Origin of the sequence: Mesorhizobium sp. M1D.F.Ca.ET.043.01.1.1 (genome assembly GCF_003952385.1) — a bacterium.
Lineage (GTDB): Bacteria > Pseudomonadota > Alphaproteobacteria > Rhizobiales > Rhizobiaceae > Mesorhizobium.
Map to the genome: position 1 here is coordinate 1,002,360 of NZ_CP034444.1, position 223,086 is coordinate 1,225,445.

Here is a 223,086-nt window from a genome sequence, read left to right on the forward strand (position 1 = left end):
ATAAGCCGGGCCACCTCACGGAAGCTTTCACATGACCCTCGACCTCTCCGGCCGCGTCGCGGTCGTCACCGGCGCCTCGCGCGGCATTGGCTATTTCATCGCTAGGGAACTGGCGGCGGCCGGCGCGCATGTGGTTGCGGTCGCCCGCACCGTGGGCGGGCTGGAGGAACTCGACGACCAGATCAAGACCGACGGCCGCGGACAGGCCACGCTGGTGCCGCTCGACCTTACCGACATGGCCGGCATCGACCGGCTGGGCGGCGCGATCCATGAGCGCTGGGGCAAGCTCGACATATTGGTGGCGAACGCCGCCATTCTCGGCGTTGTCTCGCCGATCGGCCATGTCGAGGCGAAGACTTTCGAGAAGGTGATGACCCTCAACGTCACCGCGACCTGGCGGCTGATCCGCTCGGTCGATCCGCTGCTCCGGCTCTCCGATGCCGGTCGCGCCATCATCATGTCCTCCAACGCGGCGCATTCGGCGCGTGCCTTCTGGGCGCCTTACGCGGCCTCGAAAGCCGCGGTCGAGACGATGATGCGGTCCTGGGCGCATGAGACCGAGAGCCTGCCGCTGCGCGTCAACGCCGCCGATCCGGGCGCCACCCGCACGGCGATGCGCGCGCAGGCCATGCCCGGCGAGGATCCCGAAACGCTGCCGCATCCTTCAGAGATCGCCAAACGCATCGTGCCGCTGGCAAGCCCGCGGCTCAAGGAGACCGGGCTGATCTTCCAGGCCAAGCACAACCGCTTCGTTGCCTACCGCCAGCCGGAATAGACCGCACCTTGGTCCAACACATGTCATTTTCCCAAAACCGCTGGGCACTTTTGGGCGACATGCGTTGGGGATGAAAAAGGCCTCCGGCTACGTTTCTTCGAATGTAGACATTCGAAAACCGGAGGACCGACATGCGCAGACTTCTTCTCGTTGCCGCCACCGCGGTGGCCGCCGCTCTTGCCGCAACAGCAGGCGCGGCGCTGTCGCAAGACGCCAAGATGAGTTTCTTCGTCACCAGTGTCGGCTCCGGCAAGGGCGCCGATCTCGGCGGCCTGAAGGGTGCTGACGCGCATTGCGCCTCGCTGGCGGAGGCGGCCGGCGTCACCGGCAAGACCTGGCACGCCTATCTTTCCACCAGCGCCGAGGATGCGCGCGACCGCATCGGCAAGGGTCCCTGGTTCAACGCCAAAGGCGAGAAGATCGCCGACGATGTCGCCGCGCTGCACGGCGACGCCAACGGCATCACCAAGCAGACGGCGCTCAACGAGAAAGGCGAAGTGGTCAACGGCCGCGGCGACAAGCCCAACCGGCATGACGTGCTGACCGGCTCGAAGCCCGACGGCACGAAGATCGCCGACCAGACCTGCGGCGACTGGACGATGAGCGGCGCGGAGGGCGCCGCCATGATGGGCCATCACGACCGCACCGGGTTGGACGATTCGGCGGCGGCGAAATCATGGAACTCCTCGCATCCCTCGCGCGGCGGCTGCAGCCAGGAGGCGCTGAAAGGCACCGGCGGCGACGGCCTGTTCTACTGCTTCGCAGTCGAATGAGCACTCCGGATCGGTTCGTCGTCTCGCGGAACGAAGAACCGATCCATCGTTCTTGGTTTTGCTCGCAATTCCTGACCGGAAAACCGCTTCACACTTTCCCGGAATTGCTTTGTTTGACGCAATTCCTGACGGAAAACCGCTTCACACTTTTCCTGGAATTGCGTTGTTTGACGCAATTCCTGACGGAAAACCGCTTCACACTTTTCCTGGAATTGCTTTGGGCGAAAGCCCTCTTCACGGGTCTGTGAACGGGTTGGCGGAAGCGTGTTCCGCCGCCCTGCTTTCGCCATTTGCGGGGAGTTGCTAGGATCGGTCCGACTCCCACATCGAGCAAAGAGGAATTCCCATGGCTGCCACTCCCAGCGTCGCGTTGGTCTGGTATCTGGTGATCGCCGGCCCGCAAGGCGGCATGGTGGTGCTGCCCAGCACCTTCGACACCCGCGAACAGTGCACCAATGCGATTGCCGAATATCAGAAGCAGCCGACACCGCAGGGCTGGGCCGTGCAATGCGTGCCGAGCGCCTCGCCGTTTGCCGACGAAGGCGACGCGGAGGAGCCGTCGGCGCAGTAGCGCGAGCCAGTCCCTCCTCGAAGGGGAGATCAGCGCCCCGCGCTCACCGTCAACGCCGGCTTGCTGTTGATCGTCTGGAACACCACGCAGTAGCGCTCGGTGAGCTTCAGCAGCGAATCGATGCGCTCCTGCGGCTCGTCGCTGTCGAGGCCGAATTTCAGCCGGATCTCGCGAAACCCGACCGGCGCGTCACGGGCGACGCCGGGCGTGCCGCAAAAATCGACGTCGCCCTCGGCCTCGACGGTGGCGTTGCGGCGCTTGAACTCCAGCGCCGTCGCGACCGCCTTCAGCGTCACGCCGGCGCAGGCGACCAGATCGTGCGAAACTCGAACGTCCTTCGGCCGTTGTCCAACAGAAAGGAGACCCAGCATGGCCAAGGTGACCTCGCATCTGTGGTTCGAAAAGGAGGCGCGGCAGGCGGTGGAGTTCTATGTCGCCACCATTCCCAATTCGGCGATCGGCCGCACCACGGACGTGGCGGCGGACAATCCGAGCGGTCCCGCCGGCAGCGTCAAGATCATCGAATTCGTGCTCGACGACCAGAATTTCATCGCGCTCGAAGCCGGTCCGCTCGACCCGTTCAACCATTCCTTCTCGATCCTGGTCGAACTCGAGAGCCAGGCCGAGATCGATCGCATCTGGAACGCCTTTCTCGACAAGGGCGGCAAGCCCGAGCAATGCGGCTGGCTGAAGGACCGCTGGGGCCTGTCGTGGCAGATCGTGCCGAAAATCCTCGGCGACATGGCCGCCCATCCCGACCGCGAGCGCGCCAGACGAGCCACGGAGGCGATGCTTGGCATGGTGAAGATCGATGTCGCGGCGCTGGAAAGGGCGTTTGGGGGATGAGTGTCGTACGCGGTTTCAACGCATCATCGAAGGCGGCCGGCATATTCCAGCCTGGGTTCCTCGCCCCCACGACAGTGGGGCAGAGGCGGCTCGGCGTAGCCGAGAAGGGGGAGCGCCCTACGAAGGTCCCTCTCCGTCCGCTTCGCGGACACCTCTCCCCCGCTTTGCGGGGGCGAGGAACCCAAGGCTTGAGACGCTTTCTGTTCCATCCCCTTTGACTTCGCCCCTTCCGGCCATACCTTTGCGGAGGTCGTTCGCGCGGAGGTCTCATGCGGTCCAAGTTGAAGCTCGTCCCCCTCGTCCTCCTGGCGCTCACAGCCTTCGCGCAGCCAGCCCCGGCCGAAACACCGGAACGGCCGGCGCCAGCCGGCGGCGTCTTGTCGCTCCTGCCGCCGCCGCAGGTGACCGAGCATTCGATCACGCTTGGCGAGCGCAAGCTCGACTACCAGGCCAAGGCCGGCACACTGTCGCTTCTGTCCGGCAAGGGCGAGGTCACGGCGGAAATCTTCTACGTCGCCTACACGCAGCAATCGCCCGCCCCGGCGAAGGAGCGTCCGATCACCTTCGTCTTCAACGGCGGGCCGGGCGCGGCGTCGGCCTATCTGCATCTTGGCGCGCTCGGCCCGCGCATCGTCGCCACCGCGGCCGACGGCGAATTCCTGCCATCGCCGCAGAAGCTTATCGACAATCCGGACAGTTGGCTCGACATGACCGACCTCGTCTTCGTCGATCCGGTCGGAACCGGCTACAGCCGCGAGGCGCCGGACCAGGACACGAAGGCGTTCTGGGGCGTCGACCAGGACGCCAGTTCGGTCGGCGCCTTCATCCGCCTCTATCTGGCACAGAACGGCCGCACAGCTTCGCCGCTCTTCCTCGCCGGCGAAAGCTATGGCGGCTTCCGTGCCGCGCTGCTCGCCAGGACGCTGCAGGACGACGTGGGCCTCAGCCCCAGCGGCATCGTCCTGATCTCGCCGGCGCTGGAGTTCATGCTGGTGCGGCCGGACCAGTTCGACCAATTGCATTGGGCGCTAGAACTGCCCTCGCTGGCGGCAGTGCGACTTCGCGCCGACGGCGTCAGCGGCGAAGCGTTGCGCGACAGGCTGGCCGAGGTCGAGCACTATGCGCTTGGCGACTATCTGACGGCGTTGGCGAGCGGGCTGGAGCAAGGCGGAAAGCTGGCCAGCGGGCGGGTGGCGGAAATCACCGGCCTGCCGCTCGATCTCGTCGAGCGCAATTTCGCCCGCGTCCGGACCGGCCTGTTCGCGCGCGAATTCCAGCGCGCCAAGGGCAAGGTGCTCAGCCCTTACGACGCCATGGTCGCGACCAGCGACATCGCGCCGGAAAGCGCCCAAATCGCCGGCCCCGATCCGGTGCTCGACCGCAGCGTGCCGGTGCTGACCTCGGCCTTCGTCGCCTATGCGCGCGATGAACTGAACTACCGCACCGATGTCAGCTACCGTTTGCTCAACGGCGAGGTCAGCCACAATTGGGACTACGGCACCTCTGGCCAGGGTTATGCCGGGGTGATGAACGATCTGCAGCGGGCGCGCTCGCTCAATCCGTCGCTCGGCGTCGTCATCGTCAACGGCTACACCGATCTCGTCACGCCCTATCTCGCCTCGCGCTATCTGGTGAACCAGCTTCCCACGCTCGCCGACGCCAAGCCGATCCGTCTCGATGTCGTCGAGGGTGGCCACATGATGTATCTCAGGCCGGACGGCAGGCGCGCACTGAAGGAAGCGGCGTCCGAACTCTACCAGGCGACGCAGTAAGGTGGTGGCACGCGCTCGAGGTCACGAACCGGTTCCACCGCCGGCCGTTGGCGGACGCCGCCCGGAGAGGGCTTCAACCGCGTCTTCGATGCCGACAACCTGCCGCTCGACGTCCTCCAGATACAGCCGCCCGGCCACAATCTGATCGTCGATGATTTCGAACAGCGTGACACCGCGCACCTCGAAGGGTTGCCCGTCGGAGCGAGTACCCGACCAATGCCATTCGACCCAGGTCGTGTCACCGTCCCGGACCGAGCGCGTGACCGCCGCGTGGAAATCAGGAATTCCCGCGAACATGGCCTGCCAGTTGGCGCGCATCTGGTCGCGCCCGACGAAGGCTCTGCCCGGGTGCGCCGGCTGGACGCTGCGATAGTTCTCGTGGATGAGAGCGGTGAAAGCGTCGAGATGATGCGCGTTCATCGCGCTCACCAGTCGATCGATCACGTCAGTCATCGAAGCTCCCGGACTTATGCAACGCACGCACTGGCGCACGCCCTGATATGAGCCACGCCGATGAATCCGCGAGCCTCAAAATTACTGGATTGGGCTTTGGCCGTCCAGCATTGCAGGCCCGAACACGCTCGCCTGCTCCTGCCCCAACGCAAGGGTGGAGCTGGTGCAGAGGCGCGCCGGCTGCGCCATGGGATGGTAGCTGCTGCTGACAGCAGGGTGTCAGGGCGGCAAGCGTAGTCTGGTAACATGACGGATTCTCTCGACAGGCCCGACACGCTCAGGCACGCCGCGGCCAGCATCGCGGCCGAACGCACGCTCGGCATCGCGCTGGTCTCTGCGTCGGCGGTCGCCTTCGCGCTCACGGGCGTGCTGACCAAGTCGATCCATGCCGATCCGCTGACCATCACCTGCTGGCGCGGCTTCTTCGGCTCGATCCTGATCACCTTTTATGTGCTTTGGCGCAGGCGGCGTTCGGGCGGGCGCGAGAGTCTCACGCTGGGCTGGCGCGGCTGGCTGCTGGCCGTCGAAGGTGCGGCCGCCAGCATTGCCTTCATCTCGGCCTTCAAATTCACCTATGTCGCCAATGTCGCGGTGATCTACGCGACCTCGCCCTTCATCGCGGCGCTGCTCGCCTTGCTGCTGGTGCGGGAGAAATTCCGGCTGCAGACGATGCTGGCGGCGGCCATATCGCTTTTGGGCGTCGCCATCATGGTGGGCGGCGGCCTCGGCAGCGGCCACCTGTTCGGCGACGGGCTGGCGCTTTTGATGACGGCCGGCAGCGCGCTCTACATGATCATGGTGCGCGCCTTCCGCGATTCGCCCGTCGTCTGGGCCGGCGCAGTGTCGGCCTTCCTGCTCTTCGTGCTCGGCTGGTTCGTCACCGACCCGCTGGCCGTCTCTGCCCGCGACGTGGTGCTGCTTGCCAGCTTCGGCTGCTCCTTCGCGCTGGCCTCGATCCTGTGGACAGAGGGCTCGCGGCTGATCCCTGCCGCCGAATCCGGCCTGCTGGGCTCGGCCGAGGTGCCGTTCGCCATCCTGTTTGCCTTGCTGTTCCTCGGCGAAATCCCGCCCATCGCCAGCATCGTCGGCGGCGCCATCGTGCTTGGCGCGGTGTTCGCGCATGCCGGGCGCGACTGGATGAAGGCGAAATCGGCGCGTTCGTAAATTATTTTCGCGGTCACGGAACCATCATCCGACTCATGCATTGTTAGGTCGACGGGTCACCCCCAAGTCCCCCCAAACCCCTCGACCCGTCCGACTAGAAGCCGACCCGCAAAAAGGTCGGCTTTTTCTTTTCTTCAGGACGCAAGGCCGCTGCCGAGAAGCTCGGCCAGATCCCGCACCGGCCGGCCTGCCTCGCGGCTGAGCCGGATAGCAAAATCGGCGAGCGGCAAGGGTGGGAGGTCGAGGTCGGGAGACGCCTCCAGAATACCGGAATGCGCGAAGCGCCACGTGCGCGGCGTCAGCGCGATGCCGGCATTGACCGCCGCGCGCAGGCCGGCAAGGCTGGCACTGCCGGCGGCGATGCGATAGTGGCGGCCGGCGGCGTCGAGCGCATCGAGCGCAGCCTCCCTGAAGCCGCAATAGGGGTCGAGCAGCGCCAGCGGCACCGCTTCCTGCCGCGTCGCCAGCCCTTTTTCCGAGGAGAGCCACAGCATTGGCTCGCTGATCAGCGCGACTTCATCGGGTGATGGCGCGTGGCGCATGGTGATCGCAAGGTCGATCTGGCCTGCCTGCAGCGCCGATCCGAGCTCCAGCGAGCGGCCGACGCGCAGCTCGATCCTGACGCGCGGATGGCTGGCGGCGAAGGCCCTGAGCAGCTCCGGCAGGCCATGATCGGCAAAGTCCTGCGTGGTGCCGATGGCGATGCGACCGCCGGCCCGCGCGCCTTTCAGCGCCAGCCAGGCTTCGGTGTGGACGGCAAGGATGCGCCTGGCATGGCCGACAAGGTCCTCGCCGGCCGGCGTCAGGCCGCGCCCCCTGCCCTGGGGGCTGAGCAACGGCTCGCCGACGATCTCCTCCAGCCGCTGCATCTGCGCGGTGATCGCCGATGGCGATCGACCGACAGCGGAAGCCGCCTTGGCGAGCGAGCCGCCCTCGACAAAGGCAAGGAAGGTCTTGAGCAGATCGGGATCGAGTGTTTCCATAGTTCGACAATATCGAAGCGTTTATCAAAAACAATTCGATTTTTTTGATTCAATGATGATGACATGATCCTTCCATCGACGGCGCGACGCCGCCGAACCCGAAGGAGAAAAAAATGCCGATCATCAATATCAGCGTCACCGGCAAGCCGGATGCAAAGCTTTCCGCCGCAATCGCGAAAGACGTGACCGAGATCACGGCCACGCATTTGCGCAAGGACCCCACCATCACCGCGGTCGCGGTCAGCTATATCGACCCGCAGCACTGGTTCGCCGGCGGCAAGTCGCTCGCCGAGCATGGGGCGAGCACCTTCTGGCTCGATATCAAGGTGGTGGACGGCACCAACACCAAGCTCGAGCTCGAAGCCTATCTCAAGGCGATCTTCGACGCCTTCGGCCGCCTGCTCGACGGCGTGCACGAGGAAAGCTATGCGCTGGTGCATGAGGTGCCGGCGGCGGCCTACGGCTTTGGCGGCAAGTCGCAGGAATTCCGGTTCATCAGCGGGCGGTTGAAGGCGGCCTAGCCCCGGCGCCCACTTCTCCCGCAAGGGGGAAGGAGAGCGCATTGACCTTCCCTCCACTTCCGCTACCCTCTGCCACCGAAGCGGCCGCCAAGAGCCGCGCCCTGGAGGACGTTGGGAGAGCGGCATGATCCTGACATTGGCGCTGCTTGCCGGTGTTGCCTTTGCCTGGCTGCTGATCGGCGTGATCGAGAGGTTCAGGCTCGACCTGCGCTTCACCCAGGCGCTGCTCTACGTGCCGTTCAAGCTCGCCTACCGCATCGCCGACAACCGCATCCGCATTGCCCGCAATGCGCAGACGCCGGTCATCTATGTCGTCTCGCACCAGTCGCGCATCGAGCCGGCGCTGATGCTGTCGCTGTTGCCCGACGACACGCTGCACATCCTGGACGAGGCCTCGGCGCGCTCGCCATGGCTGGAACCGTGGCGCGAGCTTGCCCGCACCATCGCCTTCAACGCCGAGCATGTCTTCGTCAGCCGCCGGCTGGTGCGCGTGCTGAAGGGCAAGGGCCGGCTTGCCGTCTATCTGCCCGACACGGTCGAGCCTGACGTCAAGTCGTTCCGGCTGTTCCGCGCCATCACCCGCATCGCCATGCAGGCCGACGCCCGAATCGTGCCGATCTTCGTCGCCGGTTCACGCGACCTGCCGGTGTCGCTGACGCCGGCCGACAAGGCGCCGCGCCACTGGTTCCCGCGGCTGTCGCTCAGCGTGCTGGAGCCGATGACCGTCGCCGAACTGGTGGCGCGCAACCCCGACATGGCTTCGAACACCAACGCGCTGTTCGACCGTTTCGCCGAAGCGCGGCTTTACGGCAGCAATCTCGACCGTGGCCTGTTCCTGGCCATGCGCGATGCGGCGGATCGCGTCGGTGCCTCGCATCCGATCATCGAAGACGTCATTTCGGGCGCGCTCAGCTACCGCAAGATGTTCATCGGCGCGCGCGTGCTCGGCCGCCGCTTCGAGGCGGCGACCGCGCCCGGCGAAGCGGTCGGCCTGCTGTTGCCCAACGCCAATGGCGTGGTGCTGTCATTCGTCGGTCTGATCTCGGCGGCCCGCGTCGCGGCGATGATCAACTACACCGCCGGACCGGCGAGCGTGACAGCGGCGATCCGCACCGCCGTCATCCGCACCGTGGTCTCATCGCGCGCTTTCATCGAGAAGGCGGGCATCGACGATATTGTCGCCGCCGTCGAAGCGGGCGGGGCGAAGATGCTCTGGCTCGAGGATGTGAGGGAGAGCGTGACGGTGCTCGACAAGGTCGCCGCGGCGCTTTTCTGGCGCTTCCCTCTGCAGCGGCAGCAGGCGTCGAAACCGGCGGTGATCCTGTTCACCTCGGGCTCGGAAGGCACGCCCAAGGCAGTGGTGCTGTCGCACCGCAACCTTCTTGCCAACGCCATGCAGGCCGAGGCGCGCATCACCGTCTCGCCATCCGACATCCTGCTCAACGTGCTGCCGGTGTTCCATTCCTTCGGGCTGACCGGCGGCACCATCCTGCCGCTGGTGACCGGGGTGAAATTGTTCCTCTACCCTTCGCCGCTGCACTACAAGATCATTCCGGAGATCGCACGCAAGGTGAAGCCGACGGTGATGTTCGGCACCGACACTTTCCTTGCCAATTATGCCCGCACCGCCAAGGACGGCGACTTCTCGAGCCTGCGCTTCGTAGTGGCCGGCGCCGAGGCCGTGAAGCCGGAGACCAGGCGCGTCTACCGCGACCGTTTCGAGGCGTCGATCATCGAAGGCTTTGGGCTGACTGAGGCGGCGCCGGTGGTGGCGGTGAACACCGCGATCCACAACCGCGACGGCACGGTCGGCCGGCTGCTGCCGGCGATCCGCATGAAGCTCGAGCCGGTCGAGGGCATCAGCGACGCCGGCCGGCTGTGGCTCGACGGGCCGAACATGATGATGGGCTACATGACCGCCGACCGGCCGGGCGAATTGCAGCCGCTCGAAGGCTGGCACGATACCGGCGACATCGTGTCGGTCGACCGCGACGGCTTCATCACCATCCGAGGTCGCGCAAAACGCTTCGCCAAGATCGCCGGCGAGATGGTGTCGCTGGGCGCGGTCGAGATGCTGGTGCAGTCGCTGTGGCCGGAAGAACGCCACGCGGCGGTGGCGGTGCCCGACAAAAGGCGCGGCGAGCGCATCGTGCTGGTCACCACGGCCGACGACGCCAATCCGGAAGAGCTGCGCCAGTTCGGCAAGAAGGCAGGCGCGGCGGAGCTGATGGTGCCGAACGACATCGTCAAGGTGGAAGAAATCCCTGTGCTGGGCTCCGGCAAGACCGACTATGTCTCGGCCCGCAAGCTCGCGATCGACCGGCTGGGGCTGAGTGCCGCGGCGTAGCGCCTACCCGATATCCGAAGGCGGCACCTTCTCGCCTTCGCGCATGGCCCGCTTCGAATAGGCGCGCACCGAGAACGGCAGGAACAGCAGGTAGCCGGCGACCGACGCGGTCAGCGTGTACCAGGGATAGGCCATCAACAGCAGGATATAGAGCACGACGCCCAAGATGACCGGCAGCACCCTGTCGCCCGGCACCTTGACGCTCTTGCCCGAATAGACCGGCAGCCGGCTGACCAGAAGGAAGGCGACCAGCACGGTGAAGCCGGTGGCGATGAAGGCCGCAGGCCGGCTGGGCTCCAGCCCGAGCCGCAGGAAATAGAGATAGCAGGGCAGCATCACCAGCACCGCGCCGGCCGGCGCAGGCACGCCGACGAAATATTCTGTCTGCCAGGCCGGCTGGTCGGTGTCGTCGGCCAGCACGTTGAAGCGGGCCAGCCGCATGCCGCATGCGATGGTGAAGAGGAGCGCGGCGATCCAGCCCGGCGAGCCGGCGCGGTCGAGCAGGAAGGCGTAGAGCACCAGCGCCGGCGCGACGCCGAAATTGACGATGTCGGCCAGCGAATCCATCTGCGCGCCGAATTTCGAGGTCGCCTTCAGCATGCGCGCCAGGCGGCCGTCTATGCCGTCGAGGAAGGCAGCGAGCAGCACCATGACGACGGCCGGCTCGAAACGGTCCTCGAAGGCGAAGCGGATGCCCGACAGGCCCGCACAGATGGCAAGCACGGTAACCAGGTTGGGCAGCACCATGCGCATCGGGATCTCGCGGATGCGCGGGCCGCCGCTGGCGTGAGCCTCGAATTTCTTGAAGGGCGCGCCCACGTCTCAGGAAATCCTGACCAGCGGGGCGACGGCCACGCCGCCGAACTCCGCTAGCACCGTCTCGCCGCCCACGGCCGTCTGGCCGACGGCAACGCGCGGCACGGCGCTCGCGGGCAGGAAGACGTCGACGCGCGAGCCGAAGCGGATCAGCCCAAAACGCTCGCCGATTCCGATCGAGCCGCCCTGCTCGGCCCAGCAGACGATGCGGCGGGCGACCAGCCCGGCGATCTGCACCGCGGCGATCGTGCCGTTGGGGCTGTCGATGACCAGGCCGTTGCGCTCGTTCTCGGAGCTTGCCTTGTCGAGCTCGGCATTTAGGAATTTGCCGGGACGATGCTCGATGCGCGTGATCCTGCCGCGCACCGGCGCGCGGTTGATGTGGCAGGAAAAGACATTCATGAACACCGAGATGCGGGTCATCTCGGTGGAACCCAGGCCAAGCTCGCCGGGCGGCACGGCAGGCCCGACCGCCGAGATCACGCCGTCGGCCGGACTCACCACCAGCCGGTCGTCGACCGGCGTGACGCGCTCGGGATCGCGGTAGAAGTAGATGCACCAGGCGGTGAGGATCAGCCCGATCCAGAACAGGACGGAGGAGAAATAGCCGAGGAAAAGCGTTGCCGCGCCGAAGGCGGCGATGAAGGGATAGCCCTCGCGATGGATCGGAACGAACGTATTCTTGATCGTGTCGACGAGGCTCATCGGGCTGGGGCGGTTCCTGTTTCAGGTCCGGCCTCAATAGCCGAAAGCCCCCCTCCCCGCAACGCAACAATGGCAGAGAGGCGGGCTCTGATGCAGGCGCGGCGCGCGGCAATAACTTTTGCCTCTACTGTCGGAACTCGGCCCTTTCACTCGTCCTTGGCTAGACAACACTCCAAGGAGCCGCCGATGCCATCGCCGAAATCGTCTGCAAGAAGTGCCAGGGTCATCACAGAGGGCCTCGCCTTCGGCGAGTCGCCGCGCTGGCGTGAGGGGCGACTCTGGCTCTGCAACTGGGGCACGGGCGAGATTGTCGCCGTGGACGAAGAGGGCAAGAGCGAGGTCATGCTCACCGTGCCGGCCGTCCTGCCCTATTCGATCGACTGGCTGCCCGACGGCCGGCTTCTGGTGGTCTCCGGTCGGGAGGGGCTTCTGCTCCGGCAGGAACGAGACGGAACGCTCGCCACCCATGCCGATCTGAGAGACCTGTCCAAGAACCCATGGAACGAGATCGTCGTCGACGGACGCGGCAACATCTATGTCAATGGCGGCGGACCGGCGCCGGCGCCGGGTGAGCATTTTGGGCCGGGCACCATCGTGCTGATCACGCCGAACGGCGCGGTCCGACAGGTGGCCGAGAACATTGCCTTCGCCAATGGCATGGCGGTGGCACCGGACAACCGGACGCTCATTGTCGCCGAATCCCACGCCAACCGCCTCACCGCCTTCGATATCACGACCGACGGCAGCCTTTCCAACCGCCGCGTTTGGGCGGATCTCGGCAATGATTATCCCGACGGCATATGCATCGATGCCGAGGGCTGCGTCTGGTACGCCGACGTGCCCAACCGGCACTGCGTCAGGGTGCGCGAAGGCAGTGCGAAAATCGACAAGGTCGAGGTCGATCGCGGCTGCTTTGCCTGCATGCTGGGCGGCGCCGGCGGCAGGACGCTGTTCATCGTTGCCGCCGAATGGCGCGGTTTCGAGAACATGGTGAGCGACGCCCGCACCGGTCAGGTGCTGAGCGCCGCCGTTTCCTCGCCTGGGGCGGGATGGCCGTCTTATGATTCCGGCACGCGCTGGTAGTTGGCGATGTCGGCCTTGACGCCGAGGCGGGCGATCGTCTCCTGCGGGCTGAAGGCGATGCGCTGATGCGCTGCCTTGACTATCGGCACCACCTTGTCGACGGCCGCCTGGCTTTCCCATTCGACCATGGTGACGATGTTGAATTCGCCGGGGCCGGAGAACTGCTCGAGCAGGAAATCCTGCACGAAGCCTTCCTGCCGGCGCAGCAATTCATGCGTCATGAATACCTTGGCGAGGATCTCGTCACGCGCTTCCGCTGGGACGACGAACTTGTCGACCCGGAACACGCTGCCATCGCGTTGATTCTTATTGCTCATTTCGATCCGTCTCCGTTCTTTAACGACTTGTTTCGCAGGGGCTCGGAGACGGTTTGCAAGCTCAAGATAGGTTGAGGTCAAGGAGAATTTCGCGAGACGTTGACACTGCTGATCTCCCCCACAAGGGGGGAGATTGGCGCTTCGCCGCTCCTACGAAACCTCCGACGTCCTCCGCCGCACGATCACACCAAGCTCGTCGCCTTCTCTGGCGATGCGCAGGCGTTCCTCGGCTTCGGTCGCTTCGCGCTGGCGGTCCCACATAGAGGCGTAGAGGCCGTGCTTGGCGAGCAAAGCCGCATGGGTGCCGCGCTCGGCGATCTGGCCGTCTTTCAGCACGATGATCTCGTCGGCCGAGATCACAGTCGACAGCCGGTGGGCGATGACGATGGTGGTGCGGCCCTTGCTGACGAGGTCGAGCGCCGCCTGGATTTCCTGCTCGGTCTGGGTGTCCAGCGCCGAGGTCGCTTCGTCCAGCATCAGGATCGGCGGCGCCTTGAGGATGGTGCGGGCGATCGCCACGCGCTGCTTCTCGCCGCCGGACAGCTTCAGGCCGCGCTCGCCGACCATCGAGCGATAGCCGTCGGGGAGTTTGTCGATGAACGGCCCGATCTGGGCGAGCTCGGCCGCCTTGCGCACCTCCTCCTCGCTGGCGCCGACGCGGCCGTAGCGGATGTTGTAGGCGATGGTGTCGTTGAAGAGCACAGTGTCCTGCGGCACCATGCCGAGCACGGCGCGCAGGCTCTGCTGCGTCACGTCGCGGATATCCTGGCCGTCGATCAGCACCTGGCCACGCTGGACGTCATAGAAGCGGAAGAGAAGCCTGGAGATGGTCGACTTGCCGGCGCCCGACGGGCCGACGATCGCCACCGTCTTGCCGGCCGGAACCTCGAAGGAGACGCCTTTCAGGATCTTGCGGTTCGGATCGTAGGAGAAGTGCACGTCGCGGAATTCGACCTTGCCGGCACTCACCTTCAACGGCCTGGCATCCGGCTTGTCGACGATCTCCTGCGGCACGTCGAGCAGGTCGAACATGTGCTCGATGTCGGTCAGGCCTTGCCGGATCTCACGATAGATGAAACCGATGAAGTTGAGCGGCACCGAAAGCTGCATCAGCATGGCGTTGATGAAGACGAAATCGCCGACCGACTGCGTGCCGGCCTGCACCTCGAGCGCCGACATGCACATGACGATGACGGTGCCCATCCCGAAGATGACGCCCTGGCCGAAGTTCAGCCAGCCGAGCGACGTCCAGGTTTTCGTCGCGGCGGTCTCGTAGCGCGCCATCGAGCGGTCGAAGCGCTCGGCCTCCATGCGCTCGTTGGTGAAATATTTGACCGTCTCGAAATTCAAGAGCGAGTCGATCGCCTTGGTGTTGGCGTCGGTGTCACTGTCGTTCATGTCGCGGCGGATCGAGATGCGCCAGTCGCTGGCCTTGACCGTGAACCAGACATAGATCCAGACGGTGACCGCGACGACGCCCACATATTTCCAGCCATAGGTATAGGCGAAGATGGCGGCCGTCAGCGCGAATTCGAGGATGGTCGGCGCCGTGTTCAGCATGACGAAGCGCACGATCGTCTCGATGCCCTTGGTGCCGCGCTCGATGATGCGCGACAGGCCGCCGGTGCGGCGCTCCAAATGGAAACGTAGCGACAGCTGATGCATGTGGACGAAGGTGCGGAAGGCGAGCTGGCGCACCGCATACTGACCGACGCGGGCGAACAGCGCGTCGCGCAGCTGGTTGAAGCCGAGCTGCACCAGCCTCAGCACGTTGTAGGCGATGACCAGCATCACCGGCGCCAGCATGAAGGCGGGCAGTGGCGGCGGCGTCTTCGAGCCGTGCGCCAGCGCATCGGTCGCCCATTTGAAGAAATAGGGGCCGGCGACCAGCGTGAGCTTGGCGACGACCAGCAGCAGCGTCGCCCAGGTGACGCGGGCTCTTAAGTCGGCGCGGTCGGCCGGCCACATATAAGGCCACAGGTTGCGTAGTGTGGTGAGGGTGCCGGATTCGGCGGAGACTGTCTTGTCGGCCACTATTTCTTGCCTTTTGGGTGAGAGGGTTCAGCGGCTGGCGCAGCAGGAGTTGACGAGGTCATGGAGCGAGGCGGACACGCTCGCGAGCGCCGCGTGATCGACCGCGTAGCGCGAGCGCTGGCGGTCGGCCTCGAAGCGGACCAGCCCGGCCTCGACCAGGATTTTCAGATGTTGCGAGACCGTCGACTGGGCGAGGTCGAGATGATCGACCACCTCGCGGCAGGAGCAGCAGCGGCTGGCCGAGAGACGCTTCAGGATCTCGATGCGCGCCGGATGCGAAAGTGCCGCAAACCGCGCGGCAACGGCGCGGCTGTCGGGGGCGCGGTTGTGAGATTGGGATTCGGTCATCGTTCATCGGCGATAGACGATGAACGATGAGAGGGCAAGCTAGGCGGATGGGTAGATCGTCGGAACTGGTAATCTCCCCCTTGTGGGGAGATGTCCGGCAGGACAGAGGGGCGCGAAGGAACGCGGCCTCTCCCAATCTGGCCAACATACACAGCCCACCGTTTTATGCAGACTGAGAAGCCGGCGGGACAGCGCCCCCCTCTGCCTGCCGGCATCTCCCCCACAAGGGGGAGATCAGCTAGTCGCCACCCTACTCCGCCTTTGGCGTAGTCATCTGGTCGCCCATGGCCTTCATGTCGGCCGGCTCGCCTTCCTTCGACTTGCCGGGAACCTTGAAGACCTGGCCGGGCCAGATGCGGTCGGGGTCACGGATCTGGTCCTGGTTGGCGAGATAGATGGTCGAAAAGCGCACGCCATGACCGTAGACGCGGCGCGAGATGCGCCAGAGCGTGTCATTGCGGCGGATGATGACCGAGCCGTCGGCGTGTTCGAGCTTCGGCGCGACCGTCTCCGCCACACCGGCCGACGGCGTCGCTTCCGCGACTTTGGCCGGAGCCTGGGCTGCCGGCGCCGTCGTCGTTGTCTCGGCGGGCTTGGTCTCGGTCGCCGCAGCAGTCTCGGCTGGCTTGGCCTGCCCGGCCAGGGACCCGGCACCCTGGACCTGCGTGAGCTTGGTATCAGCCGGCTTGGTCTCGCTCGGCGCGATAGCGGCGATCGACTCACCGGGCTCGCGTTCGAACGGCACGGCGGCGCGGGCGACGACCTTGACGCCGTCGTCATCCAGGCCGTCGACATGGATGGTGTGGCTGCCGACCGGGATGTCGCGCGCCGCCTCGATCAGGAAATGGCCGTCGGGCGAAGTCTTGGCCTCGCCAAGCAGGATGTCGTCGGCATAGGCGCGCACCTTGCGGCCGGGGTCCGCAGTGCCGGCGACAAAGATCTTGCTGCCGTCGATCTCGACCGCCTCGACGGCGATCTTGGGCTCGCCTGCTGCGGCGGTTGGGGTCTGTGTTGCAGGGGCGGCAGCCTGGTCGGTGGCGCCCGGAGCAGTTGCGGCCGGCGCGGCCTCGGTATTGGGGGCGGTCGTGGCAGCGGCCGGGGCCTGCGCCGCCGGGGCGGCAGCCTGGTCAGTGGCGGCCGGTGCGGCCGGCTTGGCCTCCGGCTGCGGAACGGTGAGCAGTTCGGACGGCTTGCCCGGCTCCTCGACCATCGCCAGCACCTGGCCGGTCGGACTCTGCGGCACCGAGACGACGGCCGTCTGCACCGACGCAACGGCGACGCCGCCGGCTGTCGAGCGCAGCGTGATCGTGTAGTCGCCGGGCTTCAGCGGATCGTCGAGCACGATGGCGAAGGCGCCGTCGGGGCCGGCATCGGTCGAGCCAAGCACCGTCCCGCCATTCAGGATCTCGACCTTGGCGTTGGGCGCGGCGCTGCCGGCGACGACGATCGAGCCGTCGCCTTCGACGCGCACGACATCGAAGGTCGGCAGCACCGGACCGGCGGCGGGCGCCTGAGCGGCCGGCGCCGAAACTGCCGGAGCCGTCGCATTGTTGGCCGGTGCCATTGCGTTGTTGGCGGGCGCCATCTTGTTGGCCGGCGCCATCGTGTTGGCCGGGGCTTGCGTCTGCGGCAGGCGCCCCTCGGTGGACGTGCTGTTGGATTCAGCTGGTTTCGTATCCGCCTGCGGAAGCGCCGCGACCTGTGCCGGTTTCTGGTTGTTGATATACGGGTCGAGCGCGCCCGATCCGTAGGCGACCGCCGCGACGACGGCAACACCGCCCGCCGCGAACAAGAACGCCTTTGAAGGATTGATAGCCATAATCTTTTCTGCCCCCTTAGCCACCTAACGCCGGTCTAGCGTGTTTTAACCAGTGCTACAAGAAAAAGCCCGCCCATGGGCTTGACCGCGCCAACTGGTCCCATCACCAATCATCCCATGAACACGATTCGATCCGTCTGCGTCTATTGCGGTTCGTCTCCGGGCCGCGACGACGCCTATGTCAAGGCCGGCCACCTGCTCGGCCGCTCGCTGGCCAAGTCAGGCCTGCGCCTGATCTATGGCGGCGGCACAAAGGGCATCATGGGCGCCGTCGCCGACGGAGCGATCAAGGCCGGCGGCCAGGTGACCGGCATCATCCCGCGCTTCCTGATCAACAGGGAGGCAACCCAGATCGCTCTCGACAAGCTCGACGAGCTGTTGATCACCGACAACATGCACGAGCGCAAGCACCGGATGTTCGAGAAGTCCGACGCCTTCGTGGCGCTGCCGGGCGGCATCGGCACGGTCGAGGAGATCGTCGAGATCATGACCTGGGCGCAGCTCGGCCATCACCGCAAGCCGATCGTATTCGCCAACATCAAGGGCTTCTGGGACCCGATGCTTTCGCTGATCGAGCACATGTCGGGCGAAGGCTTCATCCACACCGCACATAGGGTGAAGCCGCTGGTGGTCAACGACCCCGAGGCCATCGTCGCCGCCATCATGGTCGCCGGATCGTCTGTCGACGCGCCGACGGAGGGTATGCAGGCGGTGATCGACAAGATGTAGGGCGCGTTCAGCGGCGCTCGACGCCCTTTGCCGCCAATATGTCGTCAACGGCTGCCGACATCAGAAATTCCGATAGCTGCCTGGCAGCTTCCGAATGTTTTGAATCGGCGCCGATGCCAATGGCAAAGTCGATATAACTTTGAAGTTCTGCCGGGAACTGACCGACAAGCATGACCTCAGGAGCGGCTGCGATAATCGAAGTCACGGGAACGACCCCCAACTCTGCTTCGCCGCGGCCAACGGCAAGCGCTGTCTGCCCTCCCGATACGGCCACAAGCTTGGGCTTCACCTCATCCACTATTCTCAAGCGTTCCAGCAAACCGGAGAAGTAGCCCCCGCTGGTTCCTTCGCTGGCATAGGCGATTGAGCTGGCGCTCTTCAACGCATGTACGAATGCTTCCACGGATCCAATGTTGGGTGGTTGACTGCCTGCCTTGGCCGCCACCCCCATATCAGATCCCGAACCAGGTTCGGATTGGTGATAACAAGGTCAAAGGGTTCCCCAGCCTCAATCTGCTTCTTTACTGTCGGATTGAGTTCCCACTTTGCCGCGACCGTGAACCCTGCCGCTGCTTCGAACTGGGATACGAGAGCAAGGACGGCTGGGCGAACTGCAATAGCCCCAAACAGCCGGATATCCTGATTCATGGCCTAACCTGAAATCGGTCGAAACGACCTTCCTTACACGTATCCGAGCCTGCATTCCAAGGTGGCCCCGGCCAGCGTGTCGTCGTGCCGGCCTCCTGATCAAACCGACAGAACGTGTGAATTGCCTGGAACTAGCGCCTTCCTCAAATCCCCAACCACCGCCCTCCGATCATTGCGGCGCCACGCGAGATGGATGGCGACACTGCGCCCGAACCACGGCAGGTCGCGGAAGACGATCCCCGGCGGCGCTGCGGCGCGCAGACTGTCCTGGACCGTCGCCAGACCAAGGCCGGCGCTGACCAGGCCGAGCGAGGTCAGCGGGTCGGCTGTCTCATAGGCGATGTCGGGCACGAAGCCGGCCTCGACACAAGCCGCCAGGAACTGCGCGCGATTGGTGTCGTCGGGCTGACGCACGACAGTGATCCAGACGCGGCCGTCGAGATGATCCGGCCGGATGTCGGGGACATCAGCAAGCAGATCACCGTCGGGGATTGCCAGCACCAGCTGTTCGCGCCGCACCAGCATGCTCTCGATATCCGGATCGCCCTTCGGCGCCGGCGCATAGACGAAGCCGAGGTCGAGCGCACGCTGCCGCAGACCTTCGAACTGCGCTGCCGTGCGGCCGCTCCTGAGTTGCAGATGGAAATCCGGCCGCTCGCGGCGGAATTCCTTGAGCATGGCGGCGACCAGACCGGCGTGCACAGCGCCCTCGACATAGCCGATGGCGAGGCTGCCGGCCGCGCCGGTCGCAAGATTGCGGCCGAGCTCCTCCAGCCGCGCGGCGCTGGCGAGCAGCGCCCGGGCTTCGGCGAGGAAAGCCTTGCCCTCGGCGTTGAGATGGACGCGCTGCTTCGCCCGCTCGAACAGGACAACGCCCAGCTGCTCCTCGAGCTGCATGATCTGCCGGCTCAAGGGCGACTGGGAGATGTGCAGCTGCTCGGCGGCGCGGCCGACATTGCCGGCCTCGGCGACGGCGACGAAATATCTGATCTGGCGCAGGTCGAGCATCTTCCAAGTCCTGTCAGGTCTTAACTTTAGCCTAATCAGTCTTGGACTGTCTGACCAGCCGGCGCGATATCTCGTGACATCAACCGGCCACGAAGGAGACCGCCATGCAGTTCTTTGCCCTGCTTACCCGCAACACCCAGAAGTTCAGCGACGCCGATTTCGCGCCGCTGCTGCCCGGCGAGGCCGAGCAGCGGCGCACGCTCTATGCGCAGGGCGCCGTGCGGCAGGTCTGGAACCGCGGCGACATTCCCGGCAGCGGCGTGATGTTCGAGGCGGCCGACGAGAAGGAGGTGCGAGGCCATCTCGCCACGCTGCCGCTGGTCGAGGCCGGCATGATGGACATCGCGGCGATCGTTCCGCTCAGCCCGTATCCTGGGTTCGGTCCGAAGCGCTGAGACCGCGTGAAGATCGGTGCTGCCGCTTGGCCGGCAACACCTATGAGCGACCGAAGATGCGACGCAAAAGGCCCACCCGCGACGCGCCGACGTAGCGCTCGGGCAATGGGCGGGTGAGCAGGAACTGATCGCGCCCTTCGACGGTCTCGGTGCCGCAATAGCTGCATTGCAGCGACCTTGCCAACGGGACGATTTCTCTCAACACGGCGCTAAACCCTTCGCCATCGATCGGCACGTTCTTTGCCATCCGCAGTTCACGGGAGAACGCCTCGAAGCTGAGGAAGCGATAGCCGCGCTTTTCGAGCTCGGCGCACAGCTTTTTCAGTGCGGGCTCCGCGCCCCAGAACTCGAAGCGTGTCGGCCGGATGCGGGCATCCGGAGCGATTTCCAGGTTGAGGTCGCCGATCGCCTCGGCAGGAAGAATGAGCGGCGCAACCGCTGCAAGCGAATGCTGTTCGAGAATGAGCGGAAAGGCAAACGCCTCGGCCGCCATGCGGGCTATCTGCTCAAAGCCGGCTACGTCTTCCGTGGTGAAATAGAAATCCCGACGCCCCTCGCCATGCCGCTCCGCCAGGTAGCAGGCAGGACAGCCGGCGGTTGCCAGATCCTCGCAAAGCTTTTCGAGGAAGGCGTAATTCCGGATTGATCCCTTGGGAGACAGCAGAGCGTCGCGCGGCGTCAGTTCGTTCGCGCGCGGGGTGAGCTTCAGGAGCAGGATCGGCAGCGAAGCGGCGGCGCGCAGAAGCGCCATGTTCACGCGCGTATGAACGAACAGCTCGCCGCCATCGGGACGGTAGCGCACCAGGCCACGATGCGGTTCCGCCTCGCGGATGACCTCTTCGGTCTCCTCGTTCGAGACCTGTTCGCCGGTGACTGCGAATTGAAGCAAAGTCATCGCCCACCCCTCGCCCGCGACATTAAGCCAGGCCATCTTGCCAGTTCACGGAGCCGCCGCCCAGACCTCACGGCCAGGCGTTCTGCATCGCGTTCACCGAGAGCCAGGCAATCCAAGGCAGCGCGACTAGAAGCGCCAGCCGCAGGCCGGCCAATCGCGCCTGGTCCGCCTCCTGGCGCTGAAGCCGGCGCCAAATCTGGACGGCAGCGGCAAGAACGAGCACCGCGTAGAGCCCGCCCAGCGCCCATAGCACCGCCGTTCCGCTCACCGGCATGCCGGCCTGCTCCAGCACCTTGCCGAGCAGCAGAGCCGGCCCGGCGACGAAGAAGGCAATGGCGATCCCGAACAGGAAGCCGATCATCGCGCCCGGAAAGGAAGTCGCCGACAAAGCGACAAGCACTGCAAGCAAGATGAGCAGAGAGATGAATGCGCGCTGGCCCACGGCAACCCCCTTGCCCCAACAGACACAGCTTAAAGTAGCAGTCCGGAATTAATGGCGGGTAACGGGGCAGGTATGGAAGCCTAAGCCGAGCATCGGCTCCCGTCGCCAGTGCCCAGTGCAGCATACTCCCGACCGGGAACCAAGCCAGCACGTTAGCGTTGCCTCATATAATGAGATTGTGGAGATCGTCATGCTGCGAGGCGCACTGCTTTGGCTTATCGGGATTCCTTTGCCCATCATCCTCATTCTTTGGCTGCTGGGCTATTTACACTAGCTCTGCACTTGAATCCCAACACGTTTTAGTCTGGCTCAGTCGGCGCCATCAGATCGATGCTGCCAGACGCTTGCACTTCATCGAGCCGCGCGGCACGCTGGCGACGGCCGGTGAGCCCGCCGGCGACAATCGATGAAGGTGCAAAATTGCGTTCGACTGATTATCTCGGCCGCCTGTTCGGCCTCGAGGGCAGGCATGCCTTCATCACCGGCGCCAGCCGAGGCCTTGGTCTTGCCTTCGCGCAGGCGCTTGCCGGGGCCGGCGCGCGTGTCACGCTCGGCGGCCGCAAGGCGGACGAACTCAAAGCTGCCGGCGATCGCCTGCGCGCCGCGGGCTGCACGATTTCAGAATCGGTGATCGACGTCACCGACACGCAGTCGGTCGATACCGCAATTGCGGCGGCGGAGGCCGGCACCGGTCCGATCGACATCCTGGTCAACAATGCCGGCATTCAGCGCCGGGCACCGCTGGAGAGTTTCAGCGACGCCGACTGGGACGCGCTGATGGCGACCAACCTCGACGGCGTGTTCAAGGTGAGCCGGGCGGTGGTCAAAGGCATGATCGCGCGCCGCAAGGGCGTCATCATCAACGTCTCCTCGGTGCAGAGCGTGCTCGCCCGCCCCTCGATCGCACCCTACGCTGCAACCAAGGGAGCGATCACCATGCTGACCAAATCGATGGCCGGCGAATGGGGCCAGCACGGCGTGCGCGTCAACGCGATCGCGCCCGGCTATTTCAAGACCGAGCTCAACGCCGCGCTGGTCGCCGACGAGACATTCTCCGGCTGGCTTACCGGGCGCACGCCGATGCGGCGCTGGGGCGACGTCGAGGAACTGGCCGGCGCTGCCGTGTTCCTGGCATCCGACGCCGCGAGCTTCGTAACGGGACAGACGCTGCTGGTGGATGGCGGGATCACGAGCGTGTTGTAGCGGGGCCTCGCCCCCTCTCAGATCGGTAGGCTGGACTCGCCCACCGACAGATGCTGCTCGATCGGCGCGGCATCGGCCTTTGGGCCTTCGCACGCCCTGCCCTTCGCCATCCCTACAGCACCCTATCCACCGACAGCCTGCCGGACCCGCTGAGCGCCAGGATGAACATGCCGCCGGCAATGGCGAGATCCTTCTCGAAATGCAGGAGCTCGTTCTGGCTGGCGAAGCTTGCGTGGAAGAGGCTTGCCGTCATCAGGCAGAACAGGCCGAGCGCTACCGCGCCGAGGCGCGCCAGGACGCCGAGCGCCACGGATAAGCCGGCACCGAGCTGCAGCGCGATGGTGGCAAGGAGCAGCGGCGTGCCGACGCCGAGCGCGGCCATCGCTTTCTCAGCGCCCTCGAAATGCGTCGTGAGCTGCAGGCCTTCATGCACGAAGGTCAGCGACAGAAGCAGGCGGCCGGCAAGCAGGACGACGTCCCTGGCGTGAAGTCTTTGCGCGAGTTCGATCGGTGTCATGGTCGGCTCCGAAAAGTTATGTCGCTGACGAGGGCCATCTCATCAGGGTGGGCAACTTGCCAGCGCGCCGCAGACCTTTGCGAGCGACTGCTTCGCAAAGGCCTCTTCGCCGCCGTCTCTCCCCACTTTGGGGAGCGAGGATCAGGGCATGGCGCCTACTTCGTCACCTTGGTATCGATGGCCTGCTTGAGGTCCGAAAGTTCTTCGCAGCCCGCCGGGCAGAGCTTCTGCAGCGAGGCGAGCTGCTCGTTGGCCTTGGCCATATCGCCGGTCTCGACATAGAGCTCGCCGAGATATTCATGCGCCGCCTTGTGGTCGGGCTTAAGCTCCAGCGCCTTGGTGTAGTAGGTGAGCGAGGTCTGGTAGTCGCCGGTCTTGCGCAACGTGAAGCCGAGCAGATTGTAGACGTCGGACTGCTGGGTGTCCTGCGCGAGATCGCGCAGGTCGGCCAGCGCGCCCTTGTAGTCCTTGGCGTCGATCTTGGCTTTCACGGCCGTCAGGTCCGGCGCGTCGGCGCCTTCGATGTCGTCCACGGCATAAGCCGGCACGGCGATGGCGATCGGGGCCGCGGTCAGCACCGCAATGGCGCCGAGCACCGCGAAAAGTGCATGTTTCATTGGCGTTGTCTCTTTGTCTTCAGAACTCGATTCAGATCTGGGTTGGGGTGAAGGCGTAGGCGTTGCCGTCCTTGACGAAGCTGCCGGTGCCCGGGAACGGGAAGTGTGAGCCGCAGATGCGGACATTGTCGGCGATCACCTGGTCGACGATCTTGTGCCGCGTGGCGATCGCCATCGGCCCGTCCTGGTCGTAGGCGCCCTGCCATTCGGGATGCGGCGCGAGCAGCGCCGGCACGTACATGGTGTCGGCCGAGACGAGGAACTGCTCGGAGCCGGCATCGACATGGTAGACGGAATGGCCGGGCGTGTGGCCGGGCGCCGCCATGATGCGGATGCCGGGCACCACTTCCGTGCCGTCATCCACCAGCTTCCAGTTCTTCCACTTCGGGAAGTTTTCGGCGATGCGCTTGCCCGCCGGCTTGCGGCCTTCGGGCAGCTTGGCAAGCCGGCTGGGGTCGGTCCACCAATTGTATTCGGTGGCATTGACGATCAGCTCCGCATTCGGAAACACCGGCGCGTTGGTGCCCTTCTCCATCAGGCCCCAGACATGGTCGGGGTGGAAATGCGAGATCATGATGGCGTCGATCGCCTTGTAGTCGATGCCGGCGGCCTTCATGTTGGCCGGCAGATGCGTGGCGTTGGCCTGCCACTGGCCGACGCCGGAGCCGGCATCCATCATGATGGTGCGGCCGTTCATCTTGAGCACCACGACGGTGAGCGGGATCGGCATGAACTCGGTGGTGAGCCCCGCCTTGGCGAGTGCCGCCTTGGTGTCGTCGACGGAAACGTCCTTGATGAAGGCCGGGTCGTGGGGCTTGCGCCAAATGCCGTCATAGACGGCGGTGACCTCGAGCGAGCCCACCTTGTATTTATGGAAGCCGACCAGCGGCTCGACCGGGGTGTCGGCGTGAGCCGCGGACGCGAATTCCAGCTTGCCGGCAATGCCGAAGGCGGCGGCTGCCGCCGCGGATCCAAGCACCATGCGGCGTGTCATGTTGAACATCAGAAGTCTCCTCTAGTGGCCATGAGTGGCTGCGAGTTGCGGACGGAAGTTCATTGGCTTGCTGCCTTGGGAGGATGGCCTCGCTACACAGCAAGACCCGGAAGGCACGGGCTTTATTCCCGGACGGACGCAGAATTTTTTGAAAAGCTGAAAGAACGCAGCCTTGGCAGCAACCAAGCCGCCGTTAGGCAAGGCTTCAGTTTGCTGGCCAGAATGCGGAAAATCCGAGTGCAGATGCTGAAACTTCGGCCCGACGCGGAAGTTATAATTTAAGCACTTTCCATTAGCGTCGACCGATGGACCATTGTCCAGGAAAGGTTATCGGGTCGATTTGACCAGCAAGGGTCTCAATCTCGGCCGAGTCAGCCAGGCCGCTTTCTCTTCCGCCAACTTGCCGGCGGCGATCGCTGCCGTCGTGCTTCTGATCTGCGCCATATTCGTCGACCAGCAGAACAGGAGAGTGGCGGATCAATTGACCCGCGCGGACGTGCTGGCCAAAGTCAACGTCGTTCGCGCCAAGCTGGAAGGCAACATAAACGGCAATCTCCAGTTGGTGCAGGGCCTCGCCTCGACCATCGTAACCGAGCCTTATATGGGGCAGCAGAGATTTGCCTCGCTGGCCGCCAATCTGTTCAAGCAGAATTCGCAGTTGCACAACATTGCCGGCGCGCCCGATCTCGTCATCTCGCTGATGTACCCCATAAAAGGCAACGAGAAGGCGGTAGGGCTCGACTACCGCAAAAACGAGGCGCAACGCATGGCGGCGCTTCGCGCGCGCGACCAGCGCGCGCTGATCCTCGCCGGTCCCGTCAACCTCGCCCAGGGCGGCCGCGGCTTTATCGGCCGGATTCCGATCTTCGTGCCGACGGCGGGCGGCGGCGACCGCTTCTGGGGCATAGTCTCTGCGGTGATCGACGTCGATCGCCTTTATGCCGCGAGCGGTCTCACCGATCCCAGTCTCGACATCGACGTAGCGCTCATCGGCAAGGATGCGCTGGGTGGCGGCGGCGAACGCTTCTTCGGCGGCGAAAACATCGTCAACGCCAATCCGGTGACGGCCGAGGTGCGATTGCCGGTAGGTTCCTGGCAGATATCGGCGGTGCCCAAGGGGGGGTGGCCGACCACGCCAGAGAACGAGGCCTTCCTGCTGGCGACGATGGCGTTGGCCGGCACTCTGGTGGTGCTGCCTATCCTGGTCGCCGGCTGGCTTTTCGGCGAAAGGCAGAAGAACTACGCCGAACTCAGGCGGCTTTCGCAGCGGCTGGAGCTTGCACTCGACGCATCCGGCATCGGCGTGTGGGAGCATGACCTCTCCACCAACCAGCTGGTATGGGACGATCGCGTCAACGAGATCTACGGCAAACCGGCGGACGGCGAGACGCGCGCCTATCACGATTGGGAACGAACCATCCACCCCGACGATCTTGAACGGGCGAGACGTGATTTCGACACCGCCGCCGCGACCAAGGGCCGCTATTCCTCGCAGTACCGGCTTCTGTTGCCCGACGGCACGACCCGTCATGTGCGCGCGCGAGCAACCTTCCTGCAGGATATCGGTGGCACGCCCAAGATGGTCGGCGCCGAATGGGATGTGACCAGCGACGTGCTCCTCAACGAGAACCTGATGCGGGAACGCCAGCTGTCGGAATCGAAGAATGTCGAGCTGGAAGCGGCGAAGGCGCGCATCGAACACGTCGCGCTGCATGATTCGCTAACCGGCCTGCCCAATCGCCGCTATCTCGACGAGATGCTCGCCGAAGGCGGCACAGTCGACGGCCGGACGGCGCTTCTGCATCTCGACCTCGACCGCTTCAAGCACATCAACGACACGCTCGGCCACGCGGCGGGCGACGCCATGCTGATGCATGCCTCCAAGGTCATCAAGGCCGAAGCCGGTGCAACCGATTTCGTAGCGCGTATCGGCGGCGACGAATTCGTGGTCGTGAGCCACGGGCGTGACGACGACGAACTCGCGGCGCTTGCCGACCGTATCATCGAGGAGATGCGCCAGCCCGTCGACTACCAAGGTCACCAATGCAGGTTCGGGGTCACAATCGGCATTGCAGCCAATAGCGGCGTCGACGCGAAGCAAGTGCTCATCAACGCCGATCTTGCGCTCTACCGGGCCAAGAGCCGCGGCCGTAACCGCTACGAATTCTTCAACGAGGAGCTCCAGAGCGAGATCGTCCGGACCAAGCAGACCGCCGACGAGATACTCGGCGGGCTGGAGCGCAACGAGTTCGTCGCTTATTACCAGCCGCAGTTCGACGCCGAGACGCTGGAGATCGTCGGCGTCGAGGCGCTGTCGCGGTGGCGGCATCCGCGGCGCGGCATCCTCGCCCCCGACATCTTCCTCAATGTGGCCGAGGAACTGAACGTCGTGTCGCTGATCGACCGCACGGTCCTGGAGCAGGCGCTGGAGAATTTCGAGCGCTGGTCGACTGACGGGCTCACCATCCCGCGCGTGTCGGTCAATGTCTCCGCGAGGCGCCTGGAGGACAAGGATCTCATCAACGGCCTGCGCAAGCTCGCGATCAAGCAAGGAACCGTGTCGTTCGAGCTGGTGGAGTCCATCTTCCTCGATGAGAACGACGATCTCGTCGCCTGGAATATCGAACATATCAAGGAGCTCGGGATCGACATCGAGATCGACGATTTCGGCACGGGCTATGCGTCGGTCGTCAGCCTGCTCAAGCTGCAGCCTCGTCGCCTCAAGATCGACCGCCAGCTTGTCACGCCGATCATCGGCTCCGGGGCGCAGCGGCGGCTGGTATCCTCTATCATCGAGATCGGCAAGTCGCTCGGTATAGAGGTCGTCGCCGAAGGCGTCGAGACGATGGAACATGCGCGCATCCTGAAGGAGCTTGGCTGCGACATCCTGCAGGGATATGCCTTCGGCCGTCCGATGGACGCGAAATCCTTCAGGACCTTCGCCCAGTCCCGCAAATGGCTGGCAGCCGGGTAAGCGAAACGCCTCCACAATTGCCTTTCTGGCCGCGAAGACGCGGCGGCTGGGTCTGCGTCCGGCCGTCATCGAACTGTCACACGCGGCGAGATCGCTCATGTTAGAAACGGCGCCTGGCCGCCACCGCGACCCCTTCCGCATCAAGAGCCGGCGAAGCCGCCATGAACATCGCTGTTCCCGACGAAGGCACCGACCTGTCGCCCTATTTGCCGGACGAGCACGGCCTGTTCTTCATCTATCATTTCACCGCCGAGGGCTTGCGCACCAAGGACCCGGCCGAGGCGTGCTGGACGTGGCGCAGCTACCAGATCACGGACATGCGCGCGCGCAAGGAAATCGGCACCGAGCAGGCGCTGCCGACGCTGGTGCGCGAAGCCTTCCTGTCTCCCAGCCACGGCTGCCACATCGATTTCGAGGACGGCTTCCTCTACGGCGATCTGCCCGACCTTAGGCACGACTTCGCCGAGGCGCGCGGGCTCACCCATTTCCGCTTCGCCTTCAACGAGACGATGCTGGTCGGGGCTCGCAAGCAGCCGTTGGAGTCGGTCGACAAGATCCGCAAGCTGGTCGAGAGCGGCGCGCGCAAATTCCGCTCACCGGCCGAATTGATCGAGGCGGTGATGGGCCAGTCGCTCGACGGCATGGCCGGCGAGCTCGACAAGATGGGCGGCACGCTGGACGGCATCGAGGATCGCATCGTCTGCGACGCATGGCACAGCGAGCGGCAGGCGTTGGTCGACGCGCGCCGGCACCTGGTGATCATCCACCGCCAGATGGCGACGCTCACCAACCTCTTCCGCCATCTCGACCATTCGCATCGTGACGACCTGCCGGACCCGATCAACGACATGGCCACGCGCCTCTCGCACCGGGCGCACACGCTGCATCACGACGGCGAGCAGTTGCAGGCGCGCACTCGCCTCCTGCAGGACGAGCTGATGGCGAAGCTGACCGAACAATCGAACCAGCTGCTCTACATCCTCTCCGTGATGACGGCGGTGCTGTTGCCGATGACCATCATCTCGGGCCTGTTCGGCATGAATGTCGGCGGGTTGCCGCTGGTCGACACGCCGCTGGGTTTCTGGGTGGTGACGGCGATATCGATCGCGATCGCCGGCGTCGTCTATATGATCGTGCGGCGACTCGGGCGGGTTTAGAGCCGTCCGGAATTGCGTAAAAACAAATACTTAGAGCGTTTCACGCGCCTGCGCGCAGATCCTCGACGAGAGTGCCGGCGGCGTGGACTTCCGCCTCATGGCCGGGCTCGCGCCATGTCTCGGCGAGGCCGGCCTCGTACCATTCGCGCATGGCCGGGAGATCGAGCAGCCGCTCTGGGTAGGCAGCGGCGGCGCCCTCGAACGTCAAGCCATAGGACTGCACCCGGAAGGCCACCGGGGCAAAGAAGGCATCGACTGCGGTGAAGCGGTCGCCGGCCAGGAACGGTCCGCCGAAACGGGCGAGGCCATCATTCCAGAGGTCGCCGAGGCGGAAGAGATCGTGCTTCAGATCATCGGACATCGGGAACGGCTCGACGCGGACGCCGCAGCTCATCGGGCAGTCGTTGCGCAAGGCGATGAAACTCGAATGCATCTCGGCGGCGGCCGAACGCGCCCAGGCGCGCGCCCTGGCGTCCGCCGGCCATACGCCCTGATGACGCTCGGCCAGATACTCCGCGATGGCGAGCGAATCCCAAACCGCCCAGCCGTCGTCGATCAGGCAGGGCACGCGGCCGTTCGGCGAGAACGACCGGAAGAGGCTGAAACTCGATCCGGCCGGGAACGGCGTCAGCCGCTCCTCGAAGGGAATGTCGAGGGTGCGCATCAGCACCCACGGCCGCAGCGACCAGGACGAATAGTTCTTGTTGCCAATGTGCAGAACGTACATCAGGCACCCCTTCGCGTATAATGCGGACGGAAAACCGTCTCACCCTTCTTGCTTACCTTGTCGAGGATGCCGGCTGCCGGACCTCGCGGCCCTTGAACATCGACCAGCTGTACATGGCCAGCGCCGTCCAGATCAGCGCGAAGGCGATCGCCTGGGTGGTGCCGAACGGCTCGTCGAAGATCAGCACGGCGATCAGGAACACCATGGTCGGCGCGATATACTGCATGATGCCGATGGTGGAGAGGCGCAGCAACCTCGCGCCGAAAGCAAAGAGCAGCAGCGGCACCGCGGTGATCGGGCCGCAGCCGATCAGCAGCGCGGTGTCCGTGGCGGTGCTGGAGACGAAATGGTCCTGGCCGGTGGCGATCAGATAGGCGATGTAGCCGAGCGCCGGCACCGAGAGCAAAAGCACTTCGAGCAGAAAGCCCTGGCTCGGGCCGATCGGCAGGGTCTTGCGGAAGAAGCCGTAGGCGGCGAAGGAGAAGGCGAGCGCCAGCGACACCCAGGGCAGCTTGCCGGCCTCGACGGTGAGCACCGTCACAGCGATCGCGGCCAGCGCCACCGCGACAATCTGCAAGCGGTCGAGCCGCTCGCCGAGCAACACCGCCCCGACGACGATAACCACCAGCGGATTGATGTAGTAGCCCAGTGCCGTCTCGACGGTGCGGCCGACCGAGATCGCCCAGACATAGATGCCCCAGTTGACCGAGATCAGCACCGCCGTCAGCGCCGCCATGGCGATCGAGCGAGGCGAGCGAATCGCCACCTTGAAATCGGCGGTGCGGCCGGCCCAGACCAGCACGCAAGCTGCGATCGGCACCGACCAGACGACGCGGTTGGCGATCACCTCGGCGAGCGGCAGATGCGCCACCGCCTTCATGTAGAAGGGCAAGAGCCCCCGAAGGAAATAGGCGCCCAGCGCCAGCAGGAACCCTCGGCGGGCCCTGGCGTCTTGATCGAGATCGGCTGTTGTGGTGACCATGGCCCAACGCTATGGCCCAGCGCATCGTCCAAGACCATCACAAAATTATGATGGATCAATCGACTTTTGGTGATGGTTCAAGCGGTTGACTTCGCTCCAGTTGCCGTCGACAGCGGTGCCTGCTCATTGCTGGGCGGGTTTTTCGACAAGCTCGAAGAAGACCCTGTCGGGTGCTCCTCGTCATGCCTGAAGCCCGTCAACTCCGCCGCCAGATCGAGAGGAATGTCGAAGACATAATCGACATCACTTTCCTTGTCCTGTTTTGAAAATGCCTGCTGCCTCGAGGATTCAAAGGAGGCTGAAGATCGCCCGTGATGTGAATTTCCCTGACGTCTTTGTCGCCCCTGTGCCAAACCCTCCAGATATTCTTTCCGGAGCTCCAGAGCTCGGCGCGAGCAAACATCGTCTGTTCTTCTATATGCACGACGACCATTTCCCTGCCTTGCGAAAACGCAGACAAATAGCTGTCTGGAGGGTTGGGAAAGCTGCAGTAGCCGAGGATGATGATCGCCCAGTTCTTGTCGCTTCGATAAGCGCTTATGGGAGCATCGAAATCTTCCGACGATTCGCCGACGTCCCTGCCGAACAGGGCCGCCGCGTCCTTAATCTCGTAACCGCGAAAGCCAAACCAGCTTATCGAAAAGCCCACGCGTCTACTCCGCCGCCACCAATCCCGCCATCTCGCGGTTCTTCATCAGCTTGTAGATGATCGAATCCATCAGCGCCTGGAAAGAGGCGTCGATGATGTTTTCCGAAACGCCGACCGTCCACCAGCGGGCACCGGTGGAATCGTGCGATTCGATGAGAACGCGGGTGATGGCCTCGGTGCCGCCGTTGAGGATACGGACCTTGAAGTCGGCGAGCTCGAGATCGACGATCTCGCTCTGGTACTTGCCGAGATCCTTGCGCAGCGCGATGTCGAGCGCATTGACCGGGCCGTGACCTTCGGCCACCGACATCTTCTCCTCGCCGTCGACCATCACCTTCACGATCGCCTCGGACACCGTCTTCAGATTGCCGTTGGCATCGAAGCGGCGCTCGACCATGCAGCGGAAGGAGGTGACGTTGAAGAACTCCGGCAGGCCGTGCAGCATCTTGCGCGCCAGGAGCTCGAAAGACGCGTCGGCGCCCTCATAGGCGTAGCCTTCGGCCTCGCGTTCCTTGACCACGGCGATCAGCGCGTCGAGCCGGCGATCGTCCCTCGGCACTTCGATGCCGCGCCGCTTCAATTCGGCGAGGAAATTCGCCTTGCCGCCCTGGTCGGAGACCATGACGCGGCGGCGATTGCCGACGGCCTCCGGCGGCACATGCTCGTAGGTCGCCGGCTCCTTGGCTAAAGCCGAGGCATGGATGCCGGCCTTGGTGGCAAACGCCGAGGAGCCGACATAGGGCGCCTGGGCTTCCGGCGCGCGGTTCAAGAGTTCGTCGAAGGCGCGGGAGAGCCGCGAGATTCCGGTCAGCGCCTCGGCCGAAATGCCGGTCTCGAAGCGATCGGCGAAGGCAGGCTTCAGCGAAAGCGTAGGCACGATCGAGATCAGATTGGCGTTGCCGCAGCGCTCGCCGATGCCGTTCAGCGTGCCTTGGACCTGGCGCACGCCGGCCTCGACGGCGGCGAGTGAATTCGCCACCGCCTGGCCGGTGTCGTCATGCGCATGGATCCCGAGATGGTCGCCCGGGATGCCGCCAGCGATGACCTTCTCGACGATGGCACGCACTTCCGAAGGCTGCGTGCCGCCATTGGTGTCGCACAGCACCACCCAGCGCGCGCCAGCGTCATAGGCGGTCCTGGCGCAGGCCAGCGCATAGTCCGGATTAGCCTTGAAGCCGTCGAAGAAGTGCTCGCAGTCGACCATCGCCTCCTTGCCGGCGGCCACCGCAGTCTCGACCGAGGTCTTGATCGACTCCAGGTTCTCCTCGTTGGTACAGCCGAGCGCGACGCGCACATGATAGTCCCAGCTCTTGGCGACGAAGCAGATGGCGTCGGACTTCGACTGCACAAGGGCCGCAAGCCCCGGGTCATTGGAGGCCGAGACCCCTGCCCGCTTGGTCATGCCGAAGGCGACGAAGCTGGCCCTTGCGGTGCGCTTGTTCTGGAAGAAGGCGGTGTCGGTCGGATTGGCGCCGGGATAGCCGCCCTCGACATAGTCGACGCCGAACTCGTCGAGCAGCTTGGCGATCGCGATCTTGTCCTCGACGGAAAAGTCGATGCCCGGCGTCTGCTGACCGTCGCGAAGCGTGGTGTCGAAGAGGTAGAGGCGTTGCTTTGTCATGACAGTCGCTCGAAATGCCGCGCTCCTTCACCGTGGAGCACGAACGTGCATCACTATTTCCCCGCAAACCCATCCGTCGCGCGGATCAGCCGATCCAGGATCCTGGGCTCCGAATAGGCATGGCCGGCGCCCTCGATCAGGTGGAAATCGGCCTTCGGCCAGGCCTTGTGCAGGGCCCAGGCATAGCGTGCCGGGCACGGCATGTCGTAGCGGCCGTGGACGATGGTGCCAGGGATGTCCTTCAGCTTCCAGGCGTCGCGCAGCAGCTGACCTTCCTCCAGCCAGCCGGCATGGACGAAATAATGGTTCTCGATGCGGGCAAACGCAACCGCGTAGTCGTCCTGGCCGAAGGGCGTGCTGGTTTCAGGCTCCGGCAAGAGCGTGATCGTCTCGCCTTCCCAGAGACTCCAGGCAAGGGCGGCCTCGACTTGAGCCTTGCAGTCCGTGCCCACCAGCCGCTTGCGGTAGGCGGCCATCATGTCGCCGCGCTCGGCCTCCGGAATCGGCGCGAGAAACCGCTCCCACTTGTCGGGGAACATCTCCGAGACGCCGAACTGATAGTACCATTCCAGCTCGGCGCGAGTGAGCGTGTAGATGCCGCGCACGACGAGCTCGCTGACGCGCTCCGGATGCGTCTCGGAATAGGCAAGCGCCAGCGTCGAGCCCCACGAGCCGCCGAACACCAGCCATTTGTCGAAGCCCGCCATCTCGCGCAGCCGCTCGATGTCGGCGACCAGATGCCATGTCGTGTTGGCTTCAAGCGAAGCGTTGGGCGTGGACTTCCCGCAGCCGCGCTGGTCGAACAGGATGACGTCGTAGAGTTTCGGGTCGAACAGCCGACGGTGTTTCGGCGAGATCGTGCCGCCCGGGCCGCCATGCAGGAACACGGCGGGCTTCGCGCCCTTGGTGCCGCAGCGCTCCCAATAAACGGTATGGCCGTCGCCGACATCGAGCATGCCGGTCTCGAACGGCTCGATCTCCGGATAGAGGCTACGCAAGGAACTGGCGTGGATGGTCATAGTTTCAGGCCCTGCTGCGGCCAGTTGGCCGTCTCGTGGTCGGGATGCTGGAAGGAGATGATCTGCTCCTGCCTTCGATAGTAGTCGGGGTCGTCGTGGATCGGCGCCTCGAAGATCTTCTCCACCCAGGGCAAGCGAGCTGCGTAGTTGACCTGGATCTGTGGCGCGAGGTCCGAGCGGTCGTCGAAGGCGCCGATGGCGATCTCCAGCGCGCCCGGCTGGCGGTAGGTCAGCGGCGTGCCGCAGCGGCGGCAGAAACCGCGATCGATGTTGACCGAGGACTGGAAATAACTCGGCTCCTCATGCGTCCATTCGACGCCGTCCTTCGGCACCGTCACCAGCGCGCCGAAGAAATTGCCGAATTGCTTTTGGCACATGCGGCAGTGGCAGATGGACGGGCGGCCAAGCTTGCCCCTGATGCGGAAGCGCACGGCGCCGCACTGGCAGCCGCCTGTTCGAACCTGGTCGGTCATGGTCTTTCCTCCGGCGGCCATTGGTCGGTGTCGTGGTCGGGATGCTGGTAGGAGACGAGCTCGGCGAGATAGGGCGCGGACGAAATATCGGCCATCGTGGCCTCGGACGGCAGCTTTGGAATGCTGTCGACATAGGGCAGCTTCGCCTCGACGCCCCATTGGATCGTCGGCGCGATGCCGGTCGGATCGTCGAAGGCGGCGATCGCCAGCGCCACGCCGTCCGGCGCCTCGAAGGTCAGCGGCGTGCCGCATTCGGCGCAGAAGCCGCGCCATGCGGCGCTGGACGAGCGGAAGCGCTTCGGCTCGCCGCGCGTCCAGTCGAGCCTGGCGCCACGCACCGAAACCAGCGGCAGATAGAAATTGCCACTCGCCTTCTGGCACATGCGGCAATGGCAGACCGAGGCATCGCCGAGCGTGCCCTCGACGCGGAAGCGCACCGCTCCGCACTGGCAGCCGCCCGTATAGACCGGCCGGTTGTCGAGGCTCATGGCTCACTCCCAGTCATGGGCCGATTCATGGTCCGATTGATGGGCTCACTCCGGGTCATGGCAGACCGCCTCAACATTGTTGCCGTCGGGATCGAAGACGAAGGCGCCGTAGTAGTTGGGGTGATAGTGCGGGCGCAGGCCGGGCCGGCCATTGTCCCTGCCGCCGGCGGCAAGCGCCGCGGCATGGAAGGCGTCCACCTCGGCGCGGTTGCGCGCGGTGAAGGCGACGTGCTGGCGGTCTCTCGGCTTCTCCTTGCCGCCGGTCACCCAGAACACCGGCCGGTCGCGGCCATAACCGCCGACCTTGGCGCCGCCGGTATATTCTTCCGGCACCATGTAGAGCAGCGAGGCGCCCAGCGGCGCCATCGCCTTGTCGTAGAAGGCTTTCGATGCGTCGAAATCGGAAGCGGTGATGCCGAGATGGTCGATCATATGACGAGCTCCTTCGTTGGTGGCGCGGGCGCATCGGCCAACCCGGCCACGATGACGATGTGCTGGCAGACATTGTCGATATCGCGGATGACGTCGTCGTTCCAGAAGCGCAGGATGGTCCAGCCGCTGGCACCTAGGTAAGCGCTTCGAGCCTCGTCATGCCGTAAGTGCTCTGCGTCGGCATGCTGACTGCCATCCACCTCTACGATGATACGGTGCGCCGAGCACGCGAAGTCAACGATGTAAGGCCCTATCGGCACCTGTCGCCGAAAGCTCATGCCCATGAGCCGGTGAGCGCGCAACTCGTTCCAAAGCTTCAACTCTGCATCGGTCATCGCGCGCCGCATCGACTTGGCGTTTTTGCGCTGACGGGATGGAACGAGGTCGTGACCCATGGCTAGGCAAGCTCACGCCGGAGATTAGCGAAACCGCGAGCGAGAGCTAATCTCCCCCCTTGCGGGGGAGATGTCCGGCAGGACAGAGGGGGGTGCTGTCCCGCCAGCGTGGCAACTGGGGAGCGCTCGACTTTCAGAAGAGGTACGCTGTCACCTACGGCAAGCTGATACGATGGCGTTCCTTCACACCCCCCTCTGTCCTGCCGGACATCTCCCCCGCAAGGGGGGAGATCGGCCGTCGCCGGCGCCTCAGCCAGCCTTGCAACGATGTCCCGCACCACCCTCACCGCCTGACCTCCCACGTGGTCACGCGCTGGCCGGTGACAGGATCCTTGCCGTCCTTCAGTTGCACGCCCTGCGCCAGAAGCTCTTCGCGCACGCGGTCGGCTTCGGCCCAGTTCTTGGCTGCGATCAGCGCCAAACGCCCGGCGATCGCCTTGGCGATCGCGGCCTCGTCCACCTTGGCAGCGCCGACGTCGAAGCCGAGGAAGGCAAGCGCGGCCTTCAGCGAAGCGGCGGCAGCATTGTCACCGGCGCCGCTGAACTCGATCGCCTCGCCGGCAAGCTGCGTCAGCCGCTGGAAGGCGGCGTAAGTGGCGAGGTCGTCGGCCAGTGCTTCCACCACATCGGCCGGCAGATCCTTCGCTCCCTCCGGCGCAAGGTCCGCCGCGCGCTTCCATTTGCGCAGCGTGTTTTCCGCCTCCTCCAGCTTGCGCACGGAGAAGTCGATCGGCTCGCGGTAATGCGTCATCAGCATCGCCAGCCTCAGCACCTCGCCCGGCCAGCTGCGGCCGCCGAAGGTGTTGGTCTCCAAGAGCTCGTGGATGGAATAGAAATTGCCGAGGCTCTTCGACATCTTCTGGCCCTCGACCTGCAGGAAGCCATTGTGCATCCACACATTGGCCATGACCCTGGTGCCGTGGGCGCAGCGCGACTGCGCGATCTCGTTCTCGTGGTGCGGGAAGATCAGGTCGAGCCCGCCGCCATGGATGTCGAAGACCTCGCCGAGATAGGCGGCCGACATCGCCGAGCATTCGATGTGCCAGCCAGGCCGGCCCCTGCCCCACGGGCTCTCCCAGCCCGGTTCTTCCGGGCTCGAGAGTTTCCATAATACGAAATCGCCGGCGTTCTTCTTATGCTCGTCGACGGCGATGCGGGCGCCGGCCTGCTGCTCGTCGAGATTGCGTTTCGAGAGCTCGCCATAGTCCGGCATCGAGGCGGTGTCGAACAGTACCTCGCCGCCGGCGGCATAGGCGTGGCCGCGCTCGATCAACTGCCGGATCAGCGACAGCATGTCGGCCTTGCCGTCCGCGCGCGGCGCAACGAATTCGGTGGCGCGCGGCTCGAAAGTCGGCTCCAGGCAGCCGAGCGCAGCGACGTCCCTGTGATACTGGTCGGCGGTCTTTTCGGTGACCTTGCGGATCGCATCGTTGAGCGAGAGTTTTCCGGCTTCGATCTCCGCGCCGAAATCGCGAAGCGCCCTGGCGTTGATCTTGTCGTCGACGTCCGTGATGTTGCGCACATACGTGACGCGGCTTTCGCCGTAGAGTTGGCGCAGCAAACGGAACAGCACGTCGAAGACGATCGCCGGCCTGGCGTTGCCGATATGGGCGAAGTCATAGACGGTCGGACCACAGACATACATGCGCACATTTTGCGGATCGATCGGAACGAAACGCTCCTTCGCCCGCGTTAGCGTGTTGTAGAAGCTGAGGCCCTTCGATGCGTCAGACATGCGTGCCTTCCCGGTCGGTTACTCGCAAACCCACGTTGCGCCGAAGCGCAAAGCGGACTCCAGCCTGCTGGCCGGGGCGTTTGTCCAATCTGGGGGAAGATAAGGCGAAAACGTCCGGACCAGCGCGAGGCTAGTCAATAATGCAAATGCCACAAATGGCGAAAGACGTTTTCATGGGCGGCTTTATCGCGCCACCAGGTGTTGCCGTCAAGCCGCTCAACTCGCGAAAGATGTCGATGGATCACAGGTAAAGACGGGGCGAAACATTTTATTAAACATGTCGGCACAGTGATGAAACATTCGCCGGCTAGACCAGCCGGGTGTCACGATTTGGTCCGAATCGACCGGCAAACGCGGGACACGAAAACGTTACCAGGGAAGAGAACAATGTCACGAAGCAAGCAGGAACAGAGCCGACCGCCGCAACAGCCGCTCACCAAGCACTACCGCGCGATTGGCCCGGCGGCCATCGTCGCAGCCCTTCTGCATACCGCGAAGAAGAAGAAGCCGGCGCAGAAGATCGTTTCGCCGCGCGCCGCCTGAAACGGCACGACCGGCGCAACAGCCGGCGATAAGGGCGCCGATACGCGCCCTGGAATTGAGGCCGACGACAAGAGCGCGCCTCGCTAAAACAGGGTCATCTGGTTTTCGTCCGCGCCGGGTTTCTGGCGCCTGACCTTCTCGGGTTCTGGCCCGACGATGCCCCGCTCCTGAATCTCTGGCCCGGTGTTGGCGACCCTGTTGACAAGGTCGGAAACCGGAATGGCCTCGAAGAAATCGGGCTCTGCGGGCTTGAGGAGATCGAGCACGTCGCGCGGCTCCTGCGTGCGGCAATCCAGCCAGCGGGCGAAGTCGCGCTCCTCGATCACCACCGGCATGCGGTCGTGGACATGGGCGATGCCGGCGTCGGCGCGCGTCGTCAGGATAGCGCCGGTATCCATTTCGGAGCCGCCCGGCTCGGCGTAGGTGTCGATCAGCCCGGCGAAGGCGATTACGCCGCCGCGTTTCGGCCGGATCCAGTAGGGCTGGCCCTTGGCGCCGCCGGACTGCTGCCATTCATAGAAGCCGGAGGCCGGCACAAGAGCGCGGCGATGGCGCATGGCGGTCTTGAACGAGGCCTTTTCCAGCACGCCCTCCGAGCGGGCGTTGAAGAGCAGCGGAAATTCCCTGGTATCCTTGACCCAGGCCGGGATCAGGCCCCAGCGCACCAGCATCTCCTGACGGTCCGGCAGGTTGGAGCCCGGCGCGCGCGGCGGACCGGCAAGGATCATCAACACGGGCTGTGTGGGGGCGATGTTGTAGCGGGGCGGAAACGCCTCCAGCTCCGCCAGGCCGAGATAGGCGGCGGTCTGGACCGGTGTAGCGGTCAGGGCAAAGCGTCCGCACATGAATTCGGCTCGTCGATTTGAGTTCCCGTGAAAGTGGCGATGGAACAGCCACGCCGCAACCGCTAAAGCTGGATCCGGCCGGTCGGTCCACAACAGGCTGCAGAAACGCATGGAACCACGCAGGACAATTCCCGCCGTCTCCGTCGCGGTCGTGCGCGGCAGGTCGGTGCTGCTGGTCAAGCGGGCGCGCGCGCCCTCGCAAGGGCTCTACGCCTATCCGGGCGGCAAGGTGGAGCCGGGCGAGACGCTGGAAGAAGCGGCGGCGCGTGAGCTCGAGGAGGAAACCGGGCTCGAGGCCAAGGACTACCGCCCGCTGCGCGCCATCCATATCGACGGGAGCAGCGAGAACCACGCCGTCGACTATCTGCTGACGGTGTTCGGCGCGGCCTATGCCGGCGGCGAGCCGATGGCCAGCGACGATGCCGAGACGGCGGCCTTCTATACGCTTGCGGAAATGGCGGAGATGCCGCTGGCGGGCGATGTGCTCGAGGTGGCCGAGGAATTGCTAGGGTCTGCGCAAGACAACGGGCGGCAACTCTCATAAATCGCCTTGCAGGCGACAAAATGTTTCGTCACAAAGACTTAGCTCTCTCACGCCAAGGCCCTGATGACCCGCGCCTCGCCTCTCCTCGCCGCGTGCCTCGCCGTCAGCATGGCGGTCACGGTGTTGCCGGCGCCGGCCGCCGAGGCGCCGTTCGAGCCAGGGCTGATGCGGCTCGCCGAGGTGCTGGGCTCGCTGCATTTCCTGCGCAATCTGTGCGGCGAGAAAGGCAACCAGTGGCGGGTCGAGATGGAAAAGCTGCTCGAATCGGAAAACCCCGATCCCGACCGGCGCGCCCGCTTCATCGCCTCCTTCAACCGCGGCTACCGCTCCTTCAGCGGCACCTACACGCGGTGCACGCCCTCGGCCACCGAGGCCATTGCCCGCTACATGAAGGAAGGCGAGACGCTGTCGCGCGACATCGCTTCCCGCTATGGGAATTGACGGGCGACAACGGTCGCGACTGCCGCGTTATGCACACATTCCACAATAATCACCGCCAATGTGAGCTGGCTTATTGTGTCAGACTGCGCCTTGGTGCAATCATGGTGTTGCGCTTGTGCAACAATGTTAATGAAACGTTAGCGCACGAATGCGGAATTAACTCAAACTGAAGGTTTTGATGCCGCAAGCCCGCCTAATCGGCTAAGCTCGGCACGGATTGAGCGCAGCCTTGCTCGAAATGTAGATAGCGACCGTAAAAATGTCGTATTTACAATGGCTTATTGAAGGCTGCGGAGAACGGACAGGTCAAGCCCGATCCATCGCCGGATCGCCGCTTGAAGAAGGTGGACATCGCAATGGAACATGGTGTCAGCGACATCGACGCATTGGTCAGGGAAGAAAAGCGCCTGACCGCCGTCGAAAGCCACAGCGAAGCCTGGGCTGAAGGCTTGTCGGCCGGCATCGAGCCCGAAATCATCGCCGAAGCCGCCCTCGAGACCGCTTTCGGCGAGATGCTGCGCGCCAATGGCGAGACCTCCGCGCTGGCCCTGCTCGACCGCATGCGGGAAAAGGTACTTTCCGGCGTCTTCGAGCCGGAGCGGCTGAAGCACTAGCCCGCCCGCTTTTGTGCCTTTTGACGGCGACGCGCCATTTCTGCATCATGCCTGGGTGCCTTAACAGCTCAAAAGCGCTGTCCGGACCGAGCGAGCCCGGAAACCATGGAGAGGCAAGGGGTGAGATTTTCGTTGGTAGGCCGCCCAAGCGGGCTGATCCTCCGCATCTGGATTGCCGCTTCCTGCTGCGCCGTTCCGCTGGCGATCTGCCTCGCCAGCACGCCATCCTACGCGCTGAGCGAGATCCAGCGCGGGGACCTGCCCTCGCCGGTCACGCCGCCTGCCGGTAACGACACCGCTCCGGGAACCACCGTGCCGATGCCGGTCCCTCCCGGCACCAAACCCTCCGACACCGGCCAGCCGGCCGACGACACGGACAAGACCGAGCCCGAGGCGCCAGCCGGCAGCGGCGGCGTCACCAGCCCGCGCTCCGATCCAGATGCGCCGCCGCCACCGGTCGTCTACGACCTCGACAAGCTTCCCGAACCGGTCAAGCGCATGCACGGCCTGATTATCGAGGCCTGCAAGAGCGGCGACATCGAGAAAATTCGGCCGCTGATCGGCTCGGGCGAATCCATGACGCAGTTGTCGCTCGGCGACATCGACGGCGACCCGGTCACTTTCCTCAAGGGGCTCTCGGGCGACGGCGACGGCCAGGAGATCCTCGCCATTCTGGAAGAGGTGCTCAGCGCCGGCTATGTCCATGTCGACACCGGCACGCCGCAGGAACTCTATGTCTGGCCGTATTTCTTCGCGCTACCGCTCGACAAGCTCGACCCCAGGCAACGGGTCGAGCTGTTCAAGCTGGTCACCGCCAGCGACTATGACGACATGAAGCAGTTCGGCGCCTACATCTTCTACCGCGTCGGCATCACCCCGTCCGGCCAGTGGCTGTTCTTCGTCGCCGGGGATTGAAGGCTGTTGTTTTGGCGCAATCGCGGACGGAAAACCGCCTCACACGTTCCCTGGAATTGCTCTGGCTAGGCCGGCAGCGCCTCGGAGAACTCCACCGCCCTTCCCTGGCTGGGCGTGACGATTTCGCCCTCCCACATGACGCGCGTGCCGCGCACGATGGTGCCAACCGGCCAGCCGGTGACCGGCTTGCCGTCATAGGGCGTCCAGCCGGCCTTCGAACCCGCCTGCGCATTGGTGATGGTCTCGCGGCGCTTCATGTCCACGACGGTGAAATCGGCGTCGTAGCCGGCGGCGATGCGGCCCTTCCGCGCCATGCCGAAAATGCGCTGTGGGCCGTGGCTGGAGAGGTCGACGAAGCGCTGCAGGGTGAGCCGGCCGGCATTGACGTGATCGAGCATGATCGGCACCAGCGTCTGCACGCCGGTCATGCCTGACGGCGAGGCCGGATAGGGCTTTGCCTTCTCGGCGAGCGTGTGCGGCGCATGATCGGAGCCCAGCACGTCGACGATGCCTTGCGCGATGCCGTGCCAGACGCCGTCGCGGTGGCGCGGCGCCCGCACCGGCGGGTTCATCTGGATCAGCGTGCCGAGCCGCGCATAGTCGTCGGCCGAGAGCGTCAGATGATGCGGCGTCGCCTCGCAGGTGGCGACATCCTTGTGCTGCTCAAGGAAGAGGATTTCCTCGGCCGTCGAGATGTGCAGCACGTGGATGCGGGCGCGCGCCTGCCTTGCGATGCGCACCAGGCGCTCGGTGCAGCGCAGTGCCGCGATCTCGTCGCGCCAGACCGGATGGGACGAGGGATCGCCCTCGACGCGGAGCCCAAGCCGCTCGCGCAGGCGGAACTCGTCCTCAGAATGGAAGGCGGCGCGGCGGTGCGTGTTGCGCAGGATGGAAGCGACGCCTTCGTCATCCTCGACCAGCAGGTCGCCGGTGGACGAGCCCATGAACACTTTTATGCCGGCAGCGCCCGGCAGCCGCTCCAACTCGCCGACATCGCCGGCATTGTCGCGCGTGCCGCCGACCCAGAAGGCGAAGTCGCAATGCATGCGGTTCGTGGCGCGCCGCACCTTGTCGGCAAGGGCGGCCGCGCTGGTGGTCAGCGGATTGGTGTTGGGCATCTCGAAGACGGCGGTGACGCCGCCGAGCACGGCGGAGCGGGAGCCGGTCTCCAGATCTTCCTTGTGCTCCAGCCCCGGCTCACGGAAATGCACTTGGCTGTCGACGACGCCGGGCAGGATGTGCAGGCCCTTGCAGTCGACGGTCTCGCCGGCCGATGCCTGGCCGAGATCGCCGATTGCGGCAATGCGTCCGGCCTTCACGCCGACGTCGCGCCGGCCTTCGCCGTCATGGTTGACAACCGTGCCACCTGTCAGGATGAGATCGAAGGTGGTTGCCATGGACAGGTCCAATCTCTTGCGGGGGGAGTGTGGCCGGCTTACGTAATGACCGAACGTTTTGCAAGATCAGGCCGCTCATGCCCTTTGCCCCGCTGAAAGACCGCGCGCTCATTTCCGTGTCAGGCCCGGATGCCGAGCATTTCCTGCAAAACATCCTCACCACCGATCTCGATGCGCTCGGCCCGGGCGAGGCAAAGCCGGGCGCGCTGCTTTCGCCGCAAGGCAAGATCCTGTTCGATTTTCTGGTCTCGCGCGCCGGTGAGGACGGCTTCCGACTGGAGTGCCGGGCCGACATTGCCGACGATTTCGTACGCCGGCTGATGCTCTACCGGCTGCGGGCAAAGGCCGAGATTGCCAAGCAGGATCAGGTGCTTGTCACGATCGCATGGGGCGATGATTCAACCGCTTCACATCTTGATTCAATCGGGGCTGATTCAACATCGCTCGTCGACTCTCGTTTCCGCGACGTGGCGGTCAGACGCGTCCACGGCGGTTCGGCGGAGGGCGGCGACCTCGATGCATGGCTGGCCCTGCGCATCGCCAACGGCATTGCCGAGAGCGGCAGCGACTACGCGCTCGGCGACGCCTTCCCGCATGACGTTCTGCTCGACGAGACGGGCGGCGTCGGCTTCAAGAAGGGCTGCTATGTCGGCCAGGAAGTGGTCTCGCGCATGCAGCACCGCGGCACCGCGCGCCGCCGCGTGCTGATCGCCGCTGCCGCCGGCGCGCTGCCCGCGACCGGCACGGAGGTGACCGTCAATGGCCGGCCTGTCGGCACTCTTGGCTCGGTAAGCGGCGGACGCGGCCTCGCCATCGCCCGCATCGACCGCGTCAAGGCGGCGCTTGATGCCGGCCATGCGATCATGGCCGGAAACGTCCCGGTGACGCTCGCGATTCCCGCCTGGGCCAAGTTCTCCTTCCCGCAGGATGCCGTCAGCGCGGAGGAAGCCTGATGGCGGCCGACAGGGCCGGAGCGCCGCCGCGCGCCTGGCAACGCATGCTGTCGGGGCGCCGGCTCGACCTGCTCGACCCCTCGCCGCTCGACATCGAGATTGCCGACATCGCGCACGGGCTCGCCCGCGTCGCCCGCTGGAACGGTCAGACCAGCGGCGATCACGCCTTTTCGGTGGCGCAGCATTCGCTGCTGGTCGAGGCGCTCTATGGCGACCTGGTGCCGACCGCTTCGGCCGAGGCGCGGCTCGCCGCGCTGCTGCACGACGCGCCCGAATATGTCATCGGCGACATGATCTCGCCGTTCAAGTCGGTGATGGGCGGCTCCTACAAGGACTGCGAGCTCAGGCTGCAGCGCGCCATCCATCTGCGCTTCGCGCTGCCGGCCGAGCTCGGCGCGACCTTGCGCAAGGACATCAAGCGCGCCGACCAGATCGCCGCCTATTACGAGGCGACACTGCTCGCCGGCTTCTCGACGGCGGAGGCGACCGAATATTTCGGCCGGCCGCGCGGCTTTTCGGCCGAACGCTTCGACTTCACGCCGCGCTCGGTGACGTGGGCGCAGGCAGCGTTTCTCAAGCGTTTCGCGACGCTTGAGGCTAAACGCCAGCCTCTTCGTGCGATGAATTCCACTGCACAAAAAACGCTTACTTGATATGCGGCCGTCACCGCACCGATAGCTCGCCGGCGAGACGAGCCGCGCCTAAAATCTATCGGCCATCGAACAAATCGCAGCAGATATTCAACCATCTGGCCGCTCCGTGGATTGAGCACGAAGGCAGCGAGTTTTGGCGTAATCTGCTACTCTGATGGCGTGCTTCGTCAATGAAAAGGCGCGTGCCCGATTTTAGATTTTGGTCAAGCAGATGAGAGGCAATCATGTTTGACAGACAGAAAAAGACAGCCCTCGTGACCGGCGCATCGTCCGGTATGGGCAAGGAAATCGCAAAGCACCTGATCCAGGACGGCTTCCAAGTCTACGTGGCCGCGCGCCAGACAGACAAGATGGAAGACCTCGCGGCGCTCGGCGCGCGCCCACTGCGCATGGATATTTCCAAGAACGAAGAGATCGAGGCGGCCGTCTCCAGCATCCTCGCCGAGGTCGACGGCGTCGATGTCCTCGTCAACAATGCGGGTTTCGGGCTCTACGGGCCGGTTGAGGATATCGGCATCGACGAAGCACGTTATCAGTTCGAAGTGAACGTCTTTGGCCCAGCCCGCCTGACGCAGCTCCTGCTGCCGGCGATGCGGAGGAAGAAAGCCGGCACGATCGTCAACATCACCTCGATGGGCGGCAAGATCTACACCCTGCTCGGCGCGTGGTATCACGCGACGAAGCACGCGCTGGAAGGCTGGTCGGACAGTCTCCGGCTCGAGCTCGCGCCCTTCGGCATCAAGGTCGTGGTCGTCGAGCCGGGACTTATCGAAACCGGATTCGGCGATGTCGTCGCGGACGGGCTTTTGAAACGATCCGGTACCAGCGCCTATGCAAAGGTGGCCCAAGTGGTGGCGAAGACGACGAAAGCGAGTTACGGCCATGGACTTGGCAGCCACCCACGCGTCATCGCCGACGTGGTCTCGACGGCCGTGCGTTCGGCCAAGCCGCGGACGCGCTACGCCGCCGGCAAGTATGCGAAGATGATGATCTGCGTCAGGAAGTGGTTGGGCGATCGCATGTTCGACCGGCTTATCCTCAGCCAGATGCGGTGAACGGCGTAGGGCTCGCCGACCAAAGGAGACCGGCATGAGCGGCGTCCCAGGCGACAAATGCAAGGTGCCTCGCGCATTCTGGCGCGCCGTGGAGCGTCTTGGCCTGCCCGCGTCGGCCGTGTTGCGGCAGGCCCGGCTTCCCGCCACCCTTCATCTCAACGAGCAGGCCTTCGTCACGACCACGCAATATTTTGCGCTGTGGAGGGCTCTCGAGGAACTCTACGCGAAACCGGCCCTAGGGATCCGGCTGGTCGAGGTCGCCGACACTGCGATCCACCCGCCCTCCACGCTCGCCGCGTTCCACGCGCGAAACTATCGCGAAGGCATCGCCCGGATTGCTCGCTTTAAACGACTTTGCTCGCCCGAGCAGTTGCATGTTGCCGACGAGAACGGCGAATGCATGATAAGTTCCGAGTGGCTTTACGCCAACGAGCCGACGCCTGCAGTCGCCACCGACGTCGCCTTTGCCTTTCTCGTCGAGCTCGGCCGGCGGGGAACGGGTCAGCATCTTGTCCCCCTCCGTGTCGAGCTCACGCGTTCCCACGACAAGAGTGGCGTGCATCGGGGCTATTTCGGATGCCCGGTCCGCTACGGGGCAACGCGCGACTTGCTGGTCCTGCGTTCCGCCGATCTCGATCGTCCGTTTCCAGGCCACAATCCCGAGCTTCTCGACATCCTCACGCCCGCGCTGGCCGCCGCGCTCGGTGAGCTTAGCGCGCAAAGCTCGCTCAGTGAGCAGGTGAAGGTCGTATTGAAGCGAAGCCTGGCGAGCGGAAGGCCGGAGCTTTCCGACATCGCGCGCGAGCTTGGGATGAGCGAACGCACCCTGCAACGGCGCATCACTGAGGAAGGAACCAGCTTCCGCGAGCTTCTCATCAACGCACGACAGGAACTCGGCCGGCAGCTGCTGTTGGATCCGACGGCCGACATTGACGAGGTCGCCTGCCTGCTCGGTTATCAGGATGCAAGCTCCTTCTATCGCGCCTTTCGCGAGTGGGAGGGCACGACTCCCAATCGCTGGCGGGAACTCAATTTCGATAGCTCGAAACCGGCGGTTCCGGGCAGCTTCCTGCAATAGCCAAGGCTGGCCAGCGGCGCCACGTAGTTCCGCTCGCAATCCTGAAATGCCATTGGCGTTCTCCGCAAGTTCGTTGGCGTCCTCGGTTACTGCGACGCACCCTCCCCATGCGCCATCCAAATCCCCCTCGAATGCTCACTGGCCTTCTTTCGAGGAGAACGATGCAAGGCGATTTCTGGATGTTTCTCCGGTCCTGGGCGGCCGCGCCGCTTCGAGTGGCGGCAATCGCTCCATCCGGCAACGCGCTTGCGAAGATCATCACGCAAGACATTACGCCGGGGATAGGACAAGTGATCGAACTGGGACCGGGCACCGGCGTCTTCACAGCTAGACTGCTTGAGCGCGGCGTTCGGCCGGAAGACCTCACCTTGGTTGAATATGGCGCGAACTTCACGATGCACCTGAAATTGCGATTTCCTCGGGTGCGCGTGCTTCGAATGGACGCCGCCGAAGTTGGTGAGATCGAATTGCCGAGCGGCGCGCCGGTCGGCGCAGTCATAAGCGGCCTGCCTCTGCTAAGCATGCCCGATCAGAAGGTGATCGCGATCCTGGACGGCGCATTTGCGCACCTGAAACCGGACGGAGCATTCTATCAATTCACCTACGGCCCGCGATGCCCTGTCGCGCGATCGATCCTTGAGGGGCTGGCTCTCCAAGCAACACACATTGGTCGTACGATGCTGAACATCCCACCCGCGGCGGTCTACCGGATTTCGCGGCGACGAGCCTTCCACCAACACTGAAGACTGGTCCAGCAAGCATTCCACGACTCGGTGGTGGGTTTTCATTTTCAGGCGACTGAATGCGCCAGAAGCCAAGCGTCAGGCTGTTCTTGCTGTGAATCCCGTCAAGTAAAAGAACGCTAAATTAACCGGCAGTCGCGACAGTAACGTGTTCAGTCACGGTCAGCAGGCGCGCACATGCCCGTCGCTCATGTCAAGGCTGGTTCGGCCGCAGGCAAGCGGAAAGCAATCCGTATTGGCCCGGCCCGGCGAATAGCCGAGGAACTGCGCGCGCAGAACGAACGCTTTTCGGCCGCCGTCGAGAACATGTCGCATGGCCTGTGCATGTTCGACGCCGAAGAGCGGATGATCATCTGCAACCGCAACTATATCGACCTCTTCCGCCTCGACGCCAAGGTGATGAAGCCCGGCATCGGCTTCTTCGACATCCTGCAGCACAGTGTCGATATCGGCATCGCCTCGCAAAGTGCTGCGGAACTCTATGCCGTCCGCAAGCCCTATATCGACGGCGCGAAGCCCTCGACCTATGAGGAGACGCTGGCGGACGGGCGCATCATCGTCATCTCGCACCGGCCGCTCGCCTCCGGCGGCTGGGTGTCGATCTATGAGGACGTGACCGTGCAGCGGCGCGCCGAAGAGGATCTGAAGGAGCAGCACCGCCGCTTCGACGCCGCTTTGGCCAACATGTCGCAAGGCCTGCTGATGTATGACGCCGACGGCAAGATGATCGTGCGCAATCAGCGCTTCCTGGAGCTTTACAAAGTCGCCGCGGCGGATTTCCCGTTTGGGACGACGCACCGCGACGCGCTCGAACGATTGCTGGAGCTCGGCATCTATACCAAGCTCGACGTCGACAGCGAAGTCGGCAAGACCGAGGCCTGCCTGCAGGCGGGCAAGATGCATTCGACTTACCGCTATCTTTCCGACGGCAGGACGTTCCTCGTCGTGCGCCAGCCGATGGGCGGCGGCTGGGTGGTGACTTTCGACGACGTCACCGAGCGTCGCCGCACCGAGGAGCGCATGACGCACCTTGCGCATCACGACACGCTGACCAACCTGCCCAACCGTTCGATGTTCCGCGAACGGCTCGACCAGGCGCTGAGCGAGGCCAAGGGCGCGCCGCTGGCGATCGTCTCGCTCGACCTCGACCGCTTCAAGGCGGTCAACGACACCTTCGGACATCCGGCCGGCGATTGGCTGCTGAAATGCGTGGCCGGGCGCCTGCAGCGCTGCCTGCGCAGCGAGAAGGACGTGGTGGCGCGATTCGGCGGCGACGAATTCGCCATCATCCAGTCCAATATCAAGGGCACCGCCGATGCCGAAAAGCTTGCCAAGCGCATTATCGAGGTGATCGGCAGGCCTTATCGCGACAAGGGCCGGGAGATGCATGTCGGCGTCAGCCTCGGCATCGCGCTCTATCCCGCAGACGGGCAGGATGCCGACACGCTGCTCACCAATGCCGACATGGCGCTCTACCGGGGCAAGAGCGAAGGGCGCAACATCTATCGTTTCTTCGAGCCGGGCATGGACGCCATGGTGCGGGAGCGCCGGGCGCTCGAGGCCGATCTCGAAGCCGCGCTCCCCAGGCGCGAGTTCGAACTGGACTACCAGCCGATCCTCGACATCGCTTCGGGCGACGTCGTCGGCGCCGAAGCGCTGATGCGCTGGCGCTCGCCCTCGCGCGGGCGGGTATCGCCGGAGGATTTCATCGCGGCGGCCGAGGAAACAGGCCTGATCGTGCAACTCGGCGACTGGGCGCTGCGCAAGGCCTGCGGCGTGGCGGTGGGCTGGCCGCAGGAGATGCGCATGGCGGTCAACGTCTCGGCGGCCCAGATCAAGAGCGGCGGTTTCGCCCGCAGCGTCATCTCGGCGCTTGCCTTTTCCGGCCTGCCAGCCAGCCGGCTGGAACTCGAAATCACCGAAACGGTGATGATGGATGAGAGCGATACGGTGCTGAGGACGCTCGGCCATTTGCGCGGGCTCGGCATCCGCATCGCGCTCGACGATTTCGGCACCGGCTATTCCTCGCTCGGCTATCTGCGGCGCTTCCCGGTCGACAAGATCAAGATCGACCGCTCGTTCATCCGCGACCTCGACAGGCGCGAGACCGCGGCGATCGTGCGCACCGTGATCGGCCTTGGCGCGGAGCTCGGCATCACCGTCACCGCCGAAGGCGTCGAGACCGAGGAACAGCTCGGCATGCTGCGCAAGGCCGGCTGCGGCGAGGCGCAAGGCTATCTGATCGGCGTGCCGGCCAAGGCCTCGGAGATGACCCGGCTGCTGCGTTCGCAGGCGCAGCTGCGCCGGTCCGGCTGACGGCGGAGATTTCCGTAGCCCGTCAGCGCAGCGTCTCGATATATTTCTCGTGGAAGCTCACATAGCCGGACTCGACCACCTTGAGATGTCGCGCGATCAGCCGATGGAACGCCGGCAGTTGGTGGAATGGCACGCCGGGATAGGCGTGATGCTCGGCATGGTAAGGCATGTTCCAGGCGAGCTTGCGCACCAGCCAGTTGGTCAGCGTCGTCCTGGTGTTTTCCAGCATGTTGGCAACGAAGGGGCAGCGGCCATGTTCGGCCAGCAGGTAAAGCCTGAGGAAGGGCTGCCCGAGCAGCGCCGGCACGATCCAGACGTAGAGCAGCACGGTTGCCTTGAACCAGACGGCTAGCCCGAGGACCACGACATAGAAGGCGATCATTGCCCGCGCCTCGGCCTTGACCTTCGGCAGGCCCTTCGGCGGCACATAGCTGTCGCGGCAGCGGCCAATCGCATTGGTGTAGAGCGTCTTGAGATGCCCCCACCACACCGGCAGGCCCGAGACGTGGACAATGTACTGCCGCAAGGTCTCCGGCTTCGGGAAGGCCAATTCCGGATCGTTCTGCGGATCCTGGGTGAAGCGGTGATGGGCGAAGTGAAAATAGCGGAACCAGTCGGCGGGCAGGGCGATCGCTAGGCTGCAGAGCCGAGCGACGGCATCGTTCAGCCACTGCGTCTCGAACGCCGTCCTATGCACGGTCTCATGCAGCAGCGTGAACAGGAACACGATCAATATCCCCTGCGGCAGCATCAGGAGAGGCCAGAACGGCATCTTGGCCGCGATCAGGGTTCCGAGGACGACGATGGCGCCGAGATGGGCGGCGAACTGGATGACGCCCGGCGCATCCGACTTGCCGGTCAGGCGGCCGCGTTCCTCGTTGGTCAGCGAGGCGATGATTTCGCGGTGGTCCACGGGTTCGGCGCGGTCGATTGCGTTCATGAAGCCAACATACTTCAGCAAGAAACCTTTCGAAAAACGAGGATTTCTGTAAAATAGATAAGCTTACCTTATCTTTTGGATCGCCATGGTCGCACTTCCATCGCTCAGGGGACTTCAAGCCTTCGAGGCAGCGGCGCGCACCGGCAGCTTTGCCGCGGCGGCGGAAGAGCTGTCGGTTTCGGCGGCCGCCGTCAGCCAGCTCATCCGCACCGTCGAAGAGCAGATGGGGCGAAAACTGTTCCACCGCGTCAACCGCCGCGTCGTGCTCACCGAAGCCGGCGTCGAAATGCTGCCCAGGCTCACCATGGCCTTCCGCGAGATCGGCAGCGTCGCGCGCGATGTCGGCGGCGATGCGTTCCGGCCAAGGCTCGTCATCTCGGTGCCGCCTTCGATGGCGATGGGCTGGCTTTCGGAACGCCTCGCCGGCTTTGTCGCCGGCCACGGCGCCGCGGACATCTCGCTCAGAGGCGAGGACGACCCGGTGCCATTCGACCATGAGCTGATCGATATCCGGCTTTCCTACGGCCCGCATTATCGCGAGCACCCGACCGAAGAGATCGTCCATGACGCGGTCTATCCGATCTGCGCGCCGGGTCTGGCCGGCGCAATCCGGCCGGAAAGCCTCGCAGGCCTGCCGCTGATCCACACCGACTGGGGACCGACCGGCGCCTCCTTTCCATCCTGGCGCAACTGGTTCGAGGCGGCGGGCATCGAGCCAGGGCGCACGGCGCAGCGCGGCCTTTCCGCCAACTCGTCGCGGGCAGCACTCGACCTCGCCATATCGGGGCTCGGCGTGGCGCTGGCGCAAGGCATTTATTGTGCCCAGGCGCTGGAAGACGGCAGGCTTGTGCGGCCGATCGCCCGGGCGTTGGACCTGCGCCAGCCCTACTGCCTGACGATCCCCGAGCGCAGCGCGAGGCGCGATGTGGTGGCGGCGTTCCGCCAATGGCTGATTGCGGAATGCGTGCGCGCCGTCAGGTCTCCGGCGCTGATCGCCTAGAGCGTTTCAGCGATTCATAGAATCGCCGAACCGCTCTAAGTATTTGTTTTTGCGCAATTCCGGACGGAAAACCGTTACACACTTTTCCTGGAATTGCTCTAGCAGTCAGAGATGTCCCGCCAGCGCCGCGACCATGTCCTTGCTGGTGGCGACAGGCACGATCTCGAACTCCACCAGATCGGCCCATTCGACGACCCAGCGCTGCAGCAGCGTGACGTCATCGGCCTCCACCAGCATGAAGCAGCGGCCCATGTCCCCGGCGATCCAGCTGTGGTGCACGACGAGCTCGTCCAGCTTCAGCCGGCCCTTGTCGCGGAAGCGGCGGTAGATCTCCTTGCGATCGCAGCCGGCAAAATCCTCGATCACGAAAAACAGCATTCTTTGCCTCAGTTCGAACGACCGGGAATTGGGGAACTGGAGAACTGAAGAATTGGAGCAGTTAGGGGTGCGATCAGCCCTCACTTCATCAGTTTATCAGTTCTTCAATTGCTCAATTCCCCAGTTCCTCAATTCCGCTTGTCCGCTACTTATCCGGCCGTTCCAGGCGCTCCAGGAACCATTGCGTCAGCCGCACCCAGAGCTCGTCCTTCTCGCCGGAATCCTCCCAGCCATGGTCGAGATTGGGATTGTCGTTGACCTCGATGACGAAGACGCCGTCCTTGGTCTCCTTGAGGTCGACGCCGTAGAGCCCGTCGCCGATGCATTTTGCCGCCTTGACCGCGGTTTCCACGACATGCGGCGGCGTCTGCTTCAGCGTGAAGGTCTTTATGCCGCCCTGGTCGGGCTTGCCATTGGCCTTGTGGTTGACGATCTGCCAGTGCTTCTTGGCCATCAGGTAATGCACCGCAAACAGCGGCTGGCCGCCGAGCACGCCGACGCGCCAGTCATATTCGGTCGGGATGAACTTCTGCGCGATGAGGAGGTCGGAATCCTCCAGCCACTCGGTCGCGAGCTTGGTGAGCTCGGCCAGGTTCTCGCATTTCTTGACGCCGCGCGAGAAAGAGGAATCCGGGATCTTCAGCACCAGCGGGAAGCCCAGCGTCTGCGCCGCGACTTCGAGATCCGAGGTGCCGGCGATCATCACGGTCGGCGGCACGGGCACCTTGTTGTAGGTCATCAGCTCGTTGAGATAGACCTTGTTGGTGCAGCGGATCATCGACAGCGGGTCGTCGATCACCGGCATGCCTTCCTGCTGGGCGCGGCGCGCGAAGCGGTAGGTGTGGTTGGAGATCGACGTCGTCTCGCGGATGAACAGCGCGTCGTAGTTGGCGAGCTTGGCGAGATCCTTCCTGGTGATCGGCTCGACCTCGACGCCCATCTTTTCGGCGATCCTCGCCCAGTAGCGCAGCGAGGAAATCTCCGACGGCGGCAGTTCCTCGTGCGGATCGACCAGCGTCGCAAAGGTATAGCGCGCCGGCGTGCGGCCCTTGGTGTCGCGCCATTCGCGGTTGGTGTAGGTCTCCAGGCACTGCAGGAAGGAGGCCTCCTCCTCGTCGTTCATGCGGGCGAGCGGCAGGAAGCCGATCTTGCGAATCGAGGCCCATTCGGCGCTGTCCTTGATATGGACCTCCAGCGCCGGGGCGCGGAACCAGTCGAACAGGAGCTTGGTGAAGCGATCCCACACTTTCGACGGCCCGATGCCGAAGAAGACCGCGACCTTCGACGGGAAGGTGCCGCCGAGATCCTTGCGGCATTTGTTGAGTGCGAGCTCAAGTTCCGGCAGCGCATGCTCGTAGAGCTTGCGCTCCGAGAGATCGATCATGGTCTCGACGGTCGGGATCACCTTGTGGCCGCGCGAGCCGGCAAGCAGCGAAGCATAGTAGCCGCGGCTCTGGTAGCCGTAATTGTTCGACAGGTTGATCACTTTCGGCCGCTGGCCGCGAAACAGCGCCGGGTGCGCGAGATAGTCGCGGTTGGTGATGATCTTGTGCGGCGTCGCCACCTGGTCGAGATCGTTCTGCCTGCCTGTAAGGATGACCCAGGTCATTGTTTCAACGTTTTCCCAGAGTGATCGCGGCGCGCAAGCCGTCACGGCCGAACTGCGCCATATTCATGAAGATGCCGTAGGGCACGGGGATGTTGGCGGCGTCGAGGATGGTCTCCTGCCTTTCGTCCTCGACCCAGGGATCGTGGATGAGAATATGGTCGCCGTCGTCGCCGATGGCGAGCACCCAATGCGGCACCTTCTTGCCGAACATCAGGAAGCCGCTGATCAGCACCAGCACCAGCTTGCCCTCGCCAAGGGCCGAGCGGATGTCGTCGATGCCGAACGGACGGTAATTCACCGGGATGCCGTAAAGTTCCGCGCGGCGGCGGAAGTCGACCTGGGCGAGCTCCATCACCCGGCGCTTCTCCCCGCTGCGCACCGACTGCAGGAAGAGCGCGCCGTGGAAGGAGACGAAAATCTCGGCGGCGAGCCCGCTTTCATAGCCGGCAACCGCCAGGCCGAAAGGCTCGCAGCCGCCCGGCCCCGACATCATGAAGACGGTCGTCGCTTCGCGCCACAGGCGGATTTCCATGACCGGGTCGGGCACGAAACCGCGGTCGAAATTGGCCATCGCCATCATCAGGCAGCACGGGCCGCAGGTGAACTCGCAGGTCTGCTGGTAGAATGGCACCCGGGTGGCGGTCGGGACATCGCCGCGCAGCGTCTTTTCATAGCGCAGCGCCGTGGCGCCGTCCTCGTAATAGTCGGGCTCGCGGCCAATCTTTCGGTAGCCGGCCTGCTCATAGATCCGGATGGCGCGCTGGTTGTCCTCGCGCACTTCGAGCCTGAGCATCATGCGGTCGTGCTCATAGGCCGCCTCCTCGGCCGCGGCCAGCAGTTGCCGGCCGATGCCGAGATTGCCGAAGAAAGGACCGACGGCAATGGAATAAAGCCGGGCCACGCCGCTGCCCTTGCGAAACAGCACCACCGCGTAGCCGGCGACATGGCCGTCATTCTCGGCCACCAGCATCTCGGCGGTCTCGCGCTCGATGAACTGGCGAAAGGAACGGCGGGAAAGCCGGTCGCCCGAGAAAACGGCCTTCTCGATGGCGGCGAGGTCATCGACGTCTGACGCGCGGGCCTTGCGGATCTCGGCAGGCATGCGGGCTTTGGGAGAACCTCGGATTGGGTTTAATGAAATGGCCCCGGCAATACCAGCCGAAGAGCCGGTATTCATCAAGCGCTATCGCTCCTTGATTTGGGCTGAATTGTGACACTTTCGGCGGCGGCAAGGAAGCCCGAAGTGTTTGAACAAGATCGCTGTTTGGATGGGCTGCCGGCTGCGGAAAATGCAGCCGGTCTCAGCTCGAAATACCGGCCAGAAGCTGGCCATAGGCTCTTTTTGCGACCGCCGACAGGCGTTCGGGCGGCAGCGAGCCGACGACGGCGCAGCCATAACCCTTGTCCAGCCAATAGACCGCCTCGGGTCCGTCCGCCTCGGCAGTGTACGTGCCCTTGGTGGTCTGCGACGATTCGGCGGTGACGAAGAGCGAGATGCGCTCGCCCTTGGCGTCCTCGTAAAGCAGCATCGCCGCCTTGCCCTGGTCGCCGGCGGGCAGCAGCCGCCCGCCGACAAGCTGGAAGCCTTCCGCTGCGAGATCGGGCGCGACCAGCTTCAACCCTACACGGTTGGACAGCCAGGTCTGCAGATGGTCCTTCTCGCTTGCCGGCACCTCGACCGCATGACGCTTCTCGGCGGCGTAGATGACATGGGCGGCGATCGCCTGCTCGGCAAGCTGGTCGTCGCTCTCGTTGATTCGGCCGATGCCGTCGATGCCCGCGACATAGCCACCGAGCACGCCGACCATCAGCACGGCGGCGGCCGCGGCCGAAAGCCACCAGCGCGAACGCCAGGCGGGCGCCCTCGCCGGCGCTTCGCCCAACACCGCCTGACGGAGCCTCGCCGGCACCGGTTCGTCCATCACACCGGCCAAGGCGGCGCGGAGCGCCACGCGGTCGGCGATGTAGCGGGCGCTCTTCGCCTTCATCTCGGGATTGGCCTCGAGCCAGGCGTCATAAGCCACGCGCTCCTCGCCCGGCAGCTCGCCATCGAGGGCCATGTGGATATCGCGTTCGGAGAAATCGCGCCGGGTCATCGCTCGACAATCCTTATCGAGCGGCGGCGCGAGGAATCGTCCAGCAGGCCGCGCAGTTCCTCGCGGCCGCGCGCGATGCGCGACATCAGCGTGCCGGCCGGCACGCCGAGGATGTTGGCGGCCTCGGCGTAGGAAAAGCCTTCGATGGCGACCATGACCAGCGCCGCGCGGCGATCGGGGCTGATCGCCTGCAGCGCATCCATGATCTCGCGCGAGGCGACGGTCTCGACCTGATCGGCGGGCGCGGACTGGGCTTCGCCGGCTTCCAGAGGCAGCATCGCCGCCTCACCGCGCCGGTTCACCTTCCGCATCTGGTCGATGAACAAGTGATGCATGATCGTAAACAGCCACCTCCTGGGGCTTTCTCCAGTCTGCCAGTTGTCGAGCCGCACAAGCGCGCGCTCCAGGCAGTCCTGGACGAGATCGTCGGCGGAATCGCGGTCGCGCAGCAGCGAGCGCGCGTAGCGCCGCAAACGCGGTATCTCGCTCAGGATCGCTGCCTTCTTGTCGTCCATGACGGCTTGTTTCGAGATCGTCTTCCATCCGATTGAACGCGCCTTTCCGGCGCGGCGCAAGCAGCCAGCGCGAAGCGGCCAACCCGCTCCGGTACCCAAGCACCTTAACAACGCCGGCGGATGGCGGTTTATTCCCGGTTAGCCAGTTGTTCCTGCTGGTTTTCGACCTTCTCCCTAGCAGCCCTTGTCAGCAGCCGCTGATAGAACAGGCCGATGCCGATCAGCACGGCGCCCAGGCCGATGAACGACAGCGCGCGCAGCACGCCTTCCAGCTCCGACATGTCGAAGAGGAAGACCTTCAGCACCGCGACGGCGATCAGCACGGCCGACGCAATGCGCAGCACCTGCGACCTCAGCCAGACGCCGGCGGTGAGCAGCGCCACGCCGATGGCCAGCCAGAGCGCCGAATAGGTGTAGGTCTCAAGCTGGCCGAGCCCGCTCCACAGGCCGATGAACTCGCCCTTGAACAGGCGCCGCACCGACAGCGTCGCATAGGCGAAGGCGAGCAGCGAAGCGATAAGCGCCAGCATCGCGGCGTACCATCGCGGGCGCTTGTCGCGGACGTATAGCGCCAGCGCGCCGGCAGCGACAGCCGGCAGCAGATAGGCGATGAACAACAGGTTGAACACGGGGATGGTGCCGGTCGATTCGTCGGTCAGCAGCGGGTTCAGCACCACGAAATGCCGGATGACGATGAAGGCGACCGAAAGCACGCCGGCGGCCATCGAGCCATAGCGCAGCACCGAGCTCGGCGAGCGCATGTCGATCGCAACCAGGATCCCGCCGGCGCCGAGCGCGATCAGCGTGTAGATCGCCTGCTCGCCGAGCGTAACGGCGCCGGTGTCGATGACGCCGCCATGCATGGCGTGGCGCACCAGCATCGCAACGGCAAGCAGCGCAAACAGTGCTGACGCCGCCTCCATGGCGAGACGCGGCCTTCCATTGGTGGTGCGAGCAAGCTGCCAGGCGGCAAAGCCGAAGGCGAGCGCCGGCACGCCGTAGCCAATCAGCAGCCAGTTGAAGACCGGCGTTCTCGACAGTGTCGCCGCGCCGACGATGGTCGGGTCGAAGGCGACGCGACCGAGCACGGCAACCGCGGCACCCACCGCTATCCAGCCAAGCACCGGATAGGAGCGCCAGCGCGTCGCAAGCGCAGGCACGATGGCTGCGGCGCCAAGAAGCATGGTCGTCCAGCCGGAACCAAAGGCCATGTGCAGCATCAAAAGGCCAGCGACGCCGGCGCCGGCAAGCGCGAAGGAGACGGCGGGGCCGCCGCCGAGCGGCGGCTCTTCGCTGCGCGCGATCCACTCGCCGCCGGCGGCAAAGACCAGCCCCAGAAGCAGCCCCGGCAGCGCATAGCCGAGGTCGCGGTCGATATCGCCGAAGGTGAGCCAGAGCGCCGTGAGCACGACCAGCGGCGCAATGACGCCCCATGCCGCCCATGAGGCGGCAAGGGCGGGCGCGGCAGCCGCAAAGCGGCGCGCGGCCCAGAAGCCGGCCCCGATGAAGACAACGGCGAGCGCGATGCCGAGGCGGAAGGTCAGCGTGTCGGATGTCGCCAGCGGCTCGGCGCCCAGGCCGACATCAAGCGCGTCGGCGCCGATGGTGGCGGGCGGAATAATGCCGAGATAGATCAGCACCGTCGCCAGGCCGGCGGCGAAGACCAGCGGTAGCGCGCGCGGCCGGTAGAGCGCCACCGCCACAAGCGCCGCGAGCAGCAGCGCACCATGCAAGGCGTCGCCCGCCTTGGCAAAGACCGGATCGACCGAGAGCCCGAGCGCGGTCAGCGCAACGAAGAAACCGGGCGCGATCGAAGGCCAGTCGAAGCCAGACTCCGCCTCGTCGCGCCGACTGAGCCAGACCAAAGCAAGCACGGCGAGCGTGGCCAGGCTGACGAACACCACCGCGGCGAGGTTCATCTCCGGCGCATCGGTCATGTAGAGGATGGTCCAGATGCCGGTGCCGGCGAAGGCCGCCGCGACCAGCGCCTTCCAGTCGCGGATGCGGGCTATTGCGGCGGTGGCGGCAAGCACGATCGCCAGATAGACGAACAGCGCCCAGGGGTTGGGGGCTTGCGAGGCGACCAGCGCCGGCGTGACCATGGCGCCGACGAGGCCGATGCCGGCCAGCGCCAGGCCGTGGACCAGCGAGGCGGCGATAGCCGCGACGCCGATCGCGCCGAGCAGCGTGAAGGCCAGCGCCGGGCCGATGAAGCCATAAATGCCGTGCGCGGCATAGACGGTGCCGAACAGGATGAAGGCGCCGGCTGCCGTCAGGATCGACGGGATATAGGCGCCGGCGGCGCCCTGCACCGGCACCCTGAAGCCGGTGCGGCGGATGAACTCGGCGCCCGCGATCAGCACCAGGCCGAGGATGCCGGCCATGGCGAGGCGCACGCCGGGCCCGAAAATGCCGGCTTCGATGGTGTAGCGGATCAGGAACAGGCCGCCCAGCGCCAGCGCGATGCCGCCGACCCACACCGCCCAGCGCGTGCCGAGCGCGGTCTCGACATCGGTCTGGCGTGCCGCCGCCGCCGGCGGCGCAGCCTCGGTCGGCGCGGCAGGTTGCGCCGCTTCGGCCGGCTCTGGGGGTTCGGTGGGAGTCCCCTCGCCCGCTTCTTCCAGCGCCTCGACCTTGGAAGCGTCGGGCGTCGCGACAGCGGCTTCGGCTGGGGCAGCCTCACCAGCCATCGGCGAAACACCGTCGGCCACTGTGGCGGGCGCCCCTGCCGGCGCGCCTTCCGTGGCGGCGCCCGTCTTGGGTGCGGGCTGCGGAACACCCGAAAGCACCAGGCTGCGCAGCGCGCCGAGCTCGCGCTCGATCAGGCCGATGCGGGTTTGCTGGCGCGAAATGATGACGAATAAGGCGATGACCGCGGCAATGGCAATCAGGCTGAAAAACATGGCGGTTCCCCTCAAAACCGTGCCGGTCGTCGCCGACAAATGCGGCAATGAGACGGCTATTGAAATCAGCGCGTTGCCGGCCTGCAAGATCGAGCATGTTTCGGCGTCGATTGCCAGCAACTTGACGCTTTGTCCAAAGGCGATAGGTCTAAACGGCTGAAACTCGAGCCGGAAAATTACCTGCCGCTGGCCGCGAAATACTCATGCTATTCTCTGACGCTCGCTGAAATTGCCAAGAGGATGACCGATGCCGCAGCGAAGCGCGGGCCTGCTGATCTATAGGCGAACCGCCGGTGTGATGGAGTTCCTGCTGGTTCATCCCGGCGGCCCGTTCTGGGCAAGGAAGGATGAAGGCGCCTGGTCGATCCCCAAAGGGCTGATCGACGACAATGAGGATGAACTGGAGGCGGCCCGTCGCGAGGCCGAGGAGGAGCTCGGCGTCGCCATCGACGGCGACTTCCAGCCCGTTGGCAGCTACAAGCAGCCGGGCGGCAAGATCGTGATTGCCTGGAGCGTCGAAGCGGACATCGATGCGGATGCCGTCAGGAGCAATATGTTCACCATGGAATGGCCGCCAAGGTCCGGCGCCAAGAAGGAATTCCCCGAGGTGGACAAAGCCGGCTGGTTTTCGCTTCCCGAAGCCGGCCAAAAGATCCTGAAAGGCCAGCGTCCCATCCTCGACGATTTTCTGGAGCGGCGAAGCGCCGGATAGGGCCGTCCTACCGTCCGGCGATTGCCTTCACCGCCACCTGATGGCGGCGCAGCGCGGCCAGGAAGCCGGCGCGGGCGTCAGGCGGCTCGATGCCGCGCGGCTCATAGACATGGCGGGTGAAGAAGAAGCCGGTCAGCCGGAAGGCGTCCTCCAGCGCCGCTTGATCGGCGCGGAGCCCCGAGCCGCGCTGCAGGAAGGCAGGCAGCGCCAGCATCTTGTCGCGCCAGGGCTCGCCGGCGGCGCGCGAGACGGCGCGTCCGGATTTCGGCGAGACATAGGCGAGGTCCTGCCTCGAACCGGTCGCCGCGCATTGGCTGAGATCGAGGCCGAAGCCGAGCTCGTCGAGGATAAGCAGCTCGAAACGCGCCACCAGCTCGCCCGCGGCATCGGCGTCGTCGAGATGGGAGATCATCACGGCCAGCGCCTCGTAGAGGCCGCCATGGGCATCGCGCTCGGGCAGGAGCCGCAGATGCGCGGCCATGGTCTGCAGCCCGTAGACTGCGACGGCGCTGTCCATCAGCCGGGCGGCGTTCATCTCGATCGCCTCGGCTTGGAAGACGCCGAGATGCTCGTCGAGGCGGGCCCGCCACAGAAGGTCGACGCGGTTGCCGGGCTGCAGCACCGGCTGCTGCTTGCGCGAGCGGCCGCCGCGCACGAGACCGAGATGGCGGCCATGCGCACGCGTCATCACCTCGAGGATGGCGCTGGTTTCGCCATGCTTTCGGGTGCCGAGAATGATTCCCTCATCGCGCCATTCCATGGGCCAGAGCTTTTCACCTGTTGGGTGGCGAAATCAAGATTTCGGCACGCGGCGCGCGATATGTGCTGACAAAGGAATGCCGATGCATCACGCTCAGCGTTCGTGATCGGCGAGCACTTCGTCGATCACCCGGCGCTGTCTTCCGACCTCGGCCTGGTTGCCGTCGTGTCCGGCAACGACGATGAGCGCCTTCCACAACGTCCAGCCGCGGCCGCGCGCCCAGGTGGGTTCGTCGACGGCGATGCGGGCGCGAAACGCCTCGCGGCTTTCGCCTTCGAACAACGTCCAGGCGATCGCCAGGTCGCAGGACGGGTCGCCAACGCCGGAGGTGCCGAAATCGATGACGGCGCTCAGGCGGCCGTCTTCGACCAGCAGATTGCCTGAGGCGACGTCGCCGTGGAACCAGACGGGCGAACCATGCCAGGTGGCGGCAAGCGCCGCCTCCCAGACGATGGCAGCGGCCTGCGTGTCGATCTCGCCTTCGAGCGCGGCGATGGCCTGCCTCGCCTCGCCGTCATAGACCGTCAGCGGTCCGCCGCGATGAAAATTGTGCTGGCCCGGCGCTGGCCCGCCGATCGGATCGATTCCCTCCAGCGCGACCAGGAAATCGGCGAGTGTTGTCGCGAACGCGCTGAGATCGGCGATGCGTGCGGTCTTCGCCGTCTCGCCTTCGATCCACTGGTAGACGGACCAGTGCCACGGATAGCCCGCCGCCGGCTCGCCCATGGCGAGCGGCGCCGGAATCGGCAGCGGCAGATGCGGCGCGAGCTTCGGCAGCCAACGATGCTCCTTCTCGACCTGCAGCGAATAGGGAGCCGCACTTGGCAACCTGACCGTCATTTCGTCGCCGAGATGGAAGGTGCGGTTGTCCCAGCCGCCGAACGCGACCGGTTTCACCGGAAGATGCCGCCATTCGGGAAACTGCGCGTCGATCAGCCGGCGCACGAGATCGGTGTCGATGGCTGGTTTGGGTTCATGCATGTCGTCGTCTCAATGCTGACGAGGCATTCCTAGACGACAAGGACCAATTTGGCTTCATGCATGTCGTCATCCCAAAACCGCTTCGCACTTTTGGGCGACATCCATGTTTGTCTTAGGCATGTCGTTATCCCAAAACCGCTTCGCACTTTTGGGCGACATGCCTCAGTTGGGAAACTCCAGCCCCATCTCGCGGTAGCGTTCGGGGTCGTCGCCCCAGTTCTCGCGCACCTTCACGAACAGGAAGAGGTGCACCTTCTGCTCGAGGATCTCGGCGATCTCGGCGCGCGCCGCCTGGCCGATGGCGCGGATCGTCTCGCCCTTGTGGCCGAGCACGATCTTCTTCTGGCTGTCGCGCTCGACATAGATGACCTGCTCGATGCGCACCGAGCCGTCCTTCTTCTCTTCCCATTTCTCGGTCTCGATATGCGAGGAATAGGGAAGCTCCTGATGCAGCCTGAGATAAAGTTTTTCCCGGGTGATCTCGGCCGCGAGCTGGCGCATCGGCAGGTCGGAGATCTGGTCCTCCGGATAGTACCAGGGGCCGGAGGGAAGCGTCTCGGCGAGGTAGTCGAGCAGGTCCTTGCAGCCTGAGCCGGTCAGCGCCGAGACCATGAAGGTGCGCTTGAACGGCACGCGTTCGTTCGCTGCCGCGGCCAAGGCCAGAAGCGTCTCCGGCTTGACACGGTCGACCTTGTTGAGGACGAGCAGCATCGGCTGCTGGACGTCCTTCAGCCGGTCGAGTATGGCGTCCGCGTCGCCTCTGATGCCGCGCTCGGCGTCGATCAAAAGCACCACGACATCAGCGTCCTTGGCGCCGCCCCAGGCGGTGGTGACCATCGCCGTGTCGAGACGTCGCTTCGGCTTGAAGATGCCGGGCGTGTCGACGAAGACGATCTGCGCATTGTCGTGCGTGGCGATGCCGCGCACGATCGCGCGCGTCGTCTGCACCTTGTGGGTGACAATCGACACCTTGGCGCCGACCAGCTGGTTGACCAGTGTCGACTTGCCGGCATTGGGCGCGCCGATCAGCGCGACGAAGCCGGAGCGCGTGGCAGGCGTTTCTGAACGTTCGGTGCCGGTCATGCAGCGCTCCATACGCCTTCGCGCAACAGCAGCACCGCAGCGGCGGCCTGCTCCGCCTCGCGTTTGGAACGGCCGCTGCCGATGGCCGGCGCGAAGGAGCCGACCTTGACGCTGACGGTGAACAGCGGATCGTGGTCGGGCCCCTCGCGGCCGTCGACCCGGTAGGCCGGGACGGCGCCCGACGCCGCTTGGTGCGCCCATTCCTGCAATTCGGTCTTGGCGTCGCGGCGGGCGGCCCCTATCGCCTGCGAGCGCGGCTGCCAGTAGCGATGGATGAACGCTCGGGCAGTCTCAAGGCCACCATCCAGATAAAGCACGGCAATCAGCGATTCCAGCGCGTCGGCGCGCAGGTTGGTGCGCTTGCGGCCTTCGAGGTTGCGCACATCGGAGCCGGCGCGGACCAGTGCCGGCAGGCCGATCTCCTCGGCGATCCCGGAGAGCGCCTCGGCATTGACCAGCGCGTTGAGGCGCAGCGACAGCTCGCCCTCGGCGGCATCGGGGAACGCGGCCAGCAGCATGTCGGCCACGACAAGGGCGAGGACACGGTCGCCCAGGAATTCGAAGCGTTCGTAGTCGACGCCGGCATGGGTCGAACGCGCGCTGGCATGGGTCAGCGCGCGCTGCAAACGCTGGCGGTCGGCGAAGACGTGGCCGGTGCGCTCGACAAGCGCTTCGGCAAGGGCATCGGCGGTCAAACGCTTGGTGGCCACCATGACCTTAGTGGACGAGATGGAACAGGCGCCCGGCGCGCATCAGCGACGGCCACTTCCAGATTTCCAGGGGGCTTGCGCCATCGGCAATCGAGAAGAAGATGATATTGGCACGGCCGACAAGGTTCTCGGCCGGCACGAAACCGACGGTGAAGCGGCTGTCGGAGGAGTTGTCGCGGTTGTCGCCCATCATGAAATAGTGACCGGGCGGCACGTCGAACTCGCGCGTGTTGTCGCCGATCGAATTGGGCGTCAGGTCGAGCGTGTCATAGGTGACGCCGTTGGGCAGCGTCTCGCGATAGACATCGACGGGGCGGTCCACCTCGGTGATGTCGGGATTGTCGATCTGGCCGACCTTTTCGCGCGGCACAGCGGTGCCGTTGATGAAGAGCTGGCCGTCCTTGACCTGGATCTTGTCGCCAGGCAGGCCGACGACGCGCTTGATGTAGTCGACGGACGGATCCGGCGGGAATTTGAACACCACCACGTCACCGCGCTTGGGCTCCGAGCCCCAGATGCGGCCGGAGAAGACGTTGGGTCCGAAAGGCAGCGAGTAGCGCGAATAGCCGTAGGCCCATTTGGTGACGAACAGATAGTCGCCTTCGAGCAGCGTCGGCCGCATCGAGCCGGACGGGATAGAGAAGGGCTGGAACAGCAGCGTGCGGATGACGAGCGCGAGCAGCAGAGCCTGGATGATAACGGAGAAGGTTTCGCCAAGCCCGCCGGATTTCTTCTGCGATTTTTCAGCCACGCTCATGTCGTCCTCGATTGTGCGTTGGTTGGTATAGAGTCTCGGCGCGCGCTGGGCAACGTCATGCCGCCCGTGGTCAGATGGAATCAATGTGGCGCTTGTTCGGCGGGCACTGCCTCGATGATCACAAAGGCTTGAGCAAGCGGAAAATCGTCGGTGATGGTGAGGTGAATCAGCGCGCGTTGGCCCTTGGGCAGGATTTTTTCCAGCCTGGCGGCAGCGCCGCCGGTGAGCGCCATGGTCGGAGCGCCGCTCGGCAGATTGACCACGCCCATGTCGCGCCAGAACACGCCCTCGGCCATGCCGGTGCCCAGCGCCTTTGCGCAGGCCTCCTTGGCTGCGAAGCGCTTGGCGTAGGAAGCGGCGCGGGCCGCGCGCTTTTCGGACTTCGCCTGCTCGACCTCGGTGTAGATTCGCTGGATGAACCGCTGGCCATGCCGTTCCAGCGACTTCTCGATGCGTCTGATGTCGATCAGGTCGCTGCCGATGCCGATGATCATTCCGCGGGCACTTCCCGTCCGCCTTGTCCCGCCTTCTTGGCTTGCTCGGCCATGCGTTTCTTGCGCTGCTCACGAAACACCGTCATGCCCCATCGGGTGACGCCGTAGAACAGAAGCCCGAAGACAAGGCCGAGCGGCACGGCGCCGATGAGCATCGGCTCCAGGATGGGGTGCCACAGCTTGGCGAAGGAAAGCGTATGCATCATTTCGCCCAGATGCTCAGGCGGCCCGTGCTTGGGCAGGCGCTCATGCAGGATGAGCTTGCCGGTCTCCCAGGACGCGCCCCACAGAAGCGGGAAGGTCAGCGGATTGCCGAAGAACACCGCGCCGAGCGCCGCCGCTACCAGATTGCCGGCAATCACCCAGCAGAGCACGGCGGCGATGACGAAGTGGAAGCCAAGCGGGAAGAAAGAGGCGAAAACGCCCGCCGCGACGCCGGCCGCGACGGAATGGGGCGTCGCCTTCAGCCGCAGGATGCGCTTGGAGAAATACTGAACGGAGCGCGAAAAGGAGCGGCGCGGCCACAGGTAAGTACGCACCCGCTCCAGGAGGCCATCAGGCTCTCGGCGTCGAAAAAGCACTCTGTTTCAGTTCCTGGTCCAACACGCGCTCCCCTGCAACAGGGTCGCGCCGACATATCTTGCGCTTCGAGGGCGCAGGAAGGCAACAAAACTTTGATATAGCGACGGCCAGGCCGCGGAACAACGAACCTGGCCGCGATGGTCTGCCGCAGCCTGCCTGGTTCGCCCGTCCTGCGCCAGACAGCGAACATGGCCTCGCCGCTCGGCTCACCGTTCATCGAGGGACGCGAGTTTCCGAAGGCTGCGGCCAATTATGCTCAGGCTCACACCCAGCAGCACGACATCCTTTATCAGGAAGGAACCTAGACCGTTGAGGAAGGGAAATCCTCCCGAGCCGGTTTCCCAGATAGGCAGGATGAGCATGGTGGACGATGTCAGCGCAAAGGTGATTGAACCCAAGGCGCCTCCGACGAGGCCAGCCCAGGCGCTGCGAAGTGATGCAATCAGCAGAAGCGCGGTGCCGAGTTCGACCACACCCAGAAAGTAGGACGCTCCTGCAAAACCAAAGACGGCGTAAAGCCATGCGAGCCACGGCGTGTTCTCGATCAATGGCTTAAGCGCCTCGATTTCGATCGAGGTGAATTTCAAAATGCCAATCAACAACAGCGGGAGCACCACTCCCAAAAGGGTTACCGCGCGGCCAACAGCGGCAAGCCAGCCGGCGGCCAGATTGACGTGCGTCCCGAACGGCGTGGTCGATGTTACAGGGGTAAACATAGCAAGCATCCTTCGGTTGTATGCATGAAGCATATAATATTTCGGCCTTGATGTATATGCGCCAAGCATATATTTTTCACAAATGACTGATTCCAAGATCGAAAATGTGATTGGCGCTCTGGCGCTTGCATTCGCGGACACATTGCAGCGGGACGCTCAGGCCGAGGCGCCGGAGGCTGGTCCCGCGGCTGCGGCTGTCACCCTCATTGGCCACGTACCGGGCCTGTCGATCGAGAGGCTGCGCCGCGCCCTGAGCTTGTCGCATTCGGGTGCCGTTCGCCTCATCGATCGATTGGTCGCGGAAGGATTGGCGGCTCGGTTCGCGGCGCCCGACGACCATCGCGCCGTAGCACTGAGGCTCACGCCTTTGGGCGAGACAACCTGCAATGCCATTCTTTCCGCCCGCCAGAGCGGGCTCGCGTCAGCGCTCGCCGTTCTGGATCCGCAAGAGGTGCAGGAATTCGGCAAACTTGCCGCCAAGGTGCTGCGGGGATTGGTCGGCAGCGAGGATCAGGCATACCGTATTTGCCGGCTCTGCAACTATATCGCTTGCCTCGAATGTCCGGTGGAAGCGGAACTGTCTTTGGCGATGGCTACGCCGGATACTCGCTGACCTCGACCAGATTGTCGTCGGGATCGCGGAAATAGACCGACGTCATCCTGCCCCGCGCGCCGATGCGCTCGACCGGGCCAACTTCGACCGCGACACCGTTGGCTGCGAGGCTGGCGAGGATATCGGCAAGTGGCACCGCCGCAACCAGGCAGAAATCGCCGGAGCCCGGCGTCGGCGCCTTTGCCTTAGGCTCGAAGGTGCGGCCGACCTCGTGCAGGTTGACCTTCTGCGATCCGAACAAAAGCGCCGTCGGCCGGCTCGGTTCATCGAGCCGCCGCATGCCCAGCACGCGCTGGTAGAAGTCGCAGGTCGCTTCGACCGAGCGGACCGTCAGCACGAAATGATCGATGCCAGCGATCATCGCGATCGCCACGCGCATCGCTGGCAAAGAGACTCAAGCAGCTCGCTCAAGTGCTTGTTCTTGCGCATGGCGACTTCAGATGTTGCGGCTACCCGGCTTGACGGCTGGAATAGCGGCAAGCTCGGGCGGCAGGCGATCGGGTGGATAGGCCGGAACCTCGTATTCGGCGAGCGCGATCAGCGGCACGCCGACGTCGGTCTTGCCAGCCGAGCGATCGATGATGCAGGCGGCCGCCACCACCTCCGCGCCGAGCTCGCGCAGACAGTCGATGGTTTCGCGGATCGAGAGGCCGGTGGTGACGATGTCCTCGACGATGACGACACGCGCCCCCTTGTCGATCTCGAAGCGGCGGAGCCTGAACTCGCCGCCTTCCCGCTCGACCCAGATCGCCGGCGCGCCGAGGTGGCGCGAGGTCTCATAGGCCGGGATCAGGCCGCCGATGGCCGGGCCGACGACATAGTCGATCCTGCCCGGCACGCCTTCCCGGATCTTCTCGGCCAGCGCCTTGCACAGACGCTCGGTCTTGTCGGCATGCATGAAGACGCGCGCCTTCTGCAGGAAGATCGGACTGCGCAGACCGGACGTCAGGATGAAATGGCCTTCGAGAACCGCGCCGGCACCGCGGAATATGCCCAGCACTTCGTCGGTGTTCATTGTTCGCTCCCTGCCCTTGGCGAGTGGTGAATGGTGAGTGGTGAACGGTAGTGAGAACACCTTCTATTCACTATTCACTATTCACTATTCACTATTCACTATTCACTATTCACCCATTGACGCGCCGCGCATCGCTGACGCTCGAATTGTCCTTAAGCTGCGACAGCAGCCGGTTGAGGTGCTTCAGGTCCCAGACCTCGAGGTCGATCAGCATCTCGGTGAAATCGGGCGCGGTGCGCACCATCGACAGCGTATGGATGTTGGCGTCGTTGGACGCGACGACCTGCGCTATGTCGGCGAGCGATCCCGGCGCATTGATGGCGGTGACCGAGATGCGCGCCGGAAAGCGCTCCTTGGTGCTCTCGTCGATGTCCCAGCGCACGTCGATCCAGCGCTCGGGCTGGTCGTCGAAGGCCTGCAGCGCCGGCGACTGGATCGGATAGATGGTGATGCCGGTTCCCGGCTGGATGATGCCGACGATCCGGTCGCCGGGCACCGCCCCTTCCGGCGCGAAGCGCACCGGCAGGTCGCCGCGCACGCCACGGATCGGCACCGCGCCGTCGCGTTGCTGGTCCTTGCCCTTGCGCGCGGCGCGGCCGGGCATCTGGAAAAGCATGCCGGCGGCGTTGCGGATCTTCGACCAGCCCTCCTCGCGCTGCTTGGACGCCGCGACCGTGACCCGCTCGTCCTTGTAGTCGGGGAAGACCGCCTTCATGACGTCGGTCGATGCAAGCTCGCCGCGCCCGACGGAGGCCAGCACGTCCTCGATGTCCTTGCGCGCCAGCCGGTGCAGCACCGGCTTCAGGCTTTCCTTGGTGAAGTTCTTGCCGGCGCGCTCGAAGGCGCGTTCGAGGATGCGGGCGCCGAGCCCGGAATATTGCTTGCGGATGGCGTTCTTGGTGGCGCGGCGGATGGCGGCGCGCGCCTTGCCGGTGACGACGACCGATTCCCAGGCGGCAGGCGGCACCTGCGCCTTGGAGCGGATGATCTCGACCTCGTCGCCGTTCTTCAATTCCGTCATCAGCGGCATGATGCGGCCGTTGACCTTGGCGCCGACGCAGGTGTCGCCGACATCGGTGTGTACGGCGTACGCAAAGTCGATCGGGGTGGCGCCGCGCGGCAGCGCGATCAGCATGCCCTTGGGCGTGAAGCAGAACACCTGGTCCTGGAACAGCTCCAGCTTGGTGTTTTCCAGGAAATCCTCGGGATTGTCGCCTTCGGCCAGCTGCTCGATGGTGCGGCGCAGCCAGGCATAGGCGTTGGTCTCCTTGGAGATCGCGTGCGCGGCGCCATTCGTCTTGCCGCCGGTATCCTTGTAGATCGAGTGCGCGGCGACACCGTATTCGGCGATCTTGTTCATCTCGCGGGTGCGGATCTGCAATTCGACGCGCTGGCGCGACGGACCGACGATGGTGGTGTGGATGGAACGGTAGTCGTTCTGCTTCGGGGTCGAGATGTAGTCCTTGAAGCGGCCGGGAACCATCGACCAGGTGGTGTGGATAGCGCCGAGCGCGCGGTAGCAATCCTCGACCGTGTCGACGACGACACGGAACCCGAAGATGTCGGAGAGCTGCTCGAAGGAAAGCGCCTTGGCCTCCATCTTGCGGAACACGGACCACGGCTTCTTCTGCCGGCTTTTGACGCTGGCTTTGATCGAATGCTTTTCAAACAGGCCCGACAGCGCCTTCTCGATCTCGTCAAGCACGCCTTTGTTGCGCTCGAAGATTTCAGCCAGCCGCGCGGTGACGGCCCGATAGGCCTCCGGATTGATGTAGTGGAAGGCGATCTCTTCCAGTTCCTCGCGCATGCCCTGCATGCCCATGCGTCCGGCGAGCGGCGCATAGATGTCCATCGTCTCCTCGGCGATGCGCAGGCGCTTGGACTCGGGCATATGGTCGAGCGTGCGCATGTTGTGCAGGCGGTCGGCGAGCTTGACCAGGAGAACGCGGATATCCTCGGAGATCGCGAGCAGCAGCTTGCGCAGGTTCTCCGCCTGCTCGGCCTTCTTGGAGACGAGGTCGAGCTTCTTCAGCTTGGTCAGGCCTTCGACCAGCTTGCCCATTTCGGGGCCGAACAGTTCGTCGATCTCGGCCCGGGTCGCGGTCGTGTCCTCGATCGTGTCGTGCAAAAGGGCAACCGCGATGGTCGCCTCATCCATATGCATTTCGGTGAGGATGGCGGCGACTTCCAGCGGGTGCGAGAAATAGGGATCGCCCGAGGCGCGCTTCTGGTGGCCATGCTTCTGCATGGCGTAGACATAGGCCTTGTTGAGCAGCGCCTCGTTGACGTCAGGCTTGTAGCGCTGCACGCGCTCGACAAGCTCATACTGACGCATCATGGGCGGGATCTCGCGGTGCTGAAATGAATCATGCGCCGCAGTTGCTTGCGGCGCATGCCATAGATAGCCACGAAACTGACGATACGGAAGTGCCGGATGCTTGATCCAGACGGGTTCCGGATGCGCTTAGTAGTCGTCGCTCTTTTCCGGCGGCACCAGACCCTCGATGCCGGCGAGCAGGTCTTCCTCGCTCATACGGTCGAAGGCGATGTTCTCTTCCGCATCGTCGGTGTCGGCGGCAGCGGTGGCGGCGCCGGTCTGATCGGCGATCGCCTCGCCGTCGGCCTCCGGCTCGTCGACCTCGACATGCTTCTGCAGCGAGTGGATCAGGTCTTCCTTGAGGTCGTCGGGCGACAGCGTCTCCTCGGCGATCTCGCGCAGCGCAATGACCGGATTCTTGTCATTGTCGCGAGGAACGGTGATCTGCGCGCCCTGGCTGATCTGGCGGGCACGGTGGCCAGCGAGCAGCACGAGCTCGAAACGGTTGTCGACCTTGTCGATGCAATCTTCAACGGTTACGCGGGCCATGGACTGCCCCTTTCATGCGTGGATTTAATGGAAAACTGGCGGGCTCCATAACAAGGACGCCACCGAAACACAAGCTTTATGGCGGCAGCGACCAAAGCATAAGCCCTTGCCCGGCTCAACAACCGGACATCGCTCTGCTCCCACATAGTGCCGATCACAATTGCTTGCAATGCGCGTCCGCGCCCTTGGATATCCACAAATCTGGCGCTATCTCGGATGAGACGGCAAGAGGGACCATTTCCGAGCCTGTCCGTCACGCCCAATTTAGATGACAGAAATTTTTGAAAAGGGATATTTTTCAATGTTCGATCCTCGTGAAAAGATCGCCCTTTTCATTGACGGCGCCAATCTCTACGCCACCTCGCGGGCGCTGGGCTTCGACATCGACTACCGCAAGCTTCTGTCGAGCTTCCAGAAGCGCGGCTACCTGCTTCGGGCCTATTACTACACCGCGCTGGTCGAGGATCAGGAATATTCCTCGATCCGGCCGCTGATCGACTGGCTGGACTATAACGGCTTCAAAGTGGTGACCAAGCCCGCCAAGGAGTTCACCGATTCGACCGGCCGCCGCAAGATCAAGGGCAACATGGATATCGAGCTGACCGTCGATGCGCTGGAACTCGCCGATGTCGTCGACCATTATGTCATCTTCTCCGGCGACGGCGATTTCCGCACGCTGGTCGAGGCGCTGCAGCGGCGCGGCCGCAAGGTCTCGATCATCTCGACCATGGCTTCGCAGCCGCCGATGATCTCCGACGACCTGCGCCGCCAGGCCGACCATTTCATCGATCTGATGACACTGAAGAACGAGGTCGGTCGCGACCCATCCGAGCGGCCGGTCCGCCGGCCCGAGCCGGCCGAGGTCGACGAGGACGATTATTGAGAGCGGCAGCGTTGAGCGCCGCGCCCTCCCCCGAACCCAGCCGTGACTGTCCGCTCTGCCCGCGGCTGCACGACTTCATCGCCGGCTGGCGCGAGCGCGAGCCCGGCTGGTTCAACGCGCCGGTGCCGACCTTCCTGCCGCCGGAGGGCGAGGCTTCGGTCAAGCTTCTTATCGTCGGGCTGGCGCCTGGGCTGCGCGGCGCCAACCGCACGGGGCGTCCCTTCACCGGCGACTATGCCGGCGACCTGCTCTACGGCACGCTGATCGCGCAGGGCCTGGCGCGCGGCGAATTCAAGGCAAGGCCCGATGACGGGCTGGAACTCGTCGGCACCGCGATCACCAATGCGGTGCGCTGCGTGCCGCCGGAGAACAAGCCGGTCGGCGCCGAGATCGCCACCTGCCGCACCTTCCTCCAGCCGACGATCGCAAGGTTCGCCAATTTGCGCGCCATCCTGACGCTGGGCTCGATCGCGCATCAGTCGACGGTGCGGGCGCTGGGGGGACGTGTCGCCGCACTTCCCTTCCGCCATGGCGGGCGGCAGGAAGCCGGCGGCATCACACTGTTCTCCAGCTATCACTGCTCGCGCTACAACACCAATACCGGCGTGCTGACACAAGAGATGTTCGTCGACGTCTTCAAGGAAATCGCGGCGTTCCTGCACGGCTGACAAGACTGCCGGCGGGGTTCATACCGGCAACAGCGCGTCGGGCTTGACGTCGCCGATCGAGGCATAGGTGTGCGTTTCCTTCACGCCCGGCAGCGGCAGGATGACCCGCTTCAGAAAATCCTGATAGGCGCCCATTTCCGCAATTCGGGCCTTCACCAGATAGTCGAAGCCGCCGACGACCATGTGGCACTCCAGAACCTCGGGGGCCCTGATCACGGCCTCGGCGAAGCGGTCGAAAATATGGGGTGCCGTGTGATCGAGCCGCACCTCGATGAACACAAGGGTGCCGCGGCCGATCTTTCGCGGATCGAGCACGGCCCTGACCGCGGTGATGAAGCCTTCACGAAACAGACGCTTCACCCGCTGACTGGCGCCGGTTGGCGACAGGCCTACTCGGGCAGCGAGATCGAGAGTCGTGTGCCGCCCGTCCTCCTGCAGCAGGCGAAGCAGGCTGCGGTCGATATTGTCCAGATCGCCGTCTTCAGGATTCACGCCGGAAATGCCCTTCATCGGTGAATCTCACTCAAGTCTTGCAAAAACAGCGTATTTCATCGCGGATTTTTCGACAATAGCCTGTGCTTGACCAAGCGAGGCCGAGGCAGTTTCCACTTCATCCAGCGAGAACGACAGGCAGGTACCTAGATGGCACGGGACCGCAATACGAGGCTGGCGATCATCGCGGGCTTGGCCATGATCGGCATCTACGCCGTGCAATTTGTTGCCGCCCGCTTCAGTCTCAGGGAACATGTGACGTCAACCGATCTGGCAACCCTGCGTTTCGTCGGCGCCGGCATGGTCTTGCTGCCAATTACTTGTCGAAGCGGCGTGGCGACGATGCAAATGTTGGGTTGGAAGCGCGCCCTGGCGCTGGCGGCTTTGGCCGGACTGCCATATCCGATCATCATCAACTGGGGCCTGACCTATGCGCCGGCCGCGCATGGCGCGGCGCTCTGTCCGGCGTCGATTGTCTTCTTCTCGTACCTGCTCTCGCAAATCGCGACCACCGACCAGGCCTCACGCCAACGAACCATCGGCATCGTCGCCATCATTGCCGGCCTGATGCTCTTCATTTCGCCCGCAGATACAGGCCTCGGCATGACGGACGTATTCTTCGGCGATCTCCTGTTCATCGGATCGGGCGCGATGTTTGCCAGCTACGCCGTGCTCGTGCTGCGATGGCGCGTCGATCCGGTGACGGCGACCGCCAGCGTCGTGCTGCTGTCATGCCTGCCGCTGCCCCTTGTCTACCTATTTGCGCCGACCGGCCTTCATGCAGCGCCGGCCGCCGAAATCGCCAGCCAGATCGTCATCCAAGGATTTCTGGCAGGTGCGGCCGCCATGTTTCTCTACACCTTTGTTGTCCGGCAGTTGGGATCGCAGACGGCATCGCTGTTCATGCCCTGCGTGCCGATCGTGACCGTCATCGTCGGCATGGCGGTGCTCGGCGAAACGCCGACAAGTGCCCAGCTTGCCGCCATCGCAATCATGGCGGCAGGCATGGCATTGTCAGCTTTTGCCAAGCCCATGGCCGAAGCCGCCCGACCGCGAACGGGACAAAGCCGTCCAGGCGGTCACGGCGTTCCTGAAGCGCTGGATTGAGGCGCCGGCGCGAACAGTTCGGTCAGCCTCGCCGGTCCGCCCTTCAGCACATTCAGGTCGACATCGCCAACGATGCCGTCGACACGGCCCGTGTCGAGATATTGCCAATAGATCCAGTCGTCGTCGTTGAGCGGCCCGCGCAGCGAGCGCAGCCAGCGCTGGCGAACCGCGATATGGGCGGAATAGGTCGGCGCCATCTCGTCGGTGATATAGATGATGGCCGGCTTGCCGTAGGCTGCCTCGACCGGGCCCAGGAATGCAAGCAGCTCCGCGTTCAGCTCGGCGGGCGACGGGCGCCGCGGACAATTGCCGTGGAACTCGATGTCGACGACCGGCGGCAAAAGCTGCTCGCCACGCGGCACCGCCGAGATGAAGTTCTTCGCCTGATCGGCGCCCGGACGGCAGAAGGTGAAGAAATGATAGGCGCCGACGGCGAGACCCGCCGCGCGGGCCTGGCGCAAATTCTCGGCAAAGGCGTCATCGACATGATCGCCGCCTTCCGTGGCCTTGATGATGGCGAAGGCGACATCGTCAGCCGCGACGCGCGGCCAGTCGATCCTGCCCTGGTGATGCGAGACGTCGATGCCCCTTATGGGAAATTCACCGCGATCCGGCGGGAAAGCGCGAGGCCGGAAAAAGCCTTCCGGCCAAATGGCGAGCGCCAGAAAGACGAGAGCCAGGGCCAGGACAATCAAGCGGTTCCTCAAGCCTTGGCTCCCCTGCCGCCCTGCCTGGAATAGCCGGCGTCGCTACCCGCGCTCCTTGAGGAGCCGCCCCTTCTCGCGCGACCAGTCGCGCTGCTTTTCCGTCTCGCGCTTGTCGTGCAGCTTCTTGCCGCGGGCAATGGCGAGCAGCAGCTTGGCGCGGCCGCGGTCGTTGAAATAGATTTTCAGCGGCACCAGCGTCATGCCTTCGCGCTCGACGCTCTGCGAGAGCTTGGCCATCTCGCGCTTGCTGACCAGCAGCTTGCGGCGCCGGCGCGGCTCATGGTTGAAGCGGTTGGCCTGGAGATATTCCGGCAGATAGGAATTGATCAGCCAGATCTCGCCGCCTTCGGCCGAGGCGTAGCTTTCCTGGATGTTGGCCTGGCCCTGGCGCAGCGACTTGACCTCGGTGCCGGTCAGCACCAGGCCGGTCTCGATCGTGTCGAGCACCTCGTAGGAAAAGCGCGCCTTGCGGTTTTCGGCGACCGTCCTGTTGTTGGGGTCGGCTTTCTTGACTTGATTCATAATGCGGAGAGGTGGCGCCTCATCCCTAATTTATCAAGCCGGCATGCTTCATGGCCGCGTCGAGCTTCTCCGCGGTCGAGGCCTCGACCGTCACCAGCGGCGAGCGGACCACGTTCTCGACCTTGCCCAGCTTCGACAGCGCGTATTTGGCGCCGGACACGCCGGGCTCCATGAAGATCGCCTTGTGCAGCGGCAGGAGACGGTCCTGCAGCTCGAGCGCCTTGGCGCTGTCGCCGGAGAGCGTCGCTTCCTGGAATTCGGCGCAGAGGCGCGGGGCGACATTCGAGGTCACCGAAATGCAGCCGACGCCGCCATGCGCGTTGAAGCCGAGCGCCGAGGCATCCTCGCCGGAGAGCTGGATGAAATCCTTGCCGCAGGTCATGCGCTGCTCGGAGACGCGCTCGACCTTGCCGGTCGCATCCTTGACGCCGGCGATGTTCTTGAAGTCGTGGCGCAGCCGGCCCATCGTCTCCGGCGTCATGTCGATCACCGAGCGTGGCGGAATGTTGTAGATGATGATCGGCAGCCTGGTTGCCCTGGCGACAGCGGCGAAATGCTCGTAGAGGCCGCGCTGCGTCGGCTTATTATAGTAGGGCGTGACGACCAGGGCAGCATCGGCGCCGGCCTTTTCGGCGTATTGCACCAGCCCGACGGCTTCCTCGGTGTTGTTGGAGCCGGCGCCGGCCACGACCGGCACCCTGCCCTTGGCCACCTCGATGCAGACCTTCACGACTTGGCGGTGCTCGTCATGCGACAGCGTCGGCGACTCGCCGGTGGTGCCGACCGGGACGAGGCCCTTGGTGCCCTCCGCGATCTGCCATTCGACAAACGCCCGAAAGGCTTTCTCGTCGAAACGCCCGCTCTTTTCGAACGGTGTGACGAGCGCGGTCAGCGAGCCTCTCAGCATATTGTCCAAACTCCCTTGGGACTTTTTGGGGTTGTTGATCCGTTAGTTCGCGCGCCTTCTAACCGAAAGCGAAGCCGCGCACCATAGTCTCGACATGGTTCAGCGGCAAGCATCGCAATAATGCCAGCAGGGGGAATTCGAACGGCCTCCATAACCTTTTGTTTACGAGCCTTTGACGACCTAAGTTTAGGCTTCGGGACCGGACCTTCAGCGTCCCTGCCTGCTGACAACGTGCTGGGGTAAGAAACAATGCCGACGGGGCGGCCTCATCTCTTCGCGCTTCTCAGCGCGGTCGTCGCGCTGATGCCGGGGATGGCAATCGGCGGCAGCGTCGACGTGCGCGTGACGGCGGCGATCCCCGTTCCCGAGGCGTACGCCTCGGGCGAGACGCAGCCCTCCCCGGCCAGCATAGCCCAGTTGAAGAGCGGCCTCGACGCCTTGGCCGCCAACAACATCGCCGGCGCCCGCAACGCGCGCGACACGCTGCCAGCCACCTCGCTCGACAAACATATCCTGGCCTGGGCGATCGCGCTCTATGGCGGCGGCCAGGTGCCGAGCGGCGAGATCGCCGACGCGGCCAAGATGCTGCCCGGATGGCCGGGCACGATCGCGCTGCGCAAGAACAGCGAACGCGCGCTCTATCGGGAGAACCCGCCGCCGCAAATTGTGATGCAGGCCTTCGGCCGCAGCCAACCGCTGACGCCGGAAGGGGTGATGACCCTCGCCCGTTCGCAGGTGGCGCTGGGCAATGCCGCGGCGGCGCGCGCGGTGCTGGTGCCTTTCTGGCGCAGCGAGAAGCTGGAAGCGAAGGACGAAACCGCTTTTATCAAGGAATTCGGCGCGCTGATCCCGGCGGCCGATCATCGTTACCGCATGGAGCGCATGTTCTATGCCGACAGGCCGGACTCGGCGCTGCGCGTCGCCGCCCTTGCCGGCGCCCAGCCAATGGCGGATGCCTGGGCGGCCGCCGACAGGGGCGACAAGAACACGGTGAAGCTGTTGAAGGCGGTGCCCGTGGGGCAGCGTTCGGCCGCCTATTTCTTCGCCGAGACCGAATATCTGCGCAAGCAGCAGAAGTTCGCGGAAGCCGCGGCGGTTCTGATGAAGGCGCCGACCGACCGCGACGCGCTGGTCGATCCCGATGCCTGGTGGGCGGAGCGCCGCGTTCTTTCGCGCGAGCTGGTCGACCAGGGCGACGTGAAAACCGCCTACAAAATAGTCTCCATGCATGCGTCAGAGAGCCCGGCAAGCGCCGCGGAAGCCGAATTCCATGCCGGCTGGTACGCGCTGCGCGGCCTGAACGACCCGGCGACCGCGGCCACGCATTTTTCGCGCATCGCAGACATGGCGCAGGGACCGGTGTCGCTGTCGCGCGCCTATTACTGGCTTGGCCGCGCCGCGGAAGTCGGCGGTCCGGGCAATGCCAAGGACTACTTCACCCGCGCGGCCGCTTACGGCACGACCTTCTATGGCCAGCTCGCCGGCGAGCGCGTGGGCTTGAGGACCCTCAACATCGCCTATCCCAAGCCCAGCGCCGCCGACCGCCAGAGCTTCGAGGGCCGCGAGGCGGTGAACGCGATCAAGCGGCTGCAGGAGGCGGGCTACGATCGCTACGCCGAAACGCTCTACCGCGACCTTGCGGGACAGCTGACCAGCCCCGGCGAGCTTGCGCTGCTGGCGGTGCTCGCCGAAAAGCAGGGCAATCATTTCATGGCGCTGAAGGTCGGCAAGATCGCCGCCCAGCGCGGCATCGATGTCGGCGCGCTGTCGCATCCGCTCGGCGTCATCCCCGATTCGGCCAATATCTCGGGCTCCGGCAAGGCGTTGGCCTATGCCATCGCCCGCCAGGAAAGCGAGTTCAACATCGGCGCGATTTCCAGCGCCGGCGCGCGCGGCCTTCTGCAATTGATGCCGGGCACCGCCAAGCAGCTGGCGAAGAAGGCCGGCATGACCTTCTCGCAGGCGCGGCTGACGACCGACGCCGGCTACAACGCGACACTCGGTTCAGCCTTCCTCGGCGAGCAGCTCGACCGCTTCAACGGCTCCTACGTGCTGACCTTCGCCGGCTACAATGCCGGCCCCAACCGCGCCGCCCAGTGGGTGGCGAAATACGGCGACCCGCGCGGCAGGGACGTGGATGCCGTCGTCGACTGGATCGAGAGGATTCCCTACACGGAAACAAGAGGTTACGTGCAACGCGTGATGGAGAATTACGAGGTCTACAAGATGCGTATTTCAGGCAAGTACGACATCGTCGGAGATCTGGTGAACGGGCGGAGTTGAGCGCCTCTCCTTCTCCCCTTGTGGGAGAAGGTGGCCGCGAAGCGGCCGGATGAGGGGTGTTCCAGCTTGGCAATGCCCTTTTCCAGCCAGGATATATGGCGACAGATCGCCGCCGCATTCCTTCCAGCACCCCTCATCCGTCTCGGCGCTGCGCGCCGATCCACCTTCTCCCACAAGGGGAGAAGGGAAAGCCTGCCATTTGACGACGCCTGCCCTCGCCTGTAGCTGTCGGTCACCTCAGCGAGGAGCAGCATCGCGATGTCGAACGACGACGGCTTTTCCGACTTCTTCTACGCCGCATCCGATGGGCTGAAGCTCCATGCGCGAATCTATAGCGAAACGAACACCGATGGCTGGCCTGTCGTCTGCCTGCCCGGCCTGACGCGCAATGCCCGCGACTTCCATGAGTTCGCCCTCTACCTTTCCAGCAAGGCGAAGGGACCGCGCAAGGTCATCGCTTTCGATTATCGCGGCCGTGGCCAGTCCGACTATGATCCCGACATCACCCACTATAATGTCGGCATCGAGGCCGGCGACGTGCTCGCTGGCTTGTCGGAGCTTGGCATCGCAGAGGCTGTCTTCATCGGCACCTCGCGCGGCGGCCTGATCATCCACGTGCTCGGCGCGTTGAAACCCGCCGTGCTGAAAGCGATTGTCCTCAACGACATCGGCCCGGTGATCGAGGCGCAAGGCCTCGCCCAAATCCGCGCCTACCTTGACCGTGCGCCGAAACCGAAGACATTCACCGAGGCGGTCGACGCTCAGCGGCGCGTGCATGGCGCCAGCTTTCCGGCACTTACCGATGCCGACTGGGCGCGGATGGTTAGCGCCATCTGCCGCGACACGGATGCCGGACTGGTACCGGATTTCGACCCGGCGCTGGTCGATACGGTGGCCGACGTCGACTTCAGCAAGCCGCTGCCGGACCTGTGGCCGCAATTCGACGCGCTTGCCGCCGTGCCGATGCTCGCCATCCGCGGCGACAATTCGAAGCTGTTGTCCGCCGCGACGCTCGAGGCGATGGGAAAGCGTCATCCCGGCATGGAGGCAATCACGGTCGAAGGCCAGGGACACGCGCCCTTCCTGGAAACCGGCAACCTGCCGCAGGAGATTGCCGATTTCCTCGATCGCGCTGAAGATAAGTCAAAATAAGTAAAGCCCGAGACTAACTCGGCCTCAGGCTCGTCGCTGAAATATAGTTTTTCGCTTGCGTGCCGGCGCGCGGCGTCCGCCTATTTGCCCTTCGAGCTCTTGCGACGCGCCTTCGCCGGCTCCGGTCCGCTCTCCTTGCGAGCGGCTTTGGGCGGCGACGACGTGGTCAACGGGGACGCAAAGACCGAGCTCTCCGCCGGGCGCGGCGCCTCGTCGGCGCGCGGTTTTTCGAGCACGACGACGCAACCGTCGAGGTCGTTGGTGGCGAGATGCGCGTAACGCATGGTCATCGACAACGTCTGGTGGCCGAGCCACATCTGCACACGCCGGATGTCGATGCCGCCCTGAACAAGTCGCGAAGCGCAAGTGTGGCGCAGGATATGCGGCACCACCTGCTCGTCGGCGCCGAGACCGACCTCGGCCTTCGCCTCGTTCCAGATGGCGCGGTACTGCGCCTGGCTGAGCTTGGTGAATGGGCCCTTCGGCCGGCGGCCTTCGGTCGTCGGCGGCAGCTTTATCACTTCCTTGACGCGTTCGGTCATCGGGATGGTGCGGCTGCGGCCGGATTTGGTGATCCAGAAGGAGACGCGATGTTCCTGGATGTCGTTCCAGATCAGCCCGAGCGCCTCGCCGAGGCGGCAGCCGGTATCGACCAGAAAGACCGAAAGCCTGTAGGCATCCTCGCTGCGGCTCCTGATGGCGGCGAACAGCCTTGCTTCTTCGTCCCTTTCGAGGAAACGAATCCGTCCCGCCCGCTCCTTCTGGCGGCGGAACTCGGGCAGGCTGTGGATATCTCCCATCTTATGAGCCTTGCGCAGCAGCTTGCTGAGTGCAGCCATCTTGCGATTGATGGTTGCGTTGCTGTTCCCGCGCTGACGCAAGGTACCGATAAGATTGTCCAGGGTGTTCTGGTCAAAGGTGCTGAAACGCTCTCCCAGAAGGATCTCGTCTATTTCACCGATGAACGAGCTGACATTGTATTTATGCCGCCCATCATCCCAGAGTATGTCCCGGTATGCTGTAAAGAGCTCACTGACCCTGTACGATCTTACTTCTCTGATCTTGTTGTAGGTGTACCTAAACTTCGAATTCTGAGAAGAAAATACCGCAAATTGACCAGAGGGCTCCCCCTCTTGAATCGCTTCGTTCGACATTTTTAGCCACACCCCCTGTGGTTAAGCCTTCAGCCCTAACCGTTCGGAGATGTCCTTTCAAGAGTTTTCGAATCTTGCAGCCGACCACATCCGCCAGTGGCGGATCCCACAAAGTCGCTCCACAGACCCGATCAGCTTACCGTTTCACCCCCATCCTTTCGTTTGCCTCGACCAATCGCGAAAACAAAAACGGCCCGGGCGTTGATGCGCCCGGGCCGGATTTCAGATGTAGCAGTCCAGCCCTTAGAAGGAGCGCTGGAAGCGGAGCATGCCACCGATGGCGTCGTCGCCACTAGCAATACCGGTCCAGTTGTGATTCGTGCCAAGGGTATCGGGATCGCCGATTTTGCCTGCATTGACGTAGTCAACTTCGGCCGTAACCGTGAGGCCGGGAACGATGTCGTAGGCGATGTTGGCGGCGATGCCGAGGTTCTCACCTTCGTCATACGACACCTGAGCGTTGAACGAGGTCTTCTCGTTGAACTTGTAGGTGCCACCGCCCCAGACTGCCCAGTTGCCGTCCCACTGCTTGTAGAAGCCGCGGCCACCAGCCGGGAGCGCATACGTCGGGTCACTGTAGTTGTCATCGGTGCCGTAGCCGCCGATGATGAACAGCGAGATCGCGTCGTTGACGTTGACGTCCAAGCGGACCTTGCCGGCAACTTCTTCATAGTTGCTGTCGTAGGCAATGACGCCGGTGATGGCGCCCCAGCCTTGGGTCCACTTCACGCCGCCGACGACATGCGGAACATAGCTGTCGATCGTGCCCACGCCGTACTGACCAAAAGTACCGTCGCCCGCGCCTTCTTCGAGCGAGATCACGGCCGAGAACCCGTTGCCGGCGTCGAAGTAGTACTGGACGACGTTGGTGTCGAAGTCGCCGTACGGAACCAGCGTATCCTGGATGACGTTGCCGGCATAGCCGATGAACGTGTTGAAGGCCGATTCGTCCTTACCGACGCGCAGGCCACCGAGCTGGATCCAGGCGAAGTTCAGCGACACCGTGTCGCCGTTGCCGGCCGGATTGCCATAGAAGGTAGCGTAGCGGTTGTTGTTCTGGAAGTTGAAGCGGGTCTCGGTGTAGGTCTTCAACGTGCCGAGCTCGGTTTCCTGACCGGTCCAGGTCTTCAGCGCGAAGCGAGCGTGCTTAAAGAAAGTGTCCTGCGTGTCGCCATCCTTCACGTCACGGGACTCCGCGCCGTCGAACGAACCGACGTCGCCAACGCCGATGTCGTAACGGACATAGCCGCCGATGCGCAGGCAGGTCTCGGTGCCGGGGATGTAGAAGTAGCCCGAACCGTACACGTCGCAGATCTTGACGTATTCAGCCGGTTCCGGCTCGGCGACGGTCACCGCGTCGGCGGCGCGGGCGCCCGAAACTGCGATCAGGGCCGCAGCTGAGCCGAGAAGAAGGCTCTTGATGTTCATTTTCTGACCTCCAGTCAAAAGTTAAAAAACGGGTCTGGGTATTTTTTGCTGAAGGACAGCGTTCCCTGCCCCATCCCCACTTACCGAAAAAGATGCGCACCGCGCCGCTCCTTCGAACGTGACCTTTACCCAGGCGGCGGCGGCGTTCAACCATGATCGTATCGGCGAAAGCCCCATCCGGGCGCTATCCCCGGACGTTGTTGCACAAATGACACGATTTGGCCTCACTCCGAAAGTTCTCATTAACCAATAAGGCCTTGCAGCCCGTCGAATCCGGCGATGGGCGGCCGAAATTGCGGCGCCAGCTGCGAGTCGCCGGGCAGGGAATCGCCATGGAATCGCCGCATGGCTCCGCCCGCCTGGCTGCACCATGCCGAATTTTCGGCGATAATAGCGCCGGCTTGTTGATTGTGCCGGCGCTTTTCTTTATCCCAGCGGCGCGACGGAGAGGTGGCCGAGTGGTCGAAGGCGCTCCCCTGCTAAGGGAGTAGAGGTCAAAAGCTTCTCGTGGGTTCGAATCCCATCCTCTCCGCCATCCTGCTTCGCTCTCCGAGCTACGCAGGACAAGCTCCAACCGTTCGTGCGAAGCAGGATGGCGGAGAGGATGCCCTCCGAAGCCTTGGCGAAGGAGGGCCGGTCCGTGTGGTACGTCTATCTGCTTGAGAGCGAGGCTTTGGAAGGCGAGCGCTATATCGGCATAACGTCCGATTTGAAGAAGCGGATTGCCGATCACAACGCCGGAAAGTCCAGTCACACTTCCAAATTTCTCCCCTGGCGAATCGTGACCTACGTGGCCTTTTCAAGCCGAGCAAAGGCGACTTCATTCGAGCGCTATCTCAAATCGGGATCCGGACACGCGTTCGCCAGCAAACGCCTTTGGTAGGATTCACCAGAGCAAAAAATGTAGCAATAGCAAAGCACTGGCAGTGATGGCCGTCGAATGAACTCGGCCCTTCCGTTCGATTCTGACTGGAGGTCAGAAAATGAACATCAAGAGCCTTCTTCTCGGCTCAGCTGCGGCCCTGATCGCAGTTTCGGGCGCCCGCGCCGCCGACGCGGTGACCGTCGCCGAGCCGGAACCGGCTGAATACGTCAAGATCTGCGACGTGTACGGCTCGGGCTATTTCTACATCCCCGGCACCGAGACCTGCCTGCGCATCGGCGGCTATGTCCGCTACGACATCGGCGTCGGCGACGTCGGCTCGTTCGACGGCGCGAGGTCGTTCGACCACCAGGACGGCGACGACCAGGCCACCTGGTACAAGAACACCCGCTTCACGCTGAAGACCTGGACCGGCCAGGAAACCGAGCTCGGCACGTTGAAGACCTACACCGAGACCCGCTTCAACTTCGGCAACCGCAACGGCTACGGGGCCTTCAGCACCGATGGCGATCCGATCGGCAATCCCGCCGGCAACAAGAACGTTTCGCTGAACTTCGCCTGGATCCAGCTCGGTGGGCTGCGCGTCGGCAAGGACGAATCGGCCTTCGATACGTTCATCGGCTACGCCGGCAACGTCATCCAGGATACGCTGGTTCCCTACGGCGACTTCGACACCAACGTCGTCCAGTACTACTTCGACGCCGGCAACGGCTTCTCGGCCGTGGTCTCGCTCGAAGAAGGTTCGGGCGTCGTCGGCACCATCGACAGCTACGTTCCGCATGTGGTCGGCGGCGTGAAGTGGACTCAAGGGTGGGGCGCCATCACCGGCGTCGTGGCTTACGACAGCAACTACGAGGAAGTCGCCGGCAAGGTCCGCCTGGACGTCAACGTCAACGACCAGATCTCGCTGTTCGGCATGTTCGGCTACGGCAGCGACGACAACCTCAACGACCCGACCTATGCCATCCCGGCCGGTGACCGCGGCTTCTACAAGATCTGGGGCGGCAACTGGGCGTTCTGGGCCGGCGGCACCTACAAGTTCAACGAGAAGACCTCGTTCAATCTCCAGGTGTCGGGTGACCAGGACAAGAACTATGGGGTCGCCGCGAACGTCGCCTACGACATCGTTCCCGGCTTCACGGTCACCGCCGAAGTCGACTACGATCACTTCGGCAAGTTCGACGAGTGGACCGCCGACCCCACCTCGACCGTCAACTTCACTGGCGCCAACAAGAAAAACAGCGTCGGCGGCCTGCTCCGCTTCCAGCGCTCGTTCTAATGGGCTCTGCCTGATTGAATCGAAAACCCGGCGGGCGACCGCCGGGTTTTTTGTGTGGGTGGCCATTAGATCAAGTTGCTGCGACAGCACTGAATGCCTGACGGGCTATCATCCGCTGGAGTCGGATCGCAGACTGAAGCTAAGCTCAGGTGTCGGCCAGATCTCCCAACGCTTCGATCAGGGGCTGGATTTCGCTTTCGTAGTTCTTCCATCGCTTGACCGACGACTTGTAGATCGGCTGGCGGACCTGCCAATTGCTATAGGTGTTTACTGAGCCAGCCCTGTCAAAAAAACGCAAGCAGGCTTCGTCCCAGGGCAGCCCGAGATAATCGATCAAGCGGTGCGACTGCTCCTCTTGATTTTCAATCAATGTCTCATACCGGTTTTCAAAGATGCGCCCCGGAAGGACCTTGCTCCAGTGCCGCATCAGGCGATCGTATTCCCGGTAGTAGAGTCCAAGAGTCTGAAGATCGCCGCTGTAGCTATGCGCCTCGTTGAACTGCAGGACGAAGCAGGAGATGCAATTGTCGATGGCATCGCGGCGGCAATGAATGATGCGCGCATTCGGAAACAGAATGCCGATCAGGCCAATCTGCTCGAAATTGTGAGGCATCTTGTCGACGATCCGAAGCGCCTCGGGAGCACGCTCGCGCAGATAGGCGAGATGCCCGTCGGCCAGCGTTCTGGTCAGTTCGGGCGTCATCGCGGCGATCGATTTGCCGAGGTCTGGGTTGGAGCGATCATTCAGGCCAAGCCCACTGGCAGTTCGTGCAAGCTTGCTGAGCTCGCCGGCGCCGTGGACGCCAGGATGACTGGCGCAAATCTGCTCGGTCAGCGTCGTGCCGGAGCGAGGCATGCCAACGACGAATACAGGCGCCTCCGAGCGATTGCCGAAAGCGGCCATTGAAGCCACCAATTCCGGTGTGAAGGTCTCGATCGTGGCATCGACCCAGCGACGGTGCGCTTCCAGATCGAATTTACCAGTTCCGTATTGATTGCCTTGCTTGAAATGATCCATCGCCCCCCGGTAGCGACGAAGGTCGTTGAGCACCTTGCCGGCGGCGTGATGGAGTGGTGGCGCTCCCTTCGATCCATGTTCCGGGCTCTGAAGCTCGGTCAGGATTTCAGCCAGCTCCGGCGGCTCTTCAAGGTATTTGCGTGTGTGCACAAGTGCATTGTACGCAGCCGGCACCGCAATGCGCCGTTCTATCGCCGCTTTCAGATGAACCGCCGCTTCGTCCATTCGGCCGAGGCTTGCAAGCGCGCGGGGGAGCCCTAGGCGGGCTACAGGATGATCCTCGTTGATCCTGAGCGCCTTCTCGAAGAGCGGCAGCGCCAACTCCCCCTTGTCAAAAGAATTGTAAGCGTCGCCCAAGGCGCAAATCGCTTCCACCAGATCCGGCTTCAGAGCCAGGGCGTGCTTGATATGCTCGATCGCCGGCGAAAATTCGCTGAGCTGCAAATAGGTTTCACCGAGGCTAAGGTGGTAATATGGATTTTGCGGTTCCTCGGCGACCGCGCGGGCAAAGTACCGCAAGGCCTTCTCGTTGTCGTATCCGATGCCGAGGGTTCCCAGGATGTAGAAAGCCAAAGGATGGTTTGGCGTACGAGCCAGAACCTTGAGGCAGAGTTCCTCGGCCTCCGGCAATTGCTTGGCTTTCTGCAGCTCGAGCGCCTGCCTCAACAGCATATCGTCGGCCTGATTACTGGACGGGATGGCCTTCGGCTGGGCTTTGGGTGATACAGCTTTCGGCGATACCGCCCTCGCCGAGGGCTGCGTCTTGAGGTGCTTTGCCCAGGCGGGCGGCAATCGATTGCTCATTCCTGCCTCGCTAGCAAAAGCCGCAGGCAGAATCCAGCCATACGTCGTCCGCCTCGAACTCGGGGCCGACAGCAAGCATCCGCCGCGACGTTCACCAAGCCCATGTAAGCGGCAAACATCCAAAAGCTGGCGGCCGGCTGCCGGTCAAGCCAGGCCATTCAGCTTTTCAACCAACTTGCACCCACCCTTCGCCCGCGCTAGCAAGAACCTCCTCTCAAACCGAGCCCATACCATGCGCCTTCGCCCTCCCCTTACGCCGATCGTCGGCGCGCTTCCCACCACGGTGCCGTTCGTCGGGCCGGAGGCGCAGGAGCGCGAGCGCGGGCGGCCTTTCCGCGCCCGCATCGGCGCCAATGAAAGCAGTTTTGGGCCCTCGCCGCGCGTCATTGCCCGCATGGAGAGCGTCGCCCGCGACCAGTGGATGTATTGCGACCCCGACAATTACGAGTTGAAGGTCGCGGCGGCCGCGCATCACAATGTCGGTCTCGAGAACGTGGTGGTGGGCGAAGGCATTGACGGACTGCTCGGCCTCGTCGCGCGCATGTATGTCGCGCCGGGCGACGCCGTGGTGACCTCGCTCGGCGCCTATCCCACCTTCAACTTCCACATAGCCGGCGTCGGCGGCCGCCTGGTGACGGTTCCCTACGCCAACGACAAAGAGGACCTCGACGGGCTGCTCGCCGCCGTTGCCAAGGAGAAGGCGCCGCTGGTCTATCTTTCCAATCCGGACAATCCAATGGGAAGCTGGTGGGAGGCGCCGGACGTCGTGCGCTTCATCGAGGCGCTGCCGGAAACCACCATGCTGGTGCTGGACGAAGCCTATGGCGAGTTGGGGCCACCCTCGGCGCTGCCGCCGATCGATGTTTCGCGGCCGAATGTCGTGCGCATGCGCACCTTCTCCAAGGCTTACGGACTGGCCGGCATTCGCTGCGGCTATGCGGTGGCCGAGCGCGAGGTGATCCGCGACTTCGAGAAGATCCGCAACCATTACGGCGTCAGCCGCATGGCGCAGATCGCCGGCCTGGAGGCGCTTGCCGACCAGGATCATCTGCATTCGGTGGTGGCGCGCGCGGCGGCCGGGCGCCAGCGCATTGCGACCATTGCCGAGCAGAACGGCCTGACGCCGCTGCCGTCAGCCACCAATTTCGTCACCATCGATTGCGGCCGCGACGGCGCCTTCGCGCTGAAGGTGATGCAGGCGCTGCTGTCGCGCGACGTGTTCATCCGCAAGCCGATGGCGCCGATCCTCGACCGCTGCATCCGTGTCAGTGTCGGCCTCGAACACGAGCTCGATATCTTCGCCGAGGAATTGCCGGGCGCACTGGCGACGGCAAGGGGGAATTAGGGCGGGCTCGTCGGGCGAAGAGCGGTCCTATAAGAGCGGGCGAAGGAACGCAGCCGAGCCTTTCTTCGACCCATGTCCGCATTCCGCAAGCCCGTTGCATTTGTCAGGTCCTGCACCAGATTCGCTTGAGGGACGGAGAAATCGATGGCCGAGCGGAAAAGAGTCGTGCGGGCGCGCATAAGCGGCATGGTGCAAGGCGTGAGCTACCGAGTGTGGACGCACGGCGAAGCCATGCGTCTTGGCGTGACGGGCTGGGTGCGCAACGAGGCCGACGGCTCGGTGACAGCACTCATCGCCGGCGCCGATGCCTCGGTCGACGCCATGATCGACCGCCTTTGGCAGGGCCCGCGGGGCGCGCTGGTCTCGGCCGTCGAGGTCGAGGAGGCAGCTGACGACGCGCCTGCAGACTTCAGGATTGTCGACTAGGCCAGCGAAAGCTGCTTGCGACATTGCGGCCCTTGAATTAATTGAACGTTCGTTTTATTAACCCTCGCACAGAGGCGAACATGGCGCGCACTACAGGTTCCGACGGCGAAAGAACCGAGGCGGCAGTCCGCGATGCGGCGGTCAGCCTGATCGCGCGGCTGGGCTATGAGGCGATGTCGATGCGGCAGCTAGCGGCGGAGGTCGGCGTGCAGGCGGCGGCGCTCTATCGCTATTTCCCGACCAAGGAGGACCTGCTGTTCACGCTGATGCGAGAGCATATGGAAGGCCTGCGCAAGGCCTGGGACGCGGCGAGGCCGGCGCGAGAGGATCCGGTCGCCCGACTTGGCGCCTATGTCGAGAACCACATCGCCTTCCATATCGAGCGGCGCCACGCCACCCATGTCTCGAACATGGAGCTGCGCAGCCTCTCGCATGAGCGGCTGACGCAGATCCTCAAGCTGCGCGCGGCCTATGAGAAGGAATTGCGCGCGATCCTGCGCGATGGTGTGGAGGCCGAAGTCTTCGAGATCGACGATGTCGGGCTCACCGCCATGGCGCTGATCCAGATGATGACCGGGGTGATCGTCTGGTTCCGGCCGGGCGAGCGGCTGTCGATTGATGAAGTCACCACGACATATCTTTCCATGACAATGCGGCTCGTCGGCGCGAAGATCGCCGACAGCGCCGCGCGTTCCTTCGGACGCGCAAAGGACGCTGTCGCATTTTGATTTTCGCCCACGATCCGAAAATCGAAGGCGATTTTCGGGGTCATGCGCCAGGGAGGAAGGCCATGTACACAAATACGCTCAGCTTCGGGCTCGACGCTGATGTCGAAGCGTTGCGCGATACCGTAAGGCGCTTCGCCCAGGACAGGATCGCGCCGATCGCGGCCGAGATCGATCGTTCCAACGAGTTCCCGGCGCATCTGTGGGGCGAACTCGGCGCGCTCGGCCTGCTCGGCATCACCGCCGACCCCGATTTCGGCGGCAGCGGCATGGGCTATCTCGCGCATGTCGTGGCGATGGAGGAGATCTCGCGTGCGTCGGCCTCGGTCGGCCTTTCCTACGGCGCACATTCCAATCTCTGCGTCAACCAGATCAATCGCTGGGCAACGCCGGCGCAGAAGGAGAAGTACCTGCCTCCGCTCTGCAGCGGCGAAAGCGTTGGCGCGCTGGCGATGTCGGAACCAGGTGCCGGCTCCGACGTGGTGTCGCTACGCCTGCGCGCCGAAAAGCGCAACGACCGCTATGTGCTCAACGGCTCGAAAATGTGGATCACCAACGGGCCGGACGCCGAGACGCTGGTGGTCTACGCCAAAACCGATCCGGAGCGGCAGTCGCGCGGCATCACCGCCTTCATCATCGAGAGGACCTTCGCCGGTTTTTCGGTGGCGCAGAAACTCGACAAGCTCGGCATGCGCGGCTCCAACACCGGCGAGCTCGTGTTCGAGAATGTCGAGGTGCCGTTCGAGAATGTGCTGCACGAGGAAGGGCGCGGCGTCGAGGTGCTGATGTCGGGCCTCGACTATGAGCGCGCGGTGCTTTCCGGCGGGCCGATCGGGCTGATGGCGGCCTGCCTCGACGTGGCGGTGCCTTATGTGCATGAGCGCAAGCAGTTCGGCCAGCCGATCGGCAGTTTTCAGCTGGTGCAGGGCAAGCTCGCCGACATGTACACGACGATGAACGCCGCCCGCGCCTACGTCTACGCCGTGGCCGCCGCCTGCGACCGCGGCGAGACCACGCGCAAGGACGCCGCCGGCTGTGTGCTGTTCGCGGCCGAGAAGGCGACGCAGATGGCGCTCGATGCCATCCAGTTGCTCGGCGGCAATGGCTATATCAACGACTATCCCACGGGGCGGCTTTTGCGCGACGCCAAGCTCTACGAGATCGGCGCCGGCACCAGCGAAATCCGCCGTTGGCTTATCGGGCGTGAGATCATGGCGGAGGGGGTGTGATGGTCCCCTCCGCCATCTCAGCCGAAGGCCTTGGGCAGGTCGTCGGTCGGCTTGGCGACGATCTGATGCGCATCGCGCCACAGAATCTCGCGCTGGCGCGCCGACGTTATCGGCCGCACTGGCAAGCCGCCCTCCTCGATCAGCCAGGCGCAATAACGCGCGCGGCTGATCGCCTCCCTGGCGTCCGGATGAAACCAGCAGACGCCCCAGATCGAATTCCGGCGCTTGAAATGCCGGCCAACCCGGCCAGGAATGGGCAAATGCCGATTGAACCAGTCGAACTGATCCTCCAGTTCGTCATGGATCCAGTCCGGGCAGCCGTTCCGGTACAGATACCAGGACGCATGGAAAAAGCCGGTCTCCACCCGGCTCTTCGGATGGATCAGCGGCGTTACAAACCGCAAATACATTGTGACGCCCACAGCGCTTGCGGGCGCCGTGTTCCTCTTGCTCAAATTCGGGACGTGGAAAGCCGCCCTTCGGCGGCGTCAGGCCATGGCCGAAGGGAGACATCTGGTGAAACGCATATCCATGCCTTTCATCGTCGCCTCCTGAGGGTGTCACTACTAAAAAGGATGCCATGCTTGGCGCGCGGCATCCGGGCGCGGGCTGTTACACTGGTTCCGTCGCGGCATCAAGAGGTGTGAGGAACAACGTGGCCACATTGCAATCCCAAATCTCCCCCGCCTCCGACACCTTCCGCGCCAATGCCGAGCGCATGCGGGCGCTGGTCGCGGATATCGCCGAGAAGGCTGCAAGCATCGAGCGCGGCGGCTCGGACGAGGCGCGCGAGCGCCACCAGGGCCGCGGCAAGCTGTTGCCCCGCGAACGGCTGGCGCAACTGCTCGACACCGGCTCGCCCTTCCTCGAGGTCGGCCAGTTCGCGGCATGGTCGATGTATGGCGAGGACATCCCGTCGGCAGGCATCATCACCGGCATCGGCCGCGTCGAAGGCAGGGAGGTGATGGTCGTCGTCAACGACGCCACGGTGAAGGGCGGCACCTATTATCCCGTGACGGTGAAGAAGCATCTGCGCGCCCAGGAGATCGCGCTGCAGAACAATCTGCCTTGCGTCTACCTGGTCGACAGCGGCGGCGCCAATCTGCCCAACCAGGACGAGGTGTTTCCGGACCGCGAGCATTTCGGCCGCATCTTCTACAACCAGGCCAACATGTCGGCGGCCGGCATCCCGCAGATCGCCTGCGTCATGGGTTCCTGCACAGCCGGCGGCGCCTACGTGCCGGCGATGTCGGACGAGACGATCATGGTGCGCAACCAGGCAACCATTTTTCTGGGCGGCCCGCCGCTGGTGAAGGCCGCCACCGGCGAGGATGTCAGCGCCGAGGAGCTCGGCGGCGCCGATGTCCACACCAGGCTTTCGGGCGTCGCCGACCACTATGCGATGGACGACGAGCATGCGCTGGCCATTTGCCGGCGTATCATCAAGAACCTGAATCGGAACAAGGCCGTAAGCCTGAACTTACAGAAACCTGTGCCACCGCTTCACGATCCGCATGAACTTTATGGCATCGTGCCGACGGACCTGCGCCAGCCCTATGACGTGCGCGAGGTGATCGCTCGTCTTGTCGACGGTTCCGAGTTCGATGAGTTCAAGCAGAACTACGGCACCACTTTGGTCACCGGCTTTGCCCATCTCTACGGCATGCCGGTCGGCATCCTCGGCAACAATGGCGTGCTCTTTTCCGAAAGCGCACTGAAAGGCGCGCATTTCATCGAGCTCTGCTGCCAGCGCGGCATTCCGCTTATCTTCCTGCAGAACATCACCGGCTTCATGGTCGGGCGGAAGTACGAGGCCGGCGGCATCGCCAAGGACGGCGCCAAGCTGGTCACGGCGGTCGCAACCGCACGCGTGCCCAAGCTTACGGTCATCATCGGCGGCTCCTTCGGCGCCGGCAATTACGGCATGTGCGGTCGCGCCTATTCGCCCCGCTTCCTGTGGATGTGGCCGAACGCGCGCATCTCGGTGATGGGCGGCGAGCAGGCGGCGACCGTGCTCGCCATGGTCAAGCGCGAAGGCATCGAGCGCAAGGGCGGTGAATGGAGCGCCGAGGAGGAAGCAAAGTTCAAGAAGCCGATCCTGATGAAATACGAGCATGAGGGCCACCCGCTCTATTCCTCGGCAAGGCTCTGGGACGACGGCATCATCGATCCTGTCAGGACGCGCGAGGTGCTGGCGCTGAGCCTCTCGGCGGCGCTCAATGCCGGCATCGAGGAGACGAGGTTCGGCGTGTTCAGGATGTGACGATGAGCAAGATCGGCGACAGGATCCGCGTCCACACAGGCGACATCACCAAGCTTGCGGTCGATGCCATCGTCAATGCCGCCAATTCCTCGCTGCTCGGCGGCGGCGGCGTCGACGGCGCCATCCACCGCGCGGCAGGACCGGAGCTGGTCGCCGAATGCCGGACGCTGAACGGCTGCAATACCGGCGATGCCAAGCTGACCAAGGGCTACCACCTGCCGGCACGTTACGTCATCCACACAGTCGGGCCGGTCTGGCAGGGCGGCGGCAAGAAAGAGGCAGAGCTGCTCGCCTCCTGCTACCGCCGCTCGCTCGAAATCGCCAGCGACCATGGCTGCCGAACGATCGCCTTCCCGGCGATCTCGACCGGCATCTACCGCTACCCGAAGGACGAGGCGACCGACATCGCCGTCGCCACCGTAAGCGATTTCCTGCAACAAAGCGCGCTGCCGCAGACTGTTACTTTCTGCTGCTTCGACGAGCAAACCGCTGAACTATACCGGCGCGCCGTTGCTGCCCTTGGAGGAAGCTGAACTTATGGACCAGGAGATCCTTCAATACAGGCGAATGGGAATCGTGGCCAAACGGCTGGCGCCGACGAAAAATATTCGCTATTGCTCACCCTGCATTGGGCAATTGGGGTGGGGTGGATATGATTCTGAAATATTGCCACAGGGCGTTCGGCTCGATACTTGCAGGACTTCTAATATTCTCGGCGCCAAGCGCCGGCGTGGCCGGCTCATTGGCGGGGAGCGTGGGAGACAAGCGCTTTTCTCCGACCTTGTCCCTCGATCCGAAGGAGGCCTGCTACAAATCCTACCTCGCCTATATCGCAGCAAGCGGTCATTCGGCCTACGCCACGACGTTTTATTCGCGTGTCGTCGATCTTCACATTTTCTGCAGCGTGAAGCTGAACGCGCCTTCGCAGAAGGCTGCGGAGGAGATCGCGCTGCACGCCTGTCAAACCGGCTTCACGAGGTGGAAGGTCAAAACCGCAAGTGGCGGCTGCGCCATCGCGGCGTCGAAATAGGCAGGCGCCTGCCGGACTGGCGCCGCCCGAAGACAAAACGGGAGGCTTCATGTTCGGCAAGATCCTGATCGCCAATCGCGGCGAGATCGCCTGTCGCGTCATCCGCACCGCGCGCAAGCTCGGCGTGCGTACCGTAGCGATCTACTCGGATGCCGACGCCCGCGCCCTGCATGTCGAGATGGCCGACGAGGCGGTGCATATCGGCCCCTCGCCCGTCGGCGAGAGCTATCTGCGCGGCGACCGGATCATTGCCGCGGCGCTTGCCACCGGCGCCGAGGCGATCCATCCCGGCTACGGCTTCCTGTCGGAAAACCCCGATTTCGTCGACCAGGTGACGGCGGCCGGGCTCGTCTTCATCGGCCCCTCCGCCGCCTCGATCCGCGCCATGGGGCTGAAGGACGCCGCCAAACGGCTGATGGAAAAGGCAGGCGTTCCGGTGGTGCCCGGCTATCACGGCGAGGCGCAGGAGATCGTGCTTCTTGCCTCCAAGGCGCGCGAGATCGGCTATCCCGTGCTGATCAAGGCGCGTGCCGGCGGCGGCGGCAAGGGCATGCGGCGCGTCGACCATCCGGACGATTTCTCCGAGGCGCTGTCAGGTGCGCGGCGCGAGGCCAAGGCCGCCTTCGGCGACGACCGCGTGCTGGTCGAAAAATATGTCGACAAGCCGCGCCACATCGAAGTTCAGGTGTTCGGCGACAATTTCGGCAACGCCGTGCATCTTTACGAGCGCGACTGCTCGGCGCAGCGCCGCCACCAGAAGGTGATCGAGGAGGCGCCCGCCCCCGGCATGACGCCGGCGCTGCGCAAGGCGATGACGGAGGCCGCGGTCAAGGCGGCCAAGGCAATCAACTACTCGGGCGCCGGCACCATCGAGTTCATCGTCGACGCTTCCGCAGGTCTCAAGCCGGACCGCTTCTGGTTCATGGAGATGAACACGCGGCTGCAGGTCGAGCACCCCGTCACCGAAATGGTCACCGGCGTCGATCTGGTCGAATGGCAATTGCGCGTCGCTTCGGGTGAGAAATTGCCGAAGACGCAGGGTGAGATCGCGCTTGCCGGACATGCCTTCGAGGCGCGCGTCTACGCCGAGGACGCGGCCAAGGGATTCCTGCCGGCGACGGGCACGCTGCATCACCTGAAGTTTCCAGACGTCCCGCCGGAGGGCGCCGCCATGCGCATCGAAACCGGCGTGCGGGCCGGCGACGCGATCTCGCCCTTCTACGACCCGATGATCGCCAAGCTGGTGGTGCACGGCAAAGACAGGACCACGGCGCTTGCAGCATTGCGCGATGCGCTCGCCCGGACCGAAGTTGCCGGCTCGACGGTCAACACCGCCTTCCTCGCGGCGCTTGTCGAGGACGCCGATTTCACGGCGGGCGATGTCGACACCGGCCTGATCAGCCGACATCAGGAGACCCTGATCGCCCTGCCCGCGCCGAGCGATGAAGCCATCGCCGCGGCGGCGCTGGCGGCGACCGACGCAGGGGCGCCGGGTCCGGCCGCCGATCCGTGGTCCACGCTTCTCGGCTATTCGCATTTCCACACGCTCGCGCGCCGCACCAGGCTGCGTTTCGGCGAAGAGAACATACTGGCGCGGGTCTCGGCACGGCCGGACGGCCGCTTCCAGGTGGCGCTTGAGGCGCCGCATGACGCGATCAACGCGCATGACCTCAGGACCTTGCCGCGTGCCGCGCGCTGGCCGGGCCATGTCACCGTGTTCGAAGGCGCGATCGGCTACACATTCGCGGTGCCGGATCCGCTCTCCAAGGCGGACGAGGCCGCGGCCGCCACGGGCAGCCTGCGCGCGCCAATGCCGGGGCTGGTCAAGCTGGTGCGCGCGGCGGCGGGCGATGCTGTGTTCAAGGGCCAGCCGCTCTTGATCCTCGAGGCGATGAAGATGGAACACACGATCGCGGCACCCCATGACGGGGTGATCGCCGAGATCGCGGCCGAAGGCGCGCAGGTGAGCGACGGCACGGTGCTGGTGCGCTTTGTCGAAGAGGCACTGGGCTGAAAATGGCCGGGACAAGCCCGGCCATTTCCAGTTGCCTGCCAGAACCGATTACGGCTTGATCGGCGCGTATTTGCCGTCGTGCCACTGGTTGATGTCGTAGCTGGCGTTCTTCAGGTCGCCCTTCTCGTCGAAGATCACGTCGCCGACGACGGTGCTGATCGGCTGCCCGTTCTTCAGCGCCTCGGCGACCTTGCCCGGATCGTCGGTGCCGGCGCGCTTGACGCCTTCGGCGACGGCCTGGATCACGGCATAGGAAAACAGCGTGAAGCCTTCCGGGGTGAAGCCGCCTTCTTTGATCTTGGCCACGGCATCCTTCGCCTCAGGTTTGGCCTGCGGGTCCGAGGGGAAGACGAACATGGTGCCTTCGCCGGCGGGGCCGGCGATCTGCCAGAATTCCGGCGAGGCGATCGAGTCCGGCATGATCAGCTGGAACTTGACATTCTGCTCGGCCGCCTGGCGCAGGATCAAGCCGGCCTCCGGATGGTAGCCGCCGAAATAGACGACGTCGGCCTTGAGCTGCTTCAGCTTGGTGACCAAAGCCGAATAGTCCTTCTCGCCGGCGTTGATGCCTTCGTAGTCGACCTCCTTGAGGCCGCCGGCATTCATGGTCGCCTTGACAGCATCGGCAACGCCCTGGCCGTAGGCGCTCTTGTCGTGCAGGACGACGACATTCTTGCCGGCATATTTCTTGGCGATCCATGGACCGATGAAAGCGCCCTGCGCATCGTCACGGGTATAGAGGCGCATGATCGTCGGCCAGCCGGCCTTGGCCGCAGCGTCGGTCAGTTCCGGATTCGACGAGGCCGGGCTCATCATCAGGGTGCCAGCTTCGGCATAGACGGCGGAAGCCGGAATGCTCGAGCCCGAGCAGGCATGGCCGTCGACGAACTTGACGCCGTTGGCGACGATGCGGTTGGCGACGGAGACGGCCTGCTTCGGATCGCATTGGTCGTCTTGGATGTCGATCTTGATCTTGTTGCCGTTGACACCTCCGGCGGCGTTGATGGCATCCGCAGCCGCCTGCGCGCCCTGCTTGAACTGGTCGCCGATGTTGGCGAGCTGGCCGGTCATCGGGCCGACCACAGAGATTGTGATGTCGTCGGCGAAGGCAACCGATGCGCTCATCATCAGGCCCAATGCGGCCGCGCTCAAAATACCCAATCTTTTCATGACAATAGAACTCCTCCACTTGCGCGCTGCCGTTCCGGCCACGCTTCTTCCAGAGCCGGGACAATTTCACCCTTCGCCGGACCTGTCGAGAGGACAGCGGCGCGGATTTTGGTTCATTCCGGTGAGGATTTCTTGGGCCAAGCCGCGATGAAAACGGAAAATGCAAAAGCCGCGCCGGCCTTGTTCCGGCCGGTCGCGGCTTTCGCTGTCGAGCTTCCCCGGCGCCCCGCGCGCCTGAACCCGCTCGCTTCCCTGTTTGTCGCGCGGCTTAGGTTCGTTGACCCGCCGCGTTCTTGGTTTTGCTAACCGGCCGTCTTTTCGCGGCCTTGTCCCCTGAAAACTCTTGGCCTCAGGCCGCAAGGTCAGTGCATCGTCATCCATTCGCGCGCTTCGCGCAGCGCCCTGGCGATATCGGCCTTCGACATCGTGGCCGACAGTTCCGAGCGCAACTGGGCGGCGCGGGTCGAGCCTTTGATCGCGGCGATGTTGAACCATTTATGGGCGGCGACGACGTCGGTCTCGCAATCGCGGCCGGTTGCATACATCATGCCCAGTTCGAAGAGAATGTCGGCCTGGGCAGTTGCCCCCATGGCGCCGAAGCCGGCTTCAAGCATTTCAAAACGTGCCATCTCAATCCCCTGTCTGGCTCCCGAGAGCTGCCTCCTTCTGTCCCAGTTGTCCCTTGGGGCGGGCCGCTCTTTCGATGCTTTCGAGGATGACGGCTCGCCTTGAATCCGTCGTTAAATGGCTTGCTTAATTTGAAGAAAACAAAGCTAAAACAAGAAGTAAACGCGAAGATTTGTTAAGCATGGAAACCCAGCAATTCAGCCGATTTGCGCAAAATTCGACGAAAATTTCAGATGCCGGAATCAAGACTTCGCTAACCACGGAAACCGAAGCCTTTTTCGCCACCCGTTCATTTTCGGCGACCCGCGCGGCCAAAATCCTTGCAAGCTTCCGTGGCGGCACCGCTTTCGTTTGGGCGGCGGCTGGATTAGCTTACGTTTGCGTAAGGGGCGGAGAGGCGGAGCGAGTCCCGCCGCAACCTGTAGGGAGGAGGACAGTATGTTTCGAAAAGTTAGCCTGGCCCTGGCGGCCACCTTGATCATGGCGGGCGCCGCATGGGCCGACCCGATCGAAGGCAATTGGAAGACGCAGGCCGGCTCGACGGCGGCGATCGCCGGCAGCGGCTCGTTTTCCATCACGCTCAAGTCCGGCAAATATGCCGGCAAGACGATCGGCTCCTTCAAGGCGGCAGGCGACAACAAGTACACCGGCACCATAACCGACCCGGAAACCGACAAGGCCTATTCCGGCAAGGCGACGCTTTCGGGCGCCTCGCTCAAGATGAGCGGCTGCGTGTTTGGCGGCCTGATCTGCAAGAGCCAGACCTGGCACAAGCTCTGAGCGCCGTTCAAATGACGATGTGAAAACGGGGCCCGGCGGCCCCGTTTTCTTTTTGGGCGCTGCTTGGGAGCGGGCGGCGGCCAGCAAGGCCGTTGCAGCGCTTGGCCGGCCTATCAACCAATTTGAACGTCAGATGAATACCGGTCTCAGAACCGGTTCAGAGGCATTCGGGCATTCTCCTCGCCATTGAAGGAGAGACCAATGCTTGTCCGCCGCTTCACCATCGTCTGCCTGCTGATGAGCTTGTTCGGCATGGCCTTCGCCATCCTGGTGGCCGAAGCCGGCCGCCCGGCGCGCTCATCGGGAATGGCCGACACCTGCCGGCTGGACTGCATGAACCATTTTGACCGCTGAAACGACCAATACTCGAAACCGGAACCACGACCATGAACCGCATCGCCGCCTCCACCCTCAAGACCCTTCGGCTCCTGCCGCGGGCGGTGCTCATCCTGATGCTGCTTGCCGCCCCGGTGCTGGCGGTGCCGATGATGCGCGCCGACACCGGCTCGATCATCGAGGCGCCGACACCGAAGAAGGCTGGCGTCGGCTTCGTGCTGCTGGTCAGCCTGCAGCGCGGCTGACACGGTCTCCAGAAAAATACATGGCGGGGCCAGCTTCTGGCCCGCCACCCCTCCCAAGCGCTCCTCCAAGTCCCTATATTGGGCCATGGAAAAGCGAATCTATCCCCAAGCTATCGAATCGGTCGTCATGCCGGAGCCTTTCGGTAGGCAAAGCTTCGACGACGCGAAAAAGGCGGTCGCGGCGCTGGAGATGCTCTACGACCGCAACACCAAGTTCCTGCGCGATTCCTTCGCCCAGCTTGCCGCCGGCGGCGACGAGAGCAAGCGCTTCCGGGCCTTCTATCCGCAAATCGGCGTCACCACGACCTCATTCACCCAGATCGACTCGCGCCAGGCCTACGGCCATATGCCGACGCCCGGGCATTTCGCCACCACCATCACCCAGCCGAAGCTGTTCGAGAACTATCTCGTCGAGCAACTTCGACTGATTATGCGCAATCACGGCGTGCAGGTGACAGTGTCGGAATCGACGACGCCGATCCCGCTGCATTTCGCCTTCCTGGAAGGCACCTATGTCGACGGGGCGGCGGCGGAGCGCATCAAGCGGCCGATCCGCGACCTGTTCGACGTGCCGGACCTCGACGGCACCGACGACCAGATCGCCAACGGCACCTTCGAGGTGGCATTCGGCGAGCCGAGGCCGCTGGCGCCGTTCACCGCGCAGCGCATCGACTATTCGCTGCACCGCATGACGCACTACACGGCGACCAGCCCGCAGCATTTCCAGAACTTCGTGCTGTTCACCAACTACCAGTTCTACATCGACGAGTTCGTGGCGCGCGCCCGCGACTTGATGGCGAAGGGCGGTGGCGGCTACACCGAATTCGTCGAGCCGGGCAATGTGGTGACGAAGGCCGGAGCCGCCGTGCCAGGCGAAGGCACGCCGCCTCCGCGCCTGCCGCAAATGCCGGCCTATCATTTGAAAAAGCCGGGCCATGGCGGCATCACCATGGTCAATATCGGCGTCGGCCCTTCCAACGCCAAGACCATCACCGACCATATCGCGGTGCTTCGCCCGCATGCCTGGGTGATGCTCGGCCACTGCGCTGGCCTGCGCAACACGCAGGCGCTGGGCGACTATGTGCTGGCCCATGCCTATGTGCGCGAGGACCATGTGCTGGACGACGACCTGCCGGTCTGGGTGCCGATCCCGCCGCTGGCGGAAATCCAGGTGGCGCTGCAGGAAGCGGTCGCCGAGGTGACGGGACTTTCGGGCTATGATCTCAAGCGCATCATGCGCACCGGCACCGTCGCCACCATCGACAACCGCAATTGGGAGCTGCGCGACCAGCGCGGACCCGTGCAGCGCCTGTCGCAGTCCAGGGCGATCGCGCTCGACATGGAATCGGCGACGATCGCCGCCAACGGCTTCCGTTTCCGCGTGCCTTACGGAACGCTCCTGTGCGTCTCCGACAAGCCGCTGCATGGCGAGTTGAAGCTGCCCGGCATGGCGACGGAATTCTACAAGCGACAGGTGGCGCAGCATCTCACCATCGGCATCAAGGCGATGGAGAAGCTCGCCGAAATGCCGATGGAGCGGCTGCATTCGCGCAAGCTGAGAAGTTTTTCCGAAACGGCCTTCCAATAGTGACCGGCCAGGGGCCTGCAGGGCAATCCGTCGTCTTGCTAGGGCCGCAATTTGGCCGATAAACAGGCCTGAGCGAGATTGTCTCGCTCCAACAAATTGCCGGCGGCATTCGGCAGATCACGACTGAGATGGCAACAGGCGGCGCGCGCTTGAAGATGACGGCAGGGGTGGCATTCCTGGTGATGATGGCACTCTCGGCCGCGATGCTGGCCGGGTTCTTCGGCGCATTGCATCCGGCGCTCGATTCCCTCTCGCATTTTCGCATTCATCTGAGCGTCTTGACGGCGCTGCTGGCGCTCCCGCTGCTGGCCAGCTCCTACCGGCTTCAGGCGGTCGCGGCTCTGCTCTTCGCCATTGCCAGCCTCGCCACGACAGCGGGCGCGTTGCCCCGGCTGTGGCCGCAGCAGGCGGTCGCCAAGCCGGCCGACGGGATCGTCTACAGCCTGCTGCAGATGAACCTGCGCTTCGACAATCGGACGCCCAAAAAGGTGCTGTCGCTGATCGGCCGTACCAATCCCGACGTGATCACGCTCGACGAGGTGTCGGGGATGTGGGCAAGAGAACTTGGCTATATCACCAGCGCCTATCCCTACCGCATCCTTTGCCCCTATCCGAACGGCATATTCGGCGTCGCGCTGCTGTCGCGGCGGCCCTTTGCCGCCGGCACCGCTCCGCATTGCGAGCCGCGCGGTGCGATGGCGACCGGCACGATCGATTTCGGCGGCACCGGCGTCGACGTCGCCGCGATCCATCTGAGCTGGCCCTGGCCGCGCGAGCAGTATTGGCAGATCGGCGAACTCGCGGAGCCGCTTGCCGCGCTCGGCGAAACGGCAATCATGGCCGGCGACTGCAACGCCGTGCCGTGGAGCGCGGCGGTGCGTCGCGTCGCCTCGCTCGGCCGGTTGACGGTGATGCCGTCGGCCGGGCCGACCTGGATCCACAGGAAGCTGCCCGACTTCCTGCGGCGCTTCGCCGGCCTGCCGATCGATCAGGTGTTCAGCAAGGGCGGGGTGACGATCCTGTCGTCGAGGCGGTTGGAAGACGACGGCTCCGACCATCTGCCGGTGCTGGTCGAGTTCTCGTTGCAGCCCGACGGCCGAAAGCCCGAGGATGAGCACCAGTCGGCGCTGGCGGCGAACGGCCTTTAGGGCGAGCTCGCCGCGCATTTCAAGTCGATGAACACAACACTGCTTGCGCTGCTATCCGAATTTTTCCATGAATCGAGATGGAACAAGTGGGGGTGGCACCATGGCAGCAAAGAATACAATCAAATGGCTTGGCGTGTCTTCGATGGCGATCTTTCTGCTGGCCTCGATCACACCATCGCACGCCGAATCCTTTTCGAGCCTGCAGGCCAGCGGCTACAAGACCAGCAAGCTGACGCGCGGCGCATCAGGGTCGCTGGGCTGGATCGTTTCCAACGGTGAGAAAAAGTTCTTCTGCCGGATGCGGGCAGCAATCGCCTATGTCGGCAAGACCGGCATGGTGGGCTTCACCGCTTCAGGCAGGGAAGTCCCTATGAGCCGGAAAGTGTATGAACAGCGTGTCGGGTTCGATCCTACCGCCCCCCAGCTTTCAGACCTGAAGGCCGGCAGGCCCAATGCCAGGGACGTCGGCAGCTGCGCTCCTGCGAAATAGCCTGCGATGCCGGCTGGGAGACGCTTTTCGACCTACCTCCCCATCAACGCCGCGACCAGGTGCTCGACATGGCCGCCATCGCGGTGCTCCCGGGCATCGAAGGCGTTCTGCCTGGCTTCGTATTCGGCATAGGCCGCCTGGATACGCCGGCGCGCCTCGCGGCGCGTTTCGTAGCAATAGGGATCGTCGGCGACCTTGAGGCCGGTGATCGACCGCTCGGTGGCGCGCATCATTTGCCTGGCGATCCGCCCATGGGTTTGCTCATGGGCACGCACGCCGGCGAAGAACCGGTCCCAGCGCTTCTTCAGCGCCGGTGTGGCCGGCGAAGCGACGCGCGGAAAGGTGTAGAAGAGATGGAGCGTGCCGTTTGCCTGCTTGAGCCGGCACGAACCCTTGTCCTGGATCACGCCGAGCTCCCAGTCGACCGTGTAGGCGGTCTGGGCAATGGCATGCGTCATGAAGCCGTGCTTGGGACCTTTGCTGTCCATGGCCTCGACCAGAGCCGCGCCGGAATTGCCGGCAATGTCATAGCTGCGCGTCTGCACCAGCACCCTGGTGCCGGCCGAAGCCTGCGGCGCGTACAGCGCGCCGATGGCGACAAGGCATGCCAAAACCGCCAAGCGCATGGCCGTCTCTCTCCTATCCTCACGGAAAGAAAACACAAGCGAGCGGTGGTTTCAACGGCCTTGGGGTTGCGCCGGCGCAACCCGGCACAGCCCGCATCTACATGCCCTGATAGACCGGGCCTTCGCCGCCTTGTGGCGGCACCCAGTTGATGTTCCGGTTCGGGTCCTTGATGTCGCAGGTCTTGCAGTGGACGCAGTTCTGCGCGTTGATGACGAAGCGCACGTCCTTGGCCGACGGATCGGCCGCGGCATTGCCGTCCTTGTCCACCCATTCATAGACGCCGGCCGGGCAGTAGCGCGTCGAGGGCCCGGCAAAGACGTCGTGCTCGGAGCGCTGCTGCAGCGCCATGTCGCCGACGATGAGATGCACCGGCTCGTTTTCCTCATGGTTGGTGTTGGATAAAAACACCGAGGAGAGCCGGTCGAAGGTCAAGACGCCGTCCGGCTTCGGATAGGCGATCTTCTGATGCTTGGAGGCGGGCTCCAATGTCGCATAGTCGGCCTTGCCGTGCTTCAGCGTGCCGAAGGGCGAGAAGCCGAACAGCGTGTTCAGCCACATGTCGAGACCGCCGATGCCGACGCCGACGATGGTGCCGAAGCGCGACCACAGCGGCTTTACGTTGCGCACCTTCTTCAGGTCCTTGCCGATGTCGCTGCCGCGCCAGGCTTGCTCGTAGGAGGAAAGCTCGTCATTGGCGCGGCCGGCGCCGATCGCCTGGGCAACATGCTCCGCCGCCAGCATGCCGGACAGCACCGCATTGTGCGAGCCCTTGATGCGCGGCACGTTGACGAACCCTGCCGCGCAGCCCATCAGCACGCCGCCCGGGAAGGACAGCTTCGGCACCGACTGCCAGCCGCCCTCGGTGATGGCGCGGGCACCGTAGCCGATGCGCTTGGCGCCTTCGAAGGTGCCTTTGATCGCCGGGTGCGTCTTGAAGCGCTGGAACTCCTCGAAGGGCGAGAGCCAGGGGTTCTTGTAGTTGAGGTGGACGACGAAGCCGACCGCCACCTGATTGTCTTCCAGATGATAGAGGAAGGAGCCGCCGCCGGTCTTCATGTCGAGCGGCCAGCCGAAGGAATGCTGCACCAGGCCCGGCTTGTGGTTCTCCGGCTTGACCTGCCACAGTTCCTTGAGGCCGATGCCGAACTTGCCCGGTTCGCGGCCGTCAGCAAGCTTGTATTTGGCGATCAGCTGCTTGGCCAAGGAGCCGCGCGCGCCCTCGCCGATCAGCACGTATTTGCCCATCAGCGCCATGCCGGGCGCATAAGCCGGCCCATGGGTACCGTCCTTCTCGACGCCCATGTCGCCGGTGATGACGCCTGTGACGGCGCCCGCATCATTGTAGACGAGGCTCACCGCGGCGAAGCCCGGATAGATCTCGACGCCCAACGCCTCGGCCTTGGTCGCCAGCCAACGGCAGACATTGCCGAGCGAGACGATGTAGTTGCCGTGATTGTTCATCAGCGGCGGCATCAGGAAATTGGGCAGGCGGAACGAACCGGCGGGGCCGAGCACCAGGAAATGATCGTCGGTGACCGGCGTCTTGAACGGATGGCCCTCCTCCTCGCGCCAGCCCGGCAAAAGGCGATCGATGCCGATCGGATCGACGACGGCGCCGGAGAGGATGTGGGCGCCGACCTCGCCGCCCTTTTCCAGCACGACGACGGAAAGATCGGGGTTGAGCTGCTTCAGACGGATCGCCGCGGCAAGGCCAGCCGGACCGGCGCCGACGACAACCACGTCGAATTCCATGCTCTCGCGTTCGATCTCGCTCATCGACTCCTCACTGGCTCGCCATATTCTCGCATTTTGCTGGCTCACGCGCTGCATAGCGCATCAATTCGCGACGCGAAACCGGCGCTGACGTAACAACGCCGATTTCGACAAAAAGTCGCGGTTTTCCGGCGATGCAAGCCCATTCGATCGGGCCAGGGAAAGCATCCGACAGGGCCAATCGATTGCAAGGGAACCAGCGGACGCATGTTTTTAATTGTTCGACGGCTTGCTTATCGGCAATACTTGGCCTCATGCGCACTCCCGAGCCTACCGGCTTTTCATCGAAGCGCTTACTCTTCACGCTCGGCGTGCTCTGCCGCGCGGTTCTTCCGCTCCTCTTCCTGATCACCCCGGCGCAAGCCGATCCGCAGAAAGTGTGGGCGGCCGGCGCCTACTCCTTTTCCGACGAGCTTGGCGGCTTCCGTATCACCGGCGCTTCCGGCATCGGCACCAAGGACGACCCGCTGGTCATTACCGAGGAGTTGAATTCGGCGACGCCGGTGACGCTGACCATCCGCGCCAGAAGGCCGATCGAAGCCTTCGGCAAGGCAGGCGACGTCGTCAATGGCGTGATGTATATGCGTATCGACGTGCTCAACAACAGCGCGCTGCCCTGGGTGGAATTCCAGTTCGAGCTGCAGGAAATCCTCGACCAGCCAAGCGTGTTCGGCGACGGCCTGTCCTTCGATCAGCGCAACAAGACGCCCGACAACATCGTTTCCAGCAACTTTGCCGATTTCGACCGCCAGTTCGAACCCTATGACCGGCTGCTGTTCAAGAACGGCAAGGTCGACCCGCTGAAGACGGCGACATTCGAATTCCTGATCACCGACTACACGCCGCGCTGGACGTTCTATTTGGTGCAGGATCCGCGCATTCCCACAGGCTGACGGACGTCGCGTCGGATGGCGAATGGCGGTTGCAAATCATCGCCACGCGGACGATGGTGCCGCCATGACTGCCACCTCTCCCAACAATCCGTTCGACATCGCCGAGCTGCTGGCCTTCTACGCCAGCGCCGGCGTCGACGAGGCGCTGGAAGACGCGCCGATAAACCGCTTCGCCGAGGCCAGGCCTAAGCAAGCCGAGCGCTCGCCGGCTGCGGCCGCGCCCGCTCGCGAAACCAGGCACCAGGAGCGGCCGGCATCGGTTCCCGGCTTTGACGCAAGCCGGGCCGCGGAACGGCCGGCCGCATCAACCGGGCTGGACGCAAGCCAGGTGCCAGATGCGCCGAGGCGCCCGACGCTCACCACCGCGACGGTCCCCGACGAGGGGCAGATCATGCTCGCGCGGCAACTGGCGGCCAGCGCCTCGACACTTGACGAGCTGCGCCAGCACATGGCGGCCTTCGACGGCTGCAACCTCAAATTCACCGCCAAGAACCTGGTCTTCGCCGACGGCAACCCGAATGCCGACCTGATGCTGGTCGGCGAGGCGCCGGGCCGCGACGAGGACCTCGAAGGCCTGCCCTTCGTCGGCCGCTCGGGACGGCTGCTCGACCGCATGCTCGCCGCTATCGGCCTCGACCGGACTTCGGCCTACATCGCCAACGTCATCCCGTGGCGCCCGCCCGGCAACCGCACGCCGACGCCCCACGAGACGGAGATCTGCCGCCCGTTCATCGAAAGGCAGATCGAGCTGGTCAATCCGAAGGTGCTGGTCAATCTCGGCGGCCCGTCGGCCAAGACGCTGCTCAACACCACGGAAGGGATCCTCAGGCTGCGCGGCAACTGGCGTGTGCACACGACCGCGTCAGGCATAGCCATTCCCGCCATGCCGACGCTGCATCCGGCCTATCTCTTGCGCACGCCGGCGCACAAGAAGCTGGCCTGGCGGGATTTCCTCGAGGTGAAGGCGAAGCTGAGGGGGTTGGCGTGAGCCTCCCCTTCTCCCCTTGTGGGAGAAGGTGGATCGGCGCGCAGCGCCGAGACGGTTGAGGGGTGTTCCAGCGGAGTGAGAGGCTGGCGAACTTGCCGTCTCCTCCGGCGGCGCCAAGCTGGAGCACCCCTCATCCGTCGCCTTCGGCGACACCTTCTCCCACAAGGGGAGAAGGGGGAGCTATGACCTCCCAGGTAATTGAAATCCCTCCCTACCCGGCCTAGTCCTTCCCCCATGACCACATCCGAAATCTCCGCCGGCACCCTCATTCGCGAATGGCGCACGCGCCGGCGCATGAGCCAGCTCGATCTTGCCATGGAGGCCGATATTTCGCAGCGGCATCTCTCCTTCGTTGAAAGCGGCCGCGCTCAGCCGTCGCGCGAGATGGTGCTGCATCTGGCCGAGCAGCTTTCGATCCCGCTGCGCCAGCGCAACCAGCTCTTGCTCGCGGCGGGCTTCGCGCCAAGCTTCAGCGAGAGGCCGCTGACCGATGCGACGCTGGCGCCGGCGATGGCCGCGGTCGAGGCGGTGCTCCGGGGACACGAGCCCTTCCCAGCGCTCGCCGTCGACCGGCACTGGAACCTCGTTTCCGCCAACGCGGCGATCGGCCCGTTCCTGGCCGATGTCTCGGAGCCATCGCTGCTCAAGCCGCCGGTCAATGTGCTGAGGCTCAGCCTGCATCCGGGCGGCGTCGCGCCGCGCATCATCAATCTTGCCGAATGGCGGGCGCATCTGCTCGAGCGCCTCAAGCATCAGAACGACGCCACCGGCGATCCGGTGCTGATCGAGCTCGAGCAGGAGCTGCGCGCCTATCCGTCCGGGCTGAAGAGCAGCAGGCCGGCGCCGGTCGAGCCGAGCGGCATCGTGCATCCGCTGCGGCTCGCGCATGGCGACGCAGTGCTGTCCTTCATCAGCACGATCACCGTGTTCGGCACGCCGCTCGACGTCACGCTGTCGGAGCTGGCGATCGAGTCCTTCTTTCCCGCGGACGAGCAGACACGGACGGCGCTGGTGCGGCTGGCGAAGGAGCGGGCGACGTAGGCGTCTCGGCTAGACGCTGCTTTCAGACGTTCGGCGGGACAGCACCCCCCTCTGGCCTGCCGGCCATCTCCCCCGCAAGGGGGGAGATTAGCAGCTTTGCCGACGGCGCTCCTCCTGCAACGTGGGCGATTGGCGAAACCGCGGCTACATCCAATCTCCCCCCTTGCGGGGGAGATGTCAGGCAGGACAGAGGGGGGTGTGACGGAACTCGGCCTTTGCGGCTTTCTTTTTTTGAACAGTTCACCCCTGCGGCGGCGCGGCTCTCCTGGTACGCCTGCGCTCCAGGCCGAGCTGCCGCTCGCGCCAGATGATGAAGATGCCGGCGGCTACCACGATCACGCCGCCGATCAGCGTGTTGAGCGATGTCACGTCGCCGAAGACAAGATAGCCGATCACGACACCAAGGATCATCGAGGTGTATTCGAAAGGCGCCACGACGGAAGCCTCGGCGTGGCGGTAGGCGGCCGTCATCAGGATCTGGCCGAGCCCGCCGCAGAAGCCGGCCACGACAAGGAGCGCGGCCTGCATCGGCGTCAGCGCCTGCCAGCCGAAGGGCAGCGTGAGCAGCGCCAGCACGCTCGCCGTCGAGGAGAACCACAGCACGATCGTCGCCGTCTTCTCGGTCCGAACGAGATTGCGCACCAGAAGCATGGCGACGGCCGAGATCGCCGCGGCGATCAGCGCCGCCATGACGCCAAGCACCTCCTGGTCGTCGAGCGCCTCGTCGGAATTCAACAGCGTCAGCTCCGGCCAGGAGATGATGAGCACGCCGATGAGACCGACGGCGACAGCGCTCCAGCGATAGACGCGGATCGTCTCGCCGAGGAAGACCGAGGAGAACACCACGACCAGGAGCGGCTGGGCATAGTTCAACGTGATCGCTTCGGGGAGCGGCAGCCTGGTCAGCGCGAAGAAGCCGAGCCCCATGGCGCCGACGCCGACAAGGCCGCGCGCGACGTGGTTGAACGGCCGTTTCGTGGTGAAGGCCGTGCCCAGCTGTCGCTTGAAGGCCAGGAAGGCGACGATCGGGAAGATCGCGAAGAACGAACGGAAGAAGACGATCTGCCCGGCGGGCACGTCGCCGGCCGCCTTGATGCAGGTCTGCATGCCGACGAAGACCGCCACGGAGACGATCTTCAGCGCAATGCCGCGCAGCGTGTTGTGGCCGACGGCATGATCGACGGTCATCTTGCCTCGTGACGATGGTCGGAAACGAAGCCCAGAAATAGACCCTGGCGCGGTTTTGTCGAGTGACCGTTTCGTGTAAAGAGCGCGGACTTCAAAATTCTTGGGTCAGCAACCTCCGCTGTCCGCCCGAAATCGACAGGAAAACCGACGGAATGCGCACCGATACCGGCCATGTCTTCAAGCTTGAAGACTACCGCCCCAGCGACTATCTCATTCCGCGGACCAGCCTCGATTTCCGCCTGTCGCCGGATGCCACGCGCGTCACCGCCGTGCTCACCGTCGAGCGGCGCGAGGGCGTCGCCGCTTCCGCGCCGCTTGTGCTCGACGGCGACGGGCTGACGCTGCTCGGCGTCGCCATCGACGGGCAGCCCCTCTCACAGGCCGATTATCAGGCGACGCCGGACCAGTTGACCATTCCGGCGCCGCCGGCCAAGCAGCGCTTCGAGCTTCGTCTCGAGACCGAAATCGCGCCGTCCAGCAATGAAGCGCTGATGGGCCTCTATCGCTCCAACAACGTCTATTGCACGCAATGCGAGGCCGAGGGCTTTCGCCGCATCACCTATTTCCTCGACAGGCCGGACATCCTGTCGGTCTACACCGTGCGCATCGAGGCGCCGCACAACGAAGCGCCGCTGCTGCTGTCGAACGGCAATCCTGTCGAAAACGGTGTGCTGGCCGACGGCCGGCACTATGCCGTCTGGCACGACCCCTTCCCCAAGCCGTCCTACCTGTTTGCGCTCGTGGCGGGCGCGCTCGGCAAGGTGGCGGACAGCTTCACCACGCTGTCCGGCCGCGAGGTCGCGCTCGGCATCTATGTCGAGCCCGGCAAGGAGAGGCTCGCCGGCTACGCGATGGACGCGCTGAAGCGCTCGATGAAATGGGACGAGGACGCCTTCGGCCGCGAATACGACCTCGACGTCTTCAACATCGTCGCCGTCTCCGACTTCAACATGGGCGCGATGGAGAACAAGGGCCTCAACATCTTCAACGACAAATACGTGCTGGCCGACGAGGAGACGGCGACCGACGCCGACTTCGCCAATATCGAAGCGATCATCGCGCATGAATACTTCCACAATTGGACTGGCAACAGAATCACTTGCCGCGACTGGTTCCAGCTCTGCCTGAAGGAAGGGCTGACGGTTTACCGCGACCACGAATTCTCCGCCGACCAGCGTTCGCGGGCGGTCAAGCGCATCGCCGAGGTGCGCACGCTGCGCGCGCACCAGTTCCCCGAAGACCAGGGGCCGCTGGCGCACCCCGTGCGGCCGCGCCGGTACCGCGAGATCAACAACTTTTACACCGCCACCGTCTACGAGAAGGGCTCGGAGGTGGTGCGCATGATCCGCACCATCCTCGGTCCCGAACTCTTCCGCGCCGGCATGGACCTCTATTTCGAGCGGCATGACGGAGAGGCCGCGACCATCGAGGACTTCCTCAAGGTGTTCGAGGACGTTTCGGGCCGAGACCTCGCGCAGTTCGCGCTCTGGTACCACCAGGCCGGCACGCCGAACCTGACGGTGAGTTCCTCCTACAACGCCGCGGCCAAGGCCTTCACGCTGGAGATCGAACAGTCGGTGCCGCCGACGCCGTCGGAAAGCCGCAAGCGGCTGATGCACATTCCACTGGCCTTCGGCCTGGTCGGCGCCGGCGGCAAGCCCGTCGCCTGGGAAACCGTCGACGGCGCCACCGTCGAGGACGGCGTCATCCATGTCCGCAAGCGGCGGCACACGGTGCGCTTCTCAGGCGTCTCGGAGCGGCCTTCCGTGTCGCTCAACCGCGGCTTCTCGGCACCGATCACGCTGTCGGCACAGCAGAGGGCCGACGATCAGTTCTTCCTCGCCAGCCACGACGGCGACTCTTTCTCGCGCTGGCAGGCTTTCAACACGCTGCTTGCCGATGCGCTGATCGCGGCGTTCCGTCAGGTGCTGGGTGGCAAAGAGCCGGCCTTCGCAGCAAGGCTCGCCGAACTGGCCGGCAGGATCGCCGTCGACGAGGCGCTGGAGCCCGCCTATCGGGCGCTGGCGCTATCGCTGCCCGGCGAGGCCGACATCGCCCGCGACATCGGCAAGGGCATCGATCCCGACGCCATCTTTGCCGCGCGCGAAATGCTGGCGCGGACAATCGCCGCCGCAAACCGCGAGGTCTTCTCGGCGCTTTACGACAGCCTTGCAGACAAGGGGCCATTCACGCCCGACGCAGCAAGCGCCGGACGGCGGGCGCTGCGCAACATCCTGCTCGATTACCTATCGCTGTTGCCCGAGGGCGCGGCCCTTGCTGCGCGGCACTTCAACGCCGCTACCAACATGACCGACCGCGCCGCCGCGCTCACCGTGCTTGCGCACCGCCATGCGAACTCTCGTGAAGCGGAGGAGGCGCTGGCGGCCTTCGAAACAAGATATCGCGGCGATGCGCTGGTGCTCGACAAATGGTTCCAGATCCAGGCCGGCGTGCCCGGGCGGCAGACCGTCGAAAAGGTGCGCGCACTGATGCGGCACCCCGCCTTCTCGATCGCCAACCCGAACCGGGTGCGCTCGCTGATCGGCACCTTCTCCAGCGCCAACCAGACCGGCTTCCACCGGGCCGACGGCCAAGGCTACCGCTTCTTTGCGGAGACCGTGCTGGAAGTCGAGAAGCGCAATCCGCAGGTTGCGGCAAGACTGGCGACGGCGATGCGGTCCTGGCGCTCGCTGGAGACTGTCCGGCAGGACAAGGCAAGGCAGGCGCTCTTGCAGATCGCGAATGCCGAGAACCTGTCGGCGGATCTGCGGGATATCGTCGAGCGGACGCTGGCGTAGCGATGGAGCGCCAATCTCCCCCCTTGTGGGGGAGAGATCAGCTGTTTCGACGAATTTCAATCAACTTTTAATCTTTTTTGGCCGCGCCTCTGGACAAGGCGAATCACCTTTGATTCCTTAATGACGATTCGGGCGTGCGGCGTAGCCGGGTCGTCAAGTATGCGGCAAATCGGGGAGTGCCATTTATGGCCAAGACGGACGCGTGGGGCGCGCCCGGAGGGAAGGCTTTTGCGCGTCGCGAGGCAAGGGGCGACGGGCTTGCCGGCAATGCGCGCCTGATCGCCGAGCCCGCCTACCAGCGGCTGGTGGCGGCGGAGCCGCTGCTGCGCCGCTCGATCCCCGCGCTGATCATCATCTTCCTGATTGTCATCGCAGCACTTCGCTTCCTGTCGCTGGTGAACGACCGCGACGCGGTCGAACGCGACGCCAAAGCGGTGCTGGCTTTGGCCGCCGGCCAGATGGCGCAGGCGATCGCCGCCGACCCGAACGCGGCTGGCGCCAATGCCGTGGATCTCCTGGAAAACACCAGCCGCCAGGGCGCCATGGGCCGCAGCCATGTGCTGGCGATCACCGACGGCGCCTTCAAGATCATTGCGGTGTCGCCATTGTCGACCGGCTGGCAGGGGCGCTCGCTGGACAGCCTCGTGCTCGGCGGCCAGCCGCTGTTCATGTTCGGCAACCGCGCCGGCGTGATGGAAGTCAGCATCGGCGGGAAGGACTGGCTTGCCGCCGTCAGTCTCACAGGCGACCGCAAGAACGCCGCGGCGGCGCTGGTGCCCAAGGAGGCGATGTTCGACGGCTGGCGCAAGACGGTGTCGCTCAACGTCACGCTGTTCGTGCTGACGGCAGGCGTGCTGATCGTCATCCTCTATGCCTATTTCGGTCAGGCGGCGCGCGCCCAGGCAGCCGACCGCATCTATCTCGAGGCGCATCAGCGCATCGACATGGCGCTGGTGCGCGGCCGCTGCGGGCTGTGGGACTGGGACATGGTGCGCGGCAAGATGTACTGGTCGCGTTCGATGTACGACATGCTGGGCTATGAGCCCTGCGATACGATGCTGTCGTTCGGCGAGGTCGACGAGATCATCCATCCCGACGACGGCGATCTCTTCGAGCTCGCCAACCGCATCGTCGAGCGCGAGATCGACCATATCGACCAGGTGTTCCGCATGCGCCATGCCGACGGGCAGTGGGTGTGGATGCGCGCCCGCGCCCAGGTGATCGACCCGGAGGCGCCCGAGATCCAGCTGATCGGCATCGCCGTCGACGTTACCGAGCAGCGGCACCTGGCGCTGCGCTCTGAAGCGGCGGACATGCGGCTGAGGACCGCGATCGAGAACATCAACGAGTCCTTCGTGCTGTGGGATGCCGCCGAGCGGCTGATCATGTGCAACTCGAAATTTCAGAAGGACAACGGGCTCTCGGACCGCGACGTGGTGCCGGGCGCGACCCGCGACATGCTGGAGGAGCGCATGCTCGCCTTCGCCTCGGAGCGCAGGCTGGCCAATGCCAACGGTCCGCACGGAGGTGTGACGCTGGAGCGCCAGCTTGCCGACGGCCGCTGGCTGCAGGTCAACGAGCTCAGGACCAGGGACGGCGGAATCGTCTCGGTCGGCTCCGACATCACCCAGATCAAGCTGCACCAGGAAAAGCTGGTCGACAGCGAGCGCCGCCTGATGGCGACGATCCACGACCTCAGCCTGGCGCGCCGCGCCGAGGAGGAACGCGCCAAAGAGCTGGTCGAGCTCAACCGCAAATACATGAAGGAGACGGAGCGCGCCGAAGCGGCCAACCGGGCGAAGTCCGAATTCCTCGCCAACATGTCGCATGAATTGCGCACGCCGCTCAACGCCATCATCGGCTTCTCGGAACTGATGGAGCAGCGGCTGTTCGGGCCGCTGGGTTCCGAGCGCTACGAGGAATATGCCAGCGACATCAACGGCAGCGGCAAATATCTGCTCGGCGTCATCAACGACATACTCGACATGTCGAAGATCGAGGCCGGCCAGTTCTCGCTCGATCGCGAGGAGATCGACCTCTGCCCACTGATCAAGGAAACGGTTCGGGTCATCTCGCTGCAGGCGGCGGAAAAGTCGATCACCGTGGAGACTCGCATCGCCGACTCGATGCGGCTTTACGCCGACCGCCGCGCCATCAAGCAGATCGCCATCAACCTCTTGTCCAATGCAGTGAAGTTCACTGGACAGGGCGGCAAGATCACGGTCAGGGCGCGCAGCGCGTCGGGCGCGCTGGTTCTCACCATCGAGGACAATGGCTGCGGTATCCCGAAGCAGGCGCTGAGCAAGCTCGGGCGGCCGTTCGAGCAGGTGCAGAACCAGTTCTCGAAGAACCACACCGGCTCAGGCCTCGGCCTCGCTATATCGCGCTCGCTCGCCGAACTGCAGGGCGGCGCGCTGAAGATCCGCTCGACGGAAGGCGTCGGCACCATCGTGTCGGTGCGCATCCCGCTGAAGAAGTCGCCGCCCACGGTGAAGGCGGCGGCCTAAAGTCCGCCCGAAATTGCGAAACGTCGGCGAGACAGGGGGCGCGAGGGAGTGAGACGCAATCTAGAGCGTTTCAGCGATTCATAGAATCGCCGAACCGCTCCAAGTATTTGTTTTTACGCAATTCCGAACGGAAAACCGTTACACACTTTTCCTGGAATTGCTCTAGCCGCGCGAGGCCGCGTCCGCGCGAAGCAGAAAGTCGAAATCCTTGCGGACCTTCCGGGACGTCTCCTTGAGATGCGCTTCCAGCACGCCGAAAACCGGCAGGTCGGTGACCGCCAGAAGCAGATCCGAAAGCCCCGGCGGGACATCGTCGCGCTGGAACTCGCCGGTAAGGCAGAGCCTGATCATCTGGGTCAGCGCCAGATAGAGCCGCCAAGCCTCGCAAAGCTCCTGCCTGACATCGGCTGCAGCGAATCGCGGCGCAAGCCGCGCCAACACGTCCGCGGTCGCCGTCACCCGCCGACCAGGTTCGACAGCGCCGGTGATGACCGCGACCTGGGCGATGAATTCAAGGTCGATTAGGCCGCCCGGGATCAGCTTGATGTCCCAGAGGTCGCGCGGCGCCTTTTCCTTCTCGATCAGCGCGCGCATCTCGGAGGCTTCCGCCTTCACCTTGGCGCCGTCGCGCGGCTGGGCGAGCACCGCAGCGACATCACTTTCGACTTCGGCGCAGAATTCGGCATCGCCGCCGATGGCGCGTGCTCTGGCCAGCGCCATGTGCTCCCAGGTCCAGGCATCCTGGCGCTGGTACTTCTTGAAGGCGTCGACATGCGTGGCGACGGGCCCCTTGTTGCCGGAAGGACGCAGGCGCAGATCGAGCTCGTAGAGCACGCCCTCGGCCGTCGGCGCGGCGACGGCGGCGATCAGCCGTTGGGTCATGCGGGTGTAGTAATGCGAGGGTGCCAGCGGTTTCTCGCCGTCTGATTCCTCCGCATCCGCGTCGTGGTCGTAGAGCAGGATTAGGTCGACGTCGGATCCGGCGGTGAGCTCGCGGCTGCCGAGCTTGCCCATGCCGAGCAGCGCCACCCTGCCGCCTGCGATCCTGCCATGGCGCAGCGCGAACTCGGCAATGACCGCTTGAAGCGCCGCCTCGATGGTGAGATCGGCGAGGTCGGAGAAGGCGCGCCCTGCCCGCACGGGATCGATCGAGCCGGCAAGCAGGCGCATGCCGATCAGGAACTTCTGCTCGGAGGCCAAGATGCGCAGACGGTCGAGCACGTCCTCATAGGCGCGGTCGCCCTCGATAAAGGCGGCAAGCCTGGCCGAAAGATAGGCGCGGTCCGGCAGCTCGGTCAGCAGCGCCGGGTCGAGCAGGCCATCGAAGACATGCGGCCGGCGCGTGATGATGGCGGCGAGTCGCGGGGCGGCGCCCATGATCGTCGCCATGAGCTTGAGCAGCGCCGGATTCGACTGGAGCAGCGAGAAGAGCTGGATACCGGCAGGCAGACCGGCGAGGAACTCGTCGAAGCGGATCAGCGCCTCGTCGGCGCGGCGCGTCTGGCCGAAGGCTTGCAGCAGCGCCGGCGTCAGTTCCGTCAGTCGCTCGCGCGCTTCCGCGGACTGGGTGACGCGGTAACGGCCGAAATGCCAGCCGCGGATGACGCGGCAGATGTCGCTCGGCCGCTGGAAGCCGAGGCGATGCAAGGTCTGCAGCGTATCGGGATCGTCGACGTCGCCGGTGAAGACCAGGTTGCCGACGCCGGCCGACAGTTCGGGCGCCGTTTCGAACAGCGCCGCATAATGGCGTTCGACCTGGTGCAGCGAGGTGCGGAAGGCTTCCGCGAACGCCGCCTCGCCAGCAAAGCCCAGCATCAGCGCGATGCGCTCCAGCTCCTCGTCCTCTTCCGGCAGGATATGCGTCTGCTCGTCGGCCACCATCTGGATGGCGTGCTCGACACGGCGCAGGAACCAGTATTGCCGGGTCAGCGCATCGCGCGCGTCCGCCGTGATCCAGCCGCGCGCGGCGAGCGCGCCCAGCATCGGCACCGTCTCGCGGCCGCGCAGCTCCGGAAAGCGGCCGCCGGCAATCAGCTGCTGCGTCTGGACGAAGAACTCGATCTCGCGGATGCCGCCGCGGCCGAGCTTGACGTTGTGGCCCTTGACCGCGATCTCGCCATGGCCCTTGTGGGCATGGATCTGGCGCTTGATCGAATGGACGTCGGCGATCGCGGCATAGTCCATGTACTTGCGCCAGACATAGGGCTGCAATTCTTTGAGGAAGGCGGCGCCCGCCGCAAGGTCGCCCGCCACCGGCCGCGCCTTGATCATGGCGGCGCGCTCCCAGTTCTGGCCTCGCGCCTCGTAATAGCGCAGCGCCGCCTCGACCGGAATCGCCAGCGGCGTCGAGCCGGGATCGGGACGGAGCCTGAGATCGGTGCGGAAGACATAACCGTGCTCGGTGCGGTCCTGCAGGATGCGCACGAGGCGGCGGGTAAGGCGTGAGAACAGTTCAGTCGCGTCGAGCGGATCGATCACGGCCGGCGCCTCCGGATCGAAGAACACGACGAGATCGATATCGGAGGAGAAATTCAGCTCATGCGCGCCGAGCTTGCCCATGCCGAGCAGGATCCAGCCCGAGCCCCGCGCCGGGTCCTTTGGATCGGGCAGCTTGAGCTTGCCCTGCCCATGCGCGTCGAGCAGCAGGAAATCGACCGCGGCGCGCGTCGCGGCATCCGCGAGGACGCTCAGGCGGCGCACCGTCAGCGCGGCCTCGGCCTCGCCGGAAAGGTCGGCGAGCGCGATCAGGAAATGCGCTTCGGCCTTCCATTGCCGGAGTTCCATCATCAGGCTCGTTTGCGAAACAGTCTCGGCCCGCGCCGCGCGATCGATCGCCTTGCCGATCTCGTTGAGCCGCGCTTCGATCGTCTGGTCGAACAGCGTGTCGAGAATGGCCGGACGGCGGCGCGCCGTATCGCGAAGGAACGGCGACAGGTCGAAAATGGCGGCGAGCAGGTCCTGCAGCGGCCCCTCGCCGGCAAGGAACGTCGCCAGGCGGGTAAGGCCGTCTTCCTCGGCGGCGTCCGCGATCTCGGACAATTCCCGCCGGGCATGGTCGCCATCCAGCGGGCCAAGCGCCAGCGTCGGGCGGAGCTGCCATCCGGTCTCGATCTTTTTCTTTGCCATCCTCGTCGCCATCAATGTGTCTCCCGCGTCGGGAAGCTCATGACCACGGACAATCCGGGATTGGCGGGCACAAGATCAAGCCTGCCATTGTGGAAAGTCATGATCGCCTTGGCGAGGCTGAGGCCAAGGCCCGAACCCGGCTGCGAGCGGCTCTTTTCCAGCCGCACGAAGCGCTCGGTGGCCCTGGCGCGGTCGGTATCGTCGGGAATGCCATGGCCATTGTCGGTGACGGTGAGCTTGACCTCGCCGCCGGCGCGCGCCAGCGAGACCAGCACTTTCGGGCTCTCGGCGGCGCCGGTCGAGTATTTGATCGCGTTGTCGACGATGTTGGACAGCGCCTGGCCGATCAGCTCGCGGTTGCCGTTGATGGTGACGGCTTCCGCCACCGTCGCTTCCAACGCAACGCCCGCTTCCTCCGCAACCGGCTCGTAGAGCTCGACGACATCGCTCACCGTGGCGGCGAGGTCGACCGGACTGGTCGTCTCGGAGGAATAGCCGGCCTCCAGCCGCGAGATCATCAGGATGGCGTTGAAGGTCTTGATGAGCTGGTCGGACTCGGCGATCGTTCCCTCCAGCGCCTGGCGGTAGTCGGTCGTCTTGTGCTTGCCGGCGAGTGTCGCCTCGGCGCGGTTGCGCAGCCTGGTGAGCGGCGTCTTCAGGTCGTGGGCGATGTTGTCGGAGACCTGCTTCAGCCCCTCGTTCAGCGTGGCGATGCGGGCAAGCATCGTGTTGAGGTTTTCCGACAGGCGGTCGAATTCGTCGCCGGCGCCTGTCACCGGCAGCCGCCCGCTAAGGTCACCCCCCATGATGCGCCGGCTGGCGTCGGAGACGCTGTCGATGCGCTTCAGCGCGGCGCGCCCGACAAAGAACCAGATCAGGAGCCCGCCAAGGCCCATCATGCCCAGCGCCAGCATCAGCGACCGCTTGATGACGGCGCGGAAGCGTTCGGGTTCGCCGAGGTCACGGCCGACCAGCATGATCATCTGGTTGGGCAGCCGTAGCACCAGCGCAATCGCATTGTGGCCCTTCTCGCCTTCCGGCTGCGCGCTACTGTCGCCGGACTGGGGTGTCGTGCCCTGGTCCGTGGTCCCGCTGCGCAGGCGATCGAGCTCGCCTTCGCCGAAGCGCTGGTAGGAAAAGGGCTCGGTGGTCCAGCCCTCAGTCTCGATGACCCCCGGCGCCAGGCTCTGCACGTTGCCGGTCAGGATCTGGCCGTTGGTGTCGGCAATCAGATAAAGGTTGGCGCCGGGCTGGCGAGAGCGGTTTTCCACCACGCGCACCAGCACCGGCAGACCGCCGCGCTGGTAGGCCTGGGCGAGGCCCAGCACCTCGTCGTTGATGGTCTCCTGCGTCTGCGCGGTGAGCATGCGCGCCGACAGCGAGGTCATGTAGAAGACCAGCAGCACTGCGCAAAGCGCGAAAAGCAGGAGATAAAGCGCCGAAAGCCGGGCTGCCGTCGTCCTCATGATGGCCGGCAGGGAAAGGGCCATTTGCCGCTAGATCAGAATGACGATCGGTTGAATCGTCATTCTGATCTAACTCCTTGTTGTAGCATGACCTTCACCGAAAACCGGTTCCCACTTTCAGGGATCATGCTCTAGCCGCCTTTCAGCATGTAGCCGGCGCCGCGGATCGTGTGCAGGATCGGCTTGTCGAAGCCCTTCTCGATCTTGCCGCGCAGGCGCGAAACGTGAACGTCGATGACGTTGGTCTGCGGATCGAAATGATAATCCCAGACATTTTCCAGCAGCATGGTGCGCGTCACCACCTGGCCGGCATGGCGCATCAGATATTCGAGCAGGCGGAACTCGCGCGGCTGCAGCGTGATCTCGCGGCCGGCGCGCTTGACCGAATGGGAAAGTCGGTCGAGCTCGAGATCGCCGACACGGTAGACGGTCTCGGCCTCGCGGGCGCCGGCGCGGCGGTTGAGCACTTCGACGCGGGCGAGCAGTTCGGAAAAAGCGTAAGGCTTGGTCAGGTAATCGTCACCGCCGGCGCGCAAGCCGGTGACGCGGTCGTCGACCTCGCCCAGCGCCGACAGGATCAGCACCGGGGTGGTGTTGCCGCGCGAGCGGAGCGCTGCGATCACCGACAGGCCGTCGCGGCGCGGCATCATGCGATCGACCACCATCACGTCATAGTCGCCGGCGTCGGCCAGCGCGAAGCCGGTCTCGCCGTCGCCCGCGACATGGGCGGTGTGGCCCGCCTCGGCGAAAGCCTTCTTAAGGTAATCTGCTGCCTCGCGATCGTCTTCCATGACGAGAATCTTCATGGAACCTTTATACGCGATTTCATCGGAAGATTGAGGAGCAGCCATTGCCTTGGTCTTTCAGTTAAAGCGGCAGCGGGTGATGGGAAACCCGCTGCCGCCAGGAGCGAAACACGGTGACTGACTGACGTGCTCGGCCCCATGTTTTCCCGACGGCGGATCGGGGGTGTTGAAACCGCCGCTAGGAAAAGTCGCCAGAGCAATTCCAGGAAAAGCGTGAAGCGGTTTTCGGTCCGGAATTGCGTAGAACAAGGCGATAGAGCGGTTCTGCGTTTCCGTGAAACCGCTCTATCGGATCAGCCCTTGCCGACCGGCAGCGCGACGAAGCGGTTCGCGTCGTCGCGCGTGATCTGCATCAGCACGGCCTTGCGGCCCGACTTGGCGGCGTCCGTCATTGCCTTGGAGACGTCGTCGGTGGTGTTCACCTCGTTCGAGTTGATCGAGGTGATGACATCGCCGGGCTGGATGCCGCGGTCGGCCGCATCGCTGTCCGGGTCGACATCGGTGACAACCAGGCCCTTGCTGTTCTCCGACTTGGTGACGGTGAGGCCGAGATCGGCAAGCGTATCGGCCTTGGCCGGGGCCGCCTGCTTGTTTTTGTCGTCGTTCGAGGCCTGCTTGTCGCTCGAAGGCAGCGTGCCGAGATCGACCTTGACCGTCTCGTTCCTGCCGTTGCGCCAGACGGTGACATCGACCGACTTGCCGGGCTGATAGGCGCCGATCACGCGGGCGAGTTCCTTCGGCGAGGCGACATCCTTGCCGTCAACCTGGGTGATGACATCGCCGGCCGTGATGCCCGCCTTCTTGCCGGGGCCGGCATCCTGGGCGCTCGAAACCAGCGCGCCCTTGTCCGACTTCAGGCCGAGCGACTCGGCGATGTCGGAAGTGACCGGCTGGATCTCGACGCCGAGCCAGCCGCGTTGGACGGAGCCGTTCTTCATCAGGTCTTCGACGACCTGCTTGGCGGTCGAGGCCGGAATGTCGAAGGCGATGCCGACGCTGCCGCCCGAGGGCGAGAAGATGGCGGTGTTGATGCCGATCACCTGGCCGTTGAGGTTGAAGGTCGGACCGCCGGAATTGCCGCGATTGACCGAGGCGTCGATCTGGATGAAGTCGTCATAGGGTCCGGCGCCGATGTCGCGGCCGCGGGCCGAGACGATGCCCGCGGTGACGGTGCCGCCGAGGCCGAACGGGTTGCCGACGGCCACCACCCAGTCGCCGATGCGGATCTTGGAGTCGTCGGCGAAGTCGACATAGGTGAACTTGCCGCCGCCGTCGACCTTCAGCACGGCGAGGTCGGTACGCGGATCGGCGCCGATCAGCTTGGCGTCGAGCTCCTTGCCGTCATTGGTGACGACGGTGAAGTCCGAGCCTTCCGAGACGACGTGGTTGTTGGTGACGAGGTAGCCGTCTTCGGAAATGAAGAAGCCCGAGCCTTGGGCAACCGGGCGCGGCTCGCCATTGCCGTGGTTGCGATGACCGAAGGGCCGCATGCCGAACTGCTGGCCACCCTGATCGCCGAAGCCGCGGAACTCCTTGAAGAAGCGGCGCAGTTGCGGATTGTCGGGCAGGTTGTCGAAGCCGTCCTGGTCATCGGAGCCGTCGTCGGCCGTCGGCTGGATCTTGGCCTTGACCTTGACGCTGACGACCGCCGGCGAGACGCGCTCGACGACATCGGCGAAGCTCGGGACCTGCGGGGCCTCGACGCGCACGGCATCGGCCAGCACAGGGGCGGTGCCGGTTGCGAGCATGCCCGCGCCGACGGTACCAACGACCGCCAGGGAAGCGACGGCCGCCATCAGGCGCTTGCGGGTGCGGGAATATGAATTGGGGGCAATATTCATGGATTTCGTTTCCTCTTTCGAAGGGATGCGCTCGGGCGAAGCATCCTCGGGCAAGAGGATTAGACAGCCGCACATTACGGCGCCATTTCCGGTACATGAAAGTTTTGTAATGTGCCGGCGGCCGGACGGCGGCTCAGTCCCGATGCAGCATCTTGTCCAGCGCCGCCTGTTCCTCGGCGCTGAGGGTGCTGTCCGGCGCCGGCCGGCGCGAACGGGCGCTCAGCACGATGAAGATGCCGCCAGCCAGAAGCAGAAGCGCCGGCGTGCCCCACAACAGCGCGTTGCGCAGGCTGAAGCGCGGCTTCAACAGCACGAACTCGCCATAGCGCGAGACGATATAGTCCATCACCTGCTGGTCGGTGTCGCCGGCGACGAGGCGCTGGCGCACGAGGATGCGCAGGTCACGCGCCAGGTCGGCGTCGGATTCGTCGATCGACTGGTTCTGGCAGACCATGCAGCGCAGGCCTTCGGAGAGCGCGCGGGCGCGGGCCTCCAGCGCCGGATCGGCCAGCACCTCGTCAGGCTTCACCGCCTGGGCCGTACCGGCAAAGAGCAGAGCCAGCAGCAGGATCAGCGAGGCGAGCGAAAACCTGGCCTTCATGTCGGGCTCGCGATTACGGCTGCAGGCTTACGGCGGCTTGCCGGCGCGCCGACTCGCAGGCGGCGGTCGAACAGCGACATGGCGGCGCCCGCCATCATCACCAGCCCGCCGCCCCAGATCAGCGTCACCAGCGGCTTCCACCACAGACGCACGACGACGGAACCGTCATTGCCCTCGTCACCGAGCGACAGATAGAGCTGGCTCAAGCCCAGCGTCCTGATGCCGGACTCGGTCGTCACCGTCTGCCGCACTGGATAAAAACGCTTGGCGGAGGTGATTTCGCCATCGGCATTGCCGTCAGAGCCAATCAACTGAAAGCGGCCGCGATCCTCGGTGAAGTTCGGGCCTTTCCGCGGGGAGAGCCCTTCGAAGCGCAGTGTATGACCGGAGAGTTCCACCGTCTCGTCGGGGCGCATGGCGAGGATCTTCTCGGTGCCGAAGGACAGCGTGCCGACGATGCCGAGCAAGGTGAGCCCAAGACCAAGATGCGCAAGCGCGGTGCCGAAGACCGAGCGCGGCAGGCCGACAAAGCGCCGCAGCATGACCGTCGGCGCCACCGAGCCGATCCCCGACTTGACGGCGAGGTCGGTGAGCGCGCCGGCGACCAGCCATACGGCGAGGCCGACGCCAAGCGCGGCGAAGACAGAGGCGCCATCGATGAACAGGCCGGTGACCAGCACCGCGGCAAGCGCCAATGCGAAGGCAGCCATCAGGCGCTGGGAAGCGGCGACGACATCCCCGCGCTTCCAGGCCAGCAGCGGCCCGAACGGCACGATGGCCAGCAACGGCAGCATCAGCGGACCGAAGGTCAGGTCGAAGAACGGCGCGCCGACCGAGATCTTGCCGCCTGTGAGCGCTTCGAGCGCCAGCGGATAGAGCGTGCCGACGAGCACCGTCGCGGTGGCGGTAGTCAGGAAGAGGTTGTTGAGGACCAGCGCGCCCTCGCGCGAGATCGGGTGGAACAGACCGCCGGCCGTCAGCGTGGACGCGCGCAGCGCGAACAGCGCCAGCGAGCCGCCGATGAACAGCGTCAGGATGCAGAGGATGAAGACGCCGCGCGCGGGGTCGGTGGCGAAGGCATGAACCGAGGTGAGCACGCCGGAGCGCACCAGGAAGGTGCCGAGCAGCGACAGCGAGAAGGTGAGGATCGCAAGCAGCAGCGTCCAGATCTTCAGTGCCGAGCGCTTCTCCATGACGATCGCCGAATGAAGCAGCGCGGTGCCTGCGAGCCAGGGCATGAAGGAGGCGTTCTCGACCGGATCCCAGAACCAGAAGCCGCCCCAGCCGAGCTCGTAATAGGCCCAGTAGGAGCCCATGGCGATGCCGCCCGTCAAGAACATCCAGGCGACCAGGGTCCAGGGCCGCACCCAGCGCGCCCAGGAGGCGTCGATGCGGCCTTCGATGAGTGCCGCGACCGAGAAGGAGAAGCAGATCGAGAAACCGACATAGCCGAGATAGAGCAGCGGCGGATGGATGGCGAGGCCGAGGTCCTGCAGGATCGGGTTGAGGTCGCGGCCCTCGATCGGGGCCGGGTTCAGGCGGATGAAGGGATTGGACGTCGCCAGGATGAACAGGAAGAAGGCGGCGCCGATCATGCCCTGCACGGCAAGCACGTTGGCCTTGAGCGTCGCCGGCAGGTTCGAGCCGAAGGCAGCGACGAGCGCGCCGAAGAAGGTCAGGATCAGCACCCAGAGCAGCATCGAGCCCTCGTGGTTTCCCCAGGTGCCGGTGATCTTGTAGATCATCGGCTGCAGCGAGTGCGAATTCTCCCACACGCTCGCCACCGAGAAGTCGGAGCCGGCATAGGCAGTCGCCAACGCGGTGAAAGAGAGCGCGGTGAGCGCGAAGCCGGTGACCGCGACCGGACCGCCGACCGCCATCAGCCGCCGGTTGCCGGTGCGGGCGCCGACCAGCGGCATCAGCATCTGCACCAGCGACAGCGCGAAGGCGAGGACTAACGCGAAATGTCCGGTCTCAACCATTATTGACTCGCACTTTCCTGCCAGACGCCCTTGGCCTTCAGGCCGTCGGCGACCTCCTTCGGCATATAGCGCTCGTCATGCTTGGCTAAAACGCTGTCGGCGACGAAGACGCCGTCCGGGCCGAACGCTCCCTCGGTGATGACGCCCTGATCCTCACGGAAGAGGTCGGGCAGGATGCCGGTATAGGTGACCTTGACCGACTTCTGCTTGTCGGTGACCGAGAAGGCGACGGTGGCGCCCTCGCCGCGCACGATCGTGCCCTTCTCCACCAGGCCGCCGAGGCGGATGCGCTGCCCAGGCTCAACGGTTGCGGTGGCGAGATCTGCCGGCATGTAGAAATAGGAGGCCTTCTGGCCGAGCGCATAGAAGGTGAGCCCGGTGGCGGCGGCCAGGAAAGCCAGCCCCGCCACGATCACCGACAATCGCTTCTGCTTGCGCGTCATGTCCTACTCCGTCGCCGTCACGCCGAGGGAGGCGGCAAAGGCGGTGAATTTTTTTGCCTGCTCGCTATCGGCGCCGAAGGCGGCAACAGCTCGGCCGAGCGCGTCGCGCGCCTGGTCGGCCTTGCCGAGCACGACATAGGAACGAATGAGCCGCATCCATCCTTCCTCGTCGCGCGGATTTTGCTTCAGCCTGTCGTCGAGGCCGGCGACCATGGTTTCGATCATCGCCTGCCGGTCCTGCGGCGACATCTGCTGCGCCGCCTCGACCTGACCGGCATCCGGGCCGTTCGCCGGCTTGCCGGCCGCGACCGCCGGCTCGGCCGTTTCGGCAAGCGCCTGCTGGACGGCGCTGCGCCAGGGCGAATTCGGCGAAAGCTGGCCGAGCATCTTCTGCCAGGCAGCCGCGGCTTCGGTCTTCCTGCCTTCCTGGGCGAGGCCCATCGCCAGATAGAAGCTTGCCTTGGCATTGGCGGGATCGAGCTTCAAGGCCGCGTCGAAGGCGCCTTGAGCATCGGCCGTGACGATGCCGCCGGCGGCGTTGGCGATCGCCTCGCCGAGGCCGGCCTGGCGGACGGCGCTGTCGCCGTCGAGGCGGATGGCGTTGCGATAGGCTGTGACGGCGTCGGTGTAGCGCTGCAGGCGCAGGTAGACAGGCGCCAGCACGTCCCATCCCTTGCCGTCCGAAGGATTGGCGGCGAGATGGGCCTCGGCGCGCGCGACCAGTTCATCCACCGAGGAATCGGCCGGGTTCTTGGCGAGCCGTTCGGCCAGCGGCTGCGAGGGCAGATCCGGCGAGCCGAGTGTGCCGTAGAGCCCCCAGCTTACCAGCGGCACCGCCAGCACGGCGGCGGTGGCGACCAGCCTTGCGGCGCGCGAGGGGCGCGGCGCTTCCTTGCCGGGCTGGCTAGTCGAGCCGAGACGCAGGATGCGGCGGCCGATCTCGGCGCGGGCCTCCTCGGCCTCGCCCGGCTGGATCAAGCCGCGCGCCATGTCGCGATCCAGCTCCGAAAGCTGGTCGCGATAGACTTCGAGGTCGTGGTCGCCGGCCGCCGACGCACCTTTCGTGCCGCCGGCCAACGGCAAAAGCACCGCCAGGCTGGCGCCCAGCGTGAGGATTGCGGCTATGACCCAGAACAGCATGGCTATTCCAATAAAGGCAGAGCCCTGCCCTGCCAACACAAGCATACTGCGACGCTTTGACGGCAGACGCGAAGCACGGCCTTGATCGATATCAAATGCCGGCTGTTGCCTGACTTAAGTCAGCGGCGTCCAGCTGCCGTCGGCATTGCGGCAGGCGGTGCCACGCGCCGTGACCCCCGCGCCGCTCGTGTAGACGGTGTGGGTGTACTGGCGGCAGTCCTGCGAGCCGACCCGATAAGGCTGGGCGGCAACGACCTCGCCATAATGGGTCGAGCTGTCGCCCTTCCACGTCACCTTCTGGCCGCTGGCGTTATATTCCAGCGCCTTGTACTCGGCCTCAAGACCCTTGCGCTTCTCGGCATCGCTCAGACCCGAACCGATCGAGCCGCCGATGAGCCCGCCATTCATGGCCGCGACGATGCTGGTTCCAACCTTGCCGGCGGCCGGCGGCGTGGCGACGGGCGTGACCGGCGAGGTCGGACCGCCCCTGCCCAGCGTGGTGCAGCCCGAAACGGCCATCAGGGCGGAAACGAGCGCGACGCGAATCTTCATGCCAGCAACCGGTTCTCTTGAGCGAAATGGACTTGTTGAGCGAAATGGACTTCTTGAGCGAAATGAACTGGGGGCCGCGCCGTCCGGGAGGACGGCAAGCCCATAGTGTTGATGTTTGTCGGAAATTTGGCTGCAGCCAGCCGCACGCAAATCGATAAAAAACATTACTGAAGGCTCCGCAATCTCACCACCGCCCTCAAGCCGCCCATGCCTGACCGTTCCAGCGCCAAGGCGCCTCCATACTCGTTGACGAGATCAGCGACAATGGCCAATCCGAGCCCCGTTCCCGGCTTCGTCTCGTCCAGTCTCTTGCCACGCTTCAACACTTCCCGCGCGCTGTCCTCAGGGATGCCGGGGCCGTCATCCTCTACAACGATTTCGAACAGGTTGGCGCTTCCGGCAACAGCGGCAACCGAGACCGCGACGGCGCTCTTTGCCCATTTCATGGCATTGTCGAGCAGATTGCCGAGCAATTCCTCCAGATCCTCGCGCTCGCCGGCAAAGACGATCTCGGCGGGCGGCGGCGACAGCGTCATCTTCGTCCGCGGGTTGAGCTTTTGCAGCACCCGCACCATGCGCTCGACCAATGGCTTCACCGGCGTGCGGAAGACGACGCTGTCGCGCTGGGCGGCGACGCGGGCGCGCTGCAGATAATGGTCCACCTGCTTCTGCATCGAGGCCGCCTGCTCGGCAATGAGCTGGCCCTTGGCACCGCCGAGCGCGCGACCCTCGTTGATCAAGACGGCCAGCGGCGTCTTCAGCGAATGGGCGAGGTTGCCGACCTGAGTTCGGGAGCGCTCGACGATGCGCTTGTTGTTCTCGATCAGCGCGTTGGTCTCACTGGCCAAGGGCTCGATCTCGGCGGGGAAGCGTCCGTCGAGCCGCTGCGCCGTGCCCTCGCGCACCATGGCGAGCGCATTGCGCACCCGGCGCAAGGGCTGCAGGCCGAGCAGGATGGCGATGGCGTTGATGGCGATCATGCCGACGCCGAACAGCGACAGATAGGTAAGCAGCCGGCGCTGGAAGCTGCCGATCTCCCGCTCCAGCTCACTGTGGTTGCCCATGACGCGGAAGCGCGCGGCGCGGTTCTTGGCATCGAGCACGAACTCGCTCTCGAAGACTTCGAGCTCCTCGCCCTTGATGCCCTCGGTCGCGTAGCTGCGCTGGAAATTCGCGTTGAAGGGCACCTCGGCGACGCTTGGCGACAGGATCGAGGTTGTCATCGAGGAGGAATGGATTTCGCCGTGGACGTCTTCGGATGCCGGCTCGACGGACCAGTACCAGCCGGAATTCGGCTCGGAGAAGCGCAGGTCGCCAAGGTCGGGCGAGCCGGTGAGCGCGCCGCTGTCGGAAATGCCCACGGAGCCGATCAGGTTGAACAGATGCGCCGAAAGCAGGCTGTCGAAGCCGCGCTCGCTGGCCTGCCGATAGAGCGTGGTGATGAGGGTGAAGATGACGATGAGCGTCAGGATCGCCCAGACCGTCGAAAAAGCGATGACGCGGAAGGTCAGCGAGCGCGGCCAGAGCCGCAGCCTTGAAAGCCACGTTCCCATCGTCGGCTTCAGCGGTTCCGAGTCACGCCTCCGGCTCTCGCATGCGATAGCCCATGCCACGCACGGTTTCGATCATGTCGATGCCCATCTTCTTGCGAAGCCGGCCGACAAACACCTCGATGGTGTTGGAATCGCGGTCGAAATCCTGGTCGTAGAGATGCTCGACCAATTCGGTGCGCGACACCACTTCGCCCATATGGTGCATCAGATAGGCGAGCAGCCGGAACTCGTGCGAGGTGAGCTTCAGCGGCACACCGCTGACGTCGGCCTTGGAGGCCTTGGTGTCGAGCCTGAGCGGACCGCAGGTGAGTTCGGACGAGGCATGGCCGGCGGCGCGGCGGATCAGCGCCCTCACCCTGGCCAGCACCTCCTCGATGTGGAACGGCTTGGTGACGTAGTCGTCGGCACCGGCGTCGATGCCGGCCACCTTGTCGCTCCAGCGGTCGCGAGCCGTCAGGATCAGCACCGGCATCTTGCGCCCGCCGCGGCGCCAGCGCTCGACGACGCTGATGCCGTCCATCTGCGGCAGGCCGATGTCGAGGACGACGGCGTCGTAAGGCTCGGTGTCGCCGAGGAAATGCCCCTCCTCGCCGTCATAGGCGCGGTCGACCACATAGCCGGCATCGACCAGCGCGTCCGCCAGCTGCCGGTTGAGATCCTTGTCATCCTCGACGACGAGCACGCGCATGGGTTGAAGCCTGTTGTTGCGTAGAGGTATAGGCCGATTCCGCCGGCCAGGGAAACGATGGGCTCAGTTCAGCGGCACCACGATCTCGGAACGGCGCGGACGCTGGCCGTCCTTGCCGGGCACCAGCACGACGATGACGCAGACCTGCTGGCCGCCGCGCGTCGCCTGCGAGGCCTTGGCGAGCGTGCCGCCATTCTGCGCGGCGACCTGCTGGCCGATCGCGTAGCAATCGCTCGCGGCAAGCACGATCGGCTCGTCGGCCGACGGCTGGGTGACCGGCACCGCCATCGCCCGCGACGCAAAAAGGGCGGCTGCGGCAAGCATCAGCGTCGCGGCGCGGATATGGGAGCGGAACGTTTTCATGATCACGGTTCTAACGCATCGGTGCTGAACGTGAAATGAACGGTGAACGGCCGAAAATCCATGCCCCGCCATGCCCCCATGATATTTGTTCTTGCTGCCCAGGCCCCCTCCGGCCGTGCCCTGAATTCATAGCCGGAAAAGCACCGGCGCGGCTACGGTTTTCGCGCGCGTGATCGTGCTCTAGTTAGCGCCCGTAAAGAGAGCGACCACGGGAGAATGCCATGACGCGCAATGACCTTGCCGACCGCTACAAAGGCTACATCGCCTGCCTCAACGAACAGGACTGGGACAATCTCGGCCGCTTCGTCGGCGAGGAGGTGCAGTATAACGGCGAGACGATCGGGCTTTCGGGCTACCGCCGGATGCTGGAAGGCGATTTCGAGTCCATTCCCGATCTGCGTTTCAACATCGAGCTTCTGGTATCGGAACCGCCGCGCGTGGCGGCCCGACTGCATTTCGACTGCAGGCCCAAGGGCATGCTGTTCGGCCTGCCGGTGAACGGCAAGCGCGTCTCCTTCGCCGAAAACGTCTTTTATGAATTCCAGGATGGGGGGATAGGCGAAGTCTGGTCGGTCATCGACAAGGCCGCCATCCAGGCTCAGCTTTAGAAAGTTGATCTGCTCCCCTCAGGCGCTTTCCTGCGTCAGCGCGCGAAAGCGCAGCAGCCCATGGTGTACCGCCAGATCCTCGTCATAGCGCGCCTCGGCGAATTCCAGCGACAAGCGTGTCTGGCCACGCGGGCCGATCGAAAGGGCCGCGCCATCTAGGCGCGCCCTGATGCTGTCCATGATAAGACGCGCCTCGGCCTCGCCTTGCGACTTCGACCAGACATGCAGCGTGATGAGCTGATCATTGTCATTGTCGGCGCCGGTTTCGAGATCGAAGGCGCTGGTGCGGCCGTAGGTCACGTTGGGAAAGGCGGCCTTGTCGCTGGCGCGCTCGAGCAAGCCGGCGCCGCCCAGCAGCGCCGACAGCGACGCATCAGTCTTCAGTCGCAGGAACAAGGCCTGCATCAAATCGCCAGGCGCCGTCATCTATCGTCTCCATTCGCCTGACACGCCTTGAACAAACCGCCGGCAGTTTCGCGCGCACCGTAACCGCGTTGCGATCACTTCGCCAGATCGATGGGAGCGGTTCGGGAACCGCTTTCGGCAAGCCGGCGCGGCTCGCCACCGATCAACGCCGCATGGTCCTTGATCACAGCGGTCACGAAGCGGATCACGGCGCGTACCGGCGCCTCATTGCCGATCTCGCGGCGACAGACAAGCGAAACCGGGTGACTGCCGAGAATATCGGGCGTGAGCCGCACCATACGCGGTTCTGGTTCCGCCAGCATGCAGGGCATCACGGCCAGCCCGGCGCCGCCCAGCGCCGCCGCCAGCATCTCGGTCATCTCGGCCACGCGAAGAACGATCGTCGCGCCCTCGCCATGGGCTTCGATCCAGCGGGCGCCGGGCACGCCCGCGAGGTTCTCATGGAAGCCGATAATCTCGTGCCCTGATAGGCTTCGTGGATCGATAGGCATCGGATGGCGGTCGAGATAGGCGCGGGACGCATAGAGCGACCAGCCCGAGACGCAAAGCTTGCGCGCGACCAGCGTTTCATCGGTCAGGGTGCCGATCCTGACCGCCAGGTCGGCCTCGCCATGGCGCAGGTCGACGGGGCGGCTGCCGCTGGTCAATTCGAGGCCGATGCCGGGACAAGCCTTGCGGAAAGCCGCCATGCGCTCGGCAAAGATGGGACTGAACCCGGTCGGCAGCGCCAGCCTGACGCGGCGCGTGCCCGGGCGGGCCAGGGCCGTAATCGCCTCAATGGCGCGTTCCAGATCCTCGCCGAGCGGCAGCAGTCTCCGTCCCAGCGGCGTCACCTCGACGCCTTGCGGCCCGCGCAACACCAGCGAGGCCCCGAGCGCGGTTTCGAGGGCCGCCAGGCGTCGGCCGATCGTGGTGTGCCGCACGCCCAGCGCGCGCGCCGCGCCCGACAGCGTTCCCGCCCGCGCGGCGGCAAGGAAGAAGCGCAGATCGTTCCAGTCCGGTTCGCCGATTGTCATCACCCAAGCATTCTAGACCAACCCGGCGGCGAATGCTTGTGCGGTTTTGCACAGGCTTGCGCGAAAATCGCGAATGGCCGGGCGGGGCCGCCCGCGCGAGGATCGGCCGATCCGTATCAAGGAGCAAAGCTATGGACATCGAAGGCCTGCGGGCGGTGGTGGCGCGGCACGCGGCATCGGTCAATGCGCTCGCGGCGCTCGGCCTTGCGCTGGATTCGCGGCTGCGCGGCACGGCGATGGACGGCGAGACCGCCAGCCGCACCGAAGCCGTGCTCGGCAGCCTCGGAGTGTCCGACCTGGTCGCCGACGCCAGCGCCGCCGAGCTTCTGCCCGTGCTGGCGGGCATCAAGGTCGATCTCTTGTCGGGAAGCAGGCTGCTGACGGCGCCTTCCGCCGGCGCGCAGACCATGGAAGCCATCCTAAGACAGGCCCTCGGCGACGTTTCCACCGGCTTTCCGGCGCTGCTGAAGCGATCGATCGCGCCGCAGCTTGCCGGCCTGCCGGAGAGGCTCGAAACGCCGGGCGCCGCCTTCCTCGATATCGGCGTCGGCGTCGGCGCGCTGTCGGTGTCGATGCTGCGGGAATGGCCTGGACTGCGGGCCGTCGGCATCGACCCGTCGTCCGAAGCCATCGCCCAGGCGCATGCCAATGTCAGAGCGGCCGGACTCGCCGACCGCATCGCGCTACACACCGGGCTCGCCCAGGAGGTCACCCTCGATGAGATGTTCGACCTTGCCTTCGTGCCCAGCGCCTTCATTCCGGAGGCGCATGTCAGGGCGATCGTTCCGCGCTGCCAGGCGGCGCTCAAGGCGGGCGGCTGGTTGCTGCTGGCAATGATCAATCCCAGGCCGGACGCGTTGGGAGAGGCGCTGGCCGGTTTCCGCACCACGATGTGGGGCGGCACGGTTTTCGAGAAAGGCGCGGCGCAGGCGCTGGTCGAGCATTGCGGCTATGTCGACACAAGGCTGCTGTCCGGCCCGGCCGGAGCACCGGTCGCTTTCGTCGCCGGACGCAAGCCGGGCTGACGACAACCGGGAGGCTGATTATGAGACTGCTGATCTTCGGCGCCTCCGGCGCGACGGGGCGCGCCCTCGTCTCGGCGGCGCTGGCGAAAGGCCATATGGTGACCGCTTTCGTCCGCACGCCGGGCAAACTCGCCATCAGCCACGAACATCTCAGCTTGCTCGTCGGCGACGTCGCCGACCGCCAGGCGGTGGAAGGTGCCATTGCCGGCCACGACGCGGTGTTGAGCTGTCTCGGCGTCGGCGTGCCGCTGAAGCACGATGCGGCGGTGATCGCTGGCATCGGCTTCATGATCGAGGCAATGCAGCGGAGCGGGCCCGCCCGGCTCATCTACCTGTCCTTCCTGGGCGTCCGCGACAGTCGCCGGCAACTTGGGCCGCTGCTCGGCGGCATCATCGTGCCGCTGGTGCTGCGCCATGAGGTGGCGGATCACGAAGCCAAAGAAGGGCTCATCGCGCAGTCCGGGATCGACTGGACCATCGTGCGGCCGCCCAGGCTCGGCAACGGTCCGGCAACCGGCACGTTCCGCCATGGCGACGGCATCCAGGCCAGATCGCTGCTGCCAACGCTGTCGCGCGCCGACGTGGCCGCCTTCATGCTCGATCAGGTCGGCGACGCCACATATTCGCGCAAGGCGGTCGCCCTGTTGCCTTGATGTTCACGACACCGGCGCCGCGCCGCCCTCCTCGGTGCGCCGCGCGATGAATTCGTCGAGCACGCCTGCTGTGGCGGTGGCGGATTGCGGCGCCTGGAAATCGGAAAGGATCCGCTTCCAGATGCCGGTGGCGCGCTCGGTCGCGCTCTTCGAGCCGGATTGCGTCCAGTTGCCGAAATTCGACCAGTCGGCGACCAGAGGCTCGTAGAAGGCGGTGCGGTAGCGCGTCATGGTGTGGGCGGCCGAGAAGAAGTGACCGCCGGGCTGAACCTCGGCGATGGCTTCGAAGCCGATGGCATCGGCGTCGCCGGGCGTCTTCGCGCAAAGCTCGGCGACCGTCTGCAGCGCTTCGACGTCGGTGATCAGCTTCTCGAAGGACACGCTCAGGCCGCCTTCCAGCCAGCCGGCGGCATGGATGCAGACGGTGGCGCCGGCAAGCACCGAGCCCCACAGCGCGAACTGCGTCTCATGCGCGGCCTGCGCGTCCGAAATATTGGCGGCGCTGCCGCCGCCGGAGCGCCACGGCAGGCCGGTGAAGCGCGCGAGCTGGCCGGCGCCCAAGGTCGCCTTGACGTGCTCCGGCGTGCCGAAGGCCGGCGCGCCCGACTTCATGTCGACATTGGAGGAGAAGGAGCCGTAGACCACAGGCGCGCCGGGGCGCACGACCTGGGCCAGCGTCAGCCCGGCCAGCGCCTCGGCGTGCTGCAGCGTCAGCGCGCCGGCGACCGTGATCGGCGCCATGGCGCCCGCCAGGCAGAAGGGCGTGATGATCGAGACCTGGCCGGCCCTGGCGAAGTCGATGATGCCTTGCGCCATCGGGATGTCGAGCTGGCGCGGCGAGTTGGTGTTGATGACGGTGTAGCAATAAGCGCCGGCCAGGAATTCGTCCTCGGACAGGTCGCGCGCCAAGCGAACCATCTCGAAGCTGTCCTCGACCTGCGGCGTGCCGCGCGCGAAGACGAACGGCACCTTGTCGGACAGCGTCAGCTGCGCCCGGCCGGTGGCATAGTGGCGAAAGCGCGTGTCGACGTCCTGCGGCTCGACGCAGGGCCCGAGCATGTGCAGCACGTCGAAATGCTGCACCAGCCGGATGAAATCCTCGAAGGCTTGAAGCGTGCCCGGCCGCCGGCCGCGCTCGAGATCGGTGACGTTGGGGGCGCCGCAGCCGGCGAGGAAGGTCATCGTGCCGAGTTCGAGATCGAGATCGCGGTAGCGGTCACCACCCCGCGCCGGGATAGAGCGCGGCGCCGAGGCAAGCGCGGCCGTCACGATGTCGCGGCCGATCTTCACCATCTGGCTGTCCTCATCGACCAGCGCGCCGGCCTGGGCAAAGATGGCGCGGGCTTCGGGCAGCAGCACCTTGATGCCGAGCTCCTCCAGCACGCGCAGCGCCGTGTCGTGGATGGCGACGACCTGGTCGTCGGAGAAGACCGGCTGCGGCAGGAACGCGTTCTTCAGGGAACGGTAGTTCGGGCGGCGGCTCGACTCGCTGCCGGCCTCGCCGGTGCGTCCGCGCCGGCGTTCGCGCCTCAGATCGCGTGCGGCCTCGTCAATCATGCCTGGTCCTCCCTATTGCCGCATTGCCTCGCCCTTGGGGTCGTAAGGCGAGGCCGCGATGACGCGACCGGGCCGTTCGACGCCGACAATGTGTACGGAAAGCTCCGTCCCCTGCCCGGCGAAATCGTCATCCAGCAACGCCAGGGCGACGCTCTTGCCGACTGTGTAGCCATAGCCGCCGGAGGTGACGAAACCGACGCGGCGCCCCTTGTGCCAGACCGGCTCGAAGCCGCTGGCGTCGGCGTCGACCGCATCGACTTCCAGCGTCACGATGCGTCGCGTGACACCGGCCTCGCGCTCCTCGAGCGCGGCCTCACGGCCGATGAAACCGCCCTTGTCGAAGGCGATGAAACGGTCGAGCCCGGTCTGCCCCGGCGTGTAGCCTTGGGTGAACTCGCGCGACCAGATGCCGAAGCTCTTTTCCAGCCGCAGCGCATTGAGCGCGTAGTAGCCGATCTCGGCGAGGGCGAGATCCTCGCCGGCGGCAAGCAGCGTCTCGCGCAGGGTCGAATGCAGGGTGGCCTGGCAATTGATCTCGAAGCCGAGCTCGCCGGCGATCGACAGCCGGGCGACGCGGGCCCGCACCATGCCGATGTCGAACGCGCCGCAGGCCATGAACGGCAGGGTTTCGGCGGAGATGTCCTGATGCGTCGTGCGTTCGACGATCTTGCGTGCGTTGGGGCCGGTGACGAGGAAGCCGGACACCGTGTCCGAAATATCGGTGACGGAAACGCCGTCCGCCATATGCGCTTCGAACCAGCGCATGTGGAATTCGCGCAGGTAGTAGGAGCCCATGATCCAGTACTCGCCGTCGCCCCAGTTGAGCACCGTGAGATCGCCCTTCAGCCTGCCGTCAGACCCAAGCATCGGCGCGAGCTTGGCGCGGCCGGGCTTCGGCAGCCTGCAGGCGAGCAGCCGGTCGAGCCAGGCCTCGGCGCCAGGACCGGACACGGCGTATCGCGAGAAGGCCGTGGTATCGACGAGGCCGGCGCCGCGGCGCACCTGCAGCACCTCGTCGCCGACGATATCGAAGGCGTTGGAGCGCTTCAGCGTCGTCTCCTCGCGAAAACCCATCGGCGCGAAATAGGCCGGGATCTCCAGACCCCATGAGGCTGTCCACTCGGCGCCGGCGGCGCTCATGCCGTCGTAAGCGCCGGGACGCTTCAGCGGCCGGCCGGCCGGCAGACGCTCGTTGGGGAAGGTCATGACGAAGCGCCGGGCGTAGAACTGGCCGGTCGTTTGCCGCAGATACTCGCGATTGGCGGCGAAGGCGCCGTAGCGGGCGATGTCCATGCCGAAGATGTCGGCCTGCGGCTCGCCATGGATCATCCATTCGGCCAGCGACTTGCCAACGCCGCCGCCCTGGCTGAAACCGGCCATGACTCCGCAGGCGACCCAGTAGTTCTTCAACCCTCGCACCGGACCGACCAGCGGATTGCCGTCCGGCGTGAAGGTGAAGGCGCCGTTCACCCATTTGCGAATGCCGGCCTTCGCCAGGCATGGGAAGCGCTGATAGGCCTTGGAAAGCTCCGGGCTGATGCGGTCGATGTCCTCCGGGATCAGCTCGATGCCGTAATCCCAGGGCGCGCCGTCCATGTTCCAATGTTTCGGGTTCTGCTCGTAGACGCCAAGCAGCACGCCTTTGCGCTCCTGCCGCAGATAGGAGAAGCCGTCGAGATCGACGGCAAGGCCGAGTTCCTTGTCGAGCGCGGCGACTTCCGGAATGTCCTCGGTGACGAAATAGTGGTGCTCCATCGGCGTCACCGGCAGGTCGACGCCGGCCATCAGCCCGACCTGCTTGGCCCAGAGGCCGCCGGCGTTGACGACATGCTCGGCGACGATCGTGCCCTTCTCGGTGACGACGTCCCAGCCGCCGTCGGCGCGCTGCTTCAGCTCGACGACACGGTTGCGCAGGATCACGTCGGCGCCGCGCTTCTTCGCGGCGCCGGCATAGGCCTGCGTCGTGCCGTAAGGGTCGAGATGGCCTTCGTTGGAATCGTAAAGGCCGCCGAGCACATCGCTGACATCGACGATCGGGCACATGTGCTTGATTTCTTCAGGCGTCACCAGGCGGGCCGTCTCGATGCCGACCGACTGGAATACTGCCCAGGCCGATCTCAGCCATTCCCAGCGCTGCGGGTCGCTCGCCATGTTGACGCCGCCGGTCATGTGCAGCCCGGCATTCTGGCCGGATTCGGCCTCGATCTCGCGATAGAGCTTGATCGTGTAATCCTGCAGCGCCGCGACGTTGGGATCAGCATTGAGAGCGTGGAAGCCGGCGGCCGCGTGCCAGGTCGAGCCGGCCGTCAGTTCGGCGCGCTCGATGAGCGCCACATCGCTCCAGCCGAAGCGTGTCAGGTGGTAGAGCACAGAGGCGCCGACCACGCCTCCCCCGATGACGACTGCCCGGTAGTGCGATTTCACGAGCCTCTCCCTCTCGTTGGAAGCCCGTACGATATACCTCCTGGACATATGTGTCTAGACACTTCTGTCCAGAGCTTGCGCAGAGTTTCGCGCCGTGCCTATTGTGCGGCCATGATCATGACCGCTCCGCAGTCCGAGCCGGCGCCCGCCAACATCAAGGTCACGCGCTCGGACTGGATCAATCTGGCGCTCGAGACGCTGATTTCAGACGGCATCGAGAGCGTGCGCGTGCTCACCCTCGGGCAGAAACTCGGCGTGTCGCGATCGAGCTTCTACTGGTATTTCGAAAGCCGGCAGGACCTGCTCGACCAATTGCTCAAGCATTGGCATGAAACCAACACCACGGCGATCGTCGAGCGCGCCTGGCGCCCGTCCGAAACGATCATCATGGGCGTGATGAACGTCTTCGAATGCTGGGCTGACGAGCGCCTGTTCGACCCGCGGCTCGATTTCGCCGTCCGCGAATGGGCCAGGCGCTCGGCCGACGTGCGGCGCATGATCGACCAGGCCGACGACGAGCGCCTTACCGCCATCCGCGACATGTACCGCCGGCACGGCTATGACGACGAGGACGCCTTCATCCGGGCGCGGGTGCTCTACTACATGCAGATCGGCTATTACGTGCTCGACCTCAAGGAGCCGGTCGAGGCCCGCGTCAGCCATCTCGCCGCCTATCTGCGCTCCTTCACCGGCCAGGAACCGACGGAGGCGGATGTGGCGCATTTCATGCGTTTCATCGCGGCGCGGTGATATCGCCGCCCAGCCACGATCAACCTTAGCGTTCAAACAAAGCCTGGGTGTGGCTTCGCTGCCCTTGTGAGCGGTGATAAAATGGTCGATTAGTCTTGCAGGGGGTCGCCCGAAATCGTCGATGCGATTTCGGTCGAAAGTGCGTTGGGGCGGAAGTCTGGAATGGCAAGTCCTTCGAAACCACGCAAGAGAAGAGGCCGGATCGCCTCGGCGGCTCTTGCTGTCGACGCGTGGCTCGATTCCTCGCTATATGAAATCGGCTTCAAGGCGCGCGAATTCTGGGAAGCGGCAACCATCTTTTCCCGCCGTTTCCGCCTGCATGGCTGGCGGCGCGCCATCATCGAGGTGCTGAGCGAAGGCTTCACCATGGGCGCAGGCGGCTTCGTGGTGCTTTTGGCGCTCGCCATGCCGGCCTTCGAGATCACCGGCGGCGATTGGCGCAACCAGGGCGACTTCGCCGTCACCTTCCTCGACCGCTACGGCAACGAGATCGGCCAGCGCGGCATCATCCAGCGCGATTCCGTGCCGGTCGACGAAATGCCGGACATCGTCATCAAGGCGGTGCTGGCGACCGAGGACCGGCGCTTCTTCGACCACTACGGCATCGACGTGCTCGGCCTGTCGCGGGCGATCTTCGAAAATGTGCGCGCCAATTCGGTGGTCCAGGGCGGCTCCAGCATCACGCAGCAGCTCGCCAAGAACCTGTTCCTGTCCAACGAGCGCACCCTGGAGCGCAAGATCAAGGAAGCGTTCCTCTCGCTGTGGCTGGAGGCCAACCTTTCCAAGAAGGAGATCCTGCAACTCTATCTCGACCGCGCGTATATGGGCGGCGGCACGTTCGGCATCGAGGCGGCGGCGGATTTCTATTTCGGCAAGAGCGTCAAAGACCTGAACCTCGCCGAGGCGGCAATGCTGGCCGGCCTGTTCAAGGCGCCGACCAAATACGCCCCGCACATCAACCTGCCGGCGGCGCGCGCGCGCGCCAATGTGGTGCTCTCCAATCTTGTCGATTCCGGCTTCATGACCGAGGGCCAGGTGCTGCAGGCGCGGCTGCATCCAGCCGATGTCGTCGACCGCGGCGAGCAGAAGAGCCCCGACTATTTCCTCGACTGGGCCTTCGACGAGGTCAAGAAGATCGCCAAGCCCGGCCAGCATTCGCTGGTCGCCCATACAACGTTCGACGCCAACATCCAGAAGGCGGCGGAAGAGTCGGTTGAGTTCCACCTCCGCCAGTTCGGCAAGGAATACAACGTCACCGAGGGCGCGGTGGTGGTGATCGAGACGAACGGCGCGGTGCGCGCCATCGTCGGCGGCCGCGACTATGGCGCGAGCCAGTTCAACCGCGCCACCAAGGCGCTGCGCCAGACCGGATCGTCGTTCAAGCCCTATGTCTACGCCACCGCCATGGAGCACGGCTTCACCCCGGACTCGGTGGTTTCCGGCGGTCCGATCAGCTGGGGCAGCTGGTCGCCACACAATTACAATGGCGGCTCGGCCGGCAACGTGACGCTGATCACGGCGATCGCCAAGTCGATCAACACCGTGCCGGTGCGGCTCGCCAAAGACCATCTCGGCATCGGTCCGATCAAAGCGATGGCGGAATCGATGGGCGTCGAGTCGCCGCTTGAATCGCACAAGACCATGGTGCTCGGCACATCCCTGATGACGGTGATGGATCAGGCGACCGGCTACAGCGTCTTCGCCCAGAACGGCTTCGTCGGCTCCAGGCACGGCATCACCCAGCTCGTCACCCGCACCGGCGACGTTGTCTATGACTGGACCAAGGACGCGCCGCCGCCGCACCGCGTGCTGTCGGAGAAGGCGCTGAAATACATGAACACGATGCTGGCGGCGGTGCCGGTGATCGGCACGGCCAGGCGCGCCCAGCTTCCCAACATCGTCGTCGCCGGCAAGACCGGCACCACGCAATCCTACCGCGATGCCTGGTTCGTCGGCTTCACCGGCAACTACACGGCCGCCGTCTGGCTCGGCAATGACGATTTCACGCCGAGCAACAAAATGACCGGCGGCTCGCTGCCGGCGATGGTGTGGCAGCGGCTGATGGTCTATGCGCACCAGAACATCGACCTGAAGCCGATCCCGGGCCTCGATCATCCGTTCGTCGACCCGGAGGTCGCCGCCAAGGCCGAGGAGGCGGCCAAGAAGGAGGCGGCGGATGACGCGGCGCAGACGGAAGCCGAGCGCCCGCCGGTGCTCTCCAGCCGCACCACCCAGATGCTGCGCGAGATGACCAGGACGTTCGAGGCGGCGCCCGTGCTCGACGCGCCGACTTCGCCGGAGACGCTGTCGGCGCTTTAGGATTTGATCCTGCACACGCCCTTGTCCCGAAGCTGGTTCCCGGGAGCATGTTTTAGTGGAGACTGGGCAATCTGAGACGGGCCCATTCGCCGGGTGGGATTTCAGCGCCGACACGGAAGTTGAACGACAAGACCCTCGTCGCGTCGGCGTCGACCTCGCACCGGAAGCTTAGGCGGTACCACGTGGTTGTGGTGCTGAAGGCGGTCTGCAGGGGGCTAAGAACGTTGCCCACCTTCAGCGGAATAGATGGCAGCCATTTGGGAGAATAAGAGGCGTCCTGCAATTCCTGGTTCAAAACGCTGCCGCAAAGGTTGGCAACTCGCTGATCGCGAGGCACGCCGGACATCGAGCTTGTGGCCAGCGCATCGCCGGTAGCGCCCTGCGAGTAGAGCTTTCGAACACCCGGAAGGCCCGAATAGATCGGCGACCCAGCAACGGCGGCGTTGGTGGAACTTGGCGTCCCGGCGTTCCTGCTTCGGGACTTCGATCCCTTTGCAGGCTTGAACTTCAGCGCGTTTGCGGGTTGGGGCTTTGGCTTGTCGGCGGTTTGCGCGCCTGCCTCTTGCCCGTCTGCCTGTTGTTTATTCGTGTTTTGGGCTGCCCGCTTTTCCTCGCTCTGCGTGGGCTTGGCGTCCGTCCCGGCGGTTGCCGGCTTGTCGTCAGCCTTGCTTGGATCTGCCTGCTGATCGGCGTCTGCCGGCGCGGCAGATTGCTTCTCCGCCGGCTTCGGCGCGGCAGGCGGCTTGGAATTGTCATCCTTGGCCGGCGACGGCGCATTGTCTCGGTCGCCGCCTCCATCCAGGGATTTCCTCGGGCCGGTATCCTTGTCGCCGTATTGAAAAACGGGCTTCAGCACAGCGATTGGCGGTGGCCTCGGTGGCTGCTTTTCCGGCAGAGGCGGCTTTTCGACTTTCTGCTCGGGCGGTTTTTCAGCCTTCGGCTCCTTTGGCTGCGGCGCGGGCTGAGGCTTCGGTTTCGGCTGCTCGGGCGGAGGCACGAGCGCGACATTGACCGGCTGGTCCTGATCCGGCGGTTGGGCAGGTCTCGGCAGGCCATGGACCAGAAACGCCGCGATGAGCACATGCAGGATCAGCGACGCGGGCAAGGCCCAAGCCAAATTCCAACGCCGTTCTTCCGTCTCGCCCTTCATCCCGGTCGATGTGGAACCAAATGGCGGCCGCTTCAAGCACAGGCACCCGATTGAATGGCCACCTGCGGCACGGCGGGAGGGAACCTTGTGCTGCTTGTCCGGCAGAAAACGACTTGGTGGCCGTATGCCATCGCGTGAGTTCCGGAAGCGCGGCAAGCCGCCATTTGGATGCCGGTTTCACCTGAATATCGCCACGCCTTCGAGCGAGCCGGCTTGCCACGCCACCCCGCGCCGCGATATCCCGAACAACCTCCTCAGTTCCGGCCCTGCATGCTCAAGACCGCCTTCCTCACGCTGCTTTCGCTTGCAATCGCCATCGGCCTCGGCGGCGGCAGCGTCTGGTACGCCCTCAACGCGCAGGATGGCGTCGGCGCGATCCGCATCGGCCAATGGACCGCTTTTCCAGAAATCGGCACCCAGACCGCCGACCCCTATTCCAAGGCCCGCGTGGCGCGCGAGGGCGTGCTGGCGCTCGGCCGGGCGGAGGGGCTGTCCTTCGTCGCCGAGCGCGACGAAGCCGGCGAGCCGCTGAAACGGCAATGCGCCTATACGATCGAGGGGGGCTATCCGACGGCCCGGTTCTGGACGCTCTATGCCGCCGACCAGTCGCTCGGCGTCATCGACATCGGCAAGGCAAGGCAGGCCGCGCTGCAATCCTACGAGGTGTTGCGCCAACCCGACAATTCGGTCGTCATCTCGGTCGGCGACCGCCCTGCCCCCGGCAACTGGCTGCTCACCAGCGGCTTCGGCAAGATGTATTTCGTGCTCACCTTCTACGACACGCCGATCGCGTCGAGCACCGGGCTTTCCGACGTGACGCTGCCGCGCATCCTGAAGGCCGGCTGCCATGCGTAGGCTGCTGCATGCCCTGATCCTCGGGCTGCTCGGCGCCGGCATCGTGCACATCGCGGTGCTGTTCTTGGTGCCGGAATTTTCCGAACGCGATGCCTGGTCGCGGCTGGCAATGGCTTCCGACCTCTACAAGATGACGCGCCTGGACGCCGAGGCCGGCGGCGCGCCGGTGGTGAAGTCGGTCGACCCGATGTTCTATGCCGCCGCCTGCCGCTTCGATCTCGCCGACGGGCTGGTGCGGGTCAGGGCGCCGGGCAACGTGCCATTCTGGTCGGCCTCGGTCTATGATCGCAGCGGCCACAACATCTATTCCTTCAACGACCACAACGCCAACAGCGAGAAGCTCGATGCCGTGGTGCTGACACCGGCGCAGATGATCGATGTGCGGCGCGATCTTCCGGAGGAGCTTCAGGGCGCGATCTTCGTCGAGGCGCCCATCGAGGAAGGCATCCTCGTCGTACGTGCCTTCGTTCCCGACGACAGCTGGAAGCCGATCGTGTCACGCTTCCTCGAGCAGAGCGCCTGCGAGTTGCAGGACTATTAGCATTTGCTGCGATTCCGGACGGAAAACCGCTACACACTTTTTTCCTGGAATTGCTCTGGCGAGCAAGCTCAGTGATGCGGCACTGGAGGCCGCGGCGGCTTGTCCGGAGAGTCCTGGCGCCCCGCGCCGGCTTGCGGCTGCGGCTCGTAGCGGACGCCGGGGAAGATGATGACCGCGGCCGCCGTATCGGCAGCGTGATTTACTCGATTGACCGGTGCCGTTCTCGGCACAAAAGACAGGACCATGCCCATGGTTCGCGCATTCCTCTCGGTTTGACCGGAGCACAACGCAACGCCTCCAAAGTTGATTAAGGCGGGCAGAGGGTTAACGGAGCGCTAACGGATCGCGGCTAATTTGATCTTTGTTCCCTGGAGACGCGGAACCGGCCCGACCGGATTGCGCGGGGCCAGTTCTGTGTCGAGTATCGGGCGTATCCTCCGTGTCTTCTTCGGATTTCAGGCACATCGCTATCCGGACCGAAGCGGGAAAAGCCGAAAGGCTTTTCCGCGCCGCCGTGTCCGCATTCTGCTCGCTGACGCGCCCCTCGCGCCGCGAGATCGCCCAGCTCGAGGATCTGACGCTGCCGCTGTTCGACGAGGTGTCGGTCGAATCGCGCCGCTATGTCGCCGCCGCGCTTTCCGAATGCGAGTATGCGCCGACCGCGCTGGTGCGGCGGCTGGCCGAGGAGCCGGTCGAGATCGCCGCGCCGCTGCTCACCCGCTCGAACGCGCTGAGCGACATCGACCTCATCGCGCTGATCGGGCGCCACGGCCTGCCGCATGCGCGCGCGATCGCGCGGCGCAAGCAGCTCAATGCGACCATCGCAGACCTGATCCGCGCGCTGGAGAAGCCGACGCTGGTCAAGACGCGACCACCGGAGACGGTCACCAAGCTCGCGCCGGTGAAACCGGAGCCCGCTTCCACGACCGAAGACCGTCGCCCGGATCCCGGCGTGGCCGAAGAGGATGCGCGACGCCGCCTGCGCTCGATGATGCGCCCCGCCGGCGAAGGTGCCACCGTCAACCTGTTCCTCGGCCAGCCGACCTATGTAAGGCTGCGCGAGACGGCGCTGACCGGCAACGCCGCCTTCTTCCAGACGGCGCTTGCCGATGCGCTCGACATCGATTTTGCCACGGCCCGCTCGGTCACCGGCCAGTCGGGCTACGCCGCACTGCTCGCGGCGCTCAAGGCGCTCGACCTCAGCGAGGACAGGGCCTTCCTGATCGCGGTCGCGGTCTGTCCGGCCGAATTCCCGCATCCGCAAGCGATCCGGCTGTTCCTCGACCGCTACCGGCTGCTGCATCGCGAGGCGGCGCTCGACAGGGTGCGGGCCTGGAAGGCCGAGGCTCTGTCGCGGGCGATCCGCGGCAACGCCGCCGAGACGGCAAGCGCCGGGCGCCGGGCATCGAAGGCCGATGACAAGGCTGCCGGCCGCAAGGCGTCCTGACCGGCTTAAAGCGCTTCGCGCTGAAAGGATCCAGGCGACGCGCTTTTCAAGTCTTTGTTTTGATATCGTTGTCCCAGAGCCGCAGCACACATCCGGGTGACATGCCCAAGAGTAATTCCAGGAAAAGTGTGTAACGGTTTTCCATACGGAATTGCGTAAAAACAAATACTTAGAGCGGTTCGGCGATTCTATGAATCGCTGAAAACGCTCTCGGCCATGAACCCATAAATGCGGCATGAGCAACTTTGGGTGAAAAGCGGCCAGGCCGCTTTAGGGCTGGCAGAGGGTAAAGCGGCGCCCCGGTGTCGCAAAAGTCGTCGCGTAGGGTGGACTTTTGTACCCGACATTCCGCGACAGATTTTTCGCTTGAAAATCAACGAGCCGATGTCGTCGCGAAACTCGGCATTTCCGCGACACGACAAAGTGACAAGCGCCTCTTGACTTAGAGCGCACTCTAACTCGTAGCTTTCTGCGCGTCGTGACGAAAGATGGGCGTTGATGAAGATTGGCGAGCTGGCGAAGCGTTCGGGACTGTCTGCCTACACTATCCGTTACTATGAGCGGATCGGGCTGTTTCCCCATGCCGACAGGGACCAATCGGGCCAGCGCGACTACGACGCATCAATCCTGACCTGGATAGAATTTCTCGATCGTCTCAAAACGACCGGGATGCCCATTCGGGAAATGCTGCGTTACGCGGCCTTGCGGGAGCGCGGCGTCGACACGGAAGCGGAGCGCAGCGCGTTGCTCGAACAGCACCGTGAGCGTGTCCGTGCGCATGTGGCCAAGCTGCAAGCCTGCCTTCTCGTCCTCGACACCAAGATTGCCGGATATGCCGGCAAGGAACAGAGGATGAAGGACTATGACGCACCAATCCCCGAACGTCGGCGAAAGCCGGCTGGAACGCGGCAAGCGGGCGCTCGCTGAAATCGACGGCCAGGCCGGCCACAATGTCATAGCCGCCCTGGCTGACATTGCCCCCGACTTCGCAAACTACGTGTTCGAGTTCTCGTTTGGCGACATTTACAGCCGCCCCGGCCTGGATCTGCGCGCCCGTGAGATCGCGACAATCGCGGCACTGACAGCGATGGGAACCGCGACCCCGCAACTGAAAGTCCATATCGAGGCGGGACTGAATGTCGGGCTGACCAAGGTCGAAATCACCGAAACCATCATACAGATGGCGGTTTATGCCGGCTTTCCCGCGGCGCTCAACGGGCTGTTTGCGGCCAAAGAAGTCTTCGCCACCCGGTTTCCCGTCCAAAAGGGGGAAGCGGCATGATGAACCTTCACTGCATTCGCGAATCCGACCACGCCTGGAAGGCTTTGGGACGGGTTCACCTGGCGGCCAATGTTCTCGCAATAGTCCAGCCTGCCCTCAGTGCGGCTGTGGCTGCGCGCACATGAGTCTACGGCCTAGTCGGTCTTCACCGAAAGAAGCTCTTCGACCGGAACAGTTCCAGCCTCGATCTCGACAACCCAGATGTCGGGGTCGAATTTCTTCTCCCGCTCCAGCCGCGCATCGAAGGCCGAGCCATCCTCGCTTGTATCGAACTGGATGAAGAAGCGCTCCTCGGGTTTGGCCGAATCGTAGCTCGTCTGCGGCGCCGGCCCATAGAGGACCACCTCTCCCATCCGCCCGCGCGACAGCACGAAGACGGCGCCCGCCTCGGTGGCGCCGCGCTTGACCACGGCCGCGAAACCGCCGGCGCCGAAGACGCGGCGCACAAGGGCCGATACCCAAAGGTCGGTGGTTACGCGCATGAGAGGGTTCCGAGCGACATGCGCGGTCCTTACAGCATCGGCAGCGGAACCGGAATGGCCGCAGAGGGCCTCAGTTCGTCAGGCCGATCTCGCGCATCTTGACGTAGACCGCTTCGTCCGGATCGCCGGTCTCGGGCAGGCCGAACAACGCCTGGAACTCTTTGATCGCGGCCTTGGTGCGGGCGCCGACGACACCGTCGAGCTGCATGTCGTCGTTGCCGAAGGCCTTGAGGCCGGCCTGGATCTTGACGATGCGGGCGTCCGGCGTTTGCGTCGCGCCATTGGCTGGGGCGGAGACCGGGATCGGCACCGGCGCGGCCGCCTGAGCCGCAGTTGCCGGTCTCGGCGCCGGATGCGGAATGGCCGCGGTCGTCTGCCGGGCGCCGAGCTGGTCGAGCAGCGCGTCGTCGATCTCGCCGGATGACGGCAGCCCGACCTTGACCTGATAGGCCTGGATGGCTCTCCGCGTGGCCGGACCTGTGAGGCCGTCAACGGTGCCGTCGTAGAAGTTGAGATCCTTCAATATGCCCTGCACCTGCTGGACGACCGGGTCGGGCTTGGGAGCCGGCTGCGCCGGCGCCTGCCGCACGATGTTGATGGTGGTCTCCGGCTCATTGGAGACGGCATGCGGGAAATTCTCGATGCTCCTGGTGGCGAAGAAGGCTCCCGTATGCGGGAAAGGCTGGTACCAGAGCGCGTTGGCCGAAACGTAGAAGAGCGTCACAAGGAAGGCGGTCGAGCCGCCGACCATAACCGGATTGCGCGACATCATCTGGCCGACCGCCACGGCGCCCTCGGCAAGGACGCCGCGCTCGGGTTCGACCACCTTAGGCCGTCTTGCGGAGCGAGCCATTGCTGTCCCCATCTGCATCCCCCTTCGGCTTTGCAACCGGCATCGGCAGCACGCCGGACGGCGCGCCCGAGCGCCGCTTCGGTCCGTTCACCGGCAGGCTGATCGTCACCGTCGTGCCCTCGCCCGGAGCGCTCTCGATCGACATCGTGCCCTCGTGCAGCGCCACCAGGCCCTTGACCAGCGAAAGGCCGAGCCCGGTTCCCTCGAAACGGCGCGTATAGTCGTTCTGGATCTGCATGAACGGCTTGCCGAGATTGGCCATATCCTCCTCGGCGATGCCGATGCCGGTGTCGCTCACCCAGAAATGCAGCCGCGAGCCGACGCGCTTGGCGCCGATAACCACGCTGCCGCCGTCGGGCGTGAATTTCACGGCGTTGGAAACCAGATTGATCAGGATCTGCTGCACCGCCCGGCGGTCGGCGTTGATCTCGCCGGCGTCCGGCGCGATCTGCCCACCGAGAGCGATGCTCTTGGCGTCGGCCAGCGGCCGCATCATCGAGCGGCACATATCGACGGCATCGGCGAAGCGGAACGGTTCGAGCTCCGTCGTATAGGCGCCGGCCTCGATGCGCGAGACGTCGAGGATCGAGGTGACGACGGACAGAAGATGCTGGCCGGACTCCCTGACCAGCCCGACATATTCCTTCTGGCGCGGATCGCGGAAGGCGCCGAACATTTCGTGCAGCAGCATGTCGGAAAAGCCGATGATGGCGTTGAGCGGTGTGCGCAGCTCGTGGCTGACCACCGCCAGGAAACGGCCCTTGGCCACTTCGGCGGCAGCCGCAGCCTCCCTGGCCGAGGCAAGTTCTTCGCGCAGCATTGCGACGTCGTCGTTCTCACGAAGCACGAAGGTGAAGATGTCCTGCTCAAGCGCGCCGCGCATCAATTCCAGGCGGAACGGGCGGAAATTGTCGGCCGCGCCGCCACCGTCGCGCGGCAGCCGGATGCGCAGGTCGAGCCGGCGCTTCGGCGCGCCCTCGCGCATGTCGGCGAGCGCGGTGAGATAGGCGACGCGGTCGGAAAGATGGACGCGCTCGAACAGGCCCGTGCCGAGCAAGAGCTCCGGCGCCAGCTTCAGAACGGAGCGCGCCTTGGCCGAAGCGTCGAGCACTTCGCCCTGGCGGCCGACGCGCAGCACGACGGCGTCGATGATCTCCTCGAGACGGTCGGCTGCAGGTTGCGCCTGGCGCGCGTTACCCGGGTTGGCGAAGGCCGCCGCGCGCGGCAAGAGCGTAAGCGCCCAGGCAAGCGGCAGCAGCCAGTGCCAAGTGGCGGTCCCGCCCGCGCCGAGCGGCAGGACCTGATCCGCGACAGGCTGCAGGAGAATGGCGGCGACGGCAGCCAGCGCACCCGAAAGGGCAGCGCGGCGCGATCCGGCGATCCACCAGGCCTCGAGCGGGAAAGCGACGGCAAGCAGCGCGACCGGCGAGGCAAGGCCACCTGCCGCGGCAATCGCGCCGGCAAGGGCGAGGCCACCCATCGCGACTGCCGCACGGCCGGCGAACGCCATGCGGCCCGTGGCGGCAACGAGAAGCGCCGCGAACCAGCACAGGCCGAAAGCGCCGAAGATCGCGGCCACGGTGACGGCCGCACCGAGGCTGGAGGTGACCAGCGTCACCGCCGCGCCCGCGGCGAGAAAGGGAGCGGCGAGCATGACACCGATGAAGCGGCGCTGGCGCAGGCGCTCGGCCTCGCCCGTGACGGTCGGATGAACCATGCGTTCGCAGCCGGCGGCAACCGCGCCAGGCAGATGAACGTATCTGGCCGTAATCGAACTCAACGCACTCGTACCCGGTCGTGAAGCTGCCCTGCTTTGCAGGTGACTCTTAATTGGCTTGAAATTCGCACCCAGCGTTTAAAGAATGGATAAGGCAGGCGAGACGAGCGCTCCGCCCGCGGTAAATATTGGGACGCCGGCGTGGGAAAGCCCGTCGATCTGCCGCCATGGTAAATGGAGCGTTAGCTGCAACAGCCGCGCCAGGCTTGCCGGAAATCCCGCGCCGACGCTTCTCCCTTTCGAAATTTTCCTTTTAAAACAGAGATATAGATGGTTATCATAAAGTTAATGCAATCGATGAGATTTGAATGAAATCAATCTCGAAAACCAATCCTTTCGAATTTATCTAAAATTTGCAGAAAATTCGCGGCTTCGGCGCAAGCCGTCCTTTGCGCGGCTGTGCCACTATCCCGCCCATAAAAGAGGTCATGCCGATGGATGCATGATCCGGTCACGGACGAGAGGCATTGAGATGGGCTTTCTGATCAGGATGGCTTTCTGGTTTTCGCTGGTGCTCCTGGCGCTGCCGCTCAGCGTCGGCCCGGACGAGGATGGCCGCGAGGCGGTCGGGCCGATCCAGGCGCTGTTTGCGGCGCGCGAGGCGGTCGGCGACATTGCCGGCATCTGCGAGCGCAAGCCGGACGTCTGCGAGACCGGCAAATCTGCCGTGCACACCATCACCGTCCGCGCCCAGGAAACCGCCAAGATCGCCGCAGCCATGCTTGACGACCAGCAGTCCGAAAGGCCGGGAGCGAAGGTGGCGGAAACCTCCGCCGAGACCACCGGCAGCGTCGCCAAGGACATCGTCCTGCCCGCCAAGGTCAACATTCCGAAGATGCTGACGGCGAAGAACTGAGATTCCTTCCAGCCGTTCGCTCGGCTGCTTTAGTTTTAGCGCAATTCCTGGAATTGCTCTAACGCCGCGGGCCCGTCCGACCTCTCGACGCCCGCGGCGTCTTTCTTTTTCCGTGACGCCTTTTTCCGTGACGCGGGGGCGCCGGGTCACTATATGCGGGCAATGACGACCTCGATCGAAACGATCCGCGACGACTTCTCCCTGCTCGACGAGTGGGAGGACCGCTACCGTTATGTGATCGAGCTCGGCGAGGCGCTGCCGCCGTTTCCCGAGGCCGAGCGCACACCGACCAACAAGGTGCCGGGCTGCGTCAGCCAGGTGTGGCTGACCACCGAGCAGGGAGAAGGCGTCGATCCGGTGATCAGCTTCCAAGGGGATTCGGACGCCCACATCGTGCGCGGCCTGGTCGCCATCATGCTGGCGCTGTTCTCCGGCCGGCCGGCCAGCCAGATCCAGAGCACCGACGCGGAGGTCACGCTGAAAGAGCTCGGGCTCGACGAACATCTGTCGCCGCAGCGCGCCAACGGCCTTCGCTCGATGGTCAAGCGCATCAAGCGCGACGCTGAAGCGGCCTTGAAACAGACCGCCTGACTCAACCCAGACCCGGCGACGTACCGCGTCGCCGCGGGTTCACGCGTTCGCGGAAACCACCGCACGCTTTTCCTGGAATTGCCTCAAAAGCAAAACGGCGCCCTGCGGGGCGCCGTCGCTTTGCCGAAGGTGCAAGCCGCTACCGGCGACCCTTGGGCTTACGGCCGAGGCCCATTTTCTTGGCCAGCTGCGAACGGGCCGCAGCGTAGTTTGGAGCGACCATCGGATAGTTGGCGTCCAAGCCCCACTTCTCGCGATATTCTTCCGGGGTGAGGTTGTAGTGCGTCATCAGATGGCGCTTCAGCGATTTGAACTTCTTGCCGTCTTCGAGACAGACAATGTAGTCGTCATGCACGGAGCGCTTCGGGTTGACAGCCGGCTTCTGCTTCTCGGCCGACGGCTGCTCCGTCGCGCCGCCGACGCGGCCGAGCGCGGCATGGACGTCGGCGATCAGGTTCGGCAGTTCACCGACCGGTACCGGGTTGTTGCTGACATAGGCCGCTACGACATCGGCGGTCAGTTCGATTAGCGCGTCGCCATTCCTTGAAGGTGTTTCCACGATATCCATTGTGCTCAGGCCCCAACGAGAGTTTGTTTCTAGACTACGCCCTTTTCTGGATCGGGCATCGCGCGAATTTCATGCAGGCAAGCCCTGCGATTCGCGTCGCCTTGTCTTAATGACGCTGTGCTGTAAGTAAGTCAATTCACCTATTGAGTTATATTCGGCGATATTCATCAAATATTGCTGATTCAGCTTCAAAATTTCGTTCGCCGTGTAACTTAGCGAGATTTTTCTGGTCGGACCAGCGCAGCCTGACGTGGCGTCAAGAATGCTTTTACACCTCAGGTGGCGCTGAACAAGGTTCTCAATGCTTGACTAATGCTTGGGTAGCCTGGGAAGTGAGGACGAAGAACCCTGCGGACCACAGGCCGCGGACATTCGTCGCCCGGTCAACAACCAAGCAGCCTCGACGAACCTCTCAATAGGGTGTGATGTACTTGCCGTAGACCCAGCCGGTGACGAAATGGCCGTTCCGCGCCGGATCGTGCCAGAGCTCGCACCAGCGATAGCGGACCGCCTGCCGCTGCTTCCAGTGCGGATGGCCGGCGATATCGAGCAGGTCTATGCCTCCCGTGCAGCGACCGGTCATCTGCAGGACGGCGCCATTCGGATAGGCCGCCTGCTTTTGCGATGTGTTTGACGGATACTTGCGCGCGCTGAGCGTGTCGCCGAACGGCACGCCGGCCACTTGCCAGGCCGCGAACACGGTTGCATGAGACTGACCGGAAAAGGCCAGGACTGACGAGGCGACAGCAACAGCCACCGCGGCGCGAACATAGGATTTCATCTTTTCCCCCTTCGACCTACTTTCTGCAGACCACCTTGAACCCTGCCCCTTGAACCGCTGCTGAGCAGTGTGTTCATTCGCCATTCAAGTAAATTCCACAGCGAGACGTAATGACCAGAAGCTCCGCCTTCCCGACCGCCAACCCGCCGCGGCCCGAGAAACACCCCATCTTCGACGTGCATCACGGCTTCACCCGCACCGACGACTATGCCTGGATGCGCGCCGACAACTGGCAGGCGATGTTCAGGGATCCATCGCTCCTCGACGGCGCGATCCGCGCCCATCTCGAGGCCGAGAATGCCTACCAGGCAACGCTGATGGCCGATACGGCCGATCTGCGCGCCGAGCTGTTTGCAGAGATGAAGGGGCGCATCAAGGAAGACGACTCCACCGTACCGATGAAGGACGGTCCCTATGCCTATGGCTCGTCCTTCAAGCTCGGCGGCGAGCAGCCGCGCTACTTCCGCACGCCGCGCGATGGCAGCACCGAGCAGATCCTGCTCGACGGCGACGCGGAAGCCGAGGGCAAGCCCTATTTCCGTCTCGGCGGCGTCGACCATTCGGCCGACCATGGCAAGCTGCTCTGGGCCTTCGACGACAAGGGCTCGGAATTCTTCGCGCTGCGCGTGCGCGACATCGCCAGCGGCAGGGACCTGACCGGCCAGATCCCGGACACGGGTGGCGGCGGCGTCTGGAAAGCCGGAGACGACGGCTTCTTCTACACCCGCCTCGACGACAATCACCGCCCATCAAAAGTGTTCTTCCACGCACTTGGCGACAGTCCGCAGAACGACCGGCTGATATACGAAGAAACAGATCCGGGTTTCTTCATGGACGTCAGCGGCACGCGCTCCAACGACTGGATCATGATCGGCATCAACGACCATGAAACCTCCGAATACCGCCTGCTGCGCGCGGACGAACCTTTCGGCGAGCCGAAGCTGGTGGCGGCGCGCGTGACCGGCCTGCAATACGATCTGGAAGAAGGCGGCGACGTCTTCTTCATCCTCACCAATGCCGACGGCGCCAAGGACTTCAAGATAATGACCGCGCCGGTCGAGGACCCGGTGCGTGCCAATTGGACGGAACTGGTGCCGCACGAACCTGGCCGGCTTATCCTGTCGGTGCTTGGCTTCAAGCATCACATGGTCAGGCTGGAGCGCAAGGAGGGCCTGCCGCGCATCGTCGTGCGCGATCGGGCAACCGGCGAGGAGCATCTCATTTCCTTCGACGAGGAGGCCTTCTCGCTCGGCCTTTCCGGATCCTATGAATACGACACCGAGGTGATGCGCTTCACCTATTCGTCGATGACGACGCCGGCGCAGGTGTTCGACTACGACATGCGCAGCCGTGAGCGCGTCCTGCTGAAGACGCAGGAAGTGCCTTCCGGCCATGATCCGGAGCACTATGTGACGCGCCGGCTGATGGCGCCGGCCGTCGATGGCGAACTGGTGCCGATCTCGCTGATCCACCATCGCGACACCCCTCTCGACGGCTCCGCGCCCTGCCAGCTCTACGGCTACGGCTCCTATGGCATCACGGTTCCCGCCGCCTTCAACACCAACTGCCTGTCGCTGGTCGACCGCGGCTTCGTCTACGCCATCGCCCATGTGCGCGGCGGCAAGGACAAGGGCTACGGCTGGTACGAGGACGGCAAGCGGGCGAAGAAGATGAACACCTTCACCGATTTCATCGCCTGCGCCCGCCATCTGGTGGCGGAGCGTTACACGCAACACGACCGCATCGTCGCTCAAGGCGGCTCGGCCGGCGGCATGCTGATGGGGGCGGTCGCCAACATGGCGCCAGAGAGCTTCGGCGGCATCGTCGCCGAGGTGCCGTTCGTCGACGTGCTTACCACCATGCTCGATGAAACCCTGCCGCTGACCCCGCCGGAATGGCCGGAATGGGGCAATCCGATCGCGTCGGCCGAGGACTACGGCACGATCGCGGCCTATTCGCCCTACGACAATGTCGCGGCGCTCGACTATCCGCCGATCCTGGCGCTGGCCGGACTGACCGACCCGCGCGTCACCTATTGGGAGCCGGCCAAATGGGTGGCGCGGCTGCGCGACCGCAAGGCTGGCGACAATCCGGTGCTGTTCAAGATCAACATGGAGTCCGGCCATGCCGGCGCCTCGGGCCGGTTCTCGCGGCTGGAGGAGATCGCGTACATCTACGCCTATGCCTTGAAAGTGACCGGCAAGGCCTGATTTTTCCCTCGCAATCGTGAAGGCCAGGCGTTAGGCAATGCTCGGTTGGGTTCGGTTCTTTGGTGCGGTCTCTCAGGCCGCGTCACCTGTCATCCGTAGGGTTCGTCATGCTGCTCGTCGACGTCTATCTCGACAAATCGTCTATCCAGGGCATCGGCGTCTTCGCCAAACACCGCATTGCGCGGGGCACGCTGATCTGGAAGCTCGATCCGAGGTTCGACCGGCGCATTCACGTCGACACCTATGAGGGCGAATCCGGCGCGGTGAAATCCTATCTCGACCGCTATTCCTATCCAGACCGGCGCGATCCCAACTTCATCGTCTTCGAGGCGGACGACGCCCGCTATATGAATCACGCCGACGAGCCGAACTGCGACGTCTCCTCGCCCGAGGAAACCTACGCGCTGCGCGACATCGCGCCGGGCGAGGAACTGACCTGCGACTACAACCACTTTTTCGAAAACGGCTTCGATTTTCTGGGCGACCGCCACCCGTAGCCCGGGACTATTTGGATGGCTTGCGCGCCGGATAACCGTTGGGATGCGGCGGGATGGCCTTGAGGTAGGCGGCGATCGCGGCGCGGTCATCGGCTGTCAGCTGGGCCATGTTGCGCTGCACGTCGACCATGGCGCCGCCGACCGAATCGAAATCCGGTGTGAAGCCGGTTTCGAGATAGTTGGCGATGTCGGCTTCCGACCAATCCTTGGGGCCGCCCTGCGGGGTGATGTTGGGCACGACGCCGGAGCCTTCGGCGGCCACGGCGCCCGCCAGCCATGCGGCCTTCTTGACGCCGCCGGCAAAATCGCGCGGCGTGTGGCATTCGCCGCAATGGCCGGGCCCCTCGACCAGATAGCGGCCAGCCAGCACATTGGCCGGCGCGCCGTCAGGCAAGGCAATCACCGGTTCGGGGCTGAGATAGAGAAGTTTCCAGAGGCCAATGCCGCGGCGGATGTTGAAGGGGAAGGAGAGCTTGTGGCCGGGCGCCTCGCCGGCAACTGCCGGCAGCGTCTTCATGAAGGCATAGAGGTCGGCGACATCGGCCGGCTTCATGCGCGCGTAGGAGGCGTAGGGAAAGGCCGGATAGAAATGCTCGCCGGAGGGCGAAACGCCCTTCAGCATCGCATTGGCGAAGTCTTCCTCGCTCCAGGCGCCGATGCCGTCCTTGATATCCTGCGAGATGTTGGGCGGCACGAAGGTGCCGAACGGCGTCTTCAGTTGCAGCCCGCCGGCAAGCTCCAGGCGGGCATCGCCTTTTGATCCGGGTTTGGCGTGGCAGGAGGTGCAGCCGCCGGCATTGAAGATGCGCTTGCCCTTGGCGGCGTCACCGCGGCTGAGTTGCGCGACGGCCGCGGCATCGAGCCTGACCGGCGCGGACAGCGCCCAGCCGGCGACGGCGCCGGCGCCGCCCAAAACGACGACGACGCCGATGAGTTTCCTCAGCCAACCCATGGCCGACTGTCAGCCCTTCTTGATCCTGTAGGTCTGATGGCAGGTGCCGCAGTCGCCGCCGATGGTGTTGAGCTGCGCCTTCAGCGCATCGGCATCGGCCGGCGGCGAAGCAACCGCGGCCTTGACGTCGGTCAGCAGCTTGTCTTCCGCCGTATTGAAGCCGGCCTTGTCTTCCCAGATCTTCGGCGCAGCCGTCGTGTCGCCCTTGTCGCTGCCAGCCGGGAACAACGTCTCGGCATCGAATTTTTCGGCATTAGCCTGCAAGGCCTTCAACGTCGTCAGCACCGCGGCGGCATCGAAATCCTCCTCGCCCTTGACCACTTTCGACAGCTGGCCGGCGAGCTTGCCGCGCTCCTTCATCAGGGCCTGGCGATCCTTGATCGGGTCGGCATACGCGACCGAGCCGGCAAAGGCGAGCAAGGAGATGGCGATGACAAGCTTTCTCATTCGATTGGCTCCATGGTGAAGAGAGTTCGCGACCAGACGTTAACGGGCGTCGCAGTGGAAATATTCCCTTCGACCCCAAGTGATTTTCCCCTGTCGGGATGAAGTGTTGTGCCGCTGAAAAAAAAGCCCCGGAGTGCCGGGGCTTTTCGTCGAATGGTCAACCTTTCGCCTTTTCATAAAGCTCAAGGACATAATCCCAGTTGATCAGGCTATCGACGAAGGCTTCGAGATATTTCGGCCGCGCATTGCGGTAGTCGATGTAATAGGAATGCTCCCACACGTCGACGCCGAGGATCGGCGAGGCGCCGTGGACCAGCGGGTTCTCGCCGTTGGGGGTCTTCGAGATCGCGAGCTTGCCGTCCTTGACCGAGAGCCATGCCCAGCCGGAGCCGAACTGGGTGGTGCCGGCGGCGATGAAGTCCGCCTTGAACTTGTCGTAGCCGCCAAGATCGGCATCGACGGCCTTCTGCAGCGCGCCCGGCAGCTTGTTGCCGCCGCCACCCTTCTTCATCCATTTCCAGAAATGAATGTGGTTGTAGTGCTGGGCGGCATTGTTGAAGAGCCCGGCATTCTTGCCGAAGGACTGCTTCACGACCTCTTCGACCGACAGGTCGCCCATTCCAGCCTCGGCGGCCAGCTTGTTGCCGTTATCGACATAGGCCTTGTGGTGCTTGTCGTGGTGATACTCCAGCGTCTCCTTCGACATGTAAGGCTGCAGGGCCTCATAGTCGTAGGGCAAAGCGGGCAACTCGAAAGCCATGGGTGGTACTCCCTCAGGAAAAAGTCCGGTGCAACTACCGGACTAAGATAGGTCTGGAATGGATGGGGGCAACTCCGGAATGAAGCGCCGGCGGCCTTTTTATCCGCTCAGGCAGCGGAAGTCGAATGCGCCCAATCCCAATAGAGCTCGCGCGCCTTCTTGGCCACCGGCCCGGGCTGAAGGTCGCGGTCCTCGATGCGCGTGACCGGCACCACCTTGGAATGGTTGCCGGTCGAGAAGATCTCGTCAGCTTCGAGGAATTCCCGGATCGACAGCGCCTTCTCGGTGGTCCTGAAGCCGTAGTCGCCGAGCAGGCTGATCGTGCGCGAGCGGGTGATGCCGGAAAGGAAGGTGCCGTTCGCGGCCGGCGTCATCACATGGCCGTCCTTCACCAGGAAGATGTTGGACGTGCCGGTCTCGGCGACGTTGCCCAGCATGTCCAGCACCAGCGCGTTGTCGAAACCGCGCATCTTGGCCTCGAGGATGGCGCGGCCGTTGTTGGGATAGAGGCAGCCGGCCTTGGCGTTGGTCGGCATCGTCTCGATGGTCGGCCGCCGGAACGGCGAGACGCCGATGGAAAAGCCGGAAGGCGGAATCATCGGCGATTCGTACAGGCAAAGACAGAAGCGGGTCGAGGCCGGGTCGGCCGGCACGCCCATATAGCCGCCATGCTCGGCCCAATACATCGGCCTGATATAGACGGCGGTGTTGCCGTCGAATTTCTTCAGGCCATCCCAGGTCAGCCCGACGATCTGCTCCGTCGTCATGGAAGGCTTCAGGCCGAGCGCGATCGCCGAGGCGTTGACGCGCGCGGCATGGCGATCGAGATCGGGCGCCACGTTTTCGAACCAGCGGGCGCCGTCGAAGACGCTGGTGCCCAGCCACATGGCATGGCTGCGCGGCCCGAGAATGGCGACGTTGCCCTCGTACCAGTCGCCGTCCACATAGGTCCATGTCGCGGATTGCGCCGCCGCCGCCAGAGTCATCGCTTGCCGTCCATTTGGATGATTTCAGGCCGCCATAGGACGATACTTTGGCGGCCGGCGTCAACCGACTTCGGGAGAAATCGTTGAGGCCAGAGGCACTTGACCGCAATCAACGCTTGCACGGCAAGCCTTCGCGCCGCAAAACTTACGCCATGCATCATGCGGCCTATGTCTTCGACGCCTACGGCACTTTGTTCGACGTGCACGCCGCCGTGCGCAGGCATGCCGGCGAGATCGGGCCTGACGGCCAGCTTCTCTCAGAAATCTGGCGCGCCAAGCAGCTCGAATATTCCTGGGTGCGGACGCTGATGGGCGCCTATGCCGATTTCTGGCAGCTCACGGAGCAGGCGCTGGATTTCGCGCTGAAGAAGGTGCCCTCGGCCGATCCGGCGCTGAGAGCAAGGCTGCTCGAGGCCTATTGGCAGCTCGACTGCTATCCGGAAGTGCCGGCGGTGTTGAAAGCGCTGAAAGCATCCGGCGCGAAGCTTGCGATCCTGTCCAACGGGTCGCCGGAAATGTTGCGGGCTGCGGTGAAATCCGCCGCCCTCGACCAGATTCTGGACGACCTCTTCTCGGTCGACGAGATCAAGCGCTTCAAGACCGATCCCTCGGTCTACGACATGGTGGTCACCGGCTGGCGGCTCTATCCGGAGGCGGTGTCGTTCCAGTCCTCCAACCGCTGGGACGTGGCGGGCGCCGCCAAATTCGGCTTCCGCACCGTCTGGATCAATCGAACCAACCAGCCCGACGAATACCGGGACTTTCCGCCGGGGCTGATCCTGCCCTCGCTCGAAGGTCTTCTGGCGGGCGCGTAAAGCAATTCCGGGAAAAGTGTGAAACGATTTTCCGTCCAGAATTGCGTCAAAATAAAGAGACAGGACGGTTCGGCGTTTCCGTGAGACGCTGTACCGCTCCGACGCTGCTGTTGCTGCAGCGCAACGGATGTGCCGTGGTCACAGCTTCGCCTTTGTTTGTCCACCCTGAGGCCAGAATTGGAACCGCCTATCACCGCCGACTGTTATTGGGGCTGCCGGCGGCCAAGCCTGCGGATTCATGCTTTCTTGCGAATTAAGACCTAGAAAAGGCAACCATGTCAGACGCTTCCTTCCGCATCAGCCGTCGTGGCTTCCTCAATCTCACAGCCCTTGGCGCTGCTTCGGCCGCGGTTTCAGCCTGCTCCACCACCGGTCCAGGCCCCGAGCCGGTCCAGCCGCCACCGCCGACCTATGTCGAGCCGCCGCTCGGCGATTACGAGACGATGTACGGTCCGATTTCGGATAACGGCTTCGACCTGCCAGCCATCCCGGTGAACAAGATCGATCACAGATTCCTGCGCCAGATCGTTCCCGATCCGACTGGACAGCGGCCGGGCACCATCGTGGTCGATACCACCAACCACTTCCTCTATCTGGTGCGCGAAGGCGGCCAGGCGATCCGCTACGGCGTCGGCCTCGGCCGCGCCGGCTTCGAATGGTCGGGCGACGCCGTGGTGCAGTGGAAGCAGAAGTGGCCGAAGTGGACGCCGCCGGACGAGATGGTCGCCCGCCAGCCGGAACTGACGCAATTCAGCGCCAAGAACGGCGGCATGCCGGGCGGACTGAAGAACCCGCTCGGCGCCCGCGCGCTCTATCTGTTCCAGGGCAACCAGGACACGCTCTATCGCCTGCACGGCTCGCCGGAATGGTGGTCGATCGGAAAGTCGGTCTCCTCGGGCTGCGTGCGCCTGATCAACCAGGACATCATCGACCTTTATGATCGCGTGCCTAACAAGACGCCGGTCGTCGTGACCGCTGATATCGGCGAGCCGATGGCGGATATGCCCGAGCGCCGGGCCATCCCGATCGACAACGGTGTGCCGACCGGCTCGATCCTGCTCGGTCCGGTACGCCGGATCACCAACGAGATCTTCTGAGTTTTGAACGCTTCAGCGGTGCTCGGCGAGTATGGTCGCCAGCACCGCAACGCCGCGTCGCAGCGCCTCCGCGTCGAGCCCGGCATAGCCGAGGATGAAGCCGGCCGTTTCAGGTCGCGGCTCGCTTGGGTCATAGAGCGGTGACACCGGATAGAGACCGATTCCGGCGGCGTGTGCCGCCGCAATGATTGCCGGCTCGCGCCCGGCAGCGATGCCGTTCATCCAGGCAACAACATGCAGTCCGGTTTCGGCCCCCGCGACAGCGACCCTTGGCCCCAGATGATCCGCCAACGCCTGCAGCAGCACTTCCCTGCGCTCGGTGTTCTTTCTGCGAATGCTGCGGACATGACGCTCATAAGCGCCGCTCGTCAGCAGTTCGGCCAACACGTCCTGTTCCAGCATCGGAGCGTGCCGGTCGGTCAGGCGCTTCGCCTCGCTGAACGCGCGGCACAGGCCGGCCGGGGCGACGAGATAGCCGAGCCTTAGGGTGGGCGAGAGCGTCTTGGAGAAGGTGCCGACATAGATGACCGACTCCGCGTCGAGGGTTTGCAGCGGCGGGATGGGGGCGATGTCGTGGCGGTACTCGCCATCATAATCGTCTTCGACGATGTAGGCGCCCGTCGCCGTGGCCCAGGCCAGCAGGGAACGACGCCGTGCCGCCGAAAGCACGCCGCCGAGCGGGAACTGGTGCGACGGCGTCACGCATGCCAGGCGGGCCGGCGGCAGCGAGTCCGTCCTCAGCCCCTCCGCGTCGACCGCAACAGGCACAGCCACGCCGCCCGCCGCCGCGAAGGCATGGCGGGCCAGCGGATAGCCCGGGTTCTCCATCACGAACGGATCGCCGGGGTCGAGCAGCAGCCGCGCGCAGAGATCGAGCCCCTGCTGCGATCCGTTGACGATGACGATCTGGTCCGGTGCGCAGTTGATGCCGCGAGCGCGCCAGAGATAGCTTTGAAGCGCGTTGCGGAGCGCAAGGGATCCCTGGGCGTCGCCATAGCGCAGACGAGCGCCGCGCCGGAGAATGGCCTTGTTCGACGCCCGCCGCCAAGCCAGCACCGGGAAGTCCGCCCCCGACAGGTCGCCATAGCGGAAATCCGCAACCCTGGCCGGCTGCGCTCCGGCCGGCGAAGGCAAGGCAAGCAGCCGACGGGCGAATGCCGAGAGATTGCGAGGCTGGGCAGCCGTGTGGGACGCTCCCTCTGACGTCATCTCCAGTCCGGCAGCGACGATGGCGCGCGCGCCCTGCCGGATGATCAGATAGCCTTCGGCTGCGAGCTGGTTGTAGGCCGCCGTCACCGTGGTCCGCGAAGCGCCCCATTCAGCCGCGAGGGCCCGCGTCGACGGAAGGCTGTCGCCCGGCCGGTTGGCACCGCTGTGAATCCGCTGCTTGATCGCCGCAATGATCCGGCGCGCGATGCCGTCCTGCTCCAACTGGACCACTGAAACTCCTCAAAACTGGACGTTTTATGTAAACCAGAATTGCGGCATCTTCAGTTACGACGCAAGGAGTTCCACCCATGTACATACCGCCCGCATTCCGGGACGACGACACGGAGAGCCTGAGAGCAACGATCCGCGCGGCGCGGCTGGCGACGCTGGTCACCGCCACCGCGGAAGGGCCCCGGGCGACGCCGTTGCCGCTTTTCCTCGACGACAGCGAGGGCGAGCATGGCGTGATCTACGGCCATGTGGCGAAGGCAAATCCGCAGTGGCGCGCACCGGTACTAGGCGATGGCCTGGCGATCTTCATGGGACCAGATGCCTATGTGACGCCGGCGTGGTATCAGGCCAAGCAGGAGACCGGAAAGGTCGTGCCGACCTGGAACTATGTCGCCGTCCATGCCTATGGGCCGATCGAATTCTTCGAAGACGCCGACAGGCTGCTCGACGTGGTGACGCGTCTCACCAATCTCCACGAAGGCGGGCGCGCAGCACCCTGGTCCGTATCGGATGCGCCGCCGGATTTCATTCAATCGCAGCTCAAGGGGATTGTCGGCCTGCGCCTGCCGATCACGCGGCTGGAAGGCAAGCGCAAGATGAGCCAGAACCGCAACGCGGCCGACCGCGCCGGCGTCGTGTCTGGTCTCGCGGCGAGCGATCGGCCTTCGGACCGCGAGGTCGCCGCGCTCATCCCGTCGTGACACCCAAGGCCGTCCAACTTACACTCAAGTCCGTCATGCCCGATCTGACCCAGTTCGCTCTGTACTTCGCCGCCGCGTTCCTGCTCGCCATCACGCCCGGGCCGGGTATCTTCTACGTCGCCGCGCGCACGCTCGCCGGAGGACGCGCGGAAGGCATCGCCTCGAGTTTCGGGACGGGCCTCGGCGGCATGGTGCACGTGCTTGCCGGCAGCCTGGGCGTTTCGGCGATCGTGCTCGCAAGCGCGGAGCTGTTCACGGCGCTGAAGCTGATCGGCGCGGCCTACCTCGTCTGGCTCGGTTTCCGCACCTTCCAGGCCGCACGACGCGAGGCAACGACAATACTGGAGGGCGGCGCGCCCGCGCCCGCGGTCGGCGCGGGCAGAGCGTTTCGCGAAGGGGTGCTGGTCGAGGCGCTGAATCCGAAGACGGCCGCCTTCTTCCTGGCCTTCATTCCGCAGTTCGTGGACCTCAGCGCCGGCCATGTCGCCTTGCAGTTCATGGCGCTCGGCTTCGTGTCGGTGACGCTCAACACCCTTGCCGATGTCGTGGTCGCTTTCGGGGCGAGCCGCATCCGGGACGGCGCGGCAGGCCGGTTCGGCATGATACGTCGGCTGCGCGAGACGTCAGGCGGCGCGATGATCGCGCTCGGCATCGGCCTCGCCATAGCCAAGCGCCCTGCCTGATTGGCTACCAGGCCGGTTGCCCGACCGCCGAGAAGGCTTTCTACCGCCCCCTGGCCAGGCTTCCCAGTATCCCGCGCACGATGGCGCGGCCGACGGAGGAGCCGACCGAGCGCACCACCGATTTGATCGCGGCTTCGGCCACCGTCTGACGGTTGGAAGACCGCCGGCCCGACGTTCCCAAGACGTCGTCGAAGCCCGGAATGGTCCAACGCGAGCCGCCGCTGCCCGCCTGTTGCGCCTGCGCCTCGGCGTCCTGCGCCTCCTTGGTCTTCTTCTGCAGGATCTCGAAGGCCGATTCGCGATCGACCAGCTGGTCGTACTGGCCGGCGACCGGGCTCGCGGCAATGATCTTGCGGCGCTCGTCCGGCGTGATCGGCCCGAGCCGCGAGGACGGCGGCCGGATCAGCGTGCGCTGGACCATGGCCGGCACGCCCTTGTCCTCGAGCGTCGAGACCAGCGCCTCGCCGGTGGCGAGCTGGGTAATCGCGGTGGCGCAGTCGAAATCGGGGTTGGGCCGGAAGGTCTCGGCCGCTGTCCTGACCGCCTGCTGCTCGCGCGGCGTGTAGGCGCGTAGCGCGTGCTGGACACGGTTGCCGAGCTGGGCCAGCACCTTTTCCGGAATGTCGAGCGGGTTCTGGGTGACGAAATAGACGCCGACGCCCTTGGAACGGATCAGCCGCACCACCTGCTCGACGCGGTCGACCAGCACCTTCGGCGCGTCCTCGAACAACAGATGCGCCTCGTCGAAGAAGAAGACCAGCTTCGGCTGGTCGAGGTCACCGACCTCGGGCAGTTCCTCGAACAGCTCCGACATCAGCCAGAGCAGGAAGGTGGCATAGAGCCTGGGGTTCATCATCAGCTTGTCGGCGGCCAGAACGCTGACCGCGCCGCGGCCGTCACGGGTCGTGCGCATGAGATCGGCGATGCGCAGCGCCGGTTCGCCGAAGAAGTTCGCGGCACCCTGCTGTTCCAGCACCAGGAGCGTGCGCTGGATGGCGCCGACGGACGGTTTGGTCACATTGCCGTAGCGGGCGCTGAGCTCGTCGGCGCGCTCGGCGATGTTGGCAAGCAGCGCCTGCAGGTCCTTGAGGTCGAGCAGCAACAGGCCCTCCTCGTCGGCGATGCGGAAGGCGATGTTCATGACGCCCTCCTGCGCTTCGGTGAGGTTCATCAGCCGCGACATGAGCAGCGGCCCCATTTCCGAGATGGTGGCGCGGATCGGATGGCCCTGCTCGCCGAACAGGTCCCAGAAGATGACCGGGAATTCCTGGAACTGGTAAGGATCGAGCTTCACCTCTCCGGCACGCTTCACGAGAAAATCCTTGGCCTCGCCCATCATGGCGATGCCGGAAAGGTCGCCCTTGATGTCGGCGCAGAAGACCGGGACGCCGGCGTTGGAAAAGCCCTCGGCCAGGACCTGCAGGCTGACCGTCTTGCCGGTGCCGGTGGCGCCGGTGATCAGCCCGTGACGGTTGCCGTAGCGCAGCAGCAGTTCCTCCGCGCGCTGATAGGAATCGTCAGGCTTGCGGCTGGCGCCGATGAAGATGCTGGTGTCGTCCGCCATATGTCCGGTCTCCGCAATCTGTTCCGTCAAACGCCCGAGCCTCATGCGAGGTATAGTAACGCTGTCGCCGGGCGACAATGCCAATCATTGAAACCGAGCCGTCGGCGGAATTCGATCTTTTGAAGCTTGCGGATTTTGAGCATGTTTGGCAATCGGTTAGCGACTGCCGGAATTGCCGCGGCGGATGTCGCATTGTGATATCCGGCCGGGGACCTTAGACTGGTGGATGATGCGGCAAAGAGACGAGGAGTGCGATGGGCGCCGGCGCCTTGACCAGGGATGTCGACCTTCCGAACCCGGACGCCAAGCGCTGGCTGGCGCTGGCGGAAAAGGCGCTGGCCGGCGGCTCGTTCGAGGAAAAGCTCGTTTCGCACACCGATGACGGTATCCGCATCGAGCCGCTCAGCGAACGCTCGGCCGGCGCCGAGCCGCTGGTGCGCACCAACCCGAAGTCGCCCTGGATCGTCAGCCAGCGCGTCGACGATCCGGACATCGCCCGCGCCAGCGCCCAGGCGCTGCAGGACATCGCGCAGGGCGCAACCGGCCTGTCGCTGGTCTTCGAGGGCGCGCCGAACGCCTTCGGCTACGGCCTGCCGAGAACGGCGGAGGCGCTGGAAACGGTGCTCGACGGCGTGCCGCTCAACCGCGTCCAGGTGCGCATCGACGCGCATCCGTGGAGCCGCGCCGTGGCCGACTGGCTGCTCGCCTTCCTGACCCGGCGCCGCTCCGATCCGACGAAGCTCAACCTCTCCTTCGGCATCGACCCGGCGGCGATCTTCGCCGGCACCGGACGGCTGCGCACCTCGATCGAGGCGCTGCAGGAATCGATGCCGCAATCGCTGGCGCATTTCTTCTCGATGGGCGTGCCGGGCGCGCTGCTCGAGGCCGACGGCCGCGTGTTCCACAATGCCGGTGCCACCGAGGCGCAGGAACTCGGCACGATGATGGCGTCGGCTGTCTCCTATCTCAGGATGTTCGAGAAGGCACGCCAGCCGCTGGTCTATGCCGCGCCCTATATCGGCTTCGCCCTCAGCGTCGACCAGGACCAGTTCCTGTCGATGGCCAAGGTGCGGGCGTTGCGCAAGCTCTGGGCGCGGATCCAGGAGGCCTGCTCGATCCCAGCCTCGACGGCAAACGTCCACGCCGAAACCTCCTATCGCATGATGGCGACGGCAGACCCGGAAACCAATATCCTGCGTACCGCGGTTGCCGCTTTCGCCGCGGCGACCGGCGGCGCCGATTCCGTCTCGATCCTGCCGCACACCATCGCGCATGGTCTGCCCGCCGCTTTTGCCCGCCGCGTCGCCCGCAATGCGCAGCTGATCATGGCGCATGAGAGCCATCTCCATCATGTCGCCGATCCGGCCAGCGGCTCCGGCGCGGTCGAGGCGCTGACCGACGAGCTTTGCGCGGCGGCCTGGCAGGAATTCCAGCGCATCGAGGCAGAGGGTGGCGTGCTCAACAGCCTGCAGCAGGGCTATATCCAGAACCGCGTGCAGACGGCCGCCGCGAAGCGCAATGCCGCCTATCGGGCCGGCGAACGCGGCATCATCGGGACGACGCTTTTCCGGGCCGGCAGCGAGCGTCCAGTCGAGACATTGACGGCCGAACGCCGGCCGGCACTGACAGAGGGCGTCGCTGTATGCGAGCCGCTGTTCCCGGTGCGCATCGATCAGTCGATCGGAGCCGGATCATGATCCCGGATTTCAGCCAGATCGGCTGGTCGGCGCCGCGCAGGGCACCGGTCGAGCTCAAGGGCCAGCGGATGACGCCGGAAGGCATCGCCGTAAAACACCTCTACGGCCAAGGCGACCTCAAGGGGCTGGCCAATCTCGACACCTATCCCGGCCTGCCGCCCTTCGTGCGCGGCCCCTACCCGACCATGTATGTCCAGCAGCCCTGGACGATCCGGCAATATGCCGGCTTCTCGACGGCCGAGGAATCCAACGCCTTCTACCGACGCAATCTCGCGGCCGGCCAGAAGGGGCTTTCGGTTGCCTTCGATCTTGCCACGCATCGCGGCTATGACAGCGACCATCCGCGCGTCGCCGGCGACGTCGGCATGGCGGGTGTGGCGATCGATTCCATTCTCGACATGCGCCAGCTGTTCGACGGCATCCCGCTCAACGAGATGACGGTGTCGATGACGATGAACGGCGCCGTGCTGCCGATCATGGCTTTATTCATCGTCGCGGCGGAGGAACAGGGCGTCGCGCAGAAGGATCTCGCCGGGACCATTCAGAACGACATTCTGAAGGAGTTCATGGTCCGCAACACTTACATTTATCCGCCAAAGCCATCGATGCGGATCGTGTCGGACATCTTCGCCTACACCTCGAAGCATATGCCGAAATTCAACTCGATCTCGATCTCCGGCTACCACATGCAGGAAGCGGGCGCGACGGCCGATCTCGAGCTCGCCTACACGATCGCCGACGGCATCGAATATGCGCGCGCCGGCGTCGCCGCGGGCCTCGACATCGACCGCTTCGCGCCGCGCCTCTCCTTCTTCTGGGCGATCGGCATGAACTTCTTCATGGAGGTCGCCAAGCTCCGCGCCGCGCGTCTGCTCTGGTCGAGCCTGATGAAGAAGAATTTTGCGCCGAAAGACGAGCGCTCGCTGTCGTTGCGCACCCATTGCCAGACCTCAGGCTGGTCGCTGACGGCGCAGGACCCCTACAACAACATCACCCGGACCATGATCGAGGCGATGGCGGCGACGCAGGGACACACACAGTCGCTGCATACCAATTCCTTCGACGAGGCGATGGCGCTGCCGACCGATCATTCGGCGCGGATCGCGCGCAACACGCAGCTCATTCTGCAAAAGGAATCCGGCACCACGCGCATGATCGACCCGTGGGGCGGCTCGGCCTATGTCGAGCGGCTGACGCATGATCTGGCGGCCCGCGCGCTCGCCCATATCGAGGAGGTCGAAAGCCTCGGCGGCATGGCGGCGGCGATCGAGAAAGGCATTCCGAAGCTGCGCATCGAGGAAGCGGCGGCGCGCACGCAGGCGCGCATCGATTCCGGCGAGCAGGTGCTGGTCGGCGTCAACGCGCATCGCCCGGAAGCCGATATCGAGGTCGATGTGCTCAAGATCGACAATGCCGAGGTGAAGGCCCGGCAGTTGGCGAAGCTGCAGCGGCTGAAAGGCACGCGCGACGTCGCGGCACTGGAGGACGCGCTTGCCGCGCTGACCCGCGCGGCCGAGAGCGGCGAGAACCTGCTGGAATTCGCGATCCGCGCCGCGCGCGCCAATGCCACCGTCGGCGAGATCTCGCTGGCGCTTGAGAAGGTGTTCGGCCGCCATGCGGCCACCGTGCAGACGATCACTGGCGTCTATCGCGACGCGCTTGGCGACAATCCGGCGGTCGACCGGCTCAAGGAAAAGATCGAAGCCTTCGAGAAGAAATCCGGCGCCAAGCCGCGCATCCTGGTCGCCAAGATGGGACAGGATGGCCACGACCGCGGCCAGAAGGTGATCGCCAGCGCATTTGCCGATCTCGGCTTCGACGTCACCGTCGGGCCGATGTTCCAGACACCGGACGAGATCGCGAAGCTGGCGGTGCAGCACGACGTCGACATCATCGGCGCTTCCTCGCTTGCCGCTGGACATCTGACGCTGATCCCTGAGCTCAAGGATGCGCTGAAGAAGCTTGGCCATGGCGACATGCTGATCGTCGCCGGCGGCGTCATCCCGCCGCAGGACTATGACGCGGTGCTGAAGGCTGGAGCGGCTGAAATCTTCCCGCCAGGCACCGTCATCCCGCAGGCAGCGGATCGGCTGATGGATCGGTTGCTGGCGGCAGGCTGATGCAGTCGGCAGAATTCTGCATCGCAGCGGCGCTCTGAAGATACGCCATGGATCCTTGGGTCTACGCGATACGCTTCGCTTCCCGCTCCGCCCAAGGATGCGCGTTTCGGCCAATCGCCAAGGCATCCGACCGGCCAACACAAGCATAGTCGACCGGTCAAAATTTCTGTGCTCGAAGACTAGTTCTCGGCCTTGTCAGAGAGCTTGGCGATTTCCCATTCCTTGCCGTTGACCTTGACGACCTCGCCTACCTTCTTGCCGAACAGCGCGACCGCCATTGGCGAGACATGGGAAATGCTGCCTTTTGAAGGATTGGCCTCGTCCTCGCCGACAATGCGCCAATGCACTTTCTTGCCGTCATCGTTTTCCAACGTGACGCCCATGCCGAAGCGCACCACGTCGCTGCCCAGCTCGGGCACGGAAAGCTCGGCGCTCTCGCGCCGCGCGGTCCAGTAGCGCAGGTCGCGCGACACCACCGCAAGGCGCTCGCGGTCGCCGCGCCTTTCGGCTTTGGCCATCAAATCGCGCAGCTCGGCGAGAGTCTCCTCGATCATCGCCAGGCCCCGCTCCGTCACCAGATTGCGGTGCGGGCTGATCGGCCGTTCGCCGACGCCGGCGATTGCATTTTCGCTGTCTTCTTCGCGTGTGAAAGCTCTGCTCATGACATGAGCTTAGGCTTGGTCAGGCAACTGCACAAGCGATTTGCCGGTGAGCCGGCCCCTGGCACGAATCCTGCGACAGACAGGGCGAAACACCAGGACCTGTGCCGATGTTGGACAGACGAACGCTGCTTGCCCAGACCGCCGGCATCGCCGTTGCCGGGCTCTTTGCCGGCAAGGCGTCGGCGAAGATGCTGCCCGGCATCGAAAAGGCCGCGATGCGCGGCTCGATCAACGCCATCGAGATCGGCGTGCAGCCGGGCGCGCTGGACGACCAGAGCAAGACCTTCGCCAAGATGCTCGCTGAAGCCAGCGACCGCGACGCGCCGGTGTTCCTGCCTCCCGGCACCTATCTCGTCTCCAACCTGAAGCTGCCGGCGCGCGTGCGTCTGTCGGGCGTGCCGGGCGCGACCCGCATCGTCTATGGCGGCAACGGCCACCTGATGATGGCCGAGCAGGCCGAGCATATCGAGCTCAGCGGGCTGGTGCTCGACGGCAGCAATCGCTGGCTGGCCGACTATACGCAGGGGTTGCTCGATCTGCGCCGCGTCACGCATCTCACCATCGACAATTGCCAGGTTACAGGCAGCGGCAAGAACGGGCTGGCGCTGGAACATGTCGCCGGCCGCGTCGGGCACTGCGACATTTCGGGTGCTGCGGACGCCGGTATCTATTCGGTCGAGGCGGGCGGGCTAGAGATTTCGGGCAATACCGTGTCCGACTGCGCCAATGGCGGCATTCTGGTGCATCGCTGGCAACAGGCGGAGGACGGCACCATCGTCAGCGGCAACCGCGTGCAGCGCATCGGCGCGAGGAGCGGCGGCACCGGCCAGAACGGCAACGGCATCAACGCCTTCCGCGCCGGCAATGTCATCATCTCAGGCAACGTCGTCTCCGACTGCGCCTTCTCGGCGATCCGCGCCAACAGCTCCAACAATTTGCAGATCACCGGCAACACCTGCTCGCGCTCGGGCGAAACCGGGATCTATTCGGAGTTCTCCTTCGAAGGCGCGATCCTCAGTAACAACCTCGTCGACGGCGCCGCCAACGGCATCTCGATCGTCAACTTCAACGAAGGCGGCCGCATGGCCGTGTGCTCGAACAACATCGTGCGCAACCTGTCGACGGTCGGCCCCTACACCGCCGACCCGCCAGGCTTCGGCGTCGGCATCAGCGCCGAGGCCGACACCTCGGTCTCCGGCAATGTGGTCGAGAACGCCCCGCTCTACGGCATGCAGCTCGGCTGGGGGCCCTATCTGCGCAACGTGGTGGCGACGGGAAACATCATCCGCAAGGCGGGCACAGGCATCGTCGTCAGCGTCGTCGAAGGCTCCGGCACCGCCGTCATCTCCGACAATGTCATCGACGGCGCCGCCAACGGCGCCATCATCGGCCAGCGCTGGGCCGACCCGGTGACCGGCGATCTCGCCCGGTCAAGCGAAACGGGTTACGCGCATCTGAGCGTCGAGCGCAACAAGGTGCGCTAGCTCAGCGCGGCCGTCGGCCGCAGCGAGCCGACCTTGGCGCCGATGCGGCTTTCGACCGGCGGATGGGCGAGCTTGGAGAGCTTCGCGGCGGGTGCTTCGTCGCCGCGCAGCAGTTTTGCCAAGACCGCGGCGATCATCACCTCGGCTCCTCTGCCGGCGCCGTCATCGCATTTCAAGGCAATGCCGAGGCCGAGTTCGGGCAACGCCGCGCAATAGACGCCTTCTGCGCCGGTCTTGACGAAGATGCGGCCAGGGGCGGCCTGCATCAGCGCGAGATCCGCCTTGCCGGTGCCGGCGACCAGAAACGGCTCGGCCATGCAGGCCGAGAGCAGCCGCTTCGCCGCCTTGGCGCGTTCGGGCGCGAAGCCCCTGCCCGTCGCCATACGCGCAAAGCCCAGCGCAAAACTCTTCAACGGCACGGCATAGGTGGGGATCGAGCAGCCGTCGGTGGCGCAATGGTCGGCGTCATGGGCGGCGCCCGTCACCGACTGCATGGCGTCGCGCACCATCTCCTGCAAAGCGTGGCCGGCCTTGACGTAGCCGCCATGGGCGATGCCGGAATGCACGCAGGTGCAGAGGAAACCGGCATGCTTGCCGGAGCAATTGTTGTGGAGCGGGTTCGGCATGGCGCCTGCGTGGGCAAGCGCGATCGTCGCATCGTGGCTCGACGGCCAGTGCGCGCCGCATTCGAGCGCGGTCCTGTCGAGGTTTGCCCTGGCGAGCATCGCGGCGGCCAGCTTGGTATGTTCGGGCTCGCCGGAATGCGATGCGCAGGCCAGCGCCAGTTCGCGGTCGCCGAAGCCATAGGCGTCGGCAGCGCCCGATTCGACCAGCGGCAGTGCCTGGATCGCCTTCACCGCCGAGCGCGGGAACACCGGGCGTTCGGTGTCGCCGATCTCCCAGACGGGCTTGCCGTCGGCATCGAAAACGGAGACCGCGCCGCGATGGGCGCTTTCGACCACCGCGCCGCGCAGAACCTCGACCAGAACCGGATTTGCCATGTTTTCTCCCGCCCGCGCGCGCCCAACGGGGCGCGGCGCCTTTGATGCGGGCCGCTTCTAGCGAATCCTGTCGAGGATGGAAACGTAATTGGCGACGGCAGCACCACCCATGTTGAAGATGCCGCCGAGTTTTGCGCCCGGCACCTGGATGCCGCCGGCCTCGCCGGTAAGCTGCATGGCGGTCAGCACATGCATCGACACGCCGGTGGCGCCGATCGGGTGGCCCTTCGCCTTCAAGCCGCCGGATGGATTGACCGGCAGGCGGCCGTCCCTGGCCGTCGTGCCGTCCAGTGCCAACTTCGCGCCTTCGCCTGGCTTGGCCAGCCCCATCGCCTCGTATTCGATGAGCTCGGCGATGGTGAAGCAGTCATGCGTCTCGACGAAGGAAAGGTCGTTGAGCGTGACGCCGGCCTTCTTCAGCGCCTGCTCCCAGGCCCGCTCGCAGCCTTCGAAGGAAAGGATGTCGCGCTTCGACATCGGCAGGAAATCCTGGACATGCTCGTTGGCGCGGAAGGTGACGGCGCGACGCATCTTCAGTGCCGTCGCGGTGTCGGTCAGCACGAGCGCCGCCGCGCCGTCCGAAACCAGCGAGCAGTCGGTGCGCTTCAGCGGACCGGCGACAAAGGGGTTCTTCTCACTCTCCTGGCGGCAGAACTCGTAGCCGAAATCCTTGCGCATCTGCGCATAGGGATTGTCGACGCCGTTCTTGTGGTTCTTGGCGGCGATCATGGCAAGCGCGTCCGACTGGTCGCCATAGCGCTGGAAATAGGCCTGCGCGATCTTGCCGAAGACACCGGCAAAGCCCGCCGGCGTGTCGCCGTCCTCCGGCAGATAGGAGGCCTTGAGCAGGTTCTTGCCGATTTCCGGGCCGGGCGTCGTCGTCATCTGCTCGGCGCCGACCACCAGCACGATGCGGGCAGCGTTGGCGTCGATGGCGCGGATGCCTTGCCGCACCGCGGCCGAGCCGGTGGCGCAGGCATTTTCGACACGCGTCGCCGGCTTGAAGCGCAGCCGGTCGTCGGCCTGCAGCACCAGGCTCGCGGTGAAATCCTGCGGCGAGAAGCCGGCGTTGAAATGGCCGAGCACGATCTCGTCGACATCGTCCGGACCGATGCCGGCATGGTCGAGCGCGTCCACGGCGACCTTGGTGATCAGGCCCTCCAGCGTCTCGCCTTCGAGCTTGCCGAAGCGCGAATGCGCCCAGCCGACGATGCATGCGGTCATAACAGCCTCCATTTGCCGCGCGGCCCCGCGTGTATTGATCTTCAGGTGATGCCGGCCTGACCTGAACCTCAACACGCTAGCACGATCCTGCCGCGGCATGAGATTCAATATTGTTCAACGATGAACCGTTTTCCAGCCTTTGGGATGGGCCAGAGCGACACGATCGATTGATCCCGATGTCGATTTTTTATTGATTGATCCGTCAATAAAAAATAATCTGGCCCGGAATCGGACCTCCCAAATGCCGAAAATCGGAATGGAACCGCTGCGCCGCAGGGCGCTGATCGACGCGACGATCTCGGCGATCGGCGAGCGCGGTTCGCTGGACGTGACCATGTCGGAGATCGCCGGCCGCGCCGGCGTATCCTCGGCGCTCGCGCATCATTATTTCGGCGCCAAGGACGAGCTGCTGTTCGCGACGATGCGGCACATCCTCGCCGAACTCAACGCCGACACGCGGCGTGCGCTCAGCCTTGCCGCGACGCCGCGCCAGCGCGTTTCAGCCGTCGTAGCGGTCAGTTTCTCGGACGACCAGTTCCAGCCCGAAATCATCGCCGCCTGGCTCGCCTTCTATGTCGAGGCGCAGCAGTCTTCCGCCCTGCGGCGGCTGCTTCGCGTCTATGCGCGGCGGCTCAATTCCAACCTGATGAGCGGGCTGACCGGCATCCTGCCGAGGACCGAAGCGGACCGCGTCGCGGAAGCGACGGCAGCGCTGATCGACGGGCTCTACATCCGGCGCGCGCTGAAGGAAGGCGTGCCCGATGCGCGGACAGCGATCGTGCTCATCGAAGACTATCTAGAAACCAAGCTCAAACGGACGGGGCCTGCCTTGACAACCCGACGGACCAATTTCCTGATCGTCATGGTCGATCAGCTCAACGGTACGCTGTTCCCCGACGGCCCGGCGGATTTCCTGCACGTGCCGCATCTCAAGGCGCTCGCGGCGCGCTCGGCGCGGTTCGCCAACAACTACACGGCCTCGCCGCTCTGCGCGCCCGGCCGCGCCTCGTTCATGAGCGGCCAGTTGCCGTCGCGCACCGGGGTCTACGACAACGCCGCCGAATTCGCTTCCTCGATCCCGACCTTCGCGCATCATCTGCGCGGCGCCGGCTACTATACCTGCCTGTCCGGCAAGATGCATTTCGTTGGGCCGGACCAGTTGCACGGCTTCGAGGAGCGGCTGACCACCGACATCTATCCCGCCGATTTCGGCTGGACGCCGGACTATCGCAAGCCCGGCGAGCGCATCGACTGGTGGTACCACAATCTGGGCTCGGTGACCGGCGCCGGCGTCGCCGAGACCACCAACCAGATGGAATATGACGACGAGGTCACCTTCCTGGCGACGCAGAAACTCTACCAGCTCTCGCGCGAGCAGGACGATGCGGGCCGTCGGCCATGGTGCCTTACGGTGTCACTATCGCATCCGCATGATCCCTATGTGGCGCGCAAGCAGTACTGGGATCTCTACCAGAACTGCCAGGCGCTCGACCCTGAAACCTCGTTCATCCCGCATGACGAACAGGACACGCATTCGCAGCGGCTCTACCGCGCCAGCGACTACCAATCCTTCGAGATCACGCCCGAGCAGGTGCGCCGTTCACGGCGCGGCTACTTCGCGAACATTTCCTATGTCGACGACAAGCTCGGCGAGCTTGTCGATGCCCTCAAGCGCACCCGCATGCTCGACGACACCACCATCCTGTTCTGCTCGGACCATGGCGACATGCTGGGCGAGCGCGGCCTGTGGTTCAAGATGAGCTTCTTCGAGGGGTCCGCGCGCGTGCCGCTGATGATCGCCGGCAAGGGCGTGCCGGCCGGACTGGTCAAAGCGCCGGTCTCCAACCTCGACGTGACGCCAACGCTCTGCGACCTGGCGGGCATCGACATCGCGGCGATCACGCCGTGGACCGACGGCCAGTCGCTGCTGCCGCTGCTTGGCGGCGAGGCACGCACCGCGCCGGTGTTGATGGAATACGCCGCCGAGGGCTCCCATGCGCCCCTGGTCGCCATCCGCGACGGCAAATACAAGTTCGTCCATTGCGAGCTCGACGCGCCGCAACTCTTCGATCTCGAGGCCGATCCGCTCGAACGCGACAACCTCGCCGACGATCCGGCAAACGCCGCCCTGGTGGCCGCTTTCATGGACCAGGTCCGGGCGCGCTGGGACATGCCCGCCTTCGACGCCGCGGTGCGTGAAAGCCAGGCGCGACGCTGGGTGGTCTACCCGGCGCTGCGCAACGGCGCCTACTACCCGTGGGACTTCCAGCCACTGCAGAAGGCATCGGAACGCTACATGCGCAATCACATGAACCTCGACAATCTCGAGGAGAGCAAACGGTATCCGCGAGGCGAATGATGGCTGACGTTCTCATTCCCACCCTCGACCACCTGAAGCAGGCCTATGCCGTGACGTCCACGGCCACGCAGGTGACGCCGCTGCTGGAGTCGGCCGCGCTCGCCAGCGAAACGGGCGCCGCGCGCGTCTTCGTCAAGCCGGAATCGCTGCAATGGGCAGGCTCCTTCAAGGTGCGCGGCGCCTATTGGCGGCTGAAGCGACTCTCGCCGGAGAAAGCGAGCGCGGGCGTCGTCGCCTATTCCTCAGGCAATTTCGCGCAAGGGCTCGCGGCCGCCGGACAGGCGCTCGGCATTCCCGTCACCATCGTCATGCCGATCGACGCGCCGGCCGCCAAACGCGATGCGACCGCAGGCTATGGCGCGCGCGTGGTGCTGACCGATCATGGCGATCGCGCCCGCGAGGAAGTCGCGGCCGCCAAGGCGCGCGAGATCGCCGAGACCGAGCACCTCGCCTTGCTCCACCCCTTCGACGATCCGGAGATCGTCGCCGGCCAGGCCGGCGCGGGACTCGAGGCGCTTGAGCAGTTGGCTGCAAAGAAGGCGCATGCCGATCTGGTGTTCTGCTCGGTCGGCGGCGGCGGGCTGATCGGCGGCGTCTCGCTCGCCTTCCACTATCTGTCCCCGAAGACCGAGATCATCGCCGTCGAGCCCGAGGGCTTCAACGGCATGGGCTCCTCGCTCGCGCATGGCGCAATCGAGACCATGCCGATCGGGCCGAAGTCGATCTGCGACGGACTGATGGCGCGCAAGCCCGGCGAGGCGCCCTTCGCGGCAGTGAGCGCGGCCGGCGTTCGCGGCGTCACCGTCGACGACGCCTCGGTGCGGCGCGCAATGAAAATCGCCTTCGAGCGGATGAAGCTGGTGCTGGAGCCGTCGGGCGCGGCATCGCTCGCGGCGCTGCTGGGCGGCAAGGTGAATGTGGCGGGCAAAACCGTCCTCGTAGTGGCTACCGGCGGCAATGTCTCGCTCGCCGATTTTATGGCGCATATGAACAATGCTTGAAGCGGATTTCGTCATCATCGGCTCCGGCTCCGCCGGCTCGGCCATGGCCTACCGGCTGTCCGAGGACGGCAGGCACTCGGTGATCGTGATCGAGTTCGGCGGCACCGATATCGGGCCGCTGATCCAGATGCCGTCGGCGCTGTCGATCCCGCTCAACATGAACCTTTACGACTGGGGGTTCGCCAGCGAGCCGGAGCCGCATCTCGGCGGCCGGGTGCTTGCCACGCCGCGCGGCAAGGTCATCGGCGGCTCGTCCTCGATCAACGGCATGGTCTATGTGCGCGGCCATGCGCGCGATTTCGACCATTGGGCTGAACAAGGTGCCGCCGGCTGGGGTTTTGCAGACGTGCTTCCCTATTTCAAGCGGATGGAAGAAGCCGACGGCGGCGAGGACGGCTGGCGAGGCAAAAGCGGCCCGCTGCATGTGCAGCGCGGCACGCGCAAGAACCCACTCTATGGCGCGTTCGTCGAGGCGGGCCGCCAGGCCGGTTTCGAGCTCACCGACGACTACAACGGCTCGAAGCAGGAAGGCTTCGGGGCAATGGAGCAGACCATTCTGGGCGGACGGCGCTGGTCGGCCGCGAATGCCTATCTAAAGCCGGCTCTCAGGCGCAAAAATGTGAGGCTGGTCAAAGGTTTCGCCCGACGCGTGGTGATCGAGAATCAACGCGCCGTCGGTGTCGAGATCGAGGCTAACAAACAGATTCAAGTCGTTAAGGCGCGACGTGAGGTGGTCGTTGCGGCATCGTCGATCAATTCACCGAAGATCCTGATGCTGTCGGGCATCGGGCCTGGCGCGCATCTCCGGGAAAACGGAATTGCGGTGATCGCCGACCGGCCGGGTGTCGGCGGCAATCTGCAGGACCATCTGGAGCTCTACATCCAGCAGGAATCGACCAGGCCGATCACGCTGAATTCAGTGCTCAATCCCTTCTCCAAGGCCATGATCGGCGCGCAGTGGCTGTTCTTCAAGACCGGCCTCGGCGCCACCAACCATTTCGAGGCGGCGGCCTTCGTGCGCTCGCAGGCGGGCGTCGACTATCCCGACATCCAGTATCATTTCATCCCGGCGGCGGTGCGCTACGACGGCAAGGCGGCGGCGAAGTCGCATGGCTTCCAGGCGCATGTCGGCCCGATGCGCTCGAAGTCGCGCGGCTCCGTGACGCTGCGCTCGCCCGACGCACGGGCTAAGCCGGTGATCCGCTTCAACTACATGTCGCATCCGGACGACTGGAGCGAGTTCCGCCACTGCATCCGGCTGACGCGCGAAATTTTTGGCCAGAAGGCCTTCGATGGTTTCCGCGGCAAGGAGATTTCGCCGGGCAGCCATCTGCAGTCCGACGACGAGCTCGACGCCTTCATCCGCGAGCACGCCGAGAGCGCCTATCATCCCTGCGGCACCTGCAGGATGGGTCGCGCCGACGATCTGACAAGCGTCGTCGATCCGGAATGCCGGGTGATCGGCGTCGAGGCCCTGCGGGTCGCCGACTCCTCGATCTTCCCGCGGGTGACCAACGGCAATCTCAACGCACCCTCGATCATGACCGGCGAGAAGGCATCCGACCACATCCTCGGCCGCACGCGGCTGGCGCCATCCAACCAGGAACCATGGATCAATCCGCGCTGGCAGGTGGCGGACAGATAGCGCATGATCCGGCGGGCGCCCTCCCCCGCCCCAGCGATTACGAACGGAGAAGACCCATGCGCGCCCAGCCCACGGCATCGCATTATGTCAACGGCCGCTACATCGAGGACGAAGGCGGCGCGCCGCTGCCGGTGATCTATCCGGCGACCGGCGAGACCATCGCCACGCTGCATTCGGCGACGCCGAACGTACTGGAGCTGGCGATCGAGGCGGCACGCGCGGCGCAGCCGGCCTGGGCGCGGCTGAAACCGGTCGAGCGCGGCCGCATCCTGCGCCGCGCCGCCGACATCCTGCGCGCGCGCAACGCCGATCTCGCCCGCATCGAGACGCTCGATACCGGCAAGGCGATCCAGGAGACGCTGGTGGCCGATGCGCCTTCGGCCGCCGATTGTCTTGAATATTTCGCCGGCGCGGTCGCCGCCTTCAACGGCGATATGATCGATCTCGGCGGACCGTTTGCGTACACCAGGCGCGAGCCGCTTGGTGTCTGTGTCGGCATTGGCGCCTGGAACTATCCGATCCAGATCGCCGGCTGGAAGTCGGCGCCGGCTTTAGCCATGGGCAACGCCATGGTGTTCAAACCCTCGGAGAACACGCCGCTTTCGGCGCTGGCGCTGGCCGAGATCTACTCGGAAGCGGGCCTGCCCGACGGGCTGTTCAACGTCGTGCAGGGCTATGGCGATGTCGGCGCCGGCCTCGTCGGCCATGATGTCGTGGCAAAAGTCTCGGTGACCGGTTCTGTGCCGACGGGCCGCAAGGTGCTGTCGCTCGCCGGCTCGAAGATGAAGCACGCCACGATGGAGCTCGGCGGCAAGTCGCCGCTGATCGTCTTCGACGATGCCGATCTCGAGAACGCCATCGGCGGCGCCATGCTCGGCAATTTCTATTCGACCGGCCAGATCTGCTCCAACGGCACGCGCGTCTTCGTGCAGAAGGGCCTGCATGACCGCTTCGTCGAGCGACTGGTCGAGCGCACCAAGAAGATCCGCATCGGCGATCCGCTCGATCCAGAAACGCAGATGGGGCCCCTGGTCAACAGGGCGCAACAGGACAAGGTTGTCTCCTACGTCGCGGCCGGCAAACAGGACGGCGCGAGTCTCGCCTGCGGCGGCAACGTGCCCTCGCTGCAAGGCTTCGAGGGCGGCTTCTTCGTCGAGCCTACGGTGTTCACCAATGTCACCGACGGCATGCGCATCGCGCGCGAGGAGATCTTCGGGCCGGTGATGAGCGTGTTAAAGTTCGACAGCGAGGACGAGGTGATCGAGCGCGCCAACGACACCGAATTCGGCCTCGCCGCCGGCGTGTTCACGCGCGACCTGCCGCGGGCGCACCGGGTGATCGCCGAATTGCAGGCCGGCACCTGCTGGATCAACGCCTACAATCTGACGCCGGTGGAAATGCCCTTCGGCGGCGTCAAGCAGTCCGGCATCGGGCGCGAGAACTCGCTGGCGGCGTTGGCGCACTATTCGCAGCTGAAGGCGGTCTATGTCGAGACGGGGGACGTGGCGGCGCCTTATTGAGGGCTGAAAGCCAGGAGACGCCGGCGGGACAGAGGGGGCGCGAAGGAACGAGACGTATGGTCTCTTTCTATCACCCTTCCCCCGCCGTCCCATCGAGATACTGCGTCAGCGCGCAGACGAGGTGATAAAAGATGCTGGCCGGCACATCCGCCGCCAGTGAGCGGCCGCGCTCGTTGATGCGGTCGATCCAGAGGCCGAGTGGCGCCGGGTCGATGTGCCAGCGGAACAGCCTGCCGACGCGTGCCTCGATCTCGGGCTTGAGATCGGGGCCACCCGAGCCGTCGAGCGCGATCGCCGCCTTGACCGCCTCTGCTTGCGGCCAGCCGCGCGACACGCGGTCGAGCGGCAGTCCCTGGCGCGAGACGGCGCCGTAGGCAAGGCCGGTGGCGCGATTCAGGCCGTTGGCAACGGCGGAGGCATAGAGCTTGCGGGCGAAGCCGGTGAGCTCGGCCTGGCCGCTGCGGGCGGCAAAATCGACAAGCAGCGAGGCCCATTCGAAATGGTGGCCGGGCTCGGTCCAGGCGCCCTTCTCGCCCGCCACGGGCCTCCAGCCGTCGTCGAAATACTCGCCCAGCGTCCAGCTTTCGGCGTCGAAGAAATGACTGCGAAAGAGGTCGATGACGCGCGCGGCGCGGCGCAGATAGGCGCGCTCGCCGGTGGCCTTGTGCCAGGCAAGGAACGCCTCGAGCAGATGCATGTGGGGGTTGGAGCGACGCTCGCCCGCGCCGTCGGAGGTTTCGAGGAAGCCGGTCATGCGGCTGTCCTCGAGATGAGTATCGAGAAAGGCGAAGGTCTCTTCGCCGAGCCGCAAGGCATCGGGATGACCCGACATATGAGCGTGCGCCAGCGCGAGCAGCACGCAGGAATGGTCGTAGGCGTCCTCTACCGGATCGGCGACCGAGCCGTCGATGTTGAGCGTGCGCACCCAGCCGCCTTTGCCGGTGCGACCTCGGCCAGTCATGAAGTCGATACCATGCGCGATCAGCCGATCCGCCGGACCATCCCAGCCGCGCTCCTTGGCGACCGCGAAGGCATAGACCTGGCGCGCCTGCGTGCGCATGCGCTTGGGCTTCATCAGCGGCGTGGCGTCGAAGCCCAGCGCCTCATGGAAGCCGCCATGGCGTTCGTCGACGCCGATCGTCGACCACAGCGGAAGCGTCTCCTCGAACAGCCAGTGGCGCACGCGCCGTCGCCAGGCGCCGCTCTCGATCACGCGGTCATGCGCCGGCGTGAACCTCGTCTCCAGCCGGCCGGATTTCTCGAGCTGCTCGACGATCTTCTTGACGTGCTGGCTGTGGCTGACCGGCGCGACGAAAGTGGCGTCGGCCGTCGAGACAATGGCGACGTCCTTCATGCCAATCGCCGAAAGCAGGCGGCCGTCGCCGCGGATATAGGAGTTCTCGCAGTCGATGGCGACGACATCGCCGAGGATGACATTGCCTTGCCTGTCGGACGGCCCGACATCGAGCAGCGACTGCCAGGAGCCGAGGTCGTTCCAGCGGAAGCCGGCCGGCACCATGGCGATGTCCCTGGCCCGCTCCATGATGGCGTAGTCGATCGAGGTCGACGGGATCGCCGAATAGAGCTCCAGCGGCATGTAGAGGCCGGAAAGATCGCTGGTCGCCGCGTGATAGGCCGCTTCCGTCGCCAGCCAGATATCGGGCGCAAAAGCCGCGAAGGCGTCGCGCATGGCGCCGGCGCGAAACAGGAAGATGCCGGTGTTCCAGTAGAAACTGCCGGCGTCGAGATAGGTTTGCGCCGTGGCGAGGTCGGGCTTCTCGACGAAGCGCGAGACGTCGGACACGCCGTCCCGGTCGGCGGCGACCTCGATATAGCCGTAGCCCGTCTCGGGTTGCGTCGGCTTGATGCCGAACACCACCAGGCGGCCGGCGCCCGCCGCCTCGGCACCGGCCTCGATGCTCTGCCAGAACTGGCGCGCGGTGGAGATCTCGTGGTCGGAAGGCACCACCAGCACCAGTTCGTCGCCGAACTCGGAAAGCGTGCGCAGGCTGGCCAGCGCCACGGCAGCCGCGGTGTTGCGGCCGGTCGGTTCGAAGAGTGGACCGCCGCCGGCGAGGTCGAGGCCGGCAAGGTCGGCATGGACGCGCTCGGCGTGGCGCTCCGAAGCGATCAGAAAGATCGGCGTCTCGCCCTCGGGTCGCGCCGCCAGCCGGCGCAAGGTCTTGGCCAGCATCGAGCCATCGCCGGAGAGGTCATGGAACTGCTTGGGATTGTCCTCGCGCGACAGTGGCCATAGCCGCGAGCCGACGCCGCCGCTCATGACGAAACTGACGATGCGCTGGCTCATTCGGGTCTCACATTCGGAATCTGGGTCGACCGGGTAGCACGGATGGCCTTAAGCGGTGTTTACCCGTATGGAAATCCGCTCCGTCGCCAGGTCGATAAAGGCTTTGACCAAGGGCGAAAGATGGCGGCTGCTCGGATAAAGGACATAGAGCCCGCCAGCCGGCGTGGTGTAGTCGTCAAGAACACGGGATAGCCTCCCCCCGCCTATCAGCGCCTCGGCCATTCCGTGCGGCATCTGGGCAATGCCGTAACCCGCTAGGGCGGCGGCGACGACGGCCTGCATCTCGTTCGCGGCGAAGCGCCCGGCCACCGTGACCGTTTCCCGGCCATCCGGCCCGTCCAGCACCCAGTGCGCGCCGACGGCCGACGGGCCGGCAATGAGGCAGTCATGGCGGGCGAGGTCCGTCGGGGAGTCCGGTGTTCCGCGACGCGCCAGATATTCGGGGCTGGCGCAAAGCAGTCTGTGCGTGGCGCCGAGCTTGCGGGCGATCAAAGTCGAGTCCTCCAGGACTCCGGTGCGGAAGGCGAGATCGATGCCGTCCTCGACCAGATTGAGCCTCTCGTCGGTGAGGCGAAGCTCGACATTTGCCTTCGGATATATCGCCAGGAATTCCATCACCGTGGATGTGAGAAAGTGCCCCGCAAAGCCGACGGGCGCGGAAATGCGGATGGTGCCTGTAGGCTCCGCCCTGGCTTCGGCAAGACGCAGGTTTGCTTCCTCGATCGTGCGCAGCGCCTGGCTGCTCTGCTCGTAGTAGAGGCGGCCTGCGTCCGTCATACTGAGGCTGCGGGTCGTGCGCTGCAGCAGCCTGACGCCGACCTCGCGCTCGAGCGCGGCGACACGGCGGCTGACAGTCGTCTTGGGCATGGCCAGCAATCGCGCAGCCGCAGTGAAGCTGCCCGCTTCCACGACACGAGCGAACACAACGACGTCGTTCAAATCGAGCATTGTATCTTCCGATGGGACAAAGTTTCTCAATTATAGGCAGTTATGCATCAAATTGACAGCGCCTAACTTTGCTCCATGGAAACCGAAGGAGCAGATAGATGACCAGCAAACGAAGCTTTCTCGTAACCGGCGCCACGGGCCAGCAGGGCGGCGCCGTCGCGCGCACCCTTCTTTCGAGGGGCCACAGCGTGAAGGCGCTGACACGCAGGCCGGACAGCGATCCCGCCCGGCAGCTGGCATCGGGAGGCGCTACGGTCGTTGCCGGCGATCTCGCCGACGCGGCTTCGGTCGTCGACGCAGCAAGGGGCGTCGATACCATGTTCTTGATGGGTAACAGCTACGAGGCCGGGCTCGAGGAAGAGACGCGCCAAGGCATTGTCGCCGCTGACGCGGCAAAGGCTGCCGGCATCGGGCATCTGATCTATTCGTCCGTCGCCGACGCCGACAAGAAGACCGGCATCCCGCATTTCGAAAGCAAATTTCTGGTCGAACGGCATATCGCGGGGCTCGGCATTCCCTACACGATCAGCGCCCCGGTCGCCTTCATGGAAAATGCCGTCGCGCCGTGGTCGGCCGGCGCGTTGAGCCAGGGCATACAAGCCTTCGCGCTGCCTGCCAAACGGCCTCTGCAATTGGTTGCTGTCGCGGATATCGGCGCCTTCGTCGCAGCGCTTGCCGAACGGCGTGAGAGCGTGTTCGGCAAGCGCTTCGACTTCGCCGGCGATGAGCTGTCCGGAGAGGACCAGGCGAAAATCCTGTCAAAGGCCATCGGCCGCCCCATCAGCTATCAGGAAATCCCGATCGCCGTCGCCCGCCAGCAGAGTGCGGATGCGGCGGCGATGTTCGAATGGTTCGACCGTGTCGGCTACGACGTCGACATCGCCACCTTGCGCAAGGATTTCCCGGAGGTGCGGTGGCACAGTTTCGCCGACTGGGCGAAAGCATTCGACTGGAGCGTCCTCGAACAGGCTCCATCGGCCGGCTGACCGTCCGGTCGCTCCCTAGAAAGTCTGGTTGTAGGCGCCGACTTCCGGATTGCGGCGCAGCACGGCGTCGACGGCCTCGAACATCTTCCGGCGCCGGTCGGACGATACCGGGCTCTCCACCACCACGACAAGCTCCGGCTTGTTCGAGGAGGCGCGCACCAGGCCCCAGGTGGCGTCCTCGGCGACGACGCGCACGCCGTTGACGGTGATCAGCGCCGCGATCTTCTGGCCGGCGAAATCAGCAGCCTCGCGCCGCATCGCCTGGAAATCGGCGACGACGCGCTCGACCACGCCGTATTTCACCTCGTCGGCGCAGTGCGCCGACATGGTCGGCGTGCCGTAGGTCAGCGGCAGCGCGCGGTAGAGATCGGCCATCGATCGTCGCGGATTGCGGTCGAGCATCTGGCAGACGGCTATCGCGGTGATCAGCCCGTCGTCATAGCCGCGGCCGATCGGCGGATTGAAGAAGAAATGACCGGACTTCTCGAAGCCCGCGGCGGCGCCGAGCTCGGCAACGCGGCGCTTGATGTAGGAGTGGCCGGTCTTCCAATAGTCGGTGGCGGCGCCGTTGGCCTTGAGCACATGATCGCTGGCGAACAGCCCGGTCGACTTGACGTCGACGACGAAGGTCGAGCTCGGGTGCAAACTGGAAATGTCACGCGCCAGCATGACGCCGACCTTGTCGGCGAAGATCTCGTTGCCCTCATTGTCGACGACGCCGCAGCGATCGCCGTCGCCGTCGAAACCCAATCCGACATCCGCGCCGGTCTCCAGCACCTTTTCACCGATGGCATGCAGCATCTGCATGTCCTCGGGATTCGGGTTGTAGCGCGGAAAGCCATGGTCGAGCTCGACATCGAGCGGGATCACGTCACAGCCGATGCGCGCAAGCGCTTCCGGCGCGAAGGCGCCGGCCGTGCCGTTGCCGCAGGCGCACACCACCTTGAGCTTGCGGGCGATGCGCTTGTCCCTGGTCAGATCGTCGAGATAGGTTTCGCGAAAGCCGGAGACGAACTCGTAGGCACCGCCGCCAACGACGTCGAAGTCGGTTTCGAGCACAATCTTCTTCAATGCGCTCATTTCTTCCGGGCCGAAGGTGAGCGGCCGCGCCGCGCCCATCTTGACGCCGGTCCAGCCATTCTCGTTGTGCGAGGCGGTGACCATGGCAACGGATGGCGTGTCCAGCGCGAACTGGGCGAAGTAGGCCATGGGCGATAGGGCCAGGCCGATATCCCTCACGCGTGCGCCCGCCGTCATCAGACCGGAGACAAGCGCCAGCTTGATCGACAGCGAATAGGAGCGGAAATCATGGCCGGTGACGATGTCCGGCCCGGCACCCAGGCGGCGGATCAGCGTGCCCAGACCCAAGCCGAGCGCCTGGACGCCGATCAAATTGAGCTCCGGCGCCTCCGTCGAGCCGGGATGGCCGAACCACCAGCGCGCGTCATATTCGCGAAAACCCGATGCCTTGATCAGCGCCGAGGTCTCGAATTCGAAGCTGTTGGGCCGGGCTTCGCCAACAATCGTCAGAGGCAATGGTGGAAACTCCAGGGGCGGCCGGAATGCCGATTTATGAACCTGCGGCTTACCACAAAGCCTTTAAGCCGGTCTTTACCCGACGGCTAAATCACATGCCTTTCAGGCAACCTTGGAGAAAGCCGACGAAATGCGACACAAGTGCAGCCATTGGCGCTTGCAGGATCGGAAAGTGGCAGCTATAAGCCCGCCGTCTGGTCACGGAGTGTAGCGCAGTCTGGTAGCGCACATCGTTCGGGACGATGGGGTCGCAGGTTCAAATCCTGCCACTCCGACCAGTCCGAGATTTCCCGAAAATTTTTAAGTTTCGCCGATAATTCAAAGGCTTGGTCAACGTCCGCAAAGGGAACAGCTGCGGAATGTGGGGCTTGTCTCACGCCCCATGCGGGCCTTGCTGTTCCCGGGGCGAAGCCCGCTCGGCCGCCCGGCGCAACCGGGCGGACGCACAAAACGCTTTCGCGAGTTTTCAAACCGGACACGACCGCCATGCTGCCATGGCGACCGCGCTACGGCGCCAGGAAGGACGGGCTTGTCGTCGCGCGCACCGGCTCCGAACGAGCGTGGCCGTCGCGCCGGATGCCGCCATGATCGATCAGGCGGGCGATCACGGCGCGCCGTGCGTGATACGGCGTCAGCGTGTGGTCGGCATTCGGCAGCGAGACCCTGGTCACGCCGCGAATGCTGTCGAGCCGTTCTTCCTCCGCGCCAAAATGGCGGGCGATCTCCTTCAGGCTCAGATCCCCTTCCGAGGTCACCATGAGGACCCGCACGCCCCGGCCGCAAAGGTCGCGCATCCAGCGTTCCACCTGCCGCCGTCCCACCAGAGCGGCCGGATGCAGCATCGACACCGTGGACTTGATCGCCTCCAGCCCGCGCCGGACAATCAGCCGGGCGTGGCGCGAAGCGATCCCCCGCCATGTCTGGGCTGCCGGCTGGCGGCCCTCCTCTATGACGGCCGCGTTCTGCCCGAGCACGGCCTTGGACGTCTCGTAAGTCTTCCAGACCGCCATCTCCAGCGCGTAGGAACTGTTCCAGGCAAAGCAGAGCGGGTTGATCATAGTCAGCGTCCGCACCCGCCGATCGGCCCGTGCGGTGTGAAAAGCCTGGAACGCGCCGGCGCAGGTGCCGACCAGGCCGACAGCAGGATAGCCGGCTCGTTCCATCCAATCGATCGCGCGGCTGACATCATGGCGGGTACGCCCGTCATAGAGGAACAGGCGCCCTTCCTCGGTCTGATCGCTGAGGCCAAGTCCGGGCAGGTCGACGCGCAGCGAAGCGACCCCTTCCGCCGCCAGGTCCCGCGCCGCATCCACCGTGCCGCGCGCCCAGCCGACATGCGGCACGCCACCAGCATTGAGGAAGATCACCGGCTCGGCCGCGGCCTGACGTCCGTGCGGCCGGCAAAGCACGCCGCAGATCATCGGTTCCGGTCCGATCAGGACCGGCTTTTCCGTGTAGTGCGGACCATCCAGGATGTCCGAGGCAAAACGCGGCATGGCCTTTCCCGCGACCGCTTCGCCCGCATGATCGGTCATCCAGACCGCGCAGCGATCGAGAGCAGCGGCCGGAATCCGGTTGGCGGTCGGGTCGCACATCAACAGCGGATAGCCATCGAACTCGGCCGTGGTGATGCCGGCCGCGCATGCCCCATCGCCACGAATTTCGTCGGCGGCAAGCGGCTTGCCGTTCGTAAGCACCAGCATCGGCACGGGTGGAAGGCTTGCCACGGCATGCCGCCAATCGAGCGCCGAAAGATCGGCCAGCGTCTCATGCGAAATCCGGAAACCGGCGGCCTCGCGCCCCTCGGTGAAAAGCCCTTCGCCCGCCGAACGGCTGGCCAGCGGCGCGTCGATCATGCGCGACATGGCCGTGATCTCGCGGACATAGGCCTTGCCGGAGGACGGCGGCGCGAGCAACGCAAGACCGGCAACGTCGTCGCGTCCGGCCGCCGCCAGCGGCGCCAGCAGGCCGCCGAGCCGAAAGCCGACCAAAATGACATCCGCCACGCCGCAATCCTGCTTCAGCCGATCGATCGCTGCGCCGATACTCGCCGTCCACGCACGCACCTGGCCGGGCGTTGAATGATCCCCGGCGGCATTGCCGCAGCCGGGATAGTCAAACTGCAATACCGGCAGGTGGTTTTCGGCCAACTTGTCCGCCAGCAGCCTCAGGAAACGCCGGCTGCACAGGTCCTCGTGGCCATGCGCCCCGACGATGACGACGCCCCGGCCGCGCCGCCCGGCGCCCTTGCCGTCATGAAGCCAGCCGATGGTGCCGGCGAAGACTATCCCCCTCATGCCATGCTCCTCGCCGGCTGCAATGCCCGCATGATCTCCGCCCCGATTTCTGAACTGTAGGCCGCGTCGCGATCGCCATTCAGCGCCGTCACGACACCGGCCGGCGTGGCCGAGGCCGGCCCGTCCAGGCAAATTTCCTTCACCGCGCCCGGCATCAGGTGGAAGCCGTTCTCGCGCGGGAAGAACAGCCCATCCTTGACGGCCACATGATAGGCGGCGCGTCTGCAGGCGAGCTGCAAGCGCCAGCCGTCTTCTCCGCGCACCAACCGCGCCGACAGGCCGATATCGCGTCGCGCGGCCATGGCGCCGGGAAGCACATGAAAGGCTTCAGCCAGGATATCGCCGTCGTGGCCTTCCAGCCGCGCCACGGTTACCTCGTGGCCCGCCGGGCCGAAGCGATAGGCATAGGACACGTCGAAGAAGGCGCCGAGCAGCGAGAACGCCGACAGGGACTGCGCCCCGCGCGCCTGCAGCGTGACCGGCCGGCGCGCCGCCACCACCGGGGTGGCGCCATCGCGCAGGCAGACAAGCGACAGCGTCGCCTCGACGGCCTTTGGCCCGTCGTTGACAAGATGGACGCCCAGCCCGTTGACGCCCTCGTCGCTCAGCGCCAGCCTGAGCGGCGCGAAGGCTCGTCTCAGCGCATGCCAGACCGATTTCGTCCGTCCGGTGGAATCGACGATGCCCCACCCTGCCCCCGGGCGCAGATCCTTCCAGAAGAACAGCAGCGCACCCGCCGTCGACGAGGCCGGTCTGCGCCATTCGTCGATCGTGCGCTCGACGACCTCGGCGGTGACGGCGCGCGAGAGGTCAAGGTAGCGCGCCGGATCCTCCATGCGCAGGCGACGCGCATCGACGCCGAACAGCATTTCGAGATAATGCTCGCGCACGTCTTCGAAATCCCACGACGCGCCCGCGTCGCGCGGCACGCCGGCTTTCCAGCGCGGATCGTGGCCTGGCGGAACAGGCAGATGCTCGTCCAGCGTCGCCTGTTCCGGCACGTTGGCGAAGGCGAGGCACTCGCTGGCGAAACGCACCCCCGCGCGGCGCGCGTCCTCCAGCGGCCGGCAATAGGCGCCGACGCCATAATAGTGTGTCGGACCGCCATCCGCGGCGAAGGGCAGGCTGCCGCCGGAGGGCGACGAGGACACCAGCGCGAGATCAGGCAGGATCGCCTGCGCGGCCGGACGCACGACCGCATCGAACCAGGGCGTCGGATCCATCGCTGCCGGCATACCGAGCATCGCGGCCTGCTGCGCCACCTCGCTGCCGCCGCACAGCACCGCCAGCGACGGCGAATGCCGAAGCCGCTTCAGCAGGTTTTCCACCTCGCGCGACAGCGCCGCCCGCCAGGCCTCGTCTTTCGCCGGATAGTCGAAATTGGCGAGCATCAGGTCCTGCCAGACGAAAATGCCCATCTCGTCGCACAACTCGTGGAAGGCATCGCCCTCGTAGGCGAAGGTGCCGCCGACCCGCAGCATGTTGACGCCGGCCCGGCGCGCGAGGTCGAGATCGGGCTCGATTTCAGCCCGCCCGCATGGCAGCCGCACAGGATCGGAGGGCGTCCAGACCGCGCCGCGGCAGAACACCGGCACGCCGTTGACGACCAGGCGGAAATCGCGTCCGTCGGCGCCGCGATCGATCTCGATGCGGCGGAACCCGACCCGGCCCAGCCGGCTGCGCACCGTGCCGAGTGTCGCGGTCACTTCGTGCAGCGCCGGCTCGCCATGACTGTTCGGCCACCATGGGGCGACATCGGCAATGGCCAATTCCGCCGTCAGCCGGGTAGGTGTCTCGACCTTGAGGCGCGCGCGCACTCCAGCGCAGCTGACATGCGCCGTTTCGGCACCGTCGAAGGGTTCAGCAAGGGTGATCGCAACGGCAAGATGCCCGGTGGCGCCGTCGAGCCCGGCGCGCATGTCGGCATCGAGGATGCGCTGCCCGCCATTCTCGCGGATCAACTTGACGGGACGCCACGGCCCGACGACATCGAAATTCGGACACCAGCCCGGCATATGGCCGATCAAGGTCGTGCGCACCAGCCGCAGGCGCTGATCGTCGATCATGCGCGGACGCCAGCGGGCGCGCGGACCGGTCGCCGTTTCCAGATGGCGGTCGAGACTGCGAAAGACGATGGCAAGCCGCTCGCCACCTGCAAGGGTCACTGCGGCCTCATGGCACTCGAACATCGAGGTCGAGGCGAGCAGCAGCCGGTCGTCAAGCCAGACCTCGGCGATGGTCGCCAGACCCTCGAACACCAGCCGCACCGGACCGATCGCCGCGAGCCTGAGGCAGTACCAGACATCGCGGTCGTGCAGCGGGGCGGGCTGCTTGCGGTCCCAGCGGCCATGCTTTTCCAGCGTGGCGGCCGCCGTGCCGGGACAGGCCGCGTCCAGCCATTCGGCGCTTGCGTCGATATCATGCGGGCAAGCCCAGGCGCCGGCCGCCGAGACGGCCATCCGCCAGCCCTGGTCCAGCAATCCGGCTGTGCCGACGATCGACACAGCGGCGTCCATTCGCACACCCATGCCCAAATGCGCCTCGGCCCGTCCCTAGGCCGCCTTGGAGGCGACGCCCGCCATGCGTGCCTCCAGCACGTCCATCACCGTTTCGTAGGCCTGCGCCATCGGCGTGATTGCCTCGGCCAAGCCGCCGAAACGCTGCCGCGCCATCGCGCGGGCGAGCTTGAACTGCATGACCTTGGCGCCGTCGGCTATATCGCCGGCGGCTTGCGCCGCCTCCGCGAGGCAAGTTTCGCCATGCTGCCCCAGCCATTCGAGATGGCTGCCGAGGAGTTCGAAATTCGCGCCGACCTGTCGCAGCGTGTTGAAGGCATAGGTATGGAAATAGTCAGGCGAGCACGTTGCCAGCGTTTCGGCGTGTCGGCCGAACGCGGCCGCATAGGCGCCGAGCGGATTGCGCTTCGGCCGCCGCTCGAGGTGATGCGCGAGCAGCACCGCCGCGGTTCCGACCGCATCGCGGGCCGGGCGCGTGGCGTCGAGCTTCACGAATTCCGCGTAAGGAAAGAGCGGCAGGCCGCCCGCCGGCACATCGTCCCATTGGCCGAAGATGCCGTCATAGTCCTCGCCCTCGAGCGCGAAATAGCCGTCATTGTGGAAGTAGCGCATCTGCCGTCCCTCGGGATCGAGCGCGTTGATGCCGACCGTGGTCTTGGAATGCCCGCTGCGATAGGTGATGCCTTTGGTGTCGGGCAGGTGGAAGGCGTCGACCTCGACCAGCGGCAGCCGGCCGAGTTCGACCTGCGCCAGCACATGCGTCTCCAGCCGGTCGAAGATCGCCAGTTCCTGGATATCCAGCCCGGCCAGCCGCTGCAGGTCGGCGGTCGGGAACTTGAAGAACGTGAACTGATCGCCCTCGAAATCCTGCGCCACGGTGAAGCCGAGCGCCGCGACCGGGTCGTGGCCGGTCGCGTGCAGGACCTCGATCAGGAGGTCGACATAGCAGTTGGTCTGCGGCCAGCGCCTTTGCGGATCGTGCAGCCAATGCGGCCGGTAGCAGGCCGGATCAAGGCCGGCGATAGCTGCGCGCATGTCACACGCTCCACAGCACGTCGCGGACCGTCGCAGGCCAGGCCTCCGGGTCGGGACCATGATGGCGGAACAGGGCCAGCGCCACACGCTCCAGCCCGAAGCCGATGCAGGCCGAATGACAGAACTCGCCGTCCGCGAACTTCAGGCCCCAGGTCCGGCCAAAATGGTCCTGGTGATAGTTGAAGCTCAAGCAGGCGGTCGGCTTCTCGATACTGGTCACCGGAATCAGCAGCTCGAATTTCAGGCCCTGATCTCTCTGGTTGTTGGCCATCATCTTGCCGCCGCGGCCGAAGAACGGATCGTTGGCGAGATCGACCTCGCAGGGCAGATCGAGCGACTCGATCATCGCCTTGCCGCGTTTCAGCCAGCTTTCGCGGAACGAGTGCACCTGCTCGGCTGTGCCGATCTTGACGAACTCGCGCATGCGGAAGAGCTGCATGCGCGCCGGGTCTTTCGACGGCTCGTGGCGGAAGCAATAGGAGGAGAGCTCGAAAAGCAGGCCGTGCGCCGGCACCGGGCCGCGCGCAGCGATGGTGGGGTAGAGCGGATAGCACGCGGCCGGCGTCAGCGCGAGGTCCGTCGCCTTCTGCAGCTCCGTCCAGTCCCCGCCATCGGCCATCATGCCGAGCAGCTGCGCATGCTCCCGCTCGCCGCCCATGAAGGAATGCACACAGCCGGCAAGCTGCGGAAAGCTCTTCATGTAGCCGCTCTTCTCCAGCGTCGCGCGGCTCATGCCTGGCGGAAAGTGGATGCGGGTGGCCTTGTCGGGCGCGCCGAGCCGCGTGACGAGACGCTCGAACCGCTCGATCACTTCCTCGAATGCGCCCGAACGGCCATAGAGGCCGTCGATGCCGGATTCGAACAGGATGCCGTTCTCGAACAGGCTGTCGAGCAGCGACTTGGAGTCGAATGTCTTGGCGTCCATCTCAGCTCCCCAGGCCGGTGTCGAAGCGGCTCATCAGCATGAGCGTCGCGGTATTGGAAAGGATGCGGTCGTTCGAGATCATCACCGGTGCCGAGGTCACATCGCGCAAGTGCCGGCCGACGCTGAACGGCGTGCCGTTCTTGTAGCCAAGGATGCCGTTGACCAGCATGGCCAGACGCACCACGGCGCCGGCCTTCTCGCTGGCCGCAACCTTCAGCGCGTTGATCTCGGCGGCGAAGCCGATCGAAGACAACGCGTCATCGTCGCCCGCGGCCGCTTCGAAGCGGTGGATGGCGGCCGTCAGGTGCCCTTTCATCTCCTGCAAAAGCGCTGCCGCCTCGGCCAGCCTCAGCGCCCCGGGAGGCATGGCGTCGGGCTGCTTGCGTGCCGCCGCCTTGACGAAGGCCTGCGCCCGATTGAAGGCGTCGGCGGCGATGCCGAACCAGGTCGCCGCCCAGAAGATGTGTGAGCTGGCCAGCATCGACTGCGCCGCGATCTCGGAAAACGGCTTCGGGAATATCTGTCTCGCATCACCCGTGGCGACGAGATGAAAGCCGTCGGAGCAGGTGCCGCGCATGCCGAGCGTGTCCCACACCGACGTGCGTTCCAGGGTGCGGTCGCCATCGGCCGGTATCACCACCATCACTTGATCGGAGCTTGCCGCGTCGGGCGCGCGCCGCGCCGTGGCGAGGATGGCGTCGGCATAGTTGCCGTAGGAGATGACGGTGGCTTCCTTGGTCAGCGTGAAGCGACCGCCGGCGACCTCGACCGCGCAGATCGAATTGCGCAGATTGCCGCCGATGCCGGCCTCGGTCGTCGCCGAAGCCATCAGCAACTGCTCGTCGGCGATGCGCCGCATATAGGCGCGGTGCCAGTCGCTGGCGCCGCCATGCGTGACGAAGCTCGACGTCTTGATCTGGTGCATGGCATAGATCATCGCGCTCGAGCCGCAGGCCTGACCGAGCTGGACGATGAGGTCGGCGATCCGCATCGTGCCGAGCCCCTCGCCGCCATGCTCGACCGGGATCGCCACGCCGAGCAGGCGCTCGCGCTTCAGCGCCTCGATCGTCTCTGTCGGGAAACGGCCTTCCTTGTCGACGGCATCGGCATGGCTGGCGGCGATCTCGGCGACCCGCCGCATGCGTTCGGTTGCTGCTTCCGGCGCCTCCGCGACCGAAGCGGCCTCGATTTTTCTCAACACGTTCATGGCGCTACGCCGCCCTGCGCGTCAGCTGCGAAACGGCGTCCGCGATGTTGATGAGCGAAGAAAAGGTGCGCCGCGTCAGCATCGTCTCGGGGAATTCGATGTCGAACTCCTCTTCGAGAGCCAGCATCATCTGCACCGAGGCGAAAGAGGTCAGCCCCGCGTCGTAGAGATTGGCATCGTCGGCGAGCGCGCCGAAATTCAGCGGAATCATCGGATGCTGCTCGAGCAGCGAGCGAATCTGGTCGATCATGGAGGCCCCACCCCTTGCGTTTGCATATTGTGCGGGCGGCACTATCGCAGAAGCAGCGCAACCGTGGCGTTAACGCCATCGGCCAGTTTCAACCATGCCTAAGGATCGGTAACGGACCGCCGTATAATTTTCACGGCTTCGGAAACGGATTGACCTGCGACCGGCGTTCGGTCTCTCAGATCAAGTCACCCGGATGGTCGACAACAGGCCCTCACTTTGGCCTAATGAATACCCTACCGTATTTCGGGGTGCTGGACCGTTGAAACGGCAAGAACGGGTAAGAATATGAAATTCACGCCGAGGGCCCTCTTGCCGTTGACTTTGATCGGTGTCTCCCTTGCAGGCGCAGGCTGCTCGTCGACCGTCGCATCGATCGATCCGGGGAAATACGACAAGATGAGCTGCGCCGAGCTCAACAGCGCGCTCGGCGACACGGCCACCGACATCTCGCGGACGGCGATCAGCCGCGGCAAGGTCGCCAGCACCAGCGTACCGAGCTGGCTGCTCGGCGGCGAGCGCGTCAAGACAGTGGTGGCCAACCGCGACACGGCGAAGATCGAGCGGCTGCAGCACCAGCAGCAGGCGATTGTCGCCGCGAGGAAGCAAAGGTGCCCGTCCTCGCAATGAGCCAGCGGCCGCCGGCGGCGGTCTTATGCGCTGATCCGGAACCTGGTCGAATCGATTGCCGCGTTCATCAGCGTCTGCGTGTAGGCCTCGCGCGGATTGCCGAAGATCTCCTCGGTCGGGCCCTCCTCGACGATCTTTCCCTGCTTCATGACGATGATGTAGTCGGCCATGGCGCGCACGACCGCGAGGTCATGGCTGATGAAGAGGTAGGATAGCTGGTGGTCGGCCTGCAGCTTGCGCAGCAATTCGACGATCTGCTTCTGCACCGAGCGGTCGAGCGCCGAGGTCGGCTCGTCCAGCACCACCACTTTCGGCTTCAGGATCATGGCGCGGGCAATGGCGATGCGCTGGCGCTGGCCGCCGGAAAACTCATGCGGGTAGCGGTTGCGGGCGTTGGGATCGAGGCCGACCTCGCGCAGCGCCTCGACGGCGCGCTGGTCGCGCTGCCTGCCGGTCAGCGAGGGTTCGTGCACCAGAAGCCCCTCGGTGATGACCTGGCCAACCGTCATGCGCGGGGACAGCGAGCCGAACGGATCCTGGAAGACGAGCTGCAATTCGCGCCTGAGCGGCCGCATCGCCTGGCGGTCGGCCTCGGAGATGTCGCGGTCGCCGAAGCGGATCACGCCGTCGCTGGGCAACAATCTGAGCAGCGCGCGGCCGAGCGTCGATTTGCCTGAACCGGACTCGCCGACGATGCCGATGGTCTGATTGCGCTTCAGCCGGATCGAGATCTTGTCCACCGCGCGCAGCATCAGCGGCTCGCCGCCGAGGAAACCGCCGCCGATCTTGAAGACGACCTCGACGTTGCGGCCTTCGAGCAGCACCGGCGCATTGGCGGGCGGCGCCGCCTTGGTGCCGGTCGGCTCGGCCGCGAGCAGCATCTTGGTGTAGGCATGCTGCGGGTTGGCGAACAGCGTTTCCGCCTGGCCCTCCTCGACCACCTCGCCCTGGCGCATGACATAGACGCGGTCGGCGAAGCGGCGCACGATGCCGAGATCATGGGTGATGAAGACGATCGCCATGCCGAGCTTGCGCTGCAATTCGGCAAGCAGCGTCAGGATCTGCGCCTGGATGGTGACGTCGAGCGCCGTCGTCGGCTCGTCGGCGATCAGGATGTCGGGATCGTTGGCCAGCGCCATGGCGATCATGACGCGCTGGCGCTGGCCGCCCGACATTTCGTGCGGATAGGATTTCATCCGGCGCTCCGGATCGGGGATGTGCACCAGCTTGAGCAGCTTCAGCGCCTCCTCGCGCGCGGCCGGCGCGGAGAGCCCGCGATGCCGGCGGATCGGCTCGATGAGCTGATTGCCGATGGTGTAGAGCGGATCGAGCGAGGTCATCGGCTCCTGGAAGATCATGCTGATCTTGCGGCCGCGGACCTTGTTGAGCTCACCCTTGGTCATCTCCAGCAGATTGCGGCCGCGATAGTCGACCTGGCCGGTGGCCTCGCCATTGGAGGAGAGCAGGCTCATCGCCGCCATCATCGTCTGGCTCTTGCCGGAGCCGGATTCGCCGACGACGGCGACGGTCTCGCCGGCATTGACCTTGATGCTGATGCCCTTCACCGCCTCGACCGTGCCGTCGAGGGTCTGGAAGCGGACCCGCAGGTCCTTGACGCTGAGGATCGTTTCGGAAGCCATGTCAGCGATCCCCATCTCTATCGATCTTTCGGGTCGAGCGCGTCGCGCAGGCCGTCGCCGACGAAATTCAGCGCAAACAGCGTCGAGACGAGGAAGAAGGCCGGAAACAACAGCAGCCAGTTGGCATAGCCGATGTTCTTGGCGCCAACGGAAATCAGCACACCCCAGCTGGTCATCGGCTCCTGCACGCCAAGACCGAGGAAGGAGAGAAAGCTTTCCAGGATGATTACCTGCGGCACCAGCAGCGTCATGTAGATCACCACCGGCCCGAGCAGATTGGGGATCACGTGGCGCACCAGGATGCCGCGATGGCCGACGCCCATCGCTTCTGCCGCCTGGACATATTCCTGCCTGCGGATCGACAGCGCCTGGCCGCGCACGATGCGCGCCATGTCCAGCCACAGCACCGCGCCGACCGCCAGAAACATCAGCACGAAGTTGCGGCCGAAGAACACCACCAGCATAATGACGAAGAAGATGAACGGTAGCGAATAGAGCACGTCGACAATGCGCATCATAACCTCGTCGACCCTGCCGCCGGCAAAGCCGGCCGTCGCGCCGTAGATCACGCCGATGACGCCGGCGACGACGCCGGCAAGCAGGCCGATGGCCAGCGAAATGCGCCCGGCCATCAGCGTACGCGAAAGCAGGTCGCGCCCTGTGTTGTCGGTGCCGAAGATGAAATATTGCTGCTTGATGGCGGAACTCATCGTGACTTCGAGCCCGTCCGGCGACTTGCTCTCGATCCTGGTGTCGTCGAAGGCGTCGGAACGATCGAGATAACGGGTGTAGCGGTCGTCTATCGGCTTCTTGGACGTGACCGTCACGATCACCCGGCTGCCGTCCTGGTGCCACTCCTTAATGTCGACGCGCATGCGCTTGATGGCGTCGGTCAGCGCGGTCTGGATCATGTCGGGCTTGGGGTAGGCCGAGAGGCTCGGCGGTGTGCGCACGTAGTCGCCGTAGATGGTGGTGTATTCATGCGGCGCGACCATCGGGCCGAACACGCTGATGACGGCAATGAACGCCAGATAGTAAAGGCTGAACATGGCGGCGCGGTTGCGCTTCAGTCGCGCCCAGGCATTGCCCCAGAGCGAGCGGCCGACGATCGGCTCCGGAACGGCTACGGCAAGGTCAGTCATAGCGCACCCTCGGGTCGACGACCGCGTAGAGAAGATCGACGATCAGGTTGAAGACGATGGTGAAGACCGCGATCACCACCACGGTACCCATGACCAGCGTGTAGTCGCGGTTGAGCGCGGCATCGACGAAATAGCGGCCGACGCCCGGAATGGAGAAGATGGTTTCGACAATGATCGAGCCGGTGAGCAGCGCCGCAGCCGCCGGACCGGTAAAGGAGACGATCGGCAGGACGGCGCCGCGCAGCGCATGCTTGACCACCACCGACCAGTCCGAGAGACCGAGCGCGCGGGCCGTGCGGATATGGTGCGAGCGCAAGCTCTCGATCATCGAGCCGCGCATCAGGCGGGCGACGATGGCGATCTGCGGCAGGGCAAGCGTCAGCACCGGCCCGACCTTGTTGATCAAGGCGCCGTCACCCCAGCCGCCGATCGGCAACAGCTTCCAGGACAGCCCGAAGACGAGCTGGATCACCGGGGCGATGACGAAGGTCGGGATAGTGCTGCCGGCGGTGGCCAAGGCAATCACGGAATAGTCGGCTATTTTGTTCTGGTTGAGCGCCGCGATGGTGCCGAGGATGCTCCCCAGCAGCAGCGCCAGCACGAGCGCCGAAGTGCCGATCTGCACCGAGATCGGCAGGCCCTTGGCGAAGAGCTCCGTGACGGTGAAGTCAGGCAGATTGTAGCTCGGGCCGAAATTGCCGCGCAAAAGATTGCCGAGATAGTGGACATATTGCAGCCAGAGCGGATCGTCGAGGCCGAACTGGGCTTCGAGATTGGCCCTGATCTCGGGGCTCAAGCCCCGCTCCTGGTTGAACGGGCCGCCTGGCGCGACACGGATCAGGAAGAACGCCACCGTCACGATGACGAATAGCGTCGGGATGGCGGTCAACAGCCGCCGGAAGACATAACGCAGCATCGGCGCCCCGCTTCAGCCAGGGCGACAGCTCTCCAGACGAGACCGTGGCGCGCTGGCATCTCTGATCTTCGCACCGGGCAGCCTGAAAATCCAATCCGACTTTCGGCCCGGCACGACGACAGACCGCGGCCGCCGCTCCCAAAATAGAGCGGCGGCACGGCCAAGGTTGCTTATCAGTCCTTGGAGATGAAGCGGGACGGATGGATGTCCATCACATTGTCATCGAAGCCATGCAGCTTCGAGGAAACGATGTCGTGGTAGCTGTAGTAGAGCAGCGGGATCTGGCCGACATCGTCGACGAGGATGCGCTCGGCCTCGGCGAGGTCCTTCATGCGTTCCTCAGGCTTGCCGCCGGCGGCGGCCGCCTTGTCCATCGCGGCCTCGTAGGCCGGGCTGTTGTAGTTCGAGTAGTTGTTGCCGCTTGCCTTGCGCGAGATGCCGAGGAAGGTCTCCGGATCCTTATAGTCGGCGATCCAGGCGGCGCGGGCAACGTCGTAATTGCCCTTCTGCTCGAGGAAGCTGTAGTGGGTCTTGGTGTCGGTGTTGAGCAGCGTCACCTCGACGCCGAGCGGCTTCAGCTGTTCCTGGATGGCGACCGCCGTGTTCTTATGGTTCTCCGAGGTGTTGTAGCGGATCTCCATCTTCAACGGATGCTCGGGTGTATAGCCGAGCTTCTCCAGGATCTTCTTGGCCGCGTCCTCGCGGTCGATCTGCGGCATGTCGGCGTATTTGGCCAGTGCCGGCGTGTAGCCCTCGACGCCCGGAGGCACCATCGAATAGCCGGGCAGCATCGAGTTCTGCCAGACCTTCTCGGCGAGGAAGTCGCGATCGATCGCCATCGAGATGGCGTTACGCAGCTCGACATTGTCCCAAGGCGCCTTGTCGGTCTTGACCGCATAATAGTAGGTACCGAGATATGGCCCCACACGGACCTGGTCACCGAATTTGGTTTTGAGATCGGCGAGTTGTTCGGTCGGCAGGTCACCATAGCTGTCGAGTTCGCCGGCCTCGAAGCGCTTCATCGCAGACGAGCGATCCTCGGTCGGGATGTAGTTGACCACGTCGAGCTTGACGCTCGCGACGTCCCAGAACTTCGGATTCTTGACCAATTTCATATGGTCGTTGGGAACCCACTCCGTCAGCATATAGGCGCCGTTGGAGACCAGCTTGCCCGGCTTGATCCAGTCGGCGCCTAGCTTGTCCATGGAAGCCTTGTTGACCGGATAGGTCGCCTGATGGGTCAGCATTTCCAGGAAATAGGGCGTCGGACCCTTCAGCGTCACTTGCAGCGTGTTGGCGTCGACCGCCTTCACGCCCATATCCTCGGCTTTGCCCTTCTTGGTGTTGAAGTCCTCGGCGCCCTTCACCGGATAGAGCATGGAAGCGTATTCGGCAGCGGTGGCCGGATCTTCCAGTCGATGGAACGAGTAGACGAAGTCGTCCGCCGTCACCGGGCTGCCATCCGACCAGAGGCCGTCCTTGCGCAGCTTGAAGGTATAGACAGTGCCGTCGTCGGACACCGTCCAGCTTTCGGCAGCGCCCGGAATGAGGTTCGTCTTCTGGTCATGCATGACGAGACCCTGGAACAGGTCACGTATGATGTCGGCTTCGTAGACCGTCGACGTCTTGTGAGGATCGACCGTCTCCGCCTCGGCGGCGGCTCCGCGGTTGTACACGGTCTCGGCGAAGGCGGGCGTGTAGAAGGCCCCGGTCGCCAAGGCCATGGTGGTGGCGAACACGGTCGCCTTCAGCAGGTTTTTCAGCATGAAGTCTCTCCCTTTTGGCGCGGCCCCTCAACCACGCCTTGAGTGTTGCCGCCCTGGAACCGTCAACGGGTTCCTTTTGAGCGTGCCGCCGGTCCCTTCCGGCAGCTTGGTGGCGGGAGACTAGACAGAGCGAAATCTTATTTCAACTGCCCACTGCTTGACGTTGAGTGAGCAGGGCCTCGCTAAAACAGCGAAATCTAAAGCTTAAACCCGCCGTTCAACTTGGTGCATCTTTCGGTTGTTCCAGCCGTTTTCGGTTTTTGCAGGCAGGTTTTGGCATTCTCCGCAGCATGCTGAAGAACCGAAAATTCCTCGCTCCTTGGTCTTGTTTCCGGGCTGACGCCGCCGGCACGTCGGCGGTCGAATTCGCCATGCTGGCGCCGATCTTCATCCTGCTTTTGCTCGGAATGGTTGCATACGGAATCTATTTCGGCGCCAGTCATTCGGTCCAGCAGATCGCCGCCGACGCGGCACGGACGGCGATTGCCGGCCTCAACCAGACGGAGCGGCAGGCGCTGGTCACCGATTTCATCACCCACGACGTTGCAGGTTATCCCTTTGTCGACCCCAACAAGCTGACGGTCGACGCCAAGGACAGCGCCGTCGACGGCAGCCAGTTCGTCGTGTCCGTCAGCTATGATGCGCGCAACCTGCCGATCTGGAATCTGTTCCGGACGCTGCCGCTGCCGGGCACCACGATCCAGCGTCAGTCGACGATCCGGGTCGGAGGCATATGATGCGCAGCTCCAAGGGGGGACTGGAGCGGGTCATCGTTTCCTGGAAACGCAGAACCGCTCTAGCTCTTTTTTCTGACGCAGTTCCGGACGGAAAACCGTTTCACACTTTTCCTGGAATTGCTCTGGTGGACGCAGCGCGACGGCTGATCGCCGACAGGCGTGGCAATTTCGCGGTCATGACCGCGCTCTGCACGCCGGTGGCGCTGGCGCTGACCGCTTTCGCCGTCGACGAGGGCTCGCTCTACAACGAACGCCGCGCCGCGCAGTCGATCGTCGACCTCGCCGCCATCACCGCCGCCGCCAACATCAACAATGCCCAGCAGGCGGTGCTGACGACGCTGAAGGACAACGGAATCACGTCCGTCGCCGTGCAGCAACAGGGAACCAACATCGCGCCGACCGGCAGCAAGGCGGTCGTGCAGGTCGTGCCCGGGCGCTATTCGGGGGTCAGTTCCATAGCGGCCGGCAGCCGATTCGAGGCAGGCAAGCTACCCTACAACGCCGTCCAGGTGTCGCTGAAGAAGCTGGGCACGCTCTATTTCGCCGCCTCGATGATGGCGCCGCCGGTGATCGGCACGACAGCCACAGCCAGCGCCCAGCCCGAAGCGGCATTCTCGGTCGGGTCGCGGCTGGCCAGCGTCAATGGCGGCATCCTCAACGCATTGCTCGGCGGGCTTCTCGGCGGCAACATCTCGCTCAGCGTGATGGACTACAATTCGCTGATCTCGGCTGATGTCGACGTGCTCTCCTTCACCGATGCGCTGGCGACGCAGCTGCACCTGACCGGCGTGACCTATTCGGACGTCCTCGCCTCGAAGGCAACGGTCGGCCAGATCGCCACCGCGATGGCCAACGTGCCCGGACTCGACCGGACGGCCAAGCTCGCGTTGCAGACCATGGCCTCGAGCGCCACCAATACAGTCAAGATCCCACTCAGCCAGTTCATCGATCTCGGCTCGGTGGGGAACCTCGGCCTCGGGCAGAAGCCCGCCGGACTTTCGGTCGACGCCAGCGCGATGAGCATGGTGACCGCGGCCGCGGCACTAGCAAACGGCACCAACCAGGTTGCCGTCAATCTCGGGGCGACCGTACCCGGGCTGACGTCGACGACTCTCCAGGTCGCCATCGGCGAGCCCATGCGGTCCTCGCCCTGGCTGGCGGTCGGCGAACTGGGAACCGTGTTGCGCACCGCGCAGACCCGCATCAAGCTCAACGCCAGCGTCACGGTCGGCACACCGAACCTTGGCGGCGGCATCAAGCTGCTCGCCGTAAACCTGCCTCTCAATGTCGAGGTCGCCTATGCCGAAGCCAAGCTGACCGACATAAGCTGCCCGACCGGCCTCTCCAGCATCAAGGTTTCCATCGCCGCGCAACCCGGGGTCGTCTCGGCGCATCTCGCCGACAACAACGCCAGCGGCTTTGCCGACTTCACCAACCCGCAATCCTTCAGCGACGCCGACATCGCCGATGTGAAGGCCAAGCTGCCCCTGGTCAATCTCAACCTGCTGCAGATCAAGGGATCGTCGGCCTTCTCGATGACCAACATGACGCCGACGACCCTGACCTTCAACGCCACCGATATCGCCAGCAAGACGATCAAGACGGTGTCGACCAAGAACCTGACGCAGTCGCTCACCACCTCGCTGGTCAACAATCTGTCGCTGTCGGCCAACGCGCCCGGCCTCGGTGTCGACGTGACCGCCCTGCTCGGCACGGTGAAGCCGGCGGTGACGACGCTGCTCAACGGCGTGACCGCACCGGTCGACGACCTCGTCTACAACGTGCTCGCGGCGCTTGGCGTGCATGTCGGCGAGGCCGATGTGCGCGTCACGGGCGCGATCTGCGGACGCTCGGTGCTCGTCCAATAGGCTGGCTGTCAGCCAATTCTGCCGACGAAGCAACCTATGGGCGGCAGCGCCAGCGCTACCTCTTCGAGAACGCCGCCAAGAACGCCGGCGACGTCAACGGCAAGCGCCGTTATCTCGACATCCCTGATCTCTGCCGGCAGCGTCCAGTTCGCCGGCTCGCCGGCGAAGTTGAAGACGCATAACAATGTCTCGTCTTCGTGCTGGCGTATGAAGGCCAGCACATCGCCCTCCGCGTCGAGAAAACGGATCGAGCCGCCGATCAGAGCCGGACGGCGCTTGCGCAAGGCAATGATCGAGCGATAGGCAGCAAGTACGGAACCGCCCTCGCCGCTCTGCACATCGACCGCGCGACCGCGATGCGCCTGCGGCACCGGCAGCCAGGGCTTGCCTGTCGAGAAGCCGCCATTTTCGGCGCCGGCTTCCCAGACCATCGGCGTGCGGCAGCCGTCCCTGCCCTTCACGCCCGGCCAGAAGCGGATGCCCAGCGGATCGCGCAGATCCTCATACGCAAGCTCGGCCTCCTCCAGACCAAGCTCCTCGCCCTGGTAGAGGCAGATCGAGCCGCGCAGGCAACAGAGCAGCGCGATCGAGAATTTCGCCACTATGTCCGGATTGTCGTCGGGCCGCGTCCAGCGGCTGACATGGCGCACCACGTCGTGATTGGAGAAAGCCCAGCAAACCCAGCCGTCGGCAACCGCATTCTCGAAGGCCTCGACACAGCCGCGCACATGGGCAGCCGAGAATTGCGGGCCGAGCAGGTCGAAGGTGTAGCACATCTGCAATTTGTCGCCGCCGGACGTGTAGGCGGCGAGCGTCTGCAACGAACGGTCCTCGTCGCCCACCTCGCCGACCGCGGCGCGGTCGGGATATTCGTCGAGCAGCGCGCGGAAACGCTTCAGGAAGTCGAGGTTCTCGGGGCGCGTCTTGTCGAAGAGATGCTCCTGAAAGGCATAGGTGGTGGTCGCGCCATTGGTGCCGGCGACGCTTGAGGCCAAGGGCGGGTTGTCGCGCAGCCAGCGGTCATGGACATAGTAGTTGACCGTGTCCAGCCGGAAGCCGTCGACGCCGCGCTCAAGCCAGAAGCGCACCGTGTCGAGCAGCGCGTCCTCAACATCCGGAGTGTGGAAATTGAGGTCCGGCTGCGCAGCCAGGAAATTGTGCATGTAGTACTGCCGGCGGGTGGCGTCCCACTCCCAGGCGGGACCGCCGAACAGCGATTGCCAGTTGTTGGGCGCGCTGCCGTCGGGCTTGGCGTCGGCCCAGACATACCAGTCGGCCTTGGCATTGTCGCGGCTGGCGCGGCTCTCGACGAACCATTCATGCCTGTCCGAAGAATGCGAAATCACCTGGTCGATGATGAGTTTCAGGCCGAGCCGGTGCGCCTCGGCGACCAGCGCGTCGAAATCCTCCAACGTGCCGAAGATCGGGTCGACGTCGCGATAGTCCGAAACGTCGTAGCCCATGTCGGCCATGGGCGACTTGAAGATGGGCGAGAGCCAGACCGCATCGACGCCGAGCGAAGCGACATGGGCGAGCCGCGCGGTGATGCCCTTGAGATCGCCGCTGCCGTCGCCGGTCGAGTCCTGGAAGGAGCGCGGATAGATCTGATAGATCACGCAACCGCGCCACCATTCGGCCCCTTGCTGGGCGCTGCCATCGGCCATTACGAACCCTTTCCGGCGCGGGCCTTCGAAGCCCTGCGCGAATGATCGTTTGATTTAGCATCGGATTGTCCGAAAACCGGCTCCCACTTTTCGGTCCGATGCTCGGTCATGAAATTCACGCTGCGGCCAGGAACCGGCCGCGCCAGGTCGACTGCCTGCGTCTCGATCGCCGGATGCCAGTGAAAGCCTTCCCGCGCGGGCAAGGTGAAGACGCATTGGCGGCGGTCGCCATTGACCATGACGGCAAGGCGGCCGCTCCCGCTATCGCCAAGCATCATGACGAGGCGATGTCGCGCGGGATCGTTCCACTCCGCCTCGCCGAGCGGCGCGCCCGTCTCCGTCAGCCACTCCACGTCCGGAATGGCTGAAGCATCGGACGGCTTCCCAGTCAGGAAATGCGTGTCCGACAGCGCCGGAAAGGCACGGCGCATCGCGGAGAGAGCCGAAGCGTATCGTTCTAGCGCCTCGTCGCGGCGAGCCCAGTCGAGCCAGGTGATGGCGTTGTCCTGCGCATAGGCGTTGTTGTTGCCCTGCTGCGTTCTGCCGAACTCGTCGCCGGCGGTCAGCATGATGGTGCCGCGCGAGGCAAAGAGCGTGGCAAGCAACGCCCACCGGTCGCCGAAGCGGGCGTCGGTGATCGCCGCATCATCTGTCTCGCCTTCTGCGCCATTGTTCCAGGAGATATTGTCGTTATGGCCGTCGCGATTCTGCTCGCCATTGGCCGCGTTGTGCTTCTTCTCATAGGCGACGAGATCAGCCAGCGTCATGCCGTCATGCGCAGCGATGAAATTGACGCTGCGGCTCACCGGCTCCCCTGTCCTGCCGAACACGTCGGAGGAACCGGCAAGCCGGGTCGCCAAAGCACCAATCACACCGGCGTCGCCGCGCCAGAAGCGCCTAACGTCGTCGCGGTAGCGGTCGTTCCATTCGAGATACGGCAGCCGGAAATTGCCGAGCTGGTAGCCGTTCGGACCGATGTCCCAGGGCTCGGCGATCAACACGCGGTTGGCCAGCACGGGATCGCCGGCGATGGCCTGGAGCAACGGCGCATCGGGATCGAACGTGCCGCCGACGCGGCCGAGCACCGGTGCCAGGTCGAAGCGGAAGCCGTCGACGCCGGCGAAACGGACGAAATGGCGCAGCGTGTCGAGCACCATCTCGCGCACGACCGGATGGTCGCAGGCGACCGTGTTGCCGGTGCCGGTGTCGTTGGCCAGCCGGCCGTCCGGCAGATGCCGGTAATAGGCTTGAGCATCGAGGCCGCGCAGCGACAAAGTCGGGCCGAGCCGGTCGCTCTCGCCGGTGTGGTTGAAGACGAGGTCGAGGATGGTGCCGACGCCGGCGTTGCGCAGAGCCGCGACGGTGTCGCGCAGTTCCTGTAGGCCGCCGGGCGCCAGGCGCGGATCGAGCGCCATGAAGGTGACCGGGTTGTAGCCCCAGGCGTTGTGGAGCCCGAGCGGCGGCAGATGCCGCTCGTCGATCGAGGCGGTGATCGGCATCAGTTCGACAGCGGAGACGCCGAGCTTTTGCAGATGCTCGATCACAGCCGGATGGGCGAGCGCAGCGATGGTGCCGCGCTGCGCCTCCGGGACGTCGGGATGCAGCCTGGTGAAGGAGCGGACATTGAGCTCGTAGATCAGGCCGCCGGGCCGGAACAGCGGCGGCTGGGGTGAAAGCGGATGCGGCAAAGCGCGCGCCACTGTTTTCGGCATCAGCGAGGCCGTATCGGCACCCTCGTTGCGTTTAGCAGCGAGTCGCCAGTGGTATTGATATGGGCGATCTATCTCGACGGCATAGGGGTCAGTGAGAAGCTTGTTCGGGTCAAACCACAGACCACGTTCCGGTGCATAGTCGCCGTCGGCGCGAAAACCGTAGCGCGTGCCCTCAGCGAGGTCGGAGACAAGGAGCGCATGCACGCCCCCGCCTTCCGGTTTCAGCTCCAGCCGGTCGGTTTCGCGGGCGCCGGCATCGTCGAAGATCGATACCCACAGGCGCCTCGCCGACGACGACCACACGGCGAAGCGGATGCCTTCGGAGGTGACGGTTGCGCCGAGCTGGGTCATGGGCGCGCCTTCCCTTCTCCCCTTGTGGGAGAAGGTGGATCGGCGCGCAGCGCCGAGACGGATGAGGGGTGTTGGAGGGAATGAGGCAGTACCGATTTGAACGCAGGTTTGCGCCAAGCTGGAGCACCCCTCATCCGACCGAGCTTCGCTCGGCCCCCTTCTCCCACAAGGGGAGAAGGGGGAGCCTCAGTTACCGCCCTCAAGTAATCACGCTCGGCTTGTTGCGGCCGGTGTGGCTCTTGATGCCGGCGATGTCGTCGGCGGCGGCGATGAGGTCGGCGAGCGCCTGCTGCGTGTCGAGGTCATGCCTCGCCTTGTCCGGCTCGTAGCGCTCGATATAGACGCGCAGCGTGGCGCCGGACGTGCCGGTGCCGGAGAGGCGGAAGACGACGCGCGAGCCGCCCTCGAACAGGATCCGGATACCCTGGTTCTTGCTCACCGAGCCGTCGACCGGATCGTGATAGGCGAAGTCGTCGGCGCTGGCGATCTTCATACCGCGCACGCTGGTGCCGGGCAGTGCGCCGAGCTTGACGCGCAACTCATCGACCAGCTTGTTCGCCCTATCGGTCTCGACCTCCTCGTAGTCGTGGCGCGAATAGTAGTTGCGGCCGTAGGTTTCCCAGTGCCTGGTGACGATGTCCTTGCAGCTCTCGCCGCGCACGGCGAGGATGTTGAGCCAAAGAAGCACGGCCCACAGCCCGTCCTTCTCGCGCACGTGGTTGGAGCCGGTGCCGGCGCTTTCCTCGCCGCAGATCGTCGCCATCCCGGCGTCGAGCAGATTGCCGAAGAACTTCCAGCCGGTCGGCGTCTCGTAGATGCCGATGCCGAGCTTTTCCGCGACGCGGTCGGCAGCACCACTGGTCGGCATCGAGCGGGCGATGCCTTTCAGGCCTTCCTTGTAGCCGGGCGCCAGATGCGCGTTGGCGGCAAGCATCGCCACCGAATCCGACGGGGTGACGAAGATACCCTTGCCGATGATCAGGTTGCGGTCGCCGTCGCCGTCGGAAGCAGCGCCGAAATCCGGCGCGTCCGGACCCATCATCTCGTCGTAGAGATGTTTTGCGTGCACCAGGTTGGGGTCAGGATGATGGCCGCCGAAATCCGGCAGCGGCTTGAAGTTGCGGCAGGTGCCGTTGGGGGCGCCGAGGCGGCGCTCGAGGATTTCCTTGGCGTAAGGGCCGGTCACCGCGTGCATGGCGTCGAAACGCATGCGGAAGCCGTATTTGAAATTGGCGCGGATGGCGTCGAAGTCGAACAGGCTTTCCATCAGCTCGGCATAGTCCTTGACCGGGTCGAAGACCTCGACCGTCATCCCGCCGGCTTCGACGGTGCCGATCGTGTCGATGTCGACATTGCCGATGTCGGCGATCTTGAAGCTCGAGATCGTCTTGGTCTTTTCGAAGATCGCGTCGGTGATCTTCTCCGGCGCCGGGCCGCCATTGCCGGCGTTGTACTTGATGCCGAAATCCTCATGCGGGCCGCCCGGATTGTGGCTGGCCGACAGGATGATGCCGCCGAAAGTCTTGTATTTGCGGATGATGTTGGAGGCGGCGGGCGTGGACAGAATGCCGCCCTGCCCGACCATCACCTTGCCAAAGCCGTTGGCGGCGGCCATGGCGATGGCTTTCTGGATGACCTCGCGGTTGTAGAAGCGGCCGTCGCCGCCGATGACCAGCGTCTTGCCCTCGAAACCTTCCAGCGCGTCGAAGATCGACTGGATGAAGTTCTCGGCATAGTGCTCCTGCTGGAAGACCGGCACCTTCTTGCGCAAGCCGGAGGTGCCGGGCTTCTGGTCGGTATAGGGTTTGGTGGGGACGGTCTTCATGCTTCAGGCAACCCTTTTCGAAAGCAGCAGGCGATAGAGTTCGACGTATCTTTCGGCGCTCTTGTCCCAGGAGACATCGGCCTTCATGCCCTGGCGCTGGATCGATGCCCAGCTCTTGGGATTGGCATGCGCCTCGACCAGGCGGCGGATCGCATGCAACAGCGCGCCGCCATTGTTCGGCGCGAACTGGAAACCGGTGGCGACCCCTGCCGAAAGCGCCGCCTCATTGGCATCGATGATGGTGTCGGCAAGACCGCCGGTGCGGGCGACGATGGGCACGCAGCCATAGCGCAGGCCATAAAGCTGGGTCAGCCCGCAGGGCTCGAAGCGCGACGGGATGACGATGGCGTCGCAGCCGCCCTGCATGACGTGCGAGAGGCCTTCATCATAGCCGATGACGACGCCGACACGGCCGCGGTGCCGGGCGGCGGCGGCGAGCAGCGAGCCTTCGAGGCCGGCATCGCCTGAGCCCAGGATCGCCAGCCGGGCCCCGCGCTGAACGATGCCGTCGACGACCGCGGCCAGAATATCCATGCCCTTCTGCCAGGTCAGCCGGCTGACCACGCAGACGATCGGGCTGTCGTCATTTTCGAGATTGAAGCGGTCCTCCACGGCCTTGCGGTTCCTGGCGCGCGCCGCAAGCGTCTCGTCCGAATAATTGGCGACCAGATGACTGTCGGTCGCCGGGTTCCAGATATCGACATCGATGCCGTTGACGATGCCGTAGAGATCGGTGGCGCGCATGTTGATCAGGCCGTCGAGGCCCATGCCGAATTCCGGCGAGCGGATCTCCTGCGCATAGGTCGGGCTCACCGTGGTGATCGCCCAGGCCGCCTGCAGGCCGGCCTTGAGGAAGCCGACGCCGCCATAATATTCGACGCCGTCGAGCTGCATCGCCACGCCCGGCAGGCCGAGCTCGCCGAAGATGCCGGCGCCGAACTGGCCCTGGAAAGCCAGGTTATGCACGGTGATAAGCGACGGCACGCCGACCGCCTTGCCGTAGCGCATATAGGCGAGCGTCATCGCCGACTGCCAATCATGGGCGTGCACGATGTCGGGCTGGTAGCCGGAGATGGCGCCGCCGGCGATGTCGCCGCCGACCTGGCTCAGCGCCGCGAAACGCCGCCAGTTGTCAGGCCAGTCGGAGCCGGAGGCGGTGCCATATGGCCCACCCTGACGATCGAACAGATGCGGCGCGTCGAGCACGAAGAGGTCGAGCTCGCCGATCTTGACGGCATGGACCGAAGCCTTGCCGCCCTGCAGCAGCGGGTATTGGTAGACGGCCTTCTTTTTCTTGAAAGCCTCCATCACCACCGGATAGCCGGGAACCAGCGTGCGCATCGCCACGCCCTTGCCGGCGAGCGCGATCGGCAGCGCGCCGGCCACGTCGGCAAGCCCGCCGGTCTTGATCAGCGGGAAGATTTCGGGCGTGACCGACAGAACCTGCATGCGCTCCACATTCCGATCTCAAAGTGGCAGGTCAAAGTGACAATCTGTTGATCAGGTCGACAGCTTGCCGATCAACCCTGGCGGGTTGACGGCTTGATCAACCTTATCAGGTTGACAGCTTGTTGATCATGTCCTGGGTGATCAGGCAGATGCCCTTTTCCGAGACGCGGAAGCGCTTGGCGTCGAGCACCGGATCCTCGCCCACCACCAGCCCCTCCGGGATCTGCACGCCATGGTCGATGACGACGCGCTTGAGCCGCGCTTTGCGGCCGACATTGACGTCGGGCAGCATCACCACCTCCTCGAGCTTCGAATAGGAATTGATGCGCGCGCCGGTGAAGATCAGGCTGCGGCGCAGCGATGCGCCGGAGACGATGCAGTCGCCGGATACCAGCGAGGAGATCGCCTCGCCGCGGCGGCCCTCCTCGTCATGCACGAACTTGGCCGGCGGCTTCAGTTCGGCATAGGTCCAGATCGGCCAGTCGCGGTCGTAGAGGTCGAGCTCGGGCGTGATGTCGGTCAAATCGATATTGGCTTCCCAATAGGCGTCCACCGTCCCGACGTCGCGCCAGTACGGTTCGGCCTCGTGCGAGGAGCGCACGCAGGACTTGGCGAAACGGTGTGCGATCGCCTTACCATGCTCAACGATGTAGGGGATGATGTCCTTGCCGAAGTCGCGGCTGGAACCGGGCTCGGCCGCGTCGCGGCGCAGCTGCTCCATGAGGAACTTCGTCTTGAAGACATAGATGCCCATCGAGGCGAGCGCAAACTCCGGCTTGTCGGGGATGCCGGGCGGATCGGCGGGCTTTTCGACGAAGGCGATGATGTTGTCCTTGCCATCGACATGCATGACGCCGAAGCCGGTCGCCTCCATGCGCGGCACTTCGAGGCAGCCGACGGTCACGTCGGCATTGGCGTCGACGTGCTGGCGCAGCATCAGCTCGTAGTCCATCTTGTAGATGTGGTCGCCAGCGAGGATGACCATGTATTCGGGACCGTAGGCCTCGATGATGTCGATGTTCTGGTAGACGGCGTCCGCGGTACCCTCGTACCACTGCGTTTCGGAAACGCGCTGCGAGGCGGGCAGGATGTCGAAGCTCTCGTTTCGCTCCGGCCGCAGGAAGTTCCAGCCGCGCTGCAGGTGGCGGATCAGCGAATGCGCCTTGTACTGGGTGGCGACGCCGAGACGTCGGATGCCGGAGTTCAACGCATTGGAGAGCGCGAAATCGATGATGCGGGTCTTGCCGCCGAAATAGACCGCTGGCTTGGCGCGCCGGTCTGTCAGCTCCTTGAGGCGGCTGCCGCGGCCGCCGGCAAGCACATAGGCCATGGCATCACGTGCCAGCGGCTGGGTTCTCTTGATCTCTGCCATTGTTACCCTCCCAAGTAATCTGCCCGGAACTTTGCTTCAGCAAGATGAGATATCATCTGCTTCAGTCCGCGACGAATTCCAGCATGATCGTCGACAGCGGCGGCAACAGCATCGTCGCCGACGTGCTGCCCCCTTCCCCGCTCGCCACGACCATGCCGCCATTGCCCATGCCGGAGCCGCCATATTCGACGGCGTCAGTGTTGATGATCTCGCGCCATTCTCCCGCCTTCGGCAGCGGCACGCGATAGTTCTCGCGCGGCACCGGCGTGAAATTGGAAATGACGGCGATCGGGTTGCCGTCGGGCGCGCTGCGCAGCCAGGCAAAGACCGAGTTGTCGCGATCGTCGACGATCAGCCACGAGAAGCCGTCCGGCTCGCAGTCGCGCGCATGCAGCGCCGGGCGCGAGCGGTAGAGGTAGTTCAAGTCCCGCACCGTCTGCCAGACGCCGCGATGCGGAGCGAAGTCCAAGAGATTCCAGTCGAGCGCGCGTTCCTCGCTCCACTCGCGGCGCTGCGCGAATTCCTGGCCCATGAACAGGAGCTTCTTGCCGGGATAGCCCCACATGAAGGCGTAATAGGCACGCAGCGTGGCGAACTTCTGCCAGTCGTCGCCGGCCATCTTGTGGAGCAGCGTGCCCTTGCCGTGCACCACCTCGTCATGGGAGAGCGGCAGCACGAAATTCTCGGAGAAGGCGTAGACCAGCCCGAAGGTGATGTCGTTGTGGTGGTGCTTGCGGTAGATCGGCTCCTTGGAGAAATACTCCAGCGTGTCGTGCATGAAGCCCATGTTCCACTTGAAGCCGAAGCCGAGCCCGCCCTCGTGCACCGGACGCGACACCTTCGGCCATGAGGTCGATTCCTCGGCGATCGTCATCACGCCGGGATGGTGGCCGTAAAGCTCCTTGTTCATCTTCTGCAGGAAGCTGACGGCCTGCAGGTTCTCGCGCCCGCCCTTCTCGTTGGGGATCCACTCGCCCGCCTTGCGCGAATAGTCGAGGTAGAGCATCGAGGCGACCGCGTCGACGCGCAGGCCGTCGACATGATATTTTTCGGCCCAGAACAGCGCGTTGTTGACGAGGAAGGACACCACCTCGCGGCGGCCGAAATTGTAGATCGCGGTGTTCCAGTCGGGATGGAAGCCCTGGCGCGGATCGGCATGCTCGTAGAGCGCGGTGCCGTCGAATTGCACCAGCCCATGCTCGTCGACCGGGAAATGCGCCGGCACCCAGTCGAGGATGACGCCGACGCCGGCGCGATGCGCGCCGTCGACGAAGCGGGCGAAGCCGTCGGGATCGCCGAAGCGGGCTGTCGGCGCATAGAGCCCGGTCGTCTGGTAGCCCCAGGACGGGTCGTAAGGATGCTCGGAGATCGGCAGGAACTCGATATGGGTGAAGCCGGTGTCGACCGCGTAAGGGATAAGCCGCGCGCCAAGCTCGTCCCAGGTGAGGAACGTGCCGTCGTCGCGGCGCTGCCACGAGCCGGCATGGACCTCGTAGATGGAGATCGCCTCGCGTCTGGGGTCGGCTTTCTGCCAGAAGCTGCGGTGCGCCTCGTCGCCCCATTGATGCGCCAGCGGCGGCGCCGTCACCGAAGCGGTCGCCGGACGCAGCTCGGATTCGAAGGCGAAGGGATCGGCCTTGAGCGGCAACCTGACGCCGTCGGGGCCGATGATCTCGAACTTGTAGGGCTGGCCGGCGCCGAGATCCGGAATGAACAGTTCCCAGATACCGGTGTCCTTGCGGTCGCGCATGGTGTGCCGGCGGCCGTCCCAGTCGTTGAAGGCGCCGACCACCGAGACGCGCTTCGCGTTCGGCGACCACACGGCGAAATGGACCCCAGTGGCGCCCTCATGCTCGATGATGTGGGCGCCGAGCTTGTCGAAGAGCCTCAGATGCGAGCCCTCGGCCATGTAGTAATCGTCCATCGGCCCCAGCACCGGGCCGAAGGAGTAAGGGTCGGTCAGCCACCAGTCGCCGCCGGCATTTCTCGCGTGATAGCGCAGCGGCTGGTGCTTGCGGATCGAGAGCTTGCCCTCGAAGAAGCCGGCATCGTCGCTGCGGTCGAGTTCCCCCACCTCCTTGCCGGTCAGCGCGTAGGCGGTGACGAATTCGGCATTGGGCACGAAGCAGCGGGCGACGAAGCCTTTGCCGGCCTCATGGACGCCCAGAACCGCAAAGGGATTGCCATGCGTTCCGGCGACGATCGCCGCGACATCGCCGGCTGGCGCCAGTCCGTCCGGCCCGCTTGTCGCAGCGGTCGCGCGCGGCTTCCTCATCAGGCGGTCGCCCTCCCTGGGCACCAGTCACTTTCTTGGTGCATGTCGTGATCCCAAAACCGCTTCGCACTTTTGGGCGACCTGCACTGGACCACATTGTTCGTGGTCTCATGCAATCATATCAGACGGGCACGTTCCAGATTTCTTTCGCGTATTGGCGGATCGTGCGATCGGACGAGAACCAGCCGACCCGGGCGACGTTGCGGATGGCACGCGCGTACCAGTCGGGACTGTTGCGCCACACGTTGTCGACCTCGCGCTGGCAGGCGGCGTAGGAGTCGAAATCGGCGGCCACCATGAACCAGTCGCTCTGGTAGAGACCGTTCATCAGGTCCCGGTAGCGGTTGGGATCGTCGGGCGAGAAGACGCCGGACGAGATCGCCGACACAGCCTGCGACAATTCGGGCGATGATTCGATCACGCCGCGCGGGTTGTAGCCGTTGTTGCGGCGTTCGGCGACCTCGGCGGTGGTCAGGCCGAAGATGAAGATGTTGTCGTCGCCGACGCGCTCCTTGATCTCGACATTGGCGCCGTCGAGCGTGCCGATGGTCAAGGCGCCATTGAGGGCGAACTTCATGTTGCCGGTGCCGGAAGCCTCCATGCCGGCGGTCGAGATCTGCTCGGAGAGATCGGCGGCGGGCATCAGCACTTCGGCCAGGCTGACATTGTAGTTCGGCACGAACACGACCTTCAGCAGGCCGCGCACCGACGGATCGCCGTTGATGACCCTGGCGACGTCATTGGCCAGCTTGATGATGAGCTTGGCGTTGTGGTAGCTGGGCGCCGCCTTGCCGCCGAAGAATTTCACCCGCGGCATCCAGTCCCGCTCCGGATGCGAGCGGATCTGGTCGTAGAGCGCGATCGCCTCGAGGATGTTGAGCAGCTGGCGCTTGTACTCGTGGATGCGCTTGACCTGGATGTCGAACAGCGCCGAAGGATCGAGCCTGATGCCGAGCCGGTCGGCGACGAGGTTGGCAAGCCTCGCCTTGTTCTGGCGCTTCACCGCGGCGAACTTCTCGCGGAAGGCGGCATCGTCGGCGAGCGGATCGAGATCCTTGATCGCCTCGATGTCGTCCATGAAGCGGCCACCGATCGCCTCGCGGGCGAGCGCGGTCAGGCCCGGATTGCACTGGATCAGCCAGCGCCTGGGCGTGATGCCGTTGGTCTTGTTGTTGATGCGGTCAGGATAGAGCTTGTGAAGGTCGGCGAACACCGTCTCCTTCATCAGCTCGGTGTGCAGCGCCGAGACGCCGTTGATCGAGTGCGAGCCGACGAAGGCGAGATTGCCCATGCGCACGCGCCGGTCGCCGTTTTCCTGGATCAGCGAGATGCGGGCGATCTGCTCGCCGGAAAATTTTCCGGTGGCGCGTGCCTCGAGCAGGACCTGCGCGTTGATGGCGTAGACGATCTGCATGTGACGCGGCAGCAGGCGCTCGAACAGCGGCACCGGCCAGCTTTCCAGCGCCTCGGGCAGCAGCGTGTGGTTGGTGTAGCCGAAGGTGCGCTTGGTAACGTCCCAGGCAAGATCGAAATCCATGCCGTGGACGTCCATCAGAAGCCGCATCAGCTCGGCCACGGCGACAGCGGGATGGGTGTCGTTGAGGTGGATCGCGGCCTTGTCGGGCAGCGACTTCAGGTCGCCATATTGGCTGAGATGCCGCTGGACGATGTCCTGCAGGGACGCGGTCGAGAAGAAATATTCCTGCCGCAGTCTGAGCTCCTGGCCGGCCATATGGGAATCGGCGGGGTAGAGCACGCGCGACAGCGCGTCGGCCTTGTTGCTCTCGGCGAGCGCGCCGATGTGGTCGCCGGCGTTGAACTTGTCGAGCAGGATCGGGTCGATCGGCATGCCGGACCACAGCCGCAGCGTGTTGACGCGCTTGGCGCGCCAGCCGGCCACCGGCGTGTCATAGGCGACCGCCAGCACATGCTCGGTCGGCTTCCAGACATGGCGCTCGAGCCGCCCGTCCTTGGAGGTGATCGATTCCACCGAGCCGCCGAAGCCGACCTCGAAGGAACGCTCGCGCCGCTCGAACTCCCACGGGTTGCCGTGGTCGAGCCAGGTTTCCGGCAGCTCGACCTGCCAGCCGTCATGGATCTCCTGGCGGAACATGCCGTTGGCGTAGCGGATGCCGTAGCCATGCGCGGGAATGTCGACCGTCGCCATGCTTTCCATGAAACAGGCGGCGAGCCGCCCGAGGCCGCCATTGCCGAGGGCTGCGTCAGGCTCGAGGCCGGCGATCAGGTCGAGGTCGACGCCGAGCGAGGCGAGCGCCTCGCGCATGTTCTCCATCAGATCGAGATTGGAGAAGGCGTCGCGCATCAGGCGCCCGATCAGGAATTCGAGCGAGAGATAATAGACGCGTTTTTCCTTCTGGTCGTAGGCTTCCTTGGTCGCCTGGATCCAGTGATCGACGACCCGGTCGCGCACCACCTTGATCGAGGCGGTCAGCCAGTCATAGGGCGTGGCGACGGTGGTGTCCTTGCCGAGTCGGTATTTGAGCGACATCAAGACTTCTTCGGCGAGCGTCTTGGGGTCGGGATGGTCGAGAATTGGGGCTTCGATCGTCATGGCGGGTGTCATATCGCCTCTCGTTCGGTTGGCCTGATCATACCGGCTTTCACCGTTCCTCCCAGCCCTTCCTACCGCATTGCAGCATACGTTCAATCGATTTAGGCGGGAATGTCATCCGGTTTCCCTGCGGCAATTTACCGTGATGGACGGAAATCAGGCCGCCAGCGCATCCTCCGGAGGCTTCTTGGCGCCGGTCATCAGCGCAACGGCATCCGACATCGAGATCTGCTTCGGATCGACGACGCAGAGGCGCCGCCCAAGCCGGTGGATGTGGATTCGATCAGCCACCTCGAACACGTGCGGCATGTTGTGCGAGATGAGCACGATCGGCAGGCCGCGCTTCTTGACATCGAGGATCAACTCGAGCACGCGGCGGCTTTCCTTGACGCCGAGCGCCGCAGTAGGCTCGTCCATGATCACCACCTTGGAGCCGAAGGCGGCGGCGCGCGCCACCGCGACGCCCTGGCGCTGGCCGCCCGAGAGCGTTTCCACCGCCTGGCTGATGTTCTGGATGGTCATCAGGCCGAGTTCGGTGAGCTTGTCGCGGGCGCGCTTTTCCATCGCCGGCCGGTCGAGCATACGGAACCAGCTGCCGAGCGGTCCGGGCTTTCGGATCTCGCGACCGAGGAACATGTTGTCGGCGATCGACAGCGCCGGCGACAATGCGAGGTTCTGATAGACGGTCTCGATGCCGGCTTCGCGGGCCTCGATGGGCGATTTGAAGTGGACGTGCTTGCCGTCCAGCTCGATCACTCCCTCGTCGGGATGCACGGCGCCGGAGATCGCCTTGATCAGCGTCGACTTGCCGGCGCCGTTGTCGCCGATCACCGCCAGGATTTCGCCCGGATAGAGATCGAAGTCGCAGTTGTTGAGCGCGGTGACGCGGCCATAGCGCTTGGTGAGGCCGCGCGCGGTGAGAACAGGCTCTTGGGTCATGGTTACACCGAAACCTTTCTGATCCACTGGTCGATCGCCACGGCGCCGATGATGAGCACCCCGGTGAGCAGCACTTTCCATTGCGGGTCGGCGCCCAGCATGTTGAGGCCCATCGAGACGACGCCGACGATCATGGCGCCGAACAGCGTGCCGAGGATCGAGCCGCGGCCGCCAAAGAGCGAGATGCCGCCGATCACCGTCGCGGTGATGGCCTGCAGATTGTAGTCGGTGACGGCGGCGGACGGCGAAATCGAACCGTTGCGGCCGATCGAGACCCAGGCCGCGAAAGCGGCGATCAGGCCGGCAAGCGTGTAGACAGCCATCAGCACCGTCTTGGTCTGGATGCCCGAAAGTTTCGCCGCTTCCGGATCGTCGCCGACGGCATAGACATGGCGGCCCCAGGCGGTGTGGTTGAGCACGTACCAGAGCAGCATCACCAGCAGGACCATGGCGATCACGCCGGCGGTCAGCACCGCGGAACCGATCCTGAAGCTCAGAGCGAACAAGTGCAGCAATGGGGCCTGGGCGTCGACGTCGGCATCGCGGATCGTCTCATTGGCCGAATAGATGAAATTGGTGGCCATGACGATGTTCCAGGTGCCGAGCGTGACGATGAACGGCGGCAGCTTCATGTAGGCGACCAGCAGACCGTTGAGCAGGCCGCAGGCGCCGCCGGCGGCAAGCCCTATCACCACCGCGAGAATGGTCGGCATGCCGTAGGTGATGGCGCAATTGCCCATGATCACGGCCGAAATCACCATGATCACGCCGATCGAGAGATCGATGCCGGCGGTCAGGATGACCAGTGTCTGGGCAGCGCCGAGAATACCGACGATGGCAATCTGCTGCAGAATCAGCGTCAGCGTGTAGGACGAAAAGAAACGGCCGCCGATGGCGATACCGAAAATGATGATCGACAGCACCAGCACGATAAGCGGCACCGCCGCCGGTGTGGAATGCAGAAAATGCTGGGCGCGCTTGACGAACGACTTGCCGTGCTCCTCGAAGGCGGCGACGCTGGTGTCGCTGCTCGTGAGCACCTTCTCGAATTCCTGCATCTGAGACATGTATCCTCCCGTCTGCGCGGAGCTTGCTCATTGCCCCACACGCCGTTCACGCATTCCGGTCTGTTGCCGGGATTTATCAGCGCTTACGAAAGCGCATCGTCCACCCGATGCGGCCGGGGATCAAGCCCCGGCCGCAAGGTTTGTGCGCTCGTCAGGCCGGCATCAGCCCCAGCACTTGGCGAGGCCTTCCTTGGTGTCGATGGACTTCACGCCGTTCGCGGGCTTGTCGGTGACGAGGTTGACGCCGGTGTCGAAGAAGTTCTTGCCTTCGGTCGGCTTCGGCTTGGTGCCGTCCTTGGCGTACTTGGCGATTGCCTCGATGCCGAGCGCCGCCATCTGCAGCGGGTATTGCTGCGAGGTGGCGCCGATCACGCCTTCGGTAACCGACTTCACACCTGGGCAGCCGCCGTCGACCGAGACGATCAGCACCTGCTTTTCGAGGCCGACGGCCTTGAGGGCCTGGTAGGCGCCGACGGCGGCGGGCTCGTTGATTGTGTGGATGACGTTGATGGTGTTGTCCTTCTGCAGAAGGTTCTCCATCGCCTTGCGGCCGCCTTCCTCATTGCCGTTGGTGACGTCATGGCCAACGATGCGCGGATCGTCCTCGTCGCCGATCTTGTTCGGATCCTTCACGTCGATGCCGTAGCCCATCATGAAGCCCTGGTCGCGCAGAACGTCGACGGTCGGCTGCGAGGGGGTCAGATCAAGGAAGCCGATCTTGGCGTCCTTGGCCTTGTCGCCGAGGGTGGCGGCCGCCCAGGCGCCGATCAGCTTGCCGGCTTCCAGATTGTCGGTGGCGAAGGTCGCATCGGCGGCGTCGATCGGATCGAGCGGGGTGTCGAGCGCGATCACCAGCAGGCCGGCGTCGCGCGCCTTCTTCACGGACGGCACGATGCCCTTGGTGTCCGAGGCGGTGATCAGGATACCCTTGGCGCCGTCGGCGATGCAGCTTTCGATCGCCGCGACCTGGCTTTCGCTGTCGCCATCGATCTTGCCGGCATAGGTCTTGAGGTCGACGCCAAGTTCCTTGGCCTTGGCGGTCGCGCCCTCCTTCATCTTGACGAAGAAGGGATTGGTGTCGGTCTTGGTGATCAGGCAGGCGCCGACGCCGGCGGCCGACGCGGACGAGGCGAATGCGAGCAGGCCCAGCCCGGCCGCCGCAAATACGGTGGACTTCAGCAGCGATTTCTTGGTCACGATTTCCTCCCAGTGGAACCATTGCGGACGCCGGCCAACCCGGCGCCCTCAAGCGCATCCAACCATTTCTCCCAGCGTGGACGCCACCTCAAAAGACACCAGTCCGAGACATCTGTCAATAATTAAATCACTCTTATTTATTATTGACAGACTTGCGCCGTTCACTCATTCTGAACGAAAAGCAGTGCGGGGAAACTGACGGGAGGAACAGGGTGGAGACCGGCATTGCGAGGCACGGTTCGCCCGAGGCTCGGGAGAGCCGGCTGCATCGCGGCACAAACCAGAGCGGCATGCGCGACCACAATGAGCGGCTCGTGCTGTCCCTGGTGCGCCAGCACGGCAGCCTGGCCAAATCCGACATTGCGCGCATGACAGGGCTGTCGGCGCAGACGGTATCCGTCATCATGCGCGAGCTGGAGGAAGACAAGCTGCTGGTCCGCCAGGCGCCGCTGCGGGGCAAGATCGGCCAGCCCTCGATCCCGATGGCGCTCAACCCGGAAGGCGCCTTCTTCATCGGCCTCAAGATCGGCCGCCGCAGCGCCGAACTGGTGCTGATCGACTTCCTCGGCACGGTGCGCGCGATGCTGCACAATTCCTATCGCTATCCGGCGCCGCGCGAGACGGTGGAATTCGTCAGCGCCGGCATCAAGAAAATGCGCGGCGAACTGACGCCGGCGCAGGACAAGCGCATAGCCGGGCTCGGCATCGCCATGCCGTTCGAACTCTGGAGCTGGGCCGATACGGCCGGCGCGCCGCGCGAGATCATGGACGAATGGCGCCATCGCGACATCCGCTCCGACATCCAGGCGCAGTGCGATTTTCCGGTCTATCTGCAGAACGACGCGACCTCGGCCTGCGGCGCCGAGCTCGTCTTCGGCCAGGCGGGAGCGGCGCGCGACTTCGTCTATTTCTACATCGGCGCCTTTGCTGGCGGCGGCATCGTGCTCAACGGCCGGCTGTTCGGCGGGCCGACCGGCAACGCCGGCGCGCTGGGTTCGATGCCCGTGCCCGGGGCGGACGGCAAGCCGACGCAGCTCATCGACGTCGCCTCGATCGCCATCCTGGAAAAGGCGCTGAGCGCCAAGGGCATCGACGGCTCGTATCTTTGGACGTCGCCGCAGGATTGGGGCGAGATCGGCGCCGAACTCGACGACTGGATCGCCAGCGCCTCGCAGGCGCTGGCCTATGCCATCGTCGCGGCCTCCTCGGTCATCGATTTCGAAGCGGCGGTTATCGACGGCTGGATGCCTCTCGCCGTAAGGCGGCGACTTGTCGATGCGGTCACCGATGCCATCGCCGGCATCGACGCCGAAGGATTGAAACTGCCCATCGTGCGCGAAGGAACCGTAGGCATCCATGCGCGCGCGCTGGGCGGCGCCAGCCTGCCGCTGTCGGAGCGCTTCCTGATCGGACCGACCACGATTTCCAGGAGCGCCTGACCATGCTGATCGGTATCCCGCCGCTCCTCGGACCGCAGCTTCTGGCGACGCTCAGGGCCATGGGCCATGGTGACGAGATCGCCATCGTCGACGGCAACTATCCTGCCGAGGAACAGGCGCGCAGGCTGATCCGCGCCGACGGCCATCTTATCATTCCGGTGATCGATGCGATCTTGAAGGTGCTGCCTGTCGACGAAGCCGTGCCGGAGGCGCTGTTCCGCGCCTCCGTCAAGGGCGATCCGGCGCTCGCCGATCCCGTGCATCACGAGATGGAAGCGGTCTGCGCGAAACGCGCGCCGGGCCACAAGGTAATTGCGCTGGCCGGGGCCGACTTCTATGCACGCGTCAAGGCCGCGCACGCGATCGTGGCGACCAGCGAGCCCAGGCTTTATGCCAACATCATCATCCGCAAGGGCGTGATTTATCCGCCGGAGACCAAGACACAATGATCCTCTGCTGTGGCGAAGCCCTGATCGACATGCTGCCGCGCACGACGACCGAAGGCGAAGCGGCCTTCGCGCCTTATGTCGGCGGCGCGGTGTTCAACAGTGCGGTCGCGCTCGGCCGGCTGGGCGCCCCGGCGGGCTTCTTCTCCGGCCTTTCCTCAGACCTGTTCGGCGGCCAGCTCCGCGAGGCGCTGGGGGCTAGCAAGGTGAGCTCGACCTATGCGCACACTTCGCCAAAGCCCACGACGCTCGCCTTCGTACGGCTCAACAACGGCCAGGCGACCTACACCTTCTATGACGAGAACACCGCCGGGCGCATGCTCACCGTCGAGGACCTGCCGAAGCTCGGCGCCGAGATCGAGGCCATGCTGTTCGGCGCCATCAGCCTGATCTCGGAGCCCGCGGGATCCGCCTATGAGGAATTCATGCGGCGCGAGCACAACAGCCGCGTGATGATGCTCGACCCCAACATCCGGCCGAACTTCATCCCGGACAAGGCCAAGCATCTGAGGCGCATCCGCGAGATGATGGCGATGGCCGACATCGTCAAACTGTCGGACGAAGACCTCAACTGGTTCGACGAGGCGGGCTCGCATGAGGATGTCGTGCGCAACTGGCTGGACCGCGGGCCGAAGCTGATCGTCGTCACCCATGGCAGCGAAGGCGCCGTCGGCTTCAGCAAAGAGCACAAGGTCACGGTCGTGCCGCAGAAGGTGAAGGTGGTCGACACGGTCGGCGCGGGCGACACTTTCAATGCCGGCATCCTCGCTGCGCTGCACGAGCAGGGCCTGCTCACCAAGGCGGCGGTCGGGGGCCTGCCGGAAGACGCCATCCGCAAGGCGCTGGAGCTTGGCGCCAAGGCGGCCGCGGTGACCGTGTCGCGAGCCGGCGCCAACCCGCCGTGGCGGCACGAAATCGCCTGAGCTCGATCTGCGAGGGGCGCGAGGCCTCGCCGGCCGATCACTTTATGTTTCCAAGGACCGGAACAGCGCGATAAAAGGCGCCGAGAATGCGCCTGGAAGCCCGGATTTCCGCCTTCCTCGGGCAATACGCCGGCAAAAGACGGTAACAGGCTGCGACACTTGCGCAATTTGCCCTGCCCCCGGTCGGCTTTCTCAGCCGTGCCAAGTCTGGTACCAGCGGGCCGGTTTACTGGCAGTATTTGAGGCCGACATGCAGTTCATCGATCTTGGCGCGCAGCGCGAACGAATCCGCGACCGGCTGAAGGCCGCGATCGACAAGGTGGTCGAGGACGGCCGTTACATCCTCGGGCCCCAGGTCACCGAATTCGAGAACAAGCTCGCGGCTTACGTCGGCGTCAAGCATGTGGTGGCCTGCGCCAACGGCACCGATGCGCTGCTTCTGCCGCTGTTTGCCGCCGGCATCGGCCCGGGCGACGCCGTGTTCGTGCCGAGCTTCACCTTCGCCGCGACGGCCGAAGTGGTGGCGCTCGCCAAGGCCGAGCCGGTCTTCGTCGACGTCGATCCCGACACCTACAATATCGACATCGCCAGCCTTGAGGCGGCGATCGCCATGATCAAGAAGGAAGGCCGGCTGAAGCCGAAGGCGATCATCCCGGTCGACCTGTTCGGGCTCTCCGCCGACTACGAGGCGATCATGGCGATCGCCAAGCGCGAGAACCTGCTGGTGATCGAGGATGCCGCCCAGTCGATGGGCGGCTCGGCCGATGGCACGATGTGCGGCGCCTTCGGCCATGTCGGCTCGACCAGCTTCTATCCGGCGAAGCCGCTCGGCTGCTACGGCGACGGCGGCGCGATGTTCACCAATGACGCAGCGCTGGCCGACAAGCTGCGCTCCTTCGCCTTCCACGGCAAGGGCGAGACCCAGTACGACAACATCCGCGTCGGCATCAATTCGCGCCTCGACACGCTGCAGGCGGCGATCCTGATCGAGAAGCTTGCCATCCTCGAAGAGGAGATGATGGCGCGGCAAGCGGTCGCCGACCGCTATGCCAAAGGACTTGGCGACATCGTCAAGGCATCGCGCAATCTGGGCCACGGCCGCTCGGCCTGGGCGCAGTACGCCATCGAGACGCCGAAGCGCGACGGGCTGAAGGCCCATCTCGGCGAAAAAGGTATCCCGTCGGTCATCTATTATGTGAAGCCGCTGCACGAGCAGATCGCCTATCGCGACTACCCGCGCGCGCCGACCGGTCTTGCCGTTTCGGAAAAGCTGCCGAAGCAGATCCTCTGCCTTCCCATGCACGCCTATCTCAGCGAAGCCGACCAAGACAAGATCATCGAGACGATCCGCAATTATATTGGCTCGAACTCGGCGCATGTCGCGGCGGCCTGAGCATCTCAGGCAGGCGCGCTCTTCCCACTCGCAATGAAATGCGGATTGGCGAAATCGCTGTCGTTCGCCTGGTTGCGCTTGCCGTAGACGAGCGGCTCGCCGTCCAGCGTGCGCGTCATTCCGCCGGCGGCGCGCAGCACGGCGTCGCCGGCCGCCGTGTCCCATTCCATGGTGCGGCCGAAGCGCGGGTAGACGTCGGCCTCGGCGGCGGCGAGCAGGCAGAATTTCAGCGAAGAGCCGATCGAGACGATCTCGGCGGCGCCGAGGTCGCGGATGAAGGCCTCGGTCTCCGGCGTGTTGTGCGAGCGGCTGGCGACGACGGCGAGCGGCGAGCCCCCTGCACGCACCGTGATGGGCCGACGTTCGGTGATGCGAAACTCAGCGTCGACCTCGATCGCTTCCGCCTTGCCCGGCCGGCCGGAGAAGAAACGTCCGGTGCAGGGCGCAAAGACGACGCCGACTTCCGGCACGCCGTGGCGCACCAGCGCGATGTTGACGGTGAAATCGGTGCGGCGATTGACGAATTCCTTGGTGCCGTCGAGCGGATCGATGAGGAAGAAGGCGGCGTCGAGGTCGGGCGCGGCGATGCCCGCCGCAACCTCCTCCTCGGCCACGCACGGGATGTCCGGATAAGCGGCGCGCAGGCCGGCCAGGATGATCTTCTCGCTTTCGCGGTCAGCCTCCGTCACCGGCGAAGAGTCGGACTTCTCATCGACGGCGCAGCCTTCGTGGAAGACGCGCATCACCTCGCGGCCGGCCTCGAGCGCCAGACGCTCGAAGACGGCGAGCATCGTTTCGTCGTCAGATACCGCCGCCATTGTCATACTGCTCTTCGGCAATGTCGCGCTCGGTCAGCCAGTGTTCCAGGGCTTCCGCCATCTCCTGCGGGCTCCTGCCGAGAGTCTTGAGGTGGATTTCGGGATTCTCCGGCGCCTCATAGGGAGAATCGACGCCGGTGAAGTTCTTGATCTCGCCGCTCAGGGCGCGCGCGTAAAGGCCCTTCGGGTCGCGGCGGGCGCATTCCTCGAAGGGCGTGTCGACGAACACCTCGACGAATTCGCCCTCGCCCATCAACTCGCGCGCCATGCGCCGCTCGGCGCTGAAGGGCGAGATGAAGGAGACGATGACGATCAGGCCGGCATCGGCCATCAGCTTGGCCACTTCGGCGACGCGGCGGATGTTCTCGACGCGATCCGCGTCGGTGAAGCCGAGATCGCGATTGAGGCCGTGGCGGACATTGTCGCCGTCGAGGATGTAGGTGTGGCGCCCGGACGCGAACAGCTTCCTTTCGAAGAGATTCGCGATGGTCGACTTGCCCGAGCCGGACAGGCCGGTGAACCAGAACACCGCCGGGCGCTGGTTCTTCAGGTCGGAGCGGCCGCGCTTGCCGACATCGAGCGATTGCCAGTGGATGTTTTCGGCTCGGCGCAGCGAATGCAGGATCATGCCGGCGCCGACGGTGGCGTTGCTGATGCGATCTATCAGGATGAAGGCGCCGGTCGTGCGGTTCTCGGCGAAGGGATCGAAGGCGATCGGCGCCCGGGTCGACAGGTTGCAGACGCCGACCTCGTTGAGGTCGAGCGACTTCGCCGCCTCATGCGCGAAATCGTTGACGTTGACGCGGTATTTGAGCTCGGTGACGGTGGCGCTGACCTGATCGGTCTCGGTGCGCAGGATATAGGAGCGGCCGGGCAGCAGCGCCTGCTCGTCGAACCAGACGATGTTGGCGGCGAACTGGTCGGCGACCTGCGGACGTGCGGCCGGCGACACCAGCATGTTGCCGCGCGACACCTCGACCTCGTCCTCGAGGACGAGTGTGATGGCTTGGCCGGCGACGGCCTGCTCGAGATCGCCGCCATGCGCGACAATGCGCCTGACGCGCGAGGCCCTGCCCGACTTGGCGACCACGACCTCGTCGCCCTGCGAAACCGTGCCCGAAGCGATGGTGCCGGCAAAACCGCGGAAGTCGAGGTTCGGCCGGTTCACATATTGGACCGGAAAGCGGAACGGCAGCTCGACGGCCGCCTCATCGACGGACACGATTTCCAGATGCTCGATCAGCGACGGTCCGGAATACCAGGGCGAGCGCTCGGAACGGCTGGTGACGTTGTCGCCGAAGCGCGCCGACATCGGGATCGGAACGATGCTCGCGAAGCCCAGCCCCTTCGCGAAGTCGCCGTAGTCCGCCACGATCTTGTCGAACACGGTCTTGTCGAAGCCGACGAGGTCGATCTTGTTGACGGCAAGCACGATGTGGCGGATGCCGAGCAGCGAGGCGATGATGGAATGGCGCCGGGTCTGGCGCAGCACGCCCTGGCGCGCATCGATCAGCACGATGGCGAGATCGGCGGTCGAGGCGCCCGTCGCCATGTTGCGCGTGTACTGCTCGTGGCCGGGCGTGTCGGCGACGATGAACTTGCGCTTCGGCGTGGCGAAGAAGCGGTAGGCGACGTCGATGGTGATGCCCTGCTCGCGCTCGGCCTCCAGCCCGTCGACCAGCAGCGCGAAGTCGATGTCGTCGCCGGTGGTGCCATGCTTGCGAGAGTCATTCTCCAGCGCGGCGAGCTGATCCTCGAAAATCTGCTTGGTGTCGGAAAGCAGCCGGCCGATCAGCGTCGACTTGCCGTCGTCGACCGAACCGCAGGTGAGGAAGCGCAGCAGCGACTTCTTCTCCTGCGAGGCCATGTAGTCGCGGATCGAGTCTGTAGGGGCGAGGCTCTTGGCCATGATGTGGCGCATCGTCAGAAATACCCCTCGCGCTTCTTCTTTTCCATGGACCCTGCCTCGTCGCGGTCGATGAGGCGGCCGTGGCGTTCGGAGGTGCGGGCGGTCAGCATCTCGCCGACGATGGCCTCAAGCGTGTCGGCGTCCGATTCGATGGCGCCCGTCAGCGGATAGCAGCCCAGCGTGCGGAAGCGTACGAGACGGTTCTCGACCGTCTCGCCGGGGCGAAGCTGCATGCGGTCATCGTCCTTCATGATCAGCATGCCGTCGCGTTCGACAACCGGGCGCTCCTTGGCGAAATAGAGCGGCACGATCGGGATGTTCTCCTGCAGGATATACTGCCAGATGTCGAGCTCGGTCCAGTTGGACAGCGGAAAGACGCGGATCGATTCACCCGGCGCGATGCGGGTATTGAAGATCTTCCACATTTCCGGCCGCTGGTTCTTCGGGTCCCAGGCGTGCTGCGCATTGCGGAAGGAAAAGATGCGCTCCTTGGCGCGCGACTTCTCCTCGTCGCGGCGGGCGCCGCCGAAGGCGGCGTCGAAGCCGTATTTGTCGAGCGCCTGGCGCAGCGCAACCGTCTTCATCACATGGGTATGGGTATTCGAGCCGTGATCGAACGGGTTGATGCCGTCGCGTACGCCGTCTTCGTTGACATGGACGAGCAGGTCGAAGCCGAGCTTCTGCGCCATCTGATCGCGAAAGGCGATCATTTCGCGAAACTTCCAGGTCGTGTCGACATGCAGGAAGGGAAACGGCGGCTTGGCCGGATAAAAGGCCTTCATCGCCAGATGCATCAGCACGGAGGAATCCTTGCCGACCGAGTAGAGCATCACAGGCTTGGAGAAAGAGGCCGCGACCTCACGGAAGATGTG

At 64.7% G+C, this 223,086-nt stretch carries 207 protein-coding genes, 2 tRNA genes and 3 pseudogenes (2 of these 212 running past the window's edge); 93 read left to right on the plus strand and 119 right to left on the minus strand.

Annotated features, from left to right (window positions below):
* The 5 genes from purF to EJ067_RS05250 form a co-directional block, all read left to right on the plus strand.
* Positions 1–4: the 3' end of an amidophosphoribosyltransferase gene (purF, locus tag EJ067_RS05235; protein ID WP_126084982.1), read on the plus strand. It extends 1,478 nt beyond the left edge of the window; 4 of the gene's 1,482 nt are visible here — the last part of the coding sequence; its start codon lies beyond the left edge, outside the window; its stop codon occupies positions 2–4.
* Between the two features lie 27 nt (positions 5–31).
* Positions 32–775 carry an SDR family NAD(P)-dependent oxidoreductase gene (locus EJ067_RS05240; protein WP_126084983.1) on the plus strand — a complete coding sequence of 248 codons (744 nt, stop codon included), beginning with the start codon at positions 32–34 and terminating at the stop codon, positions 773–775.
* Between the two features lie 131 nt (positions 776–906).
* Positions 907–1,548: a hypothetical protein gene (locus tag EJ067_RS05245; protein ID WP_126084984.1), complete on the plus strand. Its 642-nt coding sequence runs from the start codon at positions 907–909 to the stop codon at positions 1,546–1,548.
* Positions 1,545–1,796, plus strand: a complete 252-nt coding sequence (locus EJ067_RS34465) for a hypothetical protein (protein ID WP_189510415.1) — start codon at positions 1,545–1,547, stop codon at positions 1,794–1,796. The genes EJ067_RS05245 and EJ067_RS34465 overlap by 4 nt, the downstream gene beginning before the upstream one ends.
* A 98-nt stretch (positions 1,797–1,894) precedes the next feature.
* A complete protein-coding gene (locus tag EJ067_RS05250) occupies positions 1,895–2,119 on the plus strand; it encodes a hypothetical protein (protein WP_126084985.1) in 225 nt (74 codons plus the stop codon).
* A 29-nt stretch (positions 2,120–2,148) separates the two neighbouring features.
* Here the strand turns inward: EJ067_RS05250 and EJ067_RS05255 are convergent.
* Positions 2,149–2,433: pseudogene (locus EJ067_RS05255) on the minus strand (OsmC family protein); the annotation flags it as partial.
* Positions 2,434–2,488: 55 nt separating this feature from the next.
* Between EJ067_RS05255 and EJ067_RS05260 the strand changes: the two are divergent.
* Together EJ067_RS05260 and EJ067_RS05265 are read left to right on the plus strand one after the other, a co-directional pair.
* A complete protein-coding gene (locus EJ067_RS05260; protein ID WP_126084986.1) occupies positions 2,489–2,965 on the plus strand; it encodes a VOC family protein in 477 nt (158 codons plus the stop codon).
* Positions 2,966–3,234: 269 nt separating this feature from the next.
* A complete protein-coding gene (locus EJ067_RS05265; RefSeq protein WP_126084987.1) occupies positions 3,235–4,737 on the plus strand; it encodes a peptidase S10 in 1,503 nt (500 codons plus the stop codon).
* Positions 4,738–4,758: 21 nt separating this feature from the next.
* Here the strand turns inward: EJ067_RS05265 and EJ067_RS05270 are convergent, their stop codons facing one another.
* A complete protein-coding gene (locus tag EJ067_RS05270) occupies positions 4,759–5,190 on the minus strand; it encodes a nuclear transport factor 2 family protein (RefSeq protein ID WP_126084988.1) in 432 nt (143 codons plus the stop codon).
* 246 nt (positions 5,191–5,436) lie between these two features.
* Here EJ067_RS05270 and EJ067_RS05275 point away from each other — a divergent pair, with 246 nt between their 5' ends.
* Complete coding sequence (locus EJ067_RS05275; RefSeq protein ID WP_126084989.1) at positions 5,437–6,354, plus strand: DMT family transporter; 918 nt, start codon at positions 5,437–5,439, stop codon at positions 6,352–6,354.
* Between the two features lie 134 nt (positions 6,355–6,488).
* On the opposite strand, the gene EJ067_RS05280 is transcribed toward EJ067_RS05275, so the two are convergent.
* Entirely contained in the window at positions 6,489–7,337 is an 849-nt protein-coding gene (locus EJ067_RS05280) for a LysR substrate-binding domain-containing protein (protein ID WP_126084990.1), read from the minus strand.
* Between the two features lie 113 nt (positions 7,338–7,450).
* On the opposite strand from EJ067_RS05280, the gene EJ067_RS05285 reads away from it, so the two are divergent.
* Together EJ067_RS05285 and EJ067_RS05290 are read left to right on the plus strand one after the other, a co-directional pair.
* Positions 7,451–7,858: a 4-oxalocrotonate tautomerase family protein gene (locus EJ067_RS05285; protein WP_126084991.1), complete on the plus strand. Its 408-nt coding sequence runs from the start codon at positions 7,451–7,453 to the stop codon at positions 7,856–7,858.
* 124 nt (positions 7,859–7,982) lie between these two features.
* On the plus strand, positions 7,983–10,205 hold the full coding sequence (locus EJ067_RS05290; protein ID WP_126084992.1) for an AMP-binding protein: 2,223 nt from the start codon (positions 7,983–7,985) through the stop codon (positions 10,203–10,205).
* A 3-nt stretch (positions 10,206–10,208) separates the two neighbouring features.
* Here the strand turns inward: EJ067_RS05290 and EJ067_RS05295 are convergent, their stop codons facing one another.
* Positions 10,209–10,952: a phosphatidylcholine/phosphatidylserine synthase gene (locus EJ067_RS05295; protein ID WP_245468285.1), complete on the minus strand. Its 744-nt coding sequence runs from the start codon at positions 10,950–10,952 to the stop codon at positions 10,209–10,211.
* Positions 10,953–11,027: 75 nt separating this feature from the next.
* Positions 11,028–11,726, minus strand: coding sequence for a phosphatidylserine decarboxylase (locus tag EJ067_RS05300; RefSeq protein ID WP_126084994.1), 699 nt, complete (start codon positions 11,724–11,726; stop codon positions 11,028–11,030).
* Between the two features lie 186 nt (positions 11,727–11,912).
* Here EJ067_RS05300 and EJ067_RS05305 point away from each other — a divergent pair, with 186 nt between their 5' ends.
* Positions 11,913–12,809, plus strand: a complete 897-nt coding sequence (locus EJ067_RS05305; RefSeq protein WP_126084995.1) for an SMP-30/gluconolactonase/LRE family protein — start codon at positions 11,913–11,915, stop codon at positions 12,807–12,809.
* Here EJ067_RS05305 and EJ067_RS05310 read toward each other — a convergent pair.
* The 4 genes from EJ067_RS05310 to EJ067_RS05325 form a co-directional block, all read right to left on the minus strand.
* Positions 12,785–13,126, minus strand: coding sequence for an antibiotic biosynthesis monooxygenase (locus EJ067_RS05310; RefSeq protein ID WP_126084996.1), 342 nt, complete (start codon positions 13,124–13,126; stop codon positions 12,785–12,787). The two genes, EJ067_RS05305 and EJ067_RS05310, sit on opposite strands and share 25 nt — an antisense overlap.
* Before the next feature lie 150 nt (positions 13,127–13,276).
* A complete protein-coding gene (locus EJ067_RS05315) occupies positions 13,277–15,160 on the minus strand; it encodes an ABC transporter ATP-binding protein/permease (protein WP_126084997.1) in 1,884 nt (627 codons plus the stop codon).
* 27 nt (positions 15,161–15,187) lie between these two features.
* Entirely contained in the window at positions 15,188–15,508 is a 321-nt protein-coding gene (locus tag EJ067_RS05320; RefSeq protein ID WP_126084998.1) for a metalloregulator ArsR/SmtB family transcription factor, read from the minus strand.
* 250 nt (positions 15,509–15,758) lie between these two features.
* Entirely contained in the window at positions 15,759–17,327 is a 1,569-nt protein-coding gene (locus EJ067_RS05325; protein ID WP_126084999.1) for a LysM peptidoglycan-binding domain-containing protein, read from the minus strand.
* Between the two features lie 117 nt (positions 17,328–17,444).
* Between EJ067_RS05325 and EJ067_RS05330 the strand changes: the two genes are divergently transcribed.
* Positions 17,445–18,056 (plus strand): TIGR00730 family Rossman fold protein, encoded by a 612-nt coding sequence (locus tag EJ067_RS05330; RefSeq protein ID WP_126085000.1) that lies wholly within the window; start codon positions 17,445–17,447, stop codon positions 18,054–18,056.
* Positions 18,057–18,063: 7 nt separating this feature from the next.
* Here the strand turns inward: EJ067_RS05330 and EJ067_RS05335 are convergent.
* Together EJ067_RS05335 and EJ067_RS05340 are read right to left on the minus strand one after the other, a co-directional pair.
* Positions 18,064–18,704: pseudogene (locus EJ067_RS05335) on the minus strand (substrate-binding domain-containing protein).
* Between the two features lie 99 nt (positions 18,705–18,803).
* The gene (locus EJ067_RS05340) at positions 18,804–19,712 is read right to left on the minus strand and encodes a LysR substrate-binding domain-containing protein (RefSeq protein WP_126085001.1); all 909 of its coding nucleotides are present in this window, start codon (positions 19,710–19,712) and stop codon (positions 18,804–18,806) included.
* A gap of 104 nt (positions 19,713–19,816) precedes the next feature.
* Between EJ067_RS05340 and EJ067_RS05345 the strand changes: the two genes are divergently transcribed.
* The gene (locus EJ067_RS05345; RefSeq protein WP_126085002.1) at positions 19,817–20,107 is read left to right on the plus strand and encodes a muconolactone Delta-isomerase family protein; all 291 of its coding nucleotides are present in this window, start codon (positions 19,817–19,819) and stop codon (positions 20,105–20,107) included.
* Between the two features lie 40 nt (positions 20,108–20,147).
* Here EJ067_RS05345 and EJ067_RS05350 read toward each other — a convergent pair whose 3' ends face one another.
* Together EJ067_RS05350 and EJ067_RS05355 are read right to left on the minus strand one after the other, a co-directional pair.
* The gene (locus EJ067_RS05350; RefSeq protein ID WP_126085003.1) at positions 20,148–21,002 is read right to left on the minus strand and encodes a hypothetical protein; all 855 of its coding nucleotides are present in this window, start codon (positions 21,000–21,002) and stop codon (positions 20,148–20,150) included.
* Positions 21,003–21,069: 67 nt separating this feature from the next.
* A complete protein-coding gene (locus EJ067_RS05355) occupies positions 21,070–21,444 on the minus strand; it encodes a hypothetical protein (protein WP_126085004.1) in 375 nt (124 codons plus the stop codon).
* Between the two features lie 420 nt (positions 21,445–21,864).
* Between EJ067_RS05355 and EJ067_RS05360 the strand changes: the two genes are divergently transcribed.
* Positions 21,865–22,647: a glucose 1-dehydrogenase gene (locus EJ067_RS05360; RefSeq protein ID WP_126085005.1), complete on the plus strand. Its 783-nt coding sequence runs from the start codon at positions 21,865–21,867 to the stop codon at positions 22,645–22,647.
* Positions 22,648–22,759: 112 nt separating this feature from the next.
* On the opposite strand, the gene EJ067_RS05365 is transcribed toward EJ067_RS05360, so the two are convergent.
* From EJ067_RS05365 to EJ067_RS05375, 3 genes are all read right to left on the minus strand, one after another.
* A complete protein-coding gene (locus EJ067_RS05365) occupies positions 22,760–23,164 on the minus strand; it encodes a DoxX family protein (protein WP_126085006.1) in 405 nt (134 codons plus the stop codon).
* A 155-nt stretch (positions 23,165–23,319) separates the two neighbouring features.
* Positions 23,320–23,781 carry a tetratricopeptide repeat protein gene (locus EJ067_RS05370; RefSeq protein WP_126085007.1) on the minus strand — a complete coding sequence of 154 codons (462 nt, stop codon included), beginning with the start codon at positions 23,779–23,781 and terminating at the stop codon, positions 23,320–23,322.
* A 31-nt stretch (positions 23,782–23,812) separates the two neighbouring features.
* On the minus strand, positions 23,813–24,784 hold the full coding sequence (locus EJ067_RS05375; RefSeq protein ID WP_126085008.1) for an MBL fold metallo-hydrolase: 972 nt from the start codon (positions 24,782–24,784) through the stop codon (positions 23,813–23,815).
* Between the two features lie 403 nt (positions 24,785–25,187).
* Between EJ067_RS05375 and EJ067_RS05380 the strand changes: the two genes are divergently transcribed.
* Together EJ067_RS05380 and EJ067_RS05385 are read left to right on the plus strand one after the other, a co-directional pair.
* The gene (locus tag EJ067_RS05380; protein WP_245468286.1) at positions 25,188–27,749 is read left to right on the plus strand and encodes an EAL domain-containing protein; all 2,562 of its coding nucleotides are present in this window, start codon (positions 25,188–25,190) and stop codon (positions 27,747–27,749) included.
* Positions 27,750–27,910: 161 nt separating this feature from the next.
* Positions 27,911–28,906, plus strand: coding sequence for a transporter (locus EJ067_RS05385; protein WP_126085009.1), 996 nt, complete (start codon positions 27,911–27,913; stop codon positions 28,904–28,906).
* A gap of 40 nt (positions 28,907–28,946) precedes the next feature.
* Here EJ067_RS05385 and EJ067_RS05390 read toward each other — a convergent pair whose 3' ends face one another.
* The 10 genes from EJ067_RS05390 to cysS form a co-directional block, all read right to left on the minus strand.
* Positions 28,947–29,633 carry a glutathione S-transferase family protein gene (locus EJ067_RS05390; protein ID WP_126085010.1) on the minus strand — a complete coding sequence of 229 codons (687 nt, stop codon included), beginning with the start codon at positions 29,631–29,633 and terminating at the stop codon, positions 28,947–28,949.
* Positions 29,634–29,685: 52 nt separating this feature from the next.
* Positions 29,686–30,615 carry an EamA family transporter RarD gene (rarD, locus tag EJ067_RS05395; RefSeq protein WP_126085011.1) on the minus strand — a complete coding sequence of 310 codons (930 nt, stop codon included), beginning with the start codon at positions 30,613–30,615 and terminating at the stop codon, positions 29,686–29,688.
* 196 nt (positions 30,616–30,811) lie between these two features.
* Entirely contained in the window at positions 30,812–31,264 is a 453-nt protein-coding gene (locus EJ067_RS05400) for a hypothetical protein (RefSeq protein WP_126085012.1), read from the minus strand.
* Positions 31,265–31,268: 4 nt separating this feature from the next.
* Positions 31,269–32,885, minus strand: a complete 1,617-nt coding sequence (gene cimA / locus EJ067_RS05405) for a citramalate synthase (RefSeq protein ID WP_126085013.1) — start codon at positions 32,883–32,885, stop codon at positions 31,269–31,271.
* 53 nt (positions 32,886–32,938) lie between these two features.
* Positions 32,939–33,904, minus strand: coding sequence for a prolyl aminopeptidase (gene pip, locus EJ067_RS05410; protein WP_126085014.1), 966 nt, complete (start codon positions 33,902–33,904; stop codon positions 32,939–32,941).
* Entirely contained in the window at positions 33,901–34,377 is a 477-nt protein-coding gene (locus EJ067_RS05415; RefSeq protein WP_126085015.1) for a GFA family protein, read from the minus strand. The genes pip and EJ067_RS05415 overlap by 4 nt, the downstream gene beginning before the upstream one ends.
* Positions 34,374–34,865 carry a GFA family protein gene (locus EJ067_RS05420; RefSeq protein ID WP_126085016.1) on the minus strand — a complete coding sequence of 164 codons (492 nt, stop codon included), beginning with the start codon at positions 34,863–34,865 and terminating at the stop codon, positions 34,374–34,376. Before EJ067_RS05420 ends, EJ067_RS05415 begins: the two co-directional genes overlap by 4 nt.
* 45 nt (positions 34,866–34,910) lie before the next feature.
* Entirely contained in the window at positions 34,911–35,297 is a 387-nt protein-coding gene (locus EJ067_RS05425; protein WP_126085017.1) for a VOC family protein, read from the minus strand.
* On the minus strand, positions 35,294–35,692 hold the full coding sequence (locus tag EJ067_RS05430) for a DUF559 domain-containing protein (protein ID WP_126085018.1): 399 nt from the start codon (positions 35,690–35,692) through the stop codon (positions 35,294–35,296). Before EJ067_RS05430 ends, EJ067_RS05425 begins: the two co-directional genes overlap by 4 nt.
* A 283-nt stretch (positions 35,693–35,975) precedes the next feature.
* The gene (gene cysS, locus EJ067_RS05440; RefSeq protein ID WP_126085020.1) at positions 35,976–37,427 is read right to left on the minus strand and encodes a cysteine--tRNA ligase; all 1,452 of its coding nucleotides are present in this window, start codon (positions 37,425–37,427) and stop codon (positions 35,976–35,978) included.
* Between the two features lie 387 nt (positions 37,428–37,814).
* On the opposite strand from cysS, the gene EJ067_RS05445 reads away from it, so the two are divergent.
* The gene (locus EJ067_RS05445) at positions 37,815–37,970 is read left to right on the plus strand and encodes a hypothetical protein (RefSeq protein WP_126085021.1); all 156 of its coding nucleotides are present in this window, start codon (positions 37,815–37,817) and stop codon (positions 37,968–37,970) included.
* 83 nt (positions 37,971–38,053) lie between these two features.
* Here EJ067_RS05445 and EJ067_RS05450 read toward each other — a convergent pair whose 3' ends face one another.
* Entirely contained in the window at positions 38,054–38,815 is a 762-nt protein-coding gene (locus tag EJ067_RS05450; protein WP_126085022.1) for an SOS response-associated peptidase, read from the minus strand.
* Positions 38,816–38,924: 109 nt separating this feature from the next.
* Between EJ067_RS05450 and EJ067_RS05455 the strand changes: the two genes are divergently transcribed.
* The 4 genes from EJ067_RS05455 (at position 38,925) to EJ067_RS05470 (ending at position 41,329) form a co-directional block, all read left to right on the plus strand.
* On the plus strand, positions 38,925–39,359 hold the full coding sequence (locus EJ067_RS05455) for an NUDIX domain-containing protein (RefSeq protein ID WP_126085023.1): 435 nt from the start codon (positions 38,925–38,927) through the stop codon (positions 39,357–39,359).
* Positions 39,360–39,422: 63 nt separating this feature from the next.
* A complete protein-coding gene (locus EJ067_RS05460; protein ID WP_126085024.1) occupies positions 39,423–39,800 on the plus strand; it encodes a TIGR02301 family protein in 378 nt (125 codons plus the stop codon).
* Between the two features lie 356 nt (positions 39,801–40,156).
* The gene (locus EJ067_RS05465; RefSeq protein WP_126089504.1) at positions 40,157–40,414 is read left to right on the plus strand and encodes a hypothetical protein; all 258 of its coding nucleotides are present in this window, start codon (positions 40,157–40,159) and stop codon (positions 40,412–40,414) included.
* Between the two features lie 120 nt (positions 40,415–40,534).
* Entirely contained in the window at positions 40,535–41,329 is a 795-nt protein-coding gene (locus EJ067_RS05470; protein ID WP_126085025.1) for a hypothetical protein, read from the plus strand.
* Between the two features lie 65 nt (positions 41,330–41,394).
* Here EJ067_RS05470 and EJ067_RS05475 read toward each other — a convergent pair whose 3' ends face one another.
* Positions 41,395–42,726: a dihydroorotase gene (locus EJ067_RS05475; protein ID WP_126085026.1), complete on the minus strand. Its 1,332-nt coding sequence runs from the start codon at positions 42,724–42,726 to the stop codon at positions 41,395–41,397.
* A 77-nt stretch (positions 42,727–42,803) separates the two neighbouring features.
* On the opposite strand from EJ067_RS05475, the gene EJ067_RS05480 reads away from it, so the two are divergent.
* The 6 genes from EJ067_RS05480 (at position 42,804) to EJ067_RS05505 (ending at position 49,524) form a co-directional block, all read left to right on the plus strand.
* Positions 42,804–43,679: a folate-binding protein YgfZ gene (locus EJ067_RS05480; protein ID WP_126085027.1), complete on the plus strand. Its 876-nt coding sequence runs from the start codon at positions 42,804–42,806 to the stop codon at positions 43,677–43,679.
* Positions 43,679–44,332 carry an HD family hydrolase gene (locus EJ067_RS05485; RefSeq protein ID WP_126085028.1) on the plus strand — a complete coding sequence of 218 codons (654 nt, stop codon included), beginning with the start codon at positions 43,679–43,681 and terminating at the stop codon, positions 44,330–44,332. Before EJ067_RS05480 ends, EJ067_RS05485 begins: the two co-directional genes overlap by 1 nt.
* Positions 44,333–44,556: 224 nt before the next feature.
* Positions 44,557–45,387 carry an oxidoreductase gene (locus EJ067_RS05490; protein WP_126085029.1) on the plus strand — a complete coding sequence of 277 codons (831 nt, stop codon included), beginning with the start codon at positions 44,557–44,559 and terminating at the stop codon, positions 45,385–45,387.
* A 34-nt stretch (positions 45,388–45,421) separates the two neighbouring features.
* Positions 45,422–46,465, plus strand: coding sequence for an AraC family transcriptional regulator (locus EJ067_RS05495; protein WP_126085030.1), 1,044 nt, complete (start codon positions 45,422–45,424; stop codon positions 46,463–46,465).
* A 161-nt stretch (positions 46,466–46,626) separates the two neighbouring features.
* Positions 46,627–47,208, plus strand: coding sequence for a methyltransferase domain-containing protein (locus EJ067_RS05500; RefSeq protein ID WP_126085031.1), 582 nt, complete (start codon positions 46,627–46,629; stop codon positions 47,206–47,208).
* Between the two features lie 177 nt (positions 47,209–47,385).
* Complete coding sequence (locus EJ067_RS05505; protein ID WP_126085032.1) at positions 47,386–49,524, plus strand: EAL domain-containing protein; 2,139 nt, start codon at positions 47,386–47,388, stop codon at positions 49,522–49,524.
* Between the two features lie 22 nt (positions 49,525–49,546).
* Here EJ067_RS05505 and EJ067_RS05510 read toward each other — a convergent pair whose 3' ends face one another.
* A complete protein-coding gene (locus EJ067_RS05510; protein ID WP_126089505.1) occupies positions 49,547–50,437 on the minus strand; it encodes a fatty acid desaturase family protein in 891 nt (296 codons plus the stop codon).
* 112 nt (positions 50,438–50,549) lie between these two features.
* Here EJ067_RS05510 and EJ067_RS05515 point away from each other — a divergent pair, with 112 nt between their 5' ends.
* Complete coding sequence (locus tag EJ067_RS05515; RefSeq protein ID WP_126085033.1) at positions 50,550–51,464, plus strand: LysR substrate-binding domain-containing protein; 915 nt, start codon at positions 50,550–50,552, stop codon at positions 51,462–51,464.
* A 105-nt stretch (positions 51,465–51,569) separates the two neighbouring features.
* Here the strand turns inward: EJ067_RS05515 and EJ067_RS05525 are convergent, their stop codons facing one another.
* The 6 genes from EJ067_RS05525 to EJ067_RS05550 form a co-directional block, all read right to left on the minus strand.
* Entirely contained in the window at positions 51,570–51,842 is a 273-nt protein-coding gene (locus tag EJ067_RS05525; RefSeq protein WP_126085035.1) for a DUF3303 family protein, read from the minus strand.
* Positions 51,843–51,987: 145 nt separating this feature from the next.
* Positions 51,988–53,451, minus strand: coding sequence for a RimK family protein (locus EJ067_RS05530; protein ID WP_126085036.1), 1,464 nt, complete (start codon positions 53,449–53,451; stop codon positions 51,988–51,990).
* Positions 53,452–53,455: 4 nt separating this feature from the next.
* The gene (locus tag EJ067_RS05535) at positions 53,456–54,553 is read right to left on the minus strand and encodes a GNAT family N-acetyltransferase/peptidase C39 family protein (protein ID WP_126085037.1); all 1,098 of its coding nucleotides are present in this window, start codon (positions 54,551–54,553) and stop codon (positions 53,456–53,458) included.
* Positions 54,554–54,752: 199 nt separating this feature from the next.
* Entirely contained in the window at positions 54,753–55,547 is a 795-nt protein-coding gene (locus tag EJ067_RS05540) for an anti-sigma factor (RefSeq protein WP_126085038.1), read from the minus strand.
* Positions 55,544–56,062 carry an RNA polymerase sigma factor gene (locus EJ067_RS05545; protein WP_126085039.1) on the minus strand — a complete coding sequence of 173 codons (519 nt, stop codon included), beginning with the start codon at positions 56,060–56,062 and terminating at the stop codon, positions 55,544–55,546. The genes EJ067_RS05540 and EJ067_RS05545 overlap by 4 nt, the downstream gene beginning before the upstream one ends.
* A 128-nt stretch (positions 56,063–56,190) precedes the next feature.
* A complete protein-coding gene (locus tag EJ067_RS05550) occupies positions 56,191–58,965 on the minus strand; it encodes a DUF2339 domain-containing protein (protein ID WP_126085040.1) in 2,775 nt (924 codons plus the stop codon).
* Here EJ067_RS05550 and EJ067_RS34470 point away from each other — a divergent pair.
* Positions 58,964–59,125, plus strand: a complete 162-nt coding sequence (locus EJ067_RS34470) for a hypothetical protein (RefSeq protein WP_189510420.1) — start codon at positions 58,964–58,966, stop codon at positions 59,123–59,125. The two genes, EJ067_RS05550 and EJ067_RS34470, sit on opposite strands and share 2 nt — an antisense overlap.
* A gap of 87 nt (positions 59,126–59,212) precedes the next feature.
* Positions 59,213–59,677: an NUDIX domain-containing protein gene (locus EJ067_RS05555; RefSeq protein WP_126085041.1), complete on the plus strand. Its 465-nt coding sequence runs from the start codon at positions 59,213–59,215 to the stop codon at positions 59,675–59,677.
* Positions 59,678–59,684: 7 nt separating this feature from the next.
* Here EJ067_RS05555 and recO read toward each other — a convergent pair whose 3' ends face one another.
* The 8 genes from recO to EJ067_RS05595 all read right to left on the minus strand — a co-directional run bounded on the left by recO (position 59,685) and on the right by EJ067_RS05595 (position 65,760).
* Complete coding sequence (gene recO, locus EJ067_RS05560) at positions 59,685–60,437, minus strand: DNA repair protein RecO (RefSeq protein ID WP_126085042.1); 753 nt, start codon at positions 60,435–60,437, stop codon at positions 59,685–59,687.
* Positions 60,438–60,530: 93 nt separating this feature from the next.
* Positions 60,531–61,418: an aminoglycoside phosphotransferase family protein gene (locus EJ067_RS05565; protein ID WP_126085043.1), complete on the minus strand. Its 888-nt coding sequence runs from the start codon at positions 61,416–61,418 to the stop codon at positions 60,531–60,533.
* Positions 61,419–61,580: 162 nt separating this feature from the next.
* Positions 61,581–62,513, minus strand: coding sequence for a GTPase Era (era, locus tag EJ067_RS05570; RefSeq protein WP_126085044.1), 933 nt, complete (start codon positions 62,511–62,513; stop codon positions 61,581–61,583).
* Complete coding sequence (rnc, locus tag EJ067_RS05575) at positions 62,498–63,214, minus strand: ribonuclease III (RefSeq protein WP_126085045.1); 717 nt, start codon at positions 63,212–63,214, stop codon at positions 62,498–62,500. Before rnc ends, era begins: the two co-directional genes overlap by 16 nt.
* 4 nt (positions 63,215–63,218) lie before the next feature.
* Entirely contained in the window at positions 63,219–63,968 is a 750-nt protein-coding gene (gene lepB / locus EJ067_RS05580; RefSeq protein ID WP_126085046.1) for a signal peptidase I, read from the minus strand.
* 80 nt (positions 63,969–64,048) lie between these two features.
* Positions 64,049–64,462, minus strand: coding sequence for a holo-ACP synthase (acpS, locus tag EJ067_RS05585; RefSeq protein ID WP_126085047.1), 414 nt, complete (start codon positions 64,460–64,462; stop codon positions 64,049–64,051).
* On the minus strand, positions 64,459–65,043 hold the full coding sequence (locus EJ067_RS05590; protein WP_126085048.1) for a DUF2062 domain-containing protein: 585 nt from the start codon (positions 65,041–65,043) through the stop codon (positions 64,459–64,461). Before EJ067_RS05590 ends, acpS begins: the two co-directional genes overlap by 4 nt.
* 207 nt (positions 65,044–65,250) lie before the next feature.
* The gene (locus tag EJ067_RS05595; protein ID WP_126085049.1) at positions 65,251–65,760 is read right to left on the minus strand and encodes a DUF417 family protein; all 510 of its coding nucleotides are present in this window, start codon (positions 65,758–65,760) and stop codon (positions 65,251–65,253) included.
* Positions 65,761–65,842: 82 nt separating this feature from the next.
* Here EJ067_RS05595 and EJ067_RS35640 point away from each other — a divergent pair, with 82 nt between their 5' ends.
* On the plus strand, positions 65,843–66,373 hold the full coding sequence (locus EJ067_RS35640; RefSeq protein ID WP_126085050.1) for a MarR family transcriptional regulator: 531 nt from the start codon (positions 65,843–65,845) through the stop codon (positions 66,371–66,373).
* Here the strand turns inward: EJ067_RS35640 and EJ067_RS05605 are convergent.
* The 4 genes from EJ067_RS05605 to rpoZ all read right to left on the minus strand — a co-directional run bounded on the left by EJ067_RS05605 (position 66,354) and on the right by rpoZ (position 70,254).
* Positions 66,354–66,734 carry a VOC family protein gene (locus tag EJ067_RS05605; protein WP_126085051.1) on the minus strand — a complete coding sequence of 127 codons (381 nt, stop codon included), beginning with the start codon at positions 66,732–66,734 and terminating at the stop codon, positions 66,354–66,356. The genes EJ067_RS35640 and EJ067_RS05605 overlap by 20 nt on opposite strands.
* A 75-nt stretch (positions 66,735–66,809) precedes the next feature.
* Positions 66,810–67,388, minus strand: coding sequence for an orotate phosphoribosyltransferase (gene pyrE, locus EJ067_RS05610; protein WP_126085052.1), 579 nt, complete (start codon positions 67,386–67,388; stop codon positions 66,810–66,812).
* A gap of 109 nt (positions 67,389–67,497) precedes the next feature.
* On the minus strand, positions 67,498–69,726 hold the full coding sequence (locus EJ067_RS05615) for a bifunctional (p)ppGpp synthetase/guanosine-3',5'-bis(diphosphate) 3'-pyrophosphohydrolase (RefSeq protein WP_126085053.1): 2,229 nt from the start codon (positions 69,724–69,726) through the stop codon (positions 67,498–67,500).
* Positions 69,727–69,852: 126 nt separating this feature from the next.
* Positions 69,853–70,254 (minus strand): DNA-directed RNA polymerase subunit omega, encoded by a 402-nt coding sequence (gene rpoZ / locus EJ067_RS05620; protein WP_040972027.1) that lies wholly within the window; start codon positions 70,252–70,254, stop codon positions 69,853–69,855.
* Positions 70,255–70,555: 301 nt separating this feature from the next.
* On the opposite strand from rpoZ, the gene EJ067_RS05625 reads away from it, so the two are divergent.
* Both EJ067_RS05625 and EJ067_RS05630 read left to right on the plus strand, forming a co-directional pair.
* Positions 70,556–71,137, plus strand: coding sequence for an NYN domain-containing protein (locus EJ067_RS05625; protein WP_059189095.1), 582 nt, complete (start codon positions 70,556–70,558; stop codon positions 71,135–71,137).
* On the plus strand, positions 71,134–71,805 hold the full coding sequence (locus EJ067_RS05630) for a uracil-DNA glycosylase (RefSeq protein WP_189510423.1): 672 nt from the start codon (positions 71,134–71,136) through the stop codon (positions 71,803–71,805). Before EJ067_RS05625 ends, EJ067_RS05630 begins: the two co-directional genes overlap by 4 nt.
* Before the next feature lie 18 nt (positions 71,806–71,823).
* On the opposite strand, the gene EJ067_RS05635 is transcribed toward EJ067_RS05630, so the two are convergent.
* Positions 71,824–72,315 (minus strand): Lrp/AsnC ligand binding domain-containing protein, encoded by a 492-nt coding sequence (locus EJ067_RS05635; protein WP_126085055.1) that lies wholly within the window; start codon positions 72,313–72,315, stop codon positions 71,824–71,826.
* A 132-nt stretch (positions 72,316–72,447) separates the two neighbouring features.
* Between EJ067_RS05635 and EJ067_RS05640 the strand changes: the two genes are divergently transcribed.
* A complete protein-coding gene (locus EJ067_RS05640; protein WP_126085056.1) occupies positions 72,448–73,404 on the plus strand; it encodes a DMT family transporter in 957 nt (318 codons plus the stop codon).
* On the opposite strand, the gene EJ067_RS05645 is transcribed toward EJ067_RS05640, so the two are convergent.
* The 3 genes from EJ067_RS05645 to dapA are packed head-to-tail and all read right to left on the minus strand — an operon-like array spanning position 73,377 to position 75,540.
* Positions 73,377–74,111: a GH25 family lysozyme gene (locus EJ067_RS05645; RefSeq protein WP_126085057.1), complete on the minus strand. Its 735-nt coding sequence runs from the start codon at positions 74,109–74,111 to the stop codon at positions 73,377–73,379. The genes EJ067_RS05640 and EJ067_RS05645 overlap by 28 nt on opposite strands.
* A gap of 42 nt (positions 74,112–74,153) precedes the next feature.
* Positions 74,154–74,633: an SsrA-binding protein SmpB gene (gene smpB, locus EJ067_RS05650; RefSeq protein WP_041002108.1), complete on the minus strand. Its 480-nt coding sequence runs from the start codon at positions 74,631–74,633 to the stop codon at positions 74,154–74,156.
* Positions 74,634–74,658: 25 nt separating this feature from the next.
* Positions 74,659–75,540, minus strand: a complete 882-nt coding sequence (gene dapA, locus EJ067_RS05655) for a 4-hydroxy-tetrahydrodipicolinate synthase (RefSeq protein WP_126085058.1) — start codon at positions 75,538–75,540, stop codon at positions 74,659–74,661.
* Between the two features lie 249 nt (positions 75,541–75,789).
* On the opposite strand from dapA, the gene EJ067_RS05660 reads away from it, so the two are divergent.
* Entirely contained in the window at positions 75,790–77,823 is a 2,034-nt protein-coding gene (locus EJ067_RS05660) for a lytic transglycosylase domain-containing protein (RefSeq protein WP_126085059.1), read from the plus strand.
* 258 nt (positions 77,824–78,081) lie between these two features.
* Positions 78,082–78,975 (plus strand): alpha/beta hydrolase, encoded by an 894-nt coding sequence (locus EJ067_RS05670; RefSeq protein WP_126085061.1) that lies wholly within the window; start codon positions 78,082–78,084, stop codon positions 78,973–78,975.
* An 80-nt stretch (positions 78,976–79,055) separates the two neighbouring features.
* On the opposite strand, the gene EJ067_RS05675 is transcribed toward EJ067_RS05670, so the two are convergent.
* Together EJ067_RS05675 and EJ067_RS05680 are read right to left on the minus strand one after the other, a co-directional pair.
* Positions 79,056–80,129 (minus strand): site-specific integrase, encoded by a 1,074-nt coding sequence (locus EJ067_RS05675; RefSeq protein ID WP_126085062.1) that lies wholly within the window; start codon positions 80,127–80,129, stop codon positions 79,056–79,058.
* 243 nt (positions 80,130–80,372) lie between these two features.
* Positions 80,373–81,557 carry a porin gene (locus tag EJ067_RS05680; protein ID WP_126085063.1) on the minus strand — a complete coding sequence of 395 codons (1,185 nt, stop codon included), beginning with the start codon at positions 81,555–81,557 and terminating at the stop codon, positions 80,373–80,375.
* Between the two features lie 444 nt (positions 81,558–82,001).
* Between EJ067_RS05680 and EJ067_RS05685 the strand changes: the two genes are divergently transcribed.
* The 3 genes from EJ067_RS05685 to EJ067_RS05695 all read left to right on the plus strand — a co-directional run bounded on the left by EJ067_RS05685 (position 82,002) and on the right by EJ067_RS05695 (position 83,719).
* Positions 82,002–82,092 (plus strand) — tRNA-Ser (locus EJ067_RS05685).
* Between the two features lie 105 nt (positions 82,093–82,197).
* Positions 82,198–82,440: a GIY-YIG nuclease family protein gene (locus EJ067_RS05690; RefSeq protein ID WP_126085064.1), complete on the plus strand. Its 243-nt coding sequence runs from the start codon at positions 82,198–82,200 to the stop codon at positions 82,438–82,440.
* A gap of 100 nt (positions 82,441–82,540) precedes the next feature.
* A complete protein-coding gene (locus EJ067_RS05695) occupies positions 82,541–83,719 on the plus strand; it encodes a porin (RefSeq protein ID WP_126085065.1) in 1,179 nt (392 codons plus the stop codon).
* A gap of 145 nt (positions 83,720–83,864) precedes the next feature.
* On the opposite strand, the gene EJ067_RS05700 is transcribed toward EJ067_RS05695, so the two are convergent.
* Positions 83,865–85,541, minus strand: coding sequence for a tetratricopeptide repeat-containing sulfotransferase family protein (locus tag EJ067_RS05700; protein WP_126085066.1), 1,677 nt, complete (start codon positions 85,539–85,541; stop codon positions 83,865–83,867).
* 232 nt (positions 85,542–85,773) lie between these two features.
* On the opposite strand from EJ067_RS05700, the gene EJ067_RS05705 reads away from it, so the two are divergent.
* The 4 genes from EJ067_RS05705 (at position 85,774) to EJ067_RS05720 (ending at position 89,266) form a co-directional block, all read left to right on the plus strand.
* Positions 85,774–86,886, plus strand: a complete 1,113-nt coding sequence (locus EJ067_RS05705; RefSeq protein WP_126085067.1) for a pyridoxal phosphate-dependent aminotransferase — start codon at positions 85,774–85,776, stop codon at positions 86,884–86,886.
* 144 nt (positions 86,887–87,030) lie between these two features.
* The gene (locus EJ067_RS05710) at positions 87,031–87,312 is read left to right on the plus strand and encodes an acylphosphatase (RefSeq protein WP_126085068.1); all 282 of its coding nucleotides are present in this window, start codon (positions 87,031–87,033) and stop codon (positions 87,310–87,312) included.
* Between the two features lie 80 nt (positions 87,313–87,392).
* Complete coding sequence (locus EJ067_RS05715) at positions 87,393–88,040, plus strand: TetR/AcrR family transcriptional regulator (protein ID WP_126085069.1); 648 nt, start codon at positions 87,393–87,395, stop codon at positions 88,038–88,040.
* Between the two features lie 62 nt (positions 88,041–88,102).
* On the plus strand, positions 88,103–89,266 hold the full coding sequence (locus EJ067_RS05720; RefSeq protein WP_126085070.1) for an isovaleryl-CoA dehydrogenase: 1,164 nt from the start codon (positions 88,103–88,105) through the stop codon (positions 89,264–89,266).
* 17 nt (positions 89,267–89,283) lie between these two features.
* Here EJ067_RS05720 and EJ067_RS05725 read toward each other — a convergent pair whose 3' ends face one another.
* Positions 89,284–89,676 (minus strand): hypothetical protein, encoded by a 393-nt coding sequence (locus tag EJ067_RS05725; protein WP_126085071.1) that lies wholly within the window; start codon positions 89,674–89,676, stop codon positions 89,284–89,286.
* A gap of 245 nt (positions 89,677–89,921) precedes the next feature.
* On the opposite strand from EJ067_RS05725, the gene EJ067_RS05730 reads away from it, so the two are divergent.
* The 4 genes from EJ067_RS05730 (at position 89,922) to EJ067_RS05745 (ending at position 94,573) form a co-directional block, all read left to right on the plus strand.
* Positions 89,922–91,529, plus strand: a complete 1,608-nt coding sequence (locus EJ067_RS05730) for a carboxyl transferase domain-containing protein (RefSeq protein ID WP_126085072.1) — start codon at positions 89,922–89,924, stop codon at positions 91,527–91,529.
* A gap of 2 nt (positions 91,530–91,531) precedes the next feature.
* A complete protein-coding gene (locus EJ067_RS05735) occupies positions 91,532–92,062 on the plus strand; it encodes an O-acetyl-ADP-ribose deacetylase (RefSeq protein ID WP_126085073.1) in 531 nt (176 codons plus the stop codon).
* 119 nt (positions 92,063–92,181) lie between these two features.
* The gene (locus EJ067_RS05740; protein ID WP_189510425.1) at positions 92,182–92,559 is read left to right on the plus strand and encodes a hypothetical protein; all 378 of its coding nucleotides are present in this window, start codon (positions 92,182–92,184) and stop codon (positions 92,557–92,559) included.
* A 49-nt stretch (positions 92,560–92,608) separates the two neighbouring features.
* Entirely contained in the window at positions 92,609–94,573 is a 1,965-nt protein-coding gene (locus EJ067_RS05745) for an acetyl/propionyl/methylcrotonyl-CoA carboxylase subunit alpha (RefSeq protein ID WP_126085075.1), read from the plus strand.
* 48 nt (positions 94,574–94,621) lie between these two features.
* Here the strand turns inward: EJ067_RS05745 and EJ067_RS05750 are convergent, their stop codons facing one another.
* From EJ067_RS05750 to EJ067_RS05760, 3 genes are all read right to left on the minus strand, one after another.
* Complete coding sequence (locus EJ067_RS05750; RefSeq protein WP_126085076.1) at positions 94,622–95,743, minus strand: ABC transporter substrate-binding protein; 1,122 nt, start codon at positions 95,741–95,743, stop codon at positions 94,622–94,624.
* A 66-nt stretch (positions 95,744–95,809) separates the two neighbouring features.
* Positions 95,810–96,124 carry a hypothetical protein gene (locus tag EJ067_RS05755; protein ID WP_126085077.1) on the minus strand — a complete coding sequence of 105 codons (315 nt, stop codon included), beginning with the start codon at positions 96,122–96,124 and terminating at the stop codon, positions 95,810–95,812.
* Positions 96,106–96,372: a sel1 repeat family protein gene (locus tag EJ067_RS05760; protein ID WP_126085078.1), complete on the minus strand. Its 267-nt coding sequence runs from the start codon at positions 96,370–96,372 to the stop codon at positions 96,106–96,108. Before EJ067_RS05760 ends, EJ067_RS05755 begins: the two co-directional genes overlap by 19 nt.
* 436 nt (positions 96,373–96,808) lie before the next feature.
* On the opposite strand from EJ067_RS05760, the gene EJ067_RS05765 reads away from it, so the two are divergent.
* The 6 genes from EJ067_RS05765 to EJ067_RS05785 all read left to right on the plus strand — a co-directional run bounded on the left by EJ067_RS05765 (position 96,809) and on the right by EJ067_RS05785 (position 100,957).
* Positions 96,809–97,150 carry a DUF2147 domain-containing protein gene (locus tag EJ067_RS05765; protein ID WP_126085079.1) on the plus strand — a complete coding sequence of 114 codons (342 nt, stop codon included), beginning with the start codon at positions 96,809–96,811 and terminating at the stop codon, positions 97,148–97,150.
* Positions 97,151–97,351: 201 nt separating this feature from the next.
* Positions 97,352–97,504 (plus strand): hypothetical protein, encoded by a 153-nt coding sequence (locus EJ067_RS34475; RefSeq protein ID WP_168247518.1) that lies wholly within the window; start codon positions 97,352–97,354, stop codon positions 97,502–97,504.
* A gap of 32 nt (positions 97,505–97,536) precedes the next feature.
* Positions 97,537–97,731 carry a hypothetical protein gene (locus EJ067_RS05770; protein WP_126085080.1) on the plus strand — a complete coding sequence of 65 codons (195 nt, stop codon included), beginning with the start codon at positions 97,537–97,539 and terminating at the stop codon, positions 97,729–97,731.
* A 127-nt stretch (positions 97,732–97,858) separates the two neighbouring features.
* Positions 97,859–99,319, plus strand: coding sequence for an AMP nucleosidase (locus tag EJ067_RS05775; RefSeq protein WP_245468182.1), 1,461 nt, complete (start codon positions 97,859–97,861; stop codon positions 99,317–99,319).
* A gap of 155 nt (positions 99,320–99,474) precedes the next feature.
* Positions 99,475–100,467, plus strand: a complete 993-nt coding sequence (locus EJ067_RS05780; protein ID WP_126089506.1) for an endonuclease/exonuclease/phosphatase family protein — start codon at positions 99,475–99,477, stop codon at positions 100,465–100,467.
* 142 nt (positions 100,468–100,609) lie between these two features.
* The gene (locus tag EJ067_RS05785) at positions 100,610–100,957 is read left to right on the plus strand and encodes a hypothetical protein (protein ID WP_126085082.1); all 348 of its coding nucleotides are present in this window, start codon (positions 100,610–100,612) and stop codon (positions 100,955–100,957) included.
* Positions 100,958–100,989: 32 nt separating this feature from the next.
* Here the strand turns inward: EJ067_RS05785 and EJ067_RS05790 are convergent, their stop codons facing one another.
* The 3 genes from EJ067_RS05790 to EJ067_RS05800 all read right to left on the minus strand — a co-directional run bounded on the left by EJ067_RS05790 (position 100,990) and on the right by EJ067_RS05800 (position 103,613).
* A complete protein-coding gene (locus EJ067_RS05790; protein WP_126085083.1) occupies positions 100,990–101,583 on the minus strand; it encodes a DUF922 domain-containing protein in 594 nt (197 codons plus the stop codon).
* A gap of 97 nt (positions 101,584–101,680) precedes the next feature.
* Positions 101,681–103,360: an electron transfer flavoprotein-ubiquinone oxidoreductase gene (locus tag EJ067_RS05795; RefSeq protein WP_126085084.1), complete on the minus strand. Its 1,680-nt coding sequence runs from the start codon at positions 103,358–103,360 to the stop codon at positions 101,681–101,683.
* A 7-nt stretch (positions 103,361–103,367) separates the two neighbouring features.
* The gene (locus EJ067_RS05800) at positions 103,368–103,613 is read right to left on the minus strand and encodes a hypothetical protein (RefSeq protein WP_126085085.1); all 246 of its coding nucleotides are present in this window, start codon (positions 103,611–103,613) and stop codon (positions 103,368–103,370) included.
* On the opposite strand from EJ067_RS05800, the gene EJ067_RS05805 reads away from it, so the two are divergent.
* The 3 genes from EJ067_RS05805 (at position 103,612) to EJ067_RS05815 (ending at position 106,279) form a co-directional block, all read left to right on the plus strand.
* Entirely contained in the window at positions 103,612–104,250 is a 639-nt protein-coding gene (locus tag EJ067_RS05805; protein WP_126085086.1) for a hypothetical protein, read from the plus strand. The genes EJ067_RS05800 and EJ067_RS05805 overlap by 2 nt on opposite strands.
* 64 nt (positions 104,251–104,314) lie before the next feature.
* Positions 104,315–105,238 (plus strand): uracil-DNA glycosylase, encoded by a 924-nt coding sequence (locus tag EJ067_RS05810; protein ID WP_126089507.1) that lies wholly within the window; start codon positions 104,315–104,317, stop codon positions 105,236–105,238.
* 234 nt (positions 105,239–105,472) lie between these two features.
* Complete coding sequence (locus tag EJ067_RS05815; RefSeq protein WP_126085087.1) at positions 105,473–106,279, plus strand: helix-turn-helix transcriptional regulator; 807 nt, start codon at positions 105,473–105,475, stop codon at positions 106,277–106,279.
* A 240-nt stretch (positions 106,280–106,519) separates the two neighbouring features.
* Here the strand turns inward: EJ067_RS05815 and EJ067_RS05825 are convergent, their stop codons facing one another.
* Complete coding sequence (locus tag EJ067_RS05825) at positions 106,520–107,467, minus strand: DMT family transporter (protein WP_126085089.1); 948 nt, start codon at positions 107,465–107,467, stop codon at positions 106,520–106,522.
* Positions 107,468–107,619: 152 nt separating this feature from the next.
* On the opposite strand from EJ067_RS05825, the gene pepN reads away from it, so the two are divergent.
* Positions 107,620–110,265 carry an aminopeptidase N gene (pepN, locus tag EJ067_RS05830; protein ID WP_126085090.1) on the plus strand — a complete coding sequence of 882 codons (2,646 nt, stop codon included), beginning with the start codon at positions 107,620–107,622 and terminating at the stop codon, positions 110,263–110,265.
* A gap of 185 nt (positions 110,266–110,450) precedes the next feature.
* A complete protein-coding gene (locus EJ067_RS05835; protein WP_126085091.1) occupies positions 110,451–112,772 on the plus strand; it encodes a PAS domain-containing sensor histidine kinase in 2,322 nt (773 codons plus the stop codon).
* 162 nt (positions 112,773–112,934) lie between these two features.
* On the opposite strand, the gene EJ067_RS05840 is transcribed toward EJ067_RS05835, so the two are convergent.
* The 12 genes from EJ067_RS05840 to EJ067_RS05895 form a co-directional block, all read right to left on the minus strand.
* Entirely contained in the window at positions 112,935–115,910 is a 2,976-nt protein-coding gene (locus EJ067_RS05840; RefSeq protein ID WP_189510428.1) for a bifunctional [glutamine synthetase] adenylyltransferase/[glutamine synthetase]-adenylyl-L-tyrosine phosphorylase, read from the minus strand.
* Positions 115,910–117,388 (minus strand): HAMP domain-containing sensor histidine kinase, encoded by a 1,479-nt coding sequence (locus tag EJ067_RS05845; protein WP_126085093.1) that lies wholly within the window; start codon positions 117,386–117,388, stop codon positions 115,910–115,912. Before EJ067_RS05845 ends, EJ067_RS05840 begins: the two co-directional genes overlap by 1 nt.
* Positions 117,389–117,495: 107 nt before the next feature.
* A complete protein-coding gene (locus EJ067_RS05850; protein WP_126085094.1) occupies positions 117,496–118,170 on the minus strand; it encodes a response regulator transcription factor in 675 nt (224 codons plus the stop codon).
* Between the two features lie 293 nt (positions 118,171–118,463).
* Complete coding sequence (locus tag EJ067_RS05855) at positions 118,464–120,011, minus strand: Do family serine endopeptidase (RefSeq protein WP_126085095.1); 1,548 nt, start codon at positions 120,009–120,011, stop codon at positions 118,464–118,466.
* A 133-nt stretch (positions 120,012–120,144) separates the two neighbouring features.
* A complete protein-coding gene (locus EJ067_RS05860; RefSeq protein WP_126085096.1) occupies positions 120,145–120,612 on the minus strand; it encodes a cytochrome c-type biogenesis protein in 468 nt (155 codons plus the stop codon).
* Positions 120,609–122,594, minus strand: a complete 1,986-nt coding sequence (locus tag EJ067_RS05865) for a heme lyase CcmF/NrfE family subunit (protein ID WP_126085097.1) — start codon at positions 122,592–122,594, stop codon at positions 120,609–120,611. The genes EJ067_RS05860 and EJ067_RS05865 overlap by 4 nt, the downstream gene beginning before the upstream one ends.
* Positions 122,594–123,037, minus strand: coding sequence for a cytochrome c maturation protein CcmE (gene ccmE / locus EJ067_RS05870; RefSeq protein ID WP_126085098.1), 444 nt, complete (start codon positions 123,035–123,037; stop codon positions 122,594–122,596). The genes EJ067_RS05865 and ccmE overlap by 1 nt, the downstream gene beginning before the upstream one ends.
* Positions 123,038–123,040: 3 nt before the next feature.
* The gene (ccmI, locus tag EJ067_RS05875; RefSeq protein ID WP_126085099.1) at positions 123,041–124,177 is read right to left on the minus strand and encodes a c-type cytochrome biogenesis protein CcmI; all 1,137 of its coding nucleotides are present in this window, start codon (positions 124,175–124,177) and stop codon (positions 123,041–123,043) included.
* Between the two features lie 114 nt (positions 124,178–124,291).
* Positions 124,292–124,729 carry a hypothetical protein gene (locus EJ067_RS05880; RefSeq protein WP_126085100.1) on the minus strand — a complete coding sequence of 146 codons (438 nt, stop codon included), beginning with the start codon at positions 124,727–124,729 and terminating at the stop codon, positions 124,292–124,294.
* A 164-nt stretch (positions 124,730–124,893) separates the two neighbouring features.
* Positions 124,894–126,282, minus strand: a complete 1,389-nt coding sequence (locus EJ067_RS05885; RefSeq protein ID WP_126085101.1) for an ATP-binding protein — start codon at positions 126,280–126,282, stop codon at positions 124,894–124,896.
* A 22-nt stretch (positions 126,283–126,304) separates the two neighbouring features.
* A complete protein-coding gene (locus tag EJ067_RS05890) occupies positions 126,305–126,970 on the minus strand; it encodes a response regulator transcription factor (RefSeq protein ID WP_126085102.1) in 666 nt (221 codons plus the stop codon).
* A gap of 63 nt (positions 126,971–127,033) precedes the next feature.
* A complete protein-coding gene (locus EJ067_RS05895) occupies positions 127,034–127,333 on the minus strand; it encodes a hypothetical protein (RefSeq protein ID WP_126085103.1) in 300 nt (99 codons plus the stop codon).
* Positions 127,334–127,554: 221 nt separating this feature from the next.
* Here EJ067_RS05895 and EJ067_RS05900 point away from each other — a divergent pair, with 221 nt between their 5' ends.
* Positions 127,555–127,941: an ester cyclase gene (locus EJ067_RS05900; RefSeq protein ID WP_126085104.1), complete on the plus strand. Its 387-nt coding sequence runs from the start codon at positions 127,555–127,557 to the stop codon at positions 127,939–127,941.
* Positions 127,942–127,959: 18 nt separating this feature from the next.
* Here the strand turns inward: EJ067_RS05900 and EJ067_RS05905 are convergent, their stop codons facing one another.
* Both EJ067_RS05905 and EJ067_RS05910 read right to left on the minus strand, forming a co-directional pair.
* Positions 127,960–128,367, minus strand: coding sequence for a DUF3168 domain-containing protein (locus EJ067_RS05905; protein ID WP_126085105.1), 408 nt, complete (start codon positions 128,365–128,367; stop codon positions 127,960–127,962).
* A gap of 74 nt (positions 128,368–128,441) precedes the next feature.
* Positions 128,442–129,383: a LysR family transcriptional regulator gene (locus EJ067_RS05910; protein ID WP_126085106.1), complete on the minus strand. Its 942-nt coding sequence runs from the start codon at positions 129,381–129,383 to the stop codon at positions 128,442–128,444.
* Between the two features lie 131 nt (positions 129,384–129,514).
* On the opposite strand from EJ067_RS05910, the gene EJ067_RS05915 reads away from it, so the two are divergent.
* Together EJ067_RS05915 and EJ067_RS05920 are read left to right on the plus strand one after the other, a co-directional pair.
* On the plus strand, positions 129,515–130,408 hold the full coding sequence (locus EJ067_RS05915) for a class I SAM-dependent methyltransferase (protein ID WP_189510431.1): 894 nt from the start codon (positions 129,515–129,517) through the stop codon (positions 130,406–130,408).
* A 20-nt stretch (positions 130,409–130,428) separates the two neighbouring features.
* On the plus strand, positions 130,429–131,061 hold the full coding sequence (locus EJ067_RS05920; protein ID WP_126085108.1) for an NAD(P)H-binding protein: 633 nt from the start codon (positions 130,429–130,431) through the stop codon (positions 131,059–131,061).
* Between the two features lie 3 nt (positions 131,062–131,064).
* Here EJ067_RS05920 and EJ067_RS05925 read toward each other — a convergent pair whose 3' ends face one another.
* Positions 131,065–132,618 (minus strand): trimethylamine methyltransferase family protein, encoded by a 1,554-nt coding sequence (locus tag EJ067_RS05925; RefSeq protein ID WP_126085109.1) that lies wholly within the window; start codon positions 132,616–132,618, stop codon positions 131,065–131,067.
* 12 nt (positions 132,619–132,630) lie between these two features.
* On the minus strand, positions 132,631–135,042 hold the full coding sequence (locus EJ067_RS05930) for an FAD-dependent oxidoreductase (protein WP_126085110.1): 2,412 nt from the start codon (positions 135,040–135,042) through the stop codon (positions 132,631–132,633).
* Positions 135,043–135,153: 111 nt separating this feature from the next.
* Between EJ067_RS05930 and EJ067_RS05935 the strand changes: the two genes are divergently transcribed.
* Positions 135,154–135,792: a TetR/AcrR family transcriptional regulator gene (locus EJ067_RS05935; RefSeq protein WP_126085111.1), complete on the plus strand. Its 639-nt coding sequence runs from the start codon at positions 135,154–135,156 to the stop codon at positions 135,790–135,792.
* Between the two features lie 162 nt (positions 135,793–135,954).
* Positions 135,955–138,111, plus strand: coding sequence for a penicillin-binding protein 1A (locus EJ067_RS05940; protein ID WP_126085112.1), 2,157 nt, complete (start codon positions 135,955–135,957; stop codon positions 138,109–138,111).
* Between the two features lie 52 nt (positions 138,112–138,163).
* On the opposite strand, the gene EJ067_RS05945 is transcribed toward EJ067_RS05940, so the two are convergent.
* Positions 138,164–139,261, minus strand: coding sequence for a DUF930 domain-containing protein (locus EJ067_RS05945; protein WP_126089508.1), 1,098 nt, complete (start codon positions 139,259–139,261; stop codon positions 138,164–138,166).
* Between the two features lie 270 nt (positions 139,262–139,531).
* On the opposite strand from EJ067_RS05945, the gene EJ067_RS05950 reads away from it, so the two are divergent.
* From EJ067_RS05950 to EJ067_RS05975, 5 genes are all read left to right on the plus strand, one after another.
* Complete coding sequence (locus EJ067_RS05950) at positions 139,532–140,116, plus strand: DUF1214 domain-containing protein (RefSeq protein WP_126085113.1); 585 nt, start codon at positions 139,532–139,534, stop codon at positions 140,114–140,116.
* Positions 140,109–140,657 (plus strand): DUF1254 domain-containing protein, encoded by a 549-nt coding sequence (locus tag EJ067_RS05955; RefSeq protein WP_126085114.1) that lies wholly within the window; start codon positions 140,109–140,111, stop codon positions 140,655–140,657. Before EJ067_RS05950 ends, EJ067_RS05955 begins: the two co-directional genes overlap by 8 nt.
* A gap of 439 nt (positions 140,658–141,096) precedes the next feature.
* On the plus strand, positions 141,097–142,104 hold the full coding sequence (locus EJ067_RS05965) for a DUF2336 domain-containing protein (protein WP_126085116.1): 1,008 nt from the start codon (positions 141,097–141,099) through the stop codon (positions 142,102–142,104).
* 498 nt (positions 142,105–142,602) lie between these two features.
* Complete coding sequence (locus EJ067_RS05970; RefSeq protein WP_126085117.1) at positions 142,603–143,031, plus strand: MerR family transcriptional regulator; 429 nt, start codon at positions 142,603–142,605, stop codon at positions 143,029–143,031.
* Positions 142,967–143,386: a carboxymuconolactone decarboxylase family protein gene (locus tag EJ067_RS05975; protein WP_126085118.1), complete on the plus strand. Its 420-nt coding sequence runs from the start codon at positions 142,967–142,969 to the stop codon at positions 143,384–143,386. Before EJ067_RS05970 ends, EJ067_RS05975 begins: the two co-directional genes overlap by 65 nt.
* Positions 143,387–143,520: 134 nt before the next feature.
* On the opposite strand, the gene EJ067_RS05980 is transcribed toward EJ067_RS05975, so the two are convergent.
* The 3 genes from EJ067_RS05980 to EJ067_RS05990 form a co-directional block, all read right to left on the minus strand.
* Entirely contained in the window at positions 143,521–143,868 is a 348-nt protein-coding gene (locus EJ067_RS05980) for a DUF1491 family protein (protein ID WP_126085119.1), read from the minus strand.
* Positions 143,869–143,938: 70 nt separating this feature from the next.
* Positions 143,939–144,721, minus strand: coding sequence for a peptidoglycan-binding protein (locus EJ067_RS05985; RefSeq protein ID WP_126085120.1), 783 nt, complete (start codon positions 144,719–144,721; stop codon positions 143,939–143,941).
* Positions 144,696–146,438, minus strand: coding sequence for a PAS domain-containing sensor histidine kinase (locus EJ067_RS05990; protein ID WP_126085121.1), 1,743 nt, complete (start codon positions 146,436–146,438; stop codon positions 144,696–144,698). The genes EJ067_RS05985 and EJ067_RS05990 overlap by 26 nt, the downstream gene beginning before the upstream one ends.
* A 532-nt stretch (positions 146,439–146,970) precedes the next feature.
* Here EJ067_RS05990 and EJ067_RS05995 point away from each other — a divergent pair.
* Both EJ067_RS05995 and EJ067_RS06000 read left to right on the plus strand, forming a co-directional pair.
* Entirely contained in the window at positions 146,971–147,354 is a 384-nt protein-coding gene (locus EJ067_RS05995; protein ID WP_126085122.1) for a DUF5330 domain-containing protein, read from the plus strand.
* A 162-nt stretch (positions 147,355–147,516) separates the two neighbouring features.
* Positions 147,517–147,945 (plus strand): SufE family protein, encoded by a 429-nt coding sequence (locus tag EJ067_RS06000; RefSeq protein WP_126089509.1) that lies wholly within the window; start codon positions 147,517–147,519, stop codon positions 147,943–147,945.
* A gap of 139 nt (positions 147,946–148,084) precedes the next feature.
* Here the strand turns inward: EJ067_RS06000 and EJ067_RS06005 are convergent, their stop codons facing one another.
* Complete coding sequence (locus tag EJ067_RS06005) at positions 148,085–148,513, minus strand: MucR family transcriptional regulator (protein WP_126085123.1); 429 nt, start codon at positions 148,511–148,513, stop codon at positions 148,085–148,087.
* A gap of 412 nt (positions 148,514–148,925) precedes the next feature.
* On the minus strand, positions 148,926–149,294 hold the full coding sequence (locus EJ067_RS06010) for an SH3 domain-containing protein (protein WP_126085124.1): 369 nt from the start codon (positions 149,292–149,294) through the stop codon (positions 148,926–148,928).
* A 110-nt stretch (positions 149,295–149,404) separates the two neighbouring features.
* Between EJ067_RS06010 and EJ067_RS06015 the strand changes: the two genes are divergently transcribed.
* Both EJ067_RS06015 and EJ067_RS06020 read left to right on the plus strand, forming a co-directional pair.
* The gene (locus EJ067_RS06015) at positions 149,405–151,504 is read left to right on the plus strand and encodes a S9 family peptidase (protein WP_126085125.1); all 2,100 of its coding nucleotides are present in this window, start codon (positions 149,405–149,407) and stop codon (positions 151,502–151,504) included.
* A 107-nt stretch (positions 151,505–151,611) separates the two neighbouring features.
* A complete protein-coding gene (locus EJ067_RS06020; protein ID WP_126085126.1) occupies positions 151,612–152,001 on the plus strand; it encodes an SET domain-containing protein-lysine N-methyltransferase in 390 nt (129 codons plus the stop codon).
* Between the two features lie 7 nt (positions 152,002–152,008).
* Here the strand turns inward: EJ067_RS06020 and EJ067_RS06025 are convergent, their stop codons facing one another.
* From EJ067_RS06025 to EJ067_RS06040, 4 genes are all read right to left on the minus strand, one after another.
* Positions 152,009–152,953 carry a cytochrome c gene (locus tag EJ067_RS06025; protein ID WP_126085127.1) on the minus strand — a complete coding sequence of 315 codons (945 nt, stop codon included), beginning with the start codon at positions 152,951–152,953 and terminating at the stop codon, positions 152,009–152,011.
* 9 nt (positions 152,954–152,962) lie between these two features.
* The gene (locus tag EJ067_RS06030; protein ID WP_126085128.1) at positions 152,963–153,400 is read right to left on the minus strand and encodes a cytochrome c; all 438 of its coding nucleotides are present in this window, start codon (positions 153,398–153,400) and stop codon (positions 152,963–152,965) included.
* A gap of 157 nt (positions 153,401–153,557) precedes the next feature.
* Complete coding sequence (locus tag EJ067_RS06035; RefSeq protein WP_126085129.1) at positions 153,558–154,160, minus strand: superoxide dismutase; 603 nt, start codon at positions 154,158–154,160, stop codon at positions 153,558–153,560.
* A 107-nt stretch (positions 154,161–154,267) separates the two neighbouring features.
* Positions 154,268–155,146, minus strand: a complete 879-nt coding sequence (locus tag EJ067_RS06040) for a branched-chain amino acid aminotransferase (RefSeq protein ID WP_126085130.1) — start codon at positions 155,144–155,146, stop codon at positions 154,268–154,270.
* Positions 155,147–155,298: 152 nt separating this feature from the next.
* Between EJ067_RS06040 and EJ067_RS06045 the strand changes: the two genes are divergently transcribed.
* Both EJ067_RS06045 and EJ067_RS06050 read left to right on the plus strand, forming a co-directional pair.
* Positions 155,299–155,961, plus strand: a complete 663-nt coding sequence (locus tag EJ067_RS06045; RefSeq protein WP_126089510.1) for a haloacid dehalogenase type II — start codon at positions 155,299–155,301, stop codon at positions 155,959–155,961.
* Positions 155,962–156,236: 275 nt separating this feature from the next.
* On the plus strand, positions 156,237–157,058 hold the full coding sequence (locus tag EJ067_RS06050) for a L,D-transpeptidase (protein ID WP_126085131.1): 822 nt from the start codon (positions 156,237–156,239) through the stop codon (positions 157,056–157,058).
* 12 nt (positions 157,059–157,070) lie between these two features.
* Here the strand turns inward: EJ067_RS06050 and EJ067_RS06055 are convergent, their stop codons facing one another.
* On the minus strand, positions 157,071–158,498 hold the full coding sequence (locus EJ067_RS06055; protein ID WP_126085132.1) for a PLP-dependent aminotransferase family protein: 1,428 nt from the start codon (positions 158,496–158,498) through the stop codon (positions 157,071–157,073).
* A gap of 77 nt (positions 158,499–158,575) precedes the next feature.
* On the opposite strand from EJ067_RS06055, the gene EJ067_RS06060 reads away from it, so the two are divergent.
* Positions 158,576–159,199, plus strand: a complete 624-nt coding sequence (locus tag EJ067_RS06060) for an FMN-binding negative transcriptional regulator (RefSeq protein WP_126085133.1) — start codon at positions 158,576–158,578, stop codon at positions 159,197–159,199.
* 35 nt (positions 159,200–159,234) lie between these two features.
* The gene (locus EJ067_RS06065) at positions 159,235–159,882 is read left to right on the plus strand and encodes a LysE family translocator (protein ID WP_126085134.1); all 648 of its coding nucleotides are present in this window, start codon (positions 159,235–159,237) and stop codon (positions 159,880–159,882) included.
* A gap of 40 nt (positions 159,883–159,922) precedes the next feature.
* Here the strand turns inward: EJ067_RS06065 and EJ067_RS06070 are convergent, their stop codons facing one another.
* Positions 159,923–161,446 (minus strand): helicase HerA-like C-terminal domain-containing protein, encoded by a 1,524-nt coding sequence (locus EJ067_RS06070; protein ID WP_126085135.1) that lies wholly within the window; start codon positions 161,444–161,446, stop codon positions 159,923–159,925.
* 254 nt (positions 161,447–161,700) lie between these two features.
* Between EJ067_RS06070 and EJ067_RS06075 the strand changes: the two genes are divergently transcribed.
* Positions 161,701–163,143: a methylmalonyl-CoA mutase family protein gene (locus tag EJ067_RS06075; protein WP_126085136.1), complete on the plus strand. Its 1,443-nt coding sequence runs from the start codon at positions 161,701–161,703 to the stop codon at positions 163,141–163,143.
* Positions 163,140–165,263, plus strand: a complete 2,124-nt coding sequence (scpA, locus tag EJ067_RS06080) for a methylmalonyl-CoA mutase (protein WP_126085137.1) — start codon at positions 163,140–163,142, stop codon at positions 165,261–165,263. Before EJ067_RS06075 ends, scpA begins: the two co-directional genes overlap by 4 nt.
* Before the next feature lie 179 nt (positions 165,264–165,442).
* Here scpA and greA read toward each other — a convergent pair whose 3' ends face one another.
* Positions 165,443–165,925, minus strand: coding sequence for a transcription elongation factor GreA (gene greA / locus EJ067_RS06085; protein ID WP_126085138.1), 483 nt, complete (start codon positions 165,923–165,925; stop codon positions 165,443–165,445).
* Positions 165,926–166,032: 107 nt separating this feature from the next.
* Between greA and EJ067_RS06090 the strand changes: the two genes are divergently transcribed.
* The gene (locus EJ067_RS06090) at positions 166,033–167,409 is read left to right on the plus strand and encodes a TIGR03808 family TAT-translocated repetitive protein (protein ID WP_126085139.1); all 1,377 of its coding nucleotides are present in this window, start codon (positions 166,033–166,035) and stop codon (positions 167,407–167,409) included.
* Here the strand turns inward: EJ067_RS06090 and EJ067_RS06095 are convergent.
* Complete coding sequence (locus tag EJ067_RS06095; RefSeq protein WP_126085140.1) at positions 167,406–168,410, minus strand: asparaginase; 1,005 nt, start codon at positions 168,408–168,410, stop codon at positions 167,406–167,408. The genes EJ067_RS06090 and EJ067_RS06095 overlap by 4 nt on opposite strands.
* Before the next feature lie 57 nt (positions 168,411–168,467).
* The gene (locus tag EJ067_RS06100) at positions 168,468–169,634 is read right to left on the minus strand and encodes an acetyl-CoA acetyltransferase (RefSeq protein ID WP_126085141.1); all 1,167 of its coding nucleotides are present in this window, start codon (positions 169,632–169,634) and stop codon (positions 168,468–168,470) included.
* Positions 169,635–169,890: 256 nt separating this feature from the next.
* Here EJ067_RS06100 and betI point away from each other — a divergent pair.
* From betI to betB, 5 genes and pseudogenes are all read left to right on the plus strand, one after another.
* Positions 169,891–170,394 (plus strand): annotated as a pseudogene (gene betI / locus EJ067_RS34875) (transcriptional regulator BetI); the annotation flags it as partial.
* Positions 170,395–170,463: 69 nt separating this feature from the next.
* On the plus strand, positions 170,464–171,993 hold the full coding sequence (gene betC, locus EJ067_RS06105; protein ID WP_210211702.1) for a choline-sulfatase: 1,530 nt from the start codon (positions 170,464–170,466) through the stop codon (positions 171,991–171,993).
* Positions 171,990–172,994 (plus strand): threonine/serine dehydratase, encoded by a 1,005-nt coding sequence (locus EJ067_RS06110; RefSeq protein WP_189510433.1) that lies wholly within the window; start codon positions 171,990–171,992, stop codon positions 172,992–172,994. The genes betC and EJ067_RS06110 overlap by 4 nt, the downstream gene beginning before the upstream one ends.
* Complete coding sequence (gene betA, locus EJ067_RS06115) at positions 172,987–174,639, plus strand: choline dehydrogenase (RefSeq protein ID WP_126085144.1); 1,653 nt, start codon at positions 172,987–172,989, stop codon at positions 174,637–174,639. The genes EJ067_RS06110 and betA overlap by 8 nt, the downstream gene beginning before the upstream one ends.
* 56 nt (positions 174,640–174,695) lie before the next feature.
* Positions 174,696–176,159 (plus strand): betaine-aldehyde dehydrogenase, encoded by a 1,464-nt coding sequence (gene betB / locus EJ067_RS06120; protein WP_126085145.1) that lies wholly within the window; start codon positions 174,696–174,698, stop codon positions 176,157–176,159.
* A gap of 70 nt (positions 176,160–176,229) precedes the next feature.
* On the opposite strand, the gene EJ067_RS06125 is transcribed toward betB, so the two are convergent.
* Together EJ067_RS06125 and EJ067_RS06130 are read right to left on the minus strand one after the other, a co-directional pair.
* Complete coding sequence (locus EJ067_RS06125; protein WP_126085146.1) at positions 176,230–178,467, minus strand: AGE family epimerase/isomerase; 2,238 nt, start codon at positions 178,465–178,467, stop codon at positions 176,230–176,232.
* 48 nt (positions 178,468–178,515) lie between these two features.
* The gene (locus EJ067_RS06130) at positions 178,516–179,415 is read right to left on the minus strand and encodes a LysR family transcriptional regulator (RefSeq protein ID WP_126085147.1); all 900 of its coding nucleotides are present in this window, start codon (positions 179,413–179,415) and stop codon (positions 178,516–178,518) included.
* Between the two features lie 98 nt (positions 179,416–179,513).
* On the opposite strand from EJ067_RS06130, the gene EJ067_RS06135 reads away from it, so the two are divergent.
* Positions 179,514–180,401: an NmrA/HSCARG family protein gene (locus tag EJ067_RS06135; RefSeq protein WP_126085148.1), complete on the plus strand. Its 888-nt coding sequence runs from the start codon at positions 179,514–179,516 to the stop codon at positions 180,399–180,401.
* 15 nt (positions 180,402–180,416) lie between these two features.
* On the opposite strand, the gene EJ067_RS06140 is transcribed toward EJ067_RS06135, so the two are convergent.
* Positions 180,417–181,937, minus strand: a complete 1,521-nt coding sequence (locus EJ067_RS06140) for a phosphomannomutase/phosphoglucomutase (protein WP_126085149.1) — start codon at positions 181,935–181,937, stop codon at positions 180,417–180,419.
* A gap of 201 nt (positions 181,938–182,138) precedes the next feature.
* Here EJ067_RS06140 and EJ067_RS06145 point away from each other — a divergent pair.
* Positions 182,139–182,215, plus strand: a tRNA-Pro gene (locus EJ067_RS06145).
* Between the two features lie 228 nt (positions 182,216–182,443).
* Here the strand turns inward: EJ067_RS06145 and EJ067_RS06150 are convergent.
* The 6 genes from EJ067_RS06150 to EJ067_RS06175 all read right to left on the minus strand — a co-directional run bounded on the left by EJ067_RS06150 (position 182,444) and on the right by EJ067_RS06175 (position 190,167).
* Positions 182,444–184,234 (minus strand): alpha/beta fold hydrolase, encoded by a 1,791-nt coding sequence (locus tag EJ067_RS06150; RefSeq protein ID WP_126085150.1) that lies wholly within the window; start codon positions 184,232–184,234, stop codon positions 182,444–182,446.
* Complete coding sequence (locus tag EJ067_RS06155; RefSeq protein WP_245468183.1) at positions 184,231–186,750, minus strand: glycoside hydrolase family 2 protein; 2,520 nt, start codon at positions 186,748–186,750, stop codon at positions 184,231–184,233. Before EJ067_RS06155 ends, EJ067_RS06150 begins: the two co-directional genes overlap by 4 nt.
* A 36-nt stretch (positions 186,751–186,786) precedes the next feature.
* Positions 186,787–187,785 (minus strand): DUF1839 family protein, encoded by a 999-nt coding sequence (locus tag EJ067_RS06160; RefSeq protein WP_126085151.1) that lies wholly within the window; start codon positions 187,783–187,785, stop codon positions 186,787–186,789.
* 1 nt (position 187,786) lies between these two features.
* Entirely contained in the window at positions 187,787–188,710 is a 924-nt protein-coding gene (locus EJ067_RS06165; RefSeq protein WP_126085152.1) for an amino acid--[acyl-carrier-protein] ligase, read from the minus strand.
* Between the two features lies 1 nt (position 188,711).
* Positions 188,712–189,851, minus strand: coding sequence for an acyl-CoA dehydrogenase family protein (locus EJ067_RS06170; protein ID WP_126089511.1), 1,140 nt, complete (start codon positions 189,849–189,851; stop codon positions 188,712–188,714).
* A gap of 70 nt (positions 189,852–189,921) precedes the next feature.
* Positions 189,922–190,167 carry an acyl carrier protein gene (locus tag EJ067_RS06175; protein ID WP_126085153.1) on the minus strand — a complete coding sequence of 82 codons (246 nt, stop codon included), beginning with the start codon at positions 190,165–190,167 and terminating at the stop codon, positions 189,922–189,924.
* Between the two features lie 285 nt (positions 190,168–190,452).
* On the opposite strand from EJ067_RS06175, the gene EJ067_RS06180 reads away from it, so the two are divergent.
* Positions 190,453–190,794: a hypothetical protein gene (locus EJ067_RS06180; protein WP_126085154.1), complete on the plus strand. Its 342-nt coding sequence runs from the start codon at positions 190,453–190,455 to the stop codon at positions 190,792–190,794.
* 23 nt (positions 190,795–190,817) lie between these two features.
* Here the strand turns inward: EJ067_RS06180 and EJ067_RS06185 are convergent, their stop codons facing one another.
* From EJ067_RS06185 to EJ067_RS06200, 4 genes are all read right to left on the minus strand, one after another.
* Positions 190,818–192,434, minus strand: coding sequence for an ABC transporter ATP-binding protein (locus tag EJ067_RS06185; protein ID WP_126085155.1), 1,617 nt, complete (start codon positions 192,432–192,434; stop codon positions 190,818–190,820).
* Between the two features lie 17 nt (positions 192,435–192,451).
* On the minus strand, positions 192,452–193,576 hold the full coding sequence (locus tag EJ067_RS06190; protein ID WP_126085156.1) for an ABC transporter permease subunit: 1,125 nt from the start codon (positions 193,574–193,576) through the stop codon (positions 192,452–192,454).
* Positions 193,569–194,492 carry an ABC transporter permease subunit gene (locus tag EJ067_RS06195; RefSeq protein WP_126085157.1) on the minus strand — a complete coding sequence of 308 codons (924 nt, stop codon included), beginning with the start codon at positions 194,490–194,492 and terminating at the stop codon, positions 193,569–193,571. The genes EJ067_RS06190 and EJ067_RS06195 overlap by 8 nt, the downstream gene beginning before the upstream one ends.
* 173 nt (positions 194,493–194,665) lie before the next feature.
* The gene (locus EJ067_RS06200; protein ID WP_126085158.1) at positions 194,666–196,258 is read right to left on the minus strand and encodes a peptide ABC transporter substrate-binding protein; all 1,593 of its coding nucleotides are present in this window, start codon (positions 196,256–196,258) and stop codon (positions 194,666–194,668) included.
* A 290-nt stretch (positions 196,259–196,548) separates the two neighbouring features.
* Here EJ067_RS06200 and EJ067_RS06205 point away from each other — a divergent pair, with 290 nt between their 5' ends.
* Together EJ067_RS06205 and EJ067_RS06210 are read left to right on the plus strand one after the other, a co-directional pair.
* Positions 196,549–196,995 (plus strand): TadE/TadG family type IV pilus assembly protein, encoded by a 447-nt coding sequence (locus EJ067_RS06205; RefSeq protein WP_126085159.1) that lies wholly within the window; start codon positions 196,549–196,551, stop codon positions 196,993–196,995.
* 176 nt (positions 196,996–197,171) lie between these two features.
* Positions 197,172–198,863, plus strand: coding sequence for a pilus assembly protein TadG-related protein (locus tag EJ067_RS06210; RefSeq protein WP_245468287.1), 1,692 nt, complete (start codon positions 197,172–197,174; stop codon positions 198,861–198,863).
* Positions 198,864–198,871: 8 nt separating this feature from the next.
* Here the strand turns inward: EJ067_RS06210 and EJ067_RS06215 are convergent, their stop codons facing one another.
* The 10 genes from EJ067_RS06215 to EJ067_RS06260 all read right to left on the minus strand — a co-directional run bounded on the left by EJ067_RS06215 (position 198,872) and on the right by EJ067_RS06260 (position 215,286).
* Entirely contained in the window at positions 198,872–200,527 is a 1,656-nt protein-coding gene (locus EJ067_RS06215) for an alpha-glucosidase family protein (RefSeq protein ID WP_126085161.1), read from the minus strand.
* A complete protein-coding gene (gene glgX, locus EJ067_RS06220) occupies positions 200,527–202,590 on the minus strand; it encodes a glycogen debranching protein GlgX (protein ID WP_126085162.1) in 2,064 nt (687 codons plus the stop codon). The genes EJ067_RS06215 and glgX overlap by 1 nt, the downstream gene beginning before the upstream one ends.
* A gap of 199 nt (positions 202,591–202,789) precedes the next feature.
* A complete protein-coding gene (locus EJ067_RS06225; protein ID WP_126085163.1) occupies positions 202,790–204,415 on the minus strand; it encodes an alpha-D-glucose phosphate-specific phosphoglucomutase in 1,626 nt (541 codons plus the stop codon).
* 3 nt (positions 204,416–204,418) lie between these two features.
* The gene (gene glgA, locus EJ067_RS06230; protein WP_126085164.1) at positions 204,419–205,864 is read right to left on the minus strand and encodes a glycogen synthase GlgA; all 1,446 of its coding nucleotides are present in this window, start codon (positions 205,862–205,864) and stop codon (positions 204,419–204,421) included.
* Positions 205,865–205,970: 106 nt separating this feature from the next.
* Positions 205,971–207,236: a glucose-1-phosphate adenylyltransferase gene (gene glgC / locus EJ067_RS06235; RefSeq protein ID WP_126085165.1), complete on the minus strand. Its 1,266-nt coding sequence runs from the start codon at positions 207,234–207,236 to the stop codon at positions 205,971–205,973.
* Positions 207,237–207,297: 61 nt separating this feature from the next.
* On the minus strand, positions 207,298–209,511 hold the full coding sequence (gene glgB / locus EJ067_RS06240; RefSeq protein WP_126085166.1) for a 1,4-alpha-glucan branching protein GlgB: 2,214 nt from the start codon (positions 209,509–209,511) through the stop codon (positions 207,298–207,300).
* 121 nt (positions 209,512–209,632) lie between these two features.
* On the minus strand, positions 209,633–212,095 hold the full coding sequence (locus EJ067_RS06245; protein ID WP_126085167.1) for a glycogen/starch/alpha-glucan phosphorylase: 2,463 nt from the start codon (positions 212,093–212,095) through the stop codon (positions 209,633–209,635).
* 144 nt (positions 212,096–212,239) lie between these two features.
* Entirely contained in the window at positions 212,240–213,022 is a 783-nt protein-coding gene (locus EJ067_RS06250; protein WP_126085168.1) for an ATP-binding cassette domain-containing protein, read from the minus strand.
* Positions 213,023–213,024: 2 nt separating this feature from the next.
* Complete coding sequence (locus EJ067_RS06255; RefSeq protein WP_126085169.1) at positions 213,025–214,089, minus strand: ABC transporter permease; 1,065 nt, start codon at positions 214,087–214,089, stop codon at positions 213,025–213,027.
* Between the two features lie 162 nt (positions 214,090–214,251).
* Positions 214,252–215,286 carry a sugar ABC transporter substrate-binding protein gene (locus tag EJ067_RS06260; protein WP_126085170.1) on the minus strand — a complete coding sequence of 345 codons (1,035 nt, stop codon included), beginning with the start codon at positions 215,284–215,286 and terminating at the stop codon, positions 214,252–214,254.
* 212 nt (positions 215,287–215,498) lie between these two features.
* Here EJ067_RS06260 and EJ067_RS06265 point away from each other — a divergent pair, with 212 nt between their 5' ends.
* From EJ067_RS06265 to EJ067_RS06280, 4 genes are all read left to right on the plus strand, one after another.
* The gene (locus EJ067_RS06265) at positions 215,499–216,725 is read left to right on the plus strand and encodes an ROK family transcriptional regulator (protein ID WP_126085171.1); all 1,227 of its coding nucleotides are present in this window, start codon (positions 215,499–215,501) and stop codon (positions 216,723–216,725) included.
* A gap of 2 nt (positions 216,726–216,727) precedes the next feature.
* Complete coding sequence (locus EJ067_RS06270) at positions 216,728–217,174, plus strand: RbsD/FucU domain-containing protein (protein ID WP_126085172.1); 447 nt, start codon at positions 216,728–216,730, stop codon at positions 217,172–217,174.
* Positions 217,171–218,094, plus strand: a complete 924-nt coding sequence (locus EJ067_RS06275) for a carbohydrate kinase (protein WP_126085173.1) — start codon at positions 217,171–217,173, stop codon at positions 218,092–218,094. The genes EJ067_RS06270 and EJ067_RS06275 overlap by 4 nt, the downstream gene beginning before the upstream one ends.
* Positions 218,095–218,344: 250 nt before the next feature.
* Positions 218,345–219,487: a DegT/DnrJ/EryC1/StrS aminotransferase family protein gene (locus EJ067_RS06280; RefSeq protein WP_126085174.1), complete on the plus strand. Its 1,143-nt coding sequence runs from the start codon at positions 218,345–218,347 to the stop codon at positions 219,485–219,487.
* 5 nt (positions 219,488–219,492) lie between these two features.
* On the opposite strand, the gene cysQ is transcribed toward EJ067_RS06280, so the two are convergent.
* The 3 genes in view from cysQ to cysD are tightly spaced (at most 10 nt apart) and all read right to left on the minus strand, a layout consistent with a single transcriptional unit that may run on beyond the window.
* Complete coding sequence (gene cysQ / locus EJ067_RS06285) at positions 219,493–220,278, minus strand: 3'(2'),5'-bisphosphate nucleotidase CysQ (protein WP_189510709.1); 786 nt, start codon at positions 220,276–220,278, stop codon at positions 219,493–219,495.
* Positions 220,279–220,288: 10 nt separating this feature from the next.
* The gene (cysN, locus tag EJ067_RS06290) at positions 220,289–222,226 is read right to left on the minus strand and encodes a sulfate adenylyltransferase subunit CysN (protein WP_189510435.1); all 1,938 of its coding nucleotides are present in this window, start codon (positions 222,224–222,226) and stop codon (positions 220,289–220,291) included.
* Positions 222,227–222,228: 2 nt separating this feature from the next.
* On the minus strand, positions 222,229–223,086 hold the 3' portion of the coding sequence (gene cysD, locus EJ067_RS06295) for a sulfate adenylyltransferase subunit CysD (RefSeq protein WP_126085177.1). The gene runs 48 nt beyond the window's last position; only the last 858 of its 906 coding nucleotides appear in the window; its start codon lies beyond the right edge, outside the window; its stop codon occupies positions 222,229–222,231.

What these genes read in the sequence shown, in the direction of transcription:
- EJ067_RS05240 (WP_126084983.1), top strand. Translation starts at nt 32, where the DNA reads ATGACCCTCGACCTCTCCGGCCGCGTCGCGGTCGTCACCGGCGCCTCG.
- EJ067_RS05245 (WP_126084984.1), top strand. Translation starts at nt 907, where the DNA reads ATGCGCAGACTTCTTCTCGTTGCCGCCACCGCGGTGGCCGCCGCTCTT.
- EJ067_RS34465 (WP_189510415.1), top strand. Translation starts at nt 1,545, where the DNA reads ATGAGCACTCCGGATCGGTTCGTCGTCTCGCGGAACGAAGAACCGATC.
- EJ067_RS05250 (WP_126084985.1), top strand. Translation starts at nt 1,895, where the DNA reads ATGGCTGCCACTCCCAGCGTCGCGTTGGTCTGGTATCTGGTGATCGCC.
- EJ067_RS05260 (WP_126084986.1), top strand. Translation starts at nt 2,489, where the DNA reads ATGGCCAAGGTGACCTCGCATCTGTGGTTCGAAAAGGAGGCGCGGCAG.
- EJ067_RS05265 (WP_126084987.1), top strand. Translation starts at nt 3,235, where the DNA reads ATGCGGTCCAAGTTGAAGCTCGTCCCCCTCGTCCTCCTGGCGCTCACA.
- EJ067_RS05270 (WP_126084988.1), bottom strand. Translation starts at nt 5,190, where the DNA reads ATGACTGACGTGATCGATCGACTGGTGAGCGCGATGAACGCGCATCAT.
- EJ067_RS05275 (WP_126084989.1), top strand. Translation starts at nt 5,437, where the DNA reads ATGACGGATTCTCTCGACAGGCCCGACACGCTCAGGCACGCCGCGGCC.
- EJ067_RS05280 (WP_126084990.1), bottom strand. Translation starts at nt 7,337, where the DNA reads ATGGAAACACTCGATCCCGATCTGCTCAAGACCTTCCTTGCCTTTGTC.
- EJ067_RS05285 (WP_126084991.1), top strand. Translation starts at nt 7,451, where the DNA reads ATGCCGATCATCAATATCAGCGTCACCGGCAAGCCGGATGCAAAGCTT.
- EJ067_RS05290 (WP_126084992.1), top strand. Translation starts at nt 7,983, where the DNA reads ATGATCCTGACATTGGCGCTGCTTGCCGGTGTTGCCTTTGCCTGGCTG.
- EJ067_RS05295 (WP_245468285.1), bottom strand. Translation starts at nt 10,952, where the DNA reads ATGGTGCTGCCCAACCTGGTTACCGTGCTTGCCATCTGTGCGGGCCTG.
- EJ067_RS05300 (WP_126084994.1), bottom strand. Translation starts at nt 11,726, where the DNA reads ATGAGCCTCGTCGACACGATCAAGAATACGTTCGTTCCGATCCATCGC.
- EJ067_RS05305 (WP_126084995.1), top strand. Translation starts at nt 11,913, where the DNA reads ATGCCATCGCCGAAATCGTCTGCAAGAAGTGCCAGGGTCATCACAGAG.
- EJ067_RS05310 (WP_126084996.1), bottom strand. Translation starts at nt 13,126, where the DNA reads ATGAGCAATAAGAATCAACGCGATGGCAGCGTGTTCCGGGTCGACAAG.
- EJ067_RS05320 (WP_126084998.1), bottom strand. Translation starts at nt 15,508, where the DNA reads ATGACCGAATCCCAATCTCACAACCGCGCCCCCGACAGCCGCGCCGTT.
- EJ067_RS05325 (WP_126084999.1), bottom strand. Translation starts at nt 17,327, where the DNA reads ATGGCTATCAATCCTTCAAAGGCGTTCTTGTTCGCGGCGGGCGGTGTT.
- EJ067_RS05330 (WP_126085000.1), top strand. Translation starts at nt 17,445, where the DNA reads ATGAACACGATTCGATCCGTCTGCGTCTATTGCGGTTCGTCTCCGGGC.
- EJ067_RS05340 (WP_126085001.1), bottom strand. Translation starts at nt 19,712, where the DNA reads ATGCTCGACCTGCGCCAGATCAGATATTTCGTCGCCGTCGCCGAGGCC.
- EJ067_RS05345 (WP_126085002.1), top strand. Translation starts at nt 19,817, where the DNA reads ATGCAGTTCTTTGCCCTGCTTACCCGCAACACCCAGAAGTTCAGCGAC.
- EJ067_RS05350 (WP_126085003.1), bottom strand. Translation starts at nt 21,002, where the DNA reads ATGACTTTGCTTCAATTCGCAGTCACCGGCGAACAGGTCTCGAACGAG.
- EJ067_RS05365 (WP_126085006.1), bottom strand. Translation starts at nt 23,164, where the DNA reads ATGACACCGATCGAACTCGCGCAAAGACTTCACGCCAGGGACGTCGTC.
- EJ067_RS05370 (WP_126085007.1), bottom strand. Translation starts at nt 23,781, where the DNA reads ATGAAACATGCACTTTTCGCGGTGCTCGGCGCCATTGCGGTGCTGACC.
- EJ067_RS05375 (WP_126085008.1), bottom strand. Translation starts at nt 24,784, where the DNA reads ATGTTCAACATGACACGCCGCATGGTGCTTGGATCCGCGGCGGCAGCC.
- EJ067_RS05385 (WP_126085009.1), top strand. Translation starts at nt 27,911, where the DNA reads ATGAACATCGCTGTTCCCGACGAAGGCACCGACCTGTCGCCCTATTTG.
- EJ067_RS05390 (WP_126085010.1), bottom strand. Translation starts at nt 29,633, where the DNA reads ATGTACGTTCTGCACATTGGCAACAAGAACTATTCGTCCTGGTCGCTG.
- rarD (WP_126085011.1), bottom strand. Translation starts at nt 30,615, where the DNA reads ATGGTCACCACAACAGCCGATCTCGATCAAGACGCCAGGGCCCGCCGA.
- cimA (WP_126085013.1), bottom strand. Translation starts at nt 32,885, where the DNA reads ATGACAAAGCAACGCCTCTACCTCTTCGACACCACGCTTCGCGACGGT.
- pip (WP_126085014.1), bottom strand. Translation starts at nt 33,904, where the DNA reads ATGACCATCCACGCCAGTTCCTTGCGTAGCCTCTATCCGGAGATCGAG.
- EJ067_RS05415 (WP_126085015.1), bottom strand. Translation starts at nt 34,377, where the DNA reads ATGACCGACCAGGTTCGAACAGGCGGCTGCCAGTGCGGCGCCGTGCGC.
- EJ067_RS05420 (WP_126085016.1), bottom strand. Translation starts at nt 34,865, where the DNA reads ATGAGCCTCGACAACCGGCCGGTCTATACGGGCGGCTGCCAGTGCGGA.
- EJ067_RS05425 (WP_126085017.1), bottom strand. Translation starts at nt 35,297, where the DNA reads ATGATCGACCATCTCGGCATCACCGCTTCCGATTTCGACGCATCGAAA.
- EJ067_RS05430 (WP_126085018.1), bottom strand. Translation starts at nt 35,692, where the DNA reads ATGGGTCACGACCTCGTTCCATCCCGTCAGCGCAAAAACGCCAAGTCG.
- cysS (WP_126085020.1), bottom strand. Translation starts at nt 37,427, where the DNA reads ATGTCTGACGCATCGAAGGGCCTCAGCTTCTACAACACGCTAACGCGG.
- EJ067_RS05445 (WP_126085021.1), top strand. Translation starts at nt 37,815, where the DNA reads ATGTCACGAAGCAAGCAGGAACAGAGCCGACCGCCGCAACAGCCGCTC.
- EJ067_RS05450 (WP_126085022.1), bottom strand. Translation starts at nt 38,815, where the DNA reads ATGTGCGGACGCTTTGCCCTGACCGCTACACCGGTCCAGACCGCCGCC.
- EJ067_RS05455 (WP_126085023.1), top strand. Translation starts at nt 38,925, where the DNA reads ATGGAACCACGCAGGACAATTCCCGCCGTCTCCGTCGCGGTCGTGCGC.
- EJ067_RS05460 (WP_126085024.1), top strand. Translation starts at nt 39,423, where the DNA reads ATGACCCGCGCCTCGCCTCTCCTCGCCGCGTGCCTCGCCGTCAGCATG.
- EJ067_RS05465 (WP_126089504.1), top strand. Translation starts at nt 40,157, where the DNA reads ATGGAACATGGTGTCAGCGACATCGACGCATTGGTCAGGGAAGAAAAG.
- EJ067_RS05475 (WP_126085026.1), bottom strand. Translation starts at nt 42,726, where the DNA reads ATGGCAACCACCTTCGATCTCATCCTGACAGGTGGCACGGTTGTCAAC.
- EJ067_RS05480 (WP_126085027.1), top strand. Translation starts at nt 42,804, where the DNA reads ATGCCCTTTGCCCCGCTGAAAGACCGCGCGCTCATTTCCGTGTCAGGC.
- EJ067_RS05485 (WP_126085028.1), top strand. Translation starts at nt 43,679, where the DNA reads ATGGCGGCCGACAGGGCCGGAGCGCCGCCGCGCGCCTGGCAACGCATG.
- EJ067_RS05490 (WP_126085029.1), top strand. Translation starts at nt 44,557, where the DNA reads ATGTTTGACAGACAGAAAAAGACAGCCCTCGTGACCGGCGCATCGTCC.
- EJ067_RS05495 (WP_126085030.1), top strand. Translation starts at nt 45,422, where the DNA reads ATGAGCGGCGTCCCAGGCGACAAATGCAAGGTGCCTCGCGCATTCTGG.
- EJ067_RS05500 (WP_126085031.1), top strand. Translation starts at nt 46,627, where the DNA reads ATGCAAGGCGATTTCTGGATGTTTCTCCGGTCCTGGGCGGCCGCGCCG.
- EJ067_RS05505 (WP_126085032.1), top strand. Translation starts at nt 47,386, where the DNA reads ATGCCCGTCGCTCATGTCAAGGCTGGTTCGGCCGCAGGCAAGCGGAAA.
- EJ067_RS05515 (WP_126085033.1), top strand. Translation starts at nt 50,550, where the DNA reads ATGGTCGCACTTCCATCGCTCAGGGGACTTCAAGCCTTCGAGGCAGCG.
- EJ067_RS05525 (WP_126085035.1), bottom strand. Translation starts at nt 51,842, where the DNA reads ATGCTGTTTTTCGTGATCGAGGATTTTGCCGGCTGCGATCGCAAGGAG.
- EJ067_RS05530 (WP_126085036.1), bottom strand. Translation starts at nt 53,451, where the DNA reads ATGACCTGGGTCATCCTTACAGGCAGGCAGAACGATCTCGACCAGGTG.
- EJ067_RS05535 (WP_126085037.1), bottom strand. Translation starts at nt 54,553, where the DNA reads ATGCCTGCCGAGATCCGCAAGGCCCGCGCGTCAGACGTCGATGACCTC.
- EJ067_RS05540 (WP_126085038.1), bottom strand. Translation starts at nt 55,547, where the DNA reads ATGACCCGGCGCGATTTCTCCGAACGCGATATCCACATGGCCCTCGAT.
- EJ067_RS05545 (WP_126085039.1), bottom strand. Translation starts at nt 56,062, where the DNA reads ATGGACGACAAGAAGGCAGCGATCCTGAGCGAGATACCGCGTTTGCGG.
- EJ067_RS34470 (WP_189510420.1), top strand. Translation starts at nt 58,964, where the DNA reads ATGGCGGTTCCCCTCAAAACCGTGCCGGTCGTCGCCGACAAATGCGGC.
- EJ067_RS05550 (WP_126085040.1), bottom strand. Translation starts at nt 58,965, where the DNA reads ATGTTTTTCAGCCTGATTGCCATTGCCGCGGTCATCGCCTTATTCGTC.
- EJ067_RS05555 (WP_126085041.1), top strand. Translation starts at nt 59,213, where the DNA reads ATGCCGCAGCGAAGCGCGGGCCTGCTGATCTATAGGCGAACCGCCGGT.
- recO (WP_126085042.1), bottom strand. Translation starts at nt 60,437, where the DNA reads ATGGAATGGCGCGATGAGGGAATCATTCTCGGCACCCGAAAGCATGGC.
- EJ067_RS05565 (WP_126085043.1), bottom strand. Translation starts at nt 61,418, where the DNA reads ATGCATGAACCCAAACCAGCCATCGACACCGATCTCGTGCGCCGGCTG.
- era (WP_126085044.1), bottom strand. Translation starts at nt 62,513, where the DNA reads ATGGAGCGCTGCATGACCGGCACCGAACGTTCAGAAACGCCTGCCACG.
- rnc (WP_126085045.1), bottom strand. Translation starts at nt 63,214, where the DNA reads ATGGTGGCCACCAAGCGTTTGACCGCCGATGCCCTTGCCGAAGCGCTT.
- lepB (WP_126085046.1), bottom strand. Translation starts at nt 63,968, where the DNA reads ATGAGCGTGGCTGAAAAATCGCAGAAGAAATCCGGCGGGCTTGGCGAA.
- acpS (WP_126085047.1), bottom strand. Translation starts at nt 64,462, where the DNA reads ATGATCATCGGCATCGGCAGCGACCTGATCGACATCAGACGCATCGAG.
- EJ067_RS05595 (WP_126085049.1), bottom strand. Translation starts at nt 65,760, where the DNA reads ATGTTTACCCCTGTAACATCGACCACGCCGTTCGGGACGCACGTCAAT.
- EJ067_RS35640 (WP_126085050.1), top strand. Translation starts at nt 65,843, where the DNA reads ATGACTGATTCCAAGATCGAAAATGTGATTGGCGCTCTGGCGCTTGCA.
- EJ067_RS05605 (WP_126085051.1), bottom strand. Translation starts at nt 66,734, where the DNA reads ATGATCGCTGGCATCGATCATTTCGTGCTGACGGTCCGCTCGGTCGAA.
- pyrE (WP_126085052.1), bottom strand. Translation starts at nt 67,388, where the DNA reads ATGAACACCGACGAAGTGCTGGGCATATTCCGCGGTGCCGGCGCGGTT.
- EJ067_RS05615 (WP_126085053.1), bottom strand. Translation starts at nt 69,726, where the DNA reads ATGATGCGTCAGTATGAGCTTGTCGAGCGCGTGCAGCGCTACAAGCCT.
- rpoZ (WP_040972027.1), bottom strand. Translation starts at nt 70,254, where the DNA reads ATGGCCCGCGTAACCGTTGAAGATTGCATCGACAAGGTCGACAACCGT.
- EJ067_RS05625 (WP_059189095.1), top strand. Translation starts at nt 70,556, where the DNA reads ATGTTCGATCCTCGTGAAAAGATCGCCCTTTTCATTGACGGCGCCAAT.
- EJ067_RS05635 (WP_126085055.1), bottom strand. Translation starts at nt 72,315, where the DNA reads ATGAAGGGCATTTCCGGCGTGAATCCTGAAGACGGCGATCTGGACAAT.
- EJ067_RS05640 (WP_126085056.1), top strand. Translation starts at nt 72,448, where the DNA reads ATGGCACGGGACCGCAATACGAGGCTGGCGATCATCGCGGGCTTGGCC.
- smpB (WP_041002108.1), bottom strand. Translation starts at nt 74,633, where the DNA reads ATGAATCAAGTCAAGAAAGCCGACCCCAACAACAGGACGGTCGCCGAA.
- dapA (WP_126085058.1), bottom strand. Translation starts at nt 75,540, where the DNA reads ATGCTGAGAGGCTCGCTGACCGCGCTCGTCACACCGTTCGAAAAGAGC.
- EJ067_RS05660 (WP_126085059.1), top strand. Translation starts at nt 75,790, where the DNA reads ATGCCGACGGGGCGGCCTCATCTCTTCGCGCTTCTCAGCGCGGTCGTC.
- EJ067_RS05670 (WP_126085061.1), top strand. Translation starts at nt 78,082, where the DNA reads ATGTCGAACGACGACGGCTTTTCCGACTTCTTCTACGCCGCATCCGAT.
- EJ067_RS05675 (WP_126085062.1), bottom strand. Translation starts at nt 80,129, where the DNA reads ATGTCGAACGAAGCGATTCAAGAGGGGGAGCCCTCTGGTCAATTTGCG.
- EJ067_RS05680 (WP_126085063.1), bottom strand. Translation starts at nt 81,557, where the DNA reads ATGAACATCAAGAGCCTTCTTCTCGGCTCAGCTGCGGCCCTGATCGCA.
- EJ067_RS05695 (WP_126085065.1), top strand. Translation starts at nt 82,541, where the DNA reads ATGAACATCAAGAGCCTTCTTCTCGGCTCAGCTGCGGCCCTGATCGCA.
- EJ067_RS05700 (WP_126085066.1), bottom strand. Translation starts at nt 85,541, where the DNA reads ATGAGCAATCGATTGCCGCCCGCCTGGGCAAAGCACCTCAAGACGCAG.
- EJ067_RS05705 (WP_126085067.1), top strand. Translation starts at nt 85,774, where the DNA reads ATGCGCCTTCGCCCTCCCCTTACGCCGATCGTCGGCGCGCTTCCCACC.
- EJ067_RS05710 (WP_126085068.1), top strand. Translation starts at nt 87,031, where the DNA reads ATGGCCGAGCGGAAAAGAGTCGTGCGGGCGCGCATAAGCGGCATGGTG.
- EJ067_RS05715 (WP_126085069.1), top strand. Translation starts at nt 87,393, where the DNA reads ATGGCGCGCACTACAGGTTCCGACGGCGAAAGAACCGAGGCGGCAGTC.
- EJ067_RS05720 (WP_126085070.1), top strand. Translation starts at nt 88,103, where the DNA reads ATGTACACAAATACGCTCAGCTTCGGGCTCGACGCTGATGTCGAAGCG.
- EJ067_RS05725 (WP_126085071.1), bottom strand. Translation starts at nt 89,676, where the DNA reads ATGTATTTGCGGTTTGTAACGCCGCTGATCCATCCGAAGAGCCGGGTG.
- EJ067_RS05735 (WP_126085073.1), top strand. Translation starts at nt 91,532, where the DNA reads ATGAGCAAGATCGGCGACAGGATCCGCGTCCACACAGGCGACATCACC.
- EJ067_RS05740 (WP_189510425.1), top strand. Translation starts at nt 92,182, where the DNA reads ATGATTCTGAAATATTGCCACAGGGCGTTCGGCTCGATACTTGCAGGA.
- EJ067_RS05745 (WP_126085075.1), top strand. Translation starts at nt 92,609, where the DNA reads ATGTTCGGCAAGATCCTGATCGCCAATCGCGGCGAGATCGCCTGTCGC.
- EJ067_RS05750 (WP_126085076.1), bottom strand. Translation starts at nt 95,743, where the DNA reads ATGAAAAGATTGGGTATTTTGAGCGCGGCCGCATTGGGCCTGATGATG.
- EJ067_RS05755 (WP_126085077.1), bottom strand. Translation starts at nt 96,124, where the DNA reads ATGGATGACGATGCACTGACCTTGCGGCCTGAGGCCAAGAGTTTTCAG.
- EJ067_RS05760 (WP_126085078.1), bottom strand. Translation starts at nt 96,372, where the DNA reads ATGGCACGTTTTGAAATGCTTGAAGCCGGCTTCGGCGCCATGGGGGCA.
- EJ067_RS05765 (WP_126085079.1), top strand. Translation starts at nt 96,809, where the DNA reads ATGTTTCGAAAAGTTAGCCTGGCCCTGGCGGCCACCTTGATCATGGCG.
- EJ067_RS34475 (WP_168247518.1), top strand. Translation starts at nt 97,352, where the DNA reads ATGCTTGTCCGCCGCTTCACCATCGTCTGCCTGCTGATGAGCTTGTTC.
- EJ067_RS05770 (WP_126085080.1), top strand. Translation starts at nt 97,537, where the DNA reads ATGAACCGCATCGCCGCCTCCACCCTCAAGACCCTTCGGCTCCTGCCG.
- EJ067_RS05775 (WP_245468182.1), top strand. Translation starts at nt 97,859, where the DNA reads ATGCCGGAGCCTTTCGGTAGGCAAAGCTTCGACGACGCGAAAAAGGCG.
- EJ067_RS05780 (WP_126089506.1), top strand. Translation starts at nt 99,475, where the DNA reads ATGACGGCAGGGGTGGCATTCCTGGTGATGATGGCACTCTCGGCCGCG.
- EJ067_RS05785 (WP_126085082.1), top strand. Translation starts at nt 100,610, where the DNA reads ATGGCGATCTTTCTGCTGGCCTCGATCACACCATCGCACGCCGAATCC.
- EJ067_RS05790 (WP_126085083.1), bottom strand. Translation starts at nt 101,583, where the DNA reads ATGCGCTTGGCGGTTTTGGCATGCCTTGTCGCCATCGGCGCGCTGTAC.
- EJ067_RS05795 (WP_126085084.1), bottom strand. Translation starts at nt 103,360, where the DNA reads ATGAGCGAGATCGAACGCGAGAGCATGGAATTCGACGTGGTTGTCGTC.
- EJ067_RS05805 (WP_126085086.1), top strand. Translation starts at nt 103,612, where the DNA reads ATGCGCACTCCCGAGCCTACCGGCTTTTCATCGAAGCGCTTACTCTTC.
- EJ067_RS05800 (WP_126085085.1), bottom strand. Translation starts at nt 103,613, where the DNA reads ATGAGGCCAAGTATTGCCGATAAGCAAGCCGTCGAACAATTAAAAACA.
- EJ067_RS05810 (WP_126089507.1), top strand. Translation starts at nt 104,315, where the DNA reads ATGACTGCCACCTCTCCCAACAATCCGTTCGACATCGCCGAGCTGCTG.
- EJ067_RS05815 (WP_126085087.1), top strand. Translation starts at nt 105,473, where the DNA reads ATGACCACATCCGAAATCTCCGCCGGCACCCTCATTCGCGAATGGCGC.
- EJ067_RS05825 (WP_126085089.1), bottom strand. Translation starts at nt 107,467, where the DNA reads ATGACCGTCGATCATGCCGTCGGCCACAACACGCTGCGCGGCATTGCG.
- pepN (WP_126085090.1), top strand. Translation starts at nt 107,620, where the DNA reads ATGCGCACCGATACCGGCCATGTCTTCAAGCTTGAAGACTACCGCCCC.
- EJ067_RS05835 (WP_126085091.1), top strand. Translation starts at nt 110,451, where the DNA reads ATGGCCAAGACGGACGCGTGGGGCGCGCCCGGAGGGAAGGCTTTTGCG.
- EJ067_RS05840 (WP_189510428.1), bottom strand. Translation starts at nt 115,910, where the DNA reads ATGGCGACGAGGATGGCAAAGAAAAAGATCGAGACCGGATGGCAGCTC.
- EJ067_RS05845 (WP_126085093.1), bottom strand. Translation starts at nt 117,388, where the DNA reads ATGGCCCTTTCCCTGCCGGCCATCATGAGGACGACGGCAGCCCGGCTT.
- EJ067_RS05850 (WP_126085094.1), bottom strand. Translation starts at nt 118,170, where the DNA reads ATGAAGATTCTCGTCATGGAAGACGATCGCGAGGCAGCAGATTACCTT.
- EJ067_RS05855 (WP_126085095.1), bottom strand. Translation starts at nt 120,011, where the DNA reads ATGAATATTGCCCCCAATTCATATTCCCGCACCCGCAAGCGCCTGATG.
- EJ067_RS05860 (WP_126085096.1), bottom strand. Translation starts at nt 120,612, where the DNA reads ATGAAGGCCAGGTTTTCGCTCGCCTCGCTGATCCTGCTGCTGGCTCTG.
- EJ067_RS05865 (WP_126085097.1), bottom strand. Translation starts at nt 122,594, where the DNA reads ATGGTTGAGACCGGACATTTCGCGTTAGTCCTCGCCTTCGCGCTGTCG.
- ccmE (WP_126085098.1), bottom strand. Translation starts at nt 123,037, where the DNA reads ATGACGCGCAAGCAGAAGCGATTGTCGGTGATCGTGGCGGGGCTGGCT.
- ccmI (WP_126085099.1), bottom strand. Translation starts at nt 124,177, where the DNA reads ATGCTGTTCTGGGTCATAGCCGCAATCCTCACGCTGGGCGCCAGCCTG.
- EJ067_RS05880 (WP_126085100.1), bottom strand. Translation starts at nt 124,729, where the DNA reads ATGAAGATTCGCGTCGCGCTCGTTTCCGCCCTGATGGCCGTTTCGGGC.
- EJ067_RS05885 (WP_126085101.1), bottom strand. Translation starts at nt 126,282, where the DNA reads ATGGGAACGTGGCTTTCAAGGCTGCGGCTCTGGCCGCGCTCGCTGACC.
- EJ067_RS05890 (WP_126085102.1), bottom strand. Translation starts at nt 126,970, where the DNA reads ATGCGCGTGCTCGTCGTCGAGGATGACAAGGATCTCAACCGGCAGCTG.
- EJ067_RS05895 (WP_126085103.1), bottom strand. Translation starts at nt 127,333, where the DNA reads ATGAAAACGTTCCGCTCCCATATCCGCGCCGCGACGCTGATGCTTGCC.
- EJ067_RS05900 (WP_126085104.1), top strand. Translation starts at nt 127,555, where the DNA reads ATGACGCGCAATGACCTTGCCGACCGCTACAAAGGCTACATCGCCTGC.
- EJ067_RS05905 (WP_126085105.1), bottom strand. Translation starts at nt 128,367, where the DNA reads ATGACGGCGCCTGGCGATTTGATGCAGGCCTTGTTCCTGCGACTGAAG.
- EJ067_RS05910 (WP_126085106.1), bottom strand. Translation starts at nt 129,383, where the DNA reads ATGACAATCGGCGAACCGGACTGGAACGATCTGCGCTTCTTCCTTGCC.
- EJ067_RS05915 (WP_189510431.1), top strand. Translation starts at nt 129,515, where the DNA reads ATGGACATCGAAGGCCTGCGGGCGGTGGTGGCGCGGCACGCGGCATCG.
- EJ067_RS05920 (WP_126085108.1), top strand. Translation starts at nt 130,429, where the DNA reads ATGAGACTGCTGATCTTCGGCGCCTCCGGCGCGACGGGGCGCGCCCTC.
- EJ067_RS05925 (WP_126085109.1), bottom strand. Translation starts at nt 132,618, where the DNA reads ATGATTGACGAGGCCGCACGCGATCTGAGGCGCGAACGCCGGCGCGGA.
- EJ067_RS05935 (WP_126085111.1), top strand. Translation starts at nt 135,154, where the DNA reads ATGATCATGACCGCTCCGCAGTCCGAGCCGGCGCCCGCCAACATCAAG.
- EJ067_RS05940 (WP_126085112.1), top strand. Translation starts at nt 135,955, where the DNA reads ATGGCAAGTCCTTCGAAACCACGCAAGAGAAGAGGCCGGATCGCCTCG.
- EJ067_RS05945 (WP_126089508.1), bottom strand. Translation starts at nt 139,261, where the DNA reads ATGAAGGGCGAGACGGAAGAACGGCGTTGGAATTTGGCTTGGGCCTTG.
- EJ067_RS05950 (WP_126085113.1), top strand. Translation starts at nt 139,532, where the DNA reads ATGCTCAAGACCGCCTTCCTCACGCTGCTTTCGCTTGCAATCGCCATC.
- EJ067_RS05955 (WP_126085114.1), top strand. Translation starts at nt 140,109, where the DNA reads ATGCGTAGGCTGCTGCATGCCCTGATCCTCGGGCTGCTCGGCGCCGGC.
- EJ067_RS05970 (WP_126085117.1), top strand. Translation starts at nt 142,603, where the DNA reads ATGAAGATTGGCGAGCTGGCGAAGCGTTCGGGACTGTCTGCCTACACT.
- EJ067_RS05975 (WP_126085118.1), top strand. Translation starts at nt 142,967, where the DNA reads ATGACGCACCAATCCCCGAACGTCGGCGAAAGCCGGCTGGAACGCGGC.
- EJ067_RS05980 (WP_126085119.1), bottom strand. Translation starts at nt 143,868, where the DNA reads ATGCGCGTAACCACCGACCTTTGGGTATCGGCCCTTGTGCGCCGCGTC.
- EJ067_RS05985 (WP_126085120.1), bottom strand. Translation starts at nt 144,721, where the DNA reads ATGGCTCGCTCCGCAAGACGGCCTAAGGTGGTCGAACCCGAGCGCGGC.
- EJ067_RS05990 (WP_126085121.1), bottom strand. Translation starts at nt 146,438, where the DNA reads ATGGTTCATCCGACCGTCACGGGCGAGGCCGAGCGCCTGCGCCAGCGC.
- EJ067_RS05995 (WP_126085122.1), top strand. Translation starts at nt 146,971, where the DNA reads ATGGGCTTTCTGATCAGGATGGCTTTCTGGTTTTCGCTGGTGCTCCTG.
- EJ067_RS06000 (WP_126089509.1), top strand. Translation starts at nt 147,517, where the DNA reads ATGACGACCTCGATCGAAACGATCCGCGACGACTTCTCCCTGCTCGAC.
- EJ067_RS06005 (WP_126085123.1), bottom strand. Translation starts at nt 148,513, where the DNA reads ATGGATATCGTGGAAACACCTTCAAGGAATGGCGACGCGCTAATCGAA.
- EJ067_RS06010 (WP_126085124.1), bottom strand. Translation starts at nt 149,294, where the DNA reads ATGAAATCCTATGTTCGCGCCGCGGTGGCTGTTGCTGTCGCCTCGTCA.
- EJ067_RS06015 (WP_126085125.1), top strand. Translation starts at nt 149,405, where the DNA reads ATGACCAGAAGCTCCGCCTTCCCGACCGCCAACCCGCCGCGGCCCGAG.
- EJ067_RS06020 (WP_126085126.1), top strand. Translation starts at nt 151,612, where the DNA reads ATGCTGCTCGTCGACGTCTATCTCGACAAATCGTCTATCCAGGGCATC.
- EJ067_RS06025 (WP_126085127.1), bottom strand. Translation starts at nt 152,953, where the DNA reads ATGGGTTGGCTGAGGAAACTCATCGGCGTCGTCGTCGTTTTGGGCGGC.
- EJ067_RS06030 (WP_126085128.1), bottom strand. Translation starts at nt 153,400, where the DNA reads ATGAGAAAGCTTGTCATCGCCATCTCCTTGCTCGCCTTTGCCGGCTCG.
- EJ067_RS06035 (WP_126085129.1), bottom strand. Translation starts at nt 154,160, where the DNA reads ATGGCTTTCGAGTTGCCCGCTTTGCCCTACGACTATGAGGCCCTGCAG.
- EJ067_RS06040 (WP_126085130.1), bottom strand. Translation starts at nt 155,146, where the DNA reads ATGACTCTGGCGGCGGCGGCGCAATCCGCGACATGGACCTATGTGGAC.
- EJ067_RS06045 (WP_126089510.1), top strand. Translation starts at nt 155,299, where the DNA reads ATGCATCATGCGGCCTATGTCTTCGACGCCTACGGCACTTTGTTCGAC.
- EJ067_RS06050 (WP_126085131.1), top strand. Translation starts at nt 156,237, where the DNA reads ATGTCAGACGCTTCCTTCCGCATCAGCCGTCGTGGCTTCCTCAATCTC.
- EJ067_RS06060 (WP_126085133.1), top strand. Translation starts at nt 158,576, where the DNA reads ATGTACATACCGCCCGCATTCCGGGACGACGACACGGAGAGCCTGAGA.
- EJ067_RS06065 (WP_126085134.1), top strand. Translation starts at nt 159,235, where the DNA reads ATGCCCGATCTGACCCAGTTCGCTCTGTACTTCGCCGCCGCGTTCCTG.
- EJ067_RS06070 (WP_126085135.1), bottom strand. Translation starts at nt 161,446, where the DNA reads ATGGCGGACGACACCAGCATCTTCATCGGCGCCAGCCGCAAGCCTGAC.
- EJ067_RS06075 (WP_126085136.1), top strand. Translation starts at nt 161,701, where the DNA reads ATGGGCGCCGGCGCCTTGACCAGGGATGTCGACCTTCCGAACCCGGAC.
- scpA (WP_126085137.1), top strand. Translation starts at nt 163,140, where the DNA reads ATGATCCCGGATTTCAGCCAGATCGGCTGGTCGGCGCCGCGCAGGGCA.
- greA (WP_126085138.1), bottom strand. Translation starts at nt 165,925, where the DNA reads ATGAGCAGAGCTTTCACACGCGAAGAAGACAGCGAAAATGCAATCGCC.
- EJ067_RS06090 (WP_126085139.1), top strand. Translation starts at nt 166,033, where the DNA reads ATGTTGGACAGACGAACGCTGCTTGCCCAGACCGCCGGCATCGCCGTT.
- EJ067_RS06095 (WP_126085140.1), bottom strand. Translation starts at nt 168,410, where the DNA reads ATGGCAAATCCGGTTCTGGTCGAGGTTCTGCGCGGCGCGGTGGTCGAA.
- EJ067_RS06100 (WP_126085141.1), bottom strand. Translation starts at nt 169,634, where the DNA reads ATGACCGCATGCATCGTCGGCTGGGCGCATTCGCGCTTCGGCAAGCTC.
- EJ067_RS06110 (WP_189510433.1), top strand. Translation starts at nt 171,990, where the DNA reads ATGATGGCTGACGTTCTCATTCCCACCCTCGACCACCTGAAGCAGGCC.
- betA (WP_126085144.1), top strand. Translation starts at nt 172,987, where the DNA reads ATGCTTGAAGCGGATTTCGTCATCATCGGCTCCGGCTCCGCCGGCTCG.
- betB (WP_126085145.1), top strand. Translation starts at nt 174,696, where the DNA reads ATGCGCGCCCAGCCCACGGCATCGCATTATGTCAACGGCCGCTACATC.
- EJ067_RS06125 (WP_126085146.1), bottom strand. Translation starts at nt 178,467, where the DNA reads ATGAGCCAGCGCATCGTCAGTTTCGTCATGAGCGGCGGCGTCGGCTCG.
- EJ067_RS06130 (WP_126085147.1), bottom strand. Translation starts at nt 179,415, where the DNA reads ATGCTCGATTTGAACGACGTCGTTGTGTTCGCTCGTGTCGTGGAAGCG.
- EJ067_RS06135 (WP_126085148.1), top strand. Translation starts at nt 179,514, where the DNA reads ATGACCAGCAAACGAAGCTTTCTCGTAACCGGCGCCACGGGCCAGCAG.
- EJ067_RS06150 (WP_126085150.1), bottom strand. Translation starts at nt 184,234, where the DNA reads ATGAGGGGGATAGTCTTCGCCGGCACCATCGGCTGGCTTCATGACGGC.
- EJ067_RS06155 (WP_245468183.1), bottom strand. Translation starts at nt 186,750, where the DNA reads ATGGACGCCGCTGTGTCGATCGTCGGCACAGCCGGATTGCTGGACCAG.
- EJ067_RS06160 (WP_126085151.1), bottom strand. Translation starts at nt 187,785, where the DNA reads ATGCGCGCAGCTATCGCCGGCCTTGATCCGGCCTGCTACCGGCCGCAT.
- EJ067_RS06165 (WP_126085152.1), bottom strand. Translation starts at nt 188,710, where the DNA reads ATGGACGCCAAGACATTCGACTCCAAGTCGCTGCTCGACAGCCTGTTC.
- EJ067_RS06170 (WP_126089511.1), bottom strand. Translation starts at nt 189,851, where the DNA reads ATGCGGCGGGTCGCCGAGATCGCCGCCAGCCATGCCGATGCCGTCGAC.
- EJ067_RS06175 (WP_126085153.1), bottom strand. Translation starts at nt 190,167, where the DNA reads ATGATCGACCAGATTCGCTCGCTGCTCGAGCAGCATCCGATGATTCCG.
- EJ067_RS06180 (WP_126085154.1), top strand. Translation starts at nt 190,453, where the DNA reads ATGAAATTCACGCCGAGGGCCCTCTTGCCGTTGACTTTGATCGGTGTC.
- EJ067_RS06185 (WP_126085155.1), bottom strand. Translation starts at nt 192,434, where the DNA reads ATGGCTTCCGAAACGATCCTCAGCGTCAAGGACCTGCGGGTCCGCTTC.
- EJ067_RS06190 (WP_126085156.1), bottom strand. Translation starts at nt 193,576, where the DNA reads ATGACTGACCTTGCCGTAGCCGTTCCGGAGCCGATCGTCGGCCGCTCG.
- EJ067_RS06195 (WP_126085157.1), bottom strand. Translation starts at nt 194,492, where the DNA reads ATGCTGCGTTATGTCTTCCGGCGGCTGTTGACCGCCATCCCGACGCTA.
- EJ067_RS06200 (WP_126085158.1), bottom strand. Translation starts at nt 196,258, where the DNA reads ATGCTGAAAAACCTGCTGAAGGCGACCGTGTTCGCCACCACCATGGCC.
- EJ067_RS06205 (WP_126085159.1), top strand. Translation starts at nt 196,549, where the DNA reads ATGCTGAAGAACCGAAAATTCCTCGCTCCTTGGTCTTGTTTCCGGGCT.
- EJ067_RS06210 (WP_245468287.1), top strand. Translation starts at nt 197,172, where the DNA reads ATGACCGCGCTCTGCACGCCGGTGGCGCTGGCGCTGACCGCTTTCGCC.
- EJ067_RS06215 (WP_126085161.1), bottom strand. Translation starts at nt 200,527, where the DNA reads ATGGCCGATGGCAGCGCCCAGCAAGGGGCCGAATGGTGGCGCGGTTGC.
- glgX (WP_126085162.1), bottom strand. Translation starts at nt 202,590, where the DNA reads ATGACCCAGCTCGGCGCAACCGTCACCTCCGAAGGCATCCGCTTCGCC.
- EJ067_RS06225 (WP_126085163.1), bottom strand. Translation starts at nt 204,415, where the DNA reads ATGAAGACCGTCCCCACCAAACCCTATACCGACCAGAAGCCCGGCACC.
- glgA (WP_126085164.1), bottom strand. Translation starts at nt 205,864, where the DNA reads ATGCAGGTTCTGTCGGTCACGCCCGAAATCTTCCCGCTGATCAAGACC.
- glgC (WP_126085165.1), bottom strand. Translation starts at nt 207,236, where the DNA reads ATGGCAGAGATCAAGAGAACCCAGCCGCTGGCACGTGATGCCATGGCC.
- glgB (WP_126085166.1), bottom strand. Translation starts at nt 209,511, where the DNA reads ATGAGGAAGCCGCGCGCGACCGCTGCGACAAGCGGGCCGGACGGACTG.
- EJ067_RS06245 (WP_126085167.1), bottom strand. Translation starts at nt 212,095, where the DNA reads ATGACACCCGCCATGACGATCGAAGCCCCAATTCTCGACCATCCCGAC.
- EJ067_RS06250 (WP_126085168.1), bottom strand. Translation starts at nt 213,022, where the DNA reads ATGACCCAAGAGCCTGTTCTCACCGCGCGCGGCCTCACCAAGCGCTAT.
- EJ067_RS06255 (WP_126085169.1), bottom strand. Translation starts at nt 214,089, where the DNA reads ATGTCTCAGATGCAGGAATTCGAGAAGGTGCTCACGAGCAGCGACACC.
- EJ067_RS06270 (WP_126085172.1), top strand. Translation starts at nt 216,728, where the DNA reads ATGCTGATCGGTATCCCGCCGCTCCTCGGACCGCAGCTTCTGGCGACG.
- EJ067_RS06275 (WP_126085173.1), top strand. Translation starts at nt 217,171, where the DNA reads ATGATCCTCTGCTGTGGCGAAGCCCTGATCGACATGCTGCCGCGCACG.
- EJ067_RS06280 (WP_126085174.1), top strand. Translation starts at nt 218,345, where the DNA reads ATGCAGTTCATCGATCTTGGCGCGCAGCGCGAACGAATCCGCGACCGG.
- cysQ (WP_189510709.1), bottom strand. Translation starts at nt 220,278, where the DNA reads ATGCTCGCCGTCTTCGAGCGTCTGGCGCTCGAGGCCGGCCGCGAGGTG.
- cysN (WP_189510435.1), bottom strand. Translation starts at nt 222,226, where the DNA reads ATGCGCCACATCATGGCCAAGAGCCTCGCCCCTACAGACTCGATCCGC.